General features: G+C 62.0%; 165 protein-coding genes, 2 tRNA genes and 1 pseudogene (1 of these 168 cut by a window edge). 93 read left to right on the forward strand and 75 right to left on the reverse strand.

The annotated features are described in order from the left end of the window. Positions 1-98 precede the first annotated feature (98 nt). The 4 genes from Q5H92_RS06500 to Q5H92_RS06515 all read right to left on the reverse strand — a co-directional run bounded on the left by Q5H92_RS06500 (position 99) and on the right by Q5H92_RS06515 (position 3,472). A complete protein-coding gene (locus tag Q5H92_RS06500; protein WP_305010690.1) occupies positions 99-593 on the reverse strand; it encodes a hypothetical protein in 495 nt (164 codons plus the stop codon). Positions 594-676: 83 nt separating this feature from the next. Continuing rightward, a complete protein-coding gene (gene argC / locus Q5H92_RS06505; RefSeq protein WP_305010691.1) occupies positions 677-1,657 on the reverse strand; it encodes an N-acetyl-gamma-glutamyl-phosphate reductase in 981 nt (326 codons plus the stop codon). Further along, positions 1,647-2,837 carry an argininosuccinate synthase gene (gene argG, locus Q5H92_RS06510; protein WP_305010692.1) on the reverse strand — a complete coding sequence of 397 codons (1,191 nt, stop codon included), beginning with the start codon at positions 2,835-2,837 and terminating at the stop codon, positions 1,647-1,649. The genes argC and argG overlap by 11 nt, the downstream gene beginning before the upstream one ends. A gap of 2 nt (positions 2,838-2,839) precedes the next feature. After that, positions 2,840-3,472, reverse strand: a complete 633-nt coding sequence (locus Q5H92_RS06515) for a GNAT family N-acetyltransferase (RefSeq protein WP_305010693.1) — start codon at positions 3,470-3,472, stop codon at positions 2,840-2,842. A 343-nt stretch (positions 3,473-3,815) separates the two neighbouring features. On the opposite strand from Q5H92_RS06515, the gene argB reads away from it, so the two are divergent. Both argB and Q5H92_RS06525 read left to right on the forward strand, forming a co-directional pair. Further along, a complete protein-coding gene (gene argB / locus Q5H92_RS06520; RefSeq protein ID WP_305010694.1) occupies positions 3,816-4,676 on the forward strand; it encodes an acetylglutamate kinase in 861 nt (286 codons plus the stop codon). After that, positions 4,664-5,731, forward strand: coding sequence for a M20 family metallo-hydrolase (locus tag Q5H92_RS06525; protein ID WP_305010695.1), 1,068 nt, complete (start codon positions 4,664-4,666; stop codon positions 5,729-5,731). Before argB ends, Q5H92_RS06525 begins: the two co-directional genes overlap by 13 nt. 156 nt (positions 5,732-5,887) lie before the next feature. Here Q5H92_RS06525 and Q5H92_RS06530 read toward each other — a convergent pair whose 3' ends face one another. After that, positions 5,888-6,352 (reverse strand): VOC family protein, encoded by a 465-nt coding sequence (locus Q5H92_RS06530; protein WP_305010696.1) that lies wholly within the window; start codon positions 6,350-6,352, stop codon positions 5,888-5,890. 170 nt (positions 6,353-6,522) lie between these two features. On the opposite strand from Q5H92_RS06530, the gene argH reads away from it, so the two are divergent. Further along, entirely contained in the window at positions 6,523-7,836 is a 1,314-nt protein-coding gene (argH, locus tag Q5H92_RS06535) for an argininosuccinate lyase (RefSeq protein ID WP_305010697.1), read from the forward strand. A gap of 58 nt (positions 7,837-7,894) precedes the next feature. Here the strand turns inward: argH and Q5H92_RS06540 are convergent, their stop codons facing one another. Further along, on the reverse strand, positions 7,895-8,311 hold the full coding sequence (locus Q5H92_RS06540) for an EamA family transporter (RefSeq protein WP_305010698.1): 417 nt from the start codon (positions 8,309-8,311) through the stop codon (positions 7,895-7,897). Positions 8,312-8,539: 228 nt separating this feature from the next. Here Q5H92_RS06540 and Q5H92_RS06545 point away from each other — a divergent pair, with 228 nt between their 5' ends. The 7 genes from Q5H92_RS06545 (at position 8,540) to Q5H92_RS06575 (ending at position 17,245) form a co-directional block, all read left to right on the forward strand. Beyond that, positions 8,540-9,541, forward strand: coding sequence for a Kelch repeat-containing protein (locus tag Q5H92_RS06545; RefSeq protein WP_305010699.1), 1,002 nt, complete (start codon positions 8,540-8,542; stop codon positions 9,539-9,541). Continuing rightward, positions 9,531-10,874 carry a DUF4270 family protein gene (locus Q5H92_RS06550; RefSeq protein ID WP_305010700.1) on the forward strand — a complete coding sequence of 448 codons (1,344 nt, stop codon included), beginning with the start codon at positions 9,531-9,533 and terminating at the stop codon, positions 10,872-10,874. Before Q5H92_RS06545 ends, Q5H92_RS06550 begins: the two co-directional genes overlap by 11 nt. A gap of 217 nt (positions 10,875-11,091) precedes the next feature. After that, positions 11,092-11,808 (forward strand): PD-(D/E)XK nuclease-like domain-containing protein, encoded by a 717-nt coding sequence (locus tag Q5H92_RS06555; protein WP_305010701.1) that lies wholly within the window; start codon positions 11,092-11,094, stop codon positions 11,806-11,808. 276 nt (positions 11,809-12,084) lie between these two features. Beyond that, positions 12,085-14,553, forward strand: a complete 2,469-nt coding sequence (locus tag Q5H92_RS06560; RefSeq protein WP_305010702.1) for a T9SS type A sorting domain-containing protein — start codon at positions 12,085-12,087, stop codon at positions 14,551-14,553. Positions 14,554-14,663: 110 nt separating this feature from the next. Next, positions 14,664-15,257 (forward strand): TetR/AcrR family transcriptional regulator, encoded by a 594-nt coding sequence (locus Q5H92_RS06565; RefSeq protein ID WP_305010703.1) that lies wholly within the window; start codon positions 14,664-14,666, stop codon positions 15,255-15,257. 50 nt (positions 15,258-15,307) lie between these two features. After that, positions 15,308-16,234, forward strand: a complete 927-nt coding sequence (locus tag Q5H92_RS06570) for an alpha/beta fold hydrolase (protein WP_305010704.1) — start codon at positions 15,308-15,310, stop codon at positions 16,232-16,234. 72 nt (positions 16,235-16,306) lie between these two features. Next, positions 16,307-17,245: an NmrA family NAD(P)-binding protein gene (locus Q5H92_RS06575; protein ID WP_305010705.1), complete on the forward strand. Its 939-nt coding sequence runs from the start codon at positions 16,307-16,309 to the stop codon at positions 17,243-17,245. Between the two features lie 157 nt (positions 17,246-17,402). Here the strand turns inward: Q5H92_RS06575 and Q5H92_RS06580 are convergent, their stop codons facing one another. Next, the gene (locus Q5H92_RS06580) at positions 17,403-18,422 is read right to left on the reverse strand and encodes a J domain-containing protein (RefSeq protein ID WP_305010706.1); all 1,020 of its coding nucleotides are present in this window, start codon (positions 18,420-18,422) and stop codon (positions 17,403-17,405) included. Between the two features lie 35 nt (positions 18,423-18,457). Continuing rightward, a complete protein-coding gene (locus tag Q5H92_RS06585; RefSeq protein WP_369811125.1) occupies positions 18,458-19,411 on the reverse strand; it encodes a histone deacetylase family protein in 954 nt (317 codons plus the stop codon). Positions 19,412-20,265: 854 nt separating this feature from the next. On the opposite strand from Q5H92_RS06585, the gene Q5H92_RS06590 reads away from it, so the two are divergent. The 4 genes from Q5H92_RS06590 (at position 20,266) to Q5H92_RS06605 (ending at position 26,063) form a co-directional block, all read left to right on the forward strand. Further along, positions 20,266-21,534: a PcfJ domain-containing protein gene (locus Q5H92_RS06590; RefSeq protein WP_305010707.1), complete on the forward strand. Its 1,269-nt coding sequence runs from the start codon at positions 20,266-20,268 to the stop codon at positions 21,532-21,534. A 137-nt stretch (positions 21,535-21,671) separates the two neighbouring features. Next, entirely contained in the window at positions 21,672-23,195 is a 1,524-nt protein-coding gene (locus Q5H92_RS06595) for a TROVE domain-containing protein (protein ID WP_305010708.1), read from the forward strand. Between the two features lie 1,261 nt (positions 23,196-24,456). Further along, positions 24,457-24,527: transfer RNA gene (locus tag Q5H92_RS06600), tRNA-Pro, on the forward strand. 135 nt (positions 24,528-24,662) lie between these two features. Further along, positions 24,663-26,063 (forward strand): RtcB family protein, encoded by a 1,401-nt coding sequence (locus Q5H92_RS06605; RefSeq protein ID WP_305010709.1) that lies wholly within the window; start codon positions 24,663-24,665, stop codon positions 26,061-26,063. A 62-nt stretch (positions 26,064-26,125) separates the two neighbouring features. Here Q5H92_RS06605 and Q5H92_RS06610 read toward each other — a convergent pair whose 3' ends face one another. The 6 genes from Q5H92_RS06610 to Q5H92_RS06635 all read right to left on the reverse strand — a co-directional run bounded on the left by Q5H92_RS06610 (position 26,126) and on the right by Q5H92_RS06635 (position 36,089). Further along, positions 26,126-27,034 carry a helix-turn-helix domain-containing protein gene (locus Q5H92_RS06610; RefSeq protein WP_305010710.1) on the reverse strand — a complete coding sequence of 303 codons (909 nt, stop codon included), beginning with the start codon at positions 27,032-27,034 and terminating at the stop codon, positions 26,126-26,128. Then, positions 27,031-28,005, reverse strand: coding sequence for an NADP-dependent oxidoreductase (locus tag Q5H92_RS06615; RefSeq protein ID WP_305010711.1), 975 nt, complete (start codon positions 28,003-28,005; stop codon positions 27,031-27,033). The genes Q5H92_RS06610 and Q5H92_RS06615 overlap by 4 nt, the downstream gene beginning before the upstream one ends. A gap of 517 nt (positions 28,006-28,522) precedes the next feature. Then, on the reverse strand, positions 28,523-32,563 hold the full coding sequence (locus tag Q5H92_RS06620; RefSeq protein WP_305010712.1) for a choice-of-anchor Z repeating domain-containing protein: 4,041 nt from the start codon (positions 32,561-32,563) through the stop codon (positions 28,523-28,525). Positions 32,564-32,700: 137 nt separating this feature from the next. After that, positions 32,701-34,815, reverse strand: coding sequence for a DUF4394 domain-containing protein (locus tag Q5H92_RS06625; RefSeq protein ID WP_305010713.1), 2,115 nt, complete (start codon positions 34,813-34,815; stop codon positions 32,701-32,703). 264 nt (positions 34,816-35,079) lie between these two features. After that, complete coding sequence (locus tag Q5H92_RS06630; protein WP_305010714.1) at positions 35,080-35,595, reverse strand: MOSC domain-containing protein; 516 nt, start codon at positions 35,593-35,595, stop codon at positions 35,080-35,082. Positions 35,596-35,624: 29 nt separating this feature from the next. Next, entirely contained in the window at positions 35,625-36,089 is a 465-nt protein-coding gene (locus Q5H92_RS06635) for a hypothetical protein (RefSeq protein ID WP_305010715.1), read from the reverse strand. Positions 36,090-36,432: 343 nt separating this feature from the next. Between Q5H92_RS06635 and Q5H92_RS06640 the strand changes: the two genes are divergently transcribed. The 3 genes from Q5H92_RS06640 to mutM all read left to right on the forward strand — a co-directional run bounded on the left by Q5H92_RS06640 (position 36,433) and on the right by mutM (position 39,509). Continuing rightward, positions 36,433-37,407 (forward strand): M48 family metalloprotease, encoded by a 975-nt coding sequence (locus Q5H92_RS06640; RefSeq protein WP_305010716.1) that lies wholly within the window; start codon positions 36,433-36,435, stop codon positions 37,405-37,407. A gap of 131 nt (positions 37,408-37,538) precedes the next feature. Then, positions 37,539-38,453: a PhzF family phenazine biosynthesis protein gene (locus Q5H92_RS06645; protein WP_305010717.1), complete on the forward strand. Its 915-nt coding sequence runs from the start codon at positions 37,539-37,541 to the stop codon at positions 38,451-38,453. Between the two features lie 186 nt (positions 38,454-38,639). Beyond that, entirely contained in the window at positions 38,640-39,509 is an 870-nt protein-coding gene (gene mutM / locus Q5H92_RS06650) for a DNA-formamidopyrimidine glycosylase (RefSeq protein ID WP_305010718.1), read from the forward strand. Here mutM and Q5H92_RS06655 read toward each other — a convergent pair. The 7 genes and pseudogenes from Q5H92_RS06655 to Q5H92_RS06685 form a co-directional block, all read right to left on the reverse strand. Beyond that, on the reverse strand, positions 39,465-39,764 hold the full coding sequence (locus tag Q5H92_RS06655; RefSeq protein ID WP_305010719.1) for a hypothetical protein: 300 nt from the start codon (positions 39,762-39,764) through the stop codon (positions 39,465-39,467). The genes mutM and Q5H92_RS06655 overlap by 45 nt on opposite strands. A 39-nt stretch (positions 39,765-39,803) precedes the next feature. Further along, entirely contained in the window at positions 39,804-40,082 is a 279-nt protein-coding gene (locus tag Q5H92_RS06660; protein WP_305010720.1) for a hypothetical protein, read from the reverse strand. A gap of 188 nt (positions 40,083-40,270) precedes the next feature. Next, positions 40,271-41,677: a radical SAM protein gene (locus tag Q5H92_RS06665; protein ID WP_305010721.1), complete on the reverse strand. Its 1,407-nt coding sequence runs from the start codon at positions 41,675-41,677 to the stop codon at positions 40,271-40,273. Between the two features lie 180 nt (positions 41,678-41,857). Continuing rightward, complete coding sequence (locus Q5H92_RS06670; protein ID WP_305010722.1) at positions 41,858-42,709, reverse strand: tetratricopeptide repeat protein; 852 nt, start codon at positions 42,707-42,709, stop codon at positions 41,858-41,860. Further along, positions 42,681-43,163: a hypothetical protein gene (locus Q5H92_RS06675; RefSeq protein WP_305010724.1), complete on the reverse strand. Its 483-nt coding sequence runs from the start codon at positions 43,161-43,163 to the stop codon at positions 42,681-42,683. Before Q5H92_RS06675 ends, Q5H92_RS06670 begins: the two co-directional genes overlap by 29 nt. An 89-nt stretch (positions 43,164-43,252) precedes the next feature. Then, a pseudogene (locus Q5H92_RS06680) lies at positions 43,253-45,571 on the reverse strand (AAA family ATPase). Further along, complete coding sequence (locus tag Q5H92_RS06685; RefSeq protein WP_305010725.1) at positions 45,555-46,367, reverse strand: prolipoprotein diacylglyceryl transferase; 813 nt, start codon at positions 46,365-46,367, stop codon at positions 45,555-45,557. Before Q5H92_RS06685 ends, Q5H92_RS06680 begins: the two are co-directional and overlap by 17 nt. 408 nt (positions 46,368-46,775) lie before the next feature. On the opposite strand from Q5H92_RS06685, the gene Q5H92_RS06690 reads away from it, so the two are divergent. Next, a complete protein-coding gene (locus Q5H92_RS06690) occupies positions 46,776-47,024 on the forward strand; it encodes a hypothetical protein (protein ID WP_305010726.1) in 249 nt (82 codons plus the stop codon). Positions 47,025-47,137: 113 nt separating this feature from the next. Here Q5H92_RS06690 and Q5H92_RS06695 read toward each other — a convergent pair whose 3' ends face one another. Then, on the reverse strand, positions 47,138-48,184 hold the full coding sequence (locus Q5H92_RS06695) for an SDR family NAD(P)-dependent oxidoreductase (RefSeq protein ID WP_305010727.1): 1,047 nt from the start codon (positions 48,182-48,184) through the stop codon (positions 47,138-47,140). Between the two features lie 186 nt (positions 48,185-48,370). Here Q5H92_RS06695 and Q5H92_RS06700 point away from each other — a divergent pair, with 186 nt between their 5' ends. After that, entirely contained in the window at positions 48,371-48,895 is a 525-nt protein-coding gene (locus Q5H92_RS06700) for a hypothetical protein (protein ID WP_305010728.1), read from the forward strand. 236 nt (positions 48,896-49,131) lie between these two features. Continuing rightward, positions 49,132-50,163, forward strand: coding sequence for a bile acid:sodium symporter family protein (locus Q5H92_RS06705; RefSeq protein WP_305010729.1), 1,032 nt, complete (start codon positions 49,132-49,134; stop codon positions 50,161-50,163). Positions 50,164-50,325: 162 nt separating this feature from the next. Here the strand turns inward: Q5H92_RS06705 and Q5H92_RS06710 are convergent, their stop codons facing one another. Further along, complete coding sequence (locus Q5H92_RS06710) at positions 50,326-51,039, reverse strand: dienelactone hydrolase family protein (protein WP_305010730.1); 714 nt, start codon at positions 51,037-51,039, stop codon at positions 50,326-50,328. Between the two features lie 145 nt (positions 51,040-51,184). On the opposite strand from Q5H92_RS06710, the gene Q5H92_RS06715 reads away from it, so the two are divergent. The 4 genes from Q5H92_RS06715 to Q5H92_RS06730 all read left to right on the forward strand — a co-directional run bounded on the left by Q5H92_RS06715 (position 51,185) and on the right by Q5H92_RS06730 (position 57,791). Beyond that, entirely contained in the window at positions 51,185-52,237 is a 1,053-nt protein-coding gene (locus Q5H92_RS06715) for an LLM class flavin-dependent oxidoreductase (RefSeq protein WP_305010731.1), read from the forward strand. Between the two features lie 224 nt (positions 52,238-52,461). Then, a complete protein-coding gene (locus Q5H92_RS06720; RefSeq protein ID WP_305010732.1) occupies positions 52,462-54,921 on the forward strand; it encodes a TonB-dependent receptor in 2,460 nt (819 codons plus the stop codon). Positions 54,922-55,057: 136 nt separating this feature from the next. Continuing rightward, positions 55,058-56,350, forward strand: coding sequence for a PepSY-associated TM helix domain-containing protein (locus Q5H92_RS06725; protein WP_305010733.1), 1,293 nt, complete (start codon positions 55,058-55,060; stop codon positions 56,348-56,350). A gap of 391 nt (positions 56,351-56,741) precedes the next feature. After that, positions 56,742-57,791 carry a T9SS type A sorting domain-containing protein gene (locus tag Q5H92_RS06730; RefSeq protein WP_305010734.1) on the forward strand — a complete coding sequence of 350 codons (1,050 nt, stop codon included), beginning with the start codon at positions 56,742-56,744 and terminating at the stop codon, positions 57,789-57,791. Positions 57,792-57,843: 52 nt separating this feature from the next. Here Q5H92_RS06730 and Q5H92_RS06735 read toward each other — a convergent pair whose 3' ends face one another. Beyond that, on the reverse strand, positions 57,844-58,614 hold the full coding sequence (locus Q5H92_RS06735; protein ID WP_305010735.1) for a sulfite exporter TauE/SafE family protein: 771 nt from the start codon (positions 58,612-58,614) through the stop codon (positions 57,844-57,846). A 108-nt stretch (positions 58,615-58,722) separates the two neighbouring features. Here Q5H92_RS06735 and Q5H92_RS06740 point away from each other — a divergent pair, with 108 nt between their 5' ends. After that, the gene (locus tag Q5H92_RS06740) at positions 58,723-59,418 is read left to right on the forward strand and encodes an SIMPL domain-containing protein (RefSeq protein ID WP_305010736.1); all 696 of its coding nucleotides are present in this window, start codon (positions 58,723-58,725) and stop codon (positions 59,416-59,418) included. 38 nt (positions 59,419-59,456) lie between these two features. On the opposite strand, the gene Q5H92_RS06745 is transcribed toward Q5H92_RS06740, so the two are convergent. Then, positions 59,457-59,900, reverse strand: a complete 444-nt coding sequence (locus Q5H92_RS06745; RefSeq protein WP_305010737.1) for a hypothetical protein — start codon at positions 59,898-59,900, stop codon at positions 59,457-59,459. Between the two features lie 9 nt (positions 59,901-59,909). Further along, positions 59,910-61,520, reverse strand: a complete 1,611-nt coding sequence (gene dnaB / locus Q5H92_RS06750; RefSeq protein ID WP_305010738.1) for a replicative DNA helicase — start codon at positions 61,518-61,520, stop codon at positions 59,910-59,912. A 303-nt stretch (positions 61,521-61,823) separates the two neighbouring features. Here dnaB and Q5H92_RS06755 point away from each other — a divergent pair, with 303 nt between their 5' ends. Both Q5H92_RS06755 and Q5H92_RS06760 read left to right on the forward strand, forming a co-directional pair. Next, positions 61,824-63,221 carry a UDP-N-acetylmuramate--L-alanine ligase gene (locus Q5H92_RS06755; RefSeq protein ID WP_305010739.1) on the forward strand — a complete coding sequence of 466 codons (1,398 nt, stop codon included), beginning with the start codon at positions 61,824-61,826 and terminating at the stop codon, positions 63,219-63,221. Positions 63,222-63,224: 3 nt separating this feature from the next. Next, a complete protein-coding gene (locus Q5H92_RS06760; RefSeq protein WP_305010740.1) occupies positions 63,225-63,920 on the forward strand; it encodes an alpha/beta fold hydrolase in 696 nt (231 codons plus the stop codon). A gap of 247 nt (positions 63,921-64,167) precedes the next feature. Here Q5H92_RS06760 and Q5H92_RS06765 read toward each other — a convergent pair whose 3' ends face one another. Together Q5H92_RS06765 and Q5H92_RS06770 are read right to left on the reverse strand one after the other, a co-directional pair. Then, the gene (locus Q5H92_RS06765; protein ID WP_305010741.1) at positions 64,168-64,725 is read right to left on the reverse strand and encodes a hypothetical protein; all 558 of its coding nucleotides are present in this window, start codon (positions 64,723-64,725) and stop codon (positions 64,168-64,170) included. 184 nt (positions 64,726-64,909) lie between these two features. Then, on the reverse strand, positions 64,910-65,707 hold the full coding sequence (locus Q5H92_RS06770; RefSeq protein ID WP_305010742.1) for a M48 family metallopeptidase: 798 nt from the start codon (positions 65,705-65,707) through the stop codon (positions 64,910-64,912). 191 nt (positions 65,708-65,898) lie between these two features. On the opposite strand from Q5H92_RS06770, the gene Q5H92_RS06775 reads away from it, so the two are divergent. The 9 genes from Q5H92_RS06775 to Q5H92_RS06815 all read left to right on the forward strand — a co-directional run bounded on the left by Q5H92_RS06775 (position 65,899) and on the right by Q5H92_RS06815 (position 74,861). After that, positions 65,899-66,513 carry a fumarylacetoacetate hydrolase family protein gene (locus Q5H92_RS06775; RefSeq protein WP_305010743.1) on the forward strand — a complete coding sequence of 205 codons (615 nt, stop codon included), beginning with the start codon at positions 65,899-65,901 and terminating at the stop codon, positions 66,511-66,513. Between the two features lie 153 nt (positions 66,514-66,666). Beyond that, entirely contained in the window at positions 66,667-68,670 is a 2,004-nt protein-coding gene (locus Q5H92_RS06780; protein WP_305010744.1) for a M23 family metallopeptidase, read from the forward strand. An 82-nt stretch (positions 68,671-68,752) separates the two neighbouring features. Then, the gene (gene bcp / locus Q5H92_RS06785) at positions 68,753-69,202 is read left to right on the forward strand and encodes a thioredoxin-dependent thiol peroxidase (protein ID WP_305010745.1); all 450 of its coding nucleotides are present in this window, start codon (positions 68,753-68,755) and stop codon (positions 69,200-69,202) included. Positions 69,203-69,717: 515 nt separating this feature from the next. Next, positions 69,718-70,605: a transketolase gene (locus Q5H92_RS06790; RefSeq protein ID WP_305010746.1), complete on the forward strand. Its 888-nt coding sequence runs from the start codon at positions 69,718-69,720 to the stop codon at positions 70,603-70,605. Positions 70,606-70,764: 159 nt separating this feature from the next. Continuing rightward, on the forward strand, positions 70,765-72,129 hold the full coding sequence (locus Q5H92_RS06795) for a vWA domain-containing protein (RefSeq protein ID WP_305010747.1): 1,365 nt from the start codon (positions 70,765-70,767) through the stop codon (positions 72,127-72,129). 30 nt (positions 72,130-72,159) lie between these two features. Further along, complete coding sequence (locus Q5H92_RS06800) at positions 72,160-72,696, forward strand: hypothetical protein (protein ID WP_305010748.1); 537 nt, start codon at positions 72,160-72,162, stop codon at positions 72,694-72,696. Between the two features lie 51 nt (positions 72,697-72,747). After that, positions 72,748-73,374 (forward strand): GldL-related protein, encoded by a 627-nt coding sequence (locus tag Q5H92_RS06805; protein WP_305010749.1) that lies wholly within the window; start codon positions 72,748-72,750, stop codon positions 73,372-73,374. A 42-nt stretch (positions 73,375-73,416) separates the two neighbouring features. Then, on the forward strand, positions 73,417-74,373 hold the full coding sequence (locus Q5H92_RS06810) for a transketolase family protein (protein WP_305010750.1): 957 nt from the start codon (positions 73,417-73,419) through the stop codon (positions 74,371-74,373). A 155-nt stretch (positions 74,374-74,528) separates the two neighbouring features. Next, positions 74,529-74,861 (forward strand): hypothetical protein, encoded by a 333-nt coding sequence (locus Q5H92_RS06815; RefSeq protein ID WP_305010751.1) that lies wholly within the window; start codon positions 74,529-74,531, stop codon positions 74,859-74,861. Positions 74,862-74,941: 80 nt separating this feature from the next. Here Q5H92_RS06815 and Q5H92_RS06820 read toward each other — a convergent pair whose 3' ends face one another. Beyond that, positions 74,942-75,379, reverse strand: a complete 438-nt coding sequence (locus Q5H92_RS06820) for a hypothetical protein (RefSeq protein ID WP_305010752.1) — start codon at positions 75,377-75,379, stop codon at positions 74,942-74,944. Positions 75,380-75,554: 175 nt separating this feature from the next. Here Q5H92_RS06820 and Q5H92_RS06825 point away from each other — a divergent pair, with 175 nt between their 5' ends. The 4 genes from Q5H92_RS06825 (at position 75,555) to Q5H92_RS06840 (ending at position 78,640) form a co-directional block, all read left to right on the forward strand. Next, positions 75,555-76,103 (forward strand): RNA polymerase sigma factor, encoded by a 549-nt coding sequence (locus tag Q5H92_RS06825; RefSeq protein WP_305010753.1) that lies wholly within the window; start codon positions 75,555-75,557, stop codon positions 76,101-76,103. A gap of 65 nt (positions 76,104-76,168) precedes the next feature. Next, positions 76,169-76,630 (forward strand): hypothetical protein, encoded by a 462-nt coding sequence (locus tag Q5H92_RS06830; RefSeq protein ID WP_305010754.1) that lies wholly within the window; start codon positions 76,169-76,171, stop codon positions 76,628-76,630. A 16-nt stretch (positions 76,631-76,646) separates the two neighbouring features. After that, entirely contained in the window at positions 76,647-77,153 is a 507-nt protein-coding gene (locus Q5H92_RS06835) for a hypothetical protein (protein WP_305010755.1), read from the forward strand. Between the two features lie 284 nt (positions 77,154-77,437). Beyond that, positions 77,438-78,640, forward strand: a complete 1,203-nt coding sequence (locus tag Q5H92_RS06840) for an aspartate aminotransferase family protein (protein WP_305011079.1) — start codon at positions 77,438-77,440, stop codon at positions 78,638-78,640. Positions 78,641-78,731: 91 nt separating this feature from the next. On the opposite strand, the gene Q5H92_RS06845 is transcribed toward Q5H92_RS06840, so the two are convergent. Continuing rightward, positions 78,732-79,190 (reverse strand): tellurite resistance TerB family protein, encoded by a 459-nt coding sequence (locus Q5H92_RS06845; RefSeq protein ID WP_305010756.1) that lies wholly within the window; start codon positions 79,188-79,190, stop codon positions 78,732-78,734. Between the two features lie 233 nt (positions 79,191-79,423). On the opposite strand from Q5H92_RS06845, the gene pfkA reads away from it, so the two are divergent. After that, positions 79,424-80,395 (forward strand): 6-phosphofructokinase, encoded by a 972-nt coding sequence (pfkA, locus tag Q5H92_RS06850; protein ID WP_305010757.1) that lies wholly within the window; start codon positions 79,424-79,426, stop codon positions 80,393-80,395. Between the two features lie 128 nt (positions 80,396-80,523). Here pfkA and miaA read toward each other — a convergent pair whose 3' ends face one another. The 4 genes from miaA to Q5H92_RS06870 form a co-directional block, all read right to left on the reverse strand. Then, positions 80,524-81,456: a tRNA (adenosine(37)-N6)-dimethylallyltransferase MiaA gene (gene miaA, locus Q5H92_RS06855; RefSeq protein WP_305010758.1), complete on the reverse strand. Its 933-nt coding sequence runs from the start codon at positions 81,454-81,456 to the stop codon at positions 80,524-80,526. 225 nt (positions 81,457-81,681) lie between these two features. Next, positions 81,682-83,352, reverse strand: coding sequence for an amidase (locus Q5H92_RS06860; protein ID WP_305010759.1), 1,671 nt, complete (start codon positions 83,350-83,352; stop codon positions 81,682-81,684). Positions 83,353-83,515: 163 nt separating this feature from the next. Continuing rightward, on the reverse strand, positions 83,516-87,946 hold the full coding sequence (locus Q5H92_RS06865; protein WP_305010760.1) for a DUF7619 domain-containing protein: 4,431 nt from the start codon (positions 87,944-87,946) through the stop codon (positions 83,516-83,518). Positions 87,947-88,146: 200 nt separating this feature from the next. Next, a complete protein-coding gene (locus Q5H92_RS06870; protein ID WP_305010761.1) occupies positions 88,147-88,842 on the reverse strand; it encodes an outer membrane beta-barrel protein in 696 nt (231 codons plus the stop codon). An 854-nt stretch (positions 88,843-89,696) separates the two neighbouring features. On the opposite strand from Q5H92_RS06870, the gene Q5H92_RS06875 reads away from it, so the two are divergent. After that, the gene (locus tag Q5H92_RS06875; protein WP_305010762.1) at positions 89,697-90,950 is read left to right on the forward strand and encodes a sensor histidine kinase; all 1,254 of its coding nucleotides are present in this window, start codon (positions 89,697-89,699) and stop codon (positions 90,948-90,950) included. A 1,117-nt stretch (positions 90,951-92,067) separates the two neighbouring features. Next, entirely contained in the window at positions 92,068-92,769 is a 702-nt protein-coding gene (locus Q5H92_RS06880; protein WP_305010763.1) for a hypothetical protein, read from the forward strand. Positions 92,770-92,964: 195 nt separating this feature from the next. Here Q5H92_RS06880 and Q5H92_RS06885 read toward each other — a convergent pair whose 3' ends face one another. The 3 genes from Q5H92_RS06885 to Q5H92_RS06895 all read right to left on the reverse strand — a co-directional run bounded on the left by Q5H92_RS06885 (position 92,965) and on the right by Q5H92_RS06895 (position 95,745). Further along, complete coding sequence (locus tag Q5H92_RS06885; RefSeq protein WP_305010764.1) at positions 92,965-93,393, reverse strand: hypothetical protein; 429 nt, start codon at positions 93,391-93,393, stop codon at positions 92,965-92,967. A 368-nt stretch (positions 93,394-93,761) separates the two neighbouring features. Beyond that, positions 93,762-94,340 (reverse strand): hypothetical protein, encoded by a 579-nt coding sequence (locus Q5H92_RS06890; protein WP_305010765.1) that lies wholly within the window; start codon positions 94,338-94,340, stop codon positions 93,762-93,764. Positions 94,341-94,605: 265 nt separating this feature from the next. Continuing rightward, positions 94,606-95,745: a glycosyltransferase gene (locus Q5H92_RS06895; protein ID WP_305010766.1), complete on the reverse strand. Its 1,140-nt coding sequence runs from the start codon at positions 95,743-95,745 to the stop codon at positions 94,606-94,608. 131 nt (positions 95,746-95,876) lie between these two features. On the opposite strand from Q5H92_RS06895, the gene Q5H92_RS06900 reads away from it, so the two are divergent. From Q5H92_RS06900 to Q5H92_RS06915, 4 genes are all read left to right on the forward strand, one after another. Continuing rightward, positions 95,877-99,554, forward strand: a complete 3,678-nt coding sequence (locus Q5H92_RS06900; RefSeq protein WP_305010767.1) for a PAS domain S-box protein — start codon at positions 95,877-95,879, stop codon at positions 99,552-99,554. A gap of 56 nt (positions 99,555-99,610) precedes the next feature. Continuing rightward, a complete protein-coding gene (locus Q5H92_RS06905; RefSeq protein ID WP_305010768.1) occupies positions 99,611-99,997 on the forward strand; it encodes a response regulator in 387 nt (128 codons plus the stop codon). 100 nt (positions 99,998-100,097) lie between these two features. Then, complete coding sequence (locus Q5H92_RS06910; protein WP_305010769.1) at positions 100,098-100,865, forward strand: MBL fold metallo-hydrolase; 768 nt, start codon at positions 100,098-100,100, stop codon at positions 100,863-100,865. 78 nt (positions 100,866-100,943) lie between these two features. Next, a complete protein-coding gene (locus Q5H92_RS06915) occupies positions 100,944-102,563 on the forward strand; it encodes an NFACT RNA binding domain-containing protein (protein ID WP_305010770.1) in 1,620 nt (539 codons plus the stop codon). A gap of 146 nt (positions 102,564-102,709) precedes the next feature. Here Q5H92_RS06915 and uxuA read toward each other — a convergent pair whose 3' ends face one another. From uxuA to Q5H92_RS06955, 8 genes are all read right to left on the reverse strand, one after another. Further along, positions 102,710-103,873, reverse strand: coding sequence for a mannonate dehydratase (uxuA, locus tag Q5H92_RS06920; protein WP_305010771.1), 1,164 nt, complete (start codon positions 103,871-103,873; stop codon positions 102,710-102,712). A 162-nt stretch (positions 103,874-104,035) separates the two neighbouring features. Then, on the reverse strand, positions 104,036-104,857 hold the full coding sequence (locus tag Q5H92_RS06925) for an SDR family oxidoreductase (RefSeq protein ID WP_305010772.1): 822 nt from the start codon (positions 104,855-104,857) through the stop codon (positions 104,036-104,038). Positions 104,858-104,993: 136 nt separating this feature from the next. Further along, a complete protein-coding gene (locus Q5H92_RS06930) occupies positions 104,994-107,270 on the reverse strand; it encodes a glycoside hydrolase family 3 N-terminal domain-containing protein (protein WP_305010773.1) in 2,277 nt (758 codons plus the stop codon). A gap of 331 nt (positions 107,271-107,601) precedes the next feature. Next, on the reverse strand, positions 107,602-108,483 hold the full coding sequence (locus Q5H92_RS06935; RefSeq protein WP_305010774.1) for a sialate O-acetylesterase: 882 nt from the start codon (positions 108,481-108,483) through the stop codon (positions 107,602-107,604). A gap of 142 nt (positions 108,484-108,625) precedes the next feature. After that, a complete protein-coding gene (locus Q5H92_RS06940) occupies positions 108,626-110,089 on the reverse strand; it encodes a hypothetical protein (protein WP_305010775.1) in 1,464 nt (487 codons plus the stop codon). Between the two features lie 89 nt (positions 110,090-110,178). After that, positions 110,179-112,050, reverse strand: coding sequence for a glycoside hydrolase family 2 protein (locus tag Q5H92_RS06945; protein WP_305010776.1), 1,872 nt, complete (start codon positions 112,048-112,050; stop codon positions 110,179-110,181). 181 nt (positions 112,051-112,231) lie between these two features. Then, a complete protein-coding gene (locus Q5H92_RS06950) occupies positions 112,232-113,746 on the reverse strand; it encodes a RagB/SusD family nutrient uptake outer membrane protein (protein ID WP_305010777.1) in 1,515 nt (504 codons plus the stop codon). 155 nt (positions 113,747-113,901) lie between these two features. Next, complete coding sequence (locus Q5H92_RS06955) at positions 113,902-117,117, reverse strand: SusC/RagA family TonB-linked outer membrane protein (protein WP_305010778.1); 3,216 nt, start codon at positions 117,115-117,117, stop codon at positions 113,902-113,904. 319 nt (positions 117,118-117,436) lie between these two features. Between Q5H92_RS06955 and Q5H92_RS06960 the strand changes: the two genes are divergently transcribed. Next, positions 117,437-118,453: a LacI family DNA-binding transcriptional regulator gene (locus Q5H92_RS06960; RefSeq protein ID WP_305010779.1), complete on the forward strand. Its 1,017-nt coding sequence runs from the start codon at positions 117,437-117,439 to the stop codon at positions 118,451-118,453. Positions 118,454-118,643: 190 nt separating this feature from the next. Here the strand turns inward: Q5H92_RS06960 and Q5H92_RS06965 are convergent, their stop codons facing one another. From Q5H92_RS06965 to Q5H92_RS06975, 3 genes are all read right to left on the reverse strand, one after another. After that, positions 118,644-124,049, reverse strand: coding sequence for a DUF8693 domain-containing protein (locus Q5H92_RS06965; RefSeq protein WP_305010780.1), 5,406 nt, complete (start codon positions 124,047-124,049; stop codon positions 118,644-118,646). A 517-nt stretch (positions 124,050-124,566) separates the two neighbouring features. Next, a complete protein-coding gene (locus tag Q5H92_RS06970; protein ID WP_305010781.1) occupies positions 124,567-126,006 on the reverse strand; it encodes a T9SS type A sorting domain-containing protein in 1,440 nt (479 codons plus the stop codon). A 487-nt stretch (positions 126,007-126,493) separates the two neighbouring features. Then, positions 126,494-126,575: transfer RNA gene (locus Q5H92_RS06975), tRNA-Leu, on the reverse strand. A 200-nt stretch (positions 126,576-126,775) separates the two neighbouring features. Here Q5H92_RS06975 and Q5H92_RS06980 point away from each other — a divergent pair. Further along, positions 126,776-127,240 (forward strand): low affinity iron permease family protein, encoded by a 465-nt coding sequence (locus tag Q5H92_RS06980; protein ID WP_305010782.1) that lies wholly within the window; start codon positions 126,776-126,778, stop codon positions 127,238-127,240. Positions 127,241-127,395: 155 nt separating this feature from the next. Here the strand turns inward: Q5H92_RS06980 and Q5H92_RS06985 are convergent, their stop codons facing one another. Continuing rightward, positions 127,396-128,082 (reverse strand): Dps family protein, encoded by a 687-nt coding sequence (locus tag Q5H92_RS06985; RefSeq protein ID WP_305010783.1) that lies wholly within the window; start codon positions 128,080-128,082, stop codon positions 127,396-127,398. Between the two features lie 117 nt (positions 128,083-128,199). On the opposite strand from Q5H92_RS06985, the gene Q5H92_RS06990 reads away from it, so the two are divergent. Continuing rightward, positions 128,200-128,925 carry a VIT1/CCC1 transporter family protein gene (locus Q5H92_RS06990; protein WP_305010784.1) on the forward strand — a complete coding sequence of 242 codons (726 nt, stop codon included), beginning with the start codon at positions 128,200-128,202 and terminating at the stop codon, positions 128,923-128,925. 162 nt (positions 128,926-129,087) lie between these two features. Continuing rightward, positions 129,088-129,918, forward strand: a complete 831-nt coding sequence (locus tag Q5H92_RS06995) for a polyphosphate kinase 2 family protein (RefSeq protein ID WP_305010785.1) — start codon at positions 129,088-129,090, stop codon at positions 129,916-129,918. Between the two features lie 64 nt (positions 129,919-129,982). Here Q5H92_RS06995 and Q5H92_RS07000 read toward each other — a convergent pair whose 3' ends face one another. From Q5H92_RS07000 to Q5H92_RS07010, 3 genes are all read right to left on the reverse strand, one after another. Further along, positions 129,983-130,303 (reverse strand): hypothetical protein, encoded by a 321-nt coding sequence (locus Q5H92_RS07000; protein ID WP_305010786.1) that lies wholly within the window; start codon positions 130,301-130,303, stop codon positions 129,983-129,985. 20 nt (positions 130,304-130,323) lie between these two features. After that, the gene (locus Q5H92_RS07005) at positions 130,324-132,105 is read right to left on the reverse strand and encodes an ABC transporter ATP-binding protein (RefSeq protein WP_305010787.1); all 1,782 of its coding nucleotides are present in this window, start codon (positions 132,103-132,105) and stop codon (positions 130,324-130,326) included. A 214-nt stretch (positions 132,106-132,319) separates the two neighbouring features. Further along, positions 132,320-132,691, reverse strand: a complete 372-nt coding sequence (locus tag Q5H92_RS07010; RefSeq protein WP_305010788.1) for a DoxX family protein — start codon at positions 132,689-132,691, stop codon at positions 132,320-132,322. Positions 132,692-133,062: 371 nt separating this feature from the next. Between Q5H92_RS07010 and Q5H92_RS07015 the strand changes: the two genes are divergently transcribed. Continuing rightward, entirely contained in the window at positions 133,063-133,407 is a 345-nt protein-coding gene (locus Q5H92_RS07015; RefSeq protein ID WP_305010789.1) for a hypothetical protein, read from the forward strand. Positions 133,408-133,482: 75 nt separating this feature from the next. Here the strand turns inward: Q5H92_RS07015 and Q5H92_RS07020 are convergent, their stop codons facing one another. After that, positions 133,483-134,505: a chemotaxis protein CheB gene (locus Q5H92_RS07020; RefSeq protein WP_305010790.1), complete on the reverse strand. Its 1,023-nt coding sequence runs from the start codon at positions 134,503-134,505 to the stop codon at positions 133,483-133,485. A 56-nt stretch (positions 134,506-134,561) separates the two neighbouring features. On the opposite strand from Q5H92_RS07020, the gene Q5H92_RS07025 reads away from it, so the two are divergent. From Q5H92_RS07025 to Q5H92_RS07050, 6 genes are all read left to right on the forward strand, one after another. Then, a complete protein-coding gene (locus tag Q5H92_RS07025; protein WP_305010791.1) occupies positions 134,562-137,711 on the forward strand; it encodes a CheR family methyltransferase in 3,150 nt (1,049 codons plus the stop codon). A 212-nt stretch (positions 137,712-137,923) separates the two neighbouring features. Next, on the forward strand, positions 137,924-138,325 hold the full coding sequence (locus tag Q5H92_RS07030; RefSeq protein ID WP_305010792.1) for a hypothetical protein: 402 nt from the start codon (positions 137,924-137,926) through the stop codon (positions 138,323-138,325). Positions 138,326-138,608: 283 nt separating this feature from the next. After that, positions 138,609-140,987: a PAS domain-containing sensor histidine kinase gene (locus tag Q5H92_RS07035; RefSeq protein ID WP_305010793.1), complete on the forward strand. Its 2,379-nt coding sequence runs from the start codon at positions 138,609-138,611 to the stop codon at positions 140,985-140,987. Positions 140,988-141,153: 166 nt separating this feature from the next. After that, the gene (locus tag Q5H92_RS07040; RefSeq protein WP_305010794.1) at positions 141,154-142,428 is read left to right on the forward strand and encodes a cytochrome-c peroxidase; all 1,275 of its coding nucleotides are present in this window, start codon (positions 141,154-141,156) and stop codon (positions 142,426-142,428) included. A 133-nt stretch (positions 142,429-142,561) separates the two neighbouring features. Beyond that, complete coding sequence (locus tag Q5H92_RS07045; RefSeq protein ID WP_305010795.1) at positions 142,562-142,780, forward strand: heavy metal-binding domain-containing protein; 219 nt, start codon at positions 142,562-142,564, stop codon at positions 142,778-142,780. A gap of 152 nt (positions 142,781-142,932) precedes the next feature. After that, positions 142,933-143,148, forward strand: coding sequence for a heavy-metal-associated domain-containing protein (locus Q5H92_RS07050; RefSeq protein WP_305010796.1), 216 nt, complete (start codon positions 142,933-142,935; stop codon positions 143,146-143,148). A gap of 208 nt (positions 143,149-143,356) precedes the next feature. On the opposite strand, the gene Q5H92_RS07055 is transcribed toward Q5H92_RS07050, so the two are convergent. The 3 genes from Q5H92_RS07055 to Q5H92_RS07065 form a co-directional block, all read right to left on the reverse strand. Further along, positions 143,357-144,463 (reverse strand): T9SS type A sorting domain-containing protein, encoded by a 1,107-nt coding sequence (locus Q5H92_RS07055; protein ID WP_305010797.1) that lies wholly within the window; start codon positions 144,461-144,463, stop codon positions 143,357-143,359. 48 nt (positions 144,464-144,511) lie between these two features. After that, a complete protein-coding gene (locus Q5H92_RS07060) occupies positions 144,512-146,248 on the reverse strand; it encodes a glycosyl hydrolase 53 family protein (protein WP_305010798.1) in 1,737 nt (578 codons plus the stop codon). Positions 146,249-146,436: 188 nt separating this feature from the next. Continuing rightward, the gene (locus tag Q5H92_RS07065; protein ID WP_305010799.1) at positions 146,437-149,037 is read right to left on the reverse strand and encodes a cellulase family glycosylhydrolase; all 2,601 of its coding nucleotides are present in this window, start codon (positions 149,035-149,037) and stop codon (positions 146,437-146,439) included. 209 nt (positions 149,038-149,246) lie between these two features. On the opposite strand from Q5H92_RS07065, the gene galK reads away from it, so the two are divergent. The 6 genes from galK to Q5H92_RS07100 all read left to right on the forward strand — a co-directional run bounded on the left by galK (position 149,247) and on the right by Q5H92_RS07100 (position 158,078). Then, entirely contained in the window at positions 149,247-150,407 is a 1,161-nt protein-coding gene (galK, locus tag Q5H92_RS07070) for a galactokinase (RefSeq protein WP_305010800.1), read from the forward strand. 163 nt (positions 150,408-150,570) lie between these two features. Further along, positions 150,571-151,629 carry a UDP-glucose--hexose-1-phosphate uridylyltransferase gene (locus Q5H92_RS07075; RefSeq protein ID WP_305010801.1) on the forward strand — a complete coding sequence of 353 codons (1,059 nt, stop codon included), beginning with the start codon at positions 150,571-150,573 and terminating at the stop codon, positions 151,627-151,629. 194 nt (positions 151,630-151,823) lie between these two features. Further along, positions 151,824-153,980, forward strand: a complete 2,157-nt coding sequence (locus tag Q5H92_RS07080) for a beta-galactosidase (protein WP_305010802.1) — start codon at positions 151,824-151,826, stop codon at positions 153,978-153,980. 100 nt (positions 153,981-154,080) lie between these two features. Then, the gene (locus Q5H92_RS07085) at positions 154,081-155,100 is read left to right on the forward strand and encodes a LacI family DNA-binding transcriptional regulator (protein ID WP_305010803.1); all 1,020 of its coding nucleotides are present in this window, start codon (positions 154,081-154,083) and stop codon (positions 155,098-155,100) included. A gap of 190 nt (positions 155,101-155,290) precedes the next feature. Next, complete coding sequence (locus Q5H92_RS07090) at positions 155,291-156,016, forward strand: 3'-5' exonuclease (RefSeq protein WP_305010804.1); 726 nt, start codon at positions 155,291-155,293, stop codon at positions 156,014-156,016. A 148-nt stretch (positions 156,017-156,164) separates the two neighbouring features. Next, entirely contained in the window at positions 156,165-158,078 is a 1,914-nt protein-coding gene (locus tag Q5H92_RS07100; RefSeq protein WP_369811126.1) for a DUF294 nucleotidyltransferase-like domain-containing protein, read from the forward strand. A 209-nt stretch (positions 158,079-158,287) separates the two neighbouring features. Here the strand turns inward: Q5H92_RS07100 and Q5H92_RS07105 are convergent, their stop codons facing one another. Continuing rightward, positions 158,288-158,728 carry a DUF4174 domain-containing protein gene (locus Q5H92_RS07105; protein ID WP_305010805.1) on the reverse strand — a complete coding sequence of 147 codons (441 nt, stop codon included), beginning with the start codon at positions 158,726-158,728 and terminating at the stop codon, positions 158,288-158,290. 104 nt (positions 158,729-158,832) lie between these two features. Between Q5H92_RS07105 and Q5H92_RS07110 the strand changes: the two genes are divergently transcribed. The 7 genes from Q5H92_RS07110 to rhaM all read left to right on the forward strand — a co-directional run bounded on the left by Q5H92_RS07110 (position 158,833) and on the right by rhaM (position 168,180). After that, positions 158,833-159,690: a hypothetical protein gene (locus Q5H92_RS07110; RefSeq protein WP_305010806.1), complete on the forward strand. Its 858-nt coding sequence runs from the start codon at positions 158,833-158,835 to the stop codon at positions 159,688-159,690. 152 nt (positions 159,691-159,842) lie between these two features. Then, positions 159,843-161,321 carry a TIGR04222 domain-containing membrane protein gene (locus Q5H92_RS07115; RefSeq protein ID WP_305010807.1) on the forward strand — a complete coding sequence of 493 codons (1,479 nt, stop codon included), beginning with the start codon at positions 159,843-159,845 and terminating at the stop codon, positions 161,319-161,321. A gap of 122 nt (positions 161,322-161,443) precedes the next feature. Continuing rightward, positions 161,444-162,220 carry a polysaccharide deacetylase family protein gene (locus Q5H92_RS07120; RefSeq protein WP_305010809.1) on the forward strand — a complete coding sequence of 259 codons (777 nt, stop codon included), beginning with the start codon at positions 161,444-161,446 and terminating at the stop codon, positions 162,218-162,220. A gap of 29 nt (positions 162,221-162,249) precedes the next feature. Beyond that, complete coding sequence (locus tag Q5H92_RS07125) at positions 162,250-163,473, forward strand: oligogalacturonate lyase family protein (protein ID WP_305010810.1); 1,224 nt, start codon at positions 162,250-162,252, stop codon at positions 163,471-163,473. A gap of 164 nt (positions 163,474-163,637) precedes the next feature. Continuing rightward, positions 163,638-164,771 carry a glycoside hydrolase family 88/105 protein gene (locus Q5H92_RS07130; RefSeq protein WP_305010811.1) on the forward strand — a complete coding sequence of 378 codons (1,134 nt, stop codon included), beginning with the start codon at positions 163,638-163,640 and terminating at the stop codon, positions 164,769-164,771. A 172-nt stretch (positions 164,772-164,943) separates the two neighbouring features. Continuing rightward, on the forward strand, positions 164,944-167,784 hold the full coding sequence (locus tag Q5H92_RS07135) for a glycosyl hydrolase (RefSeq protein ID WP_305010812.1): 2,841 nt from the start codon (positions 164,944-164,946) through the stop codon (positions 167,782-167,784). An 81-nt stretch (positions 167,785-167,865) separates the two neighbouring features. Continuing rightward, positions 167,866-168,180, forward strand: coding sequence for an L-rhamnose mutarotase (rhaM, locus tag Q5H92_RS07140; protein ID WP_305010813.1), 315 nt, complete (start codon positions 167,866-167,868; stop codon positions 168,178-168,180). Positions 168,181-168,681: 501 nt separating this feature from the next. Here rhaM and Q5H92_RS07145 read toward each other — a convergent pair. From Q5H92_RS07145 to Q5H92_RS07175, 7 genes are all read right to left on the reverse strand, one after another. Then, positions 168,682-169,251, reverse strand: coding sequence for a LutC/YkgG family protein (locus tag Q5H92_RS07145; protein WP_305010814.1), 570 nt, complete (start codon positions 169,249-169,251; stop codon positions 168,682-168,684). After that, a complete protein-coding gene (locus tag Q5H92_RS07150; protein WP_305010815.1) occupies positions 169,248-170,648 on the reverse strand; it encodes a lactate utilization protein B in 1,401 nt (466 codons plus the stop codon). The genes Q5H92_RS07145 and Q5H92_RS07150 overlap by 4 nt, the downstream gene beginning before the upstream one ends. 148 nt (positions 170,649-170,796) lie before the next feature. Further along, the gene (locus Q5H92_RS07155) at positions 170,797-171,537 is read right to left on the reverse strand and encodes a (Fe-S)-binding protein (protein ID WP_305010816.1); all 741 of its coding nucleotides are present in this window, start codon (positions 171,535-171,537) and stop codon (positions 170,797-170,799) included. 137 nt (positions 171,538-171,674) lie between these two features. Further along, positions 171,675-173,072, reverse strand: coding sequence for an FGGY-family carbohydrate kinase (locus Q5H92_RS07160; protein WP_305010817.1), 1,398 nt, complete (start codon positions 173,070-173,072; stop codon positions 171,675-171,677). Beyond that, positions 173,069-174,349: a sugar isomerase gene (locus tag Q5H92_RS07165; protein ID WP_305010818.1), complete on the reverse strand. Its 1,281-nt coding sequence runs from the start codon at positions 174,347-174,349 to the stop codon at positions 173,069-173,071. Before Q5H92_RS07165 ends, Q5H92_RS07160 begins: the two co-directional genes overlap by 4 nt. Positions 174,350-174,628: 279 nt before the next feature. Next, positions 174,629-175,639, reverse strand: coding sequence for a GntR family transcriptional regulator (locus tag Q5H92_RS07170; RefSeq protein WP_305010819.1), 1,011 nt, complete (start codon positions 175,637-175,639; stop codon positions 174,629-174,631). Between the two features lie 385 nt (positions 175,640-176,024). Beyond that, positions 176,025-178,133 (reverse strand): bifunctional aldolase/short-chain dehydrogenase, encoded by a 2,109-nt coding sequence (locus tag Q5H92_RS07175; protein WP_305010820.1) that lies wholly within the window; start codon positions 178,131-178,133, stop codon positions 176,025-176,027. 287 nt (positions 178,134-178,420) lie between these two features. On the opposite strand from Q5H92_RS07175, the gene rhaT reads away from it, so the two are divergent. The 10 genes from rhaT to Q5H92_RS07225 all read left to right on the forward strand — a co-directional run bounded on the left by rhaT (position 178,421) and on the right by Q5H92_RS07225 (position 196,026). Then, positions 178,421-179,506 (forward strand): L-rhamnose/proton symporter RhaT, encoded by a 1,086-nt coding sequence (gene rhaT, locus Q5H92_RS07180; RefSeq protein WP_305010821.1) that lies wholly within the window; start codon positions 178,421-178,423, stop codon positions 179,504-179,506. Positions 179,507-179,582: 76 nt separating this feature from the next. After that, the gene (locus tag Q5H92_RS07185) at positions 179,583-179,801 is read left to right on the forward strand and encodes a hypothetical protein (protein WP_305010822.1); all 219 of its coding nucleotides are present in this window, start codon (positions 179,583-179,585) and stop codon (positions 179,799-179,801) included. A 200-nt stretch (positions 179,802-180,001) separates the two neighbouring features. Beyond that, a complete protein-coding gene (locus Q5H92_RS07190; RefSeq protein WP_305010823.1) occupies positions 180,002-183,118 on the forward strand; it encodes a SusC/RagA family TonB-linked outer membrane protein in 3,117 nt (1,038 codons plus the stop codon). A 32-nt stretch (positions 183,119-183,150) separates the two neighbouring features. Beyond that, complete coding sequence (locus tag Q5H92_RS07195; RefSeq protein ID WP_305010824.1) at positions 183,151-184,671, forward strand: RagB/SusD family nutrient uptake outer membrane protein; 1,521 nt, start codon at positions 183,151-183,153, stop codon at positions 184,669-184,671. A 171-nt stretch (positions 184,672-184,842) separates the two neighbouring features. After that, the gene (locus tag Q5H92_RS07200; protein WP_305010825.1) at positions 184,843-186,792 is read left to right on the forward strand and encodes a rhamnogalacturonan lyase; all 1,950 of its coding nucleotides are present in this window, start codon (positions 184,843-184,845) and stop codon (positions 186,790-186,792) included. Between the two features lie 165 nt (positions 186,793-186,957). Next, complete coding sequence (locus Q5H92_RS07205) at positions 186,958-189,288, forward strand: glycoside hydrolase family 2 TIM barrel-domain containing protein (RefSeq protein WP_305010826.1); 2,331 nt, start codon at positions 186,958-186,960, stop codon at positions 189,286-189,288. Positions 189,289-189,446: 158 nt separating this feature from the next. After that, positions 189,447-190,211, forward strand: coding sequence for a rhamnogalacturonan acetylesterase (locus Q5H92_RS07210; RefSeq protein WP_305010827.1), 765 nt, complete (start codon positions 189,447-189,449; stop codon positions 190,209-190,211). Between the two features lie 154 nt (positions 190,212-190,365). After that, positions 190,366-191,160, forward strand: a complete 795-nt coding sequence (locus tag Q5H92_RS07215; protein ID WP_305010828.1) for a rhamnogalacturonan acetylesterase — start codon at positions 190,366-190,368, stop codon at positions 191,158-191,160. Between the two features lie 82 nt (positions 191,161-191,242). After that, entirely contained in the window at positions 191,243-192,988 is a 1,746-nt protein-coding gene (locus Q5H92_RS07220) for a hypothetical protein (protein ID WP_305010829.1), read from the forward strand. A 170-nt stretch (positions 192,989-193,158) separates the two neighbouring features. Further along, entirely contained in the window at positions 193,159-196,026 is a 2,868-nt protein-coding gene (locus Q5H92_RS07225; RefSeq protein WP_305010830.1) for a glycoside hydrolase family 2 protein, read from the forward strand. Positions 196,027-196,086: 60 nt separating this feature from the next. Here Q5H92_RS07225 and Q5H92_RS07230 read toward each other — a convergent pair whose 3' ends face one another. The 8 genes from Q5H92_RS07230 to Q5H92_RS07265 all read right to left on the reverse strand — a co-directional run bounded on the left by Q5H92_RS07230 (position 196,087) and on the right by Q5H92_RS07265 (position 201,415). Next, positions 196,087-196,272 carry a zinc-binding dehydrogenase gene (locus tag Q5H92_RS07230; RefSeq protein WP_305010831.1) on the reverse strand — a complete coding sequence of 62 codons (186 nt, stop codon included), beginning with the start codon at positions 196,270-196,272 and terminating at the stop codon, positions 196,087-196,089. Positions 196,273-196,287: 15 nt separating this feature from the next. Then, positions 196,288-196,464, reverse strand: coding sequence for a hypothetical protein (locus tag Q5H92_RS07235; RefSeq protein WP_305010832.1), 177 nt, complete (start codon positions 196,462-196,464; stop codon positions 196,288-196,290). Between the two features lie 3 nt (positions 196,465-196,467). After that, positions 196,468-197,088: an NADP-dependent oxidoreductase gene (locus Q5H92_RS07240; protein WP_305010833.1), complete on the reverse strand. Its 621-nt coding sequence runs from the start codon at positions 197,086-197,088 to the stop codon at positions 196,468-196,470. A gap of 39 nt (positions 197,089-197,127) precedes the next feature. Continuing rightward, a complete protein-coding gene (locus tag Q5H92_RS07245; protein ID WP_305010834.1) occupies positions 197,128-198,009 on the reverse strand; it encodes a strictosidine synthase in 882 nt (293 codons plus the stop codon). Between the two features lie 215 nt (positions 198,010-198,224). Beyond that, positions 198,225-199,019 carry an alpha/beta fold hydrolase gene (locus Q5H92_RS07250; protein WP_305010835.1) on the reverse strand — a complete coding sequence of 265 codons (795 nt, stop codon included), beginning with the start codon at positions 199,017-199,019 and terminating at the stop codon, positions 198,225-198,227. A 63-nt stretch (positions 199,020-199,082) separates the two neighbouring features. Then, entirely contained in the window at positions 199,083-199,817 is a 735-nt protein-coding gene (locus Q5H92_RS07255) for an SDR family oxidoreductase (protein ID WP_305010836.1), read from the reverse strand. 114 nt (positions 199,818-199,931) lie between these two features. Next, complete coding sequence (locus Q5H92_RS07260; RefSeq protein ID WP_305010837.1) at positions 199,932-200,687, reverse strand: SDR family NAD(P)-dependent oxidoreductase; 756 nt, start codon at positions 200,685-200,687, stop codon at positions 199,932-199,934. Positions 200,688-200,791: 104 nt separating this feature from the next. Next, positions 200,792-201,415, reverse strand: a complete 624-nt coding sequence (locus Q5H92_RS07265) for a TetR/AcrR family transcriptional regulator (protein WP_305010838.1) — start codon at positions 201,413-201,415, stop codon at positions 200,792-200,794. Between the two features lie 168 nt (positions 201,416-201,583). Between Q5H92_RS07265 and Q5H92_RS07270 the strand changes: the two genes are divergently transcribed. Then, entirely contained in the window at positions 201,584-202,033 is a 450-nt protein-coding gene (locus Q5H92_RS07270) for an alpha/beta hydrolase (protein ID WP_305010839.1), read from the forward strand. 177 nt (positions 202,034-202,210) lie between these two features. Beyond that, the gene (locus tag Q5H92_RS07275; protein ID WP_305010840.1) at positions 202,211-202,384 is read left to right on the forward strand and encodes a hypothetical protein; all 174 of its coding nucleotides are present in this window, start codon (positions 202,211-202,213) and stop codon (positions 202,382-202,384) included. A gap of 77 nt (positions 202,385-202,461) precedes the next feature. Here the strand turns inward: Q5H92_RS07275 and Q5H92_RS07280 are convergent, their stop codons facing one another. From Q5H92_RS07280 to Q5H92_RS07290, 3 genes are all read right to left on the reverse strand, one after another. Continuing rightward, positions 202,462-203,544: a glycoside hydrolase family protein gene (locus tag Q5H92_RS07280; RefSeq protein ID WP_305010841.1), complete on the reverse strand. Its 1,083-nt coding sequence runs from the start codon at positions 203,542-203,544 to the stop codon at positions 202,462-202,464. Positions 203,545-203,701: 157 nt separating this feature from the next. Then, positions 203,702-206,119 carry a glycoside hydrolase family 95 protein gene (locus tag Q5H92_RS07285; protein WP_305010842.1) on the reverse strand — a complete coding sequence of 806 codons (2,418 nt, stop codon included), beginning with the start codon at positions 206,117-206,119 and terminating at the stop codon, positions 203,702-203,704. Positions 206,120-206,294: 175 nt separating this feature from the next. Further along, complete coding sequence (locus tag Q5H92_RS07290; RefSeq protein WP_305010843.1) at positions 206,295-207,626, reverse strand: rhamnogalacturonan acetylesterase; 1,332 nt, start codon at positions 207,624-207,626, stop codon at positions 206,295-206,297. 166 nt (positions 207,627-207,792) lie between these two features. On the opposite strand from Q5H92_RS07290, the gene Q5H92_RS07295 reads away from it, so the two are divergent. The 10 genes from Q5H92_RS07295 to Q5H92_RS07340 all read left to right on the forward strand — a co-directional run. Then, complete coding sequence (locus Q5H92_RS07295) at positions 207,793-208,872, forward strand: glycoside hydrolase family protein (protein ID WP_305010844.1); 1,080 nt, start codon at positions 207,793-207,795, stop codon at positions 208,870-208,872. A gap of 149 nt (positions 208,873-209,021) precedes the next feature. Further along, positions 209,022-209,249, forward strand: a complete 228-nt coding sequence (locus Q5H92_RS07300; protein ID WP_305010845.1) for a hypothetical protein — start codon at positions 209,022-209,024, stop codon at positions 209,247-209,249. Between the two features lie 138 nt (positions 209,250-209,387). Continuing rightward, positions 209,388-212,630, forward strand: a complete 3,243-nt coding sequence (locus Q5H92_RS07305) for a SusC/RagA family TonB-linked outer membrane protein (RefSeq protein ID WP_305010846.1) — start codon at positions 209,388-209,390, stop codon at positions 212,628-212,630. Between the two features lie 171 nt (positions 212,631-212,801). Beyond that, positions 212,802-214,361: a RagB/SusD family nutrient uptake outer membrane protein gene (locus tag Q5H92_RS07310; protein WP_305010847.1), complete on the forward strand. Its 1,560-nt coding sequence runs from the start codon at positions 212,802-212,804 to the stop codon at positions 214,359-214,361. Between the two features lie 301 nt (positions 214,362-214,662). Beyond that, positions 214,663-217,707, forward strand: coding sequence for a glycoside hydrolase family 2 protein (locus Q5H92_RS07315; RefSeq protein ID WP_305010848.1), 3,045 nt, complete (start codon positions 214,663-214,665; stop codon positions 217,705-217,707). 238 nt (positions 217,708-217,945) lie between these two features. Beyond that, positions 217,946-220,474 carry a glycosyl hydrolase 115 family protein gene (locus Q5H92_RS07320; protein ID WP_305010849.1) on the forward strand — a complete coding sequence of 843 codons (2,529 nt, stop codon included), beginning with the start codon at positions 217,946-217,948 and terminating at the stop codon, positions 220,472-220,474. A gap of 158 nt (positions 220,475-220,632) precedes the next feature. After that, positions 220,633-224,076, forward strand: coding sequence for a DUF4450 domain-containing protein (locus Q5H92_RS07325; protein ID WP_305010850.1), 3,444 nt, complete (start codon positions 220,633-220,635; stop codon positions 224,074-224,076). Between the two features lie 163 nt (positions 224,077-224,239). Then, positions 224,240-226,348, forward strand: a complete 2,109-nt coding sequence (locus Q5H92_RS07330) for a hypothetical protein (RefSeq protein WP_305010851.1) — start codon at positions 224,240-224,242, stop codon at positions 226,346-226,348. 105 nt (positions 226,349-226,453) lie between these two features. Next, positions 226,454-228,097, forward strand: coding sequence for a glycoside hydrolase family 28 protein (locus tag Q5H92_RS07335; RefSeq protein WP_305010852.1), 1,644 nt, complete (start codon positions 226,454-226,456; stop codon positions 228,095-228,097). 627 nt (positions 228,098-228,724) lie between these two features. After that, positions 228,725-230,686: the 5' portion of a fibronectin type III domain-containing protein gene (locus Q5H92_RS07340; RefSeq protein ID WP_305010853.1), read on the forward strand. Its footprint extends 1,242 nt past the window's final position; the window shows 1,962 of its 3,204 coding nt (coding positions 1-1,962); the start codon lies at positions 228,725-228,727; the stop codon falls past the right edge of the window.

A 230,686-nucleotide genomic window follows, 5' to 3' on the forward strand; every position in this document is an offset into this window, starting at 1 on the left:
CGCAACGCCCGCACAATTGAGTAGTCAATATCATAGTAGCGTATACGGCAATCACTACCCTTTAGACCACCGCCAAAAATTTTAAACAGAGGGCCTGTTCAATGCCAGCGAGGGCGCACGACAATAGTATGCCAAGTAACAGACGCTACTTTTGGATTAGAAGAGACTGATAGAGTAATGTCAAAATCATCATCTCCGTAATAACTCCATACTACACCTTTTACGTTTTTCTGACCAATATATTTCATCTTATAAGCTGCGAGTCTCGTCTTTATCGCGTTGAAAGCAAAACTATTAATTGTTGAGTATGAAATGGTTGTAACATTGCTAGAACCACGGCTTTCATACACTAGCGCGGCTAACCGTTTCTTGTGTGCATCCTGAAAAAACCAACTAGTTGAATAATATAATGAGTCTGCAATGGTTGCACTTTTACCAAAGTGCCATTTATGCTCTATCGTCAACCATTCTGAATTATCACCTTCACTTCTACTTCGCAGCCAAAACAGTTGGTCAAGCGTTAGAACCTGCGCTTTTACGGACGGGGAAAGTAATAGACATAGTAGCGCAAAGCTGCTAAGCAGGGGCTTCATTTAGGAATAGGAAAACGGGTGGCCAGAAATAGTAGGGTAGGTATTACTCAACGAAGTGGTAGAAATGCTTCGACAATTCTGGTTTAAAAAAACGAAGCCTTACTCATCAGTCCTGTCGTTTCCGGCAGCCCAAACAGTAAATTCATATTCTGCACCGCCTGGCCCGAAGCACCCTTCACCAGATTATCAATAACAGAGGTAATGAGCAGCTGCTTGCCCTGCTTCTGCACGTGCAGCAGACATTTGTTGGTGTTCACCACCTGCTTGAGGTGAATTTCCTTGTCCGATACCGTGGTGAACGGCGCGTCGGCGTAAAACTGCCGGTACAGCGCCCGCGCCTCGTCCTGCGTCAAATCCGACGGCGTGTAGACGCTGGCGAAAATGCCTCGCGAGAAATTGCCGCGGTAGGGGATGAAGTGCATCTCGGCCTCCGACTGCGGCTGCAACTGCGCCAGGCTCTCGCCGATTTCGCCAAGGTGCTGGTGCGTGAAGGGCTTGTAGATGGATACGTTGTTGGTGCGCCACGAGAAGTGTACCGTTTCCGCCAGGCTCTGGCCCGCGCCGGTCGAGCCGGTGATGGCCGAGACGTGGATGTCTTCGGTGAGCTTGCCGGCTTTCGCCAGCGGCAGCAGCGCCAGCTGAATGGCCGTGGCGAAGCAGCCCGGGTTGGCAATGCTCTGGGCCTGCTGGATGCGGCTTTTGTTCAGCTCCGGCAGGCCGTATACAAACTCGCGGCCTTCAAATTCGGCATCCGCGTTTAGGCGGAAGTCGTTGCTCAGGTCGATGATGTGCGTGGTTCCGGGCAGGGTGTTTTTTTGGAGCCACGCTTTGGAATTGCCGTGGCCTAAGCACAGAAATACTACGTCCTCGTCACCTGCCAATTCGGAGGTGAAAACCAACTCGGTTTCGCCCACCAGGTCGTCGTGCACCTGGTGCACGGGGTTGCCCGCGTTCGAGGAGCTGACGATGCCGCCCAGCTCCACAAATTCGTGGTGCAGCAGAATGCGGATGAGCTCGCCGGCCGTGTAGCCGGCGCCGCCTACGATGCCGGCCTTAATTTTCATCGTGCAGGCTGGCGCTAATTTTCAGCTGGTTGCCGAAAATCTTGATGAAACCACGGGCATCGCGGGCATCCCAGGCGTTGTTTTCCTCGCCGTAGGTCGCCACTTTCGACTGCATCATATCATACTTGGATTCCACACCGAGTAGGTCGAACTGGTATGGCTTGAGTTGCACGAAAACCTTGCCCGAAACGTGATTCTGCGACGATTCCAGGAAGGCTTCCATATCGCGCATCACCGGGTCGAGGTATTGGGCTTCATGTAGCAAGGTGCCGTACCAGTTGGCGATGTAATCCTTGTGCAGCAGCTGCCAGCGGGTGCTGGTGTGCTTCTCCAGCAGGTGGTGCGCCTTGATGAGCATGAGCGGCGCTGGGGCTTCGAAACCCACGCGGCCTTTGATGCCCAGAATGGTATCGCCCACGTGCGTGTCACGACCGATGGCGAAGGCCGAACCTAACTCGTTCAGCTTCTGAATCAGCGCCACCGGGTCCAGCTTTTCGCCATTCAGGGCCACGGGCTCACCTTTCTCGAAGGTGATTTCCACGCGCTCCGAATCCTGCCGCTGCAATTGCGACGGGTAGGCGCTTTCGGGCAGAGCCTCGTGCGAAGTCAGCGTTTCGACGCCGCCCACGCTGGTGCCCCAGATGCCTTTGTTGATGGAATATTTCGCCTTTTCCCAGCTCATTTCGAAGCCCTGTTTTTGCAGGTACTCAATCTCGGCCTGGCGCGACAGTTTCAGGTCGCGGATAGGAGTGAGAATCTCCGTTTTGGGCGCAATCACCGCGAAAGCCACATCGAAACGCACCTGGTCGTTGCCGGCGCCGGTGCTGCCGTGCACGATGTAATCAGCCTCGTTGGCGCGGGCGTATTCGGCAATGGCCAGCGACTGAAACATGCGCTCGGCGCTGACGCTCAGCGGGTAAGTGTCGTTTTTCAGCACGTTGCCGAACAGCAGGTAGCGCAGGCAGTCGTGGTAGAAACGCGTGGTCACGTCAATTACTTCGTGCTTCACCGAGCCCAATTCATAGGCGCGCTTTTCGATGGCGGCCAATTCCTCCGCCGTAAAGCCGCCGGAATTAACAATTACCGTGTGGACTTCCAAATCAAGCTCGCGCGACAGATACACGGCGCAAAACGAGGTGTCGAGGCCGCCGCTATAGGCGAGAATGGCTTTTTTCTTCATTATTACAGTGCAGAATTGATTTCAGAAGGAGTGGGGGCGGGGGCGGTGCCAATGGGCAGCGGTGGCGTGATATGTGCCGCGAAATCGGGTACCTGAACCTGTACCAGCTGCTTCTCCGGCGTGTCGTAGAGCATACCGGTGCAAAGGCACATTTTGCGCTCATTCTCCATCAGGATGCTGTAGTTTTTGCAGCTTTTGCAGCCTTTCCAGAAGTCTTCGCTGGTGGTGAGCTCCGAGAAGGTGACGGGCTCGTAGCCGAGGTCGGTGTTGATTTTCATCACGGCCAGGCTGGTCGTGATGCCGAAAATCTTGGCCTGCGGGTACTTCGTGCGCGACAAGTCGAACACGGCCTGCTTGATGGCCCGGCCCACGCCGCCCTTGCGGATTTCGGCGTTCACAATCAGGCCCGAGTTGACGACAAATGTCTTGTCGTCAAACGTTTCGATGTAGCAGAAACCCGCCAGCTCTTCATCGACGAAAGCGATAATGCCATCGCCGCTGGCCATTTTCTGGGCCACGTAGGCCGGCTCGCGCTTGGCGATGCCAGTGCCTCGCGTTTTGGCCGACTCGACGTACCATTGGCATAATTGTTCAGCGTACTGTGCGTCCGCTTCCGTTGCAACCCGAATTGTCATTGTTGATTTAGAAGAACTTAGGGATAGATACGCGGCTTCTGTCCATCCGCTGTGTACGGATGTTGGGGAAGAAAGCCCAAACCTGTCTGTAAGTTGAGCGGATACTGGCCCGGCTCAAAGGGCTGGCCCAGAGGCCAACATGCGGCTGCTGAAGCCGCTAGGGTCGTCGCACCAGAGCGCAAGTCGTTTGGCACACGCCGGCCACGCTCGGCCGGGTGGCCAGCGCATGCATCGAAGACGTGGAAACGGGGAGGGTCATGGCGAAAATCAAGTCGATTCGGCGCTTTAACGAAGCAGCGAACCAAGTGGTTCAATTCTGCCGCAAAGGTAAAAGCCCCTACTTTTGCTCACAACATTTCCCGCATTATTTTTGAATGAAGCGCTGGTAGCCTCCGGCTGTGCGCGATTAGGTGAAGCAGTGATGAAGCCCGAATTACACGTGTTTAAAATAGGCGGCGGTATAATTGACAACGATTCCGATTTATTGGAATTCGTGCGGCTGTTTTCCGAAATAAGCGGCCCGAAAATTCTCGTGCACGGCGGCGGCAAAGGTGCCAGCGAGATGATGAAGAGTCTGGGCATTGCGCCGCGCATGGTAAATGGCCGCCGAATTACCGACGCTGCCACGCTGGATTTGGTGACCATGTTCTACGCGGGCAAAACCAACAAGCAAATTGTGGTGGCGCTGCAAAGCCGCGGCGTCAACGCCTTGGGCCTCAGTGGAGCCGATGCCAATGTAATTCAGGCAGTGAAACGCCCGGTGCGCGAAATTGATTATGGTTTCGTTGGGGACTTGAGCGAAGCCAGCGTGAATAGCAACTTGATTCATCAGTTTCTGAGCCTCGGCTTGACGCCGGTTTTCTGCCCAATTAACCACGACGGCCATGGCCAATTATTAAATACCAACGCGGATACTATTGCTGCTTCGGTTGCCAAAGCATTGAGTGCGCAATATGCAGTGTCGTTGCATTTCTGCTTTGAGAAAAGAGGTGTGCTGGCCGATGTTGCTGATGATAATTCAGTAATTACCGGAATTAATCTGGCGAATTACGGCGAATTAAAAGAAAGCGGAATTATTGCCGATGGCATGTTGCCAAAATTAGAGAATGCCTTTGATGCGCTGCAGTTCGGAGTCGATAAGGTAATTATTGAACATGCCCTGCACATCAATGAGGAACTGAAAACTACGTTATGTCTGACCTGATAACACGGTTGTGCGACGAAGCCATTGAGTTATTAATCCGGCTCATTAAAACACCTTCGTTGTCCCGCGAAGAAGCCTGTACGGCCGTGCTGATTGAGGAATTTCTGGTGGCACACGGCGTGGCGGCAAAACGGCGTGCTCATAATGTATGGGCGGTTTCTCAGCATTTCGACGTGGGCAAGCCCACCATTCTGCTCAATTCACACCATGACACCGTGAAGGCCGGCGCGGGCTGGAAATACGACCCGTTTGGGGCCGTTCTGGAAGGTGAAAAACTGGTTGGGCTCGGCAGCAATGATGCGGGCGCTTCGGCTGTGAGTCTGCTGGCTACATTCCTGTATTTTCAGGATAAGGCTAATCCGTTCAATATAATTTGCGCTATCACGGCAGAAGAGGAAATTTCGGGTGCAAATGGCATCCGTCGTGTTCTGCCAGAATTCGGTAAAATCGACCTAGGAATTGTAGGCGAACCGACGGGCATGAACCTCGCCATCGCCGAAAAAGGCCTGATTGTGCTGGACTGCACGGCCCACGGCAAAACCGGCCACGCGGCCCGCGACGAAGGCGAAAATGCCCTCTATAAGGCAATGGATGATATTCAGTGGCTTCGCGGCTTTCAGTTTCCAAAAGTTTCGCCGCTGCTGGGGCCGGTGAAAACGACCGTGACGCAGATAAGCGCGGGCACTCAGCATAATGTGGTGCCCGACCGCTGCCAGTTCGTGATTGATGTGCGCACGAATGAGCTGTACCAGAATCAGGAAATTGTTGATTTTCTCTGCGAAAAATTGCAGTCGGAAATTACGCCGCGGTCCACGCATTTAAATTCCTCCCGTATCAGCGAAACTCATCCTATGATTCGCAAAGGATTGGCAATGGGGAAAATAGCCTACGGTTCGCCCACGCTGTCGGACCAATCGATGATGCCGTTTGAAACCGTGAAAATAGGCCCGGGCGAAAGTGCCCGCTCACACACGCCAGATGAGTTTATTCTCTTGAGCGAAATACGAGCGGGCATTCGGGATTATATCGAATTATTGAGCGGGCTGGAGTTATAGCCGGATGCTAGATGCTCGCAGATAGGTAAAACGTTATGCTGAGCGTAGCCTAAGCATCTCTACTGCAAGTGTAAAGCCTTTCGATTTAAATAGTTGCGCGGCAGATATGCTTCGGCTACGTTCATCATGACGTTCTTAATTGTATCGCATTATCAATCAGGCATTCTCTAGCGTGGCAATATCGAATTTATGCATCTGCATCATGGCGGCCATTTTGCGTTTCATGAGCTCGGGGTCGTTGGTGCTGAGCAGCTTGTTGATGTTGGCCGGCGTGATTTGCCACGACACGCCGAAGGGGTCTTTGAGCCAGCCGCAGTCGCCCGGCTGGCCGCCGTTGGCGGTAAGTTTTTCCCATAGCTCGTCGATTTCAGTCTGATTTTCGCAGCTGACCGACAGCGAGATGCCCGTGGTAAAGGTGAAATAAGGGCCGCCATTCAGGGCTACATATTTCTGGCCGGCCAGTTCAAATTCAACCGTCATGACGGTCCCGACGGGCATGTGGGTGCCTTCCACGTAATACGTGGTATTGAGAATAGCGGAATCCTTGAACAGGCTGACGTAGAGCTTGGCGGCGGCTTCGGCCTGGTCGTTGAAGGTGAGGAAGGTGGTGATTTTTTGCATGGCTTTGTTTGAGTGGTAAGGTTGTTCAAAAGTAGCGTTTTGGCAGAGCCGATAGGTAGGATGATTACGGCAACTTGCGGGGGCATTTGCGCCAGTTTGTTGGGGCCTGAACTTGGAATTGGGCTGGTAGCCGGCGGGCAACTATTAGGGGCGGCGCTACCTTTGCTGGCATGAAAATCTGGGAAAAAGGCATTGCCGTTGATAAGAAAATTGAGCAGTTCACGGTGGGGCACGACCGGGAGCTGGACCTTTATCTGGCCAAATTCGACGTGCAGGCCTCCAAAGCACAAGCCAATATGCTGGCCAAGGTGGGCCTGCTCAGCGACGCCGAGAACCAGCAACTGCAGCAGGGGCTGGCTGAACTGACCGCCGAGATTGAAGCCGGTAGCTTCACCATTGGGGAAGAGTTTGAGGACGTACACTCCAAAATTGAGTATTACCTGACCGAGAAGTTCGGCGACGCCGGTAAAAAAATTCACACGGCCCGCTCGCGCAACGACCAGGTGCTAACGGCCATTCAGTTGTTCATCAAGGACTACACCGAGCGCACGGCGGCCCGGATGCTGGCGCTGGCTGAGGTGCTGCTGCGCAAGGCCGAGGCGCACAAAAATGACTTGCTGCCGGGCTACACGCACTTTCAGGCGGCTATGCCAAGCAGCTTTGGGCTGTGGTTTTCGGCTTATGCCGAGCATCTGCTGCTGGATTTGGCGCTGTTTGAGGCGGCGCATACCGTGGCTGACCAGAACCCGCTGGGTTCGGGCGCGGGCTTCGGCAGCAGCTTCCCGATTGACCGTGAAATGACGACCCGGGAAATGAGTTTCGGCAACGTGGCGGTGAGCAGCGTGGGCGCCCAGATGCTGCGCGGCAAAACCGAGAAAACGCTGGCATTTGCCATTGCCGGCGCCGCGGGCACGCTGGGTAAGCTGGCGTATGATTTGGTGATGTACAACAGCCAGGATTTGGGCTTCGTGACGCTGCCGAAGGAGTTTACGACGGGCTCGAGCATCATGCCGCACAAGAAAAACCCCGACGTGTTTGAGCTCGTGCGCGGCCACGCCAACCGCCTGCAGGCGCTGCCCAACGACATTATCCTGGCCACCAGCAACCTGCCCAGCGGCTACCACCGCGACTTTCAGCTGCTGAAGGAGCTCCTGTTTGGGCCCATGATGCAGTTCGCCGATTTGCTGGACATGCTGCTGTTTGCGCTGCCCGAAATCAAGATTAAGCCCGGCGTGATTGAGCAGGCGAAATACGACCCGATTTTCTCAGTAGAAAATATTAATCAATTAATTATCGCCGGCGTGCCGTTTCGGGATGCGTACCAGCAGGTGGGCCGCGCCGTGGAGGACGGCAGCTACGCGCCGCACCGCGAGTTTCAGACCACGCACCTGGGCAGCATTCACCACCTGGGGCTGGCCGAAATTGCCAGGAAAGTGGCGCGGTGGAAGGAGCAGAGCACCTTGTTCAGAATAGAGGCTGCCTAGAGCATGTCGGATGCGAAATAGGCACGGGCGGCCCGATTATTCGGGCTGCCCGTTTCTTTTAAGCCCACACCAGCACCACGGTACCCGCCAGAATGAGCCCCGCGCCGAGGGCGCCCCGCGCGGAAATAGATTCACCTAAAAAGACTACGGCTAGAAGCAGCGACAGCGCCACGCTCAGTTTGTCGACGGGCGCCACTTTGGTGACCGGCCCCAACTGGAGGGCGCGGAAGTAGCACAGCCACGAGGCCCCCGTGGCCAGGCCCGAGAGCACCAGAAACAGCCAAGTGCGCTGCGTGAGAGCGGGCAGCCCGGCCGTGGCCCCCCGCGCGATGGCAATGCCCCAGGCCAGCACCAGGATGACCACCGTACGAATGGCGGTGGCCAGGTCGGAATTGACGCCTTTGATGCCGATTTTGGCGAAAATGGCGGTGAGGGCGGCGAAGACGGCGGACAGCAGGGCGTAGGGAAGCCACATGGCGAAGGGGGGAGGGGAAAAGCGGGTGAAAGGCGAAAAGCCGGTTTCAGCCAGTACGCCAGGATTTGGAAACCGGCTACGAAGGTGCCGGGTTGGTCGATGTTAGTTGGGGGGTTGAGGGGCTGAAAGCGTGGTTTGGGACGAAACAGGGGAGGCAGCGGCGGCGGGGTTGCAACTGAAAAGCGCGGCAGCGGCCTCCTCTGGACATATTTCACCATCCATTTCCGTATGAAAAAAACACGCTTACTGGCAGCCCTGCTGCTCGTGCTCACGGCCGCTTTCAGCAGCTGCACCAAAGAGGATACCGACGTCGACTACGTGGTGGGGGCCTGGTATTCGCACTCGCAATTTGAGGGGCTGGCCCGCAACGGCGCGGTGAGCTTCGTGCTCAACGGCAAGGCCTACGTGGGCCTCGGCACTGACGGCACCGACAAGTTTACCGACTTCTGGGAGTACACGCCTGGCACCAATACCTGGCGGCAACGGGCGTCGTTCCCGGGCGTGGGGCGCTACTTCGCGGTGGGCTTCGCAGCCAACGGCAAAGGCTACGTGGGCACCGGCTACGACGGCCTGAACCGCCTCAAGGACTTCTGGGAATTCGACCCCACCGCCAACACTTGGACCCAGAAGGCCGACTTTGGCGGCAGCGCCCGCTACAGCGCGGTGGCCTTCGCCCTCAACGACAAAGGCTACGTGGGCACCGGCTACGACGGCAACTACAAGAAGGATTTCTGGCAGTACGACCCCCTGACCGATGCCTGGACGCAGAAGCCCAGCTTCGGCGGCAACAAGCGCCTGGGCGCCGTGGCTTTCGTGGCCAACAACCAAGGCTACATCTGCACCGGCCTTAACAACGGCATTTACGAAACCGACAACTGGAGCTACAACCCCGCCACCGAAACCTGGACCGAGCACCGCAAGCTGGAAGGCGTGGACACCAACGGCACGGGCTACGACTTCAGCGCCGTGCCGCGGGCCTACGCGGTGGCCTTCACCATCGGCAACAACGCCTACGTGACCTTGGGCAACAAAGACACCGCGCTGCTGAGCTGCTGGGCCTACAGCCCGACGGACGACAACTGGTACCAAAAAACTGATTTTGTGGGGTCCAGCCGCATTTCGGCCGTGGGCTTCGCACTGGGCAACGCGGGCTACGTGACGCTGGGTGCCAGCGGCAGCACTCGCTACGACGACCTTTGGACTTTGGAACCCGATGCCGATGTGGACTAAGGCGCTGGCTAACCACGTTGCGCGCTGGCTGCGGGCTGGGCACTGGCTGCTTGGCCTGCTGGGGCTGCTATGGGCCTGCGCCGCCTGCGACCCCGTGGGCAACATCACCCTGGATGCCCCCGTCGCCGCCTCGGCCAGCAACGCCTATTACGTGGACACGCTGACGGTGCGCGTGGCCACCGTGTGGCACGATTCGGTGCTGACCTCGGGCGGCGACAACCTGCTGGTGGGCCGCTACCACGACCCGCGCCTCGGCACCATCACGGCCCGCAGCTACTTTCAGGTGGGCCTGGGCGGCACCTACAGCCCCGCCCTAGACGAGGTGTATGACTCCCTGGTGCTGGTGCTCAAGCCCGACGGCTACCGCTACGGCGACACCACCCAGCTGCAAAATCTGGAAGTGCACCGCCTGCGCGATGCCCTGGTGGCGACGAAAAACTACTACGCCTTCAGCCAGCTGAACTACGATGCGGCCCTGCTCAACCAAGGCCGCAGCACCCGGCCGCTGGCGGCCCGGCTCAGCGTGCGCAACCTGCGCCTGCGCCTGGCCGACGCCCTGGGCCGCGAGCTGCTGGCGGCTGGTCTGGCCGGCAGCCTCACCACCGACGCCGAGCTGACCAACCGCCTGGCCGGCCTGGTGCTCACGCCCGGCGCCGCCGACGATGCCGCCCTGTTGCGCACCCAGGTGAGCACCGAGGGCGGCGCGCTCAACCTCTACACGCACTCGCCCACCGACCCGGCCACCGTCATCACCAAAGCCTTCACGCTGGCTGCGGGCAGCAAGCATTTTTATCAGGTGACGGCCGACCGCACCGGCACGCTGCTGGCGCCGCTCAGCACCTCGCTGCAGGCGCTCGATGTGGCCCGCACGGCACAGGAAGCCTACATTGACGGGGCGCTGGGCCTGCAAACCAAAATCGAAATCCCGTACCTGGCCGATTTGCGCAGCTTCGGTACGCGGCTCACCATCGTGCAGGCCACCGTGAGCCTGGAGGTGGTGCCCGGCTCGGCCACGCGCTACCTGGCGCCACCCGCCTCGCTGGCCGCCTACCTGAGCACCCGGGCCAACCAGCAGGGCGCGGCCCTGGGCAGCAGCACCGCGACGGCGCTGGCCATTCCGTACCAGAGCGGCATCTCGAATCTGACCGGCCTCGAAACCAGCGGCTACGCGGTGCCCGTCACCGACTATTGCCAGGCCGTCGTCGACCGCACCCTCGACAACTACGGCCTGCTGCTGGCCACCGCCTCGGCCAGCCCCGAGCGGGTAGTGCTTGGTGGCCCGAAGCGCGCCGAAAACCGGCTCAAGCTCGGGCTATATTTTCTGACGCATTAGTTCGGTGCGGTCGGTTGGCTGGCAGTAAGAAGACTCATTTAATAAAGAACGTCATGTCGAGCTTGCCGAGACATGACGTTCTTTTTTTACACTGATTGACCATACGCCTCAAGGGGCCAAACAAAAAGCAGGGGCTGGTTGCTGTTTTGCGGCAGCCAGCCTTTTTCTTGTGGGTGCCTCGCTGTCACCAAAAGCGGGGTTTTGCTGTTTAAGGCCTATGCCCACTCTATCTGCTCCGCGTCCCGACCTGCTGCGCCTCGACTACGACACCTACCGCGCTCTGCCCGCGGTGGCCAATTCTGACCTCTCGCGCCTGCGCGATGCCCTTGATGGCCGCCCCCCGCGCACCCAAAGCACCTCCAACGACGGTGCCCTAAGCTTCGGCACCGCCTTCCACACGGCCCTGCTCGAACCCGGCGACTACGTTCCCGGCCAGCCCGGCCTGAATGACACTCTGGTGTGGTGGCTGGTAGAAGGCGTGAAAATGGACACCCGTCTGAACGAGCTGCTCACCCTGGGCCGCCCCGAAATGAGTGCCCTCTTCACCGAGCCCGAAACCGATACGCTCTGCAAGCTGCGCGCCGACCTCGTCGTAGACCACCCCGAGCAGCCTTTCACCATCATCGATTTCAAAACCACCAATGCCCGCGACGCCGACCATTTCCTCTGGCAATGCTCGGCCTACGACTACGACCGCCAGGCCGCCTTCTACACCGATGCCCTGCGCGCCGAACGGTTCCTGTTAGTAGGGGTGCAAAAAGTAGAGCCCTTCGGCGTGTTCACCATCGAGGTGAGCGAGCAGATGCTGGCCGAGGGCCGCCAGAAATACCAGCGGCTGTTGCGCCTGTTCAAAGCCCCCGCCACCGCGCCCGCCTTCCGGGCCGAGGCCGTGCAGGCGGCCGTGGATGCGCTGGGCCTGAGCGGCGAAGAGTAGCGGTGCTTGGCTGCAAGCTTAACTTTCAAACATCGCAACATATCATTTGGGGCATATTCACTGCCAATGGCAATGAATTGTGCTTTAAGGGAATTTATTTTTATTATAAATGAATAGCATTTGCTTTGTTTATAATAAATATGACTTAATGGGTTAAAATATTGTAATTTTGCTCAAATTATATGATTTTTTATAGTATGCCTGTTTAAAATGGTTACTTTTGTGTAGTCGGTATTATCGACATAGTACAATAATATCCATCTTAACAAGCTTGCTATGCAAACTAAATCTATTCTCAAATGGCTAACGGTGCTAAGTGTTGGCTTTCTGACATTGCCGGCCCAGGCCCAGTACGTATTTACAGATGCGAACCTCGGGGCCTACACACAGGACTTTGACGCGTTAGCGGGGACCAAGAACATTTTTACCAGTAACTCGTCGGCCTTTCCCGGGGTGTACGCGCGGTTTACGCTGGATAATTATCCCGGCGAGTACGAATCATCGACGCGGGGCACGGGGGCCCAGGCCAAACTCGGGCCCGACGACGGCTCGGAAGGCCCGCAAACCGCTTCCAGCGTGGATGCCGACGGCACGCCGCACGGGGCTGCCTGGTACCACTTCGGCACCGCCGGAGCCTCTGACCGGGCGCTGGGCGGCATTGCTTCTACCACAGTCACTTCGGGCAAGGGCTACGTGGGCTTCCGCCTGCGGAATTCCTCCACGAAAACCATTGTGAACCTGGAAGTGCAGTACGCCATGGAGCAGTGGTACAATTCGAGCCAGACGCAGGCGGCCACCGTGGCGGTGGAGTACCAGAAAAGCGCCAGCCCTGGGACTATTACGAGCGTGATTTCGGGCACCTGGACGCCCATCAATGAGCTGGATGTGCCGGCACCTTCTACTTCTACCTCCATCGCGCCCCGCAACGGCAACGCCGCTGCCAATCGCCGCGTGAAAAAAACCACGCTGGTAGACATTAATCTGGCCGCCGGCCAGGAAATCATGATTCGCTTTGGCTACGTGTTCAACTCGGGCACCAACGGCAACGGACTGAGCATCGACAATGTGGTGATTACGCCCGAAACTAACGTGTTTTACTCGGCAAGCACGGGCAATTTAAACCAGACGGCCACCTGGGGCACCAGCACCAACGGCACCGGCACGCCACCGGCCAGCTTCACCGCCGACAACCAGGTGTTCTACATACAGAGCCCCAAGAACACCGACGGCACCGCCACCTTGACGTTTACGGACCGAATCGGTGCTGGCAATACCTGGACGGTGAGCGGTGCCAACTCGAAAATTGTGGTGGGCACCACCACGTCGCCGGCTGTTCTGCGCGTTTCGTCAAACAGCAATATCAGCGGGACCATCGACGTGGGACTGGGCTCTTATTTATACAACAACCGCCCGGCTTCGCCGGCCTTTACGCTTGGCACGCTGGCCGCCACCAGCACTGTGGAATTCAATAGCGGCGGGGTGCCCTTCACAGTGCCCGCCAACCAGTACGGCAACCTGAAAGCCACCGGCCAAAGCCCCTCCGACCCGGTTACCAGCCAGAAAACACTGGGTGGCAACCTGGTGGTGACCGGCACCATTGGCCTCGGCAACGACTCGAAGCTGGTACTGGGCAACTACGACCTGACCGTGCTGAGCAGCGGCACCTTCGGCACGGTTTCGGCCAATGCCTACGTCATCACCAACGGCACCGGCCGGCTGCGCATGCAGGTGCCCCGGGGCAGCAGCAGCAGCACGCCGGGCGCCCGAATCACGTTCCCGGTGGGCAGCGCGTCTTCTTACACGCCCATTTCGCTGCAGCAAACTTCCTCGGCCAGCGACGACGTATTCGAGGTGCGGGTGCTGGACAACGCCTTTACCAGCTACGACGCCACCACGTATGCCCCGGGCGCCACGCGCGTGACCAACGAAGTGGTGAACCGGACCTGGCTGGTGAGCAAGGAAGTGCCCACCAACCCGGCCACCGTGACCATGAAGCTGCAGTGGAACCTGGCCGATGCCACCACGTCTTTCGTGGCCACGCGCGCCCACATCAACCACTACACCGGTGGCAGTTGGGAAAGGTACTCGGGCGAGGTGGGCGCCGCCACCGGCACCGTGACCAACTCATTGGTCGCCACGCGCACGGGCATTACGAGCTTTTCGCCTTTCTCCGTATCGTCGCTGCTCAACGGGGCCCTGCCGGTGGAACTGACCACGTTTGCCGCCCGCCGGGCCGGCGATGCCGTGGCCTGCACCTGGAACACCGCTACCGAGAAAAACAGCCGCGATTTCACCGTTGAGCGCAGCCGCAACGGCTTCACCTTTGAGCGGTTGGGTGTGGTAGCTGCCGCCGGCAACAGCAGCAGCCCGCGCACCTACCGCTTCAGTGATGAGCGCCCGTTGGCCGGCCTGGCCTACTACCGCCTGCGCCAAACCGACCTCGATGGCACGGAGGCCTTCTCGTCCATCGTCGCCGTCAATGGCGCGGAGTCCTTCGCGGCGCCGGTGGTGGTGCCCAACCCCGGCACCGGCCGCTTTGCTGTCGTGAGCGGCGCCGGGGAACCCCTGGCGGGCCCGGCTGTGGTACGCAACGCGCTGGGCGCCGTGGTGCGTTGCCTTGCCGCCGCCGAAGCCGGCGATGCGCAAGCAGGCACCTTCGATTTGAGCGACCAGCCCGCTGGTTTGTACCTGGTGCAGGTACAAACCTCCGCTGGAACGCGCACCCTGCGCGTGGTGAAGAACTAACCCCCGCCCTTCGCAACTACAAAAAGCCCCTTCTCCGCATGGAGAAGGGGCTTTTTAATGAATGTTGAAAAACTTACTATTTAGTAAGTAAGTGGTATATTTGTGCCGTGATGACAAACCCGGTTTCTCAAGCTCCTCTTGTTCCCGACACCCGCACGCGCATCCTCGACCTGGCCGAGGTGTTGCTGCTGGAGCGTGGTTTCAATGCGTTCAGCTATCAGCACCTGGCCAAAGAGCTGGGCGTGAAGCCGGCCGCCATCCACTACCATTACCCCAGCAAAGACGACTTGGGCACGGCCTTGGTGGCCCGGCAGCTGCGGCGCCTACGCAAGTGGCGCGACCTGCCCCGCGTGACCGACCTGAAGCCGGAAGCGCAGTTTGAAGCGCTGCTGGCCGTGTATGACAATCACCTCGGCCACGAGCGCCGCGTGTGCCTGTTTGGAGCCCTGGCCGCCGATTTTCGCACCCTGCCGCCGGCTATGCAGGCCGAGCTCCGCACCTTCAACCGCGAGCTGACCGAGTGGCTGGCCCAGGTGCTGGCCGTGGGCCGGGCTACGGGCGGCCTGCGTTTCGTGGGCAGCCCGGCGGCCAAGGCCGCGCAGGTGCTCACCACCCTGGCCGGCGCGCTGCAAGTGGCCCGCGTGCACGACGAAACGCCTTTTCAGGTCATCGTGGGCCAGCTGCGGCTTGAGCTGCTGGCTTGAGCACCTGTCATTCTGAGCATTCTGCGATTAAACAAACATTCTCCAGCGTCATGACCAACACCTTCTCGCCCGCCCACGACTACTTCCCCCTCGAAGCTCCCCAGCAGGCTGCCGCGCCGCGGGTGCGCTACCCGTCGCCGCCGGCGGGGCTGCGGCTGCTGCGCGGGCAGCTGAAGGTGCTTTCGGTGGTGGCGCCCGGCCTGGCTTTTCGGCGGGCTTGGGAAGTGTTTTGCACGCCCCGCCGCCTGCCCCAAAAGGACTGGGAAGCACCCGCCCTGGCCGATGCCCGCCGTCGCACCGTCGTGGCCGGTACCGGCTCCGTAGCTGTGTATGAGTGGGGACCGGCCGCCGCGCCCGCCGTGCTGCTGGTGCACGGCTGGGAGCACCGGGCCAGTTTCTGGCGAGCCTGGGTGCAGCCGCTGCTGGCGGCCGGCTACCGCGTGGCGGCCCTGGACGGCCCCGCGAACGGCGCCTCGGCGGGGAAGATGGTGACGCTGATGAGCTTTGGCGGAGCCGTGCAGGCCGTGGTGGACACGCTGGGGGAAGTGCGCGCCATTGTGGCGCATTCGTTTGGGGCGGCTTCGGTGGCGGGCCTGCCGGTGCGGCTGCCGGCCGGCCGGCCCCTGCCGCGCCTCGTGATGCTGAGTGCGCCGGTGGGCCCGCGGGAAGTAGCCGGGCGCTTTGCCGATTTTCTGCATCTGCCGAAAACGTTCGTCGAGCAGTTTGCGCAGTACGTGCAGCAGGCAACCGGCCGCCCGGCCGAATCGTTCGGGGTAGCTGTAGCCGGGCCCACTGTCGGCACGGAGCGCGTGCTGGTGTTGCACGACGAGGACGACGAAATCATCCCCTTCGCCGAAGGCAGGCAAATTGCCACCGCCTGGCCCGGGGCGGTGCTACACGCCACCAAAGGACTGGGCCACAACCGGATTCTGCGCGACGCGGCCGTGGTGCAGGCCGGCGTCGACTTTATTGGATAAGAAATAGGAGCGGGCATCTTCGCTGCAGCGGGGCCGTAAGCAGCATAATTCATCCTGTTTAGCCCTGTTGTTTTGACCGAACCCAACGCTTCCGCTGCGCATTCCGAAACTTCCACCATTGTGCTGGCCGGCGCCACTGGCGACCTGGGCGTGCGCATTGCCCGGCACCTGGCGCAGCGTGGGGCCACGGTGCGGGCGCTGGTGCGCCTCGGCAAAACTGGCCCGGCCATGGCGGACTTGCGCGAGGCAGGCGCCACGGTGGTGGAAGTCGATTTTAACAGCGTAACGGCGTTGACGCGGGCCTGCGTCGGCGCCGACTGCGTGGTGTCGGCGCTTTCGGGGCTGCGCGACGTGATTGTCGACACCCAAAAGAGGCTGCTCGATGCGGCCGTGGCGGCGGAGGTGCCGCGCTTCATCCCGTCGGATTACTGCATCGATTACACCAAGCTGCCCGTCGGTAGCAACCGCAACCTCGACCTACGCCGTGAGTTCAACCAGCGGCTCGACCAGGCGCCTATTCAGGCCACGTCCATCCTCAACGGCATGTTCACCGATTTGCTGACGGGGCAGGCGCCAGTCATTTTGTTCGGGCCGAAACGGGTGGTGTACTGGGGCAGTGCCGACCAGCCGCTGGACTTCACCACCACCGAAAACACCGCCGAGTTCGCCGCCGCCGCCGCCCTCGACCCTAGCACCCCGCGCTACCTGCGCGTGGCCGGCGAAGTAGCCAGCATTCGGGACCTGCAACGGGCCGCCAGCGCCGCCACCGGCCAGCCATTCAAGCTGCTCTGGGCGGGCAGCGTGGGCGTGCTGGGCGCCCTCAGCAAGCTCACCAAAGCCCTGATGCCCGCCAGCGACGACGTATTTCCGCCCTGGCAGGGCATGCAGTACCTGCACAATATGTTCACCGGCCTGCCCAAGCTGGCACCGCTTGACAACGCCCGCTACCCAGAAATCCGGTGGACGTCGGTGCGCGAGGTATTGGCCACGCGTCCGCCGGCGGAGAAGTAGGTAAAAGGGGCTGAAAAAGGTCATGCACAGCGTGTAGGACGTCATGCTGAGCGCAGTCGGAGCATCTCTACCGCGCAACGCAATTAATTACTACAGCGGTAAAGATGCTTCACTGCGCTCAGCATGACGTTCTTTTACTCAGACCTCACCAGCAGCGCTAGATACTCGCCAGGCCCTCGCTGGCCAACTGGCGCAGCACGTCGCGCAGGCCCTCGGCTTCGGCCATGAGGCGGGCTACGTGCTGCACATACTCGGCCTCCGCCCGCAGGTCGCGCTTGAGCTTGCGTAGTTCCAACTCCTGTTTTTTGCCGGTGCCACTCAGCATGAAGCCCTGGGCGCCGTATTTCAGCTCGTTCATTTCCTGCTTGAGCTGCGTTTGCTGCTGAAGGAGCGCGCGGGTGTAGCGGGCCAGTACGTCGTCGGCCTCGGCATCGGCGGGGCCCGATTCGGCCAGCAGCTGCAGCAACGTGTAGAGGTCGTCGGCCTCGTAGGCCTCGGTGATGCGCTGCATCTGAGCCGTTTTGGCGGCTTGCTTTTCGGGGTCGCGCTCCAAGTCGGGGTGGTGGGTGCGGGCGAGTTGCCGGTAGATGGTTTTGGCGTTGGATTCCAGCTGCTTTTGGTCGGCCTGTGCTTCGGCTTCCTGTTGGCGCTGGGCTTTGGTTTTGCGGCGGGCGCGGGCCGCAGCGGCCGCTTGCTCGTGCGGTGGCAGGGTGGGGTCGGGCACGAATTCCGGCGCGGCTTTGGCGCCCGTGGCTTGGTGATTCGGCCCGGCCGCCTCGGCTGCCGGGCGGTGCCCGTGGGGCGCGTATTTGCGAATAATTGCTTCTTCTTCCTCCCCAAACCGGTCTTCCAAAGCCCGCGCATTGCCCAGAATAAGCTCCGTAATCTGCTGCTCCTCCAGATGGCTGAAGTAGCCGATGAGAAGGGCATCTTCCAGCAAGGGAAACAAGCTGCGCCGGGCGTCCACCACGGCCGTGGCGGCCGGGCCCACCTGCTGCCAATAGCGCCGCCGGGCTTCGGCCTGTTCAGCGCGCAGGTCGCGCAGCCGCTCACGCAGGTTTTCCACGTCCAGAATGGCCTGCCTGAAAGCCTGTTGTGCGGGCGAACCCGTCGGCTGCTCAGCTTGCCGTACGGGCACGGTGATGGGCGAGGGATGGGCAGAATCGGTTTTTTTCATGGATTACAAAGGTAGAGCCGCATCGGGCCATGCATTTACGGCCACAATTCAAACGCCACCCGAAACGTGTTGCAGTGCGCGTCCACGATGTCGGCCAGCCGCTCGGAATAGCCGCCGCCCATGCTCACGGCCACCGGAATGTGCTGCGCGCGGCACAGCCCGAGCACAAGTTCATCGCGCTGCCGGCAGCCGGCCGGCGTCAGGGCCAGCTTGCCCAGCTTGTCGGTGGCCAGCACATCTACCCCGGCCTGGTAGAAAATAAAATCGGGCTGTACCTGGCCGACCAAAGCCGGCAGCGTTTCCTGCAAAAGCCGCAGGTACTCCGCATCGCCGGTGCCCAACTCCAGCGGCATATCCAGGTCCGACTGCTCCTTGCGCAACGGATAATTGGCCCCGGCGTGCATCGAAAACGTGAGAACACGCGGCTCATCCCGAAAAATGCTGGCCGTGCCATCGCCCTGGTGCACGTCCAAATCCACGATTAAAATCTGCTTCGCCAGCCCGTGCGCCAGCAGGTGGGCGGCGGCAATGGCCTGGTCGTTCAGCACGCAAAAACCTTCGCCGCGCTCAGCAAAGGCGTGGTGGGTGCCGCCGGCCAGGTTCAGCCCGATGCCGTCGCGCAACGCGTGAAGGGCCGATTGCAGCGTGCCCGCGCTGCTGCTCAGCGAGCGCCGGACCAGCTGCGGGCTTTGTGGCAAACCCAGGCGGCGCACCTCGGCGGGGCTCAGCTGCAGGTCGCGCACCTTGTGCCAGTACTCGGCGGTGTGCACGCGCAGCACGTCTTGCTCTGCGCACAGGCCGGGCTCGTAGAAATCGGCGGGGGCGGCGATGCCCTGCCACAGCAACTGCTCCCGAATCAGGGCATATTTGGCGATGGGGAAGCGGTGCCCTTCGGGTAAATCCAGGGTGTAATGGTCGGAAGTAGCGAGGCGCGGCATGAAGTCGTGTACTGCTAAAGGATGGTAGAGGTTAAAGTAGGAAACAGGCAATTGAAAAATTATTTGTAATTAAAAAATGCCTTGGCACGGTTGAAACTGCAGTTGGTGAAAAATATTTATTAATTATTTTGAAAATTATTTGCGCAATAAAAATTAATAGCTAACCTTTGTTACACCAAAAGCAAACAACCATGTACCGCCACCTCATATTCACCAGCAATTCGGATAAGATGCAGCCAGAACGGCTGTTCCCGCTCGGTACGTTTGCCTGATTTCAGCCCCGCTGAAACCTGACACCGCCCGAGCCCATAATGCTCGGGTTTTTTGTTTTTAGCCGGTTTCCAGCCGTTTAGCACATTCAACCCATGCTCAATATCCGCCCCAGTTACCTGCCCCAGCAGTTTTCGAAACGGCCCGATTGCGGCTGGTCGGACCTGTGCGGTCGTGCTTCTCTTTCTTGTCGAAAACGTCGGTAGTACCGGCGCAAACTTCGCGAATTAGAAAAGCCCGGCCCCGAAAAGCCGGGCTTTTTCGTGTCGTTAACTCACAAATAAAACTCGATTTTTATTTGAACAGGAAAGGTGCGCCTAATTCAAATTGAATTAATAACGAATGCTAATTCGATTAATTGTTGCGCACCGATTCGCTAATTAATTTCAACCGTTCACCTTTCTAATTCCCCTTTTCAGCCGTGCGTTTCTTAGCTCCACCTCCTGCTTATCGGCCGCTTGCTGCGGGCCGGCCGCGCCAGCCAGCGGCCCATTGGTTGCGCCCTGCGCGACATCAGAAACGGCTGAATTCGGGCCACCTATTGCGGGCGCCCACTTCCCTTCATCGAAAACCTAGCTAGGCGCTGTCTGCGGGCAGGCCCCCGCTTTATGGCAAACCGTAACAAACCTCTCTCCGTGGAAGCTTACCGCTGGAAAGAGGCCGGTGCCGCACTCGCGCGGCACGTCGACTGGCGCAATTGGCCCCAGTCTAAGCAAGTAGAATACCTGTTTTCCTTCGGCTCGCCCCATGCGCTTTATGAAGCACTGGGCGTCGATTCGGCCCTGGCTCAACTATTTGCGGCTTGCATGGCGGGCCGCACATTCACGAAGCAGGGCAACGTTTATCGGGCATTGCAGGCCATCTCGCTTAAGCGCACCGGCCTGCTGCACCGCCCCGAGTTGGCTCCAAATGTCGCCGCTCTGACCAGCCGATACGCCAAGCGGGTGCGTGAAGTAGCTGATTGGAAACCGAAGAGCAACAACGTGTTCCGACAGTTGGCCAGCCTGGTCCGGCATTTATTCGACCGCTACGGCAATGCGCCGGACTGGCTGATTGAATCCTGGACGCGGCCCACACTGGCGGAAGACGGCGTGAATCTGCCCGATTTGACCCTGCACCTCGGGCAAGGGCTTTCGCTACGCAGCTTCCCCCGGCTGCCCGTGCCTATCAGCAAACGGCTGGAGCACGGCATGCGGGAAGCGCCCGCCGGCTGCACCTTCCGCGAAGCCCTGCGCTACGCCCAGCTCGCCGCCCGCGACGCGCTGGCGTGGTGGGGCGTGGTGATGGAGTCGCGCCTGGGCCGCGCCCCGCTGGTCGATGATGCCTTCTGGCTGAGCGTGGTGGACTTTTTCGTGGCCTCGCCCATGGTCGACCCGCGCCATTTTGGTCCCGTCTGCGACTGGATTCATCAGAAGCGCAGCGTGGGCATCGGGGCGGAACCGGCCCAGCCGGGCTTCACCCTCAAGGGCCGCAGCATGGCCTCCGTGCTGGCCCAAACCGAACAATGGCACCACGGCCAGGCCCGGGCGCGTCGCCAATCGGGCGGCGCCAATCTGGCCGGCAGCAGCAGCTGGGCGGGCTTACCGGTGGATAATTTCTTCGCTGGACCAGTCCGCATCAAGCAGCTCACCACCGTCGAACAGCTGCAGAACGAAGGCATCGCGCAACACAACTGCGTGGCCACTTACCTGCAATCGTGTCGGCTGGGCCGTTGCGGCATCTTTTCGCTGACCGTGGACGGCACCCGTGGCCTGACCATCGAAGTGACAGCCAACCGCACTGTGGTGCAGGTGCGCGGCAAATACAACCGCTGGATGACCACGCAGGAACACGCCTGGATAATCCAGTGGCTCAGCCAGGCCCGGTTGGTGCTCTCGAAGCACGTGGGGGTTGGGTGGGACTAGCCGGACGATGGTAGCGCGGACTTTTAGTCCGCGAGTTATCAACTCTACTTTGCACAATTCACTCGCGGACTAAAAGTCCGCGCTACACCCACGCCGCCCCACTCAACCCTCAACATTCAAAACTCAAACCTACCACTATGCGCTTCAACTTCTTCTCTCGAAATACCGCTCCCACGGTCAACCACGAAGGCGCACCCGCCTTCACGCTCATGCCCCAGGTGGAGCTGTATGCTGCCGTGGCCACCGCCGCGCTCAGCGACCAGTTCTACGAAAAAGCCGACACGCGCTTGCAGCGTTTGCGCGAGTTGGTGGCGAAGAACGAACCGCTGTTTGTGGCGCAGTTGGCGGTGTACGCCAGGGAAAGCTTGAATTTGCGCTCGGTGCCGCTGGTGCTGTGCGTGGAGCTGGCCCGCCTGCACCGCGGCGACAGCCTCGTGAGCCGCCTGGTGGCCCGCGTGGTGCAGCGCCCCGATGAAATCACGGAATTGCTGGCCTTCTACGCCCAGGCCAACAGCCGGAGCGGGACCAAAATCCTCAACCGCCTCTCCAAGCAGCTGCAAAAAGGCTTGGCCCTCAGCTTCAACCGTTTCGACGGCTACCAGCTGGCCAAGTACGACCGCGACGGTGCGGTGCGCCTGCGCGATGCCCTCTTCCTAGTGCATCCTCACGCCAAGGATGAGGCCCAGCAAGCCCTGTTCAACCAGCTGGTGCGCGGCGAATTGCCCACGCCTTACACTTGGGAAACCGAGCTGTCGGCGGTAGGGCAGGGGACGTACGCCACCGATGCGGACCGGCAAACGGCCGTCCGCGCCACCTGGGAAACGCTCATCGGCAGCGGCAAGCTGGGCTACATGGCCCTGCTTCGCAACCTGCGCAACATCCTTGAGGCCAACGTTTCGGCCCCGGTGATGGAAAAGGTGTGCGACACGCTGGCCGACCGGTTTGCGGTGGCGCGCAGCAAGCAGCTGCCGTTCCGCTTCCTGGCCGCCTACCGCGAGGTGAAAACCCTGCAGAGCGGCCACGTGGCGGGCGTGCTGGCGGCCCTGGAAACGGCCATTGCCCACAGCGCCGTGAACCTGCGCGGTTTCGGGCACGACACCCGCGTGGTGCTGGCCTGCGACGTGTCGGGCTCGATGCAGCAACCCATTTCGGCGCGCAGCAAAGTGCTGCTCTACGACGTGGGCCTGGTGCTGAGCATGTTGCTCCAGAGCCGCTGCCAGAACGTGATTACCGGCCTGTTCGGCAACATCTGGAAGCGCATCAGCCTGCCTCGTGGCCCGGTGCTGCGCAACGTGGACGAGCTCTACCAGCGCGAAGGCGAGGTGGGTTACTCCACCAACGGCCACCTGGTGGTGCAGGAGCTGTTGCTGCGCAGCGAAGTGGTGGACAAGGTTCTGCTATTCACCGACTGCCAGCTCTGGAATAGCACCAACGGCGGCGGGGTATTCAGCCAAATCTGGGCCGACTACCGCCGCACCGTAGCGCCCAACGCCCGCCTCTACCTCTTCGACCTGGCCGGGCACGGCACCGCCCCGCTGGAGGTGCGCCCCGAAACGGGCGTGGCCCTCATCGCCGGCTGGTCCGATAAGGTGTTCGACGTGCTGAGCGCGCTGGATAACGGTGGCTCAGCGCTGACAGAAATCGAAAAAATCGAGCTGTAATTAGTTGGCGTGTGAAGTAGAGACGCAACATTTTGCGTCTCGTCGTTGAACGGCCGGAATCGCGCCGTTTGCAATTCAAAATTGCACAGGCATAACAACATCAGCAAAGACGAGACGCAAAATGTTGCGTCTCTAACAGTAGGAAAAACCGGCCGGGCAATAAAGCGGAACCCCCGGCCGCTGCGGTGCAAGGTGGCGTAGGCGTGGCCTACTTCGCGAGGTGCATGGAAGGCCGTTTCGGCGGCAGGGGTTCGAATCCCCTCATCATAGTGGCCCGTCGCTCATTCCCCTTGCTTTTGGTAAATATTTCAAAATAAAAACAGCATGACTCACGTTTAAAAATTGCCGAAATGAGGAAGACGGCTGCCCACCTGGGGCAGTCGACGACCGGGACGGGGCCACCTCGGTGACCCGTTCCACCCCGGCAGCCTCCGCATGGTTCAGGTGCCGTAGGCGGGCGTTACTTCGTTGGTTGAAATCTGACTGTTCATCAGAGAGATTGGGTTCGAATCCCCCTCCGTAGCCCCGGCTGCGGTTGACACGCCGGCCGCTTGTTGCCCTGAATTTTTCGGGATTTAAGTTAAAAAATACGTTTCCGGATGGGTGCCGTAGCCGGGCCTTTCTTCGCTCCAAATGAGGGGATGGTCGCGGGTTCGACTCCCGAAGTGCCGCCGCGAGGCGGTGCGAACGCGCATTGGTAGGGCCGCCCCAACTGGCCCGGCGACTGTTGCCCCAACCGGAAACAAACCCTTGCATTGGGTGCCGTAGGCGAGTGATACTTCGGGACTTAGTTCTGTAAAGAATTGCGGGTTCGAGTCCCGTCTCGCAGCGTCAAAACTGCGAGTGGCGAAATTGGTAGACGCGCTAATTAATAGACACCCGCCGCTTTTTGCCCCAATGCATTGATTTCAAACCCTGTCCGGGTGTCGTAGCCCGGCCATACTTCGCGCTTTTAACGCCCAGGTCGCGGGTTCGAATCCCGCCGGAAATAGCCGCGAGGCCGTTTCCGTAGCTCAGTGGTAGAGCAGGACTAGCAGGCCGGGCGCTTGTTGCCCCGGGCAGGTTTTGGGTTGAAAAGGTGGCGTAGCGCAGCCTTACTTCGTTCTCTTAAACTCAAGCGGCTGCGCGTTTTTGACCCTTTTCAATCAAGTTTTAAGTTGCCGGATGCCGTAGTCTCGCGCTACTTCGACCTGTCACGTCGGTTCCTTCGGGAGCCAATACGCAAGCCGCCTGTTGCTCCGGTTTTTTCTGAATAAAACGGGCCGGTGCCGTAGCACCGCCTTACTTCGTTAGGGACGATGGGGTCGCCGGTTCGATTCCGGCTCGTGGGCTCCGGCCCACGGTAGCTCAGCTGGTTAGAGCACATATGTGGGCGTTGCGCCTGTTGCCCGGCTCGTTTTATTTATTTTTCATCATCAACGACGGCGGCCCAAACAAGCGCCGCTACCTCGTGCAAAAACCATTCTCATGGCCAATTCATTACGCGGCAACGACCTCCGAAACCTTGGTTTCCCGGAGGGCCGCGCCATCGGGCTCGCGCTGGCTCAATTGCAGCGCAAGCACCTCAAGAAACTCTCCCAAACCGACCAGCTGGCTTTGCTAGGTCAACTCATTGCCAACCCCCACGACTACCTCACCCACCTCGACTGGAGCCACACGGCTGCGGCCTTATTGCTCCCGCCCAACCGCCACATCAGCCTGGTGGAGCGCAAGGACTACGCCGTGTTCGGGGCCGAGCACATCGAGCCCGGCGCCGTTCATCAAATGGAAATTGCGATGAAGCTACCCGTGACCGTGGCCGGCGCGCTCATGCCCGATGCCCACCACGGCTATGGCCTGCCCATCGGCGGCGTGCTGGCCACCGACAACGCGGTGATTCCCTACGCCGTGGGCGTCGACATCGGCTGCCGCATGGCCTTGTCGGTGTTCGATTTGCCGCCCAAATACCTCACCCAGCGCACCCAAGAGCTACGCAGCCTGCTGCTCGAAAACACCCGTTTCGGCAGCGGCCGGGGCTGGGAGCGGGGCCAGCGCCTCGACCATGCCGTGCTCGACCGGGCCGAGTTCCAGGAAATTCCCTTTCTGAAAAACAAGCTCGACAAAGCCGCTGAGCAGGTCGGGACTTCCGGCTCCGGCAACCACTTCGTGGAGCTCGGTATTGTCGAAATCACCGACGTGGAAAACGAGTTGGGTGTGCCCGTAGGCCAGTACCTAGGCGTGCTCTCGCACTCCGGCTCGCGGGGCCTGGGCGCGGGCATTGCCGAGCGCTACACCAAGCTGGCCAAGGACGTGTGCCAGCTGCCCGGCGAAGCCCAGCACCTCGCCTGGCTCGGCCTCGACACCGAGGCCGGCCAGGAATACTGGGCCGCCATGACGCTGGCCGGCGACTACGCCTCGGCCTGCCACGAGCAGATTCACCGCCGCCTGGCCAAAGCCCTCGGCGAAAAGCCCCTGGCGAAAGTGGAAAACCACCACAACTTCGCCTGGAAAGAGCGCCTGGCCGATGGCCGTGAGGTCATCACGCACCGTAAGGGGGCCACCCCGGCCGGCGCGGGCGTGCTCGGCATCATTCCCGGGTCGATGACGGCCCCCGGCTTCATCGTGCGCGGTCGGGGCGTGGCCGAGTCGCTGGCTTCGGCTTCGCACGGGGCCGGGCGGCTCATGTCGCGCACCCGTGCCAAGGCCGAGCTGGGCGAAGGCCAGGTGCGCAAGTACCTCGCCGACCACGGCATCGAACTCATCGGCGGCGGGCTCGACGAAGCGCCCCAGGCCTACAAGGACATCCGCGCTGTGATGGCCAGCCAGCGCGAGCTGGTGGATGTGCTGGGCTCTTTCACTCCGAAAATCGTGCGGATGGACGGCGCCTAAAACCTCATGCCCGGCTTCCTCTCCCAAAAAGAGGGGGCCGGGCATGAGGTTTTAAGCGCTTGTCAATTGAAAGAAGCCCGGAATTCCAGCGGCGACAGGTTGGTTTTGGCCTTAAATAGCTTGCTGAACGAAGGCAAATGCTCGAACCCCAGTTCGTAAGCAATTTCGCTGACGGTCAGAGTCGTGGTTGATAATTTTTCTTTGGCTTTGGCAATGAGCCAAGCGTGGATGTGCTGCTGGGTACTTTGCCCGGTCACGACGCGCAACAGGTTGCTCAGGTACTTGGGCGACAGCTGGAGGGCATCGGCCACATAGTGCACGCTGGGCAGGCCGCGTTCCAACAGGTTGTCGCTGTTGAAATAATCCTGCAGCAGGGTTTCCAGGCGTTCGAGCACCTCGTGGTTGGCCTTTTCGCGGGTGAGGAACTGGCGGTTATAAAATCGGTCGGCGTAGTGCAGCAGGCTTTCCAGCTGCGATACGATAATCTGCTTGCTGAACCGGTCGATGGGCGACGCATATTCCTGCTGGATGGCGAAGACGAGGTTCAGAATGGCCTCTTCCTCCTTTGCCGACAGAAACAGGCCCTCCTTGAGCGAGTAATCCCAGAAATCGTACTGCTTGATGGTCCGGGCCAGCGGTGTATTCCACAGAAAGTCGGGGTGGATGTACACCACCCACCCCGATTTTTCTACTTCCTCATTCGCGTCGGCCACCGCCATGCTGAACACCTGATTTGGGGCCATGAAAGACATAATGCCTTCGTTGAAATCAAACGAATGCTGCCCGTATTTCATGCTCACATTGTGCATGCGCTTGACCGAAATGGAGTAAAAGTCGAAGACCATGCTCGTCGGCTCCTCGCCGTAGCGGTGCGGCACGGTGCCCACGTCCACCACGCTCAGGAGCGGATGCTGGGGCTTGGGCAGTTGCGCAAACGCGTGAAACTCGCTTATCGTGGTGAAGCGCCTCATGCCGGCTCGTCGTTGGGGCAAATTTGAAGCACCAGCTTGCCTTGTACGTGCCAAGTCTGGCTTTCGCGGTGGGCATCGGCCACCTCCGCCAGCGGATACACTTTGCTGATGTTCACCTTCACCTGGCCCGCGTCGATGAGCCGGGCCATTTCCTGCAGCCACTCCTGCCGAGGCTGGTTGTTCGACAGCTCGCCCGTGGCTTGCTGCCGGTCCAGCGCCGCCTGCATCGCTTCGTCAAAGGGAAAGTCAACATTAACGCTGACGAAGATGCCGCCGGGCTTCAGCACCTGCACGGCTTTCACGCGGGCCGCGTTGTCGCGCAGCGGCGAGGCTTCGAGCACCACGTCCATGTCGTGCACCAGCTCCTCCACCGGCTGGGCGCGGTAGTCCAGCGCCTCATCGGCCCCCAACTGTCGCACATAGTCCAGGTTGCCGGCCGATGCGGTACCGATGACATACGCGCCTCGGGCTTTGGCAAACTGCACGGCAAAGCCCCCCACGCCGCCCGACGCTCCCTGAATGAGCACGCGCTGACCGGCCCGCAATTTGCCATGCTCGAACAGGCCAGTCCAGGCCGTGAGGCCCGCCAGCGGCACGCCGGCCGCCTCGGTGAAGCTCAGGCTCTGCGGCTTCAGGGCAAACTGGCTGGCTTTGGCCGCGCAATACTCCGCGTAGCTGCCGTCGCCGGGGAAGTTGGGCTCGCCATACACGGCATCACCTACCCGGAAGCCGGTTACCGAGCTGCCCACTTCGGCCACCACACCGGCCGCATCCCAGCCCGGGGTCATCGGCAAGGTGAGGTAGGCGCGCAACGCTTCGTTGCCACCTTCCCGCACCACCCAGTCCACCGGGTTTACGCCGCTGGCGTACACCTTGACGAGGATTTCGTCGGCCGCCGGCACCGGGCGCGCCACGTCTTCCAGTTGCAGGACTTCCGGCCCGCCAAATGCATGAATTCTGACCGCTTTCATAAGCTGTTTATTTTCGGTTGGTTAATAAGACAAAGGTCGCCGTTGCCCAATGGGCCGCTTTAGCCGAAATGCCCTTTGTGTTAGCCGAAATGATGCAGGAGTTCAATTAAAATCAGCCAATTGTCTACCACGTCCGAAGCATCTGCTGCAATGTCTGGCCCGGTTATTAACACAACCGCCAATGCAGTGCTCCGGTTGAGGGTCCATCGGCGCTATTTGAAGAACATACGGGGTTCATTCACTCCCAGAATAGTGCGAATGAATGGTGCCCGAAATGCAAACCGGCAAACCGATTATGGGTCATCTGGCGTACATATCCATATGTCTTCTACAGGAGACAGTTGTTTTCATAGCTAGGAAAGCCTTCCGCCCTTGGCGGGAGGTTTTTTATTTCTTATTGATTTCCAGCATATAAATCGACTATTGCCGAATGAGTTTGATAGTTTTATTGATAAGCAAAAAGCCCCGCCTGATTCCAGACGGGGCTTTTTTTTATCCGGCTATTCAGCCTGGCAGCTTACTCCACTACGAGGCGCTTCACTACAAGGCCGGAGGCCGTGCGGGCCTGCACCGAGTACACGCCCGTGGCCAGGCCGCCAAGGGGCAGCTCCAGCGTTTCGGTAGCGCCAGCGGCCAGCGTGCGGGTGAGCACCGTGCGGCCCAGGTTATCAACCACCGACACCGTCGTGGCCTGCTGGCCGCGCAAAGCCACCGGCAGTAGCAGTGTGGCCGAGCCGTGGGCCGGGTTGGGATACACGGTAGCCAGCTTGGCCAGGGCGGCCGAGGCCGTGGCCAGCACGCGGGCCTGGGTGCTGAACACCACGGCGTAGCGACCTCCGGCCGGGGCGTTGGGTGCTAGGGTCAGGCTCACCGTGGGCGTGGTGCCCAGGTCAGTGTAGGTGCCGGTGAGGGCATCGCGCAGGTAGGCGTGGTAGCCGGCGGGCAGGTTGTCGAGGTCATCCACGGCCAGCGTGTAGGTGCCGGCCGTTTGCGCAGCCAACTGCAGGGGCAGCACCACGTCGGCACCCGTCAGGGCCGGCTGGCCGCTGATGGAAAGCAACTGCCCGGCCGGGGCCTCGGTGGCCAGTGTCAGGCCGTTGGTGGCCGGCAGGTAGTGGGCATCGAAGGCGGCATCGAAGGCGGCGCTGGCGCCGGCTTCGAAGTACATCACGGTCTGGTTGCGCAGGCTGCTCGTGCCCAGCGACAGAGTGAGGCGCGGCCGGGTATCGGCCGTGGTGCGCTGGAAGGGTGTGGTGTCGAACGTGGTGAGGCGGCTGCTGTTGGTGAAGCTAACGCTGCCGGTCTGGCCAGACGCCACCCGCACGAAGAAGCCTTGGCCCACCGGCAGCGTGCTGGTGCCGGTGTTGGTGCTTTGGCCATTCACGTAGCTGGTGTAGGTGCCCGTGTATTGGCCGCTGCTCTTGAACACGTACAAGGCACTTTCCAGGCCCGTCGAGTTGGCACGCACCATATCGTAGTTGATGGCAGAAGGGTAGGGGTTGCCCAACAGGTGGTAGCCGGCCGTGGTTTGGGCACCCCGCGCCAGCGGGCCAGTCGAGTAAGGGCCAGTGTTGAGCGTGCCTTGAAAATCAACCAGATTCGAGCCGCTGAGGTTGACGGTATAGCCGCGTCCAGCCACCAGTACATCGGTCAGGGCGCCGGGTGAAAGGAAACCGTTGTCGAAGTCGCCCACCGCATAAGACGAGTTGCTAGTGGCCAACCGCGCCTGGTCGTAGTAGAATACAGTGGGGTAGGGCTGCACCAGACGCGGCGTGGCGGCCGAGTTGTAAGCGCCGTTCACCACCGGGGTGAAAGTGGCCGTGGCTAGGTCGGCCACCGTGTTGCTGGTGGCAATGGCTGTATTGCGGGTCACCGGCGAGCTGTAGTGGCGGTAGCCCGGGCCCGGGTTAGTGGGCGTGATGTAGCGCTGCACCGTGGCCAGGCCCGTTACCACGCCGCCCGTGTTGTCCACGATGGCCGTGCCGGCAGCCGACGACAGCAGCGTCAGTGCCTGGCTGTTGGTGTTCAGGTTGCCGGTTTGCAGGCGCAGCACCTGCGTCACGCTCACAGCCTGGCTCAGGCTGAGGCCGGCCGGGTTGGCCACCACAAGATTGAGCACGCGGCTCGGCAGGCCCGCGCCGGTTACCTGGGCCGTGTTGGGGTTGTTATAAGCATAGCTGGCGTCAGGGCTGAAAGAGCGGCTGCCGCTCAGCTGAATGGCGCCCGTCGCACCAGAGGCGGTGATGCCGGCCGGGTCGCAAATCACAAGATTAGCATTGGCTTGCAGCACGAAGCTGCCGGCGCCCGTCACCGGTTGGCAGTTCTGCACGAAGCCGCCGCCGGATTGCACCGTCAAGGTGCCGGCCACGGTCAGGGGGCCGGTCAAGGTAGCAATGCCGGTGCTCGTCACGGTCACGTTGTTGTAGCTGCCCTGCACGTTTTGCGCCGAGTTCACATTCAAGTCCGTCAGCGGCGCAGCCGTGGTGGTAAAACTCACGGTGGCGGGGCTGGAGGTAGCGCCGGCCGCGCAGTTGCTCACGATGCTCACCGTGTAGGCCGTGCTGGGCGTCAGCCCGCTGAAGCTCACCGAGGTAGCTGCGGCTGGCAGCGTTTGGGGCGTCGTCGCCGGCGAAGTCGTCACGGTGTAGCCCGTGGCCGTGCCGCTGCCCGTGAATGTTACCGTAGCCGAGTTGCTGGTCACGTTGCTCGAAGCCAGGCCCGAAGGCGCGTTGCAGGGCGCCGGGTTCACGGTAAACGTGGCCGTATTCGAGGTGCCGCCGCCCGGGGCGGGCGTGGTCACCGTCACCGGGTAGGAGCCGGGCGTGGCCTGGTCGGCCGCCGTGAGCTGAATGGTGAGCTGCGTGCCCGAGACAAACGCGGTGCTGCGCGTCGAGCCATTGAAGCTCACCGTCGAGCTGCTGACAAAGCCCGTGCCGTTCACCGTCAGGGTTTGGGCGGCGGCGCCCGCCGTCACCGAGGCCGGCGAAAGGTTGGCAATCACCGGCGCGGGGTTGTTGACGGTGAAGGTTACGGCATTGGAAGTGCCGCCACCCGGGGTGGGGCTGGTCACCGTCACATTATAAGTGCCCGCCGAGGCAATGGCGCTGGCCGGCACCGCGGCCGTCAGCTGCGAGGCCGACACGTAAGTAGTCGTCAGCGTGGTGCCGTTGAAGGTCACCGTCGAACCGGTCACGAAACCCGTGCCGTTTACCGTGAGCGTGAAGGCAGCCCCGCCCGCCGTGGCCGAGCTGGGCGAAAGGCTGGTGATGGCCGGCGTGGGGTTCGGCGCGGCGGTGGTGGTAAAGGTCACCGAGGCTGGGCTGGTACCGTTGGCGCAGTTGCTGGTGATGGTGACGGTATAGGCCGTGCTCGGTGCCAGGCCAGTGAGGCTGGCCGAGGTAGCGCCGGCCGCCAGCGGGGCCTGGGTGGTGGCCGGGCTCGTGGTCACGGTGTAGTTGAGGGCCGTCAGGCTGCCGGTGAAGGTGACGGTTGCCGAATTATCCGTAATGCTGCTGACCGCCAAGTTGGTGGGCGCGGTACAGGTGGGCGGCGTAATTGGAACGGCAATGTCGTAGAAGTTGAAAGGCGTTGCCGGGTTGGCAGCCCCAACCTGTTGTTTGCCCGATGTCTGCGCATTCGCCAAGTTGATACTGTACAGGTTGCTGTTGGAGTAGCCGGCGCCCGTTCCGCTTGAATTCGGAAAAGCGGCTTCAATCAGATAAGCCTTGTTCGTGCTGGTGGCCGCGTCGTAATAAACGTCAATGTCAAGCCCAAGCGAAAGGCCAAAGTTGACAAAGCTCGCCGGGTTGTTAATGGCCGCCACGGTCTGCAACGCGCCCGAAGTGGGGGGCTGCGTTTGCTGCGTCACCAGAATAGCCCCATTCAGCTCGTCAATGTCGTACAGGGCCGTGCTGGTCGCCCCCAAGTAGGAGTTGGTGTAAGCCGCCGTGCCAACGCCCGGCGTCAGGGCACTGTTGGGGTCGCCGGAAGCATAAGCCAGTTGGCTGTCGGTGCTGAGGAGGGCGCCCGTATTGGGGTCGAGGCGGTAGTTGTTCCCGTTGGTAGCCACCACCCGGATGTTGTCATCAACGGGGTTGAAGTCGAAGCCAATCCGCGTGACCGACGACCCCAATGCCAGCGTAAACGCGCTGGAGCCCACCACGGGCGTCGCTGTCCCCGTGGTGGGGTCAAGGGTGTAGAGCTGGGCCAAGCCCGAAGCCGGGATGTAGCTCAGCGCATAGAGTACGCCCGTTTTCGGCCGGTAGTCCATGCCCACCAGCGTCCGTCCGCTCAATATGAGGGCATTGCCACTGGCATCCTTCACCAGCACCGGCAGGCTAAGGAGGCCGGCGGTGGGGCTAAGCGGCGAAATGCCCTGAGCCCCCGCCGGAGTAGCCGGATAGCCAAAAACGTTTGGAAATCCCAGCGCCTGGGTGAGGGTGCCCAAGCCGTAGATAAGGTTCTGCGCCTGGGTGGCCGAGCTGCTCAGCAGCAGGACACTAGCAACAAGTAACAGAAGCCGGCGCCACGCCGGCAGCTGCAGTAGGTTTGTGTTCATAAGAAAAGGTGGGAGTTAATGGATGAAATCGTTTTGGTAAGCTGCTTTCTTGTGGTAAACCTTTCGTAGCCTACGGGCTAGCGGACCTGAGTAAAAATAAGTTCCGAAGTTGGTTTGTTTCCGAAGCACCGGGGGGCTTACTGGACCACCAAGCGCCGAGCCACCAAGCCCACAGCCGTGTGGGCCACTACCGCATAAATGCCTGGTGCAAGCCCCGCCAGTGGCAGCTCCAACGTTTCGGCGGCGCCGGCCGCCAGCGTGCGGGTGAGCACCGTGCGGCCCAGGTTGTCGATTACAGCCACCGGAGTAGCCAGCGTGCCGCGGAGCGCCTTGGGCAGCAGCAGCGTGGCCACGCCGTGGGCGGGGTTGGGGTACACGGTGGCCAGCCGCGCCAGGGCGGCCGGGGCCGTGGCCAGCACGCCCTGGCCGCTCAGGTTGAGCACGTAGGGGTTATCGGCCTGGCTGTTGTTGGCAATGCGGAGCGAGCCCGTGTTGGCGCCCGTAGCCGACGGCGTGAAGGTGACGCCGAAATTGGCTGTGCCGCCCGGCACCACGCTCACGGGCGCCACACTGCTCAGCGCAAACGGCCCGCTAAACGTGAAGGCCCCCAGCGTCAGAAACTCGGTGGCGCTGGTATTGCTGATGCTGAAAGTGACCGGCGCCGACGTAGCCCCCTGGCCCGTGGCGGCAAAGCCGGCGAAGGTGCCCCCGTTGGGAATAACGGTGCTGCCCTGCCGCAGCACCGGCAGCGGGTTGGCCGCGGTAGTGCTGAAGGTGAGGGTGCCCGCGCCGGACGTAGCACCGGTGCTGCAGTTGCTCACGATGCTCACCGTGTAGCTCGTGCCCGGCAGCAGGCCGCTCAAACTGGCCGTGGTGGCCGTGCCCGCCAGGGTCTGGGTGCTCGTGGCCGGTACGGTGGTCAGCGTGTAGCTACTGGCCGTGTTGGTACCCGTGAAGCGGACGGTGGCCGAGGTGCTGGTCACGTTGCTTGCCATCAGGCTGGCGGGGGTACCGCAGGCCGGGGGCACCGAGCCCACCGTGAAAACAGCCGGCGCCGAGGGCGTGCCCTGCGTATTCGGGCTGTCGGGGTTGGTGACCGTGACGGGGTAGGTGCCGATTATGGCCAGGTCGGCCGCGGTCAGCGTGGCCGTTAGCTGCGAGGCCGAGACGTAGGTGGTGTTGCGCACGTTGCCATTGTACTGCACCTGAGAGCCGGGCGCGAAGCCCGCGCCATTTACAGTCAGCGTCAGGCCGTTGGTGCCCACCTGGGCGTAATTGGGAGCCAGGCTGCTGATGGTGGGCGTGGGGGCTATGGCAATATCCAGGACATTGAAGGGAAAGGCGTACAGCGCCGGCACCAAGTTCCGCTTGTTGGTCGCATCGCCCGGGTTGCTGGTCAGGTTCAGGTCGTAGAGGTTGCTGCTCGAATAGCCATAGCTCGGGCGGCTGGGGTCGGTGCCGGGCGGCGTGAGCTCCAGCAGCAGGCCCACATTGGTGGTGCCGTTATAGAAAATGTCGGGGTTGATAAGCGCATCGGGCAAGATGCCGTAGCTTTCCAATCTCACCTGCCCCAGCGTGTTGAGGGTGCCCGAGTTCGGCGGAATTTGCGCCGAGAGAATGCCGAAGGGGGCACTCGGGTCGGGCCGCACGTCGATGTCGTAGAGCGTGCTGCTGGTGCTGCCCGGGTAGGCGTTGGAATAGGCAATGCCGCCCACGCGCGGATTGAGGGCCGCGTTGGGGTCCGATGCGCCATACGCCAGGGGGCCATCGGTGCCCACCACCAGGCCGGTGCTGGGGCTGAGGCGGTAGTTCTGGTCGTTGGTGCTCACCACCCGGGCCAGGTCGGCCACGGGGTTAAAATCGAACCCAATGCGTTCGGTGGCCCCGCCCAGGGCCAGCGTGATGGGCGCCGCGCTCACGGGGGTGGCCGCGCCCGTGGCCACGTTCAGGGTATAAAGCTGGGCATTGGCGGTGCTGGCGCCGGTGTCGTAGCCCAGGGCGTATAGCTGGCCGGTGCTGGCGCGGTAGTCGATGGCCACCAGCCGCTGGCTGCCCGTGAGGCCCGACACCAGAATGACCTGGAAACGGGGCCGGCCCGAAGCCACATCGAAGCCCGCCAGCCCCTGCGAGCCGGCCGGCGCGCCGGGGGCATACAAGGGGTCGCCGGGCTGCAGCGTGCGCGTGAGGGTACCCAAACCGTAAACCACTACCTGGGCTCGCCCCGGCACAAAAAACAGGGCGACCAACAGCACGGTAACTAGAAGCCGGGCCCAGTCCCGGCCAGCCGGCCAGCGAGAATGTAGGCGTGCGTACATAGATGATTAAGGATTAAATCAAATGAAAACAGGACGGAGCGCAGACGGCTTTCCCAAGAGAACGACTAACTTAGCCGAATACGGAAATTTATCCGAATTAGGCTGTCCTGACGGGCTAATCCAGATGAATTAAACGTCCCGTGAAGGCAGCCAACAGAAGCCAGTGTTACCACTTTAGGGTGCTCCCAAAGCCTGGGCGAATCATTCCACCACCCGCACCACATCGCCCACCCGAATGGTGCCGCCTTGGGCAATGTGCGCCGTGAGGCCGCCGTGGCCGCGCATGGCGTTGTAGCCGCCGGGCCCCAGCTCTTCTTCCATGCGCGAGCAGGGGTGGCACTCGCCGGTAATGTCGAGAATGACCTCGTCGCCAATTTGAATACGTCGGTTTTTCAGGGCTAGCAGGTTCAGGCCGCTCACCACCAGGTTGCGGCGCAGGCGGGCCGGGTCCACGGGGTCGGGCAGGCCCAGGTAGCCGGCCACGGCCGCCAGGTGTTCGTGCTGAATGAGGGTGACCTGCCGCTTGCCGCCGGTCTTGGGCCGGGCGTGGTCGCCGAGCAGGTGCGAGTCGGTTTTCAGCACCGCTTCCGGTACTGCTACCAGCGGCTCGCGGCGCACCGGGCGCTGGCCAATCCACTCCAGGCGGCCGGTTTGGGGCAGGGTGGCCAGCAGGCGGGCCACGGTCGATTTATCGTCGCCGAAGAAGGGAAATGGCATGCGCCCGGTACGGCGCGGGCAGGGGAGGGTTACAATTCGTCGGGCGTGCCAAAGCCTTCCCGGATTTCGGTGTGCCGAATCAGCCCGCCCAAACTGCCGGCCCGCGCCAGCAGCCCGAAGCTGAGCACGGCCGCCGCCAGCGCGGCCCAGGCCAGCAGGCGCGCTTTGGGCGACGCATTTTTGAATAGCAGCAACCCGAACAGCGCTAGCGAAGCCGCGCCTTCCAGCACCCAAAAGCCGAGCTCGGCCGCCGCCGCGTGCGTCTGGATGAGCGCCCGGCTCACGCGGGGCAGGTCCTGCACAATGGCCGCCGCGCCTGCGCCCGTGAATTGCGCGGGCAGGCACAAAAGGCCGGCCGCCAGCACCGCCACCAGCCCCGCCCGCGTCAGGGAAGCGTCGCGCTGCAGCAGCCCGGCGCCCAGCAGCACGGCGGCAAACAGGCTGCCCACTATCGGGAGGTGGTTGACGAGAAGGTGAAGGTGGGCCTGATTCATAGGGCGAAAATGGGGTGGGCGCCCCGGCCATGCGGCGGGGCCGGCAAAGCTACGGCTATGCTCCGCAGCAGCACCGCCCCGACGCAACCGTATAGCCCACCGCGCGACTCTTATTAATTGAACTGCCACGGCCGCAATATCGTTATTCCAGCACGCCCCAACGAGCGGTGCGCAGCGGCGTTCGGCCGGGCGTTCTGCAATGAAAAGCCGGGCCTGCCCGTTGTAATAAAAACAAGGCGCGCGGGCCTCTGTTGGCTGCTGTTCGAAGTTGCAGTGTCATATTTCTGGCATCACACTTGCCTTAGGTTTAGCCACTAGTCATTCACTTTCTCGATTGCCTGCTATGACTTTCTTCCCTCGTCTTTTCAGCCGCCTGGCCGCTTCGCTGCTGGCGCTCCCCTTGGCGCTGGCGGCGCCGGCCGCGCAGGCCCAAACCGCCCCGGCACCCACCGACGTCATCCGCGAAATCACGGACGCCGTAGGCCTCAAAGCCCGCTTCGAGCTGCGCTCCACGCGCGAGGTCGACAACGCCGCCGCCGTGGTGTACGACGGCAAGCGCTACCTGCTCTACAACCCCGATTTCTTGAACGAAATCAACCGCGCCGGCCACACCGACTGGGCCGGCATCAGCATCCTGGCCCACGAAATGGGCCACCACCTCAACGGCCACACCCTGCGCGGCGGCGGCTCGCAGCCGGCCGATGAACTGGAGGCCGACGAGTTTTCGGGCTTTGTGCTGCGCAAGCTGGGCGCTAGCCTGGCCCAGGCGCAGGCCGCCATGGCCACCGTGCCCGACGATGGCGGCTCGGCCACGCACCCCGGCCGGGCGCCCCGCCTCGTGGCCATCGGCCAAGGCTGGCAGCGGGCCCAGGGCCAGATTGTGGCCAGTGCCCGCACCACCGCGCCCTCGGCCGCGCCGGCCGTGGTGGCAGCCAGCCGGCCTCAGGCAGCGGCCCGCCCCAGCTACGACAGCAATTCGGTGCGCCTGTTCCCCACCGTGCAGACGGATAATGACGACTCGGACTCGCGCGAGATGGTGGCCGTCAATCAAACCAGCGGCGATGCCGTGCGCCTCGTGGCTCAGCTCACGTTCCGCAACGACCCCAGCCGCCGCTATTACCTCACCAATGGCCTGAAAGTGGTGCGCGTGGACGACGAAGACAACGCCGAAGTAGTGGGCCGCGTCAGCCGTACCACCAGCGAAACATTCCCCTACGTGCTGACCGACACCCAGCAGCGCCGCCTGTTCATCACCGCCCGCGGCGATGTATATGACAAAGCCGGCCAGCGCGTTGCCAAGATGCACGACAACATGTAAACTGTGATGAGTCAATATTGAAAAGCCGGCCCGCCATTTAGCGGGCCGGCTTTTTTGTGCATACCGGGTTCGATTGGGACGAGCGGTTGTTCCTTCGTGGCTGATTATCTGCCCCACTGTTCCCAATTCTCATGTCCCAGTTGCCTTTTTTGCTGGTCGATGCTTTCACTACCGAGCCGCTACGCGGCAACCCATGCGCTGTGGTGCTCGATGCCGACGACTTCGACCCCGCGCTACGCCAGCGCCTGGCCCGCGAGTTCAACCAGTCGGAAACGGCTTTTGTGAACCGGGCCGCGCCCGGCAGCACGGAATTTACGGTGCGGTTTTTCACCCCGGCTGAGGAGATTCCGCTGGCCGGCCACCCCACCATTGCCACCATCACGGCGCTGCTTCACGCGGGCCGGGTGGCGTTGCCGGTTTCTGGGGCGGCCCTCACCATCACGCTGCACCTACTGCACGGCCCCATCCGCGTGGATGTGCTGCCGGGCGCGGCCGGTGTCCCGGCCATGGTTTGGATGACGCAGCGTCCGCCCGTGTTCGGCGCCACGCACGCCCCAGAAGCCGTGCTGCCGCTCTTCGGCCTCACGCTCGACGACCTGCTGCCCGGCGCCCCTGTCCAGACGGTGAGCACCGGCACCCCGCAGCTCATGATACTGCTGCGCGACCACGCCGCCCTGCGCCGCGCCCACGTGGCCGATGCCGCCGCCCTGGGCCGCTACCGCGCCGGCAGCGACTTTTTCAGTCCGCACCTGTTTTGCCTGGGCGGTGCCACGCCCGCCGGCCACACCTTCGCCCGGCACTTCGGCACGCCGCCCGATGTGTCGGAAGACCCCGTGACGGGTTCGGCCACGGGCGGCATGGCGGCGTATCTGTGGCACCACGGCTACCTCGATACGCCGGAATTCGTGGCTGAGCAGGGCCACGACATGGGCCGCGCCGGGGCCGTGCAGGTGCGGGTCCACGGCCCGCGCGAGGCCATCGAATCGGTGCAGATTGGCGGCACCGGCGTGGTGGTGCTGGAAGGCAGGTTGCGCGGGGATTTGTAGGCTGTTGGGTGCAACCGGATTTGCATTTAGGCTGTTGAACGTCATGCAGAGCACAGCGAAGCATCTCGCGTGTGGTAGCATTCCAATCGGTAAAGATTAGTGGCGGCACGCGAGATGCTTCGCTGCGCTCTGCATGACGTTCACGCGCCAGCGAAACTCAACCTTCAACCCTCAACACTTCCCCAAGTGCCCGAATTACCCGAAGTCGAAACCTACCGCCGATTTATTGACGAGCTGGCCGTGGGCCAAACCATTGCCGCCGTGCAGGTGAACGATGCCCACGTGCTGGCCACGCCCGAAGCCGAGCTGCGCGCCGGCCTCGTGGGTCGTACCATCACGGGCACCAGCCGGCTGGGCAAGAACTGCTTTCTGGAACTGGACAACGGCAAAGTGCTGGTGCTGCACTTCGGCATGACCGGCGACGTGGGCGCCTACCGCGACGAGCCCGATGCCCCGCGCTTCACCCGCGTGGCCCTGCACCTAACCGATTCCGGCCTGCGCCTGGCCTTCATCGACCCGCGCAAATTCGGCCGCATCCGGCTGGCCGACAGCGCCGCCGCTCACCAGGCCGCCAAGAAAATCGGACCCGACGCGCTGGCCATCACCGCCGCCGAGCTGCACCAGAAGCTGAGCCGCCGCAAAACGTTGCTCAAGCCGCTGCTCCTCGACCAGGGCATCACCGCCGGCCTCGGCAACTGGATTGTGGACGAAGTGCTGTTTCAGGCCAAAATCCACCCCGAGCGGCTGGGCTCCTCACTCACCGAGAAGGAAACGAAGGCCTTGCACGACGCCATTCAACTGGTGCTGAACACGGCCATTAACCAAGAGGCCAACTACCGGCATTTTCCGGCCTCTTTCCTAATTCACGCCCGCGAGTGGGACACTTCGGCCACGCCCGTCAGCGACGATGCGCACACCTTCTGCCCCCGTCATCCGAAGGTGAAAATCGAGAAATACTACGTGGGCGGCCGCGCCACCTACATCTGCCCCAAATGCCAGCCCGCGCCCGCCTCAGCGCATGTTGCCGAGGCTGCCCGCGACAATAAAAATGCCTGAGCACGCCCCAAACCCAACGATGAGTACTAGCAGCATGCTCACGAAATAAGGCGCCGCCCCCGCATCTTCTGGGCCCCGCCCTAGGTGGGTAAAACCCAGAATCAGGTTGACCAATGCCTGGCCCAGGTAGAAGAAGCCAAACAGAAAAATACCGGCGTCGAAGCCAAAGTTCGCTGCCAGTCCCAGCACGACGGCTGCGCCCAGCACTATCAGCAGATTATTGCGAACGATGCTACCAAAAGTGGGCTTTTCCATGAGCTGATTCGATGGGGATTGAGGTCCGTTGAGTCAGAATTAGTAGGTGTACGTGCCGCCAATGCATGCGCCAAAGCCAATCAATAAGGTCAGCATGGCGGCCAGGAAGAAGCTTTGCCGGGTTTCGATGCTTCGGGCGGCATAACCCAGAAGGGCATTGACGAAGAACTGAATGAAAATAGCCGTTGCCAGGGAAATAATAAAGCCTGTACCCTTTCCTTCCATCGGAGAATCATCGTCCTGCATCCGAAATGCGGCTGCTAAGCTCAGGATAATGGCTGAATTGATGCCCAAAATACGTGGAAACGATGCCTTCATAAAGTGGGCTTTCCTATCAGGAAAAATGGTTAGGCTTGATTGCAGGGGATTAGATTACAGTCCCAGCGCGCCGCTGCACATGCCCCAGCCTATCAGCAAAAGAACCAGCCCAATGAGCACGACTATCAGGCAGCCGTTGTTTTTCGGCGGTTCGTTGGGTGGGTTGCTTGTGGTTTTGAGCGGCTCCATTACACAATGCCGATGCGTTCGGCCCGCAATTCCTCCAGCCGCGCCAGCTTTTCCTGGTCGCGGTAGAAGATATTCATGGTTTCGAAGGGAATGATTTTCAAGTCCTTGCTTACAATGTGCACGCAGGATTTCTTCACGGCGCGCACGTCGAAATTGTGCGCGTCCATGAATTGCAGAATGATAATTCGGAACAAATTATCATAGCCCAGATTCGGCGCCGACACCTGCGGCAGGCAGCACAGCAGTTGGTTAATTTCGGGCACCACCGTATCCACGGTATTGGCGGTGCTGAACAGCTTGAGCATGTGCTGGCGCAGGCGCGGGTCGCGCTCATACACAATGGTGTTACCTCCGCTCTGGAGCAGCTCGGCGGGGTCCACGTAGCGGGTGAGGGGGAAGACTTCGCCCTCCAATTTTAGCGCATAGGCCATGGCCAGCGCGTCGGGGTTGCAGGGCACGGGCAGCAGGTCCTCGGCCGTGAAAACCGGGCTCTGGTCGATGATGCCCTGGCGCACTTCGGTGAGCGAAAACGAGTCGGTTTCGGGGTTGAAATTATCGAGCCGCCCGGCCGCCTGCGTGGGCTGAAATGTGACGCCGCGAATGCACCGCTGCTTCAACGCGTAGTCGATGATGTCGCCCATTTCGTCATCGTTCAAGCCCTTTTGCAAGGTCACCACCAGCGTAGTGCTGAGGTTATACTTATTGAGATGCTCAATGGCTTGCCGGCGCACCTCGCGCAGGTCGCGGCCGCGCATGGTCAGCAACACGTTTTCGCGGAAGGAATCGAATTGCAGATACACTTCGAACGCGCCCGCATACGTGGCCAGCCGCGCTACGAAAGCCTCGTCCTTGGCCAGGCGCACGCCGTTGGTGTTCACCATCAGGTGCTTGATGGGCTTGCGCTTGCACATGTCCAGAATTTCCCAGAACTGCGGGTGCAGCGTGGGCTCACCGCCCGAGATTTGGACCACGTCGGGCTCGCCCTCGTTGGCCACCACTAGGTCCACCATGGCTTCCACTTCTTCCAGGGTGCGGTGCCGGCCGTGGGTGGGGCTGCTTTCGGCGTAGCAGGTGGGGCAGGTGAGGTTGCAGCGGTCGGTTATCTCGATGACGGTGAGGCAGCTGTGCTGCTCGTGGTCGGTGCAGAGGCCGCAGTCGTACGGACAGCCGAAGTGCGTGGGTGCGTTGAAGCGGCGCGGCGTCTCGCTGGGCTTCACGTAGTTGCGGATGCTCTTGTAGTACTCAATGTCGGTGGCAATACGCACCTTCTGGCGCCCGTGCTCGGGGCAGCGCTTGAGCATGAACACGTTGTTGTCCTCGAAGACAATTTTGGCCTCAATGCGGCGCAGGCACTGCGGGCAGAGGCTGAGGGTGAAGTCGTAGTAGGTATAGGGCCGTTCGGGCATGGCGCAGCAGGAAAGGAGAATTAGTGCCGGAATATAGCGGCAAAACTGTAATTCCACCTGTTATCCTGAGTTCAGCGAAAGACCTTATCACGCTTACACATAGCATTGCTAATTGCTCAGTCATGATAAGGTCATTTGTCCCTGCTTAATGCGCAGAATGCTCAGGACGACAAGCGGGATTTATTTCTCCACCTCCCGCAACGCCTGCCGCACTTCAAACTCAGTTATTTGCTCCGGGTAATTGGCGTAGAAAATGTTGTCCTCATTCAGCCGGTAGCCGCTAATCAGAGCGCGTTGCGCGGCTTCGAGGTGCTGCCGGGCCAGGGCCGGTTGGTCCTGCACCCGGTAGTTGAGCGCCAGGTAATAATTGGCTTCCGGGTGTTGCGGATAAGCTTTGAGGCACTGCTGCAGATACTTTTCCGCTTGCGCGTATTGCTTCAGCCGGGCCGCCGCCACGCCCGCATACCACAGGGTGTTGAAATGGATGGAGCCCTGTCCATCGGCGCCGCGCTGCAGAGCCATATCGGTGGCAAACGCTTTTTCGGCCAGCTTGTAGTGGCCCAATTCCAACTCGCAGGCACCCTCGAAAAACGCGTAGGTGTGGTCCATCTCGCGGCCGTTGGGCTTGAGCTCCGCCACACGCTGGAAATCCGCAATGGCCCCGGCATAGTCCTTGGTGAAAATGCATTTGAGAAAACCCCGGTAAGCCAGCCAGCGGTTTTCGTCCAGCGCCACGGCCTTGTCTATCAGGGGCATGGATTTGGCGTAATCACCGCATTTTATCAGCGGCATGGCCTTTTGCTGGTAGGCGTAGGCAATGTTGGGACAGGCGGCAATCAGGCTGTCGCAATACTGCCCCCACTGCGGACTCAGGTAGCTCACGCGGTGGGCGCCCCGGTCGAGGTAGCGGGCCACGAGCGTGTCCTGGTAGGCTTTGCTACTGCAGTCGCCAACTGCTTTGGTCGGCTGCTGGCAATGCCCGAGCCGCGCCACGGCCAGCAGGCTAAGGAATAACAGCCACGACTTTGCCATCGGTTATTTTGAAGGTTAAATAAGTGAAATAACTCACGGCATAGCCGCTGTGCGTGGCCGCGCGCCAGTCCTTCAGCGTTTTCAGAAAGGCGTACAGCTCATTCACCAGCTCCGGCCGGAAGTGCGTGGGCATGTAATTCGCATCGGTTTGCAGCACCTGCGTCATCGGCTGCCGAAACCCCGCGCAATCAATCACAAACCGAAACGTGACGTAGCCGCTGCCGCCGAATTTGCGGCTGTCGTGCGCCAGAAAGGCCGTCGCCTCCCGCACCAGCGTGGCCGAGCTGAGCGGGTACTTCCCATCCACGGCGAAATAGGGGGCGGTGGGGACTTTCGCGCAAGCGGGGTTGCGCGTCGTGGTGGTGTCGAGGTATTCGCCGCCGTTGAAGGAGAGGTATTGGGCGCGAGAGGGAAGGCTAAGTAGGAACAGGAAGCCGGCACATAAACACTTCATAATAAACCCGTACGGGTGCGAACTAAAGGTGATATTGCAGGAGGTGTAAGAGCGTTCGAATATGTCATAGGGTAGTGATAGTGGATGTGTTATAAAACGCAGTTAGAGCATACTTCAACCATCTCAGAGTAATGTTTATTATCTAAAGTAGATATTATACTCAGAATGTCAGAAACAATGTTATCGCCTTCTCCTAATAGGTTGTCAATCGGGCTGTCATGGAATTCTATTTCTTGGTTATGAGAATACTTATTGATAAATCTATATACCTTTTCTCTGGTAAGATTATCGGGGCACCCTGCCTGCAATAGCTGGCTAAAGTCGTTTCGACCTTTAGGAAATTTAAATGTTAAAAAAGCCTCTAATAACTTTCTTGAAAAATTTGCTGCTAAAAATGCCTTTTCAAGGTCAAGAGATTTTAAGTCTTTTAGCGAATATAATTTAAAAAATATGAAATGGTATTCTGAATTAAAATTCAGTAGAGTTGTGTTTGCATTTTTTATAATAGATGTTCTATTGATTTCGCTTGTAGAATCAATGGAATAAAAATGAGACTTCAAATTTTCCTGGATGGTACCATCTGTAAGTCTTTTGCGTTCGTTCTTCTTGATTAGCCAATCCCGAACTAGTTTGAAATACTGAAAATTATGTGTAAATATGAATAACTGTAATGCTTTTTCGCATTCCTGTTTTAAAAATGAAAAAGAGCAAAATAAATGAGTGCTATCAAAACTTGATATTGGGTCGTCAACTAGTATAATGGTATTTTCGATTTTATTACCACTTTCTTTGAGTTTAGAAACAAAGTAGACAAAGGCAATTGCTGTCTTCTCGCCTTCACTTAAGTTCGTTGCTGATTGCGAATGACCATCCCTTATTAAATTGTAGCCTTTTAAATCCTTGTTGAACTGAATAGAAATATCATTTCTTCCAATAAACTTGCTTAGTTTCTTGTTAAAATCATCAGCGCCAACCGCCTCATTGATTAGAATTGATTCCAGAGCGTCAATAGTTGATTTGCTTTCTGTGATTTCACTATTTAGTTTTTCTAAGTCTGCACGTTGATTTTTAATGTTTGTTTCAATGCTGAAATAGTTTTCAGAAAAAACGGTATGACAAACAAAATGTAATTCTAATGCATCTTGTGCTTTCTTGATTTCCTCCTCAAAATCCTTGTTCTTATTGTTGTGCTTAGAAATAGTGCCAATTATTATTTCTAGATGCTGGTTGAAAGATTGAAACAGAATTTGTGTATCTAAAAATCGAATAGTATTTGCTAAGAAAGGATTTGCAACCTTTTCATCTAATCCAGTAATGGCATTATTTGTTAAAGCCATACAAGCAATTTGGCTTATCAGAAAATTTTCCTTGGCTAGAATGAATTCTGGATGCAGGTCATCATAGAACGCTATTTGCTCGGGTATTTTTTTGTTCATTTGCAGGTTTAAATTTGCAAATTTCGCCTCCAAATTATTCAGTTGTTTTGATAATTTAGAGTATTCCTCATTAAAGTGGTTGTTTAATTCATTGATTCTGTGCGGTGGTATTGTTTGGCCACAGAATTCACATGCATCATTCTGGTGTGACGCTCGGATTGCCAATCCCTCCTGAATCCAGTGGTTAATGTCGATATTCTGAACTAATCTCTCGATTCTAGCTGAAAAAATACTGCTCGATAAAACCTTCTCTAGTTCAGCAAATAATGCTTCAATTTCCTCTAGTCTGAATGAATCTAAATCATTGGAGTTTATATCAGATTTTCTAGAAGGTTTTATAGCATTTTTCAACTCCTTAACCTGTTCAACGTCCAGTATAGATTCGCGGCAAATATTGCTGCGATTGTTTTTGATAAAATTTCCTAATTTAGTTCTGTCGTAGTTGAGAAAATAGTTATTATTGGTTTCTATTAATTCAAAGGATTTTTTAATATTGCTTGACCATTTGCTTAGGTTCTTTTTGAGGCTCTCCTCATTTTTCGAGTTTTCAAACTTGTTTAACTCGTATTTTTTGGTATTAAGACGATGTTTTTCTAAAGTCATCTTGTATTTTTCCATCTCATCCTTTTTCTCTTCTGATAAAATAATTATTGTGTTAGCTTTTGAGTCCTCAAAATTTACGTTTTTATCAATAAAATCCTTGTTAAATACTCTTATATTGATAGAGTTGCTGGCAATATTTTTGTGCGTTATCAGTACATGGTCTTTGGCTGTTATTGAAAATTATGAAGCAATAAAATGACTATGGACTTTCTTGTCACCAATAGAATAATACAACTTTGCTAGTGTGCTTTTACCGCTGCCATTATGGCCATAAAATAAATTGAATCTATTGAATTCCTTCAGTCCTGTAACTGGCGTGTAATCCTTAAAAATGCCAAATTTTTTGAGCTTATCAATTTGAGTAATCATTGCTTTTAGGAAAGTTGTCTTTCGTTATAAGATTAGATACTGTGTTTGTTAGGCGGCAAATGTGAATGCCCCAAAGCCAAATATAATACCCCAGCCCCACCACGCACGCCCACTGTATGGCCGTGAGGCCCAGCCCCGGCAGCGCCGCCGTGGGCTTGATGAATTCCACCAACAGCCGGAACAATAGATAGCCGCTCAGAAACAGCTGAAACCGCCGGCCATTGGCCAACGGCCCGCGCCGCCGTTCCAGTCCCCAAAGCAGTAGCGCCAGCGCCCCCAGAAACAGAATTTCGTAGAGGTTGGTGGGGTGGCGCCGGATGCCATCGCCGAAATTGATGCCCCAGGGCAGGGTGGTGGCCGTCCCGTAGGTTCCATCTTCGAGCCCGCTGAAAAAGCAGCCGAGCCGGCCGATGGCCAGCCCGAGAATAATGGGAAACACCATGAGGTCGCCGCTGCTGGCCGTCACGCCCAGGCGCTTTTTGGTGAGTTCCACGCCGATGAGGCCGCCCAGGAAGCCGCCCACGATGGTTTTGTTGGTGAAGTAGTATAGCCAGCCGCCGGGCGGATGCGCCAGCAACTCGGGGTGCTCCAGCAGGCCCAGCAAGCGCGAGCCGAGCAGGGCCCCAGCGGCCGCGCCCACAAAAATCCATTGCCGGTGGGCATCGCTGATGCGGTCGGGGTGGCCGGCGCGCAGGCGCTGGTAGAGGCGGTAGCCGAGGGAGTAGGCCAGCACCTCGCACAATAGATGCACGGGCAGGCGCGCGGGACCCAAGGCTAGCTCGACGGGGAAATGCATCTCGCAAGATGCAACACGCTGCGCATTGACGCCCGGCCCGGACTTATTGCATTATCCGTACGCGAAAAAAAGAAGCTTTTTTTGCACTTCAGAAACAATTAATAATTATGACGGACGTTCTGACTAGTTTTTTTCAAATTTTTTTAATAAAAATATCGACAATTCAAGTTTGAAAATATAATAGATGATAAACTCGCTGATAGTTAGGTTAATAATTAGGAATAAATAGCTTCGTGAATACGGGATAGGTTGTCGTATTTGGGCGAGTAAAGTGCCTGTTTGGTCGATTGCTTTGGAACGCGCGGCAATATTTCTGCCACGGGGCGGGTTAGTACACCAGAAGCGACATGCTGCAGATGGGTGCTTCTGGTTGCCTGGATTACTCTTTTTATCTCTAATCCCATTCCTATGTTCCGCAACGTTCTTGTGCTTGTTGGCCTGCTGAGTTTATTGACCATCGCCGACGCTTCCGCTGCTTCGACCAGCGGTTTCCGCAATCCCAATCGTAAAATAATGCCCGGCAACCACCGCCCGATTTACCGGCGTTACGGGCACCACGGCCTGTTCCACAACGGATTCCTCGGCATTCACAACCGCCGCCAAACCAAGATTTCGGGGGCCAAGGTGGGCGGCAACAAGCGCCGCGGCACGCTGTAAAAACGAAGTGCCGAAATGGCACGAGTACCCCGAATTTTTAATTCGGCCCAGTTGAACATCATCTGTTTTGACGGGCCGAATTGAAAATTCGGGGTACTCGTGCCATTCGACGTTTACACCTCGTTGTTCTTCGCCGCCGCTTTGCGGTTGAGGGTGGTGAGCGGCGAGCGGGTGATGTCCGATTCGCTTTCGAAGCCGGTGCGGCGCACGTTGGCGGCGGGGCTTTCGCCGGTGGCGGGCAGGGCGCGGTTCATCCAGCTCAGGATGTCGGTGGTGGTGCCGGGCAGCAGGCCGTGGAAAGCAGCCAGGAACTTGGCGGGCAGCGAGAGGATGATTTCGCCATCGCCGCGGCGGCAGGCGTTCCAGATTTGGCGGGCGGCCTGCTCGGCGCTGAGCGTGAAGCCGGGCAGCGAGTCGGCGATGCTGAACCAGGCGAATTCTTTTTCGTGCTGGCCTTTCACTTCGGCGTGGCCCACGCTGCCGGTACGCAGCAGGCCCGGGCACACCGTCGTGACGCTGATGCCGTGCTGCCGCAGCTCGGCCCGGAAGCCTTCCGAAAGGCCCACCAGCGCAAATTTGCTGGCGCTATAGGGCGCCATGTGCGGCAGCGCCACCTTGCCGCCCAGCGAGGAAATATTGACGATGCGGCCCGCTCCCCGGCGGCGCATGCTGGGCAGCACAGCCTGCATGGCGTGCAGCGGCGCCCAGAAATGCACGGCCATCGAATCCTCAAAATCGCGCGAGTCCATGTTGTCGAGCGGGCCGGCCGTGATGATGCCGGCGTTGTTGATGAGTACATCGACCGGGCCAAGGCGGGTTTCGACCTCGGCCACCATGGTGCGCACTTCTACTTCGTTGGTGATGTCGCGGGCCAGGGTGAGCACATCGGCTTCGGCAGCGCCGGCCATGAGCAAATCCTGGCGGGCGCGGGCCAGCTCGGCCTCGTCGCGGGCGCAGATGGCCACCCGGGCGCCCTCGGCCACGGCCTGGCGGGCCAGCACGAGGCCCAAGCCGCGCGAGCCGCCGGTGATGAGCACCACGCGCCGGCTGAGGTCGTAGGAGCCGCGGCGGTTGCCCCAGAGGGTGGCGCCTAGGGCTGCCACGCCGAGCCCGGCGGCCAGCAGCCAGTTCTTCGAAGAAGTACGCTTGTTCTGTTTCATGAAGGTTGTATGCCAAACCGGGCCGAAAGGTTGCACGGGCGCGAAGCCGGGGCCCGATTTTCGGGCGGCTCTGGCACGAAACATGGTTGGCGAGGCGTTCAAGGCTGAAAGAGCGGGCTTTTTCGCCGATATTTACTCCGCCGTAGCGCCCCTTTTTCTGTGCCCGTGTTTCCACCCAAGTTTCCCATGAAAGTTATTTTGCTCTCGTCGCTGCTGGCCGTGGCCGCCGCGCCGGCTGTGCTGGCCCAGGCGCCGGCCCATGCCGTGGTGAAAGCCAAAACCAAAACCGCCGGCCAGCCCAGCGTGAAAACCAAAACGCGCACCGCCGCCCGCCCCGCCGAGGAAGAAGCCCCCGCGCCCCTGGCTGATGCGGCCGTGGTCGACGCCAAAACCAACGCCCTTACGGCCAACATGCAGAAAAACCTGGGCCTCAACCCCCAGCAAACCGAGAAAGTCCGTGCCATCAACCGCCGCAGCATCGACGCCGTGGAGTCGGCGCACCTGCGCTATAAGGCCGACCCGCGCAAGCTGGCCGGCGTGGTCGAAACCGTGAGCAGCTCCCGCCTCTCAGCCATCAAAGACGTGCTGACCCCGGCGCAATTCGACAAATACCAGCGTAAGCGTGAGGAAAAAATGGGCGTGCCCAACGTGCAGGGTGTGCAGGGCACCCCGCCCCCCGGCCTGGGCGGTGGCGGCGCCGGCGACCAGTAGGCGATGCAGGGGCGGGGCGAAACATTATCAACGTCATGCAGAGCGCAGCGAAGCATCTCGCGTGTGGTGGCAAATTATTGGTTGGTTGAAGCAAGCGAGATGCTTCGCTGCGCTCTGCATGACCGTGTCGAATTCGTTTAACGACTCAAAGCGCCGGGCCCCGAAAGTCCGGCGCTTTTTCATGCCCCATACTTTCACTTTCGGCCACCAAAGCGCTCGCAGGCGTATGCTGAGGTATGAATCAACCCTCTGCTCCCGGCCGTTTGGCGGCTTTACTATCCCGCGCCGGGCTCGACTGGTTTTTGCTGGCGCTTCTGGGTGTGGTGGCGCTGGCTTACTTCCAGCCCGGCCTGGGTAGTAAGGCTAGCCCCGTGCCGTGGCATACCATCACCACAGTGGGTGTGGCGCTGGTGTTCTTCTTTTACGGCCTGAAAATGAGTGTGGAAAAGCTGCGCGCCGGCATGCGCAACTGGCGGCTGCACGTGCTGGTGCAGGGGGCCACGTTCGTGCTGTTTCCGGCGCTGGCGCTGCTGGTGCGGCCGTTTTTCGGCAGCGAAAGCGGCGACTTGTTGTGGCAAAGCATTTTCTTTCTGTGCGCGCTGCCCAGCACCGTTTCCACGTCGGTGGTGATGGTGAGCATTGCGGGCGGCAACCTGCCCGCCGCTATTTTCAACGCCAGCCTTTCCAGCTTGCTGGGCATCTTGCTCACGCCGCTGCTCACCAGCTTGTTTTTGCACACCGGCACGGGTGGCGGGCAGCTGTGGGGCCTGGCCACGCAGCTGCTGTGGCAGGTAGTGCTGCCGGTGGGGGCGGGGGTGCTGCTCCATTCCCGGTTCAGCGCCTTTGTGGAGCAGCGCAAGGCCGGCCTGCGCGTGTTCGACCAGATTACCATTCTACTCATCGTTTTCACCGCCTTCTGCGATTCCTTCGCCGAGGGCATCTTCAGCCGCTTTGGCGTGGCCGATATTGTGAAGCTTGGGGCGGGCATGGTGGCGCTCTATCTGGTGGCCTTCGGCACTATCTGGGGCCTGAGCCGGGCTCTGCATTTTCCGCGCGCCGACCAGATGGTGGCCGTATTCTGTGGGTCGAAGAAGTCGCTGGTGCATGGCAGCGTGATGGCCAGCCTGCTGTTTCCGGCCAGCGCGGCCACGGGGCTGCTTCTCTTACCGCTGATGCTCTATCATGCGCTGCAAATCATTCTGGCCAGCAGCATGGCGCAGTATTTGGGGCGGCAGACGGCAGCAGAGCCGGCAGCAGTAGCATCTTAAAACGATTTGCTGACCGGAAATTTGCTGACCGGAAAAAGGAACGTCATGCTGAGCGCAGCCGAAGCATCTTTACCGCAGCAGTAACTATTTACTTGCGCGGTAGAGATGCTTCGGCTGCGCTCAGCATGACGTTCCTGTTTTCAATCTTAAAACAACCTGGCTCTACGCTCCCAGCTTCTCCTTGAAGAAGACCAGTGTCAGCGCCCAGGCCTCGGCAGCGGCTTGGGGATTATAGCTCGGCCGCTCGTCGCAGTTGAAGCCGTGGTCGGCGTAGGAAATGACGGTGTTGATGTAGGGCTTGCCGGCGGCGTCTACGGCGCCGGTCACTTCCGCAATGTGCTCTTTTTTGATGTGGGCATCGAGGCCGCCCCAGAAGAAGAGGTGGGGCGCGTGCAGGTCGGCGGCGCGGTCTTTCAGTAGGTGTGTGCCGCCGCCGTAGTACGACACGCCGGCCGCCAGCGGCAGCACCGCGTTGGCCAGAAACGACACGCGCCCGCCCAGGCAAAACCCGATGCTGCCGATTTTATCGGCCATCACCAGCGGCTGGCTGGTGAGCCAGGCGTGGGCGGCCTGCACGTCGGCCGTCAGGCCCTCCACCGTGATGCCCTGAAAGTGCGGCGCGGCCACGGTATTGAAATCCGAATAGGCGATTTCCAGCCCCGGCGCGGCCGTGCGGTGGAATAATTCGGGCGCTACCACGGCGTAGCCGGCGGCGGCTAGGCGGTCGGCCACGTTGCGGATGTGCTGATTTACGCCAAAAGCTTCCTGCAACAGCAGGATGCCTGGTACCGGGCCGGTATTGCTGGGGAAAGCCGCGTAGGCGTGCATTTCGGTGCCATCGGCCACGGTGATGATAATGTTATTCTGGTTGCTCATTTAAAACAGGAGGAGGGAAAGTTCGGGTGCCTATACCGCTTTAGCCGGCAAATGTTCGTGCCCGGGGCCGGCGGGCGGCTGTGCCCGTCGGCCTCGAACCGGATGGGTCCGCTGCTGGTTTGTGCATTCCATATCCCCTGAATCTATGAGTGCCTCCCCCAAACTTCGCCTCAACGTGCTCGACCAGTCGCCCATCCGGCCGGGCGCCACGCCCCGCCAGGCCCTGCTCGAAACCGTGGAACTGGCCAAGCTGGCCGACCGCCTCGGCTACACCCGCTTCTGGGTGAGCGAGCACCACAACACCAACACCCTGGCTGGCTCGACGCCGGAAGTGCTGCTGGCCCACCTCGGCAACCATACGCGGCACATCCGGCTGGGCTCGGGCGGCATCATGCTGCCGCACTACAGCGCCCTGAAAGTGGCCGAGAACTTCCGCATGCTCGAAAGCCTGTTTCCCGGCCGCATCGACCTGGGCATGGGCCGCGCGCCCGGCGCCGACCGCCTCACGGCCTACGCCCTCAATCCCGCCAACCAGTTCAACGAGAAGGACTTCGTGGAGCAGCTGATGGACCTGCAGGCCTACCTGCGCGATGAAAAAGTGCCCGATACCATTCATGAGCGGGTGATGGCCATTCCGCAGTCGGCCACCGCGCCGGAGCTGTGGATTCTGAGTTCCAGCGGCCAAAGCGGGCTGTTTGCGGCGCACCTGGGCATGGCGTTTTCGTTCGCGCAGTTTATCAACGGCACGGGCGGCCCGCAGGCCGTGCGGACGTACCGCGAGCGGTTCCGGCCCTCGCTGGAGCTGGCCGAGCCCTTGGCCAACGTAGCCGTATTCACCCTCTGCGCCGATACCGAGGAGAAAGCCGACGAGCTGCGCAAAGCCATGGACATGCAGCTCATCCGCTTCAACCGGGGCGAATTCCGCACCTTCCCCTCAGCCGAGGAAGTGCGCAGCTACCAATTCACGGCCGAAGACCAGGCCCACCTGCTGCACAACCGCGCCCGCGTGGTGAGCGGCACGCCCGCGCAGGTGCACGCCCAGTTCACCCAAATGGCGGCCGAATACGGCGTGGATGAAATAACCGCCGTCACCATCACCGCCGATTTTGAGGACCGCCGCCGTTCCTACGAGCTGCTGGCCGAGGCGTTTGAGCTGGCCCCGGCCGGTGATGTAGCCGTTGCCCAAGCTGCCTGGTGACTTGGCCGCAGCCCGTTGCTCCTCACTGCTGATAGTTCAAAGCGCCTGGTAATTTGCTGGGCGTTTTTGTTGTCGGTCAGATTGTTAGATTAATGCTGCCGCTGCCATGTAATGGCACTGTTGATGCGGAATCTATTCTTATTTAGAATAAGTCCAGATAGTTTTAGGAATCTTGTTTAGACTGATTCTAAATTTGCAGCACCAATTACCCTTAGTGCTGCTGCATGATTTCCAGAATCTTTACCCAAGTACTTTCTACGCTAGCGTTTTGCTTGTTGCTGACGGGCACCCTTAGCGCCCAGTCGCGTTCCGGCGCCATTTCCGGCATCATTCGGACCAGCGACGGCAAGCCGGCGGCTTTTGTCAGCGTGGGCATTCCCAAGTCTGGCAAAGGAACCAATACGGCCGAGGACGGCACCTACCAAATCCGGGGCGTTGAGCCCGGCACGCACGTGCTGCGGGTGTCTTTCGTGGGCCTGCAGTCGCAGGACCAGACGGTGACGGTGACCGCCGGCCAAACCACCAAAACGGATTTTGCCCTGACCGAAAGCGCGGCGCAGCTGAATGAGGTGGTGGTAACGGGCACGACGACCATCAACCGGCCGGCTTCGGCCAGCAAGGCCGACATCGCGCCCCTTGACCTGCCCCAGAGCATTGGCGTGGTGACGAGCACCGTCATTGCCGACCAGCAGGCCCAGCGCCTCGGCGACGTGCTCAAGAACGTGAGCGGCGTGTCGCTCACGCAGCAGCGCCAGGGCGTGGCCGAAACCTTTTCGGCGCGCGGCTACAGCATCGGCGTGGGCGGCGGGGGCGGCAGCATTTTCAAAAACGGCCTGATTTCCAACACCCAGGGCTTCCCGGATGCCAGCACGCTGGAGTCGATTGAGGTGCTGAAGGGCAGCTCGGCGCTGCTCTACGGCAACGTGTCGGGCGGTCTGGTTATCAACATGGTGACCAAGAAGCCGCGCTACGAGTGGGGCGGCGAAGCGTCGATGCGCGTGGGCAGCTACAGCTTCTACAAGCCGATTGTGGACGTGTATGGCCCCCTCAGCAAGCGGCTGGCGTTCCGGCTGGTGGGCACCTACGAGAATGCGAAGAGCTTCCGCGACGTGGTGAAATCGGAGCGTGTGTACGTGAACCCTTCGCTGATGTACAAGCTGGGCGATAAAACCGACCTTCTAGTGCAGGGCGACTACCTCAAATCGAACATCACGCCCGACAACGGCGTGGGCGTCATCAACCAGAACGCCGACGTGCAGCTGCCGACCAGCGCCGTGCGCTCGCGCTTCATCAACGCGGTGTGGGCCTATAATAACACAGACCAATACTCGGCCTCGGCGGTGCTGAACCACCGCTTCAACGAGCAGTTCAAGCTGAACGCCATTGCCGGCATCATGGACACCCGCGTGAACGGCTTCGGCCTGAACGTGCCCAGCGCCATCACAGCCGTGGCCACCCGCAAGCTGGCCGTGGGCGACTACGCCCGGACGCTGGGCGGCGTGAAAACCGGCGAGCGGGACTACAACGCCCAACTGAACCTGACCGGCAAATTCGACACCGGCTTCCTGGGCCACCAGTTGCTGGTGGGCGGCGACTTCCTGCGCATCGTGAGCGAGAGCAACACGTTCAGCTACCGTAGCGCCAACGGCAGCACCGCGGCGGCCTATGACACCATCAACATCTTGGACCGCAGCCGGCGCCGGGAGCGCACCGACATGCCCGATAAATCGGTGCTGGCCCGCACCACTTCGCCGTCGTACCGCTTCGGGGCCTACGTGCAGGATTTGATTAGCCTCTCGCCCAAGTTCAAGGTGCTGGCCGGCGTGCGGTGGTCGTACCAGAACGTGAAGCAAACCACCATTTTCAACGAGGCCACGCAGGTGCAAACCAGCGGCACGCTGGACGACAAATACGACAAGGCCTTCTCGCCGAAAGGCGCGCTGATTTACCAGCCGCTGGCCACCATGTCGCTCTACGCCAGCTACACCAACAACTTTACCGTGAACGCGGGCGTGGACCTGAATGGGAACCAGCTCCGGCCTTCGTTGGTGGACCAGTACGAGGCCGGCTTCAAAAACGAGCTGCTGAAAGGCCGGATTTTCACCAACCTGAGCGTGTACCGCTACCGCAACAGCAGCCTGGCCCAGGCCGCCATCCTGCCCGATGGCTCGGTGAGCCCCACGGCCCGCGCCCTCACCGGCGAAACCACCAGCGACGGCATGGACGTGGACATCAACGGCAACTTTTCGAAGAACTTCTACTTCAACACCGGCTACGGCTACAACTTCCACCGCTACACCAACACGTCGGGCAAAACCGGCAGCCAGGTAGAAGGCGAGCGCCTCATCAACAACCCCGCCCACACGGCCAACGCCTCCATTTTCTACACCTTCGACCTGCCCGCGCTGCGCGGCTTCAAGCTCGGCGCCTCGGCCTTCTATACCGGCCAGCGCTTCGGTGGCCTCAACAACACAGTGAACCAAGCGCCGGCCTACGACCGCCTGGTTTCGCTCAGCGGCTTCACCACCATCGACCTGTCGGCGGGCTACACCTACCGCCATTTCTCGGTGCTGGCCAAGCTCTCCAACATCACCGACGAGATGAACTACGTGGTGCACGACCGGTACAGCATCAACCCGATTCCGCCCCGTCAGTTCCTGACCACGCTCGGCTACAAGTTCTAAAATTCTCGGCTTCGCCCGAAGCTCACCGATTGCACGGCTTAGTGGCTGGCAGGCTGAATCGAACCAGGCCGCTGCTTAAGCCGTGCAATCGTCGGTTCGGCCGGGCCCTCTGACCAACAAATACTTCCCTCCCTGCATGAGCCCGCTCAAATCTGCCTTTCGCACCGTTCATCTCTGGCTGGGCCTGGCCTCGGGCCTGATTATCGTGTTTGTGTGCCTCACGGGCTGCGTGCTGGCTTTTGAAAAAGAGCTGGAGCAGTCCTGGCACTCCGAGCGCTACTTCGTGGCACCGGCCAGCACGCCGCGCCTCTCGCTGGCCCAAGTAGCCGAGGCCGTGCGCGCCTACAAGCCCAAAGCCAAAATCGGCGGCCTGAAAGTGTACGCCGACCCCACCCGCACCGTGGAAGTAAGCCTCGCCGGTGCCCCGGAAGGCGGCAAGGGCCGCATGGGCCGGGAAGGTGGCCGCCTTGGCAACGGCGCTGAGGCGAAAGGCGGCGAAGCACGCGCCGCTGGCCGCCCGGCCGCCGGTGGTGCGCCCGGCGAAGGCCCCGGCAAAGATGGAAAAGGCGGCAAGGGCCGTGGCGAAGGTGGCGGCCCCCGCGTGTTCGTGAACCCCTACACCGCCGCCATCACCGGCGAGCTGAACCCGCGCGACAACTTTTTCAAGACCGTGGAGCAGTTGCACCGCGGCCTGGTAGCCGGCAAAGCGGGCAAGCTGGTGATGGGCATCAGCGCCACCGTTTTTCTGTTCATTTTGGCCACGGGCATCGTGCTGTGGTGGCCGGCGGCCCGCAAGGCTTTCAGCGCCCGCCTGAAGGTGAAGTGGGGCAGCGGCTGGAAGCGCCTCAACCACGACTTCCACATCGTGCTGGGTTTCTACGCGTCCGTCTTCCTGTTCGTCATTGCCCTCACCGGCGTGGGCATGTCGTTCGATTGGGTAGGGGAGGGCATCAACAAGCTCACCCACTCGCCCCTGAAGCGCCCCGAAGCCCCGGAATCGGCCGCGCCCGCCGGGGCCGGCGTCGCGCCCTTTGCCCCCGATGCCGTGCTGGCCCTGGCCCGCCAGCAAGCCCCCGATGCCGAATTCTACGCCCTGCAACTGCCCAAGGACGCCAAAGGCAGCATCCGTGTGGCCGTGCTGCGCCCCGGCGCCATCACCGAAAATGCCACCGACGAAGTGTACCTCGACCAGTATTCCGGCCAACTCATCAGCGGGCAAACCTACGCCCAGCGGCCCGTGGGCCAGCGCATCCGCGGCCTGTTTAAGCCGGTGCACACGGGCGCCATTTTCGGCTGGCCCACCAAAGTGCTGGCCTTCGTGATGACGCTGCTCGGCGCCACGTTCCCCGTCACGGGCACCATTATGTGGCTCAACCGACGGCGCAAGCAGCAGCGCAAACAGCGTCCGCTTGCAATAGCAGCCGGCTAACGAAACAGCTGCAAGAAAATAAAAAACGGGGTTGTGTCATTTTTAGAAAAATTGACACAACCCCGTTTGACGTTGCTCCGTAAGCGAAAAAAAACAGTGTGAGCCAGTTCTTATATTTGTGCAATAATTATAAAAGCTTGATTTTATTTTGTGGCCTGTTAATATTTCTCTTAAATAGTTGATATTAGATTACATTTGTGCTGCGAAGTGATGATATTGATTTAAAAACAGTCGTTATTATTCCCGATTTGGGTCATTGATTCCCAGATTAATTCTATTAAGCGCAAGTACAGGAAGCTCAAAAAACTGTGTGTTAATGGATTGAATGCACGAGGTTTTATTGGCCAAAATATTGTTTTAGCGGGAGAGAACCAATTTTAACTCTCCTTCTATGCGCTTATTTTACTTATCCTTTCGGGCAGCCATTTCAGGCATTTTACTACTAAGTGCCACGGCTTTTTCAAGCGCGGCCCAGCAGTGGCAGTATGCTACCACCGTGCATTCGAGGCTCAATGCTTCCGACGAACCGCTGGCCGTTGACGGTTCGCTCGCCACGGCGGCCCGCATTGAGGCGCCAGCCCTGCTTGGCGCGGCACGCTTGCGGGTGGCTTTCCCGTCGACGGTGCGGAGCGGTGGCCGGGCCGGCTTGATTATCCAGATGGGTTCGAACGTGGACCTGGGCATATTGACCGGCACCAGCATCCGCACCTACATGAATGGCAACGCCGGCTACGAGCAGAATATATCGGTGGCCTCGCTGCTCGACCTGAGCGTGACCGGCAGCAACAAAGTGGCGGTTGAATTTCCGGTGACCAGCGACTTCAACCAGATTGAAGTGCGCACCGCCGGCCTCGTCAGCGCCAGTGTCAGTGTCGATATTTTCGCCGCCTATGGCACCATCACCCCACTGCCGGTAGAGTTGGTGGCCTTCCAGGGCAAAGCCACGGCCGCCGGCGTGGCCCTGACGTGGAACACGGCCACGGAACGCAACAACGACCATTTCGTGGTAGAGCGGACCAACGGCGCGTCGGATGCGTTCTACGCCATTGGCCAGGTAAAGGGCGCCGGTAGCAGCAGCCAGGCTCGTGAATACCAGTTCGTCGATGTCACCCCGAACGCCATCAGCTATTACCGCTTGCGCCAGGTCGATGCCGATGGTAAAGAATCGTTTAGCCCAGTCGTGATGGTGAAGAGCAACATCAAAACCACCGAGTTAGTGGCTTACCCCAGCCCGGCGGCCGAAACGCTGACCGTGGCCGGCGCGGCCGGCACTTCCTTCGGCGTGTTCAACCAGTATGGCCAGAAGCTGCAGGAGGCAAAACTGACCCTTGAGCCACGCCAACAACTGGACGTGCGCAGCCTGCCCAACGGCGTGTATTTCCTGCGCGACCTGACCACCGGCCAAAGCACCCGGTTTGTGAAAGCTGCCGCCACGCGCTAGGCTTTCGCGCTTGCTCTCAACGAAAACAGGCCCCACCACGGGGCCTGTTTTTTTATGCAAACGTCTCCCAGCCCAGTTTCAGGATAAAGGCGCCCACCACCACCAGAAAAAGCACCCGCACGAAGCCCGTGCCTTGCCGCAGCGCCATGCGCGCGCCCAGTGTCGAGCCCAGCATGTTGCAAATGGCCATGGGAATAGCCACCCGATACAGCACATGTCCGGTTGAGATGAAAAAAATGAGCCCGGCAATGTTGGTGGCCACGTTCACAAACTTGGCCGAGGCCGACGCCGCCAGAAAATCATAGCCAAACAGCCCTACAAAGGCAAATAGCAGTAAGCTACCCGTACCCGGCCCAAAAAAGCCGTCATAAAACCCAATGGCCAATCCCAGCACCACCCCGGTAATAATCTCGCGGCGGCCGTGCAGGCTTGGCGCATGCAGGCTCCCAAAATCCTTGCGCCACAGCGTGTATGCGGCCATAGCCGTGAGCAGCACCAGCACCAGGGGCCGCACCGCTTCCTTGTGCAGGCTGCTGGCGGCCCTGGCGCCCAGCAGTGCAAACCCACCCGCCACCAGCGCCGTGATGGCCACCGTGCGCCAGCGCAGCGGCACGGCATCGGGGCCGCCCAGGTAGCGGCGCAGGGCCGCCGCTGTGCCCGCCAGGCTGGCCACTTTGCCCGTGCCCAGCACGGTGGCGTAGGGCACCTCGGGCAGCAATAGCACCATAGCCGGTAGCTGAATGAGCCCGCCGCCGCCTACTTGGGCATCAATAAAACCCGCCAGCGCGGCGAAAAAGTAGAGATAGAACAGCTCAAGGGTCATGGCGCGAAGGTAGAGCTTTCCGTCCCGGCCGGAATTGGCAATATCCTCGGCGGTGGCTCGTTGTGCTTGAAAATTAAGCCCATGAAGCCGGTCTGGAAATTCGTCGTCTTGCCCCTGTTCGCCACCTTGAGCGCCTGTCAGGCCCCCACTGGCCCGGGTGCTGCGCCGCGCCAGGTGCGCAGCAGCGGCTACGGCAGCGTGACCGTGTACCCAGACTATGCCGAGCTGACGGTGGACGCCGAGTTCACCCGGCCCAAGCTGAAAGACGCCGTGGCCGAAGTGCAAGCCGTGGTCGACCAAGTGCTGGCGGTGTCTCGCCGCTACGCGCCCGGGCCCAACGAGGTGCGCGTGAGCAGCACGTCATCCAACAAGGAGTTTGACTATGTGCGCGGCAAGGAAGTGTTTCTGGGCTTCAATTCCTCGCAATCGGTCACGGTGCGCGTCAACGACCTGCGGCGCCTCTCGCCGTTCCTCGAAGAGCTGCTGGCCACCCGCATCAGCCGCATCAAAGACTTGGGCTATGGCCATAGCCGCGCCGACAGCCTGCACCGCGAAGCGGCCGCTCTCGCCCTCACGGACGCTATCAAAACCGCCGATAAAATGTGCGCCGCCCTGCACGTGCGGCGCGGCGCGGTGCTTGAAGCCAGCGACGGCACCGGCCCCGAAAGCAGCGACAGCGGCTGGGACCGGCCGCGCACCAACATCCAGCTGTACAGCAAAGGCTTTGGCGGCCGCGGCTTCAAAACCAGCCCCGAATTGCTGCGCTTCGCTAGCACCTGCTCCCTCACCTCGGCGCTGGAGTAGCCACCCTGAAACCGAGGCGACACACGAACTAGCGGCGGCTAATAGGGGTAAGGGCTACCAGCCGGGCCTCCGGCAATGACGAGCAGGTAAACCAGCGCGGCCACCAAAGGCAGCGTCACAGCCAGGCAAATCAGGAGCGGCTTCCGGATGCTTTTAATTGGAAAATCCCCCCAGTTCAGCACAAATTTCTTGAAATAGGCTTCCAGGCCCATGGCCCCGGCATAGCCAATCACCAATGGCAGCCACATACCGCCCACCCGATTGGGCAAGTACGACGTGAGCCACAGCAGCAGCAGCGTGTAGCCGATGCTACCCCACAGGGCTTTGCGCGCAGCCTCGGGCTGGCCCACGTCGCGCAGGTTTTGGGCCATTAGTAAGCCGCCGACAATGGCGCTGAACAGCATCGAAAAGCCCCGAATGGCCTGCGCCGAATACAAGGGGACATTGGGTTTGAGCGTCGTTGCCAGCGGGTCGGCTTCCATTAGCTAAGATTAAAATGGTGGCTCCTCGTTGCTGAAGTTGCTCTTCGGGAAGGGCACCGGCGACTCGTTAATCTTCGAGCCCAGGCGAATGGTGTTCGGCGCGAATGGGCTGGGCTCGCTGTCGAAGTTGCTGGCGGGCAGGGCCATGGGCTGGTAGTTGCCACCGTCGAAGCCGCCGCCCATGCCATCGAGGTCGGCAAACTTGGTGAACTTGCCGATGAACTTGAGCTGCACGGTTTCGAGGGAGCCGTTCCGGTGCTTGGCGATAATGACTTCGCCCACACCCTGCGTCGAATTGCCCTCGGCGTCCTGGTCGAGGCCGTAGTATTCGGGTCGGTAGAGAAAGATTACCATGTCGGCGTCCTGCTCGATGGAGCCCGATTCGCGAAGGTCACTCAGCTGCGGCTTCTTGTCGCCGCCGCGCGTTTCTACTGAGCGCGAAAGCTGCGACAGCGCCAGTACGGGCACGTTAAGCTCCTTAGCAATGCCCTTGAGGGCCCGCGAGATGCTGGCGATTTCCTGCTCGCGGTTGCCGCCGCGGCCGTCGGTGTTGCCGCTCATCAGCTGCAGGTAATCCACGATAATCATCTGCACGTCTTTCTGCGAGCGCAGGCGGCGGCACTTGGTGCGCAGCTCGCGGATGCTCAGGCCAGGCGTATCATCGATATAAATCGGCGCGGCCGAGAGGGCCGTGATTTTGTGGTTGAGCTGCTGCCACTCGTGGTCGGCGAGGCTACCCTTCTTGATTTTCTCCGAATCCAGCTCTGCCTCGGCCGAAATCAAACGGTTGACGAGCTGCAACGAGGACATTTCGAGCGAGAAAATGGCCACGGCTTTCTTGAAATCGACCGCCGCGTTGCGCATGGCCGATACCACGAAAGCCGTTTTTCCCATCCCGGGCCGAGCCGCAATAATCACCAAGTCAGATGGTTGCCAGCCGCTGGTAACGCGGTCCAGGGCCGTGAAGCCGGTGGGCACGCCGGTGAGGCCGTCGGCCTGGTTTTTCTTTTCTTCGAGCTCCTTGATGGCCTTGCCCATCAAACTCCGCATGTCATCGAAGTTCTTCCGAATGTTCGATTCCGACACCTCGAACAAGGCTGATTCGGTATCGTCGAGCAGCTTGAACACGTCGGTGGTGTCCTCAAAGGCATCGCGCTGGATTTCGCTCGAAATTCGAATCAGCTCACGCTTGATGGCGGTTTCGGTGATGATGCGGGCGTGGTATTCCACGTTGGCGGCCGAGTTCACTTTCATGGTGAGGTTGGCCACGCCGAAGGCGCCGCCGGCGGCTTCGAGGGCGCCCATCTCGCGCAGCTCCTGCACCACCGTAATCTGGTCGATGGGTTCCGACTTGTCAAACAGCCGGATAACGGCTTCGTAAATCAGCTTGTGCGCGGGCTTGTAGAAGCTCTCGGGCTTGAGCAGGTCGATGACCGAGGTTAGGGCATCTTTTTCCAGCATCAGGGCGCCAAGCACGGCCATTTCGAGCTCCGGCGCCTGGGGCGGGAGCTTGCCGGCGGCGCTGGCATTGGCGGGGACCACCGTGCCGCCCCGGTTGCCCCAGGCCGCTTTGGCTCGGGCAGCGGATTGTTTCAGGCGGTCGTCCATTTGGTCTGGCATCGGTTGGGGAAGGGATTGGGGCGGCGTATCGAAAAGTGGGCGGCCCGATTGAAAAAACCAGCGGGCACGCCATCTATACAAAGCTAACCCCGAAGCCGGGGAAAAGTGCCGGTGGAAAATTCGATTCTTTTGGCTATGCGCCGGGCCCGGCGGCCGGGCTTTCGTACTTTCGCGCCCTTGCTTTTTGGTTGTCAGTTGTTCGTTGTGAGTTGCCAATTTGGGCATCTTCGACGGCACTTGTCATGCTTAACCATGGCACTTCCTGACTGACAACGAGCAACTGACAACTAACAACTACCTGACTTGGCTTCCGATACCCTCTCTCCGCAATCTGCTGCGCCGCAGCGCGTCCACCTCATCGCCGTGGGCGGGAGCATCATGCACAACCTGGCTTTGGCGCTACACCGCCAAGGCGCCCGCGTGACGGGCTCCGACGACGAAATTTTTGAGCCTGCCCGCGGCCGGCTGGCTGCCGCCGGCCTGCTGCCCGCCCAGGAAGGCTGGGATGCCACGAACATCACCCCCGACCTCGACGCCGTGATTGTGGGCATGCACGCCCGCTCTGACAACCCCGAATTGGCCCGCGCCCAGGAGCTGGGTCTGAAAGTGTATTCCTTCCCCGAGTACATCTACGAGGCCAGCCGCGACAAGCAGCGCATCGTCATCGGCGGCTCGCATGGCAAAACCAGCATCACGGCCTGCATTCTGCACGTGCTGCGCTACCACGGCCGGCAGTTCGACTACGCGGTGGGTGCCCAGCTGGCCGGGTTTGATTTGATGGTGCAGCTGACGGACGCGCCCATTATCATCATTGAAGGCGACGAATACCTGTCTTCGCCGGTGGACCGGCGGCCCAAGTTTCACCTCTACCAGCACCACATCGGCGTGATTTCGGGTATCAGCTGGGACCACATCAACGTGTTCCCGACCGAGGAAATCTACCGCGAACAGTTCCGCATTTTTGCCGACATGACGCCCAAAGCCGGCGTGCTCATCTACGACCGCGACGACGAGCAGGTGCAGCTGGTGAGCGTGCCCACCAGCCCCGACGTGACCTACATCGGCTACGGTCCGCACGAGCACGTCATCCGCGGCGGCAAGACCTTTCTCATCAATAAGAAGGACGAGGAAGTGCCCATCCAGGTCTTTGGCGAGCACAACCTGCGCAATATTTCGGCGGCCAAAGAAGTGTGCAAGCAACTGGGCATCAAAGGCAAAGACTTCTTCAAGGCCGTGGCTTCGTTCCCCGGCGCGGCGCGGCGCCTGGAGCTGGTGAAGGAAGGCACCACCTCAGTGGTGTACAAGGACTTCGCCCACGCGCCCAGCAAGCTGAAAGCCACCGCCACGGCCCTGAAAAAGCAGTTCCCGCAACGTCGCCTGGTGGCGTGCCTGGAACTGCACACCTTCAGCAGCCTCAACCCCGATTTCCTGCCGCAGTATGCGCACTGCTTCGATGCGCCCGACGTGGCCGTGGTGTACTTCAACCCCCACGTGCTAGAACACAAGCGCCTGCCGCCGCTGGCCGCCGCCACTGTGGCCGAGGCCTTTCAGCGCCCCGACATCCGGGTAATCACCGACAGCGCCGAGCTGGCCGCCTTCCTGCGCGCCCAGAGCTGGCACGACGCCAACCTGCTGCTCATGTCGTCGGGCACGTTCGACGGGCTGGATTTGGCGGCGCTGGCCACCGAAATCACGGTCTGAGCCATGAAGCCAACGCTACTTCTGCTGCACGGTGCCCTGGGCAGCCCCGCCACGCTGGAGCCGCTGGCGGCGCTGCTGGCGGCTGATTTCACGGTGAAGTCGTTCGCTTTTGCCGGCCACGGTGGGCGGGTGGTTGATTTGGCAGCATTTACGCTGCCGCACTATGCGGAGGAGGTTCGGGCGTTTCTCAAGGCGCACGAAACTCGGCCGGCGCACGTGTTTGGCTACAGCATGGGCGGCTACGCAGCGCTGCTGGCGGCCCACCGCGAGCCGGCGCGGTTTGCCAGCATCACCACGCTGGGCACCAAGCTGGACTGGTCGCCGGAATCGGCTGCGGCCGAAACCCGCTTGCTTGACCCCGAGAAGATGACGGCCAAAGTACCGGCCTTTGTGGAGATGCTGCGCCAGCGCCACGCGCCGGCCGACTGGGCCGCTGTGGTGCACGGCGTAGCCAGTCTGATGACGGCGGCCGGGGCTACCCCGCCACTAGCCGATGCCGATTTTGCTGCGTTGCGCCTGCCAGTGCAGGTGCTCATGGGCGACGGCGACCTGACACCCGAAAGAGGCAACGCCAGTCAGCTATTAGCCGAGCAACTGCCCCTGGGGCGTTACGAGGTGCTTCCTAACACGCCGCATCCCATTGAACGCGTTGACATTGCCGGTCTGGCAAACCGGATTCGGCGTTTCGCTTTGTCTTAGGCCGTCATGTCGAGCGCAGCTGGGACATCTCGCTTGTGGTAGTACACTCCATCGATTGGATTACTTCAGCACGCGAGATATCTTGGCAAGCTCGACATAACGTTCTTTTACAAATCAGTCAATAAAAAAGCCCGCTATTCAGCGGGCTTTTTTGGCGTTCGAGCCGGCTTGATTCGGGGCCGGTCGGTGGTGATGAGGACCGCCAGGGCGGTGAGGGCGGCGCGGAGCAGCCATTTGCCGGTGGTGCTCATTTGCTGGAAAACAGGTCGTTGGTGGCGTCTACTTTCAGGTCGCAGTGGCTGCCGGGGTAGCTTTCGGTGCAGCTAGTGCCCACGATGCGGCCGTTTTCAAAGTTGAAGAAGCAGGCCGGGCAGCCCACGCTGGTGAGGGTGTAGCGCTCGGCGGCCGGGCGGAGGTAGTAGGTATTGTCGCCGCTGCTGGTGAGGGGCAGGGCCATGGCCCGAAACGTGCCGCCGCGTAAGCCCATACCGATGAGGTAGTAGGTAACCGGGGCGCCGTCGTTGCCGGGCGCTTTGCGCACCTGAATCTTATCGACCACCGTGCCGTCGTTGAACTGCCGGATAAAGGCGCGGGCCAGCTCGCTGCGGGGTGTCTTGTACTCGGTGGTGGTGTCGGTGAAATGCACGATTTGCCGGCTGTCAGGCTTGGCGATTGCCTCGCCCTTCAGGCGGGTGGGGCTGCCGAACTCGTTGGTGCCGGTTTTGGCCGTTTCGCACGACATGGCCAGCAGCATCACCAACAGGCTCAGCAAGCCCAAACCAAGCAGACGAGGGAGGAATTTCATAGCGTAATTGGTATTTAGAAAGCAAGAAGATTAAAGCAAGAAGATTGATGAAAAATGGTCATGCTGAGCGCAGTCCAAGCATCTCTGCCGCAGAAGTAAATCAAAGTACTTGCGCGGTAGAGATGCTTGGACTGCGCTCAGCATGACCGTCCTTTTATATGGCTTTCACTCGCTCCTAACCGACTTAGCGGGCAGTGTAGTACTTGCGCGCCTCCGGCAGCTCGCGTTGAATGTCGGCAATGCGCGTACCATTGGAAGGGTGGGTGGAGAGGAATTCGGGCGGCGAAGCCTGGTTTTCGCGGGCGTCCATGCGCTGCCAGAACGTAATGGCGCCGTCAGGATTGTATCCGGCCATGGCCATGAAAATCAGGCCCAGGTGGTCGGCTTCCGATTCCTGGTTGCGGCCGTACTTCAGCAGGCCTACGCTGGAGCCGACGCCGAACGCCTGCAGGGCCAGTTGCTGGGTGGCGGCGCTGTTGGTGGATAGGGCCGCCGAGAGGGCTTGCCCGCCGGCCTGCTGAAGCAGGCTTTGGCTCATGCGCTCGGAGCCGTGCTTGGCCACAGCGTGGGCAATTTCGTGGGCCATGACCACGGCCAGACCGTTTTCATCCTGCGTGATGGGCAGGATGCCGGTATATACGGCCACTTTGCCGCCGGGCATGCACCAAGCGTTTTGCTGCGCATCGTCCTTGATGACGTTGAATTCCCACTGGTAGCCGGCCAGCTGGTCGGAGGCGTTTTGCTGCCGGAAATACTGTTCCACGGCGCTTTGGATGCGCTGTCCCACGCGGCGCACCAGGGCCACGTCCTGCGAATTGGTGGACAGCGGGCCTTTGGCGATGACTTCGCGGTACTGCGTGGCGGCCAGGGTGTTGATTTCGGAGTCGCTCACGAGGCTGAGCTGGCGGCGGCCCGTGATGGGCACCGTAGAGCAGGCGGCCAGAAAGGCCAGGCTGGCGACGAGGGTGAGTTTTTTGAACATAGCGTTGGGGGAAAAAGGAAGAACAGCTGCGCCCCGGGAGGGCGCGTTTGATTGGCCGCTATACGGCAGCCGGGCGGGTAAATGTTTAGCGGCGGCCGGCGCGCGGGCCAAAAATGCCCCGGCCGGGTTGCCGCAAGCCGGGGGCAGGCCGTAGTTTTGATTTCCTTCCGCCCCGTTCCGAACTTCCTTCCATGAAAATAATCTGCATCGGCCGCAACTACGCCGACCACATTGCCGAGCTGCAAAACGAAGTGCCCAGCGCGCCCGTCATCTTTATGAAGCCCGAAACGGCGCTGCTTCAGCGCGGCCAGCCTTTCTTCATCCCCGAATTTTCGCAGGACATCCACCACGAATTGGAGCTGGTGTTGCGCGTGAGCAAAAACGGCCGCCACATCGAGGAGCAATTTGCGCACACCTACTTCGACGCCATCGGCCTGGGCATCGACCTCACGGCCCGCGACCTGCAGAGTGAGCTCAAGAAAAAGGGCCTGCCCTGGGAGTTGGCCAAAGCTTTCGACGGCTCGGCGCCCATCTCGCCTACCTTCAAGCCGGTGAGCGAGTTTGCTGATTTGGCCAACATCAACTTCCATCTCGAAGTGAACGGCGAAACCCGCCAGACCGGCAACTCCAGCCTGATGCTGCACCCGTTTGCCAAAATCATCAGCTTCGTGTCGAAGTACATCTCGCTGAAAATGGGAGACTTGATTTTCACCGGCACGCCCGCCGGTGTGGGCCCCGTAAAGCTGGGCGACCAGCTGGCCGGCTACCTGGAAGGGGAGAAGCTGCTGGAACTGGCGGTGAAGTAGGTGAGTAGTTTATTGATTGAAAAACCAGAACGTCATGTCGAGCGCAGCCGAGACATCTCGCGTGCCACCACTAATCCTTTCGATTGGATTACTTCAGCACGCGAGATGTCTCGGCTGCGCTCGACATGACGTTCTTCCTGAGCATATATTAAGTTGAAGAATAAAGCGAAGTTGATAATCAGTCTGGCGCTGGCCCTTGCGGCTGGCACGCCCGGCCGAGTAGGAGGGCAGGAAGCCGACACCGCCGAGCGCAGCCGCAGCACCGTCAGCGAGCTGCTGAAGGCCGGGCGCCCCACCGTGGCGCCCGGCTACTTTATGTTTCCCATCGCGCCGGGCAAGCCCAATTTTCTGGCCGGGAGCATGGGCGAATTGCGCCCCAACCACTTCCACGGCGGCCTCGACATCAAGACCGGCGGCGGGGTGAACCAGCCCGTGTACGCCGCCGCCGACGGCTACGTGTCGCGGCTCAAGCAGTCGTCGTTTGGCTACGGCAACGTGCTCTACATCACGCACCCGAACGGCACCACCACCGTGTACGGCCACCTGAACGAGTTTAGAGGCGCCTTTGCGGCCGAGCTGCTGCGGCGGCAGTACGACAAGCAGAGCTACGAGCTGGAGGCCTTTTTTGAGAAGGATAAGTACCCCGTGAAGCGCGGGGAACTGGTGGCCCTAAGCGGTAACACCGGCGGCTCGGCGGGCCCGCACCTGCACTGGGAGGTGCGCGATGCCCAGGACCGGCAGTACAACCCGCTGCAGTGGGGCGGCTTTCCGGAAATCCAGGACCACCTGGGACCGATTTTGCAGGCGTTTGCGCTGGAGCCGCTTGGTATTGAGGCGCGGGTGAAGAACGTGTTTGCCAAAGCGCTGTTTGTGCCCAAGCTGCAGCCGGCGCCGGGCGTGGGCACCACCTGGGCCGATACCATCAGCGCCTTTGGCACGGTGGGGCTGCTGGTGCAGGGCTTCGACCGGTTCGACAATGCCTGGAACAAAAACGGCATCCAGCGGGTGAGCGTGACGGTGAACGGGCAGTCGTTTTACCAGCATAATATTGATGCCATTCCCTTCCCGACCGGTACCCGGCAGGTCGGCAACTTCGTCGATTTCCTCTACCAGAATACTCAGGGCCGCACCTTGCAAAAGCTATGGGTGGACGAGGGCAACGACCTCGGCATGTACACCACCGGCTCCACCAAAGGCCGCCTGAACGTGGAAGCCGGTAAAGTGTATAACATCGACATCACGCTGGCCGACTCCTACAACAATCAGGCGCCCGTGCACCTGGTGATACGCGGCGAGCAGCCCGAATACTTCAAAACCCGCTCGGCTACCGTGAAGAAGCCCGCCCTGCGCTTTGAGGTGACGCGCAACCTGCTCAAGGCTGTGGCGGCCGACCCCAGCGCCGACTCCGTGGCTGCCAACCTGACGCTGCTGCGCGGAGCCCGCCGCCTCGAAATCCGCCCCAGCTACACGCAGAACAGCGAAAACGTGTACCTCTACGACCTGCGCGCCGGCCTGCCCGATTCCATCCGCTTCGGCAACATCACCAAGAAATTCGACCGGCAGGTAATGATTCCGGCGGGCAAGGAAACCAGCTACGCTACCAACGCCCTCAACCTCGTGTTCGGCCGCGAAACGCTCTTCAACAACCTTTACCTAAGCACCGCCTACAAGCCTGAGGCCACCGGTAGTGGATTCTGGACGGTGGGCTCGCCTTTGCAGCCGCTCTACCACACGGCCGTGCTCACCCTTAAGCCCGCCACCCCGCCCGCCGACCCGCGCCGCACCGCCATTTACACGGCTACGGCCAGCGGGGGCAAGGCCTACCTGGGCGGCGTGTGGGACGAGCAGGGCCGGATAACGGCCAACATTCGCCAGTTCGCTTCCTACCGCATTCTGCGCGATACCACCGCGCCGCGCGGCAGCCTGATTGGACGCGCGGGCGGGCAGCTGTCGTTTTCGGTGGGCGATGATATGTCGGGCCTGGCCAGCTACCGCCTGCTCATCGGGGGTCGGTTCCGCATGCTGCGCTACGAGCACAAGAAGGCTCTGCTCTTCACCGTAGCCTCCGACACGCTGGGCCCGCGTCTGCACGGCCCCGCCGAACTGCGTCTCACCGACCAGGCCGGCAACGAGCGGGTGATTCCGCTGAACTTGTAGCGTGGACTCTGCGAGTCCGCGCATTGCACGAACTTTTCAACCCGGCGCGGACTCGCAGAGTCCACGCTACAACCCAATCCTCATGCTCCTCGAACCCGGCCAACCCGCCCCCGATTTCACCGCCCAGGACCAGGACGGCAACACCATTAGCCTGCACGACTTCCGCGGCCAGAAAGTGGCCCTCTACTTCTACCCCAAAGACGACACGCCCGGCTGCACCGCCCAGGCCTGCAACCTGCGCGACCACCAGGAAGAACTCAAAGCCGGCAACATCCAGGTCATCGGCGTGAGCATCGACGGCGAGGCGGCGCACAAGAAATTCGCCCTCAAATACGACCTGCCCTTCCCGCTGCTGGTCGATACGGAGAAGAAAATCGTGCAGGACTACGGCGTGTGGCAGGAAAAGAAAAACTACGGCAAAACCTACATGGGCACCGTGCGCACCACGTTTTTGATTGACGAAAACGGGGTGATTGAGAAGGTGATTAAGAAAGTAGACACCAAAGAACACGCCGCTCAGCTGCTGAAGTAGCAGCGGCCCGCTGCAACGGGCTCCACCGCCTGGAGCAGAGCATTACGGCGTGCCGGAACGACTGTTTTGGGGCGGCGAAGGGTACTCCGGCTTGCCGCAGCGCCTGTTTCCATCCGGCGAAGCGCGTTCCGGCTGTCTGGAGCAGATGGCGCCGGGCGGCGGAGGCCATTGCAGCGCGCCGGAACAGCCTTCGCCAGATGGAAATGGCCTTTGCAATTGGCTGCAATGGGTATTTCCAGACGGCGAAGCCTATTGCAAGCTGTTGCAATGACCGTTTTCGTTTGGCGGAGGGTACTGCAACGGGTTGCAAGGGCTATTTCCATCCGGCGAAGCCCCCGGTACGCGCGTACAAGGCTCGTTTCCATCCGGCGGAGCCCGTTGCACGCGCGTATAAGGGGCTCCGCCGCCTGGCGCTATCGGGACCGATTGCAATAGGCGAGGCCCAAAAAAGCCTTCCGGGCCCATCCTGCCAGTTGCTACCTTTACCCCCATTGAACCCAATTTCTTTCGAACTCATGGCCGATACCACCACCACCAAAACCGTAGAACAGCCCGAAAAATCCAACGAGGAGCTCAAGGAAATAGCTACGCAAGTACGCCGCGACATCCTGCGCATGGTGCACGCCGTGAACTCGGGCCACCCCGGCGGCTCGCTTGGCATCACCGATTTGCTGGTGGCGCTCTACTTCAAGGTGATGAAGCACCACCCCAAGCCTTTTGACATGGACGGCAAGGACCAGGACCTGTTTTTCCTGTCCAATGGCCACACCTCGGCCACCATGTACTCGTGTCTGGCGCGCTCGGGTTACTTCCCCGTTAGCGAGCTGGCCACCTTCCGCAAACTCAATTCGCGCCTGCAGGGCCACCCCACCACCCACGAAGGCCTGCCGGGCGTTCGGGTGGCTTCGGGCTCCTTGGGCCAGGGCCTGAGCGTGGCCTGTGGCGCCGCCCAGGCCAAAAAGATGAACGGCGACAAGCAGCGCGTGTTCGTGCTCATGGGCGACGGCGAGCTGGAAGAAGGCCAGAACTGGGAAGCCGCCATGTACGCCGCCCACCACAAAATCGACAACCTGATTGCCATCGTGGACCGCAATGGTCAGCAGATTGACGGCTCGACCGACGACATCGGCGGCCTCGGCGACCTGCGCAAGAAGTTCGAAGCCTTCGGCTGGCAGGTGTTCGAGGGCGACGGCAACCACTTCGACGCCCTGCTGCCGACCATCGAAAACTGCGTGGCCGCCACTGGCAAAGCCCGCCCCATCATGTTCATCATGGACACCAAAATGGGCTTCGGCGTCGATTTCATGATGGACGGCCACAAGTGGCACGGCGTAGCTCCGAACGACAAGCAGCTGGCCGAAGCACTGGACCAGCTAAAATCGGGGACGGACGGGGACTACTAAACCGCCTTGGTGATGAAACATCGGCCAGACGTGACGCCTCACCCCCCGACCCCCTCTCCCAAGGAAGAGGGGGCACCGGTCATGCCCCTAACGAGAGGCGGATGGCACCCCCTCTCCCTGCGGAGAGGGGGCCGCGGGGTGAGGCGCTACGTGTGGCCGATGTTGTTGCTCCTTCTGAGCTTCACCGCCCACGCCCAGAACGCCGCGCCCGAGAAGCCCAAAGTCACCCGCATTCTGTTCCTGCTCGATGCTTCGGGCTCGATGATGGCGCCGTGGGAAGGCCAGCCGCGTTGGGCCGTGGCCAAGCGCATGCTCAGCAAGATGGTCGACTCGCTCAACGCCTACCCCAACCTGGAGCTGGGCCTGCGCGTGTACGGCCACCAGTTTCCAAACGCCGACAAGAACTGCCAGGACTCCAAGCTGGAAGTGCCCTTTGCTCCGCGCAACGCCAAAGCCATCAAGGAAAAATTGACCACGCTGAAGGCGCAGGGCAACACGCCCATCACTTACTCGCTGGAGCAGTCGGCCAACGACTTTCCGACGGATAAGTCGTCGCGCAACGTGCTCCTGCTGATTACCGACGGCCTCGAATCGTGCAACCGCGACCCCTGCGCGGCTTCCATCGCGTTGCAGCGCAAGCACGTTTTCCTCAAGCCCTTCGTCATCGGCATCGGGGCCGAGCGGGACTTTGGCAAGCAACTCGAATGCCTGGGCCAGTACTACAACGCCGCCGATGTGCAAACCTTTCGCACGGTGATGGACGACGTCATTGCCCAAACGCTGAGCAAAACCACCGTCTCCGTCAACCTCACCGACGCCGCCGGCAAGCCCGTGGAAACGAACGTGAACATGACCTTCGTGAACAACGTGACCGAGCAGCCGGAGTACAACTACGTGCATTACCGCGACGCCCAGGGCAAGCCCGACGTGCTCGACATCGACGCCCTGCAGAGCTACGACCTCGTGATAAACACCGTGCCGCCCGTGCGCCAGGCCAACCTGCCCATCAAGCCCGGCAAGGCCAACGTCTTCACCTTCAAAACGCCACAGGGCACGCTCTGGCTGCAAAACCCGCCCATCACGCCCAACCCCTACGGCACCATCCGGGCGGTGGTGCGCAGCCAGGCGGGCGCCACCGTCACGGCCGGTAGTTTCGGCACCCGCCAGAAGCTGCTGGCCGGCAACTACGAAGTAGAGGCCCTCACGCTGCCGCGCACCATGCGCCGCCTCACCATCAAGCAAGGCCAGGAATACACCTTCACCTACGCCGCCCCCGGCACCCTCAATATCACGTCGGATTTGAAAGGCTACGGCAGCTTGTATCAGTTGAATGATGACGAGTCGCAAACCTGGATTTACGACCTGCCGCAGGGCGGGAGCAGCAAAATCAACCTGCCCATGCAGCCGGGCGCCTACCGGCTGGTGTTCCGCACCAGCAACAGCACCGCCAGCAAGTTTACGGATGTGCGCAACTTCACTATCCGGAGTGGGCAAACGACTTCGGTGGCCATTTTCGGGAAGTAGCGCACCGCAGTTAAGGAAACGACAACGACTATGAAATTTCTGAAAATAAGTTCTTTCGCTTTCCTGCTGGTCGCGTTGCTGGCTTTTGTTGGAGCTGGTATTGAGCTTGAACCAAAAGCATTGCTGGGCAATAAAATCGAGCTGAAGATTCCGAAAGGCTTCGATATTATGTCGGAGGAGATGGCCAAGGCTAAGTATCCCACCGAGCGCCGGCCTACACTGATTTACACGAATGAATCGGGGGGTATCAACGTCGCGCTGAACCTGACCAGCAACAAGGCTACCCAGGCCCAGATGCCAGCTTACAAAGATAATTTTGTTAAGACTTTCAAAAACCTGTATCCATCAGCCGAATGGAAGCAGACCGGCATCAAAGAGGTGAATGGCCGTAAAGTAGGCTTCGTTGAACTCGTTACCCCGGCCATCGACACCAAGGTATATAACCTGATTTTCTTTACTGATTTGGATGGTCAACTATTGCTTTGCACCTTCAATTGCACCGAGAAAAGCATGGCGCAGTGGCAGCCTGCGGCCAAAGAAATTATGGCTTCATTGAAGCTGAAATAACTCAAATGAAGTAGTGTTTCGCCTCAAGTAGTCCGCACTATCAACCAACCCATGCAAAGGTCATTTCTATTTGATACGCTGCTGCCGAAGATGGAAGTCATCGGGTGGGTGGTGGCTATTATTGGTTTGGCTGGCAAATGGTGGTTATTGGCCGGGGGGAGTATGATGCTCATCGTCGGACTGTCCACGCTCAGCGTCGTCTACTTTCTCAGCACCTACGCGCCGGCCCGCATCAAGGAGGAAGACGCCTTGAGTGAGGGACACCGGAAGCCAAGCGCGCCGTTTGCCGCTACATCAAACGCACCTTCTTTCTTAGCTGACCTGCTGCTGCCCAAAGTCATTAACATGAGCAGCGCCGTACTGCTCATTGGCATGCTGTTCAAGCTGATGTCTTGGAATGGCAGCCAAATGATGCTTATGGTAGGGGAGAGTACCCTTTTTACCGCCGTTATTCTCCTGCTGCTCAACCAACGTATGCACGTACGGGCGCTGGTGCTGGTCGTGTTGGGCGGACTGCTGATGTACATTTCGGCCGACGACCTAGTGCGCCAGTTCCATCGCAACGACCCGGTTCTGGTCGAGAAAATGATTTACCGCAACCACCACCCGCGCGACCGGGCCGCCCAGGAGGCCGTCCGGGAGCACCTGCGGCAACAGCGGGACCAACGCTACAATTAATTCGCAACGCTAGGCCGCTCACGGCCCAAAATCAAACACCTCATGAAAGACTTCCCCTACACCGAATCGAAAGATACCCGCAGCGGCTTCGGCGCGGGCCTGGCCGAGCTGGGCGCCTCCAACCCCAACGTCGTCGCCCTTTGTGCTGACCTCACCGGCTCGCTCAAGATGGACGCCTTCAAAAAGGCCTTCCCCGAACGGTTTTTCCAGGTGGGCATTGCCGAAGCCAACATGATGGGCGTGGCCGCCGGCATGACCATAGGCGGCAAAATCCCGTTCACGGGCACCTTCGCCAATTTCAGCACCGGCCGCGTGTATGACCAGATTCGCCAGAGCATTGCCTATTCGGGCAAGAACGTGAAAATCTGCGCCTCCCATGCCGGCCTCACGCTGGGCGAAGACGGCGCCACCCACCAGATTCTGGAAGACCTGGGCATGATGAAAATGCTGCCCGGCATGACCGTCATCAACCCCTGCGACTACAACCAGACCAAAGCCGCCACCCTCGCCATCGCCGACTACGAAGGCCCCGTGTACCTGCGCTTTGGCCGCCCCGTGGTGCCCAACTTCACGCCCGCTGACCAGAAATTCGAAATCGGCAAGGCCTGGACCCTCAACGAAGGCACCGACGTGAGCATCTTCGCCACCGGCCACTTGGTGTGGAAGGCCGTGCTGGCCGGCAAACTCCTGGCCGAGAAAGGCATTAATGCCGAAATCATTAATATCCACACCATCAAGCCGCTCGATGATGCGGCCATCCTCGCCTCGGTGCGCAAAACGCGCTGCGTGGTGACGGCCGAAGAGCACCAGATGAACGGCGGCCTCGGCGACAGCATTGCCCAACTGCTGGCCCGCGAAGAGCCTCTGCCCCTGGAGATGGTGGCCGTGCACGACAGCTTCGGCGAAAGCGCTACCCCCGACCAACTGATGGAGAAATACAAGCTCAACGAAGCCGCCATCGTGGCCGCCGTAGAAGCGGTGATGAAGCGGAAGAAATAAAGCTGTCAGCTAGCTGAAAAAGCCCCGTAGCGGAAACGTTACGGGGCTTTTGTGGTATTTCGATTATTTTTGGTTTCTCTCCAAAACCTCAAAATCACTCCTTACTTGCCATGAAAAAGAGCGTTTTATTGGCCGGAATAAATGTGCTTTTTGCCTTGGCTGCACTCAACGCTGCGGCGCAGGCCGCCCCCCAAAGCACGCTCAAGTACGGGAAATACGGCTGCACGGCATCGAAATATAACGGCAGCTACTACGAGTTTATCCCGCACGGCTCGTTCACGATAAACCCCGATGGGACGTATTTCTACTCGGGTTTTGCAAAGCCCAGCAAGGGAAAATTCACGGTCGACAAAGCGGGTAACCTGCTGTTTATCGGCGGCTACCTCGATAAAGGCAAAGCGGAAAAAATAGACCGGCCCAATAAGTTTTTTCTGGTGTTTCCCACCATCCCCGACAACCGCTGGACCTGCTCCTGCGTGGACAAATAGGTGCGCAAGCGGATGGCCGGAGGGCCAATAGCAGAGGATTTGTAAATTGAAAATGCGCAGTTAATCAAATGATTGAGGCGTTACCCATCGATATTGGAAACCCGGCCGTTCAGGTCGTAGCTGATGCGGGTATTGCCAATTTCGGTAATTTGGTCGTTGAGATTGTACCGGATGCGCAGAGAGCCCACTTCCCTGATTCGGTCGCTCAAATCGTATGAAATGGCGCTGCTGCCAATCCTTCGGATGCGGTCGTTCAGGTCGTATTCGATGCCCACGCTGCCGATGCTTCTCAACCGGCCGTTCAGGTCATAATCGATGCGTCCCTTGCCGTTGATGTAGTAATCGAGCAATTGGCCCGCGTCCGAAAGGTAAATGGTGAAGTCTTCCTGCCTGATGCGGAAGCTCACCTTTCCGCTCTGCGACACACTGGCAGAAACCGGATTTTGAGCCCGGGCCGGAGCCGTTAGCGCGGTAGCTAGCCCGAACAGAATGATGGCGAAGAGAGTAGCGGGTTTCATACGTGTGGAAACCGAGGAGGTGGAACAACGTGGTGTGGTGCATTTATCGGGCCAAATGGAGGCGATGGAGGCCCATCCGGCCGGAAATGGAATAAACGTTCTGGGAGATGGTTAAACGCGACGCCTACCTTGCGGTCTGACCAACTGTTTACGGCTTACACCCCGGCCTCCTCGTTTGGAAGACCACGAAATCCTCCTCAAGTTCCAGAACCCCGCCAGCCGCAACCTGGCGTTCAACCAGCTCGTGCGCAAATATCAGAGCAAGGTGTACTGGCACGTGCGCAAGATGGTGATTGACCACGACGACGCCGACGACCTCACCCAGGACGTATTCGTCAAGGTGTGGAAGCACCTCGAAAACTTCCGCCAGGACGCGGCCCTTTTTACCTGGATATACCGCATTGCCACCAACGAGTGCCTCAACTTCCTGAGCAGCAAGCGGCGCAAGTTTCTGCTGCCCCTCACCGACGTGGGCGCCGAGCTGGCCGCCAAAATGGAAGCCGACCCCGCCGTAGCCGGCGACGAGATTGAGCTGAAGCTGCAACGCGCCATTCTGCGCCTGCCCGACAAGCAGCGCCTCGTATTTAACCTGCGCTACTACGACGAGATGCCCTACGAGCAAATGGCCGAAATAACGGGCACCAGCGTGGGCGCCCTGAAAGCCAGCTACCACCACGCCGTGAAAAAAGTGGAGGAATACGTGACCCGCACCACCGACGATTAATCGGCCGAAAGACAAATTTTTATTCGCGGAGTTAAACGCCGCCCCCCGTTCTTCATCAAACCCCCATGAAAACTGCTTTTAAGCTTGACGCGCATCCCCGGCGGCCCCGCCCGCTGCTGAGCGAGCCGCCCGCAGGCTACTTCGATAAACTGCCCACCCAGATAATGGCCCGGCTGCCCCAGGCCGACACCCGCCCCGCCGTGCCCGGCTGGCTGGCCTGGCTCACGCCCGCGCTGCGCACCAGCCTAGCCTCGGTGGCCGTGCTGGGCGGCTTTGCGGCCTCGTTCTACATGAGCGGCACGCCGCGCCTGGTGCCGGCTACGGCCGCCACGGCCTCGCTCGATGCCGTGCCGCGCACCGAGCTGGTGGGCTACCTGCTCACGAGCGGCGCCCGCGTCGAGAATTCTGACCTCGCGGTGCTCACCGCCGCTCATCCCAACATTGCCAAAGGCTTTCTGCACGCTTCGACCGAAGAGTTGAATGACGTCCTGGACGCCCAGCCCGCCGAAGACCTGAATTATCTATAAAATCCATTTCCCGTATATGCCTTCTATCGCATCCGTTTTTCGATTATTGAGTCTGGCGGCCCTACTGGCCGCCGCGGCGCCCGCTGCACACGCGCAGGGCGGAGGCCTTGGCAACGGCTTGGGCGGCCGCAGGGCTGGCCAACGCCTCGGCCAACTCGAAAACGCCAAAATCGCCTTCATTACCAACCGCGTTTCGCTCACCCAGGACCAGGCCCAGAAATTCTGGCCGCTCTACAACGAGTTTTCGACCAAGCGCCGCGAGCTCAACCGCAGCGGCCGCTTGCTGCGCCGCGATGTGACCGAGGGCATGACCGACCAGCAAATCCGCGACAATTTCACCCAGGCCTTCGCCATGCGCCAGCAGGAGCTGAATCTGGAGAAGGAATATTTCGACAAGTTCCAGAAAGTCATTTCGCTGCGCCAGGTGGCTCAGCTGTTTCAGGCCGAGCGCGACTTCACCAAGGAAGTCATCAAGCGCGTGGCCGGGCCGGGTGGGGCCGCCCCGGCTCTGGGCAACGATTAATTCCCTTTCCTTTCTGAGCTATGCTAAAAGGCCGCTGCCCCCGCAGCGGCCTTTTACTTTTGCGGAATAATCGAAATGGGTTGCCGTTGGTTTTAGGTTCGTTGCCTTTTGACCTCTAGGCCGTCATGCAGAGCGCAGCGCAGCATCTCGCGTGTAGAAGTGACTAAATCAATTGGTTTACTGCAGCACGCAAGATGCTTCGCTGCGCTTTGTATGACGTTCTTAAGACCAGTTGCCGTGCACAAAATCCGTTTAATCCGTAAAATCCGAGCGAATCCGTGGTCCTGACACCCCGCCAACTCTTTCTGCGCCACCAGGCCCAAACCTCCGATTTCCCGCTGCTGCTGGAGATTGAGCGGGCCGAGGGTATCTATATGTACGGTCCCGACGGCCGCCGCTACCTCGACCTGATTTCGGGCATTGGCGTGAGCAACGTGGGCCACCGCCACCCGCGCGTGCTGGCCGGTATCCAGGCTCAGCTCGACAAGTACCTGCACCTGATGGTGTACGGCGAGCTGGTGCAGGCCGTGCCCGCCCAGCTGGCCGAGGCCATCCACCAAACCCTGCCCGCGCACCTCGATTCGGTGTATTTCACCAACTCCGGCACCGAAGCCATTGAGGGCGCCCTGAAGCTGGCCAAGCGCCACACCGGCTGCACCGGGCTCGTGTCCTGCCTCAACGCCTACCACGGCTCCACGCACGGCGCCCTGTCCATCACGGGCTCCGAGAGTTTCAAGAACAGCTTTCGCCCGCTGCTGCCCGACGTGCACCACATCCGCCACAACGAGCTGGCCGACTTGGAATTCATCACCGAGCACACCGCCGCCATCATTATCGAAACCGTGCAGGGCGAGGCCGGCGTGCGCGTGCCCAGCCCCGACTACCTGCCGGCTCTGCGCGCCCGCTGCACCGAAGTAGGCGCCCTGCTCATTCTCGACGAAATCCAGTGCGGCTACGGGCGCACAGGCAGCATGTGGGCCTTTGAGCAGTTTGGCATCGAGCCGGATATCCTGGTGTGCGCCAAGGGAATGGGAGGCGGCATGCCCATCGGGGCCTTCATTTCGAGCACTGAAATCATGTCGGGATTCAAAACCAACCCCATTCTGGGGCACTGCACCACCTTTGGCGGGCACCCGGTGAGCTGTGCGGCGGCACTGGCCACGCTGCAGGTTATTCAGGACGAGAAGCTAGCCGAGGGCGTGGCGGCCAAAGCCGCCCGGTTTCGGGCGCAACTGCGGCACCCGGCCATTCGGGCCGTACGCGGCTGCGGCCTGCTGATGGCGGTGGAGTTCGATTCGTTTGAGGTCCTCAAACCCATCATCGACTACGCGCTGGAGCACGAAGGCATTCTCACCGACTGGTTCCTGTTCTGCGACAACTCGCTGCGGCTGGCCCCGCCGCTCATCATCACCGATGCGCAGATTGACGAAGCCTGCGCGGCCCTGCTGCGGGCAGTAGCGCACATTACGGAAGGCGGAAGGGCATAAACGAAACCGGCCCGCCAAATCCTGCGAAAGCAGGATGGCGGGCCGGGCTTAAGTTCAGGCAAATAGCCGAGAGTAAGCTTATGCCATAGGCCTACAGCGTTACCGTAGGCCGGGGCAATTCGTTATAGTTCAGGAAGGAAGTGCTTTCCTCCTTGATGCGCTCGCGCGGCAGACCGTCTTTTACGCCCTGCGAGATTTTGCGGACCAGCACGCCCACAATGGCTTTGCGGAAGCCCAGCTTCTCGGCCATCATGATGCAGAATTCCATCTCGGTTTCATCCACCACACCGTCGGCCAGCATCATGTCGACAAGGTCGAAAATCTGGTCGAAGCGCTCGGAGTCGTTGGTCGGGAGGTCGTTGCTGGTGCCTTTTGCCCCCGAAACCAGGGCTTGCACGTCGGACTGGCTCAAGCCGTTTTTCTTGCCCACCGCCAGGATGAAGTTCATTTCCCGGGCGTCGATGTGGCCATCCGCTTTGGCCAGTGCCGCCAGGTTCAGCAGGTGGCCTTTGATTTTTTTTGCCTGCTCATTTTCAAAAAAACCGAACATAAAACGTGGGAATTAAGAGGTGGGAGATGATTTGAAGGCTTTTAGGCCGATTATGGAGGTAAGATACACGAAAAAACGACCGGTTTTGCATCTGATTACGCGAAATCTTGAAAAAAAGATAACTCGGCCGTTGGCGACATTCTCGGGCTTGCTGATGGGGGTTTGCAATCGTTTCGCCAACTTTGCGGGGTTTGGGCGCCATTGGTGCGCCCGGTTGCTTTAAGAATCAGGAGATGAAAAGAATAGCAGTATTTACCAGCGGCGGCGACTCGCCGGGCATGAACGCCGCCATTCGGGCGGTGGTCCGCACGGCCACGTATCACGGCATTGAGGTATACGGCATCATGCGCGGCTACAGCGGCATGATTAAAGGTGAATTTGTGCGGCTCGATTCCGCGTCGGTATCCAACACGGTGCAAAAGGGCGGCACCATTCTGAAATCGGCCCGCAGCCTGAAATTCATGACCAAGGAAGGCCGCCAGCAGGCTTTCGACCAGCTGGTGAATCACGGCATTGAAGGCCTCGTGGCCATTGGCGGCAACGGCACTTTCACGGGTGCCACCATTTTTGAAGAGGAATTCGGCATTCCCACGGTGGGCGCGCCTGGCACCATCGACAACGACCTCTACGGTACCGACTACACCATCGGCTACGACACGGCCGTGAACACGGCCTTGGAGTGCATCGACAAAATCCGGGACACGGCCGACTCGCACGACCGGTGCTTTTTCGTGGAGGTGATGGGCCGCGACTCGGGCTACATCGCCATTCCGTGCGCCATCGGGGGCGGGGCCGAAATCGTGATGATTCCCGAGACCCAGATGAGTACCGACGTGGTGGTGGAAACCCTGCAGGCGGGCTGGAAACGCTCCAAAACCTCGTTCATCGTCATCGTGGCCGAGGGCGACGAGGAAGGCAACGCCACTCAGGTGGCCGCCCGCGTGAAAGAAGCCATCCCGCAGCTCGACACCCGCGTGACGGTGATTGGCCACATTCAGCGCGGCGGTTCGCCCACGGCCTCCGACCGCCTGTTGGGCTCCCAAATCGGCATCGCCGCCGTGGAAGGCCTGATGAACGGCATGCGCAATGTGATGGCCGGCATCATTGATAAGAAGCTGGTTTACACACCGTTTGTTGATACCATTAACAAGAAGAAGCTCATCAACCAGAGCTTCATGCGGATGGTGGAGATTCTGAGCGTGTAGGTTAGAAAAAATCGAAATAAAGCCCGTCATGCTGAGCGCAGCCGAAGCATCTCTACCGCTGGAGTAAATCAATTACTTGCACGGTAGAGATGCTTCGACTGCGCTCAGCATGACGGGCTTCATTCCAGTTACCCCAAATCCACCCACTGATACGCCGTATCCCTTCGCAGCCAGGTAAGCTGGCGCTTGGCGTAGCGGCGGGTATTGCGCTGAAGCAGGCGCACGGCTTCGGCCCAGTCGTATTCCCCATCCAGAAAGCCGAAAATTTCCTGGTAACCCACGGTTTGCAGGGCGTGGTGGTGGCGGTAGGGGAGGACGGCGCGCACTTCTTCGAGCAGGCCGGCGGCCAGCATGTGCTCCACGCGTAGGTTGATGCGCTGGTATAATGCCTCCCGCTCGCGGGTGAGGGCCACTTTTACGTTGCGGAAGAGCGGGTTTTCGGGCGGCGGGCCATCGGTGTGGAAGCTGGAAAACGGCCGGCCGGTGGCGCGGGTGATTTCGAGGGCGCGCACTACGCGCTGGTGGTTTTGCTGGTCGATGCGGGCGTGGGCCACGGGGTCGGTTTCGGCCAATTCAGCCACGAGGTGGAGCAGGCCGTGAGTGGCCAACTCGGCCTGGAGCTGCTGTCGGACCTCGGGCGGCACGCTGGGCAGCTCGTCGAGCCCATCGGTGACGGCCTGCACGTAGAGGCCTGAGCCGCCGGTGAGGATGACTAGTTGATGTTTTTGGAACAGCTCCTGCAGCACGGCCAACGCATCGGTGGCGAAGCGGCCGGCGCTGTAATCTTCGCCGATGCTGTGGCTGTTGATGAAGTGGTGGGGCACGCCCTGCATTTCCTCGGGCGTAGGCTTGGCCGTGCCAATGCTCATCTCGCGGAAAAACTGGCGCGAGTCGGCCGACACGATTTCGGTGCCGAACTGCTGGGCCAGCTGCACGCACAGGGCAGTTTTGCCCACGGCCGTGGGGCCGGCAATGGTGAGCAACACGGGCCGCGGGTCGGCGGGCGTGGGGGCGAGCTGGGCGAGGATTTCGGGCGGAAGTAAAGGGGAGGGTTGTGTCATTGCGGGGTAGCTTCTTGTTATTGCGAGCGTAGCGAAGCAACCAAAGGTCAGCGAAGCTAATCCGTCCTGTTCTCAGCGACTAACCTAATAATGTGACAAAATTAAAAGCAGAAAGCCCCGACTCTGCACAGAGCTGGGGCTTTCTGGTAAAAGGGCGTGCCTGATTTTGACAGGACGGATTAGCTTCGCTGACCTTTGGTTGCTTCGCTGCGCTCGCAATGACAATTACAAAGTCGGGTGTTTCTCGTCAAAGGCCGTGGCGTCCTGGTAGGCTTTGGCCAGGGCCAGGAGCTTGCCTTCCTCGTAGAGCTGGCCCACGAAGGTGATGGTGGTGGGCAAGCCGGCAGCGGTGAAGCCGTTAGGCAGGGCAATGGCCGGATGGCCAGTGAGGTTGGTGATAACTAGGCTGGCGCTGAAGGTGGGCGTGATGTAGCAGTCGAAGCCTTTGAGCTTTTCGTCCATCTGCTCGATGAGCAGGCTGCGGGCGCGCTGGGCCTGGATGTACTCCACGGCCGGAATGAAGCGCGACGAGCGGAAGGTATTGGGCCAGGCGGAGCGGTTTTGCAGCACCATCTGGCCGTCGCGGCCCGAGCGGGTGAGGCCGTCGAACGCTGCCGCGCCCTCGGCCGTGAGGATGAAGCGCAGGATATTGCCTGACAGCGCGGGCATTTCCAGCGGCACCAGCTCGACGCCCAGCTTGCGCAGCGCGTCGAGGGCGGCCTGGTCGTTGGCTTTGGTGGGGTATTCCTGGTCGAAGGCCTTTTTGATGTAACCTACGCGCAGCTTTTTCACGTTGCCGAAGGCGTACTCGAAGCGGTTGGGGGCCAGCAGGGTGGCGGGGTCGCGGGCATCGGGGCCGGCGGCGGTGAGGGCGGCCAGCACGATTGCGCAGTCCTCGGCCGAGCGGGCCAGGGGGCCGGCCTTGTCCATGGTCCAGCTCAGGGCCATGGCGCCGGCGCGGCTCACGCGGCCGTAGGTGGGGCGCAGGCCCGTGACGCCGCAGGCCGTGCTCGGGCTGAGGATGGAGCCCAGCGTTTCGGTGCCGATGGCAAACGGCAGCAGCCCCGCCGCCACCGCCGACGCCGAGCCCGCCGACGAGCCGCTGGAACCTTTGGTCACGTCCCAGGGCGTGCGGGTTTTTTCGCCAAACCACACGTCGCCCTGCGCCAGCTCGCCCAGCGTGAGCTTGGCGCAGAGCACGGCGCCGGCGGCGCGTAGGCGCTCCACCACGGCGGCGTCTTCGTCCAGCATCTGGTCTTTGTAAGGCACCGAGCCCCAGGTTGTATTGTAACCTTTGGCGCTGAACAAGTCCTTCACCCCGAAGGGAATACCGTGCAGCGGCCCGCGGTACTTACCGGCCGCTATTTCGGCGTCGGCCTGCCGGGCCTGCTGATAGGCCAGGTCCTCGGTGAGGGTGATGACGCAGTGCAGCTTAGGGTCGTATTTCTTGAGGCGGGTGAGGCAGAAGCGGGTGAGGTCTTCGGAGGTGATGAGGCCAGTGCGCAACAGTTCGCCCAGCTGATGTACGGTGTAGAAGGCGAGGTCGTCGCGGTTGGCGGGCAGCTTTACTTTGCCCACGTCGGGCAGGCGGCCGGCGCTGCCCCCGCTGCTCAGTTGCGCTTGCCGCAACCGCAGCGGGCGCGGGTCGAACCCCACGGCCGGAGCCACGCTGTTGGGCATGTCCAGTTTGCGCAGAGCCTCGTAGTTGTCGCGGTAGCCCGTCAGGTTGCGGCGGGTCGAGTCGAGCTGGGCATCGGTGAAGCTCAGGCCCATGAGCTGCTGGGCGGCGCGTAGCAGGGGCACCGTGATTTCTTCGGGGGCGCTGGGGCGGGCCACCAGGGCGCCAGTTGCGAAGCAGGCCGTGCCGAGGAGCAGGGCGGGTAGAAGCTTTTTCAAAGGGAAAAGAATGGGAATCCGTTCAGGATATAACTACCGCAAAAGCGCGCTGTAGCCGACGTGTTACATGATAATGCCCGGACGAAGGTAGGGGGCTGGGGCGCTTCATATGGCCCTTTGTCAACCACTCCAGTTGCCATAAATCCCTCCAGCCGGGCACCAATTAATACAGCGTAATCCGTTTCAAAACGGGGCCACGGCTCGTATCAACTACCAGAATATACAGGCCGGTCTGGCCCGGGGCAAAGTGCAAGGTCGTGCTTGGGTTGGCGCTGCTGCGCAGGTCCTGCACGCTGACGAGGCTGCCCAGAGCATTGTACACCCGCACGCGCTCCAGGCTGAAATCGGCACGTTGCCAATCCAGTACCACCTGCTCCCGGGCGGGGTTCGGGTAGGTGGTGATGGCCTCTTCCGCAGTTAAATCCACCAGCGTAAAGGGCGTGGCACTGGCCGACCGGCCACCCACACCTCCAATGTTCAGAGGTCCCGAAATAGCACCCCGGGGCACGCGCACCATGGCCGTGGTGGCGGTGGCCGCGAGCACAGCCGCCCGCACCCCGCCAAAGGAAATGGTATCGGGCAGGCCCTCCACCAGGAAGTTGACGCCGGACAAGCTTATCGTTTCGCCTACGCTGGCTTGCGCGGGAGTGAAGCTGGTGATGAGCGGGGCGGGCAAAAAGATGAATGAGCCCGCCGACACCGCCACGCCTCCCGGCGTCTGGAGGCGAATGGGCCCGGTTTGCGCCGAGGCTGGTACCCGCACCTGCAGGCTGGTGGCGCTCTGGGCTTGCAACACCGGCGCCGCGCCGGGGCCAAATGTGACCGAATTGCGCGCGGTGGGCGCAAAGTTGCTGCCGGTCAGGGTCACCACGTCGCCCGCCTTGCCTTTGGCGGGGCTGAAGCTGACAACCGTGGGCGGATACCACACGGTGAAGTCCTGGGCGCTTTGCACCTGTCCGCCCAGCGTTTGAATCCGGATTTTGCCGGTGGTAGCGCCAGCGGGCACCGTCACCTGCAGCGCGGTGGCCGAGGCCTGCTGTACCACTGCCCGCGTCGTGTTGAACCACACCGTGTCCTGCGCGGCCACCGGAGAGAAGTTAGTGCCGGTCAGGGTGATGGCGCTGCCCACAATGCCTTCGGCCGGCGCCATGGCTGCCAGCGTAGGCGGTTGGAAAACAGTGAACGGCGTGAGGCTGCGGCCAGCGCCTTCGGTGGTGCTCACCACTACTGTGCCGGTAGTGGCACTGGAAGGCACGCGCACGGTGAGGGAAGTGGCCGAGGCGCTGAGAACGGGGGTTACCACGCCGTTGAAGCGCACCGTGTTGGCCGAGGCCGTGGCTGCAAACCGTTGTCCCGTCAGGGTCACGAGCGTGCCTGCCCGGCCCTGCGTGGGAGAGAATTGCGTAAGCACGGGCGAGGCCAGCACCGCCGGGTAGCTCAGGGCCACGGCCGGCACCACGGCCAGCGGCACGTCGTAGATGCGGTTAGTGGTGGCGTTGGTGCGAATGGGCAGGTTGTAGTCGAAGAAAATATCGGCTTCGTTGGCAATCAGCGTGCGGGGCGCCAGGCCGGCTTTGGGCTGGATGGTGAACTGCACGAACCCATTGCTGGCCACGGCGTCGCGGGAGCGGGGCGGCAGGTTGATGTTCTCAAACGTGAAGGTGAGCACCGGCCGCCCGTGGCCCGATACGCTGATGCGGTAGGGGTGCGAAGCCGCCCCCACGCGCAGGGTGCGCAGGTCGAGGTCGGCGGCCAGCGTGTCCACTACTTCCACGCGGTAGGCGTCGTCGGTGCCCGTGTTTTCAAAGCGTATCTGGTAGCGCAAGGGCACGCCGGTGGGCGTGAAACGCTGGGCCGTGACGCCGGTGGGCACCACCTGCTTGTCGTTGGGGTCGAACGAATCCAGGATGGGCTGGCAGTCCTCGGCCGTTTCGGGGCCGGGCACGCTTGGCGGCATCGCCTGCACGTCGGGGTTGGCCTGGCCGGCGGTGCCAAGGCCAGGCACCTCCACCGTGCTGCTGGCCGTGCGCTGCGTGGGGTGGCCCAGGGGCTGGTCGGTTTCGAGGCGCACCACGGCCCGGGTGGCCGGCATGCGCAGCACCAGGCTGTCGCCGGCCGCCAGCAGGTAGCGGTGCTGCAGGGCCAGCTCACTGTTTTGGTAGAGGCGCAGGGCCAGGCTGTCGGTCATGGCCGAGGCGGCCGTGTTGCGTAGCACAAACCGCACCTGGTTGCCTGCCTGGGCGGTGCCCTTCACCGTCACCGAGGCCCGGTTCCAGGCGGGCGGTGGCGGGTAGGTATTGGGCGGCGTGATGGTGGCCTGGGTGCATACCGTGCGCCCGCGCAGGGCCGGATTGCCGCACACCACCGAGTCCTGAATGAGGATGCTGCCCGCCGCGCCGGCCGCCAGCGCGCCCACCTGAAACAGGTAGCGGCCGTCGGGCTGGCGGGTGTAGGGCGCATTGGCCGACACCAGCACCACTTCCGCGGGCAGCGCCACGGCTACCGCCACGCCTGCCGCCGCCGCCGCGCCTTCGTTGGAATAATACACCGTGGTGAGGTTGCGGAAGCAGCGCCGCCGCCGGTTCGACGACACGCTCACCCGCAAAAACGGCGCGGCGGTCGACTGAAAGCCAAAGTCCACGTTATCCACCACGTTGTTATAGCCCTGCAGGTTGATGAGCGTGCTGGGCGCGCAGGTGAGCTGCAGGCTGCGGCCTACCTCGTTGGGAGAGGGCAGCGGCGTCACCTGGTAGCGGCCGGTGTCCACGGCCAGCACGTAGCTGCCGTTCGCGTCCGTCAGGCCGTAGTAGTTGCCGGGCTGGGCCACCACCGGAATGTTGCGGAACAACAGCTCGTTGTTGTCGCGCTGGCAGTTCTGGTTGGCGTCGTCGTAGAGCTGCCCGCTAATCAGGTTCGTGGGGGCCTGCTGCGTGGGCACGAAGTAGCGGACCACGTCGCTGCCATTGCTCAGGCTGAGCAGGCGGGTGGCCCGGCGGTTCACCGACACGGACGTGCCGTAGCTGGGCATGTCGGTCTGCACGGTGCCGTCGGCCGAAAACATCTTGCCGGCATGTGCATAGCTGGCCAGGTACACGTTGCCGCGCCCGTCTACGTCTAGGTCCACCTGGCCCACCGAGATGGAGTTGAACTGCGGCGAGGGCCCAAACTGCCGAACGACCTGCCCGCTGGCGTTGAATTTCTGCACCCGCTGGCCGTTGTAGTCGGCCACGTACAGGTTGCCGGCTAGGTCCACGGCCACCGCCCGGGGCTGCTGAAACTGGCCGCTGCCCATGCCCGGCCCCCCAATGGTGCCCAGCAGCGTCCCCTGTGGGCTCAGTTTGCGGATGCGGTGCCCGAATACGTCGGACAGGTAAATGGTGCCCGACGGGCCCACCGCCAAGCCGTTGAATTCTTGGTACGTCTGCGGAAATCCAAACGACGTCAGGCGCTGCAGTTGTTGCCCCTGGGCGCTGTATTTGGTCAGTGTCGAGGCCGTAGCATTCGAGGTCAATACATAGATATTGCCCTGCCCGTCGACTACGAACCCACCAACCGACCCGTTACTGCCGGTCACCGCAAACGCCAGCGTGGGCTGCCCGGCGGCGTTGTACTTGCGCACAGTGCCGCCGTCGTAGGTGTAGGTATTGCCGGCCTCGTCCTGCCGCACGTATTGCAACGACGTCAGGTTGCCCCAGCGCCGACGCAGCGCGCCAATGCCCGCAAACTTGTAAAGGTGATTGGAATTCACCTGGTGCGTAAAATCCGTGGCGTACAGATTGCCCGCCCGGTCGAAGGCCATGGCCGTATGAGTGCTGCTCGAAAAATTCTGGTTAACCGAGCCCAGCAGTGCCCCCGTGGGGCTGTAGCGCGAAATGCCGCCCTGCGAAATGGACACCAGCATATTGCCCGCTGCATCCAGCAGCAGCGCCTCGGCCCAGTTGGTGTACACGGGACCGCCCGTGGCGCCGCCCAGCCCAATCCGGGCCAGCAACTGCCCGCTCGGGCTGACCTTATTGACCATGTGGTTTTCGTAGAGCACGTACACGTTGCCAGTCGCGTCCACGTCCACGTCGCTCACGTCGATGCCATTGGAGGTGGGCAGGGCCAGCGCCGGCAGCGGCTGGCCCTGCTGGTCGAACCGGAACAGCCGCTGGTTCGATTCGGCCACGTAAATGACGCCCGTGGGCCCCACGCACATGGCCGCCACGATGCCGAGCTGCCCGGTGCCGGCGCCATTGGTGCCGCAGTGCATCAGCAGCTGCCCGTTGGGGGCATACTTCTGGATGACGTAGTCGGTGGCGGTATTCCCTGCGCAGCCCATGTACACGTTGCCGGCCGCATCCAGGGCCACGGTTGTCACCATGGCGATGGCCGGGGTGGCACTGAAATTCGCCACGAACCTGCCTGTCGAATCGAGCTTGTTCACGCCGTTATCGGCCAGGTAGATGTTGCCCCGTTGGTCAACGGCCACGTCGCGGGGGCTGCCCACGGGAGTGCCCATTATCTTATCGAGGCGGTAGCTGGCCAAAGTCGATTGGGCAAACCCCACGCGGGCCCCCAGCAGCAGGCAGCAGACAAGTAAGAGTCTTTTCATAGAAATGGGCAGAAATAGCGGGGAAAGGCCCGCAATGAAGTCCTTAAAACTAAGGGGTTTTAATAATTTCCAGTCGGTTTGCCCATCCTTTTCCACGTAGCGGCGTCTGGCTCTAGCTCCTTGTTTCCTCTCCCGCTTCACCGGGCGTTTCGGGGCGCTTGGCTATTTTCCAAACCGGATAAACGGATGCGTAGGCGGCCTTAGCTCTTGGTATCGAAGAAGTAGGCCAATGAGGCTTGCAGCGCTTGGTTTCGGTAAAAAGGGTTCTCGTAATTCGGGCCTTTGAACTGGTAGCCCACGGCCAGATTGGTCCCGCCCCACGTAAAATCGGCGTGCAGCTGCGCCCGCTTGTAGCGGTAGCCAACGCCCACGATGAAGCCGGCATCCAGGCGCTGGGAGGAGTATTCTTCGTAGCTGAGCGGCTTTTGGTCGGGGATGATGGGCCCGGCGGTCACGGTGGTGCGCTGATTGAACGTGAAGGCCCGCTCGTAATAGCCTCCCAGCAGCAAGCCCAGGTAGGCCCCCGCCAGCACGTGCACGCCCTGGCCATCCTTGCGCGCCCCCACCACCACCTTCAGCGGCAGGGTGAGGTAGTTGAGGCGGAAGTTGTCGTTGTTGAAGCCTGAATTCTGGTCGGTGCCGCTGGTCAGGAAATACCCTTTTTGCGAAAAAAGCAGCGCCGGCTGCAGGGACACATTCCGTAACATAAGGCTGCCCACCACGCCGGCTTCAAAACCGGTCCGGGCGCTGGGGCGGTACGCATCGGCGAAGTAAGAGGCCGTCGACCGGTTGAGGCCCAGGTGAGGGCCGATGCGGAACGTGGCCTGCGCCCAGGCGGTGCCCGTGAGCAGCAGCAAATGAGCGGTGAGCGAAAAACCGGCAAGCGCGTAGTTCATAGAAAATCCAGACGGGTAGAGGCAGATGGCGTTCCGCAACGCAATATTATCTGCCGCCGGGCAGCCACCGGCGCTACCTGCTGCCACGGCTCCCGCGCCACCTGCTGCCAGCTGAGCCAGGGCGCGGCGGCAGGCTCGTTGCGCATGGCCTCATGCAACACGCCCTCACCGAATCAGCCTTTCCCAATAATTGACCGGCTGTAGGAGATGTAACCGCTTGGTGTGCCTGAAAAATGTCAGCGAACTATTTCATTTGGGCACTACGGAGCCCGTAAGGGCATTCCCGACTTCCAGGGCATCGTTGCTGAAGGATACCAAATTGCTTGGGTGTACATTTAGGGAAGGCGATGCACAATCCCTCGGCCGCGAAGCAACGGCCAATGCCCTTTGGCAGCCCTTTATGCCATCCCACGAAGGCCCGGAACCCGCCCGCTTGCGCAGTTTTCAGGCTCCCTGCTTCTCCCTTTTCCAGCCGCTTTCCTTATTCCACCCCGCCGTGCCGAGTTCCCCCGGAACCCCGTCTGTATTGCTGCGCCTGCCCGACGAAATCTGTCTGCCTGGTAATGCTCCGGGACAAAATCCCCGTAACCCAGCCCTAGTCCGCCGCCCTTTTCAGCGCCTGACAGCAGGGCTTAATCACGCGTGAACGATACAAGCGAGCTGCTCGCCCGTCACGCTCACGAATTGCGACCGGGGCACGGGGGCACTTTTTATTTCACCCTTCCGAAAACCGAATCAGTACTCGAAGTGCCGGAACCACCCTAGGTAAGCCAGCAAGACCGTCATGCGGAGCGGAGCGAAGCATACCGGTTTGATATTCTGTCTTCTGTCCACTCATTCCCAACGCTCCGCTCATGAAAAAGATTTTGCTAATTGAAGACAGTGAGCATGACCGGGCGTTGTACAAGCGCTTTCTGCGCAAGCACCTCAACGCCGAGCGGCTGACCTTTAGCGAGGCCGGCACGGGCGAAGAGGCGCGGGCGCAGTTCCTGCTGCACCGGCCCGACTGCGTGCTCCTCGACTTCGTGCTGCCCGACACCGACGGCCTGGCGCTGCTGGCCGAGCTGCTCCTGCTGGCCCCGCCCGACAGCGTGTGCGTGGTGATGGTGACCGGGGCCGGCAGCGAGTGGGTAGCCGTGCGCGCCCTCAACGAAGGCGCCCTCGACTACCTGGTGAAGCAGCAGTTCGACCACGAAATGCTGTTCAAAACCATGTGCCACGCCATCGAGAAAAACGAGTGGCGGCAGTACGTGGCCCGCTACTACGCCGAGTTGCGCAGCGTGAACGAGCAGCGCCTCGACTCCCTGAAGGCTCTCACAGCCAGCCGCCTGGAAACCACCCGCAAAAACGACCAACTGATGGCTTCCAACGCCGAGCTGGCCCGCACCAACCAGGACCTCGACAACTTCGTGTACGCCGCCAGCCACGACCTCAAGCAGCCCGTCAACAACCTGCGCGGGCTGTTTGAGGAGCTGCGCCGCACCGCTACCTTCCACGACCCCGAGGAGGCCCAGGTGCTGCGCCTGGTAGATGCTTCGCTGCTCGACCTCACCACCACCATTTTCGACCTGGCCGCCGTGGTGCAGGAAGAGCGCCCCAACACCACCCAAGCCACCGAAACCGTGGTGCTGGCCGAACTGCTGGCCGATGTGATGCTGGCCCTGCGCCCTCAAATTCTGACGGCCCAGGCCCGCATCGAGCACGATTTTGACGGTTTGCCCGCGCTGCCCTACGTGCGGGCCAACCTGCGCACCATCCTGTTCAACCTGCTCGCCAACACCCTCAAGTACCACGCCCCCAACCGCCCCGCCCAGGTGCAGCTCCGCGCCTTCTGGGACGCCGGTCAGCCCGTGCTCGAAGTGCAGGACAACGGCTTGGGCATCGACCTGGCCCGCCACGGCCTAGAGCTGTTTCAGCTCTTCCGCCGCTTCCACCCCGAAGCCGCGCCGGGCACCGGCGTGGGCCTGTTTTTGGTCAACCGTCTGGTGCAGGCCCAGGGCGGCCGCGTCGAAGTAACCAGCCGGGAAGGCCACGGCACCACCTTCCGGCTGTACCTGCAAGCCGCCGAAGTTCTGGTTCGCGTGCCGCAGGCAGCCGTGCTGGCCTGATAACTTGTTTGAGTTGGTTGTAGAGGGTCAGAACTTGTACCCTGAAGCTGTGCTTCGGCCCGCGCAAGGGTTTTTAATAATAACCGGCAGTTATTCACGTAACGCCCCACTTATTCTGCTGATTACCCACCGCCACCACGCCCGTTCACGCCCGCCACAGTTCCCGCTCCTCGTGCTGCCAGCTGAGCTGGGGGCGGCGGCAGTTGGCGGCCAAGTGCTGGTAGCGTGCGGGCTCGTCGCATAGGTTCTACAAGCAGCCACTGGCGAAGGTGCCGGGGAAACTCTGGTTGAGCGATGTGGGGCCTACGGCCGGCCAGTTGACGAGCGGGGGTTATTACATTTGGAAGCGGAGCACCCTACTACAAGCCCGACCTGATGACCACGATTCAGCACCTAATCCGTTGCCTTGTTTTGGTTAATATTTTGATGAGCTGTCTCGTGACAAAAGCAGTCGGTCAATGTCTGGACACCAATACCTTATTGGATTCCACTTTCTCGGTTAACTTAAACACATTAAATAGGATAGGTAGTCGGAAAAACTTTGAAGATGTAAGTGCCAGTCTGGATAGCGTAATGCGATTGAGCCACATAAATGCGGGGGATGTGTACCAGCAACTTATTCTTAGCAAAATTTTCAGTCAAAAAAGCATCAAAGCATCAAAGCATCTAAAGCAGACACCTTGTTCCATTTAATTGCACCAAACTACGACAACACGTTCGTTACCAAAATTAAGGTCAATACCTTCAAAAACGATTGTTCCTGGGCACTTTTAACAGACCACTACCGGAACATGTACTTGGTGACTTTAAGCAAAACACTGCTCCTGCTAGACTTTGTACGTTTTCACCAAATAAATAACGTTATACTCATTCCTATACGAAAGAATCCTGTCGTTTACGAAAAACACGAAGCTGGCATTAGCTCGAGCTGCGACCAGTTGGGAACGATTGTCCAAGCAATGTGGACAAGAACTTCACAAGGTGTAACTGAAGCGGAACTCAAATCAAGCCATCATGTCCGTCGATTGAAAATCGAAAGTAGTGGACTTATTAGCCCGTGCAACGACTAATTCCCAAACGAAACCTAAGAAACGGTGACGTGGCCTTAGACGGTAAAATGCGCAACAAAACCATACTCTTGATTACGGCGGTCCTTTTGGCAAGTTTTCCCCGCGGGGGGGTAGGACAGTGCCTTGACACCCGCACATTACTCGACTCTATTTATTCCATCGGTCTAAATCGCCTGAACGCGATTGGGCAGCTACGTGATAGCAACGGCAAACCTGGTATGCCGAAGGGCGCTACCGATAGCGTTTTCAGGATAAGCTTCCGAGACCGCGGCGACATTTACCAACCCCTGGTGCTCGACAAAATTTTCAAAAGAAGCGCGGGCATATCGTCGCCACTGGACGGCGCGTATTTGCATATAGGCCACGATTACAAGGACAAATACTGCACCAGAATACGGTTCAAGGGCGCGACAAAGTTTAGCCTTGTTCTGATTTCAGATGCGTTCCATAATTTGTATTTGGCATCCCTAAACCTGGACTTTGCCATTATTAGCTTCGTGGCGTTCGATACGGAGAACTTTCCAATCCACGCAAGTCCAACCTCAGCAAATAGACATGCACATACCCTGGTTCAATCTGGAATTACGTCAACTTTGAGTGAGCATGGAGTGATTACCCAGTTCGCGTGGTCGGGTGTAAAACCCAGCCAAACCCGGCCAGTCCTGCAAAACAAAAGCAAGGCCATGCGCTACAGAATTGATGCCAACGGCAAAATTAGCCTGGACAAGGTTGTTCAGCGCCGCAGGTAACCCGTGCCCTTGCGGCGCATTTAAGGAAGCTCTTGACTCAACGCGTTGAGTCAGGGGGGAACTGGAAATTTATCAGAACCCCGCTTGTCCTTGATTCAGGCCCTCTTCGGACCGTGGCTGCCTATGGGCGCCGCAGCACCCGGTTGCCCTCTGGTTCCGGAACTGGTTGGAACTCTCCAGGCCGGCCGGTCAGAGCTATATAAAATCCACCGCGTACCGGGATTGCAACACAAACCAGTAGCCGGTCGGCATCTTGCTTACCCAGACCCACCGGCACGCGGGCTTGAGGGAAAAAGTAGTGTAGATGCTGTGCGGGCGGTCGATGATGGTAATGGGTTGGCGACGGACGCTGTCGGCATGCAGAGAGAAGTGAAACACGGCCCCGTAGCGGCTTTTGCCATTCGGCCCAATGTACTCGTACACCCACCGGTCGCCCAGATACACTTGTAGCGTGTCCTGTTGGCCTGTTTCAATCTTGAACGCGATGCCCTTGAAAATGACGGGGTCGACCCATATATGAGGCTTCCGGGCGGAAGGGTGATAGGTCCTGACGGTTGCGCGCTGCGCCTGTAACTGCTGCAGCGACAGGGGCGCTTGGCCCCGCCCCGGCAACGCCGCGAGCAAGAGCAGTATCCCAAGTACCTGGCCCGGAAAGCTGAATCGGGAACGAACGAGCCATGAGCAAGGGAATGGTTCGGCAATGTTGCACGGGCTGCCGTCAGGCGCAACGGACGGACACGCCGCAAGCCCCAAGCCTCGGTTCTGCTTTGGTATACTCGTTTTGCTGCGCATGGTGTCAGGTCCAAGAATGAGGGAGCTATGGTGATGCGCACGGAACCCGAAATACACATGGTTCCCACGAAAAAACGGAAAATGATTCCCGCTGAAACCAAGCCCGTTTTATCTGTCAAAACCCTCGTTCTTGCATCTCGACCATTTGGCGACAGTACCGGAACAGGCCATCATTGGCGAATATCCAGCAGGGTCGCGGGCTATTCCTTGGGTAGGCGCTCGTACGCGCGGGCCACGTGCCAGTGCCCTTGCAAGGGGGCCAAGTCCTCGACCAGCTGGCGAAAAAAAGCCGCCCGGGCTTGGTTTTTAGTCCTGTCCAGCACGTAGTTGTTGTTGCTGCCCTGTTGAATCAAATACTGGCGGCCTGCCGTTTCAACCAAGGCGCTGTTGGTGGTCTTCGGGTTGAGCGGGGGCATGAACCGGAGCCGGTCTTCGGACTGCCGAACCGCCAACCGGGGCAGGTCCAGGGCCGCTAAAAAACGGGGTCGGGGGCAGGTTAAGGGCGTGGAAATGGTCGAGTCCGTTAGCTGCACGACTCGCATCTGGTTGTTTTCCGCCCAGATGAAATAGGTGATGTCCTGCTCGCGCTGGTGCGTTAGAAAAGTAATGAACCGGTCGCTGCGCCGTTCTCGCTTTAAGCTGTCTTGGAAGGAGCGGATAATCCGTTCGTCCAAATGAAAAGGGAAAGAGCGGAGGTAAGGACTTTGGCACCGCCCTGTTGTTGTGCACAAAAGCAGCAATATGCTCAGTGCAAGGGTCAAGTCACGGTACTGGCGCATTGAAGGGAAATGGTAGGGCGTTGGCGGGCAGTCCCACCGGTGCTGTTGGCAACGATGAACAAGCAGGCTTCATGGAAACCGAAAATACCCTCGTTTCGGTGAACTCAAATTTCTCCCTTCCCAAAGCGTGTCTGCTGCCCCGTTAGAGTTAAATAAACCGGTTCATTGTTTAAAATTTAGGAAACCTCTGCCGTCAGTGAGTTTGCTAAACCCATGCCGATGCCCTGAGGCCGTTTAATGAAATAGCTGAATTTATTCGCTTTTGTTACTCAGCCACCGGCACCACCCCCGCCCACAGCTTCCGCAACCCCCGCTCCTCGTGCTGCCAGCTGAGCTGCGGCGCGGCGCGGCGGCAGTTGGCGGCCAGGTGCTGGTAGCGGGCGGGCTCGTCGCTCAGCAGGCGGTTGAGGGCCCGGGCCAGGGTGGCGGGGGCGAGGTCGGTCACCAGCTCGGCCACGTCGAACTCGTCGTTGAGGGCGCGGTACTCGGGGAAGTCGATGAGCACCTGCGGGATGCCGGCGTGCACGTAGTCGAAGAACTTGTTGGCCAGGGAGTAGTAGTAGCTCAAGCCGATGTTTTCGAGCAGCATAATTCCCACGGCGGCGTGGCGCGTCACCTCGCGCAGGGCTTCGGGCAGCACAAAGCCGCGAAATTCTACCCGCCCCGACGCCAGCAAACCCAGCCGTTCGGCCTGCTCACGCAGGGCAGCCGAGAGGTCGCCTTCGCCGCAAATCACCAGTCGGCCCGCCACTTGCGGCATGGCTTCGAGCAGGTTTTCGAGGCCGCGGCCCACGTTTAGTGCGCCCTGGTAGAGGATGTAGCCGCTGGCCGGCGCACCATCTGGCGCGGGCGATACAAAGTCCTCCCCGCGCAGGCGGCTCACGTTGCGCACCACGCCGAAGGGCCGGCCGTATCGCTGCTCAAACAGCCGCGCCAGGGCCGGGCCCACGGTGTAGGCCAGCTGCGTGCGCGGCACGATGAAGCCCTCCACCCAGCGCCACACGCGCTGCACTGCCGGCCGGGCCACCACCTCGGGCACCTCCGTGAACAGCTCGTGGGCGTCGTATACGAAGGGCTGGCCGCCGAGCCGGGCGCGCAGCCACATGGGCAGCGCGGTGTCGAGGTCGCAGGCACACCAAGCGGCGGCGCGCTGGCCGAGCAGGTAAAAAAACAGCCGCAAGTTGTATTCGAGGTAAAACAGCTTACCCTTCTGAAACCAACCTTGCAGGCGGTGCTGTTGGTAGGGCTGCGGCGTGAGCGGGGGCGAGGCGGGCCGCTGCCAGCCCACGAGCTGCACCCGGTAGCCGGCCGCGGCCAGGCTGCCGCAGATGCGCTGCATCCGCTGGTCGAAGCACAGGTCGGTGGTGACGGTGAAGAGCAGGCGCGGGGCGGAAGGGAGCGGCAAAGGGCACTGAGGAAGCAGCTGAGGCCGCTCTACGTTAGTCGTTATTTTATTTTGGCCAAATTTACGCCGCGGTCCGGCCCAGCACTGGCTATATTAGCAGGAAATTCAACCCGCGCAGGACGCGCTATTGTATGGCTTCATTTTCGGCTGCTTCTTCAACCCGCCCCGTGGCGCCGCCTCTGGCCGCGCTGCTCGACCAGTTGGGACAGGTGTATTTGCTGACCGACCGCCAGGGTGCCATCGTGGACGTCAATGAGGCATTCCTGACCCTGACCGGCTACCCGCGCGACAAAGTCCTCGGCCAGCTTTTCTACCAGATGCTGGCGCCCCAGCCCGAGCGCGAGGTACGCAAGCGCGAGTTCCGCGAAAGCATCGAAACCCAAACCTTGGCGCCCTGCTACGAGCAAACCCTGCTCACGCGCGCCGGCCAGCTGCGCCCGTTGCGCTGGCAAGCCGGCTTCACGCACGACGCCGCCGGCAACGTGACGGGCATGTGGATGGCTGGCCACGAGCTGACCAGCCTGAGCGCGCCCAGCCCGGCCCTGGCCGGCGACAGCACCCACCTGCAGGACTTCCTCGACAACGCCCAGGACTTGGTGCAGCACCTGAGCGCCGACAACGGCTTTCTGTTCGTGAACAAGGCCTGGAAGGAAAAGCTGGGCTACACCGACGCCGAGCTGGCCACCCGCACCCTGGCCGACGTGGTGCATCCTTACTATAAGGCCAAGCTCCTCTACCAGCTGCGCAACCTGTATGACGGCGAGCCGGTGAACAAAGTCGAAACCGTGTTTCTGACCAACCAGGGCAAGCCCGTGCACCTCATCGGGAGCATGAGCGTGGTGCGCGAGGAAGGCCAGCCGGCCAGCAGCCGCGCTATCCTGCACGACATCACCGACCGCATCAAGGCCGAGCGCCTGCAGAAGGTGTACTACAGCATCGCCAACCTGGCCATTTCGGCCAAGGACTTGCCCAGCCTCTACGGCGCCATTCACCGCGAGCTGAGCAAGATTATTGAAACGAGCAACCTGTTCATTGCGCTGTGCGACGACGCCCGCACGCAGCTGCAGTTTGCCTACCACGTCGACCAGCACCCCCAGCACCGGCCCAAGGGCGCGCTGCCCTTCGGCAACGGCGTGTCGGAATACATCATCGCCGGCGGGCAGCCCCGCTACCTCACCCATACCGACTTTCAGCAGCTGGTGCGCAGCGGCACCGTGGCCGCCCACGGCCTCGTGCCCGAAGTGATGCTGGCCTCGCCGCTGAGCATCGGCGACCGCATTATCGGCGTGCTGGCCGTGCAGGACTATACCCGCGCCGACGCCTACACGCCCGGCGACCTGGACGTGCTGCACTTCATCTCGAACCAAGTGGCGCTGGCCATCGAGCGCAAGCGCAACGAGGAGCAGATTGGCAAGCAAACCGCCCGCCTGAACGCCATCTTTGAAAGCGGCTCGCACGTGATGTGGACGGTGAACACCCGCGCCCAGCTCATGAACTTCAACCGCAACTACGCGGCCCTGTTCCTGCGGCGCAACGGTACCTACCCTGTGCGGGGCCTCAACGTGTGGGACGCCGACCTGGCCCACATGCCCGAGGTAGAGCGCGACGTTTTCGTGCACCACTACGAGGCCGCGGCCAAGGGCCAGGCCCAGCGCTTCGAGATGCGCCTGCGCGACGCCCGCGGCTACGACGTGTGGACCGATATTTACCTGAACCCGATTTATCTGGGCGATGGCTCGTTTGAGGAAATTTCGGCCATTGCCCACGACATTACCGAGCAGAAACGGGCGCAACTGGCCTTGGAGGAGCAGGAGGAGAAGTTCCGCAACATCTTCGAGTCGTTCCAGGACATCTACTATCGCACCGACGGCGAGGGCCTGCTCACCATCGTGAGCCCTTCAGTGCGCGAAGTGCTGGGCTACGAGCCGGCCGAGGTGCTGGGCCAGCCGGTGCGCAACTACTTCGTGGACGCCGACGACATGAACCGCGCCAACGGCGAAACCGAGCGCAGCCGTGGCCTGCGCAACTTCGAAACCCAGATGTGGCACAAGGACGGCTACCCCGTGAGCGTGCTGGTGAACGCCCGCATGGTCACGCCGCCGGAAGGGGACGAAGACCCGGTGCAGCTGGGCACCGAAGGCATTGCCCGCGACGTGACCGAAATCCGCCAGATGCAGGACGACCTGCGCCTGGCCAAAGACGAAGCCGAAGCCGCCCTGGAAGCCAAAACCCAGTTCCTGGCCAACATGAGCCACGAACTACGCACGCCCATGAACGGCATCATCGGCATGATTGACCTGCTCGACCAGACGGTGGAAACCGACGAGCAACTCGACTACGTGGACACGTTGCGCAAGAGCTCCGACGCCCTGCTCACCATCCTGAATGATATTCTGGATTTGTCGAAAATCCAGGCCGGCAAGCTGCAGATTCACGAAACGGCCATCGAGCTGCAGGCCGTGATGGAGCGCATCCGGGCCCTGTTCATTTACCGGGCCGAGCAGAAACACATCCGCTTCACCTACCACATCACGCCGCACACGCCGCGCTTCGTGGTGACGGACGAGGTGCGTTTGCTCCAGATTCTGAGCAACCTGGTGGCCAACGCCATCAAGTTCACCAACGAGGGCACGGTGGCCATTGTGGTGAGCAGCGTGAGCACCGACGGCGAGCACCACACCCTGCGCTTTGCCGTGCAGGACTCCGGCATCGGCATCTCGACCGACAACGCCAGCCTGCTCTTCACCAACTTCACCCAGCTCGACACCACGCCCAGCAAGGCCTACGGCGGCACGGGCCTGGGTTTGAGCATCAGCCGGCAGCTGGCCGAGCTGCTGGGCGGCGAAATTGGGGTGCTCTCGGACGAGGGCGAGGGCTCGGTGTTCTGGTTCACCATCAGCGCCCGCGAAGCGCCGATGGGCGAAACGCCGGCGGTGACGCCCGTGCGCGAGCCGGTTTTCCAGCCCTTCGAGGCCTCGCCGCGCGTGCTGCTCGTGGATGACAACGCCATCAACCAGAAGGTGGGCCAGCGCCTGCTCACCAAGCTGGGCTGCGAGGTGGACGTGGCCGGCGGCGGCCCCGAGGCCATTCGCATGGCCACGGCGCCGGGCGTTGAGTACAACATCGTGTTCATGGACATCCAGATGCCCGACATGGACGGCGTGGCCGCTACGGCCGAAATCCGCCGCCTGCTGGGCTCGCACTGCCCGCCCGTGGTGGCCATGACGGCCTATTCGATGCAGGAGGATGCCGGCCGCTTCATGCGCCAGGGCCTCGACGACTACGTGGGCAAGCCCGTGAAAAGCCGCCACCTCTACGAAGTGCTGCACCGCTGGCTGCGCCCGCGCAACGCCCGCCCCGCCGACGCCAGCAACCCTCCGGCCGCTGCCGGCAATGCGTCCGCCGCCGCCGCGCCTCTCCCAACGCCCGCCCCGGGCGTGGCCGGCGAACCCACGCTTGATGATGCCATTTTGCGCCAGCTGGTGGAGCTGGGCGGCCCCGAATTCACGTCCGACCTTTATCAGGAGTTCGAACAGGAAGCCGGCGACCTGCTGCGCGACGCCGCCCCCACGGCCGCCGAAGGCCAGTTCCGCGAGCTGCTGCCCATGCTGCACCAACTCAAAGGCACGGCCGCCACGCTGGGCGGCGTGGCCCTGGCGGCCCAGGCCCGGCACCTCGAGCACCAGCTCAAAGAAGGCCGCATGGACGATGCCGCCGCGGGCTTTCGACTTTTAGAACATTACTTTGCACAGTTCGTCGCCGAATACCCTGGCGCCGTTGAGCGAGCCACCAGCACGTCGGCCGTGTAATACCGATGCTCATTGCCCTGACTTCTACCCCTTAAACCCATCCCAACCCCACGCTCATGTCCGTCGATACCCAATCCAAAACCATTCTGATTGCTGAGGACAGCTCGGTGATTCTCAACCTCACCCGCAAAATTCTCGAGCTTCAGAAATACAAAATTGTGCTGGCGAAGAACGGCGGCGAGGTGCTGAAGCAAATCGAATCGAACCCGATTGACTGCGTGCTGATGGACATCAACATTCCGGTGAAGGACGGCATGCAGTGCACCCGCGAAATTCGGGCCCACGCCGACCCAAAAATCAACAAGCTGCCCATCATCGCCATCACCGGCAACGCCAACAACTACTCGATGGACCAGTTCCGCGAGGCCGGCGTGACCGATTACCTGCCCAAGCCGCTCGACTTCGACGCCCTGGTGCGCGTGGTGAAGCAGTACGTGGGGTAGTTTTTAGTTGTCAGTTGCTCGTTGTCAGTTGTTAGGCCGCTCTGTTAATCAAGCGGTTGTGCCTGACTAACAACTGACAACGAACAACTAACAACTATTCATGCAAGTAACCTTCCTCGGCACGGGCACCTCGTCGGGCGTGCCCATGATTGGGTGCACCTGCGCCGTGTGCCGCTCGCTCGACCACCGCGACAAGCGCCTGCGCGTGTCGGTGCACGTGGAAGTGGCTGGGCGCAGCTTTGTGATTGATTCCGGGCCCGATTTCCGGCAGCAGATGCTGCGCGCCCGCGTCATGCACCTCGACGCGCTGCTTTTCACGCACGAGCACAAAGACCACACCGCCGGCTTGGACGATATCCGGGCCTTCAATTTTCGGCAGCAAACCGACATGCCGGTGTATGGCGAGCCGCGCGTGCTGCGCCAGCTGCAGCAGGAATTTGCCTACATTTTCGCGGAAAATAAATACCCCGGCGTGCCCCGCGTGACGCTGCACCCGATTGAGCGCGACGACGTACCGTTCGACGTGCACGGCATTTCGGTGCTGCCGCTGCGGGCCCTGCACCACCGTCTGCCGGTGCTGGGCTTCCGCATCGGCGGCTTCTGCTACCTGACGGACGCCAACCACCTCGGCCCCGAAACCCGCGCCCAACTGCGCGACGCCGATGTCATCGTGCTCAACGCCCTGCGGCGGGAGGAGCACATTTCGCACTTCACCCTGGCCCAGGCCGTAGCCGTGCTGGAAGAAGCCCAGCCCAAGCGCGCTTTCCTCACGCACATCAGCCACCAGCTGGGCCGCCACCAGGAAGTGGAAGCCGAGTTGCCTAGCTGGATTCGGCTGGCGTATGACGGGCTGCGGGTGGAGGTGTAGCGCGAACTTTTAGTTCGCGTCTTCGCTCCGCTAAACCGATTCGTTCAGCTACGCGAACTGAAAGTTCGCGCTACTACCATGCACACCAACTACTACTTCCTGCGCCAGCTGGCCCCGGCCCTCACCGAGCGGCTGCGGGGCTACTGCGTGGCCGTGTGCTTCACGCAGGAAAAGGATGAGCTGGTCATCGGCCTCACCAACGGCGCGCAGCAGTTCTGGCTGAAAGCGCAGCTGGGCGCCACGTTCCCGGCGCTGGCGCTGCCCGAAACCTTCCAGCGTGCCCGTTCCAACTCGGTTGATTTATTCCCGGATATGCTGGGCGAGCAGGTGGAAAGCGTGGCTGCTTGGCCGCAAGACCGGGTGCTGCAGGTGAACTTCCGGAGCGGCGCCCGGCTGGTGTTCAAGCTCTACGGCCCGCGGCCGAACGCTATTTTTCGCACTGCGCCCGATGCCCCCGCGCAGCTTTTTCAGCAGAAGCTGCTGGCTGATGCAAACCTACGCCCACAGCCAGCAGCGCAACCGGGTCCGTCCACAGAATCCGACCAATCCGAAGAATCCGACAAATCCGTGGTTCAGCTCACGGCGCCTGGCAAGCTACCACCGACGTTGGCCGACCTGCCGCTACGCTACCTGCGCACGCAGGGCTACGACGTGGCCCCGCCTGAAACCAAAACCCGGCTGGTGAACCAGGTGCTGGCCCAGTTGGAAAAGCCGGCGCACTACTACCTCATCCAGCTGGAGGGCCGCACCCGGCTGAGCTTGCTGCCGCTGGGCGACATGCTGGAAACGCTGCCCGGCGACGACCCCGTTGCCGCCCTGCGCCGCTTCGTGCCCATGGCCCTGGGCCGCCGCGCCCTAGAAATGGAAACCAAACAGCTGCGCCAATTGCTGGAGCGCCGCGTCGATGAGGCTGGCACGGCCGCCGCCCATGCCCGCAAACGGCTGCACGCGCTGGCGCACGAGGCTGGCTATCGCCACACCGCCGACCTCATCATGGCCCACCTGCACGAGATTCCAGCGCGGGCTGAGCAGATTGAAGTGCTGGATTTCTATACCAACCAGCCTAAGGTCATCAAGCTCAAGCCCAACGAAAAGCCCCAGCTAACCGCCGAAAATCTCTACCGCAAAGGCAAAAACCAACAAATCGAAGAGCGTCAGCTCACCGAGCGCATCGCCCGGCGCGAGGCCGAAGCCTTTACCGCCCTGGAGCGCCTGGAGGAAATGGACTCCCAGCCCGCACTGGCCGAACTACGCGGCCTGCGCGCCTGGCGTAAGCTCCACGGCCTCGACCCGGTGGCGCCAGGGGCCAAAGTGCCCGGCGAGTTGCCTTTCAAGGTGTTCGAGGACCGGGGATTTACCATTCTGGTGGGCAGGAGCGCCGAAAACAACGACTTGCTTACCCAGAAATACGCGCACAAAGATGACCTCTGGCTGCATGCCAAAGACGTGGCCGGCTCGCACGTCGTCATCCGACACAAGGCTGGCCAAACCATCCCCGAACCGGTGGTAGAACACGCCGCCATGCTGGCCGGCTGGTACTCCAAGCGGCAGCACGATACGTTGTGCCCGGTCACGGTCACGCCCAAGAAATTCGTGCGCAAGCCCCGGGGCGCCCGGCCCGGCCAGGTGCTGGTGGAGCGCGAACGGGTGATACTGGTGAAGCCCGGCAACCCGTTCGACCGGGACGGGGACAAGTAGGGGAGCAGTTTAGGCGTTGCAGAAATAGAACGTCATGCTGAGCGCAGTCGAAGCATCTCGCGTGTGGAAGTAAACCAATCGATTGAGTTACTTCCACACGCGAGATGCTTCGACTGCGCTCAGCATGACGTTCTATAAAAGCAAAACTACAGCCCCCGGCTGATGCCCATTTCCAGGCCGCGCAACTCCGCCAGGCCGCGCAGGCGGCCGATGGCGGAATATCCGGGGTTGGTTTTCTTTTTGAGGTCGTCGAGCATTTGGTGGCCGTGGTCGGGGCGCATGGGCAGGCTCACGTTGCGGCGGCGCATGGCCAGCACCAGCTCGCGCATCACGCTGTACATGTCCACGTCGCCTTCCAGGTGGTTGGCTTCGTAGAAGTTGCCGTCGGCGTCGCGCTGGGTGCTGCGCAGGTGGATGAAGTGGATGCGCTCGGCAAAATGCTGCACCATGCCCGGCAGGTCGTTATCGGCCCGCACGCCGAAGGAGCCGGTGCAGAAGCACAGGCCATTGCTGAGCGAGGGCACGGCGGCCGCCAGCGCGGCCACGTCAGCGGCGGTGCTCACCACGCGCGGCAAACCCAGGATGGGGTAGGGCGGGTCGTCGGGGTGAATGGCCATATTGATGCCGACGGACTCGGCCACGGGCACCACGGCCTGCAAAAACAGAATCAGATGCTCCCGCAGCTTTGCGGCGTTGATGCCTTCGTAGTCATCCAGGGCCTGCTGGAATTTTTCCAGCGTGAAGCTTTCCTCGCTGCCCGGCAGGCCGGCAATGATGTTGCGCTGCAGCAGCTTCTTTTCCTCGTCGCTCATAGCGGCGAAGCGGGCTTCAGCTTTGGCCAGCTCCTCGGGCGTGTAGTCCTGCGCGGCGTTGTGGCGCTGTAGCAGTTGGGTGTCGAAGGCCACGAAAGCGGCTTTTTCGAAGCGCAGGGCTTTGGAGCCGTCTTCTACTTCGTAGGCCAAATCGGTGCGCGTCCAGTCGAGGACGGGCATGAAGTTATACGTGACGGTGAAGATGCCGCAGGCCGCTAGGTTGCGCAGCGACTCCTGGTAATTGGTGATGTACTGCTGGAAGTTACCGGTGCGGGTCTTGATGTTTTCGTGCACGGGCACGCTTTCCACCACACTCCACGTGAGGCCGGCGGCGCGCACGATTTCCTGGCGTTTCTGGATTTCCTCCACGGTCCAGACCTGGCCGTTGGGAATGTGGTGGAGGGCCGAAACCACGTCGGTGGCGCCGGCCTGGCGGATGTCGGCGAGGCTCACGGGGTCGTTGGGGCCGTACCAGCGCCAGCTTTGGATGATGGGCATTGTTTCTGGAATTGAGGTTTATTGGAATTATCAGCACGTCATGCAGAGCGCAGCGAAGCATCTTTACCGCAATAGCAATTCCTAATCGATTGGATTACTATTGCGGTAAAGATGCTTCGCTGCGCTCTGCATGACGTGCTTTTTATTCGTATTAGAGGGTACCTAAACCCCGCTGTAGGCATTAAAACCGCCATCAACCACCACCGTTTCGCCGTTTACGAAGCGGGAGGCGTCGCTGAGCAGGTAGATGAGCGTGCCGGTTAATTCCTCAGGCTCGCCGAAGCGCTGGAAGGGCGTGTGGCTGATGAACTTGCGGGCGCGCTCGGTGTGCGAGCCGTCGGCGGCGATGAGCAGGCTGTGGTTTTGCTCGGTGAGGAACACGCCCGGCGCGATGGCATTCATGCGGACTCCTCCCCCGTAGCGCAGGCCCAGCTCGGTGGCCATCCAGCGGGTGTAGCCCTCGATGGCGGTTTTGGCCAGCGTGTAGCCCAGCACGCGGGTGAGGGGGCGCTGGGCCGTGAGCGAGGAAATATTGATGATGGAGCCGGTGCCCCGCTCGGCCATCACGCGCCCGAAAACGGTGGTTGGAATGACGGTGCCGAACAAATTCAAGTCCACGGCCCGGCGGGTGTCTTCGATGCCCACGTCGAACAGGTTCTGGTGGGGGCCGACGGTGGCACCGGGCATATTGCCGCCAGCGGCGTTCACCAGCCCGTCGATGCGCCCCCAGGTCTGCATGATTTTGTCGCAGGCGGCATTCATCTGGCCGGCATCGAGCACATCGGCCAGGATGACCAGGCACTCGCCGCCGGCTTCGCGGATGGCGGCGGCCCGGGCTTCGGCCCGCTCGGCGTTGCGGCCCAGAATGGCCACTTTGGCGCCGGCCTCGGCCACGGCCAGCGACATGGAGGCGCCGAGGACGCCCGTGGCGCCGGTAATAACGACGGCTTTATCGGCTAAGGAAAATTGATTCAGGGAAGGCATTGGGGGAGAAGGGTTTGGTAGAATCGATGGTAGGATGGACCGGTCTGACCGCCCTAGGCGGTCCGACCGGTTGTCGCCAAAACGGGATAGGTGGTGCTTCGACCGGTCAGACCGCCTAGGGCGGTCTGACCGGGAGTTACGGCAGTAGCTCCACCGCGCCTTCCAGCCGGATGTCGTCCGAGGCGCTACCCACCATGAGGTTGAATTTGCCGGGCTCGGCCACCCACTGTAGCTGCTGGTTGTAGAAAGCCAGCTTGTCTTTGTCGAGCGTGAAAGTCACCGTTTTGCTCTGGCCGGGCTTGAGACTGATTTTCTGGAAGTCCTTAAGCTCCTTAAGCGGACGCACCACGGAGGCTACCAAGTCGCGCAGGTAGAGCTGAGCCACTTCCTCGCCGGCCACTTTGCCGCTGTTGGTGAGCGTAAAGCTGACCTGCACGGCCTCGCCGGCTTTGAGCTGCGGGCGGCTGATTTTCAGGTCCGAATACTTGAAGCTGGTGTAACTCAGGCCATAGCCGAAGGCGTAGCGCGGCGTGTTGGGCGCGTCGATGTAGGCCGATTTGTACTTGATGTCGCCGGGCTTGGTGACGGGGCGGCCGGTGTTGTACTGCTGGTTGTAGGCGATGGGAATCTGGCCCACGTTGCGTGGGAAGGTGATGGGCAGCTTGCCAGCCGGGTTGTAGTCGCCGAACAGCACGTCGGCCAGCGCGAGGCCGCCTTCCGAGCCGGGCCACCAGGCGTAGAGAATGGCGTCGGCCTGCTCGGCAATGGCGTCAAATACCAGCGGTCGGCCGCCGAATACCACCACGGCCACGGGCTTGCCGGTGGCTTTGAGGGCCCGGAACAGTTCTTCCTGCGGGCCGGGTAGGTGCAGGTCGGTGCGCGACTTGGCTTCGCCGCTCAGGTCCCATGTTTCGCCCACGGCCAGCACCACCAAGTCGGCGTTTTTGGCAGTGGCCACGGCCTGCTCGAAGCCGGCGCGGGAGTCGCCGCTGGGGTCGCAGCCTTTGGCGTAGCGCAGCTGGGTGGTTTTGCCGGCGCGCTGGCTCAGGCCGTCGTAGAGGGAGGTGATGCGGGTGGTGTCGGCGCTCACGTTCCAGCTGCCGTTGAGGTCGCGCTTGGCCTTGGCCAGCGGGCCGATGACGGCGATGCTGCGCAGCGTCTTGGTGAGGGGCAGGGTGGCGTTTTCGTTTCGGAGCAGCACCAGCGACTTCCGGGCCATATCGCGGGCGGCCACGCGATTTTGCGGGTCGTTGAGAACCTGCTTTTCGCGGGCTTCGTCGGAGAAGCGGTAGGGGTCGTCGAAGAGACCGAGCTCGAATTTCTTGCGCAGAATGCGGCGCACGGCGTCATTCACGAGGTCGATTTTTACCTGGCCGTCCTTCACCAGCTGGGCCAGCTTCTGGCTGTAGGCGTCACTTTCCATGTCCATGTCGGAGCCGGCAGTGATGGCCTTTTGGGCGGCGTCCTTCTTATCGGTGGCGTAGCCCCAGTTGGCCAGTTCGCCGATGGAGCCCCAGTCGCTCACCACGAAGCCGGGGTAGCTCCACTGGCCTTTCAGGATGTCGCGCTGCAGGTAGCTATTGCCGGTGGCCGGCACGCCGTTCAGGGTGTTGAACGAGTTCATGAATGTAGCTACGCCGGCATCGGCAGCCGCTCTGAAGGGCGGCAGGTAGACTTCCCAAAGCTGCTGGGGGCTGAGGTCGACGGCATTATAGTCGCGCCCGCCGATGGCCGCGCCGTAGGCCGCGAAGTGCTTGGCGCAGGCCATTACGGCATCGGTGCCGCCCAGCTTCTCGCCCTGGAAGCCCAACACGCGGGCTTTGGCAATCAGTGAGCCCAGGTACGTGTCTTCACCGGCTCCTTCCATCACGCGGCCCCAGCGCGGGTCGCGGCCGATGTCGACCATGGGCGCAAAGGTCCAATGAATGCCTGACGCGGCGGCTTCCTTGGCGGCCACGTGCGCGCCCAGCCGGATGGCGTCGAGGTCCCAGGAGGCGGCTTCGGCCAGCGGAATGGGGAAGGTGGTTTCGTAGCCGTGAATGACGTCGAGGCTGAACAGCAGCGGAATTTTCAGCCGTGATTCTAGCGCCACGGCCTGGATTTCGCGGGTGTCCTTCACGCCCTTCACGTTCAGCATCGAGCCCACCTGTCCGCCGCGGATGCTGCTGAGCAGGGTGGTTTTGCGGTTGCTGGCCGGCCCGGTCACCTCGCGGCCGGAGTACTGGTTGAGCTGGCCGACCTTTTCCTCCAGCGTCATCTGGGCTAGCAGGGCAGCCACGCGCTGCTCAATATTGGCGGCCGTTTGGGCGGGCGCCGCCGGGGCTGGCTTCTTGGTTTGGGCAAAAGCCACCGGGCCAGGCAGCAGGCCCAGCCACAGCAGCGGCAGCAGGGGCTTGGGAAACGAAAGAGTCATTTAGATGCGATAAAAGCTGCCTCTGCAGCTGGGAATGGGGTTTGTGCTGACTGGCGGCCACCGGCTACAGCTGCCCCGGACGAGGCTTCCGTTGTACGTTCCCACCATCACCGGGAGGCATCGTTTGGGTTGTTACAGCTGTTTTTTTCGGTGTTTCAGAAGCGACTGGTAGCCGCCAGTTTAGCACATAAGTTGTTTACAAGGAGAGAGGATAAGGCGATTGAAGAGTCCGTTGGCCGTCATGCTGAGCGCAGTCGAAGCATCTCTACCGCGAGAGTAAATGATTTGCGTTGTGCGGTAGAGATGCTTCGACTGCGCTCAGCATGACGTGCTATTTCATTCCTTGTTTCTTAAGGTGCTTCTGCTTCTGTAGCCGCTGCATCGCCTCAGCATAGCGCCAGCCCAGCAGGCGGGCCGAAGCGGCGTTGTAGTGCGTGTGGTCGCCGATGTCGGTGGTGCCTTCGGCGGTGATGTAGGCGTAGTTCGGCACCTGCTTTCGCAGCGCGGCCACGGCTTGGTTGATGCGCTGAGCGGCTTCATTGGGGTGCAACTGGCCGTCGGTTCCGAGCTTGTTAATTTGAAAATCGGGCAGCTGCCCGGCCACGAAAGGCACGGTGGGCGCCTGCAAATCGGCACGCAGCCGCTCAATCAGAGCCATCAGTTTCTGCTGGTAGACGGCGCTCTTTTCGGGGCTGCTGTCGGTTTCGCCCTGGTTCCAGATGATGCCGGCCAGCGTGCCCGCTTGCAGGGCGACTTTGGCGCGGGCCAGGGCGGCGTCGTAGGGGTAGGTTTTCGTGCCTTCGAAATAGGCGCCAGGCGCCCAGGCATCGATGCCGGAGCCGCCCACGGCACAGGCAATCAGGCCAATGGTGCGGTCCGGATTCTGGGCGGCCATGAGCCGTCCGAAGGTCAGGCCCGGGCCCACGGCGGCCACGGGTTTATCGAAGTGGATGGGGTCTTTGGCTACTTCCCATTGGCCGGCGGCGTTCAGGCGCAGCACGCGGGCGTTGGGCACGGTGTCCTGGGCTTCCACGGGGCCGCGCCCGGCCATGTTCGACTGACCGATGAGCAGGTAGAGCTGGAAATTTTCCTTGCGCGCGGGCGGCGTTGCGGTCTGGCGCAGGCGGGGTTTCAGCGGTTGCGCCTGCAGCCCGGCCGCTGGCAGCAGGGCCAGGAGCAGGCGGGATAGCAGGAGCAGGCGAGCGGGTTTCATGGTAGAGTAATTGTTGACTGACGATAGCCAGAACGTCATGCCGAGCGCAGCGTAGCATCTTTACCGCTTCGTTGAGGCAGATTACTATCGAGGTAAAGATGCTTCGCTACGCTCGGCATGACGTTCTGATTACATCGTTTAATCAGCGCTGGTCAAAGAAATCGGTCAGGTGGTACATCTGCTGGTTCAGCTCGCGCATCTTGCTGAGCAGAGCGGGGTAGGGCTCTAGGCTGTTGTCCACGATGCCCTTATTGGCATTGGTGTTCGAGGGCTCGGCGCCTATCAGCGTGGGGTCGTTGTCTTGGTATTTGAACCAATGCCAGCCCACGCAATTCTTCGATTCGAGCAAACCCAGCGTGAAATTCTGGTAGAACAGGCCGCGGTCGGCCTGCGTTTTCACCACCCATCCTGCCCCGGCGGTGTTGGCCAGGCCGGGGGCGTCCTCGCCCTTCACGTACCACTCCGTCACGATGAAGGGCTTGCCGGCGAAGGCTTCCCAGTCGCGCACCCAGGTTTTTTCGGGCGTCCAGTTGTTGTAGTAGTTGATGCTCACCGCATCGAGGTACTTGCCGGCCACCCGCATCAGCTCCGGGTAGTAGCGCTGGGCGCCGTGGAAGCGGCAGCCGAGGTACATGTGGTTGGGGTCGTACTTCTTCATGGCCTTGGCCACGATGCTGAAGTAGCGCTCGGCGGCGAAGGCCAGGAAATCCTGCCGGTTCTGGTCGGTGATGGTTTCGAGGGTGATGCCACGCTCGTCGGCCCACTTTTTGGCGGCCAGGTAGCCGGGCTCGGCGGGGGGCAACTTGAGGTAGCCGTCGAGGTTTTTGCGCAGCAGCGGCATCTCGTTGTCGGAGAAATAGCCGAAGAGGTTCTTGTCCTTCTTATTCGCCGCCAGCTTTTTGGCCTGCTCCTCCACGTAGTCGGCAAAGCCGGGGTCGAAGGTGAAAATCACGTCGTTGGGGTATCCTTTGTGGCCGGGCTGCACGTAGGTGCCGCCGCGCTTGTTGCCGTAGCCGCTCATCCAGTCCAGGTTGATGGTGTAGGCCAGCGGCTGGTCGGCCTTCTGATTTTCGGCCTGAATTTCCTTGGTGGCCGACCACGCGCCCGCGCCATTGAAGCCGTTCGCGAAGAAGAACTTGCGGGTGGCCGCCATCCAGCCGGCCTGGTCGCCGTACTTGGCCTTTAGGGCCTGCTGGGTGCGCTCCGAGCGGCCGGCCTGCACGTCGTTCGGGGCGTTATGCAGGAAGTAGTGGCCGTTGGGGTCCACGGCCCACCAGCGGCCCTGAATTTTCTCAACGTGGAAGAAGCCGGTAGCTTTCGTTTTCTTATCCAGCCGCCCGCCGTACTTGTCCAGCTTGATTTCAGCCGGGGCAAAGCCTTGTAGCGTGGCAATGGTGCGGGTGGGGTAATTTTTATACTCCGAAAATCCGGCCTTGCCGTCGATGGTGGAATTGTTGAGGGTCTTTTTGGCGGCCACGCGCAGGGTGTACTCGGCGCTGTCGCGGGCGGTTTGCGCATGGGCAGAGGGCGAGAAGCTAAGCAGCGAACCAGCGGCAAGCAGCAGCTTGGTCGACGCTTGAACGTCATGCAGAGCGTAGCGAAGCATCTCGCTCGGCATCGTCTTCACGATTGAGTTACTACCACATGCGAGATGCTTCGCGGCGTTCTGTATGACGTACTTTTTCATCGTCTCCATCATTTCCCACTATCATACTTAGCCGCCTGCTGCCGGTAATACTCCTGCAGCGTGTAAAACGCCTTCTTCTTCACGCCCGTGCTCGAAATCAAGCCCTTGCGGTTGAACCCGTTCTGATACACCGGGTGCTGCCGCCGGGTGGCGCGGAAGTCGGCCAGAATCCAGGGCGTCATGCCGCGCAGGCCCTTGATGGTGCTCAGCATCTTGAGCTGGTTCACATAGAGCGCCTCCTGATACTCTTCGCTCCAGCGGGTGTCGGCGTCGCCGTGGTAGCCGGCCAGGGCGTCGCCGCCGAATTCGCTGATGACGACCGGCTTGTTGTACTTGATGTCGAAGGTGTATTTGGTGATTTCGCTGGGCTTGCCGCCCCAGTACCAGCCGGCGTACTCGTTGAAGCTGGTGAGGTCCAGCGACTCGCCCAGCGGGTCGTCCACGTGAATCACGTTGTCGGGGGTGCGGTGCAGCTCCAGAGCGGCGGCGATGAGGCGGGTGTCGTCGAGGGCGCGCGCTTTTTTCACGAGGTTGGTCATGAATGTCAGGCGCGGGTCGCCGAGCGGCGTTTCGTTGCCCACCGACCACACCACGATGCTGGCCCGGTTTTTTCCCATCGAAATCAGGTCCGAGAGCTGGGTTTCGGCGTTCTGGTAGGTGGCGGGGTTTTGCCAGGCAATGGTCCAGTACACGGGCACTTCGGCCCAGACCAGCAAGCCCATTTCGTCGGCCAGCTTGAGCATGGCTTCGTTGTGGGGGTAGTGGGCCAGGCGCACGTAGTTGCAGCCCAGTTCCTTGGCCCAGGTGAGGAGCATGCGCAGGTCGCCCTCGCCGCGGGCCCGGCCGGGAATGAGCGGGTTTTCATCGTGAATGGAAATGCCGCGCATGAACGTGGATTTGCCGTTCAGCAGAATGTCCTGGCCCTTGGTTTCAATGGTGCGGAAGCCGATGCGGTCCTGCACCGTCTCGCCGCCGTTGCTCAGTGACACGGCGTAAAGCTTAGGGCTCAACGGCGACCACAGTTTCAGCTTTTTCGCCGGCAGGTTGAAGCTGGCGCGGCCTTCGCCATCCGTTTTCAGGGTTTGCTTGATGCCGGCTTCGGCGATGTTCAGCGTCACCGACTGGCCGATTTTGCCGGCGCCGTCGAGCTGCACGTAGCCGGTGAGCTGGCTCAGGTTGCCTTTGGCCAGCTGCACCTTGTAGTCCACGATGAACGTCTCGGGCGCTTCGGCAATAAAGACGTCGCGCGTGATGCCGCCGTAGTTCCACCAGTCGGTGTTGATGGTGGGCACGGCTTCGAGGTGGCGGGTGTTGTCGGCCTTCACCACCACGAAATTCTCGCCGTTGGGGCTGAGCTTGCCCGTCACCTCGTACTGGATGGGGGTGAAGCCGCCCTGGTGCATCCCGAGCTTCTTGCCGTTGAGGTAGATGTGAGCCTCGTAGTTGATGGCCCCGAAGTAGAGGAAGTAGCGCTTGCCGGCCACGGGCGCCAGCTTAAAGCTCTTCTTCAGCCAGATGGTGCCTTCGTAGTACAGCAGCTTGGGGTCCTGCGAGTTCCAGTCGCCTGGCACCTGCATGGCGGCTGAGTGGTCGAAGTCGTACTCAATCAGCTCGGGCTCCTGGGCGGTGCTGGGCTTCTGGTTGTCGTAGTAGCCGCCCTTGCCGCTGGCCGACTTGTCGAACGCCTCGCGGCGGTAGTCGTAGAAGCCGTTTTCGTAGGGGTCGATGATGTAGTTCCAGCTGCCGTTGAGGCTGAGCACGCGGCGGGCCGGGGCATTCTGAATAAGGCTGGTTTGGGCTAGTGCCGACGAGCCAAGCAAGAGGCCGGCCACGCCCAGCACCAGGGCCAGCACCGTTTTCAGCGGGGGAAGATGGGTCATTGGGGGAGAAAAATGGAAGGAAGAAGGATTAACGGAGAGACATTAAACGCCTGTCATCCTGAGCGCAGCGAAGGAACTTGTCACGTCAGCAGCACCAGCTACTGCAAATCGTTCAGCGGTGATAAGGTCCTTCGCTGCGCTCAGGATGACAGGCGTTTAAATTCACCATCTCACCAATTCACTAGTTGTAGCCCGGGTTCTGGGTCAGAATCGGGTTGGTCTGGATTTCCTGCACTGGGATGGGGAAGAGCAAGTCGTCGGGGTCGATGCGGACGCTGGAGTTGGCGCGGGCAAAGAAGGCGTTCATCACCGGGATGGCGCGGTCGGTGCGCACCAGGTCGAACCAGCGGTGGCCCTCGAAGCTCAGCTCCAGGCGGCGCTCCAGCTCCAGGCGGGTGCGCAGGGTGGCGGCGGTGGTGGTGCTGGGCAGGTCGACGGTGGCGTTGGCCGTGGCCACGGGCAGGTTGCGCGAGCGACGGATAACCTGGTTGACGGCCGTGAGGGCGGCGGCGCTGGGGCCGCTGGCCTCGTTCACGGCCTCGGCGTACATGAGCAGCAGGTCGGCGTGGCGCAGCACAATCCAGTCGTTTTCGGCATCGGTGGCGCTGGTGGGCGTGTCGATGTACTTACGGGTGTAGTAGCCCAGGGTGGTGGCGGCGCCGGTGGGCAGCACATAGGAGGTGGCGGCGCGCACGTCGGTAGTGCCGCTGGCCGTGAAGGCCGCAATCAGGTCCGTATCCACGGTGTTGAACTGCTGGCCGGTGAAGGCCGCGCCCAGCAGCGCCGTCGACTGCGTGGTGCCGTAGGCGGGCATAAACCAGGTGGTGAAGGCGCTGCCCAGGCCCAGCGTGCCCTTGGTGTAGCGCGCGGCGAAGATGATTTCGCTGTTCATCTCGTTGTTGGTGGCGAAGATGTTGGCGTAGGTGGCTTGCAGCGCGTAGGTCGAGCCTGTGGCCAGGGGCGCGAGCTTGTCGGCCGCGGCCTGGTACTTCTTCTGCGTGAGCAGCACTTTGCCGAAGAGGGCCGTGGCGGCGCCCTTGGTGGCGCGGCCCAGGTTGGTGGTGCCGGTGTAGGTCACGGGCAGGTTCTTTTCGGCAAAGTCCAGGTCCTGCTCAATCTGGGCGTACACGTCGGCGATGGGTGCGCGCCCGTACTGGTAGGCGTCGGGAATGGCCATCAGCTCCTGCGTCACGAGCGGCACGCGGCCCCAGATGCGCACGGCGTTGAAGTAGGTGAGGGCCCGGATGAAGCGCACTTCGGCGTAGTAGCGGTTGCGGGTGGCCTCGGTGAGCTTCACGCCGGCCCCGCGGCTGAGGATGATGTTGCAGCGGGCAATGGCGCGGTACGACGACAGCCAGTAGCTCTGCAAATTGGGGTTGTCGCTAAGCAGCGAGAAGTCGTTGAACTCATTCAGGCGCTCGCCCGACGTCACGGTGTAGCTGTTGTCAGACGGGATTTCGCCGAAGATGAAAATGCCGCGCGGCCCGCCCGAGCGGCCGTACAAGTCCTGCAGCGAGGCATACGCCGCCGTCACCCCGTTCAGGATGCTCAGCGAGTCTTTGTAGCTCTCGGTGGTGGGAATGCGCGTGGGGTCGTTCAGCTCGATGAAGTCCTTCTGGCACGAGGTGGTGCCCAGCGTGCCCAGGCCCAAAAACGTAGCCACGGCAGCTCCCGAGAAAAATTTATTGAAAGTCATGGTGGGAATTAATTAAGGATTGGGAGGGCGGGCTCGCTCGTCATGCAGAGCGCAGCGAAGCATCTCGCTTGTGGTAGTAACTCAATCGGTTGAATTAGTTGAAGCACGCGAGATGCTTCGCTGCGCTCTGCATGACGGCCTATCTGCCCAGCGTTCTAGAAGCCGACCTGCAGGCCCAGCGTGATGGTGCGGTTCATGGGGTAGGAGCCCTGGTCCACGCCGTAGGTGGGGTTGGTGGTGTTGCCGTAGTTGTTGGCTTCGGGGTTGTAGCCCACGTACTTGGTGAAGGTGTAGAGGTTCTGCACCGAGGTGTAGATGCCGGCACTCTGCAGGCCCGCCGTTTTGGCCCAGGCCACGGGCAGGTTGTAGCGCAAGGTCACGTTGCGGATGCGCAGAAACGAGCCGTCCTGAATGAAGTAGGAGTTGAACACCGTGCGCAGCGTGGTGGGCGAGGTGGCCGAAGTGTAGGCGAAGGGCGTTTTGCCGTCGCCGGGGTTGTCGGGGCTGCGCCAGCGGTTGGTCAGCTGCACGCGGCCGTTGGTCGCGCCGGGCGAGTTGAAGGTGTACCGGTCGCCGGCGTACAGCACGTCGTTGCCCTGCGAGCCTTGCAGCGTCACGGCCAAGGACAGGTCCTTGTAGCCGAAGGTGTTTTGCAGGCCGTAGGTGAATTTCGGGAACGGGTTGCCGATGACGCCTACATCGAGGGTGTTAATCTGGCCGTCGCCGTTCACGTCCTTGAACTTGAAGTCGCCCGGCCGCACGGTCACGTTGCTGCCCGTCCACTTGGGGCTGGCGTCCACGTCGGCCTGGTTGAGGTAAATACCTTCCTGCTGGTAGCCGTAGAACACGCCCAGCGGCTGGCCCGGCACCACCCGGATGGAGCTGGTGTAGCCAAACACGGCGTCGAAGGTAATCTGCTCGTTCTCGCCGGCCAAAGCCAGCACCTGGTTGCGGTTCAGCGAGAGGTTGGCGGCCGTGCTCCAGGTGAAGTCACCCTTCACGATGTTGGCCGTGTTGAGCTGGAATTCGAGGCCGCGGTTGCGCACCTCGCCCACGTTGGCCAGCGCCCGCGACGAGTAGCCGAGCACCGACGGAATGTTGCGGTTGAGCAGCAGGTCGGTGGTGTTGCGCTGGTAGGCCGCCACGGTCAGGTAAATGCGGTCGCGGAACAGGCCGAGGTCGAAGCCAGCGTCGTACTGGGTGTTGGTTTCCCAGCCCAGGTTGCGCAGAGCCAGGCCGTTGGGCGAGAAGCCAAAGTTGCGCACCCCATTGCCGTTGCCGAACACGTAGTTGGCGGCCGTCTGGTAGCTCTGGTAGTTGTAGTCGCCGATGTTGTTGTTGCCCGTCACGCCATAGGAGGCGCGGAACTTCAATTCCGAAATGGCCGCAATGCCCTTGATGAAGGTTTCCTCGCCCGCCCGCCAGGCCAGGGCCACCGAGGGGAAGGTGGCGTAGCGGTTGTCGGGGCCGAAGCGCGACGAGCCGTCGGTGCGTAGCGCGGCCGTCAGAATATACCGCTCTTTAAAAGCGTAGTCCAAGCGGCCGAAGATGGACGTGAGGGAGTTGGCCGAGAACGAGGTCTGGCCGAAGAGCTGGCCGGCGGCCGTGGCGTACTCAATGTCGGGGGTGGTGTAGGTGCCGGTCTGGCCCAGCACGGTGCTGCCCTCGTTCTGGTTGTACTGAGCCGAGTAGCCGGCCAGCAGGGTCAGGTCGTGGTCGGTGCCGAGCTTGCGGGTGTAGGTGGCCGTGTTTTCCCACACCCAGTTTAGGTTGGTGTTGTTGGCCTGCCGGGCGTCGATGTTGTTGAGGATGGGCGTCGAGATGTTGGCGCCCGCGTTGTTCACCGTGCCCAGCGTGGCCGGCACGTAGATGGCGCGGCGGTTGTTCACCAGCTCGGCCCCGAAGCTGGTGCGCAGGTTCAGCCCCTTGATAATCTCAAAATCGAGGAACGTGGAGCCCAGCGCCCGCACGCCGCTGGTGCGGTCCTTGTACAGGTCGACGGCCGCCACCGGGTTCAGCAGGTCGCCGGGCGTGGTGATGCCCGAGCCCGAGTTGCGGATGGCGCCGTAGTCGCCGTTGGCCAGCCGCACCGGGATGATGGGGGGCAGAATCAGGGCCGACGTCACAATGGCCGTTTCGCCGCCCGGGCCGCCGCCCGAAATGTTGCCGCCGTTGTAGCTGCCCGAAATCGGCTTCACGTCGGTGCGTGAGAAGTTGGGCGCCAAACTCAGGCCCAGCTTCAGCTTCTTGCTCAGCTGCGCGTCGTAGTTGGCGCGCAGGGCAAACCGGTCGTAGCCGGTGTTGTCAATCACGCCCTTCTGCTTGAAGTAGCTACCCGAAATGTAGAAGCGCGACGAGTTGGTGCCGCCCGAGGCCGACAGCTGGTACTGCTGCTGCGAGCCGGTGCCGAAAATCTCGTTCTGCCAGTCGGTGTTGGGCAGCTCGGGCGCGCCCACCGCCAGCGGGGCCGGCAGGGCGCGGTTGCCGTTGGCATACGACTCGCGCACGTAGTCCAGGTACTGCTCGCGGTCCATCAGGTCCACCTTTTTGGCCACTTCCACCACGCCCGCGTTGGCCACGAAGTTGAAGCGCGTCTTGCCGTCGTTGCGGCCGCGCTTGGTGGTCACAATCACGATGCCGTTGCCGCCGCGCGAGCCGTAAATGGCGCAGGCCGCCGCATCTTTCAGAATCTGAATGCTCTGAATATCCGCCGGCGGAATCTGGTTGTAGCTGTCGGCGCTGTTGAGCGGGTAGCCGTCCACCACGTACAGCGGCGAGTTGCCGGCCGAAATCGAGCCCAGGCCGCGCACGCGAATCACCGCGCCCTGGCCGGGCTCGCCCGAGGGCTCCGTAATCTGGGCGCCGGCCACCAGGCCCACGAGCGCCTCGGAGGGCGAGGCCACTGGAATCAGCTCCACCTGCTTGGCCGAAATCGAGGAAATAGACGTGGCCAGCAGCTTTTTCTCCTGCACGCCGTAGCCCACCACCACTACTTCTTCCAGCGCCTTCGAGTCGGGCGCCAGCGCGGCGTTGATGGCCGTGCGGCCGCCCACGGCTTCCTCCTTGCTCAGGTAGCCCACGAAGGTGAAAATCAGCGTGGCATCCTCGGGCGCTTTGATGGAGTAGCGGCCTTCGGCGTCGGTCTGGGCGCCGTTGGTGGTGCCCTTCACGATGACGTTGACGCCGGGCAGGCCCACGCCTTTTTCGTCCACCACGCGGCCGCTGATGGTGATATCGGCCCGCACGGCGCGGGGCGCAGCGGCCGGGCGCACGAAGGCGAAGGTGGGGGCGCTCAGGCCCAGGCTCAGCGCGGGCAGCAGCACCAGGGGCCGCAGGTAGCGCCGGAAATCGGGTCGTAATTTGTCCGTCATAGTGGGTGGGGTTGGTGACGTTGGTGGGAATGCCGGGCGGGCGGTAGGAGGGCCGGCCCCGGCAGGGAGTGAAGTGGCCTGGAGCCACCGGCAAGCGTGGTGCGTGGGGACTTACCCAACCGATTGCCCTGCGAAGTACCGGATTCTTCCGGCCGATTGCAGCTAAAGCCCAGCTGTTTATTTACGCAAACGTTTTCGGTAGGTGCGCAGAAAATGGCGGTTTTCCGGGGCCAACCTGTTAGGTTTGTATGTACTGCGGCTTTGCTAATTGTTATAGAAAATTGCCTTTTCTTCTCTTTCGCCATTCCAACCTCCTGCCATGACGCCCGTGAATCTGAAGTCGCTGGCTGAGCAACTGCACCTATCTATCGCCACGGTTTCCAGGGCGTTGCGGGATAGCCACGAAGTTTCCGAAGCCACCAAAGTGCGCGTGCGGGCCTTGGCCACGGCCCTCAACTACGAGCCCAACGCCTACGCCAGTAGCCTGCGCCGCAATGTGAGCAAGACCATCGGCGTGGTCATTCCGAAGGTGGCCAACCACTTCTTTGCCCTCGCCATCAACGGCATCGAAGAGGCTGCCCGCCAAAGCGGCTACCACGTCCTCATCTACCTCACCCACGACGATTACGCCCGCGAAGTGGCCATTGTGCAGCACCTCAAGGGCGGCCGGGTCGACGGCCTGCTCATGTCCGTGGCCAGCGGCACCGAGGATTTTGCCCACATCAAAAGCCTCAAGGACACCAACCTGCCCATCGTGTTTTTCGACCGCGTGTGCGCCGAAGTAGCCACCGCCAAAGTCACTACCAACGACTACGAAAGCGGCTATCAGGCCACCGAGCACCTCATCCAGTCCGGCTGCCGCACCATTGCCCACCTGCTCATTTCCAACAACCTGTCCATCGGCCAGTTCCGCCAACAAGGCTACCTCGACGCCCTCACCGCCCACGGCCTTCCGCCCGACCCCGACCTGGTGCTGAACGGCGTGATGGACAACGAGCAGAACGTGGTGCTCATCCGCGAGCTGCTGCAGCGCCGGCCCGACATCGACGGCATCTTCGCCTCGGTCGAGCGCCTGGCCATCAGCGCCTACCACGTGTGCAAGGAGCTGGGCCGCCGCATTCCCGAAGACATCAAAATCATCGGCTTCTCCAATCTCGAAGCCGCCTCCCTGCTCGACCCGCCGCTATCCACCATCACCCAGCCGGCTTACGATATTGGCCGCGAGGCCGCCAAAATCCTCATCCGGGCCGTGGAGAAGAAGAAAGACATCCTGCCCAGCCAAAGCCTGGTGCTGAATTCGGAGCTGTTCCAGCGACGGTCTACGGCTGCGGGGTGATGGAAAAGGTCCCCGAAACGTCGTTTCGGGGACCTTTTGCTTTATGGGGACGTCTCGCCCTCCGCGTCAACCTCACCCCCTGACCCCCTCTCCTGCGGAGAGGGAGCACCGGCCATGCACTTGCGACTGGCTCCCCTCTCCGCAGGAGAGGGGCCGGGGGTGAGGTGAATGGCGTCATGCGATAAACTACCTACTCCACCACCACGCGCCGGGTCAGCACTTCCTTATCGGCCTGCAAGCGCAGCACATACACGCCCGCCGCCAGATTCCGTACGTCGAACTCCGCTGTTGCGCCGGCCGATGTCAGGCCAATGGCGCGAGCCTGCACCTGCTGGCCCAGCGCATTGAGCAGCGTGGCGCGCACGGCCGACTGGCCCGGCAGCGGCGGCAGCAACACCGTGAAGCTGCCGTGGGCCGGGTTGGGATAGAGGCTCACTGTCGCGGCCGTAAGCTCCGCCCGGGTAGCTGTAACGGCCGCCGGACTGAACACCAGGCTGAAGCGCCCGTGGCCAGCCGTGGTGGCGCTCAGCGCGAATTGGTAACGGCTGCCCGTCGTCAGAGCAAGCTGCGTGCCCGTCAGCGCATCGCGCAAATACACGCGCACTGAGCCGAAGCTGCTCATGTCGGCAACTTCCAGCGTGAAGCTGCCCGCTTGCGGCACGCCCACGCTCAGCGGCACCACTACTTGGTTGGCGCCCAGCGGCGCCAGCGCGTTGATGGCCAGCGGCGTATTACCGGCCAGCGAAGCCAGGTTCAGGCCGGTGGGATTAAGCAGCTTGGCGGCGTCAAATTCGGTATCGAAGCCCGCCGTAGCGCCTTGCTCGAAGTATACGTTGGCATCGTCCTGCAGGCCGGCGCCGCTTAGGGTGAGCCGCAACTGCGGCCGGGCATCGGCGGTGCCGCGCCCGAAGGCGGGCTGGGTGCCGAAGGTGGTGACGCGGTTGGCGTTGGTCAGGTTCACGGCGCCGGGCGTGCCGGCGGCCGTGACGCGGGCAAAGTAGCCCGAGCCAGCCACAATCAGCGAAGAGGCGCCCACGCCGTTCGCGTAGGTGCGGTAGGTGCCGGCGTACTGGCCGGTGCTCTGGTACACGTACATGGCAGCGTCCATGCCGGGGCGCTGGGCGGCCGTCACGGTGCGCCAGTCAAGCGGGGCGGGGTAAGGATTACCCAGCAGCTGCCAGCCCGCGTCGGCATCGGTGCCGCGGTTGAGCGAGCCGGAGCTCTGGGCCGCGTTGTTGAAGGTGCCGGTGAAGGCCACGGGCGCCGCCGAAGCGGGCGCGTTCACGGTGTAGCCGCGCGTGGGCTGCATCACATCCGTGTCGGCCGTGGGCGAAAACCAGCCTTTGTCAAACGCCCCGTAATTGGACGCAACGGTAGCCAGCCGGCTTTCATCGTAGCCAAACACCGTGGGGAAGGGCGACACCGCACTGGGCGTCGCGCTGCTGTTGTAAGCGGTATTGAAAGTGGGCGCGAAGCCCGCCGTAGCCAGGCTACTCAGCGGCGCACTGGCCACCGGCGAGCTGAAATGGCGGTAAGCCGGCCCCGTCACGGTGCTGGTGATAGCGCGCTGCATGGTGCCCGCGCCATTCACCACCCCGCCCGTGTTGTCGAGCAAGGCCGTGCCGGCGGCCGACGACAGCAGCGTAAACGCCTGGCCGGCGGTGTTCAGGTTGCCGCTTTGCAGGCGGGCCACCTGGGCCACGCTCACCGGCTGGTTCAGGGTGAGGGTGCGGTCGGAGGCGAGGGTGGCGAGGTTGTTCACCGTCAGGCCGCGCACGGTGGCGGGCAGGCCCGCGCCGGTGGCCTGCGCGGCGGTGCCGTTGTAGGTATAAATGGCATCCGTAGAGAAGCTGCGGGGGCCGGCCAGCTGGATGGCGCCCGTGGTCCCGGTGGGCGCAATACCGGCCGGGTCGCAGATTTGCAGCTCGGCGCCGGCCTGCAGCTCGAAGCTGCCCGCGCCGCTCAGTGTCTGGCAGTTGCTCACCAGTTTGCCGCCCGTCAGCACGCGCACGTCGGTGGCGGTTGTGGTGGCCAGCTGCGGGGTGAGGGTGCCGCCGCTTTGCACCGTGATGCTGTTGTAGGCGCCGCCGGCGGGCATGTTCTGGCCGTTGGCCACCACCAGGTCGGGGCCCGTCACGGCATTGCGCAGGCTCTGAATATAGGTCACGTTGGGCGTGCCGAAGCCGTAGCCCCAGTTCAGGGCCGTACTGCCCGAGGCGGTGGCCTTGCCGGTGCCGTTGTAGTCGGCCACGGTCTGGGTCGGGTTCAGCGGGTAAACGAACTTGCTCGGGCTGCCGCCATTATCCAGGTCCGGCGCGGCCATTTTGTAGTTGGGAGTGGCCGTGTAGTTGGCCGTGGTGCCGGCCGCCACCGAGCCGCCCAGCGCCAGGCGCGTGGCAAACGTATGGATGGCTCCGGTTACACCCGCCGCCGGCGAGCCGGCCGCTTTCACCATCACCATATCGTATTGCGTGATGTTGAAGATGTTGGTGCTGCCCACGTTCGTGAGGTAAGTCGTGTTGCCCAGCAAAAAGTCCAGCGTAAAATCCGAGGCATCGTAATCGGGCGCGTAGCCGGCGGGGCCGGCCAGCTGGCGCAGCACAATGGTGGTGCCGCTACGCAAATCCGACCAGAAAGCCGTATTCGCAAACTGGTACTTGCCACCGGTGTCGCCCGTGCCGTTGCTTTCAAAGTCCTTCACAATCATGCCGCGCACGTCGAGGTGGTCCTGCACCACCAACAACTCCACCGCATCGAGGTTGCCGGTGCCATCGTTCGAGCCGTTGTAAACCCGGTTCACCACGATGGTGGGCGGCATAACGGCCTGTCCGCGCAGCGACTGAATGTAGGTGATGTTGGGCGCGCCGAAGCCGTCGCCCCAAGTGCGGCTGGTGCTGTTGGAAGTGGCCGTGCTGCTGCCGTTGTAGTCGGCCGTGCTCTGGGCCGGGTTGGTGGGGTAGGCCATGAAGCCCGTGCCTAAGTTGCTGGCCAGCAGCTTGGCGCTGGTCACGGCGGTGTAGAAGGCCAGGCCCGTGGCGTTAGTGGCGAAGGCGTGCACGGGGTTGTCGGTACCGCTGGCGGTGCCGGTTTTCAGCAGCACCATATCGGTCTGCGTCAGATTGAAATTCTGGCCGGAGGGTGCCAGCGCATCTAGGTAGGTGGCGTTTTCCATCAGCAGGTCAATTTTGAAATCGCTCGGGTCGAAGTCCTCCGCGTAGCCACTGATGCCCGAGGCAAGGTGGCGCAGCACGATGGTGGTGCCCACGCGCAAATCCTTCCACAGTGCCACATCTTTGAACTGGTACTTGCCGCCGGTGTCCGAAGTCAGGTTAGTTTCGAAGTCCTTCATTATCAGCCCGCGAATGTCCAGGTGGTCCTGCACCACCAGCAGCTCCACGGCATCGGTCGAGCCGTCCACCGTCGCGCTTCCGTTGTAGAGTCGGTTTACCACGATGCCCGTCAGCGGCTGCTCCGTAAAAGTCAGCTTCGAGAAGTTGAAGCCCCCACTCACGATGTCGAGCTTGAGCGTGGCGCTGGCCGAAGCCTCCAGGTACACATTGTTGATAGCCAGGTCCTGATAGGTGCCGAAGCTGCCCGTGGCGGGCACGGCCACCACGCCGGTGCGGTCCACGTCATTCACCGACAGCCGCACCGAGCCCGTCGAAGTCGCCCCCGTCGAAACCCGTACCCGAAGCTGGTAGAGGCCGGTGCGCAGCACGTTCACCGTGTATTTCAGCCACTCGCCACTGGCCGTGAAGCCCACTTCGCCGATGCCCTCGCCGCTGTTGCTCGTGTCCACGCCTTCGGTGGGGCGGGGCACGTTGGGGGCGGCCACGGAGCCGCGGTTGGCGGTTTCAGTGTCGTGGTAGGCTACGTTTTCGCCGCCGTTGTCGTACTCAATGGCCTTCACTACGCCCGGAATCACCGGCGTGGTGCTGGGGTAGGGCGTGCGAATGCAGGTGCTCACGGGCAGGTAGTTGGCCCGCGTGGTCACGATGGTCGTGTCGGCATTCACCAGCGTCAGCGCCACGGTTTTATTGCCGGCCGTGGCATAGGTCACCGCAATCGGCCCCCGGCCGGTGCCGGTGGCCGGCGTGGCGCCCGCCCCAAAGTCCCAGGTCAGCGAGGTCACCTCGCCCAGCACCGAGGCCGTGAAATTCACTGCCTCCGGCGCCACGCAGGTAAAGGTCTTATCGCTGGCGAAGTTGGCCAGCGTCACGTTGAAGCCGGGGTTGCGGTAGGTGGGCGGCAGGGCCTGCTGGGCGTGCTGCAGCGAGTACACAATCTTGCGCGTCAGCGCGCCCTGCGCGTTAAACAGCAGTACCAGCGTCGACTGCGCGTAGATTTTGTCGTCGTAAAAGTTGTTGATGCCAGCCGGCACGTTCACCTTCAGCGCCGCAGCGCCGGGCACCGTGCTGCCATCCAACTGCACCGTAAAGTTGTAGTCCGTCGCGTCGCTTTCGTTGAGCAGCATCACGGCTGTGGTGCCGTTGTCGGTGCTGCTGAGCACCTTCACCAGCGCCTGGTTGTCGGTGGCGTTGAGGTTGGTGCCGTGCAGGTTTTCGGCCACCAGCATCTCGTGCCAGAACGCCGAGCGGGGCTTGGCGCTGGCCTTATTAGGCCCGTCGATGTAGCCCAAATCGCCGGTGCCGCGCGCCCCGCTGCCCTCATGAATGGACCAGGGCTGCATCGATACCGCCTCGTTCTTCATGCCCACCCCAAACACCTCGGCCCAGAACTGTCCGTTCAGGAAGGAATGCACGCCCACGCCCTCCACGGTATTGGCCGTGGGGTTGGCGTAGTCGACGTTGAATTCGGTGAGGGCCCAGCGCAGGGCGTTGGCGCCGGTGCGGTTGTTTTTGGTGTTGGCCGCGGCCATCAGACCCAGCAGGTTGTTCACGTTGTTGGTCAGGCTGTTGGTGCCGGCCACCACGCCGGCGCGGGTTTGCATGCCGTTGAAGGGGTAGTAGTGGAAGGAAATAACATCGATGTAGTAGCGGCCGTTGGCGTCCTGGCCGGTGATGTCGTTGGCGCCGCCCACCAGCGAAGGCATGTAGGTGCTGCCGTAGGAGGCGTTTTCCGGCCCCACGGTCAGAATGGTGGGGTCCACCGCCTTCATAGCCGAAGCGAAGGCCTTGATGTAGGCCGCCACGCCCGCCACCGGTACCGGGTTGGGCTGCGCGGTATTGTTCAAATCGGGCTCGTTGCCGATAATCCAGTACCGGATGTTGCGGCCCATCGTGATGTTGACGTGCTGCACCACCTGCGCCGCCTGGGCCGCCGTGAAGCGCCCGCGCCCCTCCGACACCTGCACCATGGGCTCGGCCCCAATGCGCCGGATGGAGTCAATCAGGGCGATGTACTGGGCATTCGTCACCAGGTTGGAATTCACGCCGTTGCCGCCGATGCGAATCATCTTCACCTTCGACTGCCGCACCAGCGGCCACAACTGGTCGAGCTGCCCGTTGTATACCTGCGTGCCCAGGGCCGTGGGCAGCCAGGCGTTCTGGCCGGCGAGGTAAGGCGATATAGCCTGGCCGTGGCCGGCGCTCACGGCCAGCCAGCTCAGGAACAGGAGCGATAACAGTTTTTTCATGCAGGGTGGGAGTTTGGTTGGAATAACGCAGGAGGACAACCCTGTTCGCACCCGTCTCATGGCCCGCAAAGGCACGCACCGGCCAAGCCAGCCGAAAAAATCGGCGGAAAGCGGCAACCGGTAATGGGAGGGGCCGAAACTGAAAAGGCCAGTGGCGGCCGGGCATGCGGCGGGGCCGCGTGGCGCCAGCGCAAAAAGGGCAAGGCAGCCGGGCAGAAGCCGGCCAAATGGGGCGAACAGGCTGCTAAAGGTATTGGGCTGCTTTCCCGAAATGCTAGCAGATACGCGGATTTATCTACGAAAACGTTTGCGGTGAATCAGGGCCTCGTCGCCAACCGCCGCTTCCACCAAACCCGCCGAAACAGCGCGCTTTATCCCCACCCGGAGCCTCAGCGCACGGGCGTCATGCTGCGCCCGGCCCAATGCCCACCAACCCTGCTGCTGCCAGCAAAAAGCCCCGTCGGTCACCTGCGCAAAGCAGGTGACCGACGGGGCTTTTTGCATGACAAAACCGCGCTTATTGGGCAATACGGCGGCTATACGAGCCCGTGCCGACAAGCAGCCGCACCACGTACACGCCCGTGGGCAAGGTGTGCATGTCCAGGGTCCAGCGGCCCGCCTGGCCGTCCGGCATGAGTGTCACCGTCTGCACCCGGCCCAGGGCGTCGTACACCTTCAGGGCCGTATACTGCTTGCCCAGCAGCTCGGCGGGCAGCGAGCTGCTCACCACCCAGTCCTTCCCGGAGGGGCCGGGGTACACTGCCAGGCTCTGGTCGTTTTTGGTGCCGAGTTTCACTACGCGTACCGGTGAGTAACTGCTGCTCTTGTCAAAGTCAATTTGCCGCAGGCGGTAATAGCTGGTGCCGGGTAGGGGCTGCTCGTCCAGCACGTTGTAGCTGGTGCGGCCCTGCGTGGTGCCGGCGCCCTCCACCGTCCGATTGTCGCGGAAGGTGTTGCCATCAGCCGAGCGCTCGATGACAAAGCTTTGGCTGTTTTTCTCCGAAGCCGTTTCCCAGTGCAGCGCCACTTGCTGCCGACTATTGGGAGCGGCCGTGAAAACGGACAGCTCCACTGGCAAAGGCTGGGGGCAGTTCGCAATCAGGGCATCGCAGGCTCTTTCGTTGGCGTTGTTGCCCGATACCGGGCCCATGTTGCAAACCGTCGTAGTGCCGCCCAGCGCGCACACCCCAATTTTGTTGGTGCAATTCTGGGCAATACGATTGAAGGCACCGTTGCCGCCAAACACGCACCCGGCCACCGACACACTGCCCCAGCCGCAGAGCGTGTTGTTGGCGCCGCCCGGGGTCAGGTCGAGGTTGCCCCGCACGTAAATCGCGCCGTCGCTCACAATGTCGGAGTTATACAAAATGGTGTTGCACAGGGTCGTCAGCGACGAGCCGTTTGCCACCGTGATGGTGGCCTTGTTCACGCGCATCACCCCCGCCACCACCGAACTGGGCGCGAATATGCGCAGGTTTGTCACTTTCTGCGAGGCCGTTCCGTCGCCCAAGCTCAGATTGTAATCGCCCGAGATGGTGCCGCCATCCCGCACGATGGCCGTGCCCCGGCTCGAAATATCGAGCGAGCCCCCGTCCTCAATCACAATGGAACCGCCGCTGCCCACGGTCAGCAGGCCATCGGCTTCCACCGTCAGGTGCGCGTGCACAACCAGCTGGCCGCTCATGATGGTGAGCTTGCCACCGGCGCCCACCACGTAGTCGCTGCTGAGCGTGAGCTCTTGGTTGGAATTGAGCGTGACCTGGGCACTGGTGTTGGAAAGCGGCTGCGAGCCACACCCTGCACCGCCCGCTACATCGAAACTCGCCGTCGCCGAGAAGCCACTCATGACCCCGGAACTCGTGGCAATGTATGAGCACTGGCCCATAGCTGCCACGGAAACGAACATGAAGAGGCTGAACACAGCCCCCATCGCGCAGATGGTTACACTTTTTTTCATAGCTGTAAGAATAAAAAACGGTGATTTTTGGCACTTAACCTTTCTAGGTCATAACTAATATAATATATAAACGTGATTATTAAAACTTAATATTGTTTAAATATAATTTAATTTAATAAATATATTAATTATTGTATTATTTTACACAAATGATAACAGCGGCATTGCCTTGGAATTGGCATAAGGGTGGTGCAGGCCCGATTTATAGGTTTTGTGGTTTGGGTGGCTGTTGAGCAGATTGTTTGTAAAACACAAGTCTGCTTTTGTGCCGATTGTGAACTGCGCTACCGGGCCCAGGCACAACTGCGTTTTGTTGCAGTCACTTTGGGGCCATGGCGGGCCGTGAACGGGCGGGTTGACTTCAGGCGGGGAGGGGCCGGAAGAACCCAAGAGGACCAATACACGCCAGCATCGAGCTTCGTCAGCACCACGCCAAAACGCAACAAGGCCAGTTCCAACAGAATGGAACGGGCCTTGTTTGTTTGCGTGCGCGCGGGGAGATTCGAACTCCCACACCCGAAGGCACCACCCCCTCAAGATGGCGTGTCTACCAGTTTCACCACGTGCGCAAATCGAGCAACTAAACCGGGTAATTCGGCCGAAGCCGGCGTCGCTGAGGTGGCGAAGCGGGTGCAAAGATAGAAGGAGGTTTTCGGCTTTACAAGCCGGCGAAACACATTTTCATCAAATGGCCATCCTTCAATCGTTTAACTTGTGCCACCGGAAAGCTAACGTTGAGCTTTTACCTTTTTTGTCCCTTCCGCAGCCCATGAAATCGCCATCCAAAACCGACTCCACTTCCTTTTTCGGTCGCATGGCCGAGAGCATCACCAAGTTTTCGGGCTCTACGGCCGCCTTCATCTCCGCCACCGGCCTCGTGGTGGTGTGGGCCGTGACCGGGCCGCTGTTTCAGTATTCCGAAACGTGGCAGCTGGTCATCAACACGGGCACCACCATCATCACGTTTCTGATGGTTTTTCTCATTCAGCGGGCCCAGAACAAGGATTCGCTGGTGTTGCACCTCAAGCTAAACGAGCTACTGGCGGCCACGCAAGGGGCCAGCAACCGGCTCATCAACGCCCAGGATTTTTCGGAAGAAGAAATCAAAACCCTGCACGATTTCTACTGCATTCTGGCCGAGCTGGCGAAAAAAGACAACGACCTCGGCAAAACCCACACCGTGGAGGAGGCTGAAGACAACCACAATGAAAAATTGGCCGCCCATCAGGACTGAAATGGGGAGGCAGGGATGTGGATTGTAAAATGAGAACGTCATGCTGAGCGCAGCCGAAGCATCTCTACCGCGAGAGTAAATAATTACTACTGCGGTAGAGATGCTTCGACTGCGCTCAGCATGACGTTCTTCTAATCATTTCCCTATCTCACCACCTATTCGGCCTTGATGAGCGGCGAGTCGACGACATGCTCCGACACGAACCAGACCTGCATCTCGTTGGTGCGGATGAGCTGGCTCACGATGAGGTCGTTGGTGCCGTCGTCGCCGTTTTTATCGGCGGTGTCGGCGTAGTCGTGGCAGTTTTTCAGCAGGCGCTGGTGGCCGTCGAGCAGGCGCGATACCTGCACGGGCGCTTCCTCGCGGTCGCGCGGCACGCGCGGAATGCTGCTGAGCTCGGCCACGTCGTGGGCCATGGCCACGGCCACACCGCCCAGAATCTGGATGCGCTCGGCAATGGCATCGACCAGGGTCGACTGCTCCTCATAATGCTTGTCGTAGAGCAGGTGCAGCTGGTAGAAGGTGGGGCCCACCACCTGCCAATGGTGCTTCTTGTACATGTCGCGCAGCGTGATGGTGTCGGCCAGTAGCTGGTTGAGGCCGGTGACGCTGGCCTGGCGGGTCTGCTCGTCGAGGCCGATGGGCAGGCGCTGGCTCACGGTGCCGTAGCGCTGGGTGGGCGCGGGGGCGTGGTTTTGCTGGTTGAGCACGGGCTGAATGTCGACGGCGGCGTTGCTGCCGGCGCCTTTGCCGACGGTGGCAGCGGGTGCTTTAGCGGCAGCGGGGGCAGCTTTTTTGGCGGCTGCGGCTTTAGGGGCAGCGGTTTTGGCGGGGGATGCCATAAAAATAAAAACGAGTGAGGTGAAAGAAAGCCGGCTTGTGCCGGCAGCGAAAAAATCTGTTTCTGCGTACGTAAAGCACCCCGCCGGGTTAAGGTCGCTTCGCTTAAAACTTGCCCCATGACTGAGCCAACCACTACCACCCAACTCCCGCACGACGTGCACCCCGAGCACCACATGACCAGCTCGGCGATGCTGCAGGACATCGTGATTGGGCTGTCGGATGGGCTCACGGTGCCATTTGCGCTGGCGGCGGGGCTGAGCGGGGCCGTCACGTCGTCGGGCCTGGTCGTCATGGCGGGGCTGGCCGAAATCGTGGCCGGCAGCATTGCCATGGGCCTGGGCGGCTACCTGGCCGGCCGCACCGAGGTGGAACACTACGCCTCGGAACTGGGCCGGGAGCACCGCGAAGTGCAGGAAGTGCCCGACAAGGAGCGCGCCGAGGTAGACGAGTTGCTGGCCGAGATGGGCCTCTCCGAAGCCACTCGCCGGCAAGCCGTGGCCGAGCTTACTGCCGACTCCGAGCAGTGGGTAAGATTCATGATGAAGTACGAGCTGGGCCTGGAAGAGCCCGACCCCAAACAAGCGCCCAAAAGCGCCGCCACCATCAGCCTGGCCTACGCCGTGGGCGGGCTGATTCCGCTCAGCGCCTATTTCGTGACCGATACGCCCGCGCAGGGGCTGGCCTGGTCGGCGGGCATCACACTGGTGTGTTTGTTCGTTTTCGGGTACTTCAAGAGCCGCCTCACGGGCCAGCCGCCGGTGGCGGGCGCCGTGAAAATGGCCGTGGTGGGTGCCCTGGCGGCGGCGGCGGCCTTTGGCATTGCGCGCGCGGTGGGGGGCTGACGCTTACTATCCCGTCTGTCATCCTGAACGCAGCGAAGGACCCCAAAACGTCCGCAAATATTCCTCATTGCTGGACGCTGCTTTTCCGTGATGAGGTCCTTCACAAACGCAGGATGATAGACTCATTTCACATTCGACATAAACAAAGCAAACCCCGTCGCTATGCAGTTCAAGCTTCCCAAAACGCCTGCCGTATCCGTCAAAGGCAAAGACTTTAAACTGGCCGATGTCGACCCCAATGACATCACGCCCTTTAAGCACAAGCCCGATGACAAGGACGAGGCCGGCCCGCGCCTGCTGGAGCTGCGCAAGCGCCTGAACGACCTACAGGAATTGCTTTATGCCGAGCATAAGCGCAGCCTGCTCATCGTGCTGCAGGCCATGGACACGGGCGGCAAAGACGGCGCCATCGAGAACCTGCTCACCGGCGTGAACCCGGCCGGGGTGCAGGTGTCTTCCTTCAAAGCGCCCACCTCGGAAGAGCTAAAGCACGATTTCCTGTGGCGCATTCACGCCCAGACGCCCAAGCAGGGCCACATTGGCGTGTTCAACCGCTCGCACTATGAGGATGTCCTCATCACCCGCGTGCACGGCCTGATTGACGAGAAAACCTGCAAGCAGCACTACCACGACATCAACAACTTTGAGCAGCTGCTGCTGAACAACGGCACGCGCATCCTCAAATTCTTCCTGCACATCTCCAAAAAAGAGCAGGCCGAACGCCTGCAGGCCCGCCTCGATGACCCCGCCAAAAACTGGAAATTCGACCCCAACGACCTCAAGGAGCGCGCCTACTGGGACGACTACCAGGCCGCCTACGAGGCTGCGATGACGCATTGCTCGTCCGGCGATGCGCCGTGGTTTGTGGTGCCGGCTAACAACAAGTGGGCCCGCGACTTGGCCATCACCGAAATTGTGGTGGCGGCACTGGAGGACATGGACCCGCAGCCGCCTAAGCCGGATTTCGACGTGAAGGCGCAGGTGATTGAATGATGCTTATGCTTGGGTTGGGAGAGTGTCTGAGGGGGCGCAACTCGCGCTCAGTAGCGTTGCACCCCTAGCTTATTACCGCCAGTTTCTCGAATTGGCTTAAAGCTCCTTCAATAAATTCTTGCAGCGTTTGTACGGCTGTTCGTGAAGTGTTTTGGCTAAGTTCTATCTCGGAATACCACACGGTATTCCCGTTCTCTTGAGAAACAGAAAATTCGGAAATCCATATGATAAATCCCTTGCCACGGATGGAATGCCATATACTTTCTTTTCTGGAGGTATAGAATTGGGCATTGCAATTTTTCAAAAATGCATGCCATTTCTGTCCCGGAAATGATGGATTAGTGTATTTCAACTGTACCGTATTGACTTTTGATTTAGAAGTCATAGGGAAAAGGCGATGAGGAATTATGCCAGCACAGCCGCGTCTTCCTTGCGCTCGCCAATCTGCTGGCGCCACATGGCGTAATAGAGGCCCTTTTGCTGCAGCAACTCTTCGTGGCGGCCCTGCTCGGCGATGTGGCCGCGCTCAAGCACGAAGATGCAGTCGGCGTGGAGGATGGTGCTCAGGCGGTGGGCAATGAGGATGGTCATGTGCTGGCGCGAGCCGGAAAGCTCCCGCACCGTCTTGCCAATTTCCTCTTCGGTAAGCGAGTCGAGGGCCGAGGTGGCTTCGTCGAATACCAGAATGGTGGGCTTGCGCAGCAGGGCTCGGGCAATGCTGAGGCGCTGTTTTTCGCCGCCCGATACCTTCACGCCGCCTTCGCCAATCACCGTGTCGAGGCCCAGCGGGGCGCGGGCCAGCAGGGTATCGGCCGCGGCCTGGCGCAGGGCCAGCAAGCACTCTTCATCGGTGGCTTGGGGGGCCACGAACTGCAGGTTTTCGCGGATGGTGCCGGCAAACAGCTGGGTGTCCTGCGTCACGAAACCGATTTGCTCGCGCAGCTCATCAAGGTCGATTTCCGCGCCGGGGATGCCGTTGTAGCGAATCTGGCCGGCCAGGGGCGGGTAGAGGCCCACTAGCAGCTTCACCAGCGTGGTTTTGCCCGAGCCCGAGGGCCCCACGAAGGCAATGGTCTGGCCCAGTTCGGTGCGGAAGGAAATGTTGGTGAGGGCGTTGTTGTTCGCGGTGAGGTGCTTGAAGGTGACGTGGTCGAAGGCCAGGTTTTCGATGTGGGCCACCGACTTGGGGTGGGCCGGCTTCACGTCCTTGGGCGTGTCGAGGATGGTCTGGAAGTTGCCCAGCGAAATCTCGGTTTCGCGGTAGATGCCGATGATGGCGCCCAGCTCCTGCAGCGGCCCGAAGATGGAGAAGGAGTAGATGAAGAACGAGAAAAACTGCCCCAGGCTGATGTGGCGCTGCACCAGCAGATACAGCAGCAGCAGCACAATGATGTTGCGCAGCAAATTCACGAACGTGCCCTGCACGAAGCTCAGCGAGCGTAGGTAGCGCACCTTGCGCAGCTCCAGCTTTAGGATTTTGCCGGTGATGCCGTTCAGGCGCTCGGTTTCCTGCTGGGCCAGGCCAAGGCTTTTAATCAGCTCAATATTGCGCAGGCTTTCGGTGGTGGAACCAGCCAGGGCGGTGGTTTCCTGCACAATAGTCTTCTGAATGACCTTGATGCGCTTGCTCAGAAAGAAGCTCAGAATGCCCAGCAGCGGGATGGTCAGAAAGTAGCCCAGGGCAATGGGCCAATACACCGTGATGGCGTACCACATCACAAAAACGATGCCCACCAGTGCCGTAAACAGCACGTTTACAAAAGCCTGAATCAACTTCTCCACGTCAAGCCGCACCTTCTGGAGCTTGCCCAGCGTCTCGCCCGAGCGCTGGTCCTCAAACACCTGATAAGGGAGTTCCAGCGAGTGGCGAAGGCCGTCGGAATACATCTTCGCGCCCAGCCGCTGGGTGATGACGTTGACGTAGTAGTCCTGAAAGTTTTTGGCAATGCGCGATACCATGGCCGCGCCCAGCATTAGGCCAATGTAGGGCAGGGCTTCGCGCAGAAACGGGCCGAAGGGCACCAGATGCACGGCGCCCAAGCCACCGTCTTTGGGCGCGAAATGGTCGATGAGCTTGCGGAAGAAATACGGGTCGAGCAGCGAAAACACCTGGTTGACGGCGGCCAGCCCGAGGGCCAGCACCAACAGCGGCCAGTAGTTGCGCAGGTAGCTATAAAGGATTTTCATAAGAGCAAACAAGTAGCCCGGCCGGGCCGGCCGGAAGGCAAGCAACCCGGCCGGGCGGCAATGGTTTGGGAGAAGGAGAAGCAGTAAGGTTGGAAATCAAGAAGAACGTCATGCAGCGCGCAGCGAAGCATCTTGCCCGCGCAACGCAATCCAATCGACGGGATTAGCGGTGGCGGGCAAGATGCTTCGCTGCGCGCTGCATGACGCTTCTGCCCTACACCGCCCGCACGGCCGGGCGGCTGCGCAGCACCAGCAGCACCACCAGCAGCACCAGGCACACAATGGCGGCAGTGCCACCGGCCAAGCCACCGGGGATTTTGGTGGCGTGCATCACCACCGCGCCAATCATGATGACGATGAGGCCTAGGGCCGCCGGGCGCACCGTGCGCGGAATGAGCAGGCCAATGCCGCCCAGCAGCTCGGCCACGGCAATGAGGGTGGCCATCCAGCCGGGCAGGCCCAGGCCTTCGAAATTCTTGGTGGTGCCGGCCAGGTCCATCAGCTTGTGGCCACCGGAATAGATGAACATGGCGGCCAGCAAGGCTTGCAGAATCCAGGCAATGATGTTGCGTACAGAAGGGCTCATAAATAGGGAAAAGTGGGGTAAAGAAAAGGCTTGTCCGGGCTGCTGGCAGCCGGGTTGCTACTGTTGGAGACGCGGGTGGCAGCTAAATACTTTGACCGGCCAAATAGTTTGCCCGGGCTGGTAATCATCCCCCGGCCGCGGACGCCGAATGGCCATCCCGCCATTGCCCAACGCGGCGGCTCAATGGGATTTAGGCCGGTTGGGGTTTCCGTATTTTTCGCGCCAACAAACCCGTGTTTTCCTCCTGGTTATTGAATATATAACAAGCTATATTTGTGTAATGGGTGCTGACTCCCCTGGCCGGTGCTTTGCGCAATCTGCCCTCGGCGGTTGTTGTCCACGTGTTCAGCCTTTCTTAATTCCCTTCGGTTATGAACGTTGTTTATCACGAATCACTCGCCGACAGCTACTTGCTCATCCTGGGCCCCAGCCGCGCCGACGAGCCCGAAGTCTCCCTCGCGCATGGCCTGCACCGTGCCCAGCGGAGCGGCAAGGCCGCCGTGTGGGTTGATTGCGGCATGCTGCACTCGCTCTCCGACGAAGCGGCCCGGCTGCTATGGGTGGCCCACCACCAGCTGGAGGAACAGCACGCCCAGCTGGTGCTGGTACACGTGCCCGAGCGGGTGCGCAAAGACCTGCTGAAGCGCGAGCTGGGCCCGGCGCCCTGCATGGTGCCCACCCTGCTCGACGCGGCCCGGCACTCGGCCGTTCGTTAAGCTATAGAGTTAGAACGGTCATGCCTCGGCGTGCTCGGGATGACCGTTTTTTAGCAGTCAGCTACTTGCTACCCCTCACTCCGCCGGCGCAACCGCCGGGCTGCCGTTCGCGCTGCCGCCGTTGAGCAGGAACTCGCGGAGGCGGTTGATGTGCTTTTTGATTTCTTCGATGCGCTCTTCCTGCTGCACCGAGTAGGAATCTTCGCCGCGCGCGGCCATGCTGCTGAGCAGGTTTTTGCGCTCCTCCATCATGCGCAGGGCCACCCAGAGCGACTCCTCCAGGTTTTGCTGGGCGTTGTGGAGCAGGCCGTCGGCGGTGTAGGCGTGGCCGGTGTGGCAGCGGTAGCGCAGCAGCCTGCCGTGGTCAGCTTCGAAGAGGCTGCCGCCGCAGTCGGGGCAGGTGAGGGGCACGGGGTGCGCAATGCGCAGCACTTCGTCGATGGTGCCCACCACGCGCTCGGCGATGGCAGCTTCCTGTTTCAGGTCTTCGGGGATGAGGGTCTTGCGGTCGGGCGTTTTGCGGGCCGTTACTTCTTCCAGCAGCGGGCCCATGGTGCCCAGGGGCACCACGTAGTCCACGTCGACGTGGCGTAGGGCGGTTTCGGGCATGCTGGGGAACTCGGCCTCGTGGGGGTCCTGCACGACGGCCACGCCGCCGCAACGCTTGATGAATTCGAGGCCGGCGGTGCCGTCGTGCAGCATGCCGGTAAGGACGACGCCCACCACGTTGGCCCCAAAGGCCACGGCGGCCGAGCGAAACAGGGCATCGGCGGCGGGGCGGTAGTGGTTTTCGCGCGGGCCTTTGGTCACGAGCAGGTGGGCGGTGCTGCCGTCCTTGGCCAGCAGGTGGCGGTCGGGCGGGGCCAGATACAGGGTGCCGGCCTCGATGGGTTCGCCATCGACGGGCTGGCGGCAGGGCATGGCGGTGTGCCGGGCCAGGCGCTCAACGAGCTGCTGGCCGTCGGAATCGGGGGCGAAGTGCTGCACCACCAGCACGGCCGCCGGCAGCGTGGGCGAGAGCTGCGCCACGAGCTGCACCAGCGCCGGCATGCCGCCCGCTGAGGTGCCAATTACAATCAGATGAGAAGGAGCGGGCATGAATAAAAACCGGATATAGCGTTCTACTGCCTACGCTAAAATAAATTCGGTGGGCAATGGGCGCCGCTTTTTGGGATAAATTTGTGGTGGGCCAGTGGGTGGCGGCTGGCTGGCTGCCCTGCGGCCGGGCCATTGCGCCCGGCGGTGTGTCCACCATTCCCTTCCCGATGAAACCCAACGACCCAGCGCAGCCCTCCGACGAGCCCGGCATCTTCATCACACCGGGCGAAGACATGCCCCGCGACGCCGACGAGCCCGCCACGCCCACCATGCTGCGCGAGGCGGCCCGCCCCGAAGACGCCGCGGCCGATAAATTCCCGCTGGTGGGGCTGGGCGGCTCGGCGGGCTCGCTGGCGGCGTTTGAGCAGTTTTTTAGGGCCATGCCGGCCGACAGCGGCATGGCCTTCGTGGTGGTGACGCACCTCTCGCCCGACCAGGATTCGGCCCTGGCCCGCGTGCTGGGGCAGTTCACCGGCATGCCGGTGCTGGAGGCGGAGGACGGCCTGCGCGTGCGGCCAAACCACGTCTACGTCATCCCGCCGAACCGCGACATGAGCATTCTGCACGGCATGTTGCTGCTGTTTGCGCCCACCCAGCCGACGGGCCGCCGCCTGCCCATCGACTTCTTTTTCCAGAGCCTGGCCAAGGATGCGCGCGAGCGCGCCGTGTGCGTGGTGTGCTCCGGCCTGGGCTCCGACGGCACGCTGGGCCTGAAAATGGTGATGGAAAACTTCGGGATGGTGATGGTGCAGGACCCCGCCACGGCCGAGTTCGACTCGATGCCGCGCTCGGCCCTGGCCACCGAGTTTGTGGACTACGTGCTGCCCGCCGACGAGCTGCCCGCCAAGCTGCTCGAATACGCGCGCCACCCCGACACCCGGCCCCGCCGCGAGGAGCCCGAAAGCACCAGCAAGCCGGCCCACGCGCTCCAGAAAATCTTCCTCCTCATCCGGGCCCAGACCGGGCACGACTTCTCGTTCTACAAGCGCAACACCGTGTTTCGGCGCATTGAGCGGCGCATGAATTCGCACCAGATTAACGAGTTCACCCACTACGTGCGCTACCTGCAGGAAAACCCCGACGAGGTGGAGGCCCTCTTCAAGGAGCTGCTGATTGGGGTGACGAAGTTCTTCCGCGACCGCGAGGCCTTCGACAACCTCAAGGCCCGCCTGCTGCCGCTGCTGCGCCAGAAACCCGCCGACAGCACCGTGCGCGTGTGGGCGCCGGGCTGCTCCACCGGCGAGGAGGCCTACTCGCTGGCCATGACGCTGCTCGAATGCCTCGACGGCGTGGACCGCAGCAAGTACCTGAAAATCCAGATTTTCGCCACCGACATCAACCCCGACGGCATCGACTTTGCCCGCAACGCCCTCTACAGCGAGAACATCGTGCCCGACGTGAGCCCGGAGCGCCTGCGCCGTTTCTTCACGAAGAGTAACGAGGGCTACCGCATCAAGAAAGAGGTGCGCGACGCGGTGGTGTTTGCCGTGCACGACCTCAACAAGGACGCGCCCTTCACCAAGCTCGACCTGCTGGTGTGCCGCAACCTGCTCATTTACCTGAGTGCCGAATTGCAGCGCAACCTCATTCCCGTGTTCCATTATGCCCTGAACCCCAGCGGGCTGCTGTTTCTGGGGCCGAGCGAAAACCTCACCGGCTTCCAGGATTTGTTTCAGAGCCTGGACGTGAAGTGGAAGATTTCGCGCCGCACCGACACGCCGGCCTCCGTGACGCGGCTGGCGGCGTTTCCCTTTTCCCTGGCCCGGCTGCCGGCCCCGGCCGTTTCCGCATCTGCCTCCGGCCCCATGAACCCCCATTCCGTCCGCAAAGAAGGCCCTTTTGCCAGCTTGGTGCAGCGCGTGCTGCTCCGCCAATACACGCCGCCCGCCGTGGTCATCAACGCCAAGGGCGAAATCATGTACGTGAACGGCCGCACCGGCCGCTACCTGGAGCCGGCCCCCGGCATCTCGGGCATGAACATCTTCGACATGGCCCGCGAAGAGCTCAACTACGAACTGAGCGCGGCCGTGGACAAGGCCAGCACCACCCACGAGGCCGTGGTGAGCGAAAACGTGAAGCTGCGCCTCGACGCCGGCGTGCAGCTGGTGCGCGTGACGGTGAAGCCCCTGGAAGAAAGCGAGCAGCTGGCGGGCCTGCTGCTGGTGGTGTTTGAGGAGCAGCCCACGCCCCGCAAAGTGCGTCTGGGCAAGGCCGGCCCGCCACCGGACCCCGACCGCGACGCCCAGCAGCAGGTCCTGGAAAAGGAACTGCAGTACACCAAGCACCGCCTCCAAACTACCATCGAAGAGATGGAAAGCAGCGTGGAGGAGCTCAAAAGCACCAACGAGGAGCTGCAAAGCGCCAACGAGGAGCTGCAAAGCACCAACGAGGAGGCCATGACCAACAAGGAGGAAATGCAGAGCCTCAACGAGGAGCTGATGACCCTCAACATGCAGTACCTCAACAAAACCGAGGAGCTGAGCCAGGCCGCCAACGACATGAAAAACCTGCTCGACGCCACGGAAATTGCCACCATCTTCCTCGACAATGAGATGGTGATAAAGCGCTTCACGCCGCCGGTGCACCGCATTATTTCGTTGCTGCCGGCCGACGTGGGCCGCCCCATCACGCACTTTGCCCACACCCTGCGCCACGAGAGCCTGGAGCAGGACCTGCGCCACGTGCTCAACCGCTTGGTGACGGTGGAAGCCATCATCCAGACCACCCGCGGCGAGTGGTACGCCATGCGCATCCTGCCCTACCGCACCCTCGACAACTACATCAGCGGGGCCGTCATCACCTTCACCGACATCACCGGCCTTAAAAATCTCGAAGCCGAGCTGCAAAAAGCCACCCGCTTCGCCGAAAGCATTGTGGAAACCATGCGCGAGCCCCTGCTCGTGCTCGATGCCCAGCAGCGCGTGCTGGCCGTGAGCCAGGCCTTCGCCACCCTCTTCGGCCTGGATGCCGTCGAAGTGAAGGGCCAGCCCCTGCGCGAGCTCGATGGTGGCGTGTGGCAGCAGCCCGCCCTGCGCCAGCGCCTCGAAGCGGCGCTGGCGCAGGGCAGCAAGGCGTTTGATGACGTGGAATTTACGGCCGATTTCCCGGCCACGGGGCCGCGCACGTTGCGCCTCTATGGCCGCGCACTCACCAGCCACGGCACGCCCACCGGGCCGCTGCTGCTGGGCGTGGAAGTGGTGGCGTAGGGGCGGGGCCGGCCCTGCTGGCCGAAGTGAGCTCTCGGGGGCTGCGCCTCGGCAATGAGCGGGGGCCGGATGAACCGGACGCCGTGCCAGCGGAGATGAAGGCGGCCTTGCAAGGGAAGCGAGGCCAACCGGCCCGCCCTTCGTGCAACGGCGCGCGGCGTTGTAGTTTTGGCCGGTTCCCACTACTCATTTCCTCCATTTCCCCTCTGCCGTTGGAATTCGCCTACCGCCCCGACCTTGACCTCTTCACGGCCCGCTGGCCCAGCAGCACCGCGGCCAGCACGGCGCGGGACGAGTACGAGGCCCTGCTGCAAGCCCCCGAAGCCCTGGGTACCCCCCACTGGCTGCTGGACGTGCGCCGCCGCCCAGTGATGTCGCTCGACTCGGCCCGCTGGGTGACGCAGGACTGGCTGCCCCGCGCCGCCGCCCTGGTGCTGCCCGCCCGCCTGCGCCTGGCCTTTCTGGTGGCGCCCGTGCGCGCCGAAAACCTGCGCGCCGACCCGGAATTGCGCGCCGTGATGGACGCCGCCTACGCCGCCGGCCACGCCTTCGACCTGCGCACGTTCACCGACGAAGGGGCCGCCGTGGCCTGGGTACTGGGCCAGCTCGACTAGCGCCCCGGCCTGGTTTTGTCGGCGGCCCCGCATCATTCCGCGTACGTCGCCGGGTTTGGGCGGGGGGAAAATGGGCGGCGCGCCAGGGCCGTTTCAGTGGTGCCGAGGTAGGTTTTAACCTCGTCCGAAGCCTTGGCTGGGATGTTGGGGGGCAATGGCTTGGGCACGAAGGAAAAAAGCAGAGTTTGAGTAACCAAAGCCGGTCGGTGATGGGAAACCCCGGTGGGGGCTCCGGTTCGGCAAGTGGATTTAGTATATTGGCCCAACTCCTGCTACTTCCCCCATGGCTCCGTCCGACAGTTCCGCGCCCGATGCCTGCCAGCCTGCCAGCCCCCACGAGGCGCTGCTGGCCCTGCGCGCCCGCGCCGAGCAGCGCCGCCACCTTGTGACGCAGGCCGGCGAGCAGTACGCCCCCAGCGACGTGCAGCGGCTGTTGCAGGAGCTGCAGGTGCACCAGATTGAGCTCGAAATGCAATACGAAGAGCTGCTGGTGGCCCAGGCCGAGGCGTCCACGGCCCGCGCCCAGTACACCGACCTCTACGACTTCGCCCCCGTGGGCTACTGCACCCTCAGCGCCGTGGGCACCATCGAGCAGCTCAACCTGTGCGCCAGCCGGCAGTTGGGCAGCGTGCGCCAGCGCTTGGTGGGGCGGCGCTTCGCCCTGTTTGTGGCCCCGCCCGACCGCCTTGACTTCGGCCAGTTTCTGACCCGCGTGCTGAGCACCGACGTCACGCTCAGCACCCAGCTCACGCTGCAGCGCGAAGACGGCACCCCTTTCTACGCCCAGCTCGAAGGCCTGCGCGCCGCCGGCCCCGACGGCCCCCAGTGCCGCCTGGCCCTGGTGGACATGACGGCCCGCCGCCAGGCCAGCGAGGCCTTGGCCGCCAGCGAGGCTCGCTTCCGCAAGCTCTTCAGCGACAGCAACGACGCCGTGGTGCTGCTGCAGGGCCACCAATTTGTGGACTGCAACGAGGCCGCCGTGCGCCTGCTGGGCTGCCGCAGCAAGGCCGAAGTGGTGGGCCAGCCCGCCTGGGCACACGCCCCCGACGTGCAGCCCGGCGGCCAGCGCACCATCGACCTGTTTCGCGAAACCACCACCGACGCCCTGCGCAACGGCTCGCGGCGCTGCGAGGCCCTGATGCACAAAGCCACGGGCGAGCAAATGTGGATTGAAGCCGTGCTCACGCCCATCGAGCTGGGTGGCAACACGCCCATGGTGCACATTCTGTGGCGCGACATTACGCAGGCCCGCGCCGCCCGCGAGGAGCTGCGCCAAAGCCAGGAGCGCCTCCAAATGGCCCTGGCCGCTTCCGACAGTGGCGTGTGGGTGTGGGAAATAGCTGGCCACGAGCTGCATTGGGACGCCCGCGCCCAGACCATCTTCGGCCTGCCTTACCGCCCCGGGCCGGTGTCGTTTGAAGCGCTGCGCGGGGCCGTGCACCCGCAGGACCAGCCGGCCGTGGCCGAAGGCCTGCGCCGGGCCCTCGCCCAGCAGGCGCCCTTCGACCTGGAGCACCGCATTGTGTGGCCCGACGGCAGCGTGCGCTTCGTGGCGACCCAAGGCAAGGCGGTGGCCGATGCCGCGGGCCAGCCCCTGCGCCTCGTGGGCATTGTGCGCGACGTGACGCCCCGCCGCGAGGCCGAAAACGCCTTGCGCCGCGAAAAGGAATTCACCGAAAGCTTGCTCGAAAACACCGTCGATGGCATCCTGGCCATCGACCGCGCGCAGCGCATCACGGCTTGGAACGCCGAAGCCGCCCGCTACTTCGGCCAGGAAGCCGCCGCGGTGCTGGGCCGGCCGCTGTTCGAAGTCATGCACTTTCTGGACGAGCAAGCGCGCACCAACGTGGCCCGGGCCCTGGCCGGCGACCATATTTCGCGCACGCACCAGCCTTTTCATAGCCGCCCGGGCTATTTTGATGTGTTTTTGATTCCGCTGAAAGACGACAGCCAGGACCTGCCCAGCGGCGTGCTCGTCCTCATCCGCGACATCACCGAGCGCGACCGTCTGGCCGAAGAAGCCACCCAGTTGCGCCTGCGACGGCAGCAGGAAGTGCTGGCCGCCGTTCTGGCCACCCAGGAAGCCGAGCGCAAGCGCATTGCCGAGGCCTTGCACAACGGCCTGGGCCAGGTGCTCTACGCCACCAAGCTTAGTCTGGAGCACCCCGCTTCCGCCGCTCTGGCGCACCGCGAACCCCTCAAGTTGCTCGAAGAGGCCATTCGCACCACCCGTACCATTTCCTTCGAGCTCACGCCCGGCGTGCTCGAAGACTTTGGCCTGCGCACCGCCCTCGAAACCCTGGTGAAGCGCATGGCGCCCACCGGCCTGCCCGTGGGCCTGCACCTGCGTGGCCTGGAGCGCCGCCTGCCTGCCCCGGTCGAAATTGCGGTGTACCGCGTGGTGCAGGAGCTGCTCAACAACGTGATGAAGCACGCCCACGCCTCCGAAACCGAAGTGCACGTGGCCCGCGAGCACGGCCGCCTCTACGTGAGCGTGGAAGACAATGGGCGGGGGTTCGACCCGGCCAGCCTCACCACGCAGCCGCTGGCGGGCATCGGCCTGTCGGGGGTGCGCAACCGGGTGGCCCTGCTGGGGGGCGAGCTGGGCCTTGCCTCGCGCCTGGGCCGGGGCACCATCGTCAGCTTCGAGCTGAACTTGTGAGCGGGCTTCGGCCTGATTTTTGAGCGGTTAGGCTGCGCCACCCGCCGGCTGGTTTCGCCGATGCCCGGCCGGAACTGGTCGAGGCCGGCGAACCTATTCGCCGGCCCGTTTGTACGTTTGTCAGCGTGCCGGCGCGGCTGGTGCTCAGCTTATTCTGATTTGAATTATGAAGGTTTCTACTTTGCCTAAGCGGCCGCTGGTCCGCGCCAGCCGCGCCATTGGTTTCAGTCCCAGCTATTCGGGCGAAAGCGGCCGTGCGGGGGCGACTGGTGTGGCCAATTGCAACGGCATCAGTATGTTTGCCAATGGGACCGTTCTTGCTACTTCCGTTCGCGCCCGCACCATGAAAAAAGCAACCCAACTAGCCACCATGGGACTGCTGCTGCTGGGCCTGGCCGGCTGCAAGCACGACAGCGACACCCCGGACCCCGAAGGCCCCCTGGTGCCGCCCACGGCCTACAACCTGACGGTGCCCACCAACTTCCCGGCCATGCAGACCACCCCGGCCGATAACCCCCTCACCAACGAGGGCGTGGCGCTGGGCCGGCAGCTGTTCTACGAAAAAGCGCTGTCGCTGAACAGCACGGTGGCCTGCGCCTCTTGCCACAAGCAAGAGCTGGCGTTTTCCGACGGGCTGGCTCGCGCCACCGGCGTGAACGGCACCACCACCACCCGCAGCTCCATGAGCTTGGCCAACTTGGCCTGGGAGCGTAAGCTGACCTGGGACGGCGCCGCCACCGGCCTGGAAAACCAGGCCCGCATCCCCATCGAAAACCCGCTGGAGATGCACCAGAGCCTGAGCGCCGGCGTGGCCAAGCTGCAGGCCACGGACACCTACCCGGCCCTGTTTCGGAAAGCATTTGGCAGCAGCACCATCAGCGAGGCTAATGTGTTGAAGGCTCTGGCCCAGTTCGAGCGCACCCTGATATCGGGCAACTCGCGCTTCGACCGGTTTCAGCGCGGCGACCGTTCTGCCCTCACGGCTTACGAGCAGCAGGGGCTGATTCTGTTTTACACACACCCCGATGCCACTCATCGCGGGGGGAACTGCAGCGACTGCCACGCCGGCGACCTGCAAACTGACAACGCCTTCCGCAACAACGGCCTCGACGCCACCTTCACCGACAAGGGCCTGGGCGCCCTCACCGGCCTGGCTACCGACAACGGCAAGTTTCGGGTGCCCAGCCTGCGCAACATTGCCCTCACCGCGCCTTATATGCACGACGGCCGCTTTGCCACCCTGGAGCAGGTAATGAACCACTACAACCAGCAGGTTGTGCGGAATAGCCCCAACGTGGACCCCCTGCTGCTCGAAGCCACCAACACGCGCAGCGGCTCCACCCTGGACCTGACGACGGACGAAAAGGCCCAAATTGTCGCCTTTATGCGCACCCTCACCGATTCCACGTTCATCAAAGACCCCCGCTTCGCTAAGCCGTAGCGCCGGCGGAGTGGCCGGGAGCGGGAGGGAAGGACGCGCGGGCCGCACTGCACCGCCCGAACGTTGTGCGTAAGTTTGTGGTTTGATTCGTCCGGCGGCCCTGCTGCTGCAGGCTTTTCCACTGCTCACGCTTATGCTCTCGCACCTTCGCGCTATTTTGATTTTGGTTTCATCGGTCAGCCTGCTGCTCCTGGGCAGCTGCGAGCAGCAAAAGCCCGCCGCCACCGCTCCGGCGGCCGCCACGCCCGCCGTGCAGGCCCGCTACGAATGCCCTATGGGCTGCGCGGGCAGCCAAAGCAACAAGCCCGGGAAGTGCCCCGTGTGCGAGATGGAGCTGGTGAAGAAGTCCTAGGCTGCGGCCCATAACCAAAGCGGGATTTTGCAGGTTTTAATGGCAATTCTATAAGCCTGCGGCCTTGTGGGCCGGTAATTTTGTGCAGCCGTTTCTGGTTGCATCAGTGCGGCGGCCGCACTTCAGCGGGCTGCTTCTAACTTCCTATCGCCATGTCCACGCTTCGTTTCAAAACCACCATCAACTGCGGCGGCTGCATCAAAGCAGTCACGCCCTCGCTCAACCAGCAGGTGGGCGCCAACAACTGGGAAGTCGACACCGCCAACCCCGACAAAATCCTGACCGTGAAAAACACCCAGGTCGCCCCGGCCGAAATTGTGAAAGCAGTGGAGGAAGCGGGGTTCGAGATTCAGACGCTGGCGCAGTAGGCTGACTGATAAACTGCCCGTCATGTCGAGCGTAGCCGAGACATCTCGCGTGCCGAAGTAATCAGAATCGTTGAACGATTGAGTTACCACCCCACGCGAGATGCTTCGGCTGCGCTCAGCATGACGTTTTTTTGATTCAGCTCAACTGTCCCATTAAAAAAGGCGGCCCCGATACCGGAGCCGCCTTTTTTATGCACTGCAATCAACCTTATTGCACCACCACTTTCTGGCTGGTGAGCTGTTCGCCCACCTGCAGTTTCACGAGGTAGGCGCCAGCGGGCAGGCTACCCAGGGCGAACTGCTGCGGGCCGCTCTGCTCGGCACCGGCCAGGGAGCGCACGCGCTGGCCCAGGGCATTGTATACGGCCAGCGACACCGGCTGGCGGCCGGCGGGCACAGTATAGGCCACCGTGGAGGTAGCCGTGGCGGGGTTGGGATACACCTGGAAATCGAGGTTTTTCGCCACGGCATTACGGGTGGCCAGCGCGCCCGTGCCCAGCACGAAACCCACCGACTGCGTGCCGGCAATGGTGCTGAAATCGGGGTTGGACCCGAAGGCGGTGGTGCGGCCCGCCACCTGCGGAATCACGTCGGAATAATTGAACTGGCCGTTGCTGTCGATGAAGGCGGCAAACAAATCGAGGCGGCTGCCGGCGCCCAGCGTGGTGGTGCTGTTCAACTGAGACAGCGGAATCTCAATTTCGAAGCCCGTGTTGGCGGTGTTGGCGGCCAGCGAAGCGGTGTTGAGGTAGGAGAATTTGGTGCCCGTGAGCACGGCGGTGGTCGAGGTAATCACCGCGCCGGTTTTGTTGCCCTGGCCCACGTAGGGGTCGGTGCCGGCAGCCGGAGCGCCCGTGCCCGTCACGTACGACACGGCGCTGAAATACACGTCGCTGGCGTTGGGGCCCACCACGGCCCGGAAGCCATAGTCGGTTTCCTGGTCGAGCCGGGGCTGGTGCGCCAGGGGCGAGGAGGGGTCGGTGCTGCCGGGCAGGGCAATGGCCGACGGCACGCCCGAACGGGCCGGCGTGTTCAGGTACAGAATGAGGGCCCGGTAGGCGCCAGCTGTCGCCGACTCGGCCGAGCCCACCACCATGATGTTGAGCGTGGTGGCCGTGTAGCCCACGTATAGGGATTTGAGGCCGCGGTCGGCGTCGAGGTGGTTGCCGGTATAGGAGCCGGCCAGCTGGTATTTGCCAACGCCGGTGCCAATTTCAGCCGCCGAGGCCATGCCATCAACCGTGAACTGGGCCGAAGCCGTGAGCGAAGCCGCCGTGAGGGCGCCCATCGCAGCAAGGGTAAACAAACGTTTCATGGGAATTATAAAAAATGGTGGAATGAAAAAATGATGGGGATGCCGGAATTACCACTGCACGACTTTCACCATGTCGGTTTCGTCGTCGTGGGTGATTTTTAGGAAATAGGTGCCCGCTGCCAGTCCTGCGGCATCCCAGTGCAAGCTCTGCGGGCCCTGGGCCAGGCGCTGCGCCGGTGCCACCACCCGCACCAGCTGCCCGGTGAGGCTGTAGAGGGCCAGCTGCACGGTTTCGGCGCGGGGCAGGCTGAAGGCGAGCGTGCGCGGGCCGGCCGTGGGGTTGGGGAATACCTGCGCCGCCAGCTGGGACGTGGCCGCCGTGGTGGCCGTGGTGGTGGTGGCCACAAATTCCACATCATCGAGACTGGCCGACTGGTTGGCGCCGGCGTTGGAGCGCAGCCCGATTTCGCACTGCCCGTTGGTGACCACAATGCCCGGCACCTGCACCTGCACCCAGGTGCTGGAAGTGGGCAGCGTGGTGGCCAGCTCGGTGCCGCCAAAGCCGTTGGCGTAGAGCTGGCAGGTGGTTTGGCCGCCGGTGCTCTGGGCCCAGGCGCGCAGCGTGTAGGTGCCGTTGGGCACGTTGGCCAGCAGCTGGAAGGTGCGCACCTGGTAGGCGGTGGCTTTCTGGTGGCCCAGTTGGTAGAGGCTGGTGCGGCCGTAGTTCTGGGTCAGGTCGGCGTCGGCGTCGGCGGTCGAAAAGGTGGTCCAGCCCAGCGGCGTCTGGGTGGCGGCGGTGTACTCAAAGCCGGGGTTGTAGACCAGGCCCGGGGCGGGCGGGCTGTTCAGAAACGAGCTGAGGGCCACGGTGGGCTGGCCGTTGGTGCTCCACAGGCCCAGGGCGTAGCCCATCCAATTGTAGGCCTGCGGCTCCCAATACAGCACACCCAGGCCCTTGTTGCCGGACACGGCTCGCGTTTTGGCCAGCAGGTCGAGCAGCATTTGCTGGGTGGGGATGGCGGCGGTGGCGGGCATGCCGGTTTCCACTACCATCACTTCCTTGCCGGGGTAGCGCGCCACCATGTCATTCATGTTGGTTTGAATCTGGGCATTGAGCGTGGGCCAGTTCGCCGCCGTGGGGTAGTGCGACATGCCAATGACGTCGTAGCGGGCGCCGTTCACGGCCAGCTGGTCGAACACGTTGCGGAAGTAGCTGTTGTTGTAGCCGTTGGCAATGTGCACGATAACCTTGGAGGTCGGGTTCACGGCCTTCACGGCGGCGTAGCCCCGGTCGATGATGGCGGCGAAATTCTGAGGGTTGAGGGAGCGGCGGCCGTCGGGCCAAAGCATGCCGTCGTTGGTTTCGTTGCCCACCTGCACCCACTCGGGTACGATGTTGTTGTCTTTCAGCGAGTCCAGCACGTCGTAGGTGTGGTCGTACACCGCCGTGAGCAGCTGCGGGAAGGTGTAGTTGGCCCACGCGGCGGGTTTGGCCTGCTGGCCGGGGTCGGCCCAGGTGTCGCTGTAGTGGAAGTCAATCATGATGCGGTAGCCCAGGTTGCGGGCCCGGATGGCCTTGGCTATCACGTCGTTCTTACCGTTCCAGCCGCCGGCAGGGTTTACCCACACGCGCAGCCGGATGGCGTTCATGTCGTGGTCGCGCAGCAGCCGGAACAGGTCCTGCTGCACGCCGGCTTCGTTTAGGAAGCGGTAGTTGGCCTGCTCCATCTGCGTCACCCAGCTGATGTCGGCACCTTTGGCAAAGGCCGGAGTGGTTTGAGCATTGGCCCGATATGACAAGCCTATCAATAAGCTCAGCGTCAGGAAGAGTAGTGTTTTTTTCATTTGGAGGACAGCGCTGGCTTATAAGCCGTTACTCAAAGTATGGGGTTAGAAATCAGAAATAAATGGTTTTATGCAAACGATTGAACAACCCAACACAATCGATTTCCTAAAAACCGACCCGCTCTGAGGCACATCAGTGCATCAATACGATGCTGAGTTAAAAAGTTATGCAGTTTCCGGCAAAAAACCTACTGTAGCAACACCGATTCAATGTCAACGTGCAGGGGCTTGTCGGTAGCTGCCGCCGTTTCCCAAACCACTTGCAGCACTTCGGCCTCCGTCAGCTTGAAGGCAGGCGGGCTGGCCGGCTGGTACTGCAAGGCATTGAAGCCGGGGTAGGGGCGGGGCATTAGCAGCAGCGCATCGGGCCGGAAGGCGCTGAGCGGCAGGCGCACATCCTGAAGCTCGGCACCCAAGGGCAGCGGGGCCGAGTACGTCACGGCATCGCGGGTGGTCAGCGTCACCTTTAGCTGGGCACCGGGCTGGCTGCTACGGGCCCGCACCACCACTTCCTTAAACCCGGCCACATCGGCCTGGCGGCCCGCCATCCGGTCGCCGAAATACGCCCGTAGACTGGCTGCCGGGCCGGTTTGGGCCGCCTGCCCGGGGCGCGGCGGGCCCTGCACCAGCCGCAGGGCCAGGGCGCCGGCGGGCGTGGTCACGTAGTCGGTCCAGGCGTTGTTGACCACGGTGCGGGCTTCGATATGCTCCTGGTCGCGGCTGGCCTGGAACAGCGGCAACGGCGTGCCAGCCGCCACGATGGGCACCTCAAAATGCTCCTGGTGGGTGTAGTCCCAGTCGCGCGGCTGGCCGCTGTAGCCGCCGGGAAAGGTGGTGGCCTGCGCGCCGTGTTTCAGCACCAGCCAGTAGCGGAGCTGGCCGGGGTAGAGCAGGTCGGCGGGTACAGTGGCTTCGTAGGTGGCGTAGGCCGGGTTGGTGGTCGGGAGCGTGCGGGTGCGGCCGTAGTAGTGCTGAGCCACCAGCACCACGCTGTCGCCGGGCAGCGCGCCCGTGAGCGTGGCGCTCAGGCGCAAAGGCTGGCCCGCTGCCGCCTGCACCGGCGGCATGTGGCGTACCTGTTGCTGGGCGCCTTCCAGAAAAACAAAACCTTTGGGCGCGGCAAAATCCCGCAACTCTCCGTGGTTGAAACCCGTGCGGGGCGTGAAAACGGCCGTCGACTTGCCGGCCGCGGCCACGAGGTACACGCCGGGCCGTATGGTGGCGCGCCCGTCGGTGGCATGTGCCTCGTAGGAGTTGCCCTCGTTCAGGGCCTTCAGCGTATAATTAGAACCCAAGTCACTCAGCGACACTTGCAGCGGCTGCTCGTTCCACAAAATTTGCGTCACGGGCTTGCTGAGTGCCGCTTTCTCAAACGGGTCGCGAATGGGCACGGCGTCGGGCATCACCTCCAGGCGCCACACGCCGGGCGCCAGCCGGTCGAGGAAGTAGGCACCGGTGCCGCCGTAACTCACCACCTTGGAGGAGCCCACGCCGGCCAGATGCTGCAGCTTGGCCGGCTGCTTGGGGGCGGTGGCGGTGTTGGCGGTGTAGTAGAACTCCTCGGGCGTGTTCATTTCGCTCAGCTGCTGCCGGTAGCTCACGCGGAAATTGCTGAACACGGAGTCCTGCGGGTAGCGGGGGAACTGCTGCCCGCGCTGCACGGTGCGGAACACCTTGCCAGCAATGAGCAGGCTCAAGGCCTTAGCCGGCGTGTAGGCCAGGTTCAGGTAGTGCGTCTGGTACTCGGTGTTGGCGTAGGCAATGGCCAGCGGGTCGTAGGCAAACTGCGTGGCCCACTGGAACCCGGCTTCACGGAAGCTGCGGGCCATGAACGGGTACATAATGGGCTGAATGATGTCGGCCGACTCGAACTCGTACACCATTTTGGCCTTGCTGAGGAAGCGCGGGTCGGTGCGGTAGGGGATGGGGTATTGGTCGACGTAGGGCAGGAAGTTGCCGCGCAGCGCGTGGTTGGCCACCAGCCCTTGCGGGTACCACTGAAAAGTGAGGCCGTCGACTTTCGCATTAAGAATGGCCTCGTACACGTCGGGGTTTTCCGATACGTTGTAGAACACCGGCTTGCGGCAGCCCGTGGCCCGGATGGCGGCGGCCATGCGGTTGGCGAAGCTCGTCACTTCGCTCTCGGGCTTGTGGTAGCGCGGCTCGTTGCACACCTCGAAGGCCAGAATGTCGGGGTCTTCGCGGTTGAGGGCTTTGGTGTAGGGGTTGCGGTGGTTGAGGAACTGCGTGAGGTAGCGCTCCTGCGCCGCGATGGCGCGCGGGTTGGTGTAAGCCTCACCCTTGGAAAAAATGCTCGAAAAGCCCGTGCCGGTGTCGGGCTCAGGGTAGCCGTTGTTCCAGTAGGCAATGGGCGTGAGAATGATTTTGATGCCGCGCTGCTTGAGCTCGTTCACCAGAAAATCGAGCAGGCGCAGGTGCTCATTCTGCTGCAGATTGCCCGCCGTGTCGGTGATTTCCACGTCCCAGACGTGCACCCGGAAGGCATCGACGCCCAGCCGCGCCAGGTGGTACACGTCTTGGCGGATGGCCTCTTCGTGGTTCACCCCCAGCTTCTGAATGCCCCGGTAGGAATAAGCGAATGGCGCCGTGTAGTTCACCCCAAACAGGGCTACTTCCTGGTTGCCTTTCTGCCAGCGCAGCACGCCTTTTTTGTCGACGTATACATCGCCGCCGGGCGCTTTCGCGGGCTTCTGAGCCAAGGCTTCGGCCGTGGTGAAGAGGTGAAAGCAGCAGCTCAGCAGCAACAGAAGCGTGGGGCGCTTGAACATGGGCGGGCGGAAAGGAGAAAGCCGAAAAAACACCCCAAAATTACGCCATCCAGCCCCCGCAACCCTGACAATCGATTGCCTGCCTTTAAAAGTTAGACAGTACTTTTCGGCCCCCAATGCGCCCGGAGCCACCTGCGGCGGCGCGTTTGCGTACGCAACCCATTGCGTCGGGCCGTTTTATTCTTTCTCACCCCTTCCCCCACCTCCCCATGTCCGCCACCCTCGCCCACGCCCTCGGGGCCGATTTTCAACAACGTTTTGGCTACGCGCCGCTGCTGGTGCGGGCGCCCGGCCGCGTGAACCTCATCGGCGAGCACACCGACTACAACGGCGGCTTCGTGCTGCCCGCGGCCGTCGATAAGGAGGCGGTGTTTGCCGTGGGCTTGAACCAGGGCGCGCAAATCCGGCTGGTGGCCCACGACCTGGGCGAAACCCTGGAACTGGCCAACGCCGCCGAAATCGCGCCCAGCGACACGCACTGGGCCAACTACCTGCTGGGCGTGGCGGCCCAGTTTCAGCTGCGCGGCATAGCCGTGCCGGGGTTCGACTGCGTGTTTGCCGGCACCGTGCCGCTGGGCGCGGGCATGTCGTCGTCGGCGGCCATTGAGTGCGGGCTGGCCTTCGCCCTCAATGAGTTGCTGAAAGCCGGTTTTGAGAAGATGGAGCTGGCCCGCATCGCCCAGTTTGCCGAGCACACCTACGCCGGCGTGCAGTGCGGCATCATGGACCAGTTCGCCAGCCTCTTCGGGCGCGACGGCCACGTGGTGCGCCTCGACTGCCGCTCCCTCGACTACGAGTACTTCCCCTTCGACACCCAGGCGGCCCGCATCGTGCTTTGCAACTCGGGCGTGAAGCACAGCCTGGCCAGCTCTGAGTACAATACCCGCCGCCAGGAGTGCGAGCGCGGCGTGAGCGTGCTCCAGCAGCACTACGAAGGCATCGGCAGCCTGCGCGACGCCACCCTGGAGCAGCTCGAAGCCGTGAAGGGCGAAATTGGCGGCACGGTGTTTCGCCGCTGCGCCTACGTGGTGCAGGAAAATGCCCGCGTGGAAGCCGCCTGCCAGTGCCTCATCGCGGGCGATTTGGCCGGCTTCGGCAAAGAGATGTACGCCAGCCACGCCGGCCTGCGCGACGACTACGAAGTGAGCTGCGCCGAGCTGGACGTGCTGGTGGAAGCCGCCCAAAAAGCCCCCGGCGTCTTCGGCGCCCGCATGATGGGCGGCGGTTTCGGTGGCTGCACCATCAACCTGGTGGCCCCGGACAAGGTGGAGGAATTCATCGCCAGCGTAAGCAAGGTGTATGAGGAGAAGTTTAACCTGAAGCTGGAGACGTATCAGACCACGATTGTGGCCGGGGTAGGCGTGGCCTAACGGGGCGCCTCACCCCCCGGCCCCCTCTCCTCAGGGAGAGGGGGAGCCAGACGATTACTTGTAAAACAGCGAATTATTCATGCAGCGCCGCCGTGGCTCCCCCTCTCCCTGAGGAGAGGGGGCCGGGGGGTGAGGCGCCCAGCCAGAACAAAACCTCATTACCATGTCCGCTTCCTTCGATTCCACCGAACACCCGCACCGCCGCTTCAACGCCCTGGCGGGCGAATGGGTCCTTGTCTCGCCGCACCGCTCCAAGCGCCCCTGGCAGGGCCAGCAGGAGGAGCCCGAGCAGGAACACCGCCCCGCCTACGACCCTACCTGCTACCTCTGCCCCGGCAACAGCCGCGTGGGCGGTGAGGTGAACCCCAAGTACACCGACACTTTCGTCTTCAACAACGACTTCGGCGCCCTCACGCCCGACGTGCCCACCGGCGGCCTCAACGAAGGCGGCCTGCTGCGCGCCGAGGCCGAGTCGGGCGTGTGCCGCGTCATCTGCTTCTCGCCGCGCCACGACCTGACGCTGCCCCAGATGACCGTGCCCGCCATCCGCAAGGTGGTCGATTTGTGGGTGGAGGAATTCGCCACGCTCGGCGCCCGGCCCGACATCAACTACGTGCAGATTTTCGAGAACAAGGGCCCGATGATGGGCTGCTCGAACCCGCATCCGCACGGGCAGATTTGGGCCCAGCGCACCGTGCCCGGCGAGCCCGCTAAGGAAACGGTGCAGCAGTTGGCCTACTTTCAGGAGCACGGCCGCACCCTGCTGGCCGACTACCTAAAAATCGAGTTGGAGAAAAAGGAGCGGGTGGTGCTCGAAAACGAGCATTTCGTGGTGCTGGTGCCTTTCTGGGCCGTGTGGCCCTTCGAAACCATCATCATCTCGCGCCGTGCCGTGCAGGACATCACCCAGCTCACGCCCGCCGAGCGCGACAGCCTGGCCGACGCCGTGCGCCGCCTCACCATTCGCTACGACAACCTGTTCAACATCAGCTTCCCGTATTCGGCCGGCCTGCACCAGCGCCCCACCGACGGGCAGGAGCATCCGGAGTGGCACCTGCACATGCATTTCTTCCCGCCGCTGCTGCGCTCGGCCACGGTGCGCAAGTTCATGGTGGGCTACGAGATGCTGGGCGACCCGCAGCGCGACGTGACGCCGGAGTTCAGCGCCGGACGGCTGCGGGAGCAGTCGGAAGTGCACTACAAGGCCGTGCCGGCGGAGTAGAGCTGTAGCGTGGACTCTGCGAGTCCGCGCCGGGGCGAATACTATCCACCGTTCCGGCAGGCGCGGACTCGCAGAGTCCACGCTACAAATCGTCAGGCTCCCCTCTCCCTGAAGAGAGGGGCCCGCCCCGTAGGGGTCTCGTGAGGCGCCAAGCCCGCACCGCCTCACAATCTTCCGCCTTTCAAACCCCACCCATGCCCCACCATTACCGCCTCCTCGGCAGCCTGCTAACTGGCCTCGCGCTACTGAACGCCCCCGTCGCCTCGGCTCAGAAAGCGCCTAAAGTCACTAAAGCTGCCACCGCTACGGCAGCGGCGCCCGACTACTTCCCGGCGGCCGAGATGATGACCATCGGCGTGTATTACTACCCCGAGGCGTGGCCGGAAAGCCAGTGGGCGCGCGACTTCGCCAACATGCGCAAGCTGGGGCTGGAATTTGTGCACATGGGCGAGTTTGCTTGGGGGCTTTACGAGCCGCAGGAAGGGAAATATTCGCTTGACTGGCTGGAGCGGGCCGTGACGCTGGCCAGCCAGGCTGGCCTAAAAGTGGTGCTGTGCACGCCCAGCGCCGCCCCGCCCGTGTGGCTGGCCGAAAACCATCCTGAAACGATGATGGTGAGCGCCCAAGGCCGCCGCCAGGCCCACGGCACCCGTGAGCAGGGCAACTGGAGTTCGCCGCTGTTCCGGCAGTACGTGGCCAAAATCAACACCCAGCTGGCCCAGCGCTTCGGCCAAAACCCGGCCGTGGTGGGCTGGCAGATTGACAACGAGTTGAGCCACTACGGCCGCCAGTTTTCCTACGACGACTTCAGCAAAGCCAAATTCCAAACCTGGCTGAAGCAGAAGTATGGTACCATCGACAACCTGAACCGCGACTGGGGCAACGTGTTCTGGTCGCAGCTTTACCAGAATTTCGAGCAGGTCCGCATCCCGAACCAGGACGAGCTGGTGGCCACGCCCAACCCCCACGCGCTGCTGGATTTCGAGCGCTGGTTTGCCGATGAGGCGGCTGACTACATTCGCGAGCAGGCCGCCACCCTGCGCCAGCACAGCCGCCGCCAGTGGGTGACCACCAACCACATGGCCACCCACCGCGACATCAATCCGGCCCTCACCCGCAAGGATGTGAACATTACCACCTGGACGGTGTACCCTGTGCACGGCGAGGTATTTCCCGAGAACGGGCCGCTGGGCTTCCGGCTGGGCAATGGGGCGATGCTGGGCTTCATGCACGATTTTACGCGCAGCCTGAACGGCTACTCCGGCGTGATGGAGCTGCAGCCCGGCCAGGTGAACTGGGGCGACATCAACCCCCAGCCGCTGCCCGGCGCGGTGCATATGTGGCTGATGCACGCCTTTGGCTTGGGGGCGAATTTGATTTGCTCGTACCGCTACCGGCAGCCGCGCGCAGGCAGCGAGCTGTACCACTACGGCTTCGTGGGACCCGACGGGGTGACGCCCCTGCCCGGCGGCCTCGAATATTCCCAGGCCATGCGGGAGGTGAACCAGCTGCGCCAGCTGCGGAAACCCAACGCTCAGATGCCCGCCCGTCACGCTGCCCGCCGCACCGCCCTGCTCTACAACGTCGACAACCGCTTCGACCTCGACAACCAAACGTCCACCACCCGCTGGAGCAGCATGGGCCACTTGCTGCGCTACTACCGCGGCCTGAAAACGCTGAACTGCCCGGTCGATGTCATCACCGAAGACCAGGATTTCAGCAAATACCCGTTTCTAGTAGCGCCGGCCTACCAATTGCTGGATAAGGCGTTGGTTGACCGCTGGACTACTTATGTGCAGAACGGCGGCCACCTCATCCTCAGCGTCCGCACTGGCCAGAAAGACCGGCGCGGTATGCTCTGGGAAGGCCCCTGGGCCATGCCCATCCTCGACCTCATCGGCGCCCGGTTCAACGACCGGCCTTTCGACATGCTGCCCGGCCAGGTGAAGGGCCAGGTGGCTGCTGCGGGCAAAAAATACGACTGGGGCAGTTGGGGCGAAATGCTGACTCCCAACGCCGGCACCAGCACCCTGGCCACCTACGCCGACCAGTTCTACGCCGGCGCGGCGGCCGTGGTGACGCGCAAGCTGGGCAAGGGCACCATCACCTACGTGGGTGCCGAGTCGCTGGCCGGCGACCTGGAGCGCGACGTGCTGCGGCAGGTGTATGCCGCCGCCACCGTGGCCGTGGACAACCTGCCGGACCAGTTTATAGTGAACTGGCGCGATGGCTTCTGGGTGGCCAGCAACTTCACCTCCAGCCGGCAAACCGTGCCGGCGCCGGCTGGTGCCAAGTTGCTGGTGGGCACGCGTGAGCTGGAGCCAGGCGGCGTGGCCGTGTGGGCGGAATAAGCCGCATAATTAATAAATAGGGAGTGAGGAAGGGCCGGGGGAAAGACTTACTTTTGCGTTTTCCCGCCGCGCCTTCGTTCCCACCCCTTTTCCCATTCCCTTGACGCCCAAACGCGCCTCCATTTCAGACATTGCCAAGGAGCTGAAACTCGCCGTTTCGACCGTGTCGCGGGCGTTGAGCGGGCACTCGCGCATCAGCGAAGCCACCCGGCAGCGGGTGTGGCAGCTGGCCGAGCAGCTCGACTACCAGCCCAACCACCTGGCGGCCGCCCTGCGCAAAGGGCGCAGCAACACGCTGGGCGTCATTTTGCCCAACATCGACGGCCACTTTTTTGCCCTCGTGATGAAGGGCGCGGAAGCGGTGGCCAATCAGGCCGGCTTCAACGTGATGCTCTGCCAATCGAACGAGGACCACGCCCACGAAGCCAAAAACGTGGAAACGCTGATGAACGCGCAGGTCGATGGCATTCTGGTGTCGCTGGCCCGCAATACGCATGATTTCAAGCACTTTGAGAAGGCCAAGCAGCGCAATCTGCCGTTGGTGTTCTTCGACCGCATTCTAGATGGCAGCGAGGTGAGCGCCGTGGTGGTGGACGACCAGCGCGGCGGCTACGAGATAACCAGGCACCTATTGGCGCAGGGGCGGCGCCGCATCGCGCATTTTGGCGGCCCGCAGCATCTCAACATCTACAAAGACCGGTACGCCGGCTACCGCCAGGCCCTAGAGGAGGCCGGCGTGCCGCTGGAAGAAGAGCTGGTGGTGCTTTGCCACGACATGTCGTTGGACGACGGCGCGGCCGGCATTCGCCAACTGCTGGCCCTGCCGCAGCCGCCGGATGCTATCTTCTCATCCGGCGATTTTACGGCGGTGGGTGCCCTGCAGGCACTGAAGGAGCACAGGCTGCGCGTGCCGCAGGACGTGGCCCTGGCCGGCTTCGGCAACGAAACCTTTTCCTCGCTCACCGAGCCCAAGCTCACCACCATCGACCAGCGCTGCGAGGAAATGGGCGGCTCGGCAATACGTCTGTTGCTGGAAATGATTCAGAACCACGCCCAGCCTAGCACGCCCCGCAAAATCGTGCTCCGCCCGGAACTGCTCACGCGGGCGTCGACGGGGTAGTAGGGGCGGGAAAACGATAAACTGCTTGATTATTGATTGCTAAAAGAACGTCATGCAGAGCGCAGCGAAGCATCTTTACCGCACAACGTAATCCAAACAAAGCAACGAAGCGGTAAAGATGCTTCGCTGCGCTCTGCATGACGTTCTCAAGGACTGATGCCAGCCTTTTGACCTCGCCCGACATCGCGCTGTGAAAGACTACCTCCTGTTCGTCGATACCGAAACCTCGGGCATCCCGCGCGACTGGAACAAGCCGTATGCCAGCCGCAAAAGCTGGCCGCACATCGTGCAGCTGGCATGGATTATCTGCACGCCCGACGGCCGCGAAATCAAGGCGGAAAACCACTACATCCAGCCCAGCGACTATGATATGAGCCCCGAGTCGGGCCGCGTGCACGGCCTCACGGTGGACTTTCTGCGCGCTAACGGCCGGCCCCGCCACGCCGTGATGCAGCGCCTGCACCGCGACCTGCAGCACTACCGGCCGCTGGTGGTGGCCCATTTCATGCAGCTCGATTTCCACATGGTAGGCGTGGGTTTCCATCGCGCTGGCCTGCGAAACGTGCTAGCCGACCTGCCCACCTTCTGCACCATGCGCGCCACCGGGCCGCTGGTGCGCCACCCCACGCAGGGCTTCCTGCGCCTGGGCGAGCTGTACCAACGCCTGTTTCACGAGCCGCTGCTCCACGCCCACGACGCGCTGGTAGACGTGCGCGCCACCGCCCGCTGCTACTTCGAAATGCGCCGCCAGGGCCTCATCACCGACGAAACCGTGGCCCAGCAGTCGCCCGTGACGGTGCCCGCGCCGCGCCCGGTGCAGCCGCTGCGGCGCAAGCGGCTGCGCATTGGGGTGGCGCCGTGGCTGTTGGTGGCTACGTTGGCGCTGGTGCTGCTGGCGTTTTTACTGATTTCGTAGGATGACGGTAGCTAAAAGCTTAACTAAAAAAGAACGTCATGCAGAGCGCAGCGAAGCATCTCGCGTGCTTCAACTAATTACTGATTGCACGCGAGATGCTTCGCTGCGCTCTGCATGACGTTCTTTAAATCCCAATGCCACTTGCTCCATGTCCGATAAACTCGATTTCCTGCGCACTATCAAGCCCTTCGACCTGCTGCCCGAGGAGGTGTTGGCCGAAGTAGCCGCGAGCCTGCAGGAAGTGCAGCATCCCCGCGAGGGCGTCATCTACTTCCAGGACGAGACGAAGCTGCGCGGGCTCGACATTCTGGTGGAGGGCGAGTACGAGACGTTTTTCTACGACAGCCAACAGAACCGGCGCGTGGTGGAATACAGCCGCCCGGGCGACTGCTACGGCGGCGTGTCGCTGCTGCTGAACCGGAAAAAGTCGCTCCGCACGGTGGTGGCCAAGAAAAACACCCGCGTGTATTTCCTGCATCGGCGCGAGTTTCTGGCCTTGTGCCAGGGCTATGAGGGCTTCTTTCACTTCTTCACGGCGCGCTACGGGCAGCGCATGCTCAATGAAGAATACGCCCACTTTGTGCGGCCCCTCACCAGCGCCGGCCAGAGCTACCTGGCGTCGGACCAGCTGTTTTCGCGCCGCATCGAGACGTTGGAATTGCGGCCCATGGTGCTGTGTGCGGCCTACACGCCCATTCACGAAGTGGCCCGGCGCATGGCCGAGGCCCGCACCAGCTGCTACTTCATCACCGATGCCGACGTGGACGGCCAGATTATCGGCTACGTGACCGATATCACGCTGCGCGACAAGGTGGTGGCCGGCCTGGCCGACGCCCATCTGCCCGTCGAAACCATCATGGATGCGCCGGTGGTCAGCATCAGTTCGCGGGCGTTTGTGCACGAGGCCATTTTACTGATGTTCCGGACCAAGACGCGCTACCTGCTGGTCGAAACCGATGGTGAGTACATGGGCTTCCTGAGCCGCAACAAGCTGCTCACCGACGACCAGGCCCAGTCGCCGTTCATCTTCATTCAGAGCGTGAAGCAGGCGCAGGCCGTGCCTGAGCTGAAGCGCCGCTGGGAACAAGTCCCGGAAATGGTGTACCAGCTCCTGAACCGCGGCGTGAAGCCCGAAATCGTGAACCAGGTCATCACCACCGTGTCCGATACCATTGCCCTTAAGCTCATCGAGGGGGCCATTGCCGAGCTGGGGCCGCCGCCGGCCCGATTTGTGTACATGGTGCTGGGCAGCGAGGGCCGCAAGGAGCAAACCCTGCTCACGGACCAGGACAACGCCATTATTTACGAAGACAAGGCCAACGAGCAGCGCGAGCTGGTGCGGGCCTATTTCCTGAAATTCGCCGAGATGGTGAGCGACCAGCTCAACGAAATTGGCTTCAGCTATTGCGAGGGCGGCTTCATGGCCAAAAACCCGAAATGGACGCACTCGCTTTCGCACTGGAAGCGCAACTACGTGGAGTGGATGACCGAGGCTAACCCCGAGGCCGGCATGCAGTTCGCGGCCTCCTTCGACTGCCGCTACATTTATGGCGACGCCGAAATCATGGACGAGCTGCATACCTTCCTCGATGCCGAGCTGCAGAAGCCGCGCGAGCGTTTCTTCCACTACATGGCCGTGAATGCGCTGCAATACGAGCCGCCGCTCACGTTTTTTCGCAACATCCGCACCTTCGCCCACGGCGACCAGCAGGTGTTCAACCTCAAGCGCACCATGTCGCCCATCGTCGATTTGGTGCGGATGTACGCCCTCAAGCACCGTATTTTCGCCACCAACACCGGCGAGCGGCTGGAGGCCCTGCGCGCCGCCGGCGTCTTCACCGAGCGCGAAGCCCAGGAGCTGCTACAGTCCTACTACTACCTGATGGGCGTGCGCCTGAAAAAGCAAGCCGCCCAAATCATCAGCGACAACGTGGCGCCCGATAACTACCTAGACCCCAAGAGCTTGACCAAAGTGGAGCAGGTGACGCTGAAGGAAATATTCAAAGTCATTGCTGATTTTCAGCTGAAGATTAAGGTGGGGTTCACCAAGTCGTTGGGGTAGGAGGGGGACCAGTCAGGCACTAATCTGTCATTGCGAGCGCAGCGAAGCAATCCGTCCTGCTAAAACCAGACACGCTCTTTCACCAGAGAGCCCCGGTACTGCGCAGTGCCGGGGCTTTTTACATTGGAAGGCTGGTCGCTGAGAACAGGACGGATTGCCACGGGCTGCGCCCTCGCAATGACAAATGGGCGGCAGCTTCGCTACGATGGCTACTTCACGCGCTTCATCTCCTCGCGGCGCATGGGCATCTTGTCCACGGTGCCGAATAGGTCTTCGGGCTTCATCGGCCGGCTGCTTTTCTCCTTCACCCCGCCGTCTTTGCCGATGAGTACGGCCGCGAAGCGCGTGGGCGGCAACCCGGTTTTCTGTATGAAAAACTGGCGGCTGGCGGGCGAAAGCTGGTCGTTGAGCAGTTCAATTACCAGAAAATCCCGCTCGGCCAGCTCCGAGGCCTGGGCGGCTAGCAACGCCTTTTGCTGCCTGAAATCGGCGTCCTGCGCAGTGGGGGCCACCAGCAGCAGCACGCGCTTCTGCCAGCGGTTTTCGCGCAGGGTTTTGTCCAGGCTCATGGTTTTGGGCGTTTGGGCATAAAGGGAGGGGCGCAGGCTTAGCAGCGCCGCCGCCAATAGGAGGAAAGCAAAGCGTTTCATGGAATAAGCGAGAAGTAGAACCGACGGTGACGCTGACGCAAGGCCGCCCGCCGCCAGGAGCCATACGTAACAAGCGTACTACGCGAAAGCTTTTCGCTTCGACTATGCTCTACCTGCTGCGCGACACGCTATTTCCGGTCCTCGTGTTCCTGCACGCCGTGCTCATCGGCGCGCCGGCCAACCACGGGCGGGGCCGCTTCCAGCGCGCTCATTACAAGGTGCAGAAAATCGGCCGCCTGCCCCGCAGCATGCGCGAAAGCTCCGGCCTGGCCCGCGCTGATACGCTGGCCACGTTCTGGACGCACGGCGACGGCGGCACGCTCGCGCAGCTCACGCAATTTGGGCTGCCGGGCGCCGTGCGCCGCCGGCTCGACCTGGCGCCGCTGCCAAATGTGGATTGGGAAGACCTGGCTCGGGATGCCGTCGGCCGCCTCTACATCGGCGACTTTGGCAACAACCGCAGCCAGCGGCTCGACCTGGCCATCTACCGCCTGAGCCTGCGCGGCGGCCGGCCGGTGGTCGACACCATCGCCTTCCGCTACCCCGACCAGCGCGCGTTTCCGCCCGGCCGGGGCCGCCGCAACTTCGATTGCGAAGCTTTCTACTGGTACCAAGACAGCCTGCATCTGTTTAGCAAAGACCGCAGCCGGCGCCAGCTCACCAAGCACTACGTGCTGCCGGCCCGCCCCGGCCGCTACGTGGCCGCGCTGCGCGACAGCATTCGCCTGGGCCGCCCCATCACCGCCGCCGATATCAGCCCCGACGGGCGCACGGTGGCCCTGCTGGGCTACGGGGGCGTGTTTTTCCTCACCAACGCGCCGGGCCGGCGGCTGTTCGATGGGCCGAAACGCTTCCGGGCGCTGCCCCGCACCGGGCAGGCCGAGGGGCTGGTGTTTGAGTCCGATTCAGTTTTTCTGGTCAGCAATGAGCGGGGGCGGCTTTTTCGGGGCACGCGGCGGTAGCTGCTCAGCTGTTGTAAAGGCCGGGAAGGGCTGCCACGAACAGCTGCATGCAATGACTTTTGAGGAAACGAGATGTTATCTTATTGTTAATGTGGCCTTTTGCTGGGGTGGTTTCGGGAAAGTGAGTTATGGAGTCCTTTACCTTTGGGGCGTTGAAAAATATAGCTGAAACCGCTGCAGGGAACCACGCAGCGCCGGCCCAACTCTGGGCCCGATTACAAGCCCTGGACCTCGACGGAGGGGCCTCATTCTCCTTCTCCAAACGCCTGGCTCGCGACAATGGCTGGCCGGAGGCCTTTGCCCATCGGGTAGTGGGGGAGTACCGGAAATTCCTGTTTCTGGCCGCCACCTGCGGGCACCCGGTCACGCCTTCCGACGAGGTGGACCAGGCTTGGCACCTGCATCTGGTGTACACCCGCTCGTATTGGGACGAGCTGTGCGGGCAAGTGCTGGGTTTCCCATTGCACCACGGGCCCACCAAGGGCGGCGCGGCCGAGGGCCGGAAGTTTGAGGACTGGTACGCCCGCACCCTGCAATCCTACGCGGCCGCCTTCGGCACGCTGCCGCCGGCCGACATCTGGCCCGTGGCGGCGGTGCGCTTTGGCGATGCCCCGCACTTTCGGCGCGTCAACCTGCGGCGGTACTGGCTGCTGCCCCGGCCGCGCCGGCCGTTTCGGCGGCCCGATGGACGTGCGGGGCTGGGGCTGCTGGCGGCGCTGGGCCTACTGGGCTGCACCATCCGCACCCCGCTGAACCCTTTCGACTGGTACGGCCGCGAATTTCTGACGCTTTTCTGGGGCCTGTGCCTGCTGCTGGTGCCCGTGGTACTGTGGCTGCGCCGCCGAGGGCGCGGGCCCGAAACCGACTACACCGGCGCCCCGCTCAGCACCTATGAAATGGTGCGCCTGGCCAGCCGCGGCCGGCTGGTGGCCGAAAGCGCCATTGCCGCCCTCATCAAAACCGGTAAAGCCGAGCTGCTGCCCGAACGCAAAATCCGGCGTACCGACGCAGCCCCGCCCCCCGAGCCCTACGAGCGCGCCGTGTGGGGCCTGATTGCGGCCGAGGGCCAGTCGGATTTAGATGCGCTAATGAAAAAGGCCGCTAGCCCCCACCTGGCGGCCCTGCAGGAAATCGATGCGTCGTTGGAAGCCAAAAGCCTGCTGCTGCCCGCCGCCGAGCGCCAGCGCCTGAACCGAATTCCGCTACTGGCGGCGCTGGGCCTAGGCCTCTTTGGGGTGGCCAAAATCCTGGTGGGCCTGAGCCGCGACCGGCCCGTGGGCCTGCTGGGTTTGTCGCTGCTCCTGCTGGCCCTGCTGGTGATATGCGACCGGGCTGCCCACGCCGTGTGGGCCACCAACTGTGGCCTGCGCCTGCTGCGTAGCCTCATTCCCCAAGTACGTGCCGCCCAGGTAGCAAACCACCGCAGCGGCGGCCAGACCCCGGGCTATTTGGTGGCTGTTTCGGTGGCCTTTTTCGGAGTAGAAGAGCTTAGCCGGCTGGGCATGGGCACCGTGGCCGCCAGCCTGCTGCCCCCCAACCAGAGCAGCGGTGGCGACGGCGGCTCCGGTGGCGACGGCGGTTCTGGCTGTGGCGGAGGCGGCTGCGGCGGCTGTGGGGGCTGCGGCAGCTGAGCACCGAAAGGCCATCACCGAAGAGTACAGGAAGGTTTGGGCTGATGCCAACGAGTTCTTGCGGGCGCTTTCATCAAATCCCACCCCGCTTCGTGGCATTTTCGGCCAATTTTAGTCTGTTTTTGTGGCTGTCCCTGTTAGGGCCGGGCGCGGCCGGGCGCGCGGTGGGGCAGGTCATCAGGCGAGCCATTCCGGACAAGCTCGTCGTGCTCACCTTCGACGACGCGGCCGTGAGCCACGCCACCTACGTGGCCCCGCTGCTGAAGAAATATGGTTTCGGTGGTACCTTTTTCGTGTGTGAATTCCGCGAGCCGCCCTTCGCCGACAAAACCAAATACATGACCTGGGCCCAGATTCAGGGCCTGCAACGGCAGGGGTTTGAAGTAGCCAGCCACACGCTCACCCACCAGCACGTCAACAAGCTGAGCCGGCCGCAGCTGGGCGCCGAGCTGGATTCCATTGAGGCGCGCTGCCGAGCCTGGGGCATCCCCCGGCCCACCACCTTCGCCTACCCCGGCTACGACACCGCGCCCATGGCCACCGCGCTGCTGCCCGAGCGGGGCTACCTCTTCGCCCGCGCCGGCGGCGGCCGGGCCTACGACCCCGCCACCGACCACCCGATGCTGCTGCCCAGCTTCAGCATCGCGGGCACCGATACGGCTAAGGTGCTCAGCGCCATCCGGCAGGCCCACGGCGGGCACGTGGTGATTCTGACGGTGCACGGCGTGCCCGATGTGGCCCACGACTGGGTGACGACCCCGCCCGAGCTGTTTGAGCAGTACCTCGGCTACCTGCGCACCCACCGTTACCGAGTCATCGCCCTGCGCGACCTGGCCCGCTACGTGAACGTGCCCGAGGCCCTGCGCACCCTGCCGCCGCACTACGAAAACCTGAAATAACCTCGTCCTCATCCTCCCAAATCCCACCCATGAAAACCAACCGCTACCTGCCGCTTGTAGGCGGCCTGCTGCTGAGCTTAGCCAGTCAGGCCCAGACCAAAATGGCCACCGGCGCCCAGAAGCCCATGCCCGCCGCCGAGTGGATTGACGCCGATACTGGCCATAAAGTGGTGCGCCTCAGCCAGCCGGATGGCGACAACGCCAGTTTTTACTTCCACAACAACCCGTTTGTGAAGGGCAAAGGCGGCGAGGATTTGATGGTGATTTATCACACCGATAACCGGGGCAAGCAGCTGCGCCTGCTGAACCTGAAAACCCGCCAGACCGAGCCATTGACGCGCTACTTCCGGCAGGTGAAGGGCGAGATTGTGGGCCGCAAGCGCCGCGAGGTGTTCTACCAGGTGCAGGACACCGTGTATGCCACCAGTGTGGACAGCAAGAAAACCCGGCGCGTATTCGTGTTTCCGGCCGATTTCAAGGCCGACATCACCTCGCTGAATGCCGACGAAACCCAGCTGGGCGGCGCGCTGGGCTCCGATGCGGAAAAGGAAATCTACCGCCAGTACCCGGCCAAGAGCGACTTTTTCAACCGCATTTACGACGCCAAGCTGCCGCGCACCTTGTTCACGGTGAGCACCGACGGCAAGGGGAAAGTCGATAAGCTCTTCACGGACAATGCTTGGCTGAACCACGTGCAGTTTTCGCCCACCGACCCCGATTTGCTGATGTTTTGCCACGAAGGGCCCTGGCACAAGGTAGACCGCATCTGGCACATCAACACCAAGACCAAAGCCGTGAAGCTGGTGCACAAGCGCACGGTGGACGGCGAAATCGCGGGCCACGAGTTCTTCAGCCCCGACGGCAAAACCATCTGGTTCGACATGCAGAAGCCGCGCAGCGTGACCTTTTACCTGGGCGGCACCGACGTGAAAACCGGCCAGGAGCGCGCCTACCAAATGGAGCGCAACGACTGGTCCATCCACTTCAACATCTCGCCCGACCAGACGCTCTTTGCCGGCGACGGCGGCGACGCCGGCCAGGTAGCCAAAGCCCCCGATGGCATGTGGATTAACCTCTTCCGGCCCGAAGGCGACCATTTTCGCACCGAGCGGCTGGTGAACATGAAAGCCCACGGCTACAAGCTGGAACCCAACGTCCACTTCTCGCCCGACGGCAAATGGATTGTTTTTCGGGCCAACTTTGAGGGTACCGAGCAGGTGTACGCCGTGGAGGTGGAGAAGAAGGCTGCGTGATGCATAAATCGCCCAACGTAAAACCTCACCCCCGGCCCCTCTCCGCAGGAGAGGGGAGCCACGGCGGCGCGGCTGTCTGCAATCGTTCGGCTCCCCTCTCCGCAGGAGAGGGACCGGGGGTGAGGTGACCCGCGTCAGGTTTAAATATGAAAATCAACAACCCAATGCCCCTAAAAACCACCCTCCCCGCCCTGCTCGCCACCGCGCTGCTGCTTGCCCAGCCCGCCGCGGCCCAGAAGCTGCCCAAAAAGAAGGCCGTGCTCAAAAGCATGACGCTCACCAACAATTACTTCATGGCGAAGTGGCCGGATACGGGCAAGGAAATTGTGACCAACAAAACCCGCCCCAGCCACATCTGGACGCGCGGCGTGTACTACGAAGGCCTGATGGCTCTCTACCAGACCAACAAGCAGAAGCGCTACTACGACTACGCCGTGGACTGGGGCCAGAAGCACCAGTGGGGTATCCGCAACGGCGTCACGGACCGCAACGCCGACAACCAGTGCGCCGGCCAGACCTACCTGGAACTCTACCAGATTGACCCCCGGCCCGAGCGTCTGCACGACATCAAAGCCGCCGTGGATAACATGGTGGCCAGCGAGAAAATGGACGACTGGAACTGGATTGACGCCCTGCAAATGGCCATGCCGGTGTTTGCCAAGCTGGGCGTCATCACGAAGGATAATGCCTATTACGAGAAGATGTACGCCATCTACAACTACTCGAAAACCCGCGAGGGCGGCAACGGCCTCTACAACCCGCAGGACAAGCTGTGGTGGCGCGACAAGGATTTCGTGCCGCCCTACAAGGAGCCCAACGGCGAGGACTGCTACTGGAGCCGCGGCAACGGCTGGGTGGTGGCCGCCATGGTGCGCGTGCTGGACGTGATGCCCAAAGACGCCCCCCACCGCGCCGAATACGAGCAAATGTACCTGGCTATGATGCAGGCCCTGCCGCCCCTGCAGCGCCCCGACGGCTTCTGGAACGTGAGCCTGCACGACGCCAACCACTTCGGCGGCAAAGAAATGAGCGGCACGGCCCTGTTCACCTACGGCATGGCCTGGGGCCTCAACCACGGCCTGCTCGACAAGAAGCAGTACGCGCCCATCATCGCCAAAGCCTGGCAGGCCATGGTGAAGGACTGCGTGACGCCCGACGGCTCCCTCGCCTACGTGCAGGGCACCGGCAAGGAGCCCAAGGACGGCCAGCCCGTGAGCTTCACCAGCCGCCCCGACTTTGAAGACTACGGCCTGGGCTGCTTCCTGCTGGCCGGGAGCGAGGTGTACAAGCTGAAATAGGCTTTCAAAGCCCAACGCCGGGACCTCACCCCCGGCCCCTCTCCCCAGGAGAGGGGAGCCTGACAACTTCTTAAGATTTCAGTAAACCAAAAATTGCACTCCCGCGCCGCCGTGGCTCCCCTCTCCTGGGGAGAGGGGCCGGGGGTGAGGTCCCGCCGCCAGAACAACCCGCATGAAACGCTCCCTCGCCCTTCTTCTTTTCGCCTCGCTCACCGCCCAGGCGCAGGCCCCCAAATGGCCCGCCATCACCCAGCAAACCAAGCCCTGGACGCGCTGGTGGTGGGAGGGCAGCGCCGTGAACAAAGCCGACCTCACCCACCTGCTCACCGAGTACCAGAAAGCCGGCCTTGGCGGCATGGAAATCACCACGATTTACGGCGTGAAAGGGGCCGAAAGCCAGTTCATCGACTTCCTCTCGCCGAAGTGGATGGACATGCTCTCGCACACCCTCACCGAAGCCAACCGGCTGGGGCTGGGCATCGACATGGCGCAGGCTTCGGGTTGGCCTTTCGGCGGCCCCTGGGTATCGACGGTCGATGCCTCTAAGTACATCACCTACAAAACCTTTGAGGTGAAGGGCGGCGCCAGTCTGGCCGAGCCAGTCACGTTCATGCAGAAGCCCATTGCCAACGCGGTGGGCCACAAAGTGGACCTCAAGCAGCTCTCCGACCCGGTTGCGACCAATAAAAACCTGCAGACCCTGGCCCTCGACCAGGTGCGCTTCGAGAAGCTCATCCCGCTGCAAACCCTGATTGCCTACTCTGACAAAGGCGCCACCGAAGACCTCACCGCCAACGTAGACGCCAAGGGCAAGCTGACCTGGACCGCCCCGGCGGGCTCGAACTGGACGCTGTACGCGCTGTTTCAGGGTGGGCACGGCAAGCAGGTGGAGCGCGCCGGCCCCGGCGGCGAGGGCGACGTCATTGACCACCTCTCTAAAACCGCGACGGACCATTACCTGGCCTATTTCGATAAGGCCTTCAAGGGCCACGACGTGAAGCCGATTCGGGCGTTTTTCAACGACTCCTACGAGGTGGACGACGCCCAGGGCGAGGCCAACTGGACGCCGCAGATGTTCTCGGAATTCAGCCGGCGGCGCGGGTACGACTTGCGTCAGCACTTGCCCGCGCTGTTTGGCAAAGCCACGGAGGACGAAAACCAGCGCGTGCTCACCGACTACCGCGAAACCATCTCGGAACTGCTGCTCGAAAACTACACCAAAACCTGGGGCGCCTGGGCCAAAACCCACGACGCCCTGATTCGCAACCAGGCCCACGGCTCGCCGGCTAACATTCTGGATTTGTACGCCGCCACCGACATCCCGGAGACGGAAGGGGAGGACCTCACGCGCATCAAGTTCGCGTCGTCGGCCGCCCACGTCACGGGCAAGCCGCTGACCTCGGCCGAAACCGCGACCTGGGAGAATGACCATTTTCTGAGCAAGCTGAGCGACATCAAAAAGGCCATCGACCGCATGCTGCTCGGCGGCGTCAACCACGTGTTTTACCACGGCACGGCCTACTCGCCACAGGCCGCCAAGTGGCCCGGCTGGCTGTTCTACGCCGCCGTCGAATTCAACCCCCAGAACCCGTTCTGGACGGATTTTGGCAAGCTGAACCAGTACACGGCCCGCGCCCAATCCTTCCTGCAGGCCGGCCAGCCCAGCAACGACGTGCTGCTCTACCTGCCGCAGTCCGACGCCTACACCCGGCCCGGCAAAGTCCTGCTCCAGCATTTCGATGGCATCGAGCACGGCTTCAAGGGGATGTCGGTGGAGGGCACTAGCGAACTGCTGTTGGCCAAGGGTTACGGCTACGATTTCATTTCCGACAAGCAGGTGCAGCAGGTGAAAAACGCCGGCGCGGCCCTGCTCACCAGCGGCGGCACCAGCTATCAGACGCTTCTCGTGCCCGACGCCCATCTCATGCCGCTGCTCACCCTGGAAAACCTGCTGCGCCTGGCCCAGAACGGCGCCACCATCGTGTTGCAAAACCAGGCGCCCGCCGACGTGCCCGGCCTCGGCAACCTCGAAAACCGCCGCGTCAACTTCCAGAAACTGCTGGCCCAGTTCAAATTCAAAGACGCAAAAGACGGTGTGCGCCAGGCCACTGTGGGCAGGGGTCGCGTGTTGCTGGGCACCGATGTGAACCAGCTGCTGGCCCAGGCCGGTGTGAAGCGCGAAACGCTGGTCGACAACGGCCTGCAGTTCATCCGGCGCGGCCACGCGGGCGGCCACACCTACTTCCTGGCCAACTGGGGCGAGAAGGCGGTGGCCGCCTGGATGCCGCTGGCCACCGCCGCCAAATCAGCCGCCCTCTACAACCCCATGACCGAGCAGACGGGCATGGCCATGCTGCGCCCCGGCGCCCAAGGCTTGCCCGAAGTGTACGTGCAGCTGGCCCCCGGCGAAACCTGCCTCCTCGACACCAACGAGTCACCCGCCACCGGCCCGGTTTATCCCTATCTCAGCCTCACGGCCACGCCGCAGGCCCTCTCGGTGCCCTGGGAACTGAGCTTCGTCTCGGGCGGCCCAGAGCTGCCGGCTAAGCAGCAACTCAAAGACCTCGCGTCGTGGACCACGCTGGGTGAGGCCGGCCGGAAATTCTCTGGCGCGGCCAGCTACACTACCACCTTCGCCCAGCCGCAGGGCGCCGCCGATGGCTGGCTGCTCGACCTGGGCCGCGTGGCCCAGAGCGCCCGCGTGCAGCTCAACGGCCAGCCCGTGGCCACGCTGCTGGGGCCGGTATACCAGGTGTATCTGCCCAAAAGCCAGCTCAAAGCCAGCAACACCCTCACCGTGACGGTGAGCAACCTGATGGCCAACCGCATCGAGGACCTCGACCGCAACCACGTCGACTGGAAGATTTTCTACAACACCAACATGCCCGCCAAGCTCAAGGAAAACCGCGGCGCCGACGGCCTCTTCACCACCGAAAAATGGACGCCGCTGGAATCCGGTTTGCTCGGGCCGGTCACCCTTACTCCGGCGTCGGTAGGCGCCCCCGTTCAATAGAACATGGTTTTTGGTTTTGGTGATTGGTACCAGCCAATACCGAAAACCAACTACCAAGAACCAATCACTAAAAACCAACTTATGGAAGAAATAGCCTTCACCATGAAGCTCAAGCCCGGCGTGGCCGCCGAGTACGAGCGCCGCCACGACGAAATCTGGCCCGAGCTCTCGGCCCTGCTGCATGAGGCCGGCATCCGGGATTATTCGATTTACCTGGACGCGGCCAGCGGCACCCTGTTTGCGGTGCAAAAACGCCTGCCCGGCCACACCACCGAGGGCCTGCCGGGTACCGAAATCATGCAGCGCTGGTGGGCCTACATGGGCGATTTGATGGAAACCAACCCCGACAATTCGCCGGTGGTGCAGCCCTTGGCGCGGGTGTTCCACATGGACTGATAGTAGCGCGGAGTTTGCCGTCCGTGTCCCGGACCAGTACTCGAACGATAACCGAAATGCGCGGGGACGCGGACGGCAAACTCCGCGCTACATTTTTCTTTGAATAGCAGGAGGGTGCGGGAAGGTTTTGGCTAGATGAATGGGCAGATTTGTACTGTGAGTTATTTACAACCTGACTGGCGCGCAACAGGATGGAAAAAGATTGGGTGGGAGTCCTCTTTTCATCCGTTTCTGCGGCGTGCCATGTCAGTGTTGTAACCTCAACCGGCCGTCTTGGCGTCCCTGCGGCTGATAAAACCAAGCCACCCACCTGCAATCAGAATTTGTAGCGGGGGTTTCAGCGCCGCAGCTATTGCAAACAAATAGCAAAAACCGGCCCCGCTGCCGGCCTCCCTACTTGAATGGAAAAGTGAGTTTTAGTGAAACAATAAATGCGAAGAGGCGGCCTCCACTGGGGGCCGCTTCTTTTTTGTTTCAGTCGAAAACTGCCGGCCGCTGGGCCTAATACAGCACCACCACCAGGCTGCGTGCGCCATGCGCCCCAATGACTAGTGACTGCTCAATGTCGGCCGTTTTGGAGGGACCGGCTACGAACTTGCCGTAGCCACCCGTGTGGGGCAGCTGTGCGTAGGCCTGGTGCATGGTGGCCACAATGCGGCGATGGTCGAGCACCAGCGCCAGATGCTGCGTGATAGTGGGCAGTGCCCGGTGCAGCATGTTGGCCTCGGGCAGCCACACGGCGCCGTTCTCGGCCACGCCAATCTCGCCGGGCAGCACGGCCAGGTCAATTTCGGCCAGAATGCCCGTGGGCGTCTGGCTATTCACCGGTACCGTGCCGCGGAAGAGGGGAGAGGACGTGTTGCGCGCCTCGGGAAACAGCTGCTGCAAGGTCTCTTCCAACTCGTCCAGCGCCGCCATGCGCACCACAGTGCCGCCGATGCCCGTAAGTACGGTCGTAAAGCGTTCAATCGTAGCCTCACCGCCGAAATCGGGCACGGTGGGCAGGGGCAGCTCCTCGGGCTTGTTGGCCTTCGCAGCGGCTAAAATTCGTTCGCGGGATGCGGTGCTCATGCGGGAATCTGAGGTTGCGTGGGCTGGACGGCGGGCTGGGGCTGCTTGGCGTACCACTCGCGGAAGCTTTGCTTGGGCGCCTCGGGCAATTCGCGCGCCACGGCCCAAGCATTCATGGAAGGGGCGTGGGTGAGGCCGTGCGGCAGCAGGCGCAGCGCCTTGCGCGCAAACTGTCCGCCCAGGCCGTACACCCGCGTGCTGGCCAGCACGCGGCCCATAAATTTCATGCTCCACTTCTTCGAGGCCGGGATTTCGTTGGCCTCGCCCAGCACCTGCCGCCACTTGTAGAGCTGGGTGTGAATGTCGATTTTCACCGGGCACACGTCGGTGCACGAGCCGCAGAGCGTGCTGGCAAACGGCAGCGAAGCGTGCTTCTTCATGTCGATATTCGGCGACAGAATGGCGCCAATCGGGCCTGGCACGGTGAAGTCGTAGCTGTGGCCGCCGCTGCGCCGGTACACTGGGCAGGTGTTCATGCAAGCGCCGCACCGGATGCACTTCAGCGAAGCCCGGAAATCGGGCCGGCCCAGTTGCTGCGTCCGGCCATTGTCGACGATGACGATGTGCATCGCTTTGCCCGGCGCCGGCTTGGTGAAGTGCGAGGTGTAGGTTGTCACTGGCTGGCCAGTTGCACTGCGCGCCAGCAGCCGCGTGAACACGCCCAGGTCGCTCAGCCGCGGAATAATCTTCTCAATGCCCATCGCCGCGATGTGCACCCGGGCCAGGTTCACGCCCAAATCGGCGTTGCCTTCATTGGTGCACACCACCACCGCCCCGGTTTCTGCAATGGCGAAGTTGACGCCCGAAATGGCGACTTCGCCCGCGATAAACTTGGCGCGCAAGTGCTGCCGGGCGGCTTCGGTGAGGCGTTGCGGGTCGCTTTCGCCCTTGTCGGTGCCCAGGTGCGTGTGGAAGGTGTCGCCCACGTCTTCCTTTTTCAGGTGGATGGCCGGCAGCACAATGTGGCTCGGCGGCTCGTCCCGAAACTGAATAATCCGCTCGCCCAAATCGGTGTCCACCACCTCAATGCCGTGCTTAATCAGAAACGGATTCAGGTGGCATTCCTCGGTCAGCATCGACTTGCTTTTGACGATGCGCGTGGCGCCTTCTTTCTGGATGATGTCGAGAATAATGGCGTTGTGCTCGGCTGCATCAGCCGCCCAATGCACATACACGCCGTTGGCCTGTGCGGCAGATTCGAACTCCCGCAAATACAGGTCGAGCCGACTCAGGGTGTGGTTTTTGATACCGGACGCCAGCTCGCGCAACTCCTGGAATTCGGGCACAGCATACACGGCACGGTCGCGCTTCTCGCGTACGAACCACAGGGTTTCGTCGTGCCAGGTGGTGCGGTCGGCATCCAGCAGGAATTTATCGGCGCGAATGGCGTGGGACATGTGGTGGGGAGTGGATTGGTGGGTTGGCGGAATGGTGGGTCCTGTCATCCTGAGCGCAGCGAAGGACCTTATCACCGATGAACGTTTTGCAGTAATTCAAACGGCGCATCGGTGATAAGGTCCTTCGCTGCGCTCAGGATGACAGTTCTTAAGTCACGACCCCATTCAAAATCTCAGCCGCGTGCATCACCCGAATCGGCAACTGGGCACGGCGCACGATGCCTTCGAGATGCATCAGGCACGACATGTCGCTGCCGGTGAGTACCTGCGTGCCGTTCAGCACGTGGTCGGCCACGCGGTCCTGACCCATGCGGGCTGAGATGCCGGCTTCCGAGACGCAGAAGGTGCCGCCGAAGCCGCAGCATTCGTCGTTGCGGTTGAGTTGGGTGAGCTCGATGCCATCGAGCGAGGCCATCAGGCGGTGCAGCTGGCCGTCGCGCACGGGCGTCATCTCCGATTCGTTGGCCTGGTGCAGGCCGCGCTGGCCGTGGCAGCTCAGGTGCAGGCCCACTTTGTGCGGGAAGGCGCCGGGTAGTGTCTCCACTTTCAGCACCGTGCTGATGAAGTCAATCAGGTCGTAGGCCGCTCCGCGTACGTGCTGCACGTCGGCCGTTTGTTCCAGCTTGTCAAAGTGCTTGCGGACGTGGTATACGCAGCTGCCCGAGGGCGCCACCACGTAGTCGTAGTCGCTGAACGTCTGCACGAAATGCTTGTAGATGGGCAGCGCGTCGCGCTCACAGCCGCTGTTGGCCAGGGGCTGGCCGCAGCAGGTTTGCTGAGCCGGGAAATGCGCCTGCACCCCCAGCTTCTCCAGCAGCTGCAGCGTCGCGATGCCGACCTGCGGATAGAACTGGTCGATGTAGCACGGGACGAATAGGGCAACTTTCATTCTAGCACAGAGCGGTCTGGAACCGGTCCGACCGCCCAGGCGGTCCGACCGGTCGTCGTGGGACGGTTGTCGTTGGTACTTTGTTCTTACGGTAACCGGTCGGACCGCCCTAGGCGGTCGGACCGGCGGACGACTCGTTACTTGCTTACGGGCGACACTTCGTTTCGCACCGCCGCCAGCGGCATATCATCCTCGTCGGTGAACAATGGCTGCGTCTTCTTCAGCGCCTCACCCTGCTCCAAGTGGACCAAAGCCCCCAAAGCCGTAGCCTGCGGCACTTCCAGCGTGCGGATTTCTGCTTTCGGGAAGTTCCAGCTCAGCGTTTGCATGAAGAGCGGGTTGCGGGCAAAACCGCCATCGACAAAGATGGTTTTCTCACCCTGCCAAACCAGGTGAATCGATTCGAGCAGAATATTAATCAGCCCGTGCATGAGGTGCTGGTAGGCATCCGAGGCGGTGCGGAAGCCGCTCAGGTCCCACTCCTCAGCCGGCTGGTCGGGGAAGGGGCCGGTGCCGGCCATGCAGGCCGGGCGGAAGCCGGCGGAGGCCTCGTCATAGGGCCGGGCCAGCACGATGGAGCGGTAAAAATCGGGCTTGACGTGGAAGTGGGCGGCGATGCGCTCTACTTGGTAGTCGTGTTCGCGGCCCAGGAACACGCGGGCGGCGCGGGTGGCCTCGCCCCGGGGCGTCATGAAGCTGAGGCAGTCGCGGCGCAGCAGCTCCGGCGTCAGGGCGTTGCTGTTGAAGGGGTTGATGGTGACCGACCAGGTGCCGGTGGATACCAGCACGAAGGGCTCATCATTCTCCGCCAGGTAGGGCATCACGGCCGAGGTGCTGTCGTGCAAACCCACGCCCACCATGATGCCGTCCACCACCGAGGCGATGGAGTCGCGGGTGAGGGGCGCCAGCTTCTCGTCGATGCCCTCGCGGTACACCCACTCGTGGTAGTCGTTGCGCTTGTAGTCCCACAGCGCCGTGTGGCAGCCGATGGAGGTGAAGTCGCTGAATTTCTCACCCGAAATCAGGTAGGAGAGGTAGTTCGGCAAGTGCAGCGAGGTGTGAATCTGGGCGTACTTCTCGGGCTTGGCGTATTTCAGCCAATAGAGCTGCAGGCCGGAATTCAGCAAACCCAGGCGCGGTGAGCAGGTGTCGGCCGCGAATTCTTCCGGCGACTGGCTTAGCTCCGCGTAAAACTTGGTCTCAATATCGGCCGGCATCGGCTTGAGGTAGTTGTAGAGCGGCAGCATGGGCTGGCCGTCGGCGCCGAGGTGCACCCAACTGGCGCCATAGGCCGTGAAATTCACGCCCTTTACGGTGTAGTGCGGGTGGTGGCGCAGCTGTTTCCAATGGTCGAGCACCCACTCCGTGAGGCGGGGGAGGTGGTCGCACACGAAGCCGTCGTCATCGAGCACGTCGGTGCACACATGTAGCTCTTCGTTGATAATCTGCTGGTCCTCATCAAAGAGAATCAGCTTCTTATTGGTTTTGCCGATGTCGAAAACGGCGTAGACGGTTTTTTTGATGCCTGGATTCATAGTCCCGTCGATACGCTGTGCTTGCCGCGTTGCTGGATGAGTTTCTCGCGCACGCCCTCGGCGCGGAAGGCCGTGAGGGGCCGCAGGGCGCCGCCGGCGCGCAGGTAGGCTTCCGATACCAGCGGGCGCACGTCGGTGAGGAAGGCGTCGCGCAGGATTTCCTCGGCGCGCACCACGTCGTTGGCGTCCTGGGCTTCGGCGAGGGCTTCGCGGTCCACGAGCAGGGCTTTGGCGTAAGCCGAAAGGATGTTTTCGACCGATTGCAGGAGGTCTTCCAGCGGGTCTTTCACGTTGTGGCTGGCGTCAATCATGTAGGCCACGGCCTCAGCGGGAACCGATTTATCGAGGGCGGCGTCCACCAGCTCGTTAAAAATCAGGAACAGCTGGAAGGGCTTGATGCTGCCGGTGGTCAGGTCGTCGTCGCCGTACATCGAGCCGTTGAAGTGGAAGCCCCCGAGGCGGCCGAACTGCCGCAGGCGGCCCACAATCTGCTCAATATTCGTGTTGGGCAAGTGGTGGCCCAAGTCAACCAACACCTGCGCCTGCTGGCCCAGCGCCTGGCACAAGGCCAGTGAGGTGCCCCAGTCGGGAATCACCATCGAGTAGAAGTTGGGCTCGTAGGGCTTGTACTCCACCAGCATGGTCCAGTCCGAGGGCACGGCCTCGTAGATGGCCGCCAGCGACTCTTGGGTGCGCGAGAAAGCGCGGCGCAGGTGCGACTGGCCGGGGAAGTTGGAGCCGTCGGCCAGCCAGATGGTCAGCGTTTTGGCGTCGAGCTGCTTGCCGTAGCGCACGCAGTCGATGTTGTGCTGAATGGCCTGCTCGCGCACGGCCTTTTCGGTGTGGCTGAGCGAGCCGAACTTGTAGGACTGCGGCTGGTCTTTCTGGTCCTGGAAGGTATTGGAATTCACCGAATCAATCACCAGACCTTTCTCCTTCAGCAGCTGCTGCAGGCCGGGAATGTCCTGCGGAATATCCCACGGAATGTGCAGCGAGATGGAGTTCGACGAGCGGTTCAGCGCCTGCAGAATGCCCACGTCGCCGATTTTGTCTTCCAGTGTCGCCGGCTCGCCGCCGGCCGCAAACCGGCCGAAGCGGGTGCCGCCCGTGCCCAGCGCCCAGCTCGGAATCGCCACCTGGAAATCAATCAGCTTCTGCACCACGGCCGCCACATCGGCGTGGCGCAGGCGCGGCGACTCGGCCGTGTATTGAAACTGGGTTTGGTGCTCGGCCAGCAGCGGCTGGTTGAGTTCGGCAAGGCGTTGGTCAGAGAACATAGGTTGGCGAGGAAATAATGTCCGGTGTTGGTTGGGTAGCTACAAATTACCCGTTTCCGTGAGGGCGAACTGTTCTGGGCTCTCCTGTTTTGCGAGGGAAAAACCCCACCCCCGGCCCCTCCCCTCTGGGGGAGAGGAGCCACGGCTGCGTAGGCATGACATCGTGCATAAGCTTTAGCTTGTGCAATCGTTGAAATTCCCCAACGGACACAAGCCAAAGCTTAGGGTATGAGAATCACCAGGCTCCCCTCCCCCGGAGGGGAGGGGCCGGGGGTGGGGTTACAACGACCCCCTACGAATCGTGTAAAACGGGTTCTTGACCTTCACGCGCTGTTTCTCCAGCAGCAGGGTGGCGGCGGTTTTGCCCATGGCCTCGAAGTCGGTGGTAATCACCGTCATGTTCAGCAGCTCTTTCAGGGGTGTTTCGTTGAAGGAAATGATGCCGACTTCGCGGCCCAGCAGGTAGCTGGTCTGGCGGATTTTCTTCACCAGTTCCACCAGGTCGGTTTCGCGGATTACCACGTAGGCGGTGCCGGCCTGCACCACCTCGTTCATGGCGTTTTCCACCACCGCAAACTCCTTGTTGCGCATCAGGCAGAAGGAGCGGAAACCCCACGGCAGCTCTTCCGGGTGGTTGGCGTCGGAGGGCAGCACCAGCACCAGGCGGGAGTATTTTTCGAGCAAGTCCTCAGAGCTTTCCAGGGCGTTGAAAATGTCCTTATCGAAGTCCTGGAACACGCGCAGGCAGTCGTGGGTCAGCTCCGGGATGTCCTTGTCGAGCAGCACCAGCTCCTGGCTGGGAATGGTGTTGAGCACGGCGCGCGACTGAGCCTTGTCGGTGTTCAGCGCGAAGTGCGGCATCACCACGTAGTAGTTGTACTTGCCGAGGTTCTTCTCGATGATTTCCTGGAACAGATTCACGTTGTAGTGGTGAATCTGCAGGTCGACGGTGGCGCGGTCGCCGAGGGTTTCGAGGAAGGCGTAGTAGATGATTTTTTTGTAGGAGCTGAGCTTGTTGAAGACCAGCAGAATCTTCAGCTTCGAGGTGTCGCTGGCTTCCACGTAGTAGCCCTTGCCCTGCACCGAGGTGATGAACCCCCGCTCGCGCAGCTCGCGGTAGGCCTTTTCCACGGTGTCGCGGGCCAGGTAGTGCTCCACGCTCAGCTCGCTGATGCTGGGCAGGTGGTCGCCGTTTTTCAGCACGCCGCGCTCAATGTCCATGATAACCGACTGCACAATCTGCTTGTACTTCGGGGTTTTGTCCAGGGGCTTTAGTTGGAGTTGGTACATGCCGGAAGGGGGGCGGGTGATTTCAGGCTTTTCTACCAAGGGAAACCCGGTTGGAAGCGGCGAAATTCAGCGGTGCAAAGAGGAAGGTGGGAAAGGGCAAAAACGCGGGGCGCTAACCAAATGTAGCCTTTTCCGCAACGTATACCGATAGATAGCGGGCGTAATACGCGCAAAAAAAGAACGTCATGCTGAGCGAAGTCGAAGCATCTCGCTCACACCGTCTGTCATCCTGAGCAAAGCGAAGGACCTTATCAAGCCAGAACAACCAGCGTTCAGCGGTGATAAGATGCTTCCTTCGTCAGCATGACAAACGGTGTGGGCGAGATGCTTCGACTTCGCTCAGCATGACGTTCAATTATTTACATAAGCCGTCAAGCCTTGACGCTTAGCGCACGAAGGCCATGGCCACGCCACCGTCCACGTTCAGCACGTTGCCGGTGCTCTTGCTTAGCGAGCCATCCACGAACACGCGCACGGCCTTGGCAATGTCTTCCGAGAGCAGCTCCTCACCCAGCAGCGTGCGCTTGGCGTAGTGGGCGGGCAGCTCTTCCACCGAGATGCCGTAGGCCTTGGCGCGGCCGGCGGCCCAGTCGCCTTCCCAGATTTTCGAGCCGCGCAGCACGGCGTCGGGGTTCACGGTGTTGACGCGGATTTTGTCGGCGCCGAGCTCGGCAGCCAGCAGGCGGCTCATGTGGAGCTGGGCGGCTTTGGCGGTGCCGTAGGCCACGTTGTTGGGGCCGGCCACGAGGCCGTTTTTGCTGGCGATGTTCACGATGTCGCCGCCCAAGGCCTGCTGGCGCAGGATGGCTACGGCCTCCTGGCTCACCAGGAACTGGCCTTTCACGAGCACGTCGTTCAGGATGTCCCAATCGGCTTGCGTGGTGTCAGCCAAAGGTTTGGAAATCGACAGGCCGGCGCAGTTCACGATGATGTCGACGCCGCCGAATTGCAGCGTAGCGGCGCGCAGCGACTCGGCAATGCTCTCAGCATCAGTCACGTTGATGGCGGCGGTGAGGGCGCTGTCCTTGCCGAACTGCTTGCGCAGGTCGGTCTGGGTTTCTTCGAGGCGGTCGCGGTCGACGGCCACCACGCAGGCGCCGAATTTCAGCAGCTCTTCGCAGATGGCTTTGCCGATGCCGCCGGTGCCGCCAGTCACGTAGGCCACCTTGCCCGACAGGGCTTTAGGCGGGGCCATGCGCTGGAGCTTAGCTTCTTCGAGCAGCCAGTATTCGATGTTGAAGGCTTCCTGCTCGGGCAGGCCCTGGTAGGTGCTCACGGCTTCGGCGCCGCGCATCACGTTGATGGCGTTGGTGTAGAACTCGGCGGCGACGCGGGCGGTCTGCTTGTCTTTCGAGAAGGAGAACAAACCCACGCCGGGCCACAGGATGATAACCGGGTTGGCATCGCGCACGGCGGGCGAGTTGGCGTGCTTGCTGCGCTCATAGTAGGCCACGTAGTCCTTGCGGTAGGCTTCAAACTGCGCTTCCAGGTAGGTTTTCACGCTGGCCGCGTCGCCCTGCATCACGTTGGCATCGAGGACGAGCGGGCGGATTTTGGTGCGCAGGAAGTGGTCGGGGCAGGAGGTGCCTTTGGCGGCGAGGCGGGCGAGGTCGTGCGAGTTCACGAATTCGAGCACGCGGGCGTCATCCGTGTAGTGGCCCAGCATCCGGCGCTGGCTGCTGGCCAGGCCGCGCAGTACGGGCATCACGGCGGCGGCGGCGGCGCGGCGGGCGGGCGCGTCGAGGGTTTGCTCGCGCTTCACGCCGCCGAAAACCGGGGCTTTCTTGCCATAGTTGGCTTCGAGGTAAGTCGCGGCCTGCTCAATGACTTCGAGCGTGTTCATGTACGACTCGTATGACGTATCGCCCCAGGTGAAGAGGCCGTGGCCGCCGAGGATGACGCCGCGCAGGCCGGGATTGTCGGCTACGATTTTTTCGAGCTGCAAACCCAGGTCGAAACCAGGCTTCTGCCACGGGAGCCAGCCCATGGTGTCGCCCCAGATTTCGTGCATGATTTGCTCGCCGTCCTTGCTGGCGGCGATGGCAATCAGGGCATCGGGGTGCAGGTGGTCGATGTGCTTGAAGGGCAGCAGGCCGTGCAGCGGGGTATCGATGCTGGGCGTGGCGCACTTGGGGTCGAAGAGGCAGTACTCGAACAGGCCCACCATTTCATCCTCAAATTCGAGGCCGCGGTAGCGGTTTTTCAGCTGGTGCAGCTTTTCTACGTAGAGGTTGGCGCAGCCCTTGCGGGTGAGCGTGCCGATATCGCCACCCGAGCCTTTCACCCACATCACTTCGGCGGCTTCGCCGGTCACGGGGTTGGTTTCCTGGATTTTGCAGGAGGTGTTGCCGCCGGCGTAGTTGGTCAGGCGCAGGTCGGCGCCGAGCAGGTTGGAGCGGTAGAGGAAAAGGGCTACTTCGTCGCCGGCCAGCTCTGCGGCTTTGGCTTCGTCCCAGAGGTAGCTGACGTGCTGGAAAGTGAGGGTTTTTTCCATGAGAGATGGTGCAGATGCGTTAACCGGAATTCGAAATAGGTTTGCGATGCTACAAAGGTGCCCGGTGGTGGGGGCGGCCAACATCCTGCACTCTCCTGCTTAGCACTAAAAAGTTATTGTGAACAGTAGCGCGGACTTTGTAGTCCGCGTCCTCGCGCTGCATTGGATGCCGTTCGGGTTTCCGTGGGGGGTGCGGACTACAAAGTCCGCGTTACTTTCGCGGTCAGGAGAGCACAGGAGGGTTTGGACTCACTTACCGGGCAGCTTTGCTCAAAATCGACATTATTATGGCTGTAATCTGGGGAGTTATCCTTCATGCGCTGGGCGGCTTTGCCTCCGGCAGTTTTTACCTGCCCTACAAGAAAATCAACGGCTGGGCCTGGGAAAGCTACTGGCTGGTGGGCGGCATCGTGTCGTGGCTGCTGGCGCCCTGGATTCTGGGCTACCTCACCGTGCCGCACCTGTTCGAAGTGCTGCACCAAGCCGATAACTCGACCATCTTCTGGGCCTATTTCTGGGGCATTCTCTGGGGCACGGGCGGGCTCACCTTCGGGCTGGCCATGCGGTATCTGGGTTTGAGCCTAGGCATGGCCGTGACGCTGGGGCTGTGCGCCGTGTTTGGCACGCTGGTGCCGCCCATTTACGAAGGCAAGATGGGCGAATTGGCCGCTACGGCCTCGGGCCGCTACATTTTGTTGGGGCTGGGCGTGTGCGTGCTGGGCATTCTGATTTGCGGCCGGGCCGGCTTGCTAAAGGAAAAGACCCTGACCACCGAGCAAAAGCAGGAGTCCATTGCCGAGTTCGACCTCAAAAAGGGCCTGATGGTGGCCGTGTTTTCGGGCATCATGAGCGCCTGCTTCTCGTTCGGGCTCACGGCCGGGCAGCCCATTGCCAAGCTGGCCGAAGCCAACGGCACCAACCCGCTGTTCGTCAACAACGCCATTCTGGTCATCATCCTGGCCGGCGGCCTCACCACCAACGCCATCTGGTGCATCTACCTCAACCTCAAAAACAAGACGTACACCGACTACCTGAACCCCTCGTACCCGGCCCTGCGCAACATCCTGTTCTGCGCGCTGGCCGGCACCACGTGGTACTTCCAGTTCTTCTTCTACGGCATGGGCGACAGCCAGATGGGCGCCTACCGCTTCTCGGGCTGGACGCTGCACATGGCCTTTATTATCGCCTTCAGCTCGATGTGGGGCCTGATTCTGCACGAGTGGCGCGGGGCCAACCGCAGCACTATGCGCACCGTCACGCTGGGCATTATCGCCGTGGTGCTGTCCACGGTGGTGGTGGGCTACGGCAACTACCTGGGTTCGCCGGAGCACAGCGGGGCAGCGGCGCAGGATACAGCGGCCGTCATCGAATAAAGTCATTGGCCTTTATAGCCTGGAAATATATGCCTGGGCCCTCCAACCGCTACGGTTAGAGGGCCCAGGCTTTTTAATGCCTTCAGGTTCGGTGCTGGGTGCGAAAGCGGGCGGCTGTTTGATTACCAACAGGAAAGAAGTTGGCTCCACCGAAAGGCTGCTGGTCAGATTTTGCGCGGAAGAGCAGCCAGATGCGGGCGTGCTGCCGCTAAAGAACCGCGAAAAATACGGCTCTGCCAGCGGTTTATTCAGCCTCAGCCTTGGGCCCGAAGCAACGGTTGATAATGAGGTATAAGCGGCCTTGCCGTCCGCAGCAAAGGCGGAGTGGAATAGTGGTGGAAATGTCGATAAGATGAAAAAATAGTACAGGAACCAGCGAATTCAGGAGAGCACAGGTAAGTCTGCGCAATCGATAATGCTTGCTTTGTCATCACTTAAGGAAGCCCTTACTCACGGGGCTTTTGCTTTTTAAAAACCCACCAACCAACCCTTTCCATGAATAAGCTATACCAGCTTACCCGCCTGCTACTGCTCGTGCTGGCGGTGTTCTACTCCCAGGCCGCCCTGGCTCAGACCCGCGCCCTAAGCGGCAAGGTGACCACCGCCGACACCAAAGAAGCCCTGCCCGGCGTGACAGTGCTGCTGAAAGGCACCACAAACGGCACCGGCACCGGCCCCGATGGCACCTACACCCTGCAAGTGCCCGAACAGGGCGGCACGCTGGTGTTCAGCTTTGTGGGCTACGCCAGCAAGGAGGTGCCCATCAACGGCCAGACCACCATCAGCCCCGTGCTGGACGTGGACAGCAAAGGCCTCGATGAGGTAGTGGTGGTGGGCTACGGCACCCAGAAAGCCGGCAACGTGACCGGCGCCGTGACGGGCATCACCGCCAAGGAGATTGAGGAGCGACCCGTGAACCGCATCGAAAACGCGCTGGTGGGCCAGATGCCCGGCGTGTACGTGCAAACCACCACCGGCGAGCCCGGCGCCGACCTGCAGATTCGAGTGCGTGGCGCGGCCTCCATCAACGCCTCCAACGACCCGCTGTACGTGGTAGATGGTGTGCCGGTGGACAACCTGCGCGGCATCAACCCCACCGACGTGGCCAACATCGAGGTGCTGAAAGACGCGGCCTCAGCCGCTATCTACGGCTCACGCGGCTCGAACGGCGTGGTGCTCGTGACCACCAAGCGCGGCAAGAAAGGCGCGGCCAAGCTGCAGTTTTCGGGCTACACGGGCGTGCAGCTGGCCGAAAGCCGGCTGAAAGTGCAGTCGGCCGAGGAGTGGATTCAGATGCGCAAGGAAGGCATTGACATTGATTGGGTGAACCAGAACCCCACCCTGAACCGGCCTGAAGACTCGCGCACTACGCGCCTGCAGCGCCTGACCGTGAATGGCGTGGCCCCGAGCACGACCAACGTCATCCGCTACACCTACGACCCCAAGTGGCAGTACGGCCAGGACAGCCTGGACTACATCGATTGGCAGAAGGCCATTTTCCAGCGCGCCATCATGCAGCAGTACACGGTGGGCGTGTCGGGCGGCACCGACAACGTGAACTACAACGTGAACGGCTCGTTCCTGAACCAGAACGGCATCATCATCGGCAGCGACCTGCAGCGCGCCACGTTGCGCGCCAACATCGACGCGCAGATTCGCAAGGGCATCAAGCTGTTTATGACCCTGGCCCCGAGCATGGAGTGGAGCAGCCTGGGCCGCGTGGACGGCACCGGCGGCCAGGCCCTGAACGCCGCCCAGATGCCGCCCGTGTCGCCGAAAGGCGCGGGCATCTACGCCGGCGCCGACCCCTACTTTACCTACAACTACTCGGGCCGCTACATCAGCCCAGTGGCCGTGATGGAGCGCACCGACGCCAACGGCACCCGCACCCGCCTCAACGCCAACATGGGCCTGAACCTGGACATTTACAAGGGCCTGCAGCTGCAGCTGCTGGGCGCTATGGACAACGGCTACTTCCAGGACCAGATTTACACGCCCACCAACGCCAGCCGCGACTGGGTGGGCGCCGCCCCGGGCTCGCTGAGCACCTCGCGCTACTCGCAGACGTTTAACACGCGCTACCTGTTTCAGAGCGTGCTGAACTACACTCGCTCGTTTGGCGACCACAACCTGAACGCCATCCTGGGCTACTCGGTGGAGCGTACCAAGGTGGACTTTTCGCAGCAGGAAAACGGCCAGCTGCCCAACGACCAGACTTACCTATTCGACCGCGCCAACTCGACCGTGAACCGCAGCTACATCACGGCCGGCAAGGAGGCCCTGCTCTCGTACTTCGCCCGCGCGCAATACGACTACAAGCAGCGCTACCTGCTGTCGGCCAGCATCCGGCGCGACGGCTCCTCCAAGTTCGGGGCCAACCGGCCGTTTGGCTACTTCCCGGCCGTGAGCGCCGGCTGGCGCATCTCCAGCGAGAACTTCATGCAGGGCGTCACCTTTATCAGCGACCTGAAGGCGCGCGCCAGCTGGGGCGTGACCGGCAACAACCGCATCCCGAACGACTCGCAGTTTTCGCTGCTCGGCGTGAGCAACTACTCGCTCGGCGGCGCCAGCATCAACGGCTACGCGCCAGTGGGCTTCCAGAACCGCGACCTGGGCTGGGAGCAAACGGCCAGCTTCAACTACGGCCTCGACTTCAGCATCCTGAACAACCGCCTGCAGGTGACGGCCGATTACTACACCAAGCAAACTTCCGACCTGCTTTATCAGGTGCCGTTGTCGTCGCTCACCGGCTTCACCCGCACCTACGTCAACATCGGCGAAGTGTACAACCAGGGCGTGGAACTGGGCCTGACCTCGCGCAACTTGGTGGGCGCTTTCCAGTGGGAAACCAACTTCAACGCTTCCTACAACAAAAATCGCGTCGAGAAGCTCGACTACGACAACACGCCCGTGCCCACCGGCAGCAGCCCCGGCGGCTTCGTGAGCTTGTTGCAAGTGGGCCTGCCCATCAACTCCTATTACCTGTACGACGCCATTGGCGTGTACCAGACCCAGGCCGAGGTAGACAACCAACCCAAGCTGAGCAACACCCGCGTGGGCGACATCAAGTACCGCGACGTGAACAACGACGGCAAAATCACGGACGCCGACCGCACCATCATGGGCAACCCTACGCCCAAGTACATCTTCGGTATGACGAACACCTTCCGCTACAAGGGCTTCGACCTGATGGTGCTGGTGAACGCCCAGCAGGGCGCCTACCTCTACTCGCTCATCGGCCGCAGCATCGACCGCCCCGGCATGGGCTACCTCTACAACCACGCCAGCAGCTGGAACAACCGTTGGAAGTCGGAAGCCGAGCCCGGCGACGGCAAAACCCCCAACATCACGGCCCAGAACAGCTCGCTGCTCGACTCGCGCTGGCTGTACAGCTCCGACTACATCCGCCTGAAGAACATCAACCTGGGCTACACCCTGCCCAAAGGCCGTTTCTACAGCGGCGCCCGCGTCTACGTAACGCTCGAAAACGCCTACATCTGGCACAACTACACCGGCGGCTTCTCGCCCGAGGCCCTGCAAGTTGGCGGCTTCGACAACGGCAGCTACCCGCAGGCCCGCACCTATACGCTGGGCTTCAACCTGACGCTGTAAGGCTTCCTACCCCTTAAAATCGACACATTCCGATGAAAGCATCATTTCTAAAACAAGTGGCCTGCGCCGTGGGCCTGGGCGCGGCCGGGCTGCTGGCGACCTCCTGCAAGGAGGACATTCTCCAGATTCAACCCGTGGCCAACAACACGGTGGACGGGTTTTACCAGAACGAAATCCAGGTGAACCAAGGCGTGATGGCCATTTACAACGGCACCCTGTCGTTGCCCGAAAACTCCTACTGGTTTCTGGCCGAATTCCGCTCCGACAACATCGCTGCCGACATTGCCACCGTGCAGCGCGACTACAGCGACGTGAGCAACTTCAATACCACCTCGCAAACCCAGCAGCTGCAAGCCACCTGGACCGACCTCTACGAAATTGTGTACCGCGCCAACGTGCTGCAGGAGCGGATTCAGCCCTTCACCTTTGCCCGCGTCAACCAGTTCAAGGGCGAGGCCCGGTTCCTGCGCGCGCTGGCCTACTTCGACTTGGTGCGCTTCTTCGGCGCCGTGCCGATTGTGGACAAGACGCTGACCATCGAACAGTCGAAGCTGGTGCCGCGCGCCCCCGTGGCCGACGTGTACAAGTTCATCGCCGACGACCTGCTGTTCGCAGCCGACAACCTGCCCGCCACCTACACCGCCGCCGACAAGGGCCGCGCCACCAAGTGGGCTGCCAAGGCCCTGTTGGCTAAGGTGTACCTCACCATGTACGGCTACCCGCTGCGCCAGGCCAGCGCGCTGCCCCTGGCCAAGCAGCAGCTGATGGACGTGTACGCCGCCGCCAGCCCCACCACCTTCTCGGTGGCCGCGAACTTCGCCGACCTGTTCAAATCGGCCAACGACAACAAATACGCCGTGTTTGAAATCCAGTTCCAGTCGGGCGGCACCGGCCTGGGCAACCCCATTCCCTGGCAGCAGGGGCAGGTGTTCCCCACCAACTGGTCGCCCTTTACGGGCTTTGCCGCCGACTTCACGCTGCCGCCCGCCTTGTTCGGGGCCAACTGGCCCAAGGTGGACAAGCGCAAAGCCGCCACGCTCGATTCGGTGGTCCGCAACGCCGCCGGCACCATTGTGGCGGGCCGCCCGGAGTTCACCAAGTTTCTGGAGAAGGGCGCAGCCGGCGTGCAAAACCGCACCGATTACGCCAACAACTTTCCCATCATTCGCTTCGAGGACGTGGTGCTGATGTACGCCGAGGTGCTGACCGAGGAGAATAACATCGCGCTGGCCATTCCGCTCGTGAACCAGATTCGGACCCGCTCGGGCCTGACGGCCTTCACCGCCGCCTCGCCCGAGGCCGCCTCGCAGGCCGCCTTCCGCGCCGCCATCCTCAAGGAGCGCCGCTACGAATTTGTGGCTGAAGGCCAGCGCTGGCACGACCTGGTGCGTACCGGCAATGCCATTTCGGTGATGACGGCCTTCAAGCGCAGCACCACCGCCGCCGGCGCCAGCTTCCGCCAGCTCGACGACCACGACCTGATTTTCCCCATCCCGCTGCTCGAGCTGCGCATCAACCCGGGCTTCTGGCAGCAAAACCCCGGCTACAACTAAGCCATCGGCTTTTAACTGAGGTTGTAGCAAAAAGAACGTCATGCTGAGCGCAGTCGAAGCATCTCTACCGCAATAGTGAATCCTGTTGATTGGATTAGTTGAACGGTAGAGATGCTTCGATTGCGCTCAGCATGACGTTCTTTTTTAGTATCACTCGTCCTGCTTTCGCTTATGAAAACCCGCTTTTTGCCTTTGTTGCTGACTACTTGCCTGCTGGGCGCGGGCCCCTCGATGGCACCGCCACCTGACGCCCCGCAGGCCCAGCCCGAGCGACTGGGCAGGGGAGTGGTGGCCCTGCCGGCCAGCCAGGGCTTTGGCGCATTCATCAGCTGGCGCCTGCTGGCTTCCGACCCCGCTAACGCTGCCTTTAACATTTACCGTCTGGGCCGAGATGGCAAACCGTTCAAACTGAACAAAGAGCCCATCACGACCAAAACCAATTGGCAGGACGAATACGATAAAGTGGCAGGTGCTCCCTTCACCTATACGGTCGAATTAATCGGCTCTAAAGCTGCCCCCGACCCATCGGCCACGGCAAAAGCCTGGGCCGAAGGCTACCTGCGCCTGCCGCTGCAGCCGCCGCCCGGCGGGACCGTGAGCAGCGGCCCCGAAACCAGCCCATACACCTACACCGCCAACGACGCCAGTCCCGCCGACCTCGACGGCGACGGCCAGTACGAAATCGTGCTGAAATGGGAGCCCACCAACGCCCGCGACAACGGTTCCAGCGGCATCACCGGCCCCGTCATTCTCGATGCCTACAAGCTCGATGGCACTCGCCTCTGGCGCATCAACCTGGGTAAGAATATCCGGGCCGGCGCGCACTACACGCAGTTCATGGCCTACGACCTCGACGGTGACGGCCGAGCCGAAGTGGCCTGCAAAACCGCTGACGGCACCGTGGACGGTGTGGGCAAAGTCATCGGCGATGCCAGCAAGGACTACCGCTCGCTCACCGTGCCTACCGACGGCGCCAGCGTGCCCAGCGCCCGCGACGCCACTTACGGCCGCATCCTGGCCGGGCCGGAGTATTTCACGGTTTTCGATGGCCGGACCGGCGCGGCGCTGGCCAGCACGCCCTACCTGCCGGGCCGGGGCGACCTCAACGGCTGGGGCGGCATCGGTGGCAACGGCGGCAACGACCACTACGGTAACCGCGCCGACCGCATGCTGGCCGCCGTGGCCTACCTTGATGGGGCCAAGCCCAGCGTGGTGATGTGCCGCGGCTACTACGGCCGCACCGTGCTGGCCGCCTGGGACTGGCGCGGCGGCCAGCTCACTTCGCGCTGGGTATTCGACTCGAAAGACGGCCAGAATCCCTTCTCCGGCATGGGCAACCACGGCCTGAGCGTGAACGACGTGGACGGCGACGGCCGCGACGAAATCGTGTACGGCTCGATGGTGGTCGACGACAACGGCACGGGCCTGTTCAGCACCGGCCTGCGCCACGGCGACGCCCTCCACGTCTCGGACCTCGACCCCAGCCTGCCCGGCCTCGAAGCCTGGGGCGTGCACGAAAACGAAGAGAAAGTGCCCGGCCACGAAAACGGCCCCGGCGCCGCCCTCTACGCCGCCGGCACCGGCCAAGTCCTCATCTCCAAACTACCCGGCGAGGACGTGGGCCGCGGCATGGCCGCCGACATCGACCCGCGCCACCCCGGCGCCGAACTGTGGGTGAGCAACCCCGAGCTGGGCCTGCTCAACTGCAAGGGCGAGCGCATCGGCCCCTCGCCGCGCTCCGTCAACTTCGGCCTGTGGTGGGACGGCGACTTGCTACGCGAGCTGCTGAACGACACCCGCGTGGAGAAGTGGGACTACCAGGCCGGCCAGCTCAGCAAGCTGCTCGAAGGCAAAGCTTTCGGCGCGGCCTCCTGCAACGGCACCAAGGCCACGCCCTGCCTCAGCGCCGACCTGCTAGGCGACTGGCGCGAGGAAGTGGTGTGGTGCACCGCCGATAACACGGCCCTGCTCATTTTCAGCACCACCATCCCGACCACGCACCGCCTCGTCACGCTCATGCAGGACCGCGCCTACCGCCTCGGCGTGGCCCGCGAAAACGTGGGCTACAACCAGCCCCCGCACCCCGGCTTTTTCCTGGGCGAAGGCATGAAGAACCTGTAGCGTGGACTCTGCGAGTCCGCGCCGGGACCGGCTAGTTGAACGGCGCGGATAGGCGCGGACTCGCAGAGTCCACGCTACGGCGCAGGTAAGTGCAGGATGCCGCCAACCGCATTTAATCGAACATTTGACAACCAAAAGCCTCCTTTTCCACCCGAAAACGACTTAATGAATAGATTCCTCCTCGTGGCCCGCCGCACCGCCTCTGTGGCGCTTTTGCTGAGCAGCTTCCCGGCGCTGGCCCAGCGCGTCACCACGCCCTTCGATGCCGACTGGCGTTTCCTGAAAGCCGACGCCAAAGGGGCCGAAGCCCCCGCCTTCGCTGATGCCAAATGGCGCACCCTGAGCGTGCCGCACGACTGGAGCATCGAAGGCCCCTACGACCAGGCCAACCCCACGAGCCGGGGCGGCGGCTACCTGCCGGCCGGCATCGGCTGGTACCGCAAGTCGTTCACGCTGCCGGCCACGGATGCCCAGCGTCGCGTCCGCATCGAGTTTGATGGCGTGATGGCCAACAGCGAGGTCTGGATAAACGGCGTGTCGCTCGGCCAGCGGCCCTATGGCTACAGCAGCTTCAGCTACGACCTGACCAGGCACCTGAAATTTGGCAAGGGCCAGACCAACGTACTGGCCGTGCGCGCCGACAACTCGGTGCAGCCGGCCTCGCGCTACTACACCGGCGCGGGCATCTACCGGCACGTGCGGCTGGTGAGTACGTCGCCCACGCACTTCGGCGAGGGCGACGTGTACGTCACCACTTCGGACCTGAATCACGAGACGGCGAAGGTGAACGTCAAAGCCGAGGTGATGAATCAGTCGGCCACGGCCAGCGAGTTTGTGCTGCAAACCACCATCACCTACGGCAGCCGGAAGTATGGGCCTTTTGAAGCAAAAGGCACCGTCGCGGCCGGAAAATCGGCCGAAATAAGCCTGCCGGCAGCCATCAACCGGTCAATCCTGCCCTGGTCGCCCGATAGCCCCAACCTGTACCAGGCCGTGACGACCTTGCGGCAAGGCAACGCCGTGCTCGATGAGGTAACGACGCCCTTCGGTGTGCGCGAAGCCAAATTCGACGCCGCCAAGGGCTTCATCCTGAACGGCGTGCCGATAAAAATAAAGGGCGTGTGCCTGCACCACGACGCGGGCGGCCTGGGCGCCGCCGTACCGCTCGACGGCTGGCGCCACCGCCTGGAACTGCTGAAGCAGGCCGGCGTGAACGGCATCCGCACGGCTCACAACCCCGTGGCACCGGAGTTCCTGGACCTGTGCGACCAGATGGGTTTCCTGGTGATGGACGAGACATTTGACACCTGGACGGCGGCCAAAAACAACGGCGAGCAGGGCTACAACCGCTTCTTCACGAAGTGGTGGGAGGCCGACACGCGCGCCATGGTGCTGCGCGACCGCAACCACCCGAGCATCGTGATTTATAGCGTGGGCAACGAAATCCACGACAACCTGAACAACCCCGAGGGCTTTCAAAAATACAAGATGCAACAGGACCTCATCCACCAGCTCGACCCCACGCGGCCCGTCACGATGGCGCTGTTCCGGCCCGGCCAGAGCAAGGTGTACGAGAACGGCTTCGTGGAAACGATGGACGTGGTGGGCCAGAACTACCGCGAAAACGAACTGGTGGCTGCCCACAACGCCAAGCCCGAGCGCAAAGTCATTGGCACCGAAAACGGCCACACCCTCACCGCCTGGCTGGCCCTGCGCGACAACCAGTTTATGGCCGGCCAGTTCCTGTGGGCCGGCTTTGACTATCTGGGCGAAAACGACTGGCCCGCCACCACCTCCGACCTTGGCCTGTTCGACCGCATTGGCGGCTGGAAACCCATTGCCTACCAGCGCCAAAGCTGGTGGAGCGACAAGCCCGTGGTGCACCTCGTGCGCAAGGAAGGCAACGCCGGCGCCGGCCCTTGGGTAGCCAACTGGACGCCCACCGACTTTGACACCTACGACGACGGCAAAGTGGAAGCCTACAGCAACGCCGACGAGGTGGAGCTGTTTCTCAACGGCCAGTCCTTAGGCAGCAAGTCAAAGCCCGCCAACGACGCCCCCCGCGCCTGGGACGTGACCTTCGCCAAGGGCACCCTGCGCGCCGTGGCCCGCAACAAGGGCCAGGAAGTAGCCACCGACGAGCTGAAAACCGCCGGCCCGCCCGCGCGCATCATCCTCACCACCAGTCGCCCCAAGCTGGGCGCCGGCTGGGACGACGCCGCCTACATCACCGCCCGCGTAGTGGACGCCAACGGCATCCTCTGCCCGAATGCCGACAACCAGCTCACCTTCACCATGACCGGCCCGGCCCTGCTGGCCGCCGTGGACAACGGTAACGTGGCCAGCCACGAAGGCTACCAAGTGAATCAGCGCAAGGTCTACCAGGGCCAGTGCATCGCCATCGTGAAGGCGAAATCGGCGGGTGGCGCGATTACGGTGAAAGCCTCCGCGCCGGGCCTGACGGACGGCACCACAACGATGGAAACAACGAAGTAGGCCCAGTAATTGAATAGCGCCGCAAGGCCGTCATGCCGAGCGCAGCCGAGGCATCTCGCGTGCCGAAGTAATCAAAACCGTTGAGCCGATTGGATTGCGTTGCGCACGCGAGATGCCTCGGCTACGCTCGGCATGACGGGCCACCAAATTCTCAGACCATGAAAACCAAAACCCTGTTTGCCCTCGCGTCCATTCTTCTCTTTCTGGCCAGCTTTACCAAACCCAGTCCGCCGCCCACGCTCTACCTCATCGGCGACTCGACGGTGAACAACAACGGCAAGGGCCAGATGGGCTGGGGCAACGTCATCGGCGCCCTGTTCGATACCACTAAAATCAAGGTGCGCAACAACGCCAAGGCCGGCCGCAGCACCCGCACATTCATCACCGAAGGCCGCTGGAAAACCACCATAGACGCCATCCGGCCCGGCGACTTTCTCATCATGCAGTTTGGCCACAACGAAGGCAGCGTGCCCGACACCAGCAAGGCCGGCCGGCGCGGCGTGCTGCGCGGCACCGGCGAGGAAACCAAAAACCTCGTGTGGCCCGACGGCCATCCCGAAACGGTGAACACCTACGGTTTCTATCTGCGCAAATTCATCCGCGAGGCCAAGGCCAAAGGGGCCACGCCGGTGGTCTGCTCCATGATTCCGCGCAACGAGTGGAAGGATGGCAAAGTCATCCGGGCCAGTGCTGACTTCGGCAAGTGGGCCCAGGAAGTGGCCCAGCAGGAAGGCGTGGCTTTCATTGATTTGAACGACCTCACGGCGCTGAAATACGAGAAGCTGGGACCGGAGGAAGTGAAGAAGTTCTTCCCCGGCGACCACACCCACACCAACGAAGCCGGCGCCCGCCTCAATGCTGAATCGGTAGTGGACGGCATTCGGGCTAATAAGAAAATAGCGCTGCGCAAGTACCTGCGGTAGAGATGCGTATTCGCGTCTCATTGTTGAACGCCTCACCCTCCTGTCATGCTGAGCGCAGTCGAAGCATCTCTACCGCGCAACCAATCTAATTACTGCTGCACGCGAGATGCTTCGACTGCGCTCAGCATGACGTTCTGTTGAGTATTCTTCTCCTATGAAATCCACCAAAACCACCCTCACCGCCAGCCTGCTTGTCCTCGCCCTGCTGCTCGCCGCCTTCACCTCCCGTCCCACTAAAAAGCCCACCCTCTATCTCATCGGCGACTCGACCGTGAAAAACGGCAAGGGCAAGGGCGACGGTGGTCTCTGGGGCTGGGGCAACTACCTGCCCGCGCACTTCGATACCACCCGCATCCGCATTGAAAACGATGCGCTGGGCGGCACCAGCAGCCGCACCTTCCAAACCAAAGGGCTGTGGGAAGCCGTGCGCGCCAAGCTCCAGCCCGGCGACTTCGTCATCATGCAGTTCGGCCACAACGACGACGGCGCGCTGGTCGACACCTCCCGCGCCCGGGGCACCATCAAGAGCAACGGCGAGGAAAGCCAGAACCTCTACAACCCCCTCACCAAGCAGCAGGAAGTGGTGCACAGCTACGGCTGGTACCTCCGCAAAGTCATTGCCGAAACTAAGGCCAAAGGCGCTACTCCGGTGGTGTGCTCGCTCATTCCCCGCAATGGCTGGAAGGATGGCAAAGTAAACCGCGCCACCGACGGCTACACCAAATGGGCCGCTGAGGCCGCCAGGCAGGGCGGGGCTTTTTTTATCGATTTGAATAAGCTGGTGGCCGACAAATACGACCAGGAAGGCGAGACCAAAGTGGGCACTGTCTACTTCACCTCGAAGGACCACACCCACACCATTGAGGCCGGCGCGCAGCTGAACGCGGCCACGGTGGCGGAGGGGATTCGGGCCACGAAAGGGCTGGCTTTGAGAAAATATTTGCGGTAGCGCCGACTTTTAGTCCGCGAATTGCAGGTTCGATTTTGATATACTCGCGGACTAAAGGTCCGCGCTACAGCCACCATTTCGCATGAAGAACGTTGCCGTTGTAGCCGTGTTTCTGAGTTGCTTTGGCAGCTTAAGCAGCAGCGCCCAGACGCCCGCCGCCCGGCCTGCACCACTGCCAGCCACCGTCATCATCCCGGCTTCCGACTTCATTCAGGAAATTCCGAAAGGCGTCGTCATCGCCGATGCCAACGCCCTGCACGCGCCCTGGATTTTCAACAACACCGCCCTGGTGCTGAAATCGAAAACCAATATGCAGGTGCGGGTGCAGGTGCCCGAGGCGGGCCGCTACACGCTATTCGTGCGCAGCCAAGGCGAGAAAAACACGAGCTTCAAAGTGGCCGTCAACGACAAGGTGACGGCCGTGAATTTCGGGCGCGGCCCGCTGAGCTGGCAAGTCGGCGGCGCATTTGAGCTGCCCGCCGGCCCGGCCTACGTGAAGCTCACGCGCATCGAAATGGGCGCGGCCTTGGACGTGCTGGTGCTGAGCAAAAACAACAGTTTGAAGGAAGAAGACGTGCGGCCCTACCAGCTGCCGGAAGACGTGCAGCTGCTGAAGCAATACCCCATCCCGACCTCGAATGCGGTGAAGTTCGGCGATGTGGACGGTGATGGCAAAACCGATTTTATGGTGCTAGAGCAGGACTTTTCAGCCCACGTTTTCGATAATTCCGGTAAGGAATTGTGGACCTACAAAGCGCCCGCCGAGTACATGAAGGAGCGTTTGGAGTTTGAAGCGCCCGGCGTGCTGTGGGATTTCGACCACAACGGCCGGGCCGAAGTCGCGCATTGGCGCTTCATCGAAGGCAAAGAATGGTTAGTGGTGGCCGATGGCCGCACCGGTCGCATCCTGCGCAAAACGGCCTGGCCCACCCAGCCGCTGCCGCACGTCTACAACAACTTCCGGCTGGCCATTGCCCACCTGCATCCCGGCCCGGCCAACGACCTGGTGGCCTACACCGACATGGGCGGCACCCAGAACGTGACGGCCTACGCGTCTGATTTAAAACAGCTCTGGCAGCACACCGAGCACCGCAAAAAAGACAACCTCGGCCACTACGTTTACCCCGTCGACCTCAACGCCGACGGCCTCGATGAGGTACTCGTCGGCTCCCTGCTGCTCGATAAAAACGGAAAAGAAATCTGGAACCGCTTCGACCTGCTGCCCGACAACCACGACCACGCCGACAGCTACAAATTCATCGACATGAACGGCGACGGCCGGCTCGACATCGCCACCGCCAACAGCGAAACCGGCGTGTTCATCTACGACGGAATGACGGGCAAAATCATCTGGCAAAACACCGCCGAGCACAGCCAGCAGCTAGCAGTAGGCAATTTCCTGAAAGGCGTTTCCGGCCCGCAGGTCGTCATCGGCGGCCGCACCTACGGTACCAAGGGCACCGACGAGCCCGGCCTCTCCAGCCAGCTCTACTGGTTTGATAACGGTGGTAACCTGGTGAAAAAATGGCCCGGCAACCCCATCAATGGCAACCCCGATTTCGTGCGTGGCAACTGGCGGGGCGACGGCGCCACCTGGCTGTTCTGGCACAAATTCCGCCTGAACGACGTGGGCGCTGGCGAGCTGTATTTCCCCGATACGGTCTTCCACATGTTCGATTTTACGGGCCAAGGGGCTGAGGAAGTTATAACGTTAAGCAACGGTCGGCTGAGTGTCTTCGGCAGCCGTAGTGCCGCGCACAGCGGCAAAGACTCGAAGAAGAATCAGGAATATTTGAGAAACAGCGTGGTCAACCACACGCATTACTAACGATTAACCTCACCCCCACCCCCTCTCCCGCGGAGAGGGGAGCCTGACGATTGCAGTCGATTACGCCGCCGTGGCTCCCCTCTCCGCGGGAGAGGGGCCGGGGGTGAGGTGCCGGCGTCAGGCGACGCGAGATGCGCCTCACGACGTGATTTAAAAGTTCAAAACCGCCTATGAAATACCTCTGCTTACTTTTTTTAACTCTGCTGCTGGCCCAGCCCACCTGCGCCCAAACGCCCGCCACCCAACGCCAAATCCAATACCTCTCCGGCCGCGACAACCACCCGACCGTGAAGTGGGATTTCTACTGCACCGGCGGGCGCAAAAGCGGCTATTGGACCACCATTGCCGTGCCTTCGTGCTGGGAGCAGCAGGGCTTCGGCCTCTACAACTACGGCCGCGACTACAAAACCTACGGCAAAAACTTCCGCTTCGCCGATGAGCAGGGCCTCTACAAGCACAGCTTCACAGTGCCCGCCGCCTGGCGCGGCCGGCACATCGAAATCGTGTTTGAAGGCTCGATGACGGATACCGAAGTAAAGATTAACGGCACGGTGGCCGGCGCTATTCACCAGGGCGCGTTCTACCGCTTCAAGTACGACATCACCGACAAGCTGAAGTTCGGCGAGGCCAATTTGCTGGAAGTGAAAGTGAGCAAGATGTCGGCCGAGCCCAGCGTGAACAACGCCGAGCGGCTGGCCGACTACTGGGTATTCGGTGGCATTTTCCGGCCGGTTTACTTGCAATCCTACCCGCAGCAATACGCCGAAAACGTGGCCATCGACGCCCGCGCCAACGGCACGTTCACGCTCCGCGCCAACGTGCGCAACGTGAAGCAGACCGCCCAATTGCAAGCCGATATTCTCGACCAAACTGGCCAAACCGTACTCACTGCCAGCACCACTGTTGTCGCTGGTGATACTGTGGCCCGCCTAACTGCCACTATCAAAAACCCGCGCCAGTGGACGGCTGAAACGCCCAGCCTCTATCGCGCCCGCCTCACGCTCCGCACCGGCCCGGAAACCCGGTATCAGACCACTGAAACCTTCGGCTTTCGCACCATTGAGGTGCGGCGCGGACAGGGCATTTACGTGAACGGCACGCAGGTGAAAATGAAGGGCACTAATCGCCACAGCTGGTGGCCCGAAACCGGCCGCACCCTCAACGACAGCATCCAGCTGCAGGACGTGAAGCTGCTGAAGGAGATGAACATGAACGCCGTGCGCATGTCGCACTACCCGCCCGACGCCGAGTTCCTGCACCTCTGCGATTCGCTGGGCCTCTACGTGCTCGATGAGCTGGCCGGCTGGCAGAAATTCTACAGCACCCGGGCCGGCACCCCGCTGGTGCGCTCGATGGTGGAGAAAGACCAGAACCACCCAAGCATTATCTTCTGGGACAACGGCAACGAGGGCGGCACCAATAAGGAATTGGACGCCGTGTTCTACCAGTACGACCTCCAGAAACGCCTCGTCATTCACCCGCACCACCGGCCCGGCAACGCCGTGAGCGGCATCGACTGCAACCACTACGAGGACTATTACAGCACCCAGAAAATCCTCGCCGATTCGCTCATCTACATGCCCACCGAATTCCTGCACAGCCAGGACGACGGCGGCGGGGGCGCCGGCCTGGCCGATATGTGGGAGCTGCACTGGAAATCGCAGCGCTCGGGCGGCGGCTTCCTCTGGGCGATGGTGGACGAGGGCATAGCTCGCACCGACCAGCACAACATCATCGACGTGAACGGCGTGAACGCGCCCGACGGCCTCCTGGGCCCGCACCGCGAAAAGGAGGGCAGCTTCTTCGCCATCCGCGAGATTTTCTCGCCCGTGCACATCACCCTGAAAGAGCTGCCGGCCAAGTTCGACGGCACCATTCCGGTCGAAAACCGCTACCACTTCACCAACCTCAGCCAGTGCTTTTTCCAGTGGGAGCTGGTGAATTTCCGCAAGCCGAGCGACCCGTTCGCGGGTAGCATTCCGGGCAAGAAAAGCCGCTTCAAAAGCCCTAATGTGGCTCCTCTAGCCACCGGCAAGCTGAATCTGGCGCTGCCGAAGGACTGGAAGAATTATGACGGACTAGTGCTTTCCGCCTTCGACCCGCAGAAGAACCTGGTGTACAAATGGACTTGGAAAACCGGCGGCAACACCCGTCTGCTGGAAGGCGTGCTGGCCCTGCAGGCCAAGGACAAGCCCGCCATGCTGGTGGCCGAAACCGACTCCACGCTCAACCTCACGGCCAGCAACATTAGCGTTACGTTCAGCAAAACCAACGGCCGCATCACCGGCGTGAAGGGCAACAACGGCGACAAGCTCAGCTTCACCAATGGCCCCGTGCTGGTGGCCGGCACCGCCGCCTTCGCCGGCCTCACGCACCGCCCCGAGCCCGACGGCGAAGTCATCGAAGCCAACTACTCCGGCGCCCTGAAAACGGTGCGCTGGAAAATGCACGCCACCGGCTGGCTGCAAATGGACTATGAGTACGCCCTCACCGGCGACCACGCCTTCGCCGGCCTCAGCTTCACCTATCCTGAGAACTTTGTCATTGGTGCGAAGTGGCTGGGGCAGGGCCCGTACCGCGCCTGGAAAAACCGCATGTCCGGCACCACGCTCAACGTGTGGGAAAACGCCAACAACAACACCCAAACCGCCGCCGCCCCCTGGATTTACCCCGAGTTCAAAGGCTACTTCGCCGATATTGCCTGGATGGAATTCAACACCGTGGAAGGCGCCTTCCTCGTTGCCAGCCCCGATAAGGACCTGTTCATCCGCCGCTTCAACTTTTATGGCCTGAGCGGCGTGAAGCCCCAGCCCGGCCTTCCCATCGGCGACATTTCCTTTCTCGACCGCATCCCGCCCATCGGCACCAAGCTGGGCCTCAACATCGACCCCAACCCCAAAAACCTGGGGCCGAACAGCGAAACCAACCACCTCACCGGCGCGCCCATCCGGCGCACGCTCTACTTCTACTTCGGCCTGCCGCCCACCGACAGCAAGCCCCAGCCCTACATCGCGCCCGTGAAGGACGACTTGTTCTAAACGACAGACCCAAGCGGGCCGCAGGTTAGCTGAAACGGGCAAAACGAGCTGGCGCTGTACTTATTTCACCTGCACCACCACCTTGCCCTTCGCCCGGCCGCCCTCCACGTAGGCCAGCGCCTCGTTGGTTTGGGCGAAGGGAAACGTTTTGTCCACCACGGGCTTGATGATGCCGGCCTCCACAAGCTTGGTAATGTCGCCCAACTGCTTCCCGCTGGCTTTCATGAACAGGAAGCTGTAGCGCACGCTCAGCTTTTTGGCCTAGCGGCGAATGCCAAAGCTGAGGAGCGTGGTGGCGAGGCGCACATACCAAGGCAGGCCCAACTCGCGGGCAAAAGCCCCGGTGGGCGGGCCCGAGATGGACACGGCAATGCCACCGGGCTTCAAAATCCGCAGCGACTTTTCGAGGGTTTTGGTATCCTGGCTGTTCAGCACCACGTCTTAGCCGCTGAGCAGGGTTTCAAAATCCTGGGTTTTGTAGTCGATTACCAAGTCGGCCCCCAGTCTTTTGACCAGCGCCGTATTGGCCGCGCTGGTGGTGGTGGCTACGTAGGCGCCCATGTGCTTGGCCAGCTGAATGGCGAATGTGCCCACCCCGCCCGAACCGGCCTGGATAAACACCTTCTGGCCCTTTTGCAGCCGGGCCACGTCCACCAGCGCCTGCCAGGCGGTGAGGGCCACCAGCGGCAGTGAGCCGGCTTCGGTCATCGTCAGGTTGGCGGGCTTACGGGCTACATCGGCTTCGCGCACGGCAATGAACTCGGCAAATGTGCCGATGTGGAAATCGGCCGGGCGGGCGTACACTTCATCCCCTACCTTGAACTGGCTGACCCGCGCGCCCACGGCCGTCACCACGCCCGCCACGTCGTGGCCCAGCCCGGTGGGCAGCTTGTAGGGCAGAATCAGCTTGAACTCCCCGTCGCGGAGCTTGAAATCCAGCTGGTTGACGCCGGCGGCGTGTATTTCAAGCAGCACCTCGTCGGCTTGCGGCGCGGGCCTGGGGACTTCGGTGAGCTGGAGCTTTTCGTTCTTGCCGTAGCGGGTTAGCAGAAAGGCTTTCATTATAGGAGGCGTTGATGATGAGAAAGTTGGCGGCGGGCCCTAGCGCGCCGTCAGGTTCTGGCCGTGCTCTACGAAGGTGGGGGCTTCGGTGAGCTGGTAGGCGTGCGCGGCCGAGCAGAACAGGGCCAGCCGCTGGCTGAGCGATTCCAGCAGGGGCTGGCTGAAAAAGGCCTTTTCGGCCGCCTCGTCGGCAAAGCCCAGCAGCACGGAGGCGTGAAACTGGTCGGCCGGCGCGTTGTCGTGGGCCACGTTGGGCGTGTCCCACAGGCTTTTTTTCCAGGCCATGAAATTCTGCGTTCGCAGCTCTTTCAGGCTGCCCGTATTAGCCAGGGCCGGGGCCAGCTCCTCATCGATAAACCGGCGGAACTGGGCGGCCGATGCACCCTCGCGCCGCCGCAGAAACACCAGGCTGCGCGTGCCCACCACCGTGCCGGCCGGGGCCACCTGGTACCAGCGCGACCAGCCCGGTAGCCCCGCGTACAAAATGGTGCGCTGAAACAGGTTCACCTCGTCGGCATAAGCCAGCTTGGTTTGCGCCTTGCCTTTCAGCGGCGAGGTGAGGCCGGCCAGCGTCACTTCGGCCACCCCATCGACGCGGCGGCTGGCCGGAATGGCGGTTTCCACGCCCGGCGTGGCGGGCCAGAGGCCGGTATTCTGCTCACGGAAGTGCAGCTGGCGGTACTGCTCGAAGCCCTCGGTAGCCGCAATGATTTTCGCGTGCGGGCCTTTCCAGCGGGCCATCGTGGCTTCGCGGGGCTTATCGGGCCGCACCCACAGCAGGATAGATGAAGAGAAGTGCTTCTCCGATTTCACCGAAGTGGCGATTTTCTGGATTTTGGGGCGGGCGGTGGCCCGCGCCACGACCACTGCCGCTACGGTGAGGGCGGCGCCGGTCAGGAGGATTTTAGGGAGCTTTTGCATAGGGGGGAAGTGAGGGGGAGAATTTAGATTGCTTAACCAGAACGTCATGCTGAGCGCAGTCGAAGCATCTCTACCGCAGCAGTAAATAATTGCGTTGCGCGGTAGAGATGCTTCGACTGCGCTCAGCATGACGTTCTACCAAAATGATTTACCGACAATAATGCCCGCTATTTCGCCAAGAATTCCAGCACCTTGGGCACATACTGCGCGTGCTCCTAGAACACGCCGCCGTGGCCGGCATCTTCGTAAATCACCAGCTCGGCATTCGGAAAGCGCCGGGCCATGTCGTAGGAATTGGGGGTGGGTACCATCCGGTCATGGTCGCCATTCACGATGAGCACCGGCAGCGTAAAGCGCGACAGGTCGGCTGGCGGCTGGTGGCCCCAGTCGACAATGGCTTTGAGCTGCTTTTGCAGCACGCCCAGGCCCACGGGCTCGTCGCGGTTCACGGTGCGCTCTTTCAGGCGGGCCAGGTACTGCCAGGCCGCCGCCTTGCCGCGGGCAGTCTGGGTGAAAAACAGGTAGAACTTGGGGTCGCGCAGCGTCAGCAGCCCGCGCAGCATGTCCCAGTACGTGAGGCCCACCACGTTGCTCACGCCCTGCCCGCCCCGGGGGCCGGTGCCGGCCAATACCAGCTTGCGCACCAGCTGCGGTGCCTGTTCCAGCACTTCCTGCGCGATGAAGCCGCCCATCGAAAACGCCACGATATCGACCTGCGCGTAGCCCAGCGCCTTGATGAAGGCAACGACGTCGGTGGCCATGGCGGCCAGGCTGTCGGGCTGGGTGCCGCCCGACTGGCCCACGCCGCGGTAGTCGAGCAGCGTGAGGTGGTGCCGGGCGGCCAGCCCGTCTACCACGCGCGGGTCGGCGTTGTATAGGTTCGAGGCCAGGTGGTTGAGGTAGATGACCGGCACCCCGCCGGGCTGCCCTACCGTGCGGTAGGCGAAGGTGGTGCCGGCCGCCGCAAGCTGCCGCGTCGGCGTGTCGATGTACTTCGTAATCTGGGTCATGCGGTTGGAGGATGAAGGGGGTGAAACAACGTCAGCAACGGCTAAAACAGCGGGGCCACCGCCCTAGCCGTTCACCAGGGCAAAGGCGTCGGCCCGCGAGGCCCGCTCCAGCTCGTAGAGCTGCGCCGTCTGGCCCACCCGGATTTCGTCGTCGCCGTTGGCCAGGCCCGCCAGCAGCTCCTCGGCCACCTGTTGCGGCGGGATGCCGTTTTCGCCGCTGATTTCGGCCGAAAACTCGGTGTTCACCAGCGGCGGCATCAGCTCAAACACCCGGATGTTGGTGGGTTTCAGGGTGTGGCGCAGCGCCTGCGTGTAGGCGTGCACCGCCGCCTTGCTGGCCGAGTACGTCGGCGCGCCCGCCGCCGGCACGTAGGCCACAATGGACGTTACATTGATAATGGCCGCCGTGGGCTGCTGGCTCAGCACCGGCAGCAGCAGCTCCGTCAGGCGTATGGTGGCCAGGTAGTTGGTATTCATCTCGGCGCTGGCTTTCTCAAAGGCGTTGGCACCGGCCACCAGTTGGTAGGCCGAAGCCTGACCCGCGTTGTTGACGAGCACGCTCAGGTCCTTGAATTCGGTCTGCACCTGCTGCACCAGGCGGGCCACGTCGGCGGCGTTGGTGATGTCGGCGACAATCGTAGCCACGCCGGGCACCAGCTCCGCGGCTTTGCGCAGCTTGGCTTCGTTGCGGCCCACCAGCACGATGCGGTTGCCGGCTTCCAGCAACGAGTGGGCAATGGCCAGGCCGATGCCCGAGCCGCCGCCCGTAATGAGGACGGTTTGATTGAAAATAGTCAAGGTATTAGGTAAATGAAGGGCCGGCTGAGAAGGTGTTGCGAAAAAGCCGCCGGCGCGGCTGACTATCGCAAGTGAAAATTAAATTGTTGAAAATGAGTGGATAATGGCCGTATCTTAGCTGGCCTGCGCCGGGGCAAACCGCCCCATCAGGTTGATGACGGCTTTGCGCGGCAGGAACCGCGCGAAGAAGACGAACAGCCGGTTCAGGCCCCCCGATATCACGCGGGGCTGGGTGCGCCGGCGCAGTGCCCGCACCAGCTCCTGGGCCACCGCCTCCGGTGTTTGCATGGCCGCGAAAGCGTCTTTACTACCGCCCGAGGCCGTGTGGAAGGCGCTGCTGGTGCCGCCGGGGTTGAAGCCCATCACGTAGATGCCCCGGTCCTTCATTTCCCACCACAGCGTCTCGCTTAGAATATTCACGAAGGCCTTGGTGGCCGTGTACACCCCAATGCCGGGCAGCGACATCAGGCCCGTGGTCGAGGCCGTGTTCACCAGCGCATCGCCGGGGCGCGCCTGCCGCAGGTAGTGGTGGGCCAGCACCACCACCGCGTCCATGTTGAGGTGCATCAGCTCGAGCTGCCGCTCAAGCGCCAGCTCGGTAAACCGCCCGTAGGCCGCTGCCCCGGCATTGTTGATGAACACGTCGTAGCGGTTTTCATCAATGTATCGGGCCACCAGGGCCATACCGTCGGGCGTCGAGAGGTCGGCGGGCAGGGTGCTGTGGCCGCTGCCGGGCAGGCTGGCCAGGGCCGCTTGCAGCTTCCCGGGGTTGCGGGCCACCAGTGTGAGGGCGTGGCCTTCGGCGGCCAGAAGGTGGGCGGCGGCGAGGCCAATGCCTTCACTGCCGCCAGTAATCAGAATCTTTTTCATGGTAAAAAAGGAATGAGGCGGGAGCAGCGCAGGCGCTGAGCGGCAGCCGATATTATGGGTGGTTAAAAAAAGAACAGCGTTTAGTAAAAAGGCAAAAAAAAGAGCTAGAGTGCCCTCCGCACAAGGTCGTAGAACTGGGCCAGGGCTTCGTGCATGGCGGGCTCGCGGCGCTCCTCGGGCATCACCACGAGCCGCTGCCGCAGGAAAAGAGCGGCCAGGCCGTGTACCTGCGCCCACACCATGAGGGCGGTGCTGTCGGCATTCTGAGGCCGGAAAACGCCCGTATCGATGCCGCGCTGCACAATGGCCACCACCTGGGCGAAGGCCGAGCCGCCGCCCGGCCAGGCCGTAGCCCCCGCGCAGGCCTGCGCCGCCACCATCGGCCCGTTCATAATGAACATCAGCTCAAACAGTTCGGGGTGCCGGAAAGCGAAGCTCAGAAACTGCTCACCGAAGGCCCGCAGCTGTTCGGCCGGGTGTTCTATGTTGGCTACGGCGTTCAATTCCTGCGCCATCTGCTTGAAGGACTGAGTTTGCAAATCCAGCAGCAGCTCGTTTTTGTCCTTGAAATACAAGTAGATGGTAGCCGGGCTGTACTCAATGGCATCGGCGATGTTGCGCATGCTCACCTTTTCAAACCCCTGCTCAATGAACAGGTGCAGGGCCGCGTCCAAGATGGCCTGGCGGCGTTCGGTTTTTTCGCGCAGTTTACGGTCGGCAATGGCCACGGCAGCAAGAGATGATTGATTACACTGCAAATTTAGTGAACAGTGTTTATTATCTAACGTGTTGCTGCTTAATTTTGTTGAGAAGTGGTTCGAAAATGCAGTTGACAATAGATAAGCTGTTTACTATCAATTAATAATTTATTTAATCCTGCGCTTAATTTTTTGCTTATGGCAGCCAAGTCCGCCACTTCAACCATTGTTTTTATCACGGGGGTCGTCGTCACGGCCAACTGCTGGGACAACTGGAAGGCGTACTTCGAAGCGGCGGGCTATACCTGCTACGCCCCGCCGCACCCCCGGAAAGACGCTCCGGGGGCGGTGCTGCGCGGGCAGCATCCGTATTCACCCATCGCCCAAAACGGCCTGCCAGAGGTGCTGAAGGCCTACTCGGATTTTATCGCGCAGCTGCCCGCCAAACCCATCGTCATCGGGCATTCCTACGGCGGGCTGATTGCGCAGCTGCTGCTGCAACAAGACGCGGTGGCAGCGGGCGTGGCCATCGAATCGGCCCCGCCGCTGGGCGTGGTGGTGGCGAGCTGGGCGCTTTTCCGGGCGGTGCTGCCCATGCTGGGGCTGTTTTCGTCGCTCAGAACCACGTTTCTGCCCACTTTTGCTTAGTGGCAGTCGGCCATTGCCAACGGCCTGCCGCTGGCCGACCAGCAGTCATCCTACGAAACCCTGGCCGCACCGGAGTCAAAGAAGCTAATCCGCGACGCGCTCAGCCGCCACGCCCGCGTCAGTTTCAGCCGGCCGCACGCGCCGCTGCTGTTCCTAGCCGGCGGGGCCGACCGCCTGATGCCGGCCGCCCTCAACCGCGCCAACTTCCGGCGCTACCGCCACGCCGATTCCATCATCGACTACCGCGAGCTGCCCGGCCGCAGCCACGCCCTGCTGGGCCAGCCCACCTGGCGCGAGGACGCGGCGCTGGTGCGGGATTGGCTGGCCGGGCTGCATCTGGATGCAGCGTAAAGTCGTCGGGCTTATGAAAAAAGAACCAAATAGGAGAGAAGGGCCCCGCCCCGGGCACGCAAGATGCGGCAGAGGCGCTACTTGCTTTTGGGCTTCCGCAACTGCACCAGAGTGGGCTTATTCCGGTCGCAGGTCAGCTTGCCGTCTTTGAATTCCAGTTCAGCCACCTGAATGACGCTGCGCCTGGCGGCAATACTGTTGGTCGGGGCGGGGTTGGCTTTGCTGCGGCCGGGATGGGTGAAGTAGAACACATAGGCGCGGCCGTTGCTCACCACCACGTCGCAGTGGCCGCCGATGGCCTGGTCGTCGCGGCCCTGGCCGGGGTTTTCGAGGAGGCGTTCGGGCTGGGCGGTCCAGTGGAGTAAGTCGTCGGAGTGGTACACGGCCATGCCTTTCCACTGGTCGATTATCATCCAGTACTGCTCGTGCCAGCGGAAGACTTTAGGGCCTTCGCCGCGCTCGTTGAGGGCCTGGCCGTGGTCGGTCCAGTGCAGCAGGTCGGGGCTGTCGGCGTAGTAGATGGATTTGTGGTCCCGCTCGTTGTTGTACCACAGGCGCCAGGTGCCGTCGGGCAGCCGGAACACGCTGGCATCAATGACTTTATCGGTGATGAGCGGCAGAGTTTGCACGTACTTCCAGTTCAACAAATCGGAGCTGCTGAGCTGGACGATGACGCGCTGGTGGTTCCAGTCGGTGAAGGTGCCGGGCACGTAGGTCAGGAACATGTGGTACTGGCCGTTGGCCTCCACCACATCGGGCGCCCAGTGCGTGTAGCCTTTGTCGGGCCGGTAGTTGATGTTGGCCGTGTCGCGGTGGGTCCAGGTGGTGCCGCCGTCGCCGGATTCGGCAATGCCGATGCGGGTGCCGTGCACCCAGGTCACGCCGGTAGCGGTGGTGTCGGTGGCGCGGCGGTTGGTGTAAAACATCCACCACTTCTGCCGCTGCTTGTTCCAGATGATAACCGGGTCGGCCGCGCCGTCATAAACCGGGTCGCTGAACAGGGGCTTGGGCGCGGGTTTGGGGGAGGTGGCTTTGGGAATAGTGGCTTTTAAGACGGCAGCGGCTTTTGCGGCTTTGGCAGCGGTAGGTTTCTGGGCGAGGGCGCTGGTAGCAGCGGTTGCGAGCAGGGCTAAGCAGAGATGGGACGAGGGGAGTTTCATAAGGATTAGAAGCTTGTCATGCAGAGCGCAGCGAAGCATCTCGCGTGGGGTAGTAATTCAATTGTTAGGATTAGTTAAGCACGCGAGATGCTTCGCTGCGCTCTGCATGACGGTTCAATAGCATTCTGCTATCCGGCGCGGACTCGCAGAGTCTACGTTACTGCGCCACAATTTCATACGATTGTCCCGCCTTCGTTGCAAACGCCGTCACGAACTGCGGCTGGCCATTCACCGCGCCGGTAACGGTTTGGGCCGCAATGCCTGTCACCGTTACCGGCACGCTGGTGCGCAGCCGGAGCGGCGCGCCGGTACGCGACAAAACACGAGCCTTCATCAACTTGCCATCGCGCCAGTCCATATCAACCACGAAGCCGCCCCGCGCCACCAGGCCCGAAACGTGGCCGGTGCGCCAAGCATCAGGCAGCGCGGCCAGCAGCTGCACGTCATCGAGCTGGCTTTGCAGCAGCATTTCGCTAATGCCGGCGGTGGCGCCGAAATTGCCGTCAATCTGGAAGGGCGGGTGGGTGTCGAAGAGGTTGTTGAGGGTGGAAACTTTGAGCAGCTCCTGGTACATCTTGTAGGCGTGGTTGCCGTCGAGCAGGCGGGCCCAGAAGTTGATTTTCCAGGCCTTGCTCCAGCCGGTGCCTTCGTCGCCGCGCACTTCGAGGGTTTTGCGGGCAGCGGCGGCGTACCGGGCGTCAAGCAGGGGCGAGATTTCGCGGCCCGGGTGCAGGCCGAACAGCTGCGAAACGTGGCGGTGCTGCGGGTCCACATCGGGCCAGTCGCCGTACCATTCCTGCAGGTTGCCGGCCTGGCCGATGTGCAGCGGGTAGAGCCGGGCGCGCTTTTGCTTCAGGAGCTTGGCAAAGTCGGCATCGATGCCCAGAATGGAATCGGCTTCGATGACGTTGCCGAACAAATCGCGCATGATGGACATGTCCATGGTCGAGGCAATGGTCACGACTTCCTTGCTGCCGTTGGGCAGCACGTAGCTGTTTTCGGGCGAGGTGGACGGGGCCGTCACCAGGTAGCCATCCTTTTCCACCAGCCAGTCGAGGCAGAACTCGGCGGCTGTTTTCATCAGCGGATAGGCTTCATTGCGAAGGTATTTTTTGTCATTGCCGAAGCGGTAGTGCTCGTACAGATGCTGCGCGAGCCAGGGGCTGCCCAGGCTCCAGTTGGCCCATTTGGGGTCGCCGGTGCCTTCGCCCACGGGGTTGGTTTGGGCCCAGATGTCGGAGTTGTGATGCACGGCCCAGCCGCGGGCGTGGTAGTAGTTGGTGGCGGTAGCCGTGCCGTTCTTGGCGAAGCGGGCAATCTGGGCGCGCAGGGGCTCCTGCATCTCGGGCAGGTTGCAGGCCTCGGCGGGCCAGTAGTTCATCTGCAGGTTGATGTTGGTGGTGTAGTTGCTGCGCCAGGAGGGCCGGATGAGCGGATTCCAGATGCCCTGCAGGTTGGCGGCCGGGCCGCCGGGGCGGGAGCTGGAAATCAACAAATAGCGGCCGAAATCGAAGTAAAGCAGCTCCAGCGCCGGGTCGGGCTGGCCGGCTTTGTAGGCCTTCAGGCGCTGGTCGATGGGCAGGTTGGGCGGCACCGCCCCGGCCAGCGCGAACTGCACACGGTTGAAATACTGCTGGTAGTCCTTCACATGGGCTGCTTTCAGCTTGCTGAAGCTTGAACGACTGGCGGCATCAAGGTAGCGCAGGGCCTCCCGGTTTTCGTCCTTGCCGTCCTTATCGGGGCACTTGTCGTAGCCGTTGAAGCTGGTGGCGCCCGATACCAGAATCAGCGCCTCGCTGGCTCCGGAAACGTGCAGAATGCTGTCGCCTGCCACCTTGCCATCGGTTTTCACCACCCGAATGCGCATTTGGTAGCGCATGCCGTTGCAGCCCTGCTCGTCCTTGTACACGACCGGCTTCATCGCCCGGCGCTCATCGGCGTAGATGCGGGCTTTGCCGCGCAGCACCAGGTCCCGGCTACCTTCCACCGCTTTGGTGAAATCAAGCTGATTTCGGGTGGAAAGACTGAAATTCAGCGCCTTTTTCTGGCTGGCCGTGAGGCGAATGACGACCACCTGGCCCGGCGCGGTCACGAAGATTTCGCGGGTATAGTTCACGCCGTCCACCGTGAAGCGGGTGGTGGCGGTGGCATCGGCCAGGTTCAGGTCGCGGTAGTAGTTGGTGGGCGGGCCGGCCAGTGGCTGGCGCAGCAGCAGGTCGCCCAGCGGCTGGTAGGCGTTGGTGTTGGGGCCCTGCATCCGGCGCATGAGCTTCACGGCCGCGCCGTTGTCGCCGGCAAAGAGCAGGCGGCGAACCTCGGCCAAGTGGCTGAAGGCCTCGGGGTTCGGGTTGGGGTTACTGGGGCCACCGGTCCACAGTGTGGCCTCGTTCAGCTGAATCAACTCCTCGGCCGGGCGGCCGAACACCATGGCGCCCAGCCGGCCGTTGCCCAGTGGCAGCGCCTCTTCCCAGACTTTGGCTGGCTGGTCGTACCAGAGGGTGCGGGCGGGTTTGGTTTGGGCGAAGGCGGGCGGGAAGGCGAAGAGCAAAAAGGTGGCGAGAAGGAATCGGGGCATGTAGGTGGGCCTGGAAAGGGTAGCCGGAGGTTAGGTTAATAAAAGAAAGGTCATGCTGAGCGCAGCCGAAGCATCTCTACCGCGAAGACCAATCATTTACTTGCGCGGTAGAGATGCTTCGGCTGCGCTCAGCATGACCTTTCTTTTGATGACGTTCTGTGCATTTCCAACGGCCCTAATTCCCGTCCGGCTTGGTCACCTCGCTGCGCGGGCTGTCCATCCAAATCCAGCTAGCCAGCGCGTCCGGTTTGGCGGGGTCGAACGCGGGCGTGTCATTGCGCAGAAATTTCACCAGGCCCAGCTTGTTGGCTTTGATGCCTTCGACCACGCATTTGGCAATTTCGTAGGCGCCGTAGGGGTTGAAGTGAGTGTTGTCGGCTAGGGGCGCGGTCTGGCCGGGGTAGGTGTTGGCGGGGTAGTGCACCAAGGCTTTTTTCGACTCTTCCACGCCCATGGCTTCGTAGAGTTTCGCGGTCATGGCGTTGAGGTCGATGAGGGCCACTTTCTCCTCCTGCGCTACTTTGCGGGCGGCAGCGGGGAAGTCGCCCAAGCTATTCTCAATCTTGCCGTCGGCCCCGAAGCTGCGGCGGCTGGTGGAGGTGACGATGACCGGGATGCCGCCCTTCTTGCGGGCCTCCTGCACGAAGAGGTGCAGCCGCTCGGAGTAGGCTTTCCAGGCGCCGTCGTTTTCGCCCTTGTCCTTCTGGTCGTTGTGGCCGAATTCGATGAACAGGTAGTCGCCGGGCTTCATCACGCTCAGCACCTTGGCCAGGCGCTTCGAACCCAGGAAGCTGCCCAGCGTGAGGCCCGATTCGGCGTGGTTGGCCACGGCCACGCCGGGCTTGAGGAAGCGCGGCAGCATCTGCCCCCAGGCCGCCCAGGGTTCGTCGTCCTGGTTTACTACGGTGGAGTTGCCGGCCAGGAAAATGGTGGTGGCCGTGGGCGCGGGTGCTATTTCCAGCGCCGCCAGGCAGGGGTTGGTGCCGTCGAATTCCAGCGTGAGGCGGTCGTCCCAGTCCAGCTTGCGCAGCTCGCGGGGCTTGAGGGCCACGGTTTCGGTGTCGCTGATGCGGCGGCTCTTCACGTTGAGCGTGAAGGTTTGGGTGATGAACTGGCCGGGCTTGGTGGCCGTGGTTTCGAGCAGCAGCCGGCGCGACTCGGCCTTTAGAAACGTGCTGCTGGCGCCTTTCAGGTCGCCCAGCGTCACGGTCACGTTGTAGTTGCCCTCGGGCAGGTTCACCGAGAAATAGAACGGCTGCTTGCTGGTTACAAAGTCGCCTTTGAGCGCATCCTTGCCGCCGCGGTCCACGCCCGCCACCGTCGTGCCGAAGTCGAAGCCATAGCCGGTCGTGGGAGAGTAGGCCGCCGCGGGCAGCACCTGCTGGTAGCCAGCCGCCGTCTGGCCGGGGCCGAAGTCGAATTTGAACGTGGTTTTGGGAGTGGTTTGGGCCGCGACGGTAGTGGCCAGCAGCAGGCCGAGACCGAAGGCCAAGAAGCTTTTTTTCATAGGGCGGGAAGTGACGTTGGGCTAAAAGTACCGGCGGCGCTTGTGGGGGCTTACCTGCACTGTCATGGATGAAGTGAACCGGCAGAGTGCAGGAGGGTGCGGCTGGCGCGGCTGGGTTTCTTGCGTCACCTTCCCAGATTCCGTTTTCAATTTCCGACCGCCCCGAATGCCCACCCGTCGCACCTTTCTCACCGGCCTGCTGCTGGCCCCGCTGGCCCACGCCTGGGCGGGCTTTGCCGGGCGGCTGATTGATTATCCCAAAGCCGATTTCTCGAAGTTCAGCAAGCACCTCAAGCCGGTGGGCCGGGCCCTGGAGCTGCCCGGCTACTACGTGTGGTGCAACTCGCCCATCTACGGGCCTGATGGACGGGTACACGTTTTCTTCTCGCGCTGGGTGGCCAGCAAGGGCATGGGCGGCTGGCTGAACGGCTCTGAAATCTGCCACGCCGTGGCCGAAAAACCCGAGGGTTCCTACACCTTCGTGGAAGTGGTGCTGGCCCCGCGCGGCCCCGGCCACTGGGACGCCACCACCTGCCACAACCCCAGCATTCAGTTCGTAGACGGCAAGTATTGCCTGTTTTTCATGGGCAACGCCAACGGTCGCACCGACACCAAGCGCATCGGCCTGGCCATCGCGCCCACCCTCGACGGCCCCTGGACGCGCCCCAGTGCGCCCCTGCTGCTGCCCGGCCCCGCCGGCACCTGGGACGACCACTGCACCACCAATCCCGCCTTCATCAAGCACCCCAACGGCCAGTACTGGCTCTACTACAAGTCCTGGAACACCCAGGAATACGAGCAAGCCAAAGGCCAGGAAATCCGCGGCAACCGCAAGTACGGCCTCGCCATTGCCGATAAGCTGGAAGGCCCTTACCAGAAATTTGAAGGCAACCCCGTCATCGACTTTTCCAAGCAGGGCAATAACAAGCAGTTCGAAGATGCCTTTGTGTGGCGGCAGCACGGCCGGTTCTGCCTGCTGGCCCGCGACATGGGCGTGTACAGCCAGGAAGTGGGGTTGTACCTCGAATCCGAAGACGGCAAAACCTGGACTTTCCCCAAAATCGCCTTTCTGCCCCTGCGCGACTACGGCGTGACGGAGCCGCCCGCGCCGCCCAAGCTCAAGCGCTACGGCCGCCTCGAACGGCCGCAGCTGCTGCTGCGCAACGGCAAACCGGAGTACCTATTCTGCGCCTCGCAGGGCGGAAAGGAGATGACGGCTTCGGCGTTTGTGCTCAAAGTAGGGTAGGGGCCTGCGGTTGGTATTCCGGCATCCCACGCATCAAGTGGAATGAGGAATGGCCTTACAAGCAGTTTTTTGCCGGCCGGGCAGGAAGGTGCGGGAAGGCAATGCGCCTTAACATAGTGAAGTTTGTATAAATGGTAATGCCCGGCGGAGTGGTTCTCCGCCGAAGCGGTGAGTCGGGTCCGGCGCGGGTGGCTGCAACTGCCCGCGCCGGCCTTTTGCCCGGCGTGGCGCTGGTGCCACGGGCCGCGCCCATTGGCGGCCTGCGCACAGCCGGGGGCAGGCCGGGCGCCGCCCCGCCCGGCCACTACCGCCGGGGCCAGGCCGGCTGCCGCATGCTGCGCTTGGTGGCGGGGAGAATTGGCAAATCCAGTACATAAACAGGGCAGTAGCGTGTTAGAATGCGCTTGAGCAGTAGTCTACAGGAGAGTGAGGGCTTACCTGACTTCTAATATTGACCCAGGTTCCGCCTTTCCACCCTGCCATTAAGTAGAAAGTCTCACCCAATTCCCACACATATGAATAAATTTTACACCTGGCAACGTTTGCGCCTCACCGCCTGCGTGCCTATGTTTCTCCTGGCGGGGCCGGCCGTGGCCGCGGCGGTGCCGCACGCCGCGGCTGCCCGCCACGCCGCGGCCGCCGACTGGCAGCTGACCGGCAAAGTGACCTCGCCCACCGGCGAGGGCCTGCCCGGCGTGACCGTGGTGGTGAAAGGCACCACCCTGGGCACCACCAGCAACGCCGACGGCTCGTTCAGCCTGTCGGTGCCCGAAACGCCGGGCACGCTGGTATTCAGCTTCATCGGTTTCCAAACGCAGGAGAAGGCTTTCTCCGGCCCCGGCAATTTCACCGTGAAGCTGGCCGACGACTCCAAGAGCCTCGACGAGGTGGTGGTGGTGGGCTACGGCACCCAGAAGCGGGCCGACGTGACCAGCGCCATTGCCACCATGGACGCCCGCAAGCTGGAAGAGCGGCCCATTGCCCGCGTCGACCAGGCCCTGGTGGGCCAGCTGGCCGGCGTGGTGGTGAAGCAGACGTCGGGCGTGCCCGGCCGGCCCTTCAGCATTCAGGTGCGGGGCGCGGGCTCGATTTCGGCCGGCAGCGAGCCGCTGTACGTGATTGACGGCTTCCCGCTGGAAAGCGTGGGGGCCAGCGCCAACGGTCGTTTCGGTAGCGGCAACCCGCTCGACAACATCAACCCCAACGACATCGAGAAGATTGAGGTGCTGAAAGATGCCGCCGCAGCGGCCATCTACGGCTCCCGCGCCGCCAACGGCGTGGTGCTCATCACCACCAAGCGCGGCCGCAACGGCAAGCCCCAGATTCAGGTGAACAGCTACGTGGGCGCCTCGCGCGCCGCCAAGAAGCTCGACCTGCTGAGCGGGGAGGAGTGGACGGCGCGCGCCACCGAAATCATCAACAACAACTGGGTGAAGTCGACGCCGGCTGGGGGCCTGCCCCGCACCGCCGACCAGAGCACGGCCTTCCGCCGCTTTCTCTACAACAACTCGCTGCCGGCCACCACGCCCAAAATCGGCCCCAATGACGTGGTGCCCACCCTGTTTCTGGACGAGCGCTGGGCCCAGCCCGGCCACCCCGGCCTGCAGTACATCGACTGGCAGGACCAGTTGTTCCGCACGGGCGTGAGCCAGAACTACCAGGTGAGCGCCTCCGGCGCCACCGACAACGTGAACTACTTCGTGTCGGGCAACTACAACGACCAGCAGGGCTTCGCCCTCGGCCTGGACTACAAGCGCTACTCGGTGCGGGCCAACGTGGAGGTGAAGGCCAGCAACAAGCTGAAATTCGGCCTTGCCATCACGCCCACTTACTCGATTTCGACCGACCCCGGCATCGAGGGCAAGGACAACCGCTTCCACCAGCTGCTCTCCGAAACCCCCGTGGTGGAAGACTCGGCCGGCGTGAACACGGCCTATGGCAAGAATGAAAACTACCGCTGGGGCGTGAGCACGGCCAGCCCGATTGCCGTCATCAACAACTACTCGGGCGACACCCGCAACTACCGCACGCTGGGCACGGTGTTCGGCGACTTTCAGCCCATCGCCGGCTTGAACCTGCGCTCCACGCTCAACTTCGATAACAACGAGTCGACGTCGAAATCCTACCAGCCGCCCACCCGCAACCTGGTGACGTCGCTGGCCAGCGGCTCCTACAGCACCTACCGCCGACAGACGTTCGTGAACGAAAACACGGCCACCTACAACAAAACGCTGGGCAAGCACGACATTTCGGCGCTGGCCGGCTATTCCTACAACTTCGCCAAGCTCGACAACAACAGCCAGTCCTCGTCGGGCGGCTTCGTGAACAGCACGGTGAAAACCCTGAACGGCGCCGTGCTCGTGACCAGCTCCGGCCCCACGGAGACGCAAAGCGTGCTGATTTCGTACTTCGGCCGTCTGCAGTACTCGTATGATGGCAAGTACCTGTTTTCGGGCAGCGTGCGCCGCGATGCCTCGTCGCGCTTCGGCTACGAAGACCGGGCGGGCATCTTCCCGGCCTTGTCGGCGGGCTGGCGCATTTCGCAGGAATCGTTCCTGCAGCCGGTCACCGTTATCAGCGACCTGAAGCTGCGCGCCAGCCTGGGCTACTCCGGCAACAACACCATCGGCGACTACAGCAGCATTGCCACCCTGAGCCCGTATAACTACACTTTCGGCGGCCTCATCGCGGCGGGCCAGGCGCCCAACAAGGTGGGCAACTCGCAGCTGAAGTGGGAGCGCAACCGCACCATCGACTTCGGCGTGGACTTCGGCCTGCTGAAAAACCGCATCACGGCTTCGTTCGACTACTACACCAAAAACAGCCAGGACCTGCTCCTGAACGTGCCCGTGCTCACGGCCTCGGGCTTCGGCACCAACCTGCAGAACATCGGCGAGCTGCGCAACACCGGCTGGGAAGTGGAATTGAACACCCGCAACCTGGAAGGCGCCCTCTCCTGGACGACCTCCCTGAACGTGAGCCACAACGTGAACGAGGTGGTGCACCTGGGCCCCGGCGATGCGCGCATCGAAGTGCCCAACGGCCTCGACACGCCCAGCAACATCCTGCAAGTGGGCTTGCCCATCTACAGCCTCTTCGTGGTGCGCCAGACCGGCATCCTCAGCCAAGCCGATATTGACAACGGCGCCGCCAAATTCGGCAACCAGACGGCCGGCGACCCCAAGTACGAAGACTACAACAAGGACGGCAAAATTGACGTGAACGACCGCCAGGTGGTGGGCAACCCCAACCCGACCTACACCGCTGGCATCACCAATACGCTGCGCTACAAGGGCTTCGACCTGAGCTTCCTGGTGCAGGGCCAGTACGGCGGTTCTGTGTACTCCACCTTGGGTCGCGCCATCGACCGCACCAGCGTGGGCTACCTCGAAAACGCCCTGGGCCGCGTGCGCGACCGCTGGTACTCGGCCGACAACCCCGGCGCCGGCATCAAAGGCAAGGCCACGGGCAGTTTCGGCTTCATCCGCAACACCGACTGGCTGTATTCGTCGGACTACTACCGGGTGCGCACCATCACGCTGGGCTACGACCTGGGCCAGCTCATCAGCAAGCGCGTGGCGCAGGGCGCCCGCGTGTACGTGACGGCGGAAAACTTCTTCGGCCAGGACAAATACTACGGCGGCCTCAACCCCGACGCCGTGAACACGGGCAACACCGGCACCTTCGTATCGGGCTCCGACTACGGCGGGCTGCCGCTGGCCAAAACCCTGGTTTTCGGCCTCAACCTCACTTTCTAAATCAGCTGATTGACGCACTCAAACAGAAAGAACGTCATGCAGAGCGCAGCGAAGCATCTTGCCCGCTTCGTTGCGAGAGTAACTAATTACTGCTGCACGCAAGATGCTTCGCTGCGCTCTGCATGGCGTTCTGGGTTGCCCACTCAATCACCTCCCTTCAGAAAATTCCCCATGAAAAAGATATTCCTCAGCTTATCCTTGGCTTGTGCCCTGATGACCCTGGCCGGCTGCGAAAAAGACCTGGAACAAAACCCGCTCTCGAACGGCTCGGTGCCGGACTTTTATAAGACGGCGGCCGATTTCGACCAGGCCATGTCGTCGGTCTACAGCTCGCTGCGCGCCTACCCCGACCGCGAGGTGGTGTTGTCGGAGCTGCGCTCTGACAACATGTTTGCCGTCAGTTCCATCGGCTCGCGCGACTGGGACCCCATCAACAACTTCTCGGCCGCGCTGCTCGTCATCAACCCCTACGTGGCCGATGCTTGGGCGTCGGACTATTCGACCATCTTCCGGGCCAACACCATGCTCGAGCAGCTGGCCCAGAACGGCGCCGCCACCGGCTCGCTGCGGACGCGCTACGAAGGCGAGACGAAGTTCATCCGCGCCTTCATGTACTTGGATTTGGTGCGCAAGTTTGGCAAGGTGCCCGTCATCGACAAGCCGCTCATTCCGCAGGAAGTAGCCCTCATCAAGCGCGGCGAGGTGGCGCAGGTGTACGCCCTGATTGAGGCCGACCTGCGCACGGCCATTGCCAACCTGCCCGCGGCCTACACGGGCAGCGGCGTGGGCGCCACCTTGGGCGTGGGCCGCGTCACGTCGGGCGCTGCCAAGGCCCTGCTGGCCCTGGTGTACCTCACCAAATCGGGCCCCACCTACGGCATCAACGGCCCGGGCCTGGCCAGCAACGAGTACGACAAAGCCAATGTGCTGCTCGACGAAATCATCAACCGCACCGGCACGCCCATTTCGGCTTCTTACTCGCTGCAGTCGACGTACGCCAACATTTTCTCGCCCACCAACGAGAACAACTCGGAGGTAATATTCGACCTGCAGTACATCTCCAACGGCACGGGCACGTTAGGCTCGTCGTTCATGAACGTGGTAGCGCCCGACGGCTACTACACTTCGCTGGCGCTGCCCTTCTCGGCCGGCTCGGTCGAAATCAAGCCGACCTCCAACGACCTGAACACGGTGTCGTACAGCGCCACCGACCTGCGCCGCGCCGTGAACATCCAGCAGGGCTACACCAACGCCGGCACCACCGACACCCGGCCGTTTTTCAAGAAGTACATCAACGTGGCCGCCAAGGGCACCAGCCGCACCGACTGGGCCACCAACTTCATTGTGATGCGCTACGCCGACGTGCTGATGATGAAGGCCGAGTGCGAAGTGCGCAACGTGGGCGGCAGCCCGGCCACGGCCGCGGCCCGGCTCACTCCCCTGCGCACCCGCGCCGGCCTGCCCGCCCTCACCACCATCGACCTGCCCGGCCTGATGGAGGAGCGCCGCCGCGAGTTTGCCGGCGAAAACCTGCGCTGGAACGACCTCATGCGCTCCGGCCTGGCCCTCACCACCATGAACGCCTGGATTCTGCGCGAGGACCCGCCCACCGGCAACCCCCCAACGTATAAAATCACACGGCCCCTCACCGCCGACCTGCTGCTCTATCCCGTGCCGCAGGTGGAGCTGAGCTCGGCCCCTGGCCTGTATGACCAGAACCCGGGGTACTAAGTGATGAGGTAAAAAGAACGTCATGCTGAGCGCAGTCGAAGCATATCGCGTGGGGTAGTAATTCTTTTCTTGTGATTGGATTTACTCCGGCCTGCGAGATGTCTCGGCAAGCTCGACATGACGTTCTTTTTTGCTCACCGCTCACCGCTCACTACCAGCGCCCGGCTTTGGGGCTGCTTCGCACCATGCGGGCAGCGCCGGAGCCGGGCGCTTTGGCGTGGAGCCGGCGCGTACCGCACAGTACAGGACGGTGCCCGGAGCGGGGGCGGCTTCATTTGCGCCAGTCCTTCAATTCCCATCCATGTCGATTCTTGATTTCCGCCGGTTTGTAAGAGCGTGGCGCCCTGCCGCGTTGCTTGTGTTGCTGTGGAGCCTGAGCAGCGCTGCCCGGTCCGCGCCAGCTCCAGCCGGCCGCACGAAATTCAACTTCAACCCTGAATGGAAAGTGCGGGTAGGGGATATGCCCGGCGCCGAAACGGCCGCCTTCGACGACGCGAAGTGGAAAAGCGTGACCTTGCCCCACGCCTGGAACGAGGACGAGGCCTTTAGCAAGGATATCAAGGATTTGAGTACGGGCGTGGCCTGGTACCGCAAGCATTTCCGGCTGCCGGCCGGGGCGGCGGGGCAGAAGGTGTTCGTCGAGTTTGAGGGCGTGCGGCTGGCGGGCGAGTTCTGGCTGAACGGCCAGCGCCTGGGCTTGTCCGAAAACGGCGTGATGGCTGTGGGCTTCGATTTGACGCCCTACCTGAAGCCCGCCCCGGCCGACAACGTGCTGGCCGTGCGAACGGACAGCGACTGGGACTACAAGGAAAAAGCCAGTGGCGCGGCCTTTCAGTGGAGCAACCGCAACTTCAACGCCAACTACGGCGGCATCCCGAAAAACGTGTTTCTGCACGTGATGAGCCTGCTGCACCAGACGCTGCCGCTGTTTTCGGTGCTGGGCACCACGGGCGTGTATGTGTATGCGCAGGATTTTGATGTGGCCGGCGGCCGGGCCACGGTGGTGGCTGAGGCGCAGGTGAAAAACGAGTTTCCGGCCGCCCGCACGTTTACTTTCGAAACGGCGGTGATGGATGGCGCGGGCAAAACCATCGGCACCTTCAGCGGCGGCGCTACGACGCTGGCGCCGGGCGAAATGAAGACGGTGACGGCGCGGGGCAAGCTGGCCGGGCTGCATTTCTGGAGCTGGGGCTACGGCTACCTCTACACGGTTTCGACCCGCTTGATTGAAAACAAGCAGGTGGTTGACGAGGTGAAAACCCGCACCGGCTTCCGCAAAACCGAGTTTGCCAACGGCCTCATCAAGCTCAACGACCGCGCCCTGATGGTGCACGGCTACGCCCAACGCACCAGCAACGAGTGGCCCGCCGTGGGCCTGGGCGTCCCCGCCTGGCTCTCCGACTACAGCAACGGACTGATGGTGAGCGGCAACGCCAACATGGTGCGCTGGATGCACGTCACGCCCTGGAAGCAGGACATCGAGAGCTGCGACCGGGTGGGCCTGCCCCAGGCCATGCCCGCCGGCGACGCCGAAAAAGACGTGGCCGACCGCCGCTGGGGCCAGCGCCTGGAGCTGATGCGCGACGCCATCGTCTACAATCGCAACAACCCCAGCATCTTGTTTTACGAGGGCGGCAACGAGAGCATCAGCGCGGCCCACATGCAGGAGCTGAAGGACATTCGGAATCAGTACGACCCGCACGGCGGCCGGGCCATCGGCTCGCGCGAGATGCTGGACATTCCGGCCGCTGAGTACGGCGGCGAGATGCTCTACATCAACAAAAGCGCTACCAAGCCGCTTTGGGCCATGGAATACTCGCGCGATGAAGCCCTGCGCAAGCACTGGGACGAATTTTCGCCGCCCTTCCACAAGGATGGCGCCGGCCCGAGCGCCTACCACTCGGTCACGACCAACACCACCGAGAAAAAGCCCGATGGCAGCGCCTACAACCGCAACCAGGACTCGTTCGCCCGCGAGGACGTCATTCGCTGGTACGACTATTGGCACGAGCGGCCCGGCACCGGCACGCGTAGCAGCGCCGGCGGCGTCAACATCGTCTTTTCTGATACCAACACCCACTACCGCGGCGAGGAAAACTACCGCCGCAGCGGCGAGGTCGACGCCCTGCGCATTGCCAAGGACGGCTACTTCGCCCACCAGGTGATGTGGGACGGGTGGGTGGAACCCGAGAAGGCGCGCACCCACCTCATCGGCCACTGGAACTACCCGGCTGGCACGGTGAAAAACGTGGACGTGGTATCAAACGGCGAAAAGGTGGAGCTGTTTCTGAATGGCAAGTCGTTGGGTTTCGGGCAGCAGCAATACCGCTTCTTGTTCACCTTCAAAGACGTGGCCTGGCAGCCCGGCACCCTGCGCACCGTGAGCTACGACGCCACCGGCAAAAAGGTGAGCGAAGCCGAGCACCAGACCGCCGGCCCCGCCGTGGCCCTGCGCCTGGCCGCCACCACCAGCCCCACCGGCCTGCACGCCGACGGCACCGACCTGGCCCTGGTGCAGGTGGAAGCCGTGGATGCCCAGGGCCGCCGCTGCCCCACGGCCCTCAACCTGGTCAATTTCACCCTCAGCGGCCCGGCCGAGTGGCGCGGCGGCCTGGCGCAAGGGCCCGGCAACTACATTCTGGCCAAAAGCCTGCCCGTGGAAGGCGGCGTGAACCGCGCGCTCGTGCGCAGCACCACGCAGGCCGGCACCATCACCATCACCGCTGCTTCGGAAGGCCTGAAACCCGCCACGGTCAGCCTGAAATCGCAGCCGGTTTCGGTGGCCAACGGCCTGAGTGCCCAACTGCCGGGCGCCGACCTGCCGGTGCGGTTGGGGCGCGGGCCCACGCCGGCCGGGCCGTCGTTCACCGTCTCGCGGGTGACGGTGCCCATCAAAACCGCCACGGCCAGCTCCAATGCGGCCAACGCCGCTTTCAGCTTCGACGACAATGAGCTTTCGGAATGGATTTCGGACCGCAAACAGGCCGGGCCGTGGATTGAATACGCCCTGGCCCGGCCCGCCAGCATCAGCCAAATCGCGATGAAGCTCACCGGCTGGCGCAGCAGCACCTATCCAATTCGGATTCTGGTGGATGGGCAGGAGGTTTTCAACGGGAAAACCGAGCGCAGCCTGGGCTACTTCACGGCGGTATTTCCGCCGCGCACCGGCCAGAAAGTTCGCATCGAGCTAACCGGCCAGACGCAGGCCAAAGACGCCTTCACCATCACCGAGCTGGAAACGCCCAAAACCGCTACCGCCGCCACCGACCAGGCCGGCCCGCCCGGCACGCTGGGGCTGGTGGAAGTGGAGGTGTATGAGAAAGCGAATGGGCCGGCTGCGAAATGAGCGAGCGGCGCGGGCGTCCACCTCACCCCCTGACCCCCTCTCCAAAAAAGAGGGGGCACCGGTCTTGTTCGTTTGAAGAAAAATGAATGTGCCTTTTTCACCTGTTATGTTCGTCAATGCTTCGTCTGAAGCCAGTCCGGGGCCTCCTCTTTTTTGGAGAGGGAGGCAGGGGGTGAGGTGGACGCCCGCGCCGCTCGCGCACCCGTCCATGCCTTTCTCGGCAACTCTGCTTCGCCGCATGCTATTCGTTCTGCTAGTTCTGGCTGGCCCTCTAGCCGCCCGCGCCCAAGGCCCCCTCACGGCCCCGCTCACGGCCACCAATTCCGCGCAGTCCTTCCCGTTAGTCCACGCCCACCAGGCCGCTCCACTCTGCTTCGATGCCCAGGACGCTGCCGTGGTGCGCGTGGCGGCCGAAGCCTTTGCGGGTGATGTATTCCGAGTGACGGGCCTGAAACCTAAGCTGCAAACCGCTGCGAAGGTGCCCGCTGGTGTGGCCGTTATCATCGGCACGCTGGGCCAGTCGGCTTTGATTGATAAGCTCGTGGCCAGCGGCAAGCTCCAAACCGGTCAGTTGCGCGGGCAATGGGAAAGTTATAGCATCAGTGTTATTGAAAAGCCGTTTCCGAACGTGCCGCGGGCGCTGGTCATTGCCGGGAGCGACCGGCGGGGCACGGCGTTTGGCATGTTTGAGGTGGCGCGGCGCATGGGCGTGTCGCCGTGGGTGTGGTGGGCCGATGTGGCGCCGGCCCACCACGACGCGCTTTACGTGCAGCCCGGCCAATTGGTGCAGGGGCCGCCGGCGGTGCAGTACCGGGGTATTTTCCTCAATGACGAGGACTGGGGCCTGCGCCCCTGGGCGGCCCGGCACCTCGACAAGGATGTGCAGGACATTGGCCCGAACACCTACGCTCACATCTTCGAGCTGCTGCTGCGCCTGAAGGCCAACTACATCTGGCCGGCCATGCACCCCGGCACCAAAGCCTTCTACCACTACCCCGCCGACCCCGTGCTGGCCGACCGCTACGCCATTGTGGTGGGAGGCAGCCACTGCGAGCCCATGCTGCGCAACAACGTATTTGAGTGGGCCGAAAACTACGAGCACGAGTACGGCCAGAAGCCCGGCGAATGGCGCTACGACCTAAACGGCCCGCAGATGTACCGCTACTGGGAAGACCGGCTGAAGCAGTCGGCCCAGTACGAATCCATCTACACGGTGGGCATGCGCGGCATCCACGACGGCAGCATGCCCGGCCCGCCCGACCGCGCCGCCAAAGTGCGCCTGCTCGATACCGTCATCACTGACCAGCGCCGCCTGCTCAGCCAGTACGTGAAGCCCATCGGCGGCCGGCCGGTGCCCCAGATTTTTTGCCCTTACAAAGAGGTGCTGACGCTCTACCAGGCCGGCCTGAAGCTGCCCGACGACGTGACCATCGTGTGGGCCGACGACAACCACGGCTACATCCGGCAACTGTCGGACAAAACGGAGCAGCAGCGCAGCGGCGGCAGCGGCGTGTATTACCACGTTTCGTATTGGGGCGCGCCGCAGGACTACCTGTGGCTGTCGAGCATCTCGCCGGCTTTGATGAGCTACGAACTGAGCAAGGCGTATGCGCTGGGCGCCAAGCGGCTGTGGGTGGTGAACGTGGGCGACATCAAGCCCGCCGAGCTGGAAACCCAGTTTGCCCTGGACCTGGCCTGGAACGTGGGCCGCTGGACGCCCGCCACCGCCGATGCCTACGCCGCACGCTGGGCCACCGAAACCTTCGGCCCCCGGCTGGCGCCCGCCATTGCCCGCCTCAAGCACGAGTACTACCGCCTGGGCCACGCCGCCAAGCCCGAACACCTGAGCGGCGTGAGCTTCACGGCGGCTGAGCAAAACCAGCGCCTGGCCGATTACCAGAAAATAGCCGCCGAAGCCGAGGCTCTGGAAAAGCAGGTTCCGGCCAGCTTGCGGGATGCTTATTTCGAGCTGATTCTTTACCCCACGCAAGGCGCGCGGCTGATGAATGAGAAAGTATTTTACGCCGCCCGCAGCCTGGAGCTGGCCAAAAAGGGAGATGAAAAGGCTTTGACCTTCGCCCAAAAATCCCGTGCTGCCTACGACCAGATTCAGGCCCTGACCCGGCGCTATAACGACGAAATAGCCGGCGGCAAATGGGCCGGCATGATGAGCTCGCACCCGCGCGACCAGAAGATTTTCGAGATGCCGCCCGTGGCTACCGCCGCCTTGGTAGCGGAAGGCAAAGCCGCCAGCCAGGCCCCGGGCGCGTTGAGTAACTCAGCAACGGAAGCGGCCGAAGTCGCTACGGCTACCGCGCCGCTGCTGCTACCCGCCACGGCTTTTACCAGCAAATGGGCCGCGCCCCACGAAACCCTGGCCCCGCTGCCCGGCCTCGGGCTGGAAGGGCAGGGGCTGACCCGGCTGCCCTACGACGTGCCCTCGTTTGCGGCTGATGTGGCCCACGCGCCTTACCTGGAGTACCGCGCCAACCTTTCGGCCGGGCCGCACTCGGTGGCCGTGCGCTGCCTGCCCACCTTCGGGCTGTATGCCGGGCGGGGGCTGCACTACGCGGTGAGCGTGAATGGCGGCCCACCCCAAACCGTGGACGTGAACGTGCCCGCCGACTCGAAGCAATGGAAGGAAAACGTGCTGCGCGGCTTCTCGCAGGGCCAGACCACGCACGAAGTAGCGGCGGCTGGCCCGGCCACCATCCGGCTGTATTTGCTGGATGCGGGGCTGGTGGTTAATCAAATTCAAGTACGATGAAAGAATTTTCTAACGGCGCGGTTGGCTTCAACTCACGGGACCCCTCTGGGGCCGGCCCCCTCTCCTGCGGAGAGGGGATGCCAGACGCGAGAATCGTTGAACGCACCCCCTCTCCGCAGGAGAGGGGGCCGGGGGGTGAGGTGAGCCATTGGATGATATTGCTTCTATCATTCTTAACCTTCACCGCCCACGCCCAAACCGCGCCCACCCCGCCGCTCTGGCACAACCAGCCGCGTACCCTGCGCTACCATCCCGAAGGCACCGATTTCGTTATCACCAACGGCACGCACCGCTTCACCCGCGCCCTCTACGGCACCAATACAGTCTTCCGCGTAGAAGCCGGCGACCTGCCGGAGTTTGCCCTTTACCTGCCCGGCATGGGCGGCAACCTGAAGTTTGGCCTGCTGGCCAATGGCCAGAGCAAGTGGCTGATTAAGGCCGAGAACATCACGGCCCGCTACCGCCCGGGCCTGATGCTCTACGACATCACCGACCCGCTGCTGGGCCCTTCGGGCAAGCTGCACCTCGAAGTAGCGGCTTCGGCGGAGGCCGAAGGCGTGCTGGTGAAGGCGCGATTTGAAAATGCCCCGGCCAACAACGTGCAGCTGCTGTGGGCTTTTGGCGGGGCCACGGGCAAAAGATTCAACCGCGACGGCGACATCGGGGCCGACCCGGAATCGAGCTTCTACTTAAAGCCGGAGTATTGCCAGGGCAACGCCTTTGAGCTCAAGAAAAACAGCTTCGCCCTGCGCTACGGCATCGCCCCGCCGGCCGCCGATGCCTATGGGGATTTGGGCGCGAAGAAGCCCGTGGCGTCGCCAGCTTCGACGCCGCCCGCAGCGGCCAAAACGCTGCTGGGCATCGCCCCGCCCGCCTCCGAATCCCATGTGGCCGATGCCGCGAAACAAGAGACGCCGCAGCAGCTTTTTGCGTCGGCCGCCTCCGCCACGCCGGTGGTGACGGGGCGCCTGAACGTCCGGAACGGCGAGGACTTCTACTTCGCGGTGCAGAAAGCGGAAACGGCCCCGGCGCTGAGCTATGCCGCGCAGCCTGCCGCCTTCGCCCGCGCCCAGGCCGCCGGCGCCGCGCTGGCCGCCCGCGTCACCGTTTTCACGCCCGACCCCTACATCAATACTCTCGGCGGGGCGCTGGCCGTGGCCGCCGATGCCAACTGGGAAACGCCGTCCTACCTGCACGGGGCCATTGCCTGGCGCCTGCGCCTCAACGGCTGGCGCGGCCCCTACATGGCCGACCCGCTGGGCTGGCACGACCGCGCCGTCACCCACTTTCGGGCCTACGCCAAGTCGCAGCTCACCAGCCCGCCCAGCGGTCCCGTTACGCCCGATACGGCCCTGCACCTGGCCCGGCAGCTCGAAAAGCTGGGCACCGCCGTGTTCAGCGAAGGCTATATCAGCCGCAACCCCGGCGGCGATTTTCGGGCCCACCACTACGACATGAACCTCGTGTGCATTGACGAGCTGCTGCGCCATTTCAACTGGACCGGCGACCTAGCTTTTGCCCGCGAGATGTGGCCCGTGCTACAGCGCCACCTGGCCTGGGAAAAGCGCAACTTCGACCCCGACGGCGACGGGTTGTATGACGCCTATGCGGCCATCTGGGCCTCTGATGCACTGCAATACAGCGGCGGGGCCGTCACGCACTCGTCGGCCTACAATTACTTCGCCAACCAGAAAGCCGCCGAACTGGCCCAGCTGCTGGGCGAAAACGCGGAGCCCTACCGCCAGGAAGCCACCAAAATTCACCAGGCCATAAATAGCCGGCTGTGGCTGAATCCGCAGGGCTGGTACGCCGAATACCAGGATGCCCTGGGCCTGAAAACCCTGCACCCGGCCGCCGCGCTGTGGACGGTGTACCACGCGCTGGATTCGGAGGTGCCGGATGCGTTTCAGGCCTACCAGGCATTGCGCTACGTCGATGCCGGGCTGCCGCACATTCCGGTGCGCGCCGCCGGCCTGCCCGATGCCGGCTACTACCTGCTGTCGACCACCAACTGGCAGCCCTACGACTGGTCGCTGAACAACGTGGTGATGGCCGAAAACCTGCACGCCACGCTGGCCAACTGGCAGGCCGGCCGCTCAGAGTCGGCCTTCCTGCTCTGGAAAAGCGCCTTGCTCGAAAGCATGTACCTGGGCAGCAGCCCCGGCAATTTCCAGCAGATTTCCTTCTACGACGCCAACCGCGGCGAGCTGTACCGCGACTTTGCCGACCCCATCGGCATGGCCGCCCGTTCCCTGGTAGAGGGCCTGTTCGGCATCGTGCCCGATGCTTTGCATGGCACCCTGCGCATCCGCCCGGGCCTGCCCGCCGCTTGGAACGAGGCCGCCCTGACGGTGCCGGACATGGCGTTTACTTTTAAGCGAAACGAAGCGCGCGACACCTATACCATCAACCCCGCTTTTGCCAAGCCGCTCCGGTTGCAGTTGCAGCTGCAGGCCCGCGCCGTGGGCATCCAGGCCGTTACGGTAAACGGGCAGCCGGCCCAGTGGCGCAACGTGGAAGCGGCCGTGGGGCAGCCCATTATCGAAATCAGCAGCGAGCCGGCGGCGAAGTACGTGGTCGAAGTGCAGTGGCAGGGCGCTGCGCCCGACACGGCCGCGACCCAGCCGCAATACGCCGCCAACGAGGAACTGACCGTGCGCTTCCCGCAGGCCACCATAGTCAAGGTTTTCGACCCGCAACAGGTGCTACGCCAGGCGAAAAATACGGCGCACGAGCTCAGCGCACAGGTAGGCGGGGAGCCCGGCGCCCGCACGGCGTTCGTGCAGCTGCGGCAGGGCGCCCTCACCTGGTGGGAACCGCTGAACCTGAACGTAGCTCCGGCCACGAAAGCGGCGGAAGCGGCTCCGGCCACCGTTGCCAGATGGGAAACCGTGGACCTGAGCCGCTATTTTAACGACCAGGTGACGCGCATTTTTCAAAACAAATACCTCACGCCCCGCACCAGCACGGCCACCCTGCAGCTGCCCACCCAGGGCATCGGCAACTGGTGCTACCCGCTCATCCAAGCCAACATCGACGACAGCGGCCTGCGCCAGTTGGCCGGTTTGAAAAACGAAATCCGGCTGCCGGATAATGTGCCGCTGCGCACGCCCGGCGCGGCCGGCGCCAGGAATATCCTCTTCGTGTCGCAGTGGGACAATTATTCCCACGAAGCCACCGTGCCGCTGGCGGGCCGCGCCAGCCGTGCCGTGCTGCTGATGGCCGGCTCCACCAATCCCATGCAAAGCCAGCTCACCAACGGCGAAGTGCTGGTGACCTACGCCGACGGCAGCACCGCCACGCTGCCCCTGCGCAACCCCGACAACTGGTGGCCCATCGAGCAGGACTACGCCAACGACGGCTTCGCCTTCCAAACCAATGCCCCCCAACCGCTGCGACTCCACCTCAAAACCGGCCTCATGACGCGCGATTTCACCCAATACACCAGCATCAAGGGCTTCAGTACGCGCGCCATCGACGGCGGCGCGGCCACCGTGCTGGAACTGCCGCTCGACCCAAAGAAAAAGCTCAAAAGCCTCACGGTAAAAGCGCTGGCCAATGACGTGGTGATTGGGCTGATGAGCGTGACGCTGGGACGGTAGAGTTTTCCCTATGGCGCGGCCGGGCAAACCTCACCCCCAGCCCCTCTCCAAAAGAGAGGGGAGCCTGGCGATTTTCTAAAATATTGTTATGAAAAAAACCTCCATTCAAATATTGTCAGGCTCCCCTCTCTTTTGGAGAGGGGCCGGGGGTGAGGTTGGCCGCGTGGCAACGTTGCTGCTCCTCACCTTCACCACTCAGGCCCAGCCCATCAACCGGCAGGCCGTGGTGGAGCGCCACAAAGTCGTCGTCACCAATACCGATTCGCTCAATTCGCTGTCGGTGGGCAACGGCAAATTTGCCTTCACCGCCGATTTTACCGGCCTGCAGACCTTCCCGCTCCACTACGAAAAGGGCCTGCCGCTGGGCACCGAGTCGGAGTGGGGCTGGCACCGCTTTCCGAATAAAGAAGGCTATAAATTTGACCAGAGCCTGCGCACCTACATCCTCAACGGCCGCCCGGTGAGCTACGCCGTGCAGGTAAAAACGCCCGGCAATAAAGAATCGGGCGACTACTTCCGGGCCAACCCGCACCGCCTGCAGCTGGGCAACCTGGGCTTCGTCATTCTGAAGAAAAACGGTCAGCCGGCCGGAGTCCGGGACATTAAGAATATCCGCCAGATGCTGAACCCCTGGACGGGCGAAATCCAGAGCCACTTCACGGTGGAGGGCACGGCGGTTGACGTTGTCACCGTGGGCCACCAGACGCAGGACGCTGTGGCCGCCAAAGTCACGTCGGAACTGCTGAAGCTGGGGCGGCTGAAAGTGGCCTTGCGCTTCCCATTTCCCACGGCTGGTTGGGCCGATATGGCCGTGGATTATAGCCATGACGACGCGCACAAATCAAGCATTGTGGAGCAGAAAGCCGGCCGCGCCCTGCTCACGCACCAACTCGATACCACGAAGTATTTCGCGGCCCTGAGCTGGGTTCAAACCGCTGCGCTGGCCGCCGGCCGGCCCCACGAATTCATTCTCACGCCCGACCGCAAAAGTGCGGTGCTGGAGCTGAGCTGCCAGTTCACGCCGCTGAAAGTCAAGGCCGCCGCGCCCACCTTTGCCGCCACCCTGGCCAATAGCCGCCAGCAGTGGCCGGCGTTCTGGCGCAGCGGCGGGGCCGTCGATTTCGGCGGCACCGCTGACCCGCGCGCTAAGGAACTGGAGCGCCGCGTGGTGCTCTCGCAGTACCTCACCAAAATCCATAACGCCGGCTCGCAGCCGCCGCAGGAAACCGGGCTGCTGCTGAATAGCTGGTACGGCCGCCCGCACCTCGAAATGCACTGGTGGCACGCGGCGCATTTCGCCCTCTGGGGCCGCCCCGAAATCCTAGAAAAGAGCCTCACCTGGTACGCTCGGCCCGACGTGCAGGCCGTGGCCCGCGGCATTGCCCAGCGCCAAGGCTACAACGGCTGGCGCTGGCAGAAAATGACCGACCCCTGGGGCGAGGAAGGCCCGTCGTCGGTGGGCGCGTTTCTGCTGTGGCAGCAGCCGCACACCATCTACTTCGCCGAGGAAGCCTACCGCGCGCACCCCAACGCCGCCACCCTGAAGCTGTACCAGGAGCGGGTGCTGCAGACGGCCGAGTTCATGGCCTCGTTCCCGTTTTATGAGAAGGACAAGGACCGATACATTCTCGGCAAAGGTGTAATTCCAGCCCAGGAGCGGTTCAAGGCCGAAGAAACCTTCAACCCCACGTTTGAGCTGGTGTATTGGCATTGGGCCCTCGATATTGCCCAGAAATGGCGCGAGCGCCAGGGCCAGCCGCGCAATGCGAAGTGGGACGAGGTGCTGGCCAAGCTCTCGAAATTACCCGAAGCCAACGGCGTGTACCTGGCCACCGAAAGCGCCCCCGACTCCTACACCAACCCCGAATTCAAAACCGACCACCCCTCGGTGCTGGCCGCGCTGGGCGTGATGCCCGCCACCGGCCAGCAGGACGCCGCCACCATGCGCCGCACCTTCGACCTCATCTGGACTGACTGGAGCTGGAACCAGACCTGGGGCTGGGACTTCCCCATGACGTCGATGACGGCCACCCGCCTCGGCTTGCCCGAAAAGGCCGTAGACGCCCTTCTGATGAAGGTGCAGAAGAATACCTACCTGCCCAACGGCCACAACTACCAAGAAGGCCGCCTGCCCCTCTACTTGCCCGGCAACGGCGGCCTGCTCGCGGCCGTGGCCCTCATGTGCGCCGGATACGACGGCGCGAAGGAAGCCAACCCCGGCATTCCGAAGGGTTGGAAAGTGAAGTGGGAGGGCTTGCAGAAGATGCCGTAAGTACCGTAGCGTGGACTCTGCGAGTCCGCGCATCACCGGTCATTCAAACGTTCATATTCGCTGCGCTCATTCGCGGACTCGCAGAGTCCACGCTACATTTCCCCTATGAAAGCCTTCTTGCTCGCATTACTTCCATTAGCCGCCGCCGCCCAGACGCCCGCCGCGCTGCCCCCGGTCAAAACCACGGCCTTCCGCGCCGATACCTTTTCTATTGCCAAATACGGCGCCGTGGGCGACGGCCAGACCACGAATACGGCTGCTTTCCAAAAAGCCATTGCGGCCTGCGCGGCCAAGGGCGGGGGCGTGGTGCTGGTGCCGCGCGGCCAGTGGCGCACCGGCCCCATCGAGCTGCAAAGCAACGTGAACCTGCACGTAGCCACCGGCGCGCTGGTGCAGTTTAGCGAGCAAATGGCTGACTACAAGCTCATCAAAACCAATTGGGAGGGCCTGGCCGCCGTGCGCAACCAGCCGCTCATTTATGGCAAAAACCTGGAAAACGTGGCCATCACCGGCCGCGGCATCCTCGACGGCGCGGGCGAAGCCTGGTGGATGATGCAGAAGGGCCGCAGCCTCGAAAGCGACTGGAAAAAGCTGGTGGCCTCGGGCGGCGCGCTCAACGAGAAACAGGACCGGTGGTACCCCACCGCCCAAGCCCTGAAAGGCACCACCGTGAAGGAAGCCGGCGTGCTCACCGAGGAAAAGAAAAACATCGCCGATTTCGAGGATATCAAGGATTACCTGCGGCCCGATTTCCTGGTGCTGGATGGCTGCAAGCGCCTGCTCATCGAAGGCGTCACGTTCCAGAACTCGCCGGCCTGGACGGTGCACCCGCTGCTGAGCGACGACGTAATTGTGCGCAACGTGACGGTGCTCAACCCGCCCTACAGCCCCAATACCGACGCGCTGGACCTGGAATCGTGCCGCAACGGCATCGTGGAAAACTGCCTGTTCTCGGCCGGCGACGACGGCATCTGCATCAAATCGGGCCGCAACGAGCAGGGCCGCGCGCGGGGCGTGCCCACCGAGAACTTCCTCATCCGCAACTGCACCGTGTACCGGGCCCACGGCGGCTTCGTGATTGGCTCCGAGATGTCGGGCGGGGCCCGCAACATCTACGCCTCCAACCTCACCTTCATTGGTACTGACATTGGCCTGCGCTTCAAAACCACGCGCGGCCGGGGCGGGGTGGTCGAGAACATTTTCATCGACCACGTCACGATGAAGGATATCCTCAACGAAGCCCTGCTCTTCGACATGTACTACATGATAAAGGACCCCAGCCCGCAGGTGGCCGGCTCGAAGGAGCGCCCCGCCTCGCCGCCCAAGCCGGTGGACGCGGGCACGCCGCAGTTCCGCAAAATCTACATCTCGGACGTGACCTGCAACGGCGCCAAAACCGGTATCCTGGTGCGCGGCCTGCCCGAAATGGCCATTCAGGACATCAGCCTCAAAAACGCCGTGCTGAAAAGCGAGCAGGGCTTGGTGTGCATCGAAGCCGACCGCATCAGCCTCACCAACGTAACGTTGCTGCCCACCCGTACCGACCCGGTGATGGAAGTGCACAACAGCCGCAACATCACCCTCGACGGCATCCGCTACGCGCCGGGCGCGGCGGTGCTGCTGCGCGTGTCGGGCCCCGATAAGGCCCAGAATATTAAGCTGACCAACACCGATGACTCGAAAGCCAAACTGGCCTTGGAACTGGGGGCTGGCGTGAATAAGAAGGTCGTTGCGATGCCGAAAAAATAGGAAGCGCTACGGGGCGCGTTCTATCAGTTGCTAGCTGCGACTGGTTTGCAGAGCAGAGTGGAATTGAGCAGCAAAGCTGCCTGTTGGCGACAGATTCCCCAGCGGTTCTGTCGCCAACAGGCGGCTTTGCGCTGAATAATCCTCCCCCGACTGTTGCTGTCATGCTAAGTACACTTGCGATTTCAAGGGATAGATACCCTTCTGAAAGCAGTAAGCCTAGCAATGCCGCTTTTGGGCCTAGAGGCTATGAATTTTGACCAGTCAGAGCCGCAAATAAGACTATTATCCGGAAGAGCCACTGGCTGATAAAGGTCTTATCGTGTGCAAATATATGTCAAATAGCAAAACAACATCAAAACTTGCACCCCTCAATATCATCAAATGAAAGAATTTAACTGTCACGCTTTTTTGCGGAAATCGCAAAAGCGTGCTTGCCGAATTGATAAAGTTTTTACTTAGCTGGCGCTCTGTTGCTTTTACTTGAAAAAACAGGGCCTCACGTCTTGTTTGGCTAATCTTTTTGGCGGTATAGGTGAAGGATTTAAGGCATAAAAATCAACGTTGTCAGGGTGTTAAGTGCAGTGTTTTATTCTACATTTGAAAAAATTCTAATCAGCCATTTTTCATATGAAAAAACTGTTTACACGCACCTGCCGGCCGCTGCTTTGCGCTTTGGGACTGGGGGCTTTATTGGTTAATGAGGCGCAAGCTGCGCCGGTACCCGTGGCCGTGACCGGCTACACCGCCGACGTAGTGGCCGATGGCACCGGCACCGCGCTGTCGCGCGTCACGGCCGACTTCGACGGCGCCAGCTACGCCCTCATGACGGTGGGCTACACCAACCCCGCCGGCACGGCCTCGACGTCGGGTCTGCCCGTGTCGGGCCTCATCAGCAGCGCCGCCACGCCGGGCCTCACCTTCCAGCTGGCGTCCTATACGGCCAACAACTCGCTGCGCATCAACACCACCGGCGGCACCGGCACCCTCACCGTGACCACGCCGCGCACGGCGGGCGACATTTACGTGCTGGCCTCGTCGGGCAGCGGGGTGGCCACGATGGTGGTGACCGTGACGTTCACGGATGGCACGACGCAGGTATTCCCGGCTACCACCGTGGCCGACTGGTACGGCGGCACCGGAGCGGCCATTGTGGGCCTGGGCCGCGTGAGCACGGCCGATAACACCATCACCAACAACACCTCCGACCCGCGGCTCTACCAATTCCGCTACACCATTTCGACGGCCAACATCAACAAGCAGGTGCAGAGCATCGGCTTTAATAAAAGCTCAACCACCGGGGTGCTCAACGTGATGGGCATTTCGGTGAACCCCGTGTGCAACAGCGCGCCCACAGCGGGCACGGCCGTGGCCTCGGCCACCAACACCTGCGCGGCGGCCAGCATTGTGCTGTCGCTCACGGGGTCTTCCACCGACGGCGGCCTGGCCTACCAGTGGCAGGCTTCGACCGACGGCGGTACCACCTACACCGACATTGCGGGCGCCACCAGTGCCACCTACACGGTGGCCGGCCAAACCACGACCACCTTGTACCGCGCCCGCGTGATATGCAGCGGCACCGCGCAATCGGCCAACTCCACGGCCGTCACGGTGTCCTCCACGCCGCCCACCTACGCCACCCTGCCCGTGGTGGAAAGCTTTGAAAACACCTGGCTCGACGTGTGCAACACCCGCGACGCCCCTTCGGTCTCGTGGCGCAACTCGCCAACTACGGGCAACCCCTCGTGGCGCCGTGAAGACGACGGTGCCGCCGCCGCCTGGAGCTCGCCCACGTTGGGCACCTACTCGCCCGGCGCCAGCCAGGGCTCGCACTCGGCCCGCTTCCACAGCTACTTTGCCTCCACCAACGCCATCGGCACGCTGGACCTGTACGTGAACCTGAGCGGGGCCGGCAACAAGCGCCTGAGCTTCGATTTTGTGAACGTGGACGGTTCCGACTCGCTCACGGTGCAACTCTCGACCAACGGCGGCACCACCTTCTCGAACCTGGCCGGCTACAAGCTGAGCGCCGCCTTCGCCACGCAGGTGCTCACGCTCACGGCCACGTCGGCCACGTCGGTGATTCGCTTCCGCGCCAAATCCGACTTCGGCAATACCGATATCGGCCTCGACAACGTCATTCTCGAATCGGCCACGGGCTGCCTCACGCCGGCCGGCCTCACGGCCACCACCACCACCACCACCGCCACGCTCTCGTGGATGACGGGCGGCACCGGCACTTATACTGTAGTATACGGCCCCGCAGGCTTCAATCCTGCCACGGGCGGCACCTCGTTGCCGGGCCTCACCACGGGCAGCACCACCGTTTCGGGCCTCGCGCCGGGCACCACCTACCAGTTCTACGTGACGTCGAACTGCGGCACCGGTTCCAACTCGGGCACGGCCGGCCCGGTTTCGTTCACTACCCAGATTCTGAACGACAACCCCTGCGGCGCCACCCAGCTCACCGTCAGCAACACCTGCACGCCCATCAACTCGACCACCATTGGGGCCACCCAAACGCCCGCCAGCACCTACGTCAACAACACGCAAGGCGCGGGCTGCGGCTCCTACACCACCCCGCGCGACGTG

Source organism: Hymenobacter mellowenesis (assembly GCF_030581005.1).
Classification (GTDB): Bacteria; Bacteroidota; Bacteroidia; order Cytophagales; family Hymenobacteraceae; genus Hymenobacter; species Hymenobacter mellowenesis.

What these genes read in the sequence shown, in the direction of transcription:
- Q5H92_RS06500 (WP_305010690.1), bottom strand. Translation starts at nt 593, where the DNA reads ATGAAGCCCCTGCTTAGCAGCTTTGCGCTACTATGTCTATTACTTTCC.
- argC (WP_305010691.1), bottom strand. Translation starts at nt 1,657, where the DNA reads ATGAAAATTAAGGCCGGCATCGTAGGCGGCGCCGGCTACACGGCCGGC.
- argG (WP_305010692.1), bottom strand. Translation starts at nt 2,837, where the DNA reads ATGAAGAAAAAAGCCATTCTCGCCTATAGCGGCGGCCTCGACACCTCG.
- Q5H92_RS06515 (WP_305010693.1), bottom strand. Translation starts at nt 3,472, where the DNA reads ATGACAATTCGGGTTGCAACGGAAGCGGACGCACAGTACGCTGAACAA.
- Q5H92_RS06525 (WP_305010695.1), top strand. Translation starts at nt 4,664, where the DNA reads ATGTCTGACCTGATAACACGGTTGTGCGACGAAGCCATTGAGTTATTA.
- Q5H92_RS06530 (WP_305010696.1), bottom strand. Translation starts at nt 6,352, where the DNA reads ATGCAAAAAATCACCACCTTCCTCACCTTCAACGACCAGGCCGAAGCC.
- argH (WP_305010697.1), top strand. Translation starts at nt 6,523, where the DNA reads ATGAAAATCTGGGAAAAAGGCATTGCCGTTGATAAGAAAATTGAGCAG.
- Q5H92_RS06540 (WP_305010698.1), bottom strand. Translation starts at nt 8,311, where the DNA reads ATGTGGCTTCCCTACGCCCTGCTGTCCGCCGTCTTCGCCGCCCTCACC.
- Q5H92_RS06545 (WP_305010699.1), top strand. Translation starts at nt 8,540, where the DNA reads ATGAAAAAAACACGCTTACTGGCAGCCCTGCTGCTCGTGCTCACGGCC.
- Q5H92_RS06550 (WP_305010700.1), top strand. Translation starts at nt 9,531, where the DNA reads ATGTGGACTAAGGCGCTGGCTAACCACGTTGCGCGCTGGCTGCGGGCT.
- Q5H92_RS06555 (WP_305010701.1), top strand. Translation starts at nt 11,092, where the DNA reads ATGCCCACTCTATCTGCTCCGCGTCCCGACCTGCTGCGCCTCGACTAC.
- Q5H92_RS06560 (WP_305010702.1), top strand. Translation starts at nt 12,085, where the DNA reads ATGCAAACTAAATCTATTCTCAAATGGCTAACGGTGCTAAGTGTTGGC.
- Q5H92_RS06565 (WP_305010703.1), top strand. Translation starts at nt 14,664, where the DNA reads ATGACAAACCCGGTTTCTCAAGCTCCTCTTGTTCCCGACACCCGCACG.
- Q5H92_RS06570 (WP_305010704.1), top strand. Translation starts at nt 15,308, where the DNA reads ATGACCAACACCTTCTCGCCCGCCCACGACTACTTCCCCCTCGAAGCT.
- Q5H92_RS06580 (WP_305010706.1), bottom strand. Translation starts at nt 18,422, where the DNA reads ATGAAAAAAACCGATTCTGCCCATCCCTCGCCCATCACCGTGCCCGTA.
- Q5H92_RS06595 (WP_305010708.1), top strand. Translation starts at nt 21,672, where the DNA reads ATGCGCTTCAACTTCTTCTCTCGAAATACCGCTCCCACGGTCAACCAC.
- Q5H92_RS06605 (WP_305010709.1), top strand. Translation starts at nt 24,663, where the DNA reads ATGGCCAATTCATTACGCGGCAACGACCTCCGAAACCTTGGTTTCCCG.
- Q5H92_RS06610 (WP_305010710.1), bottom strand. Translation starts at nt 27,034, where the DNA reads ATGAGGCGCTTCACCACGATAAGCGAGTTTCACGCGTTTGCGCAACTG.
- Q5H92_RS06615 (WP_305010711.1), bottom strand. Translation starts at nt 28,005, where the DNA reads ATGAAAGCGGTCAGAATTCATGCATTTGGCGGGCCGGAAGTCCTGCAA.
- Q5H92_RS06620 (WP_305010712.1), bottom strand. Translation starts at nt 32,563, where the DNA reads ATGAACACAAACCTACTGCAGCTGCCGGCGTGGCGCCGGCTTCTGTTA.
- Q5H92_RS06630 (WP_305010714.1), bottom strand. Translation starts at nt 35,595, where the DNA reads ATGCCATTTCCCTTCTTCGGCGACGATAAATCGACCGTGGCCCGCCTG.
- Q5H92_RS06635 (WP_305010715.1), bottom strand. Translation starts at nt 36,089, where the DNA reads ATGAATCAGGCCCACCTTCACCTTCTCGTCAACCACCTCCCGATAGTG.
- Q5H92_RS06640 (WP_305010716.1), top strand. Translation starts at nt 36,433, where the DNA reads ATGACTTTCTTCCCTCGTCTTTTCAGCCGCCTGGCCGCTTCGCTGCTG.
- Q5H92_RS06645 (WP_305010717.1), top strand. Translation starts at nt 37,539, where the DNA reads ATGTCCCAGTTGCCTTTTTTGCTGGTCGATGCTTTCACTACCGAGCCG.
- Q5H92_RS06655 (WP_305010719.1), bottom strand. Translation starts at nt 39,764, where the DNA reads ATGGAAAAGCCCACTTTTGGTAGCATCGTTCGCAATAATCTGCTGATA.
- Q5H92_RS06660 (WP_305010720.1), bottom strand. Translation starts at nt 40,082, where the DNA reads ATGAAGGCATCGTTTCCACGTATTTTGGGCATCAATTCAGCCATTATC.
- Q5H92_RS06665 (WP_305010721.1), bottom strand. Translation starts at nt 41,677, where the DNA reads ATGCCCGAACGGCCCTATACCTACTACGACTTCACCCTCAGCCTCTGC.
- Q5H92_RS06670 (WP_305010722.1), bottom strand. Translation starts at nt 42,709, where the DNA reads ATGGCAAAGTCGTGGCTGTTATTCCTTAGCCTGCTGGCCGTGGCGCGG.
- Q5H92_RS06675 (WP_305010724.1), bottom strand. Translation starts at nt 43,163, where the DNA reads ATGAAGTGTTTATGTGCCGGCTTCCTGTTCCTACTTAGCCTTCCCTCT.
- Q5H92_RS06685 (WP_305010725.1), bottom strand. Translation starts at nt 46,367, where the DNA reads ATGCATTTCCCCGTCGAGCTAGCCTTGGGTCCCGCGCGCCTGCCCGTG.
- Q5H92_RS06690 (WP_305010726.1), top strand. Translation starts at nt 46,776, where the DNA reads ATGTTCCGCAACGTTCTTGTGCTTGTTGGCCTGCTGAGTTTATTGACC.
- Q5H92_RS06695 (WP_305010727.1), bottom strand. Translation starts at nt 48,184, where the DNA reads ATGAAACAGAACAAGCGTACTTCTTCGAAGAACTGGCTGCTGGCCGCC.
- Q5H92_RS06700 (WP_305010728.1), top strand. Translation starts at nt 48,371, where the DNA reads ATGAAAGTTATTTTGCTCTCGTCGCTGCTGGCCGTGGCCGCCGCGCCG.
- Q5H92_RS06705 (WP_305010729.1), top strand. Translation starts at nt 49,132, where the DNA reads ATGAATCAACCCTCTGCTCCCGGCCGTTTGGCGGCTTTACTATCCCGC.
- Q5H92_RS06710 (WP_305010730.1), bottom strand. Translation starts at nt 51,039, where the DNA reads ATGAGCAACCAGAATAACATTATCATCACCGTGGCCGATGGCACCGAA.
- Q5H92_RS06715 (WP_305010731.1), top strand. Translation starts at nt 51,185, where the DNA reads ATGAGTGCCTCCCCCAAACTTCGCCTCAACGTGCTCGACCAGTCGCCC.
- Q5H92_RS06720 (WP_305010732.1), top strand. Translation starts at nt 52,462, where the DNA reads ATGATTTCCAGAATCTTTACCCAAGTACTTTCTACGCTAGCGTTTTGC.
- Q5H92_RS06725 (WP_305010733.1), top strand. Translation starts at nt 55,058, where the DNA reads ATGAGCCCGCTCAAATCTGCCTTTCGCACCGTTCATCTCTGGCTGGGC.
- Q5H92_RS06730 (WP_305010734.1), top strand. Translation starts at nt 56,742, where the DNA reads ATGCGCTTATTTTACTTATCCTTTCGGGCAGCCATTTCAGGCATTTTA.
- Q5H92_RS06735 (WP_305010735.1), bottom strand. Translation starts at nt 58,614, where the DNA reads ATGACCCTTGAGCTGTTCTATCTCTACTTTTTCGCCGCGCTGGCGGGT.
- Q5H92_RS06745 (WP_305010737.1), bottom strand. Translation starts at nt 59,900, where the DNA reads ATGGAAGCCGACCCGCTGGCAACGACGCTCAAACCCAATGTCCCCTTG.
- dnaB (WP_305010738.1), bottom strand. Translation starts at nt 61,520, where the DNA reads ATGCCAGACCAAATGGACGACCGCCTGAAACAATCCGCTGCCCGAGCC.
- Q5H92_RS06760 (WP_305010740.1), top strand. Translation starts at nt 63,225, where the DNA reads ATGAAGCCAACGCTACTTCTGCTGCACGGTGCCCTGGGCAGCCCCGCC.
- Q5H92_RS06765 (WP_305010741.1), bottom strand. Translation starts at nt 64,725, where the DNA reads ATGAAATTCCTCCCTCGTCTGCTTGGTTTGGGCTTGCTGAGCCTGTTG.
- Q5H92_RS06770 (WP_305010742.1), bottom strand. Translation starts at nt 65,707, where the DNA reads ATGTTCAAAAAACTCACCCTCGTCGCCAGCCTGGCCTTTCTGGCCGCC.
- Q5H92_RS06775 (WP_305010743.1), top strand. Translation starts at nt 65,899, where the DNA reads ATGAAAATAATCTGCATCGGCCGCAACTACGCCGACCACATTGCCGAG.
- bcp (WP_305010745.1), top strand. Translation starts at nt 68,753, where the DNA reads ATGCTCCTCGAACCCGGCCAACCCGCCCCCGATTTCACCGCCCAGGAC.
- Q5H92_RS06790 (WP_305010746.1), top strand. Translation starts at nt 69,718, where the DNA reads ATGGCCGATACCACCACCACCAAAACCGTAGAACAGCCCGAAAAATCC.
- Q5H92_RS06795 (WP_305010747.1), top strand. Translation starts at nt 70,765, where the DNA reads ATGTTGTTGCTCCTTCTGAGCTTCACCGCCCACGCCCAGAACGCCGCG.
- Q5H92_RS06800 (WP_305010748.1), top strand. Translation starts at nt 72,160, where the DNA reads ATGAAATTTCTGAAAATAAGTTCTTTCGCTTTCCTGCTGGTCGCGTTG.
- Q5H92_RS06805 (WP_305010749.1), top strand. Translation starts at nt 72,748, where the DNA reads ATGCAAAGGTCATTTCTATTTGATACGCTGCTGCCGAAGATGGAAGTC.
- Q5H92_RS06810 (WP_305010750.1), top strand. Translation starts at nt 73,417, where the DNA reads ATGAAAGACTTCCCCTACACCGAATCGAAAGATACCCGCAGCGGCTTC.
- Q5H92_RS06820 (WP_305010752.1), bottom strand. Translation starts at nt 75,379, where the DNA reads ATGAAACCCGCTACTCTCTTCGCCATCATTCTGTTCGGGCTAGCTACC.
- Q5H92_RS06830 (WP_305010754.1), top strand. Translation starts at nt 76,169, where the DNA reads ATGAAAACTGCTTTTAAGCTTGACGCGCATCCCCGGCGGCCCCGCCCG.
- Q5H92_RS06835 (WP_305010755.1), top strand. Translation starts at nt 76,647, where the DNA reads ATGCCTTCTATCGCATCCGTTTTTCGATTATTGAGTCTGGCGGCCCTA.
- Q5H92_RS06845 (WP_305010756.1), bottom strand. Translation starts at nt 79,190, where the DNA reads ATGTTCGGTTTTTTTGAAAATGAGCAGGCAAAAAAAATCAAAGGCCAC.
- pfkA (WP_305010757.1), top strand. Translation starts at nt 79,424, where the DNA reads ATGAAAAGAATAGCAGTATTTACCAGCGGCGGCGACTCGCCGGGCATG.
- miaA (WP_305010758.1), bottom strand. Translation starts at nt 81,456, where the DNA reads ATGACACAACCCTCCCCTTTACTTCCGCCCGAAATCCTCGCCCAGCTC.
- Q5H92_RS06865 (WP_305010760.1), bottom strand. Translation starts at nt 87,946, where the DNA reads ATGAAAAGACTCTTACTTGTCTGCTGCCTGCTGCTGGGGGCCCGCGTG.
- Q5H92_RS06870 (WP_305010761.1), bottom strand. Translation starts at nt 88,842, where the DNA reads ATGAACTACGCGCTTGCCGGTTTTTCGCTCACCGCTCATTTGCTGCTG.
- Q5H92_RS06875 (WP_305010762.1), top strand. Translation starts at nt 89,697, where the DNA reads ATGAAAAAGATTTTGCTAATTGAAGACAGTGAGCATGACCGGGCGTTG.
- Q5H92_RS06880 (WP_305010763.1), top strand. Translation starts at nt 92,068, where the DNA reads ATGCGCAACAAAACCATACTCTTGATTACGGCGGTCCTTTTGGCAAGT.
- Q5H92_RS06890 (WP_305010765.1), bottom strand. Translation starts at nt 94,340, where the DNA reads ATGCGCCAGTACCGTGACTTGACCCTTGCACTGAGCATATTGCTGCTT.
- Q5H92_RS06900 (WP_305010767.1), top strand. Translation starts at nt 95,877, where the DNA reads ATGGCTTCATTTTCGGCTGCTTCTTCAACCCGCCCCGTGGCGCCGCCT.
- Q5H92_RS06905 (WP_305010768.1), top strand. Translation starts at nt 99,611, where the DNA reads ATGTCCGTCGATACCCAATCCAAAACCATTCTGATTGCTGAGGACAGC.
- Q5H92_RS06910 (WP_305010769.1), top strand. Translation starts at nt 100,098, where the DNA reads ATGCAAGTAACCTTCCTCGGCACGGGCACCTCGTCGGGCGTGCCCATG.
- Q5H92_RS06915 (WP_305010770.1), top strand. Translation starts at nt 100,944, where the DNA reads ATGCACACCAACTACTACTTCCTGCGCCAGCTGGCCCCGGCCCTCACC.
- uxuA (WP_305010771.1), bottom strand. Translation starts at nt 103,873, where the DNA reads ATGCCCATCATCCAAAGCTGGCGCTGGTACGGCCCCAACGACCCCGTG.
- Q5H92_RS06925 (WP_305010772.1), bottom strand. Translation starts at nt 104,857, where the DNA reads ATGCCTTCCCTGAATCAATTTTCCTTAGCCGATAAAGCCGTCGTTATT.
- Q5H92_RS06930 (WP_305010773.1), bottom strand. Translation starts at nt 107,270, where the DNA reads ATGACTCTTTCGTTTCCCAAGCCCCTGCTGCCGCTGCTGTGGCTGGGC.
- Q5H92_RS06935 (WP_305010774.1), bottom strand. Translation starts at nt 108,483, where the DNA reads ATGAAACCCGCTCGCCTGCTCCTGCTATCCCGCCTGCTCCTGGCCCTG.
- Q5H92_RS06940 (WP_305010775.1), bottom strand. Translation starts at nt 110,089, where the DNA reads ATGCTTCGCTACGCTCTGCATGACGTTCAAGCGTCGACCAAGCTGCTG.
- Q5H92_RS06945 (WP_305010776.1), bottom strand. Translation starts at nt 112,050, where the DNA reads ATGACCCATCTTCCCCCGCTGAAAACGGTGCTGGCCCTGGTGCTGGGC.
- Q5H92_RS06950 (WP_305010777.1), bottom strand. Translation starts at nt 113,746, where the DNA reads ATGACTTTCAATAAATTTTTCTCGGGAGCTGCCGTGGCTACGTTTTTG.
- Q5H92_RS06955 (WP_305010778.1), bottom strand. Translation starts at nt 117,117, where the DNA reads ATGACGGACAAATTACGACCCGATTTCCGGCGCTACCTGCGGCCCCTG.
- Q5H92_RS06960 (WP_305010779.1), top strand. Translation starts at nt 117,437, where the DNA reads ATGACGCCCGTGAATCTGAAGTCGCTGGCTGAGCAACTGCACCTATCT.
- Q5H92_RS06965 (WP_305010780.1), bottom strand. Translation starts at nt 124,049, where the DNA reads ATGAAAAAACTGTTATCGCTCCTGTTCCTGAGCTGGCTGGCCGTGAGC.
- Q5H92_RS06970 (WP_305010781.1), bottom strand. Translation starts at nt 126,006, where the DNA reads ATGAAAAAAAGTGTAACCATCTGCGCGATGGGGGCTGTGTTCAGCCTC.
- Q5H92_RS06980 (WP_305010782.1), top strand. Translation starts at nt 126,776, where the DNA reads ATGAAATCGCCATCCAAAACCGACTCCACTTCCTTTTTCGGTCGCATG.
- Q5H92_RS06985 (WP_305010783.1), bottom strand. Translation starts at nt 128,082, where the DNA reads ATGGCATCCCCCGCCAAAACCGCTGCCCCTAAAGCCGCAGCCGCCAAA.
- Q5H92_RS06990 (WP_305010784.1), top strand. Translation starts at nt 128,200, where the DNA reads ATGACTGAGCCAACCACTACCACCCAACTCCCGCACGACGTGCACCCC.
- Q5H92_RS06995 (WP_305010785.1), top strand. Translation starts at nt 129,088, where the DNA reads ATGCAGTTCAAGCTTCCCAAAACGCCTGCCGTATCCGTCAAAGGCAAA.
- Q5H92_RS07000 (WP_305010786.1), bottom strand. Translation starts at nt 130,303, where the DNA reads ATGACTTCTAAATCAAAAGTCAATACGGTACAGTTGAAATACACTAAT.
- Q5H92_RS07005 (WP_305010787.1), bottom strand. Translation starts at nt 132,105, where the DNA reads ATGAAAATCCTTTATAGCTACCTGCGCAACTACTGGCCGCTGTTGGTG.
- Q5H92_RS07010 (WP_305010788.1), bottom strand. Translation starts at nt 132,691, where the DNA reads ATGAGCCCTTCTGTACGCAACATCATTGCCTGGATTCTGCAAGCCTTG.
- Q5H92_RS07015 (WP_305010789.1), top strand. Translation starts at nt 133,063, where the DNA reads ATGAACGTTGTTTATCACGAATCACTCGCCGACAGCTACTTGCTCATC.
- Q5H92_RS07020 (WP_305010790.1), bottom strand. Translation starts at nt 134,505, where the DNA reads ATGCCCGCTCCTTCTCATCTGATTGTAATTGGCACCTCAGCGGGCGGC.
- Q5H92_RS07025 (WP_305010791.1), top strand. Translation starts at nt 134,562, where the DNA reads ATGGGCGCCGCTTTTTGGGATAAATTTGTGGTGGGCCAGTGGGTGGCG.
- Q5H92_RS07035 (WP_305010793.1), top strand. Translation starts at nt 138,609, where the DNA reads ATGGCTCCGTCCGACAGTTCCGCGCCCGATGCCTGCCAGCCTGCCAGC.
- Q5H92_RS07040 (WP_305010794.1), top strand. Translation starts at nt 141,154, where the DNA reads ATGAAGGTTTCTACTTTGCCTAAGCGGCCGCTGGTCCGCGCCAGCCGC.
- Q5H92_RS07045 (WP_305010795.1), top strand. Translation starts at nt 142,562, where the DNA reads ATGCTCTCGCACCTTCGCGCTATTTTGATTTTGGTTTCATCGGTCAGC.
- Q5H92_RS07050 (WP_305010796.1), top strand. Translation starts at nt 142,933, where the DNA reads ATGTCCACGCTTCGTTTCAAAACCACCATCAACTGCGGCGGCTGCATC.
- Q5H92_RS07055 (WP_305010797.1), bottom strand. Translation starts at nt 144,463, where the DNA reads ATGAAACGTTTGTTTACCCTTGCTGCGATGGGCGCCCTCACGGCGGCT.
- Q5H92_RS07060 (WP_305010798.1), bottom strand. Translation starts at nt 146,248, where the DNA reads ATGAAAAAAACACTACTCTTCCTGACGCTGAGCTTATTGATAGGCTTG.
- Q5H92_RS07065 (WP_305010799.1), bottom strand. Translation starts at nt 149,037, where the DNA reads ATGTTCAAGCGCCCCACGCTTCTGTTGCTGCTGAGCTGCTGCTTTCAC.
- galK (WP_305010800.1), top strand. Translation starts at nt 149,247, where the DNA reads ATGTCCGCCACCCTCGCCCACGCCCTCGGGGCCGATTTTCAACAACGT.
- Q5H92_RS07075 (WP_305010801.1), top strand. Translation starts at nt 150,571, where the DNA reads ATGTCCGCTTCCTTCGATTCCACCGAACACCCGCACCGCCGCTTCAAC.
- Q5H92_RS07080 (WP_305010802.1), top strand. Translation starts at nt 151,824, where the DNA reads ATGCCCCACCATTACCGCCTCCTCGGCAGCCTGCTAACTGGCCTCGCG.
- Q5H92_RS07100 (WP_369811126.1), top strand. Translation starts at nt 156,165, where the DNA reads ATGTCCGATAAACTCGATTTCCTGCGCACTATCAAGCCCTTCGACCTG.
- Q5H92_RS07105 (WP_305010805.1), bottom strand. Translation starts at nt 158,728, where the DNA reads ATGAAACGCTTTGCTTTCCTCCTATTGGCGGCGGCGCTGCTAAGCCTG.
- Q5H92_RS07110 (WP_305010806.1), top strand. Translation starts at nt 158,833, where the DNA reads ATGCTCTACCTGCTGCGCGACACGCTATTTCCGGTCCTCGTGTTCCTG.
- Q5H92_RS07125 (WP_305010810.1), top strand. Translation starts at nt 162,250, where the DNA reads ATGAAAACCAACCGCTACCTGCCGCTTGTAGGCGGCCTGCTGCTGAGC.
- Q5H92_RS07130 (WP_305010811.1), top strand. Translation starts at nt 163,638, where the DNA reads ATGCCCCTAAAAACCACCCTCCCCGCCCTGCTCGCCACCGCGCTGCTG.
- Q5H92_RS07135 (WP_305010812.1), top strand. Translation starts at nt 164,944, where the DNA reads ATGAAACGCTCCCTCGCCCTTCTTCTTTTCGCCTCGCTCACCGCCCAG.
- rhaM (WP_305010813.1), top strand. Translation starts at nt 167,866, where the DNA reads ATGGAAGAAATAGCCTTCACCATGAAGCTCAAGCCCGGCGTGGCCGCC.
- Q5H92_RS07145 (WP_305010814.1), bottom strand. Translation starts at nt 169,251, where the DNA reads ATGAGCACCGCATCCCGCGAACGAATTTTAGCCGCTGCGAAGGCCAAC.
- Q5H92_RS07150 (WP_305010815.1), bottom strand. Translation starts at nt 170,648, where the DNA reads ATGTCCCACGCCATTCGCGCCGATAAATTCCTGCTGGATGCCGACCGC.
- Q5H92_RS07155 (WP_305010816.1), bottom strand. Translation starts at nt 171,537, where the DNA reads ATGAAAGTTGCCCTATTCGTCCCGTGCTACATCGACCAGTTCTATCCG.
- Q5H92_RS07160 (WP_305010817.1), bottom strand. Translation starts at nt 173,072, where the DNA reads ATGAATCCAGGCATCAAAAAAACCGTCTACGCCGTTTTCGACATCGGC.
- Q5H92_RS07165 (WP_305010818.1), bottom strand. Translation starts at nt 174,349, where the DNA reads ATGTTCTCTGACCAACGCCTTGCCGAACTCAACCAGCCGCTGCTGGCC.
- Q5H92_RS07170 (WP_305010819.1), bottom strand. Translation starts at nt 175,639, where the DNA reads ATGTACCAACTCCAACTAAAGCCCCTGGACAAAACCCCGAAGTACAAG.
- Q5H92_RS07175 (WP_305010820.1), bottom strand. Translation starts at nt 178,133, where the DNA reads ATGGAAAAAACCCTCACTTTCCAGCACGTCAGCTACCTCTGGGACGAA.
- rhaT (WP_305010821.1), top strand. Translation starts at nt 178,421, where the DNA reads ATGGCTGTAATCTGGGGAGTTATCCTTCATGCGCTGGGCGGCTTTGCC.
- Q5H92_RS07185 (WP_305010822.1), top strand. Translation starts at nt 179,583, where the DNA reads ATGCCTTCAGGTTCGGTGCTGGGTGCGAAAGCGGGCGGCTGTTTGATT.
- Q5H92_RS07190 (WP_305010823.1), top strand. Translation starts at nt 180,002, where the DNA reads ATGAATAAGCTATACCAGCTTACCCGCCTGCTACTGCTCGTGCTGGCG.
- Q5H92_RS07195 (WP_305010824.1), top strand. Translation starts at nt 183,151, where the DNA reads ATGAAAGCATCATTTCTAAAACAAGTGGCCTGCGCCGTGGGCCTGGGC.
- Q5H92_RS07200 (WP_305010825.1), top strand. Translation starts at nt 184,843, where the DNA reads ATGAAAACCCGCTTTTTGCCTTTGTTGCTGACTACTTGCCTGCTGGGC.
- Q5H92_RS07205 (WP_305010826.1), top strand. Translation starts at nt 186,958, where the DNA reads ATGAATAGATTCCTCCTCGTGGCCCGCCGCACCGCCTCTGTGGCGCTT.
- Q5H92_RS07210 (WP_305010827.1), top strand. Translation starts at nt 189,447, where the DNA reads ATGAAAACCAAAACCCTGTTTGCCCTCGCGTCCATTCTTCTCTTTCTG.
- Q5H92_RS07215 (WP_305010828.1), top strand. Translation starts at nt 190,366, where the DNA reads ATGAAATCCACCAAAACCACCCTCACCGCCAGCCTGCTTGTCCTCGCC.
- Q5H92_RS07220 (WP_305010829.1), top strand. Translation starts at nt 191,243, where the DNA reads ATGAAGAACGTTGCCGTTGTAGCCGTGTTTCTGAGTTGCTTTGGCAGC.
- Q5H92_RS07225 (WP_305010830.1), top strand. Translation starts at nt 193,159, where the DNA reads ATGAAATACCTCTGCTTACTTTTTTTAACTCTGCTGCTGGCCCAGCCC.
- Q5H92_RS07240 (WP_305010833.1), bottom strand. Translation starts at nt 197,088, where the DNA reads ATGAAAGCCTTTCTGCTAACCCGCTACGGCAAGAACGAAAAGCTCCAG.
- Q5H92_RS07245 (WP_305010834.1), bottom strand. Translation starts at nt 198,009, where the DNA reads ATGCAAAAGCTCCCTAAAATCCTCCTGACCGGCGCCGCCCTCACCGTA.
- Q5H92_RS07250 (WP_305010835.1), bottom strand. Translation starts at nt 199,019, where the DNA reads ATGACCCAGATTACGAAGTACATCGACACGCCGACGCGGCAGCTTGCG.
- Q5H92_RS07260 (WP_305010837.1), bottom strand. Translation starts at nt 200,687, where the DNA reads ATGAAAAAGATTCTGATTACTGGCGGCAGTGAAGGCATTGGCCTCGCC.
- Q5H92_RS07270 (WP_305010839.1), top strand. Translation starts at nt 201,584, where the DNA reads ATGGCAGCCAAGTCCGCCACTTCAACCATTGTTTTTATCACGGGGGTC.
- Q5H92_RS07275 (WP_305010840.1), top strand. Translation starts at nt 202,211, where the DNA reads ATGCCGGCCGCCCTCAACCGCGCCAACTTCCGGCGCTACCGCCACGCC.
- Q5H92_RS07280 (WP_305010841.1), bottom strand. Translation starts at nt 203,544, where the DNA reads ATGAAACTCCCCTCGTCCCATCTCTGCTTAGCCCTGCTCGCAACCGCT.
- Q5H92_RS07285 (WP_305010842.1), bottom strand. Translation starts at nt 206,119, where the DNA reads ATGCCCCGATTCCTTCTCGCCACCTTTTTGCTCTTCGCCTTCCCGCCC.
- Q5H92_RS07290 (WP_305010843.1), bottom strand. Translation starts at nt 207,626, where the DNA reads ATGAAAAAAAGCTTCTTGGCCTTCGGTCTCGGCCTGCTGCTGGCCACT.
- Q5H92_RS07295 (WP_305010844.1), top strand. Translation starts at nt 207,793, where the DNA reads ATGCCCACCCGTCGCACCTTTCTCACCGGCCTGCTGCTGGCCCCGCTG.
- Q5H92_RS07305 (WP_305010846.1), top strand. Translation starts at nt 209,388, where the DNA reads ATGAATAAATTTTACACCTGGCAACGTTTGCGCCTCACCGCCTGCGTG.
- Q5H92_RS07310 (WP_305010847.1), top strand. Translation starts at nt 212,802, where the DNA reads ATGAAAAAGATATTCCTCAGCTTATCCTTGGCTTGTGCCCTGATGACC.
- Q5H92_RS07315 (WP_305010848.1), top strand. Translation starts at nt 214,663, where the DNA reads ATGTCGATTCTTGATTTCCGCCGGTTTGTAAGAGCGTGGCGCCCTGCC.
- Q5H92_RS07320 (WP_305010849.1), top strand. Translation starts at nt 217,946, where the DNA reads ATGCTATTCGTTCTGCTAGTTCTGGCTGGCCCTCTAGCCGCCCGCGCC.
- Q5H92_RS07335 (WP_305010852.1), top strand. Translation starts at nt 226,454, where the DNA reads ATGAAAGCCTTCTTGCTCGCATTACTTCCATTAGCCGCCGCCGCCCAG.